Source organism: Gluconacetobacter takamatsuzukensis (assembly GCF_014174275.1).
GTDB classification, from domain to species: domain Bacteria; phylum Pseudomonadota; class Alphaproteobacteria; order Acetobacterales; family Acetobacteraceae; genus Gluconacetobacter; species Gluconacetobacter takamatsuzukensis.
Genome location: NZ_JABEQK010000009.1, coordinates 1 through 174073, shown reverse-complemented (window position 1 = coordinate 174073; position 174073 = coordinate 1). Strand labels below are relative to the sequence as shown.

The 174073-nt window shown below is 67.5% G+C and carries 153 protein-coding genes, 3 tRNA genes and 3 pseudogenes; 81 read left to right on the top strand and 78 right to left on the bottom strand.

What is annotated here, in order from left to right; genetic code table 11:
• Nucleotides 1-34: 34 nt before the first annotated feature.
• A tRNA-Met gene (locus HLH27_RS12745) sits at nucleotides 35-111 on the top strand.
• A gap of 82 nt (nucleotides 112-193) precedes the next feature.
• On the opposite strand, the gene HLH27_RS12740 is transcribed toward HLH27_RS12745, so the two are convergent.
• The 9 genes from HLH27_RS12740 to mdcA form a co-directional block, all read right to left on the bottom strand.
• Nucleotides 194-5104: an ATP-dependent helicase gene (locus HLH27_RS12740; RefSeq protein ID WP_182950406.1), complete on the bottom strand. Its 4911-nt coding sequence runs from the start codon at nucleotides 5102-5104 to the stop codon at nucleotides 194-196.
• A 120-nt stretch (nucleotides 5105-5224) separates the two neighbouring features.
• Nucleotides 5225-6157, bottom strand: coding sequence for an acyltransferase domain-containing protein (locus HLH27_RS12735; RefSeq protein WP_182950405.1), 933 nt, complete (start codon nucleotides 6155-6157; stop codon nucleotides 5225-5227).
• A gap of 25 nt (nucleotides 6158-6182) precedes the next feature.
• Entirely contained in the window at nucleotides 6183-7118 is a 936-nt protein-coding gene (locus HLH27_RS12730; RefSeq protein ID WP_182950404.1) for an AEC family transporter, read from the bottom strand.
• A 61-nt stretch (nucleotides 7119-7179) separates the two neighbouring features.
• Nucleotides 7180-8025: a triphosphoribosyl-dephospho-CoA synthase MdcB gene (gene mdcB, locus HLH27_RS12725; RefSeq protein WP_182950403.1), complete on the bottom strand. Its 846-nt coding sequence runs from the start codon at nucleotides 8023-8025 to the stop codon at nucleotides 7180-7182.
• A complete protein-coding gene (gene mdcG, locus HLH27_RS12720) occupies nucleotides 8022-8699 on the bottom strand; it encodes a malonate decarboxylase holo-[acyl-carrier-protein] synthase (RefSeq protein WP_182950402.1) in 678 nt (225 codons plus the stop codon). Before mdcG ends, mdcB begins: the two co-directional genes overlap by 4 nt.
• Nucleotides 8700-9431: a biotin-independent malonate decarboxylase subunit gamma gene (locus tag HLH27_RS12715; RefSeq protein ID WP_182950401.1), complete on the bottom strand. Its 732-nt coding sequence runs from the start codon at nucleotides 9429-9431 to the stop codon at nucleotides 8700-8702.
• A complete protein-coding gene (locus HLH27_RS12710; RefSeq protein WP_182950400.1) occupies nucleotides 9418-10344 on the bottom strand; it encodes a biotin-independent malonate decarboxylase subunit beta in 927 nt (308 codons plus the stop codon). Before HLH27_RS12710 ends, HLH27_RS12715 begins: the two co-directional genes overlap by 14 nt.
• Complete coding sequence (gene mdcC / locus HLH27_RS12705; RefSeq protein ID WP_182950399.1) at nucleotides 10341-10655, bottom strand: malonate decarboxylase acyl carrier protein; 315 nt, start codon at nucleotides 10653-10655, stop codon at nucleotides 10341-10343. The genes HLH27_RS12710 and mdcC overlap by 4 nt, the downstream gene beginning before the upstream one ends.
• Nucleotides 10656-10662: 7 nt before the next feature.
• On the bottom strand, nucleotides 10663-12306 hold the full coding sequence (gene mdcA / locus HLH27_RS12700) for a malonate decarboxylase subunit alpha (protein WP_182950398.1): 1644 nt from the start codon (nucleotides 12304-12306) through the stop codon (nucleotides 10663-10665).
• Between the two features lie 110 nt (nucleotides 12307-12416).
• Between mdcA and HLH27_RS12695 the strand changes: the two genes are divergently transcribed.
• Nucleotides 12417-13292, top strand: coding sequence for a LysR family transcriptional regulator (locus HLH27_RS12695; RefSeq protein ID WP_182950397.1), 876 nt, complete (start codon nucleotides 12417-12419; stop codon nucleotides 13290-13292).
• Nucleotides 13293-13386: 94 nt separating this feature from the next.
• Nucleotides 13387-13680: a VOC family protein gene (locus tag HLH27_RS12690; protein ID WP_338029904.1), complete on the top strand. Its 294-nt coding sequence runs from the start codon at nucleotides 13387-13389 to the stop codon at nucleotides 13678-13680.
• A 6-nt stretch (nucleotides 13681-13686) separates the two neighbouring features.
• Here HLH27_RS12690 and HLH27_RS12685 read toward each other — a convergent pair whose 3' ends face one another.
• The 4 genes from HLH27_RS12685 to HLH27_RS12670 are packed head-to-tail and all read right to left on the bottom strand — an operon-like array spanning nucleotide 13687 to nucleotide 18978.
• Complete coding sequence (locus tag HLH27_RS12685) at nucleotides 13687-14988, bottom strand: NAD(P)/FAD-dependent oxidoreductase (RefSeq protein ID WP_338029901.1); 1302 nt, start codon at nucleotides 14986-14988, stop codon at nucleotides 13687-13689.
• Entirely contained in the window at nucleotides 14985-16445 is a 1461-nt protein-coding gene (locus tag HLH27_RS12680) for an aldehyde dehydrogenase family protein (RefSeq protein ID WP_182950394.1), read from the bottom strand. Before HLH27_RS12680 ends, HLH27_RS12685 begins: the two co-directional genes overlap by 4 nt.
• Entirely contained in the window at nucleotides 16442-17497 is a 1056-nt protein-coding gene (locus HLH27_RS12675) for an alpha-E domain-containing protein (protein ID WP_408870846.1), read from the bottom strand. Before HLH27_RS12675 ends, HLH27_RS12680 begins: the two co-directional genes overlap by 4 nt.
• Entirely contained in the window at nucleotides 17494-18978 is a 1485-nt protein-coding gene (locus HLH27_RS12670; RefSeq protein WP_182950392.1) for a circularly permuted type 2 ATP-grasp protein, read from the bottom strand. The genes HLH27_RS12675 and HLH27_RS12670 overlap by 4 nt, the downstream gene beginning before the upstream one ends.
• A 251-nt stretch (nucleotides 18979-19229) precedes the next feature.
• Between HLH27_RS12670 and HLH27_RS12665 the strand changes: the two genes are divergently transcribed.
• From HLH27_RS12665 to HLH27_RS12645, 5 genes are all read left to right on the top strand, one after another.
• Entirely contained in the window at nucleotides 19230-22655 is a 3426-nt protein-coding gene (locus tag HLH27_RS12665) for a transglutaminase family protein (protein WP_182950391.1), read from the top strand.
• Between the two features lie 90 nt (nucleotides 22656-22745).
• Complete coding sequence (locus tag HLH27_RS12660) at nucleotides 22746-23828, top strand: D-alanine--D-alanine ligase family protein (RefSeq protein ID WP_182950390.1); 1083 nt, start codon at nucleotides 22746-22748, stop codon at nucleotides 23826-23828.
• A gap of 135 nt (nucleotides 23829-23963) precedes the next feature.
• Nucleotides 23964-25034, top strand: a complete 1071-nt coding sequence (locus HLH27_RS12655) for a zinc-binding metallopeptidase family protein (protein WP_182950389.1) — start codon at nucleotides 23964-23966, stop codon at nucleotides 25032-25034.
• A gap of 79 nt (nucleotides 25035-25113) precedes the next feature.
• Nucleotides 25114-27606, top strand: coding sequence for a circularly permuted type 2 ATP-grasp protein (locus HLH27_RS12650; protein WP_246375856.1), 2493 nt, complete (start codon nucleotides 25114-25116; stop codon nucleotides 27604-27606).
• Nucleotides 27603-28520, top strand: coding sequence for a transglutaminase family protein (locus HLH27_RS12645; protein ID WP_182950387.1), 918 nt, complete (start codon nucleotides 27603-27605; stop codon nucleotides 28518-28520). The genes HLH27_RS12650 and HLH27_RS12645 overlap by 4 nt, the downstream gene beginning before the upstream one ends.
• Nucleotides 28521-28527: 7 nt before the next feature.
• Here HLH27_RS12645 and HLH27_RS12640 read toward each other — a convergent pair whose 3' ends face one another.
• A complete protein-coding gene (locus HLH27_RS12640; RefSeq protein ID WP_220790404.1) occupies nucleotides 28528-28683 on the bottom strand; it encodes a hypothetical protein in 156 nt (51 codons plus the stop codon).
• Between the two features lie 237 nt (nucleotides 28684-28920).
• Between HLH27_RS12640 and panC the strand changes: the two genes are divergently transcribed.
• Nucleotides 28921-29802, top strand: a complete 882-nt coding sequence (gene panC, locus HLH27_RS12635; RefSeq protein ID WP_246375855.1) for a pantoate--beta-alanine ligase — start codon at nucleotides 28921-28923, stop codon at nucleotides 29800-29802.
• A 101-nt stretch (nucleotides 29803-29903) separates the two neighbouring features.
• Here panC and HLH27_RS12630 read toward each other — a convergent pair whose 3' ends face one another.
• The 3 genes from HLH27_RS12630 to HLH27_RS12620 all read right to left on the bottom strand — a co-directional run bounded on the left by HLH27_RS12630 (nucleotide 29904) and on the right by HLH27_RS12620 (nucleotide 31864).
• On the bottom strand, nucleotides 29904-30095 hold the full coding sequence (locus tag HLH27_RS12630; RefSeq protein ID WP_182950386.1) for a Trm112 family protein: 192 nt from the start codon (nucleotides 30093-30095) through the stop codon (nucleotides 29904-29906).
• Between the two features lie 40 nt (nucleotides 30096-30135).
• Nucleotides 30136-30795, bottom strand: a complete 660-nt coding sequence (locus tag HLH27_RS12625; protein ID WP_182950421.1) for an LON peptidase substrate-binding domain-containing protein — start codon at nucleotides 30793-30795, stop codon at nucleotides 30136-30138.
• A gap of 70 nt (nucleotides 30796-30865) precedes the next feature.
• Nucleotides 30866-31864 (bottom strand): tetratricopeptide repeat protein, encoded by a 999-nt coding sequence (locus HLH27_RS12620; RefSeq protein WP_182950385.1) that lies wholly within the window; start codon nucleotides 31862-31864, stop codon nucleotides 30866-30868.
• 194 nt (nucleotides 31865-32058) lie between these two features.
• Here HLH27_RS12620 and HLH27_RS12615 point away from each other — a divergent pair.
• Nucleotides 32059-32133 (top strand) — tRNA-Gly (locus tag HLH27_RS12615).
• 244 nt (nucleotides 32134-32377) lie between these two features.
• Here HLH27_RS12615 and HLH27_RS12610 read toward each other — a convergent pair.
• The 5 genes from HLH27_RS12610 to exbB (HLH27_RS12590) form a co-directional block, all read right to left on the bottom strand.
• The gene (locus tag HLH27_RS12610; RefSeq protein ID WP_182950384.1) at nucleotides 32378-35635 is read right to left on the bottom strand and encodes an efflux RND transporter permease subunit; all 3258 of its coding nucleotides are present in this window, start codon (nucleotides 35633-35635) and stop codon (nucleotides 32378-32380) included.
• Nucleotides 35636-35737: 102 nt separating this feature from the next.
• Nucleotides 35738-36109 (bottom strand): hypothetical protein, encoded by a 372-nt coding sequence (locus HLH27_RS12605; RefSeq protein ID WP_246375853.1) that lies wholly within the window; start codon nucleotides 36107-36109, stop codon nucleotides 35738-35740.
• Between the two features lie 187 nt (nucleotides 36110-36296).
• Nucleotides 36297-37169: an energy transducer TonB family protein gene (locus HLH27_RS12600; protein WP_338029900.1), complete on the bottom strand. Its 873-nt coding sequence runs from the start codon at nucleotides 37167-37169 to the stop codon at nucleotides 36297-36299.
• Nucleotides 37166-37678: a TonB system transport protein ExbD gene (gene exbD, locus HLH27_RS12595; RefSeq protein ID WP_182950383.1), complete on the bottom strand. Its 513-nt coding sequence runs from the start codon at nucleotides 37676-37678 to the stop codon at nucleotides 37166-37168. The genes HLH27_RS12600 and exbD (HLH27_RS12595) overlap by 4 nt, the downstream gene beginning before the upstream one ends.
• Nucleotides 37679-37683: 5 nt before the next feature.
• The gene (gene exbB, locus HLH27_RS12590) at nucleotides 37684-38436 is read right to left on the bottom strand and encodes a tonB-system energizer ExbB (protein WP_182950382.1); all 753 of its coding nucleotides are present in this window, start codon (nucleotides 38434-38436) and stop codon (nucleotides 37684-37686) included.
• 176 nt (nucleotides 38437-38612) lie between these two features.
• Here exbB (HLH27_RS12590) and HLH27_RS12585 point away from each other — a divergent pair, with 176 nt between their 5' ends.
• From HLH27_RS12585 to HLH27_RS12560, 6 genes are all read left to right on the top strand, one after another.
• Entirely contained in the window at nucleotides 38613-39296 is a 684-nt protein-coding gene (locus HLH27_RS12585; RefSeq protein ID WP_182950381.1) for a Fe2+-dependent dioxygenase, read from the top strand.
• Nucleotides 39297-39453: 157 nt separating this feature from the next.
• A complete protein-coding gene (locus HLH27_RS12580) occupies nucleotides 39454-41742 on the top strand; it encodes a TonB-dependent receptor (protein WP_182950380.1) in 2289 nt (762 codons plus the stop codon).
• Nucleotides 41742-42437 carry a tetratricopeptide repeat protein gene (locus HLH27_RS12575; protein ID WP_182950379.1) on the top strand — a complete coding sequence of 232 codons (696 nt, stop codon included), beginning with the start codon at nucleotides 41742-41744 and terminating at the stop codon, nucleotides 42435-42437. The genes HLH27_RS12580 and HLH27_RS12575 overlap by 1 nt, the downstream gene beginning before the upstream one ends.
• A 14-nt stretch (nucleotides 42438-42451) precedes the next feature.
• Nucleotides 42452-43066 (top strand): DUF4405 domain-containing protein, encoded by a 615-nt coding sequence (locus tag HLH27_RS12570; protein ID WP_220790403.1) that lies wholly within the window; start codon nucleotides 42452-42454, stop codon nucleotides 43064-43066.
• A gap of 760 nt (nucleotides 43067-43826) precedes the next feature.
• Complete coding sequence (locus HLH27_RS12565) at nucleotides 43827-44348, top strand: RNA polymerase sigma factor (RefSeq protein WP_338029899.1); 522 nt, start codon at nucleotides 43827-43829, stop codon at nucleotides 44346-44348.
• 118 nt (nucleotides 44349-44466) lie between these two features.
• On the top strand, nucleotides 44467-45444 hold the full coding sequence (locus HLH27_RS12560; RefSeq protein WP_182950378.1) for a FecR family protein: 978 nt from the start codon (nucleotides 44467-44469) through the stop codon (nucleotides 45442-45444).
• A gap of 58 nt (nucleotides 45445-45502) precedes the next feature.
• Here the strand turns inward: HLH27_RS12560 and HLH27_RS12555 are convergent, their stop codons facing one another.
• The 4 genes from HLH27_RS12555 to HLH27_RS12540 all read right to left on the bottom strand — a co-directional run bounded on the left by HLH27_RS12555 (nucleotide 45503) and on the right by HLH27_RS12540 (nucleotide 52537).
• Nucleotides 45503-47917 (bottom strand): TonB-dependent siderophore receptor, encoded by a 2415-nt coding sequence (locus tag HLH27_RS12555; protein WP_182950377.1) that lies wholly within the window; start codon nucleotides 47915-47917, stop codon nucleotides 45503-45505.
• A gap of 252 nt (nucleotides 47918-48169) precedes the next feature.
• Nucleotides 48170-49129 carry a FecR family protein gene (locus HLH27_RS12550; RefSeq protein WP_275943914.1) on the bottom strand — a complete coding sequence of 320 codons (960 nt, stop codon included), beginning with the start codon at nucleotides 49127-49129 and terminating at the stop codon, nucleotides 48170-48172.
• Between the two features lie 139 nt (nucleotides 49130-49268).
• Nucleotides 49269-49781 (bottom strand): RNA polymerase sigma factor, encoded by a 513-nt coding sequence (locus HLH27_RS12545; protein WP_338029898.1) that lies wholly within the window; start codon nucleotides 49779-49781, stop codon nucleotides 49269-49271.
• Nucleotides 49782-49942: 161 nt separating this feature from the next.
• Nucleotides 49943-52537 carry a TonB-dependent siderophore receptor gene (locus HLH27_RS12540; protein WP_338029897.1) on the bottom strand — a complete coding sequence of 865 codons (2595 nt, stop codon included), beginning with the start codon at nucleotides 52535-52537 and terminating at the stop codon, nucleotides 49943-49945.
• Nucleotides 52538-52987: 450 nt separating this feature from the next.
• On the opposite strand from HLH27_RS12540, the gene HLH27_RS12535 reads away from it, so the two are divergent.
• From HLH27_RS12535 to HLH27_RS12510, 6 genes are read left to right on the top strand one after another with little or no spacing between them, the layout of a single operon-like run.
• Nucleotides 52988-54214, top strand: coding sequence for a PepSY-associated TM helix domain-containing protein (locus HLH27_RS12535; RefSeq protein WP_182950375.1), 1227 nt, complete (start codon nucleotides 52988-52990; stop codon nucleotides 54212-54214).
• Nucleotides 54211-54444 (top strand): hypothetical protein, encoded by a 234-nt coding sequence (locus HLH27_RS12530; protein WP_182950374.1) that lies wholly within the window; start codon nucleotides 54211-54213, stop codon nucleotides 54442-54444. The genes HLH27_RS12535 and HLH27_RS12530 overlap by 4 nt, the downstream gene beginning before the upstream one ends.
• Nucleotides 54444-55172 carry a tonB-system energizer ExbB gene (gene exbB / locus HLH27_RS12525; RefSeq protein WP_182950373.1) on the top strand — a complete coding sequence of 243 codons (729 nt, stop codon included), beginning with the start codon at nucleotides 54444-54446 and terminating at the stop codon, nucleotides 55170-55172. Before HLH27_RS12530 ends, exbB (HLH27_RS12525) begins: the two co-directional genes overlap by 1 nt.
• A 6-nt stretch (nucleotides 55173-55178) precedes the next feature.
• Nucleotides 55179-55673: a TonB system transport protein ExbD gene (gene exbD, locus HLH27_RS12520; protein ID WP_182950372.1), complete on the top strand. Its 495-nt coding sequence runs from the start codon at nucleotides 55179-55181 to the stop codon at nucleotides 55671-55673.
• Nucleotides 55670-56542, top strand: coding sequence for an energy transducer TonB (locus tag HLH27_RS12515; protein WP_182950371.1), 873 nt, complete (start codon nucleotides 55670-55672; stop codon nucleotides 56540-56542). Before exbD (HLH27_RS12520) ends, HLH27_RS12515 begins: the two co-directional genes overlap by 4 nt.
• A gap of 37 nt (nucleotides 56543-56579) precedes the next feature.
• Complete coding sequence (locus HLH27_RS12510; protein ID WP_182950370.1) at nucleotides 56580-57101, top strand: Fur family transcriptional regulator; 522 nt, start codon at nucleotides 56580-56582, stop codon at nucleotides 57099-57101.
• 238 nt (nucleotides 57102-57339) lie between these two features.
• On the opposite strand, the pseudogene HLH27_RS17085 reads toward HLH27_RS12510, so the two are convergent.
• Nucleotides 57340-57474: pseudogene (locus HLH27_RS17085) on the bottom strand (IS630 family transposase); the annotation flags it as partial.
• A 190-nt stretch (nucleotides 57475-57664) separates the two neighbouring features.
• Nucleotides 57665-58816, bottom strand: a pseudogene (locus tag HLH27_RS12500) (tyrosine-type recombinase/integrase); the annotation flags it as partial.
• A 308-nt stretch (nucleotides 58817-59124) separates the two neighbouring features.
• On the opposite strand from HLH27_RS12500, the gene HLH27_RS12495 reads away from it, so the two are divergent.
• A complete protein-coding gene (locus tag HLH27_RS12495; protein WP_182950369.1) occupies nucleotides 59125-60477 on the top strand; it encodes an aspartate aminotransferase family protein in 1353 nt (450 codons plus the stop codon).
• Between the two features lie 31 nt (nucleotides 60478-60508).
• Here the strand turns inward: HLH27_RS12495 and HLH27_RS12490 are convergent, their stop codons facing one another.
• Together HLH27_RS12490 and HLH27_RS12485 are read right to left on the bottom strand one after the other, a co-directional pair.
• Nucleotides 60509-60937, bottom strand: a complete 429-nt coding sequence (locus HLH27_RS12490) for a DOPA 4,5-dioxygenase family protein (RefSeq protein WP_182950368.1) — start codon at nucleotides 60935-60937, stop codon at nucleotides 60509-60511.
• The gene (locus HLH27_RS12485; RefSeq protein ID WP_182950367.1) at nucleotides 60934-61596 is read right to left on the bottom strand and encodes an NADPH-dependent F420 reductase; all 663 of its coding nucleotides are present in this window, start codon (nucleotides 61594-61596) and stop codon (nucleotides 60934-60936) included. The genes HLH27_RS12490 and HLH27_RS12485 overlap by 4 nt, the downstream gene beginning before the upstream one ends.
• Before the next feature lie 215 nt (nucleotides 61597-61811).
• Here HLH27_RS12485 and HLH27_RS12480 point away from each other — a divergent pair, with 215 nt between their 5' ends.
• Both HLH27_RS12480 and HLH27_RS12475 read left to right on the top strand, forming a co-directional pair.
• The gene (locus HLH27_RS12480; protein ID WP_182950366.1) at nucleotides 61812-62255 is read left to right on the top strand and encodes an RcnB family protein; all 444 of its coding nucleotides are present in this window, start codon (nucleotides 61812-61814) and stop codon (nucleotides 62253-62255) included.
• 199 nt (nucleotides 62256-62454) lie between these two features.
• A complete protein-coding gene (locus HLH27_RS12475) occupies nucleotides 62455-63453 on the top strand; it encodes an NAD(P)-dependent oxidoreductase (RefSeq protein WP_182950365.1) in 999 nt (332 codons plus the stop codon).
• A 5-nt stretch (nucleotides 63454-63458) separates the two neighbouring features.
• Here HLH27_RS12475 and HLH27_RS12470 read toward each other — a convergent pair whose 3' ends face one another.
• The 9 genes from HLH27_RS12470 to HLH27_RS12430 form a co-directional block, all read right to left on the bottom strand.
• Nucleotides 63459-65744, bottom strand: a complete 2286-nt coding sequence (locus tag HLH27_RS12470; RefSeq protein WP_182950364.1) for a molybdopterin-dependent oxidoreductase — start codon at nucleotides 65742-65744, stop codon at nucleotides 63459-63461.
• 92 nt (nucleotides 65745-65836) lie between these two features.
• Nucleotides 65837-67171, bottom strand: a complete 1335-nt coding sequence (locus HLH27_RS12465) for an NtaA/DmoA family FMN-dependent monooxygenase (RefSeq protein ID WP_182950363.1) — start codon at nucleotides 67169-67171, stop codon at nucleotides 65837-65839.
• A gap of 29 nt (nucleotides 67172-67200) precedes the next feature.
• Nucleotides 67201-68163 carry an ABC transporter substrate-binding protein gene (locus tag HLH27_RS12460; RefSeq protein WP_182950362.1) on the bottom strand — a complete coding sequence of 321 codons (963 nt, stop codon included), beginning with the start codon at nucleotides 68161-68163 and terminating at the stop codon, nucleotides 67201-67203.
• Between the two features lie 29 nt (nucleotides 68164-68192).
• Nucleotides 68193-70685: a TonB-dependent receptor plug domain-containing protein gene (locus tag HLH27_RS12455; RefSeq protein WP_182950361.1), complete on the bottom strand. Its 2493-nt coding sequence runs from the start codon at nucleotides 70683-70685 to the stop codon at nucleotides 68193-68195.
• Between the two features lie 293 nt (nucleotides 70686-70978).
• Complete coding sequence (locus tag HLH27_RS12450) at nucleotides 70979-71722, bottom strand: RBBP9/YdeN family alpha/beta hydrolase (RefSeq protein WP_182950360.1); 744 nt, start codon at nucleotides 71720-71722, stop codon at nucleotides 70979-70981.
• A 53-nt stretch (nucleotides 71723-71775) separates the two neighbouring features.
• Nucleotides 71776-72885: a D-alanine--D-alanine ligase gene (locus HLH27_RS12445; RefSeq protein ID WP_246375852.1), complete on the bottom strand. Its 1110-nt coding sequence runs from the start codon at nucleotides 72883-72885 to the stop codon at nucleotides 71776-71778.
• A 402-nt stretch (nucleotides 72886-73287) separates the two neighbouring features.
• The gene (locus HLH27_RS12440; RefSeq protein WP_182950359.1) at nucleotides 73288-73845 is read right to left on the bottom strand and encodes a flavin reductase; all 558 of its coding nucleotides are present in this window, start codon (nucleotides 73843-73845) and stop codon (nucleotides 73288-73290) included.
• Entirely contained in the window at nucleotides 73835-74548 is a 714-nt protein-coding gene (locus tag HLH27_RS12435; protein WP_182950358.1) for a peroxiredoxin-like family protein, read from the bottom strand. The genes HLH27_RS12440 and HLH27_RS12435 overlap by 11 nt, the downstream gene beginning before the upstream one ends.
• Nucleotides 74549-74645: 97 nt before the next feature.
• Nucleotides 74646-75539 carry a LysR substrate-binding domain-containing protein gene (locus tag HLH27_RS12430; protein ID WP_338029896.1) on the bottom strand — a complete coding sequence of 298 codons (894 nt, stop codon included), beginning with the start codon at nucleotides 75537-75539 and terminating at the stop codon, nucleotides 74646-74648.
• A 168-nt stretch (nucleotides 75540-75707) separates the two neighbouring features.
• Here HLH27_RS12430 and HLH27_RS12425 point away from each other — a divergent pair, with 168 nt between their 5' ends.
• The 4 genes from HLH27_RS12425 to HLH27_RS12410 are packed head-to-tail and all read left to right on the top strand — an operon-like array spanning nucleotide 75708 to nucleotide 79846.
• On the top strand, nucleotides 75708-76796 hold the full coding sequence (locus HLH27_RS12425; protein ID WP_182950357.1) for an LLM class flavin-dependent oxidoreductase: 1089 nt from the start codon (nucleotides 75708-75710) through the stop codon (nucleotides 76794-76796).
• Between the two features lie 41 nt (nucleotides 76797-76837).
• Nucleotides 76838-77647: a class II aldolase/adducin family protein gene (locus HLH27_RS12420; protein WP_182950356.1), complete on the top strand. Its 810-nt coding sequence runs from the start codon at nucleotides 76838-76840 to the stop codon at nucleotides 77645-77647.
• Between the two features lie 7 nt (nucleotides 77648-77654).
• Nucleotides 77655-78254, top strand: coding sequence for a cysteine dioxygenase family protein (locus tag HLH27_RS12415; protein ID WP_182950355.1), 600 nt, complete (start codon nucleotides 77655-77657; stop codon nucleotides 78252-78254).
• Nucleotides 78251-79846 (top strand): rhodanese-like domain-containing protein, encoded by a 1596-nt coding sequence (locus HLH27_RS12410; protein WP_182950354.1) that lies wholly within the window; start codon nucleotides 78251-78253, stop codon nucleotides 79844-79846. Before HLH27_RS12415 ends, HLH27_RS12410 begins: the two co-directional genes overlap by 4 nt.
• Here the strand turns inward: HLH27_RS12410 and HLH27_RS12405 are convergent.
• Nucleotides 79771-81207 carry an amidase gene (locus tag HLH27_RS12405; RefSeq protein ID WP_182950353.1) on the bottom strand — a complete coding sequence of 479 codons (1437 nt, stop codon included), beginning with the start codon at nucleotides 81205-81207 and terminating at the stop codon, nucleotides 79771-79773. The two genes, HLH27_RS12410 and HLH27_RS12405, sit on opposite strands and share 76 nt — an antisense overlap.
• 77 nt (nucleotides 81208-81284) lie before the next feature.
• On the opposite strand from HLH27_RS12405, the gene HLH27_RS12400 reads away from it, so the two are divergent.
• Nucleotides 81285-82067: a helix-turn-helix transcriptional regulator gene (locus HLH27_RS12400; RefSeq protein ID WP_182950352.1), complete on the top strand. Its 783-nt coding sequence runs from the start codon at nucleotides 81285-81287 to the stop codon at nucleotides 82065-82067.
• 11 nt (nucleotides 82068-82078) lie between these two features.
• On the opposite strand, the gene HLH27_RS12395 is transcribed toward HLH27_RS12400, so the two are convergent.
• The 5 genes from HLH27_RS12395 to HLH27_RS12375 form a co-directional block, all read right to left on the bottom strand.
• Complete coding sequence (locus tag HLH27_RS12395; RefSeq protein ID WP_220790402.1) at nucleotides 82079-83419, bottom strand: APC family permease; 1341 nt, start codon at nucleotides 83417-83419, stop codon at nucleotides 82079-82081.
• Between the two features lie 108 nt (nucleotides 83420-83527).
• The gene (locus HLH27_RS12390) at nucleotides 83528-84679 is read right to left on the bottom strand and encodes an acyl-CoA dehydrogenase family protein (protein ID WP_246375850.1); all 1152 of its coding nucleotides are present in this window, start codon (nucleotides 84677-84679) and stop codon (nucleotides 83528-83530) included.
• 26 nt (nucleotides 84680-84705) lie between these two features.
• Nucleotides 84706-85050, bottom strand: a complete 345-nt coding sequence (locus HLH27_RS12385; protein WP_182950349.1) for a 4Fe-4S dicluster domain-containing protein — start codon at nucleotides 85048-85050, stop codon at nucleotides 84706-84708.
• Entirely contained in the window at nucleotides 85047-86618 is a 1572-nt protein-coding gene (locus HLH27_RS12380) for an FAD-binding protein (RefSeq protein ID WP_182950348.1), read from the bottom strand. The genes HLH27_RS12385 and HLH27_RS12380 overlap by 4 nt, the downstream gene beginning before the upstream one ends.
• Nucleotides 86615-87574: an aliphatic sulfonate ABC transporter substrate-binding protein gene (locus HLH27_RS12375; RefSeq protein ID WP_182950347.1), complete on the bottom strand. Its 960-nt coding sequence runs from the start codon at nucleotides 87572-87574 to the stop codon at nucleotides 86615-86617. Before HLH27_RS12375 ends, HLH27_RS12380 begins: the two co-directional genes overlap by 4 nt.
• Before the next feature lie 182 nt (nucleotides 87575-87756).
• Between HLH27_RS12375 and HLH27_RS12370 the strand changes: the two genes are divergently transcribed.
• From HLH27_RS12370 to HLH27_RS12360, 3 genes are read left to right on the top strand one after another with little or no spacing between them, the layout of a single operon-like run.
• Nucleotides 87757-88596 carry an ABC transporter permease gene (locus HLH27_RS12370; RefSeq protein WP_182950346.1) on the top strand — a complete coding sequence of 280 codons (840 nt, stop codon included), beginning with the start codon at nucleotides 87757-87759 and terminating at the stop codon, nucleotides 88594-88596.
• A complete protein-coding gene (locus tag HLH27_RS12365) occupies nucleotides 88593-89342 on the top strand; it encodes an ABC transporter ATP-binding protein (protein ID WP_182950345.1) in 750 nt (249 codons plus the stop codon). The genes HLH27_RS12370 and HLH27_RS12365 overlap by 4 nt, the downstream gene beginning before the upstream one ends.
• A 46-nt stretch (nucleotides 89343-89388) precedes the next feature.
• Nucleotides 89389-89997: a nitroreductase family protein gene (locus tag HLH27_RS12360; protein ID WP_182950344.1), complete on the top strand. Its 609-nt coding sequence runs from the start codon at nucleotides 89389-89391 to the stop codon at nucleotides 89995-89997.
• 9 nt (nucleotides 89998-90006) lie between these two features.
• Here HLH27_RS12360 and HLH27_RS12355 read toward each other — a convergent pair whose 3' ends face one another.
• The 3 genes from HLH27_RS12355 to HLH27_RS12345 all read right to left on the bottom strand — a co-directional run bounded on the left by HLH27_RS12355 (nucleotide 90007) and on the right by HLH27_RS12345 (nucleotide 92063).
• A complete protein-coding gene (locus HLH27_RS12355) occupies nucleotides 90007-91002 on the bottom strand; it encodes an ABC transporter substrate-binding protein (RefSeq protein ID WP_182950343.1) in 996 nt (331 codons plus the stop codon).
• 136 nt (nucleotides 91003-91138) lie between these two features.
• The gene (locus tag HLH27_RS12350) at nucleotides 91139-91630 is read right to left on the bottom strand and encodes a kinase inhibitor (RefSeq protein ID WP_182950342.1); all 492 of its coding nucleotides are present in this window, start codon (nucleotides 91628-91630) and stop codon (nucleotides 91139-91141) included.
• A gap of 211 nt (nucleotides 91631-91841) precedes the next feature.
• Nucleotides 91842-92063, bottom strand: a complete 222-nt coding sequence (locus HLH27_RS12345) for a hypothetical protein (RefSeq protein ID WP_182950341.1) — start codon at nucleotides 92061-92063, stop codon at nucleotides 91842-91844.
• A 117-nt stretch (nucleotides 92064-92180) separates the two neighbouring features.
• On the opposite strand from HLH27_RS12345, the gene queA reads away from it, so the two are divergent.
• From queA to HLH27_RS12320, 5 genes are read left to right on the top strand one after another with little or no spacing between them, the layout of a single operon-like run.
• The gene (gene queA, locus HLH27_RS12340) at nucleotides 92181-93248 is read left to right on the top strand and encodes a tRNA preQ1(34) S-adenosylmethionine ribosyltransferase-isomerase QueA (protein ID WP_182950340.1); all 1068 of its coding nucleotides are present in this window, start codon (nucleotides 92181-92183) and stop codon (nucleotides 93246-93248) included.
• Entirely contained in the window at nucleotides 93245-94408 is a 1164-nt protein-coding gene (gene tgt, locus HLH27_RS12335) for a tRNA guanosine(34) transglycosylase Tgt (protein ID WP_182950339.1), read from the top strand. Before queA ends, tgt begins: the two co-directional genes overlap by 4 nt.
• Nucleotides 94408-95481: a tRNA epoxyqueuosine(34) reductase QueG gene (queG, locus tag HLH27_RS12330; protein WP_182950413.1), complete on the top strand. Its 1074-nt coding sequence runs from the start codon at nucleotides 94408-94410 to the stop codon at nucleotides 95479-95481. Before tgt ends, queG begins: the two co-directional genes overlap by 1 nt.
• Nucleotides 95482-95491: 10 nt before the next feature.
• Nucleotides 95492-95740 carry a ribbon-helix-helix domain-containing protein gene (locus HLH27_RS12325; protein WP_182950338.1) on the top strand — a complete coding sequence of 83 codons (249 nt, stop codon included), beginning with the start codon at nucleotides 95492-95494 and terminating at the stop codon, nucleotides 95738-95740.
• Nucleotides 95741-95773: 33 nt separating this feature from the next.
• Nucleotides 95774-96601 (top strand): TerB family tellurite resistance protein, encoded by an 828-nt coding sequence (locus tag HLH27_RS12320; RefSeq protein ID WP_182950337.1) that lies wholly within the window; start codon nucleotides 95774-95776, stop codon nucleotides 96599-96601.
• A gap of 185 nt (nucleotides 96602-96786) precedes the next feature.
• Here HLH27_RS12320 and HLH27_RS12315 read toward each other — a convergent pair whose 3' ends face one another.
• Genes HLH27_RS12315 through HLH27_RS12305 form a run of 3 tightly spaced genes read right to left on the bottom strand, consistent with a single transcriptional unit; the run spans nucleotide 96787 to nucleotide 101385 of the window.
• The gene (locus HLH27_RS12315; protein ID WP_182950336.1) at nucleotides 96787-97992 is read right to left on the bottom strand and encodes an MFS transporter; all 1206 of its coding nucleotides are present in this window, start codon (nucleotides 97990-97992) and stop codon (nucleotides 96787-96789) included.
• Complete coding sequence (locus HLH27_RS12310; RefSeq protein WP_182950335.1) at nucleotides 97989-98915, bottom strand: TauD/TfdA dioxygenase family protein; 927 nt, start codon at nucleotides 98913-98915, stop codon at nucleotides 97989-97991. Before HLH27_RS12310 ends, HLH27_RS12315 begins: the two co-directional genes overlap by 4 nt.
• Before the next feature lie 52 nt (nucleotides 98916-98967).
• Complete coding sequence (locus HLH27_RS12305; RefSeq protein WP_182950334.1) at nucleotides 98968-101385, bottom strand: TonB-dependent receptor domain-containing protein; 2418 nt, start codon at nucleotides 101383-101385, stop codon at nucleotides 98968-98970.
• A gap of 295 nt (nucleotides 101386-101680) precedes the next feature.
• Between HLH27_RS12305 and HLH27_RS12300 the strand changes: the two genes are divergently transcribed.
• Nucleotides 101681-102634, top strand: coding sequence for a LysR substrate-binding domain-containing protein (locus tag HLH27_RS12300; RefSeq protein ID WP_220790401.1), 954 nt, complete (start codon nucleotides 101681-101683; stop codon nucleotides 102632-102634).
• Nucleotides 102635-102662: 28 nt separating this feature from the next.
• On the opposite strand, the gene HLH27_RS12295 is transcribed toward HLH27_RS12300, so the two are convergent.
• A complete protein-coding gene (locus HLH27_RS12295; RefSeq protein WP_182950333.1) occupies nucleotides 102663-103793 on the bottom strand; it encodes an Mrp/NBP35 family ATP-binding protein in 1131 nt (376 codons plus the stop codon).
• A 223-nt stretch (nucleotides 103794-104016) separates the two neighbouring features.
• Here HLH27_RS12295 and HLH27_RS12290 point away from each other — a divergent pair, with 223 nt between their 5' ends.
• The 5 genes from HLH27_RS12290 to HLH27_RS12270 all read left to right on the top strand — a co-directional run bounded on the left by HLH27_RS12290 (nucleotide 104017) and on the right by HLH27_RS12270 (nucleotide 110198).
• Complete coding sequence (locus HLH27_RS12290; RefSeq protein WP_182950332.1) at nucleotides 104017-105240, top strand: OpgC family protein; 1224 nt, start codon at nucleotides 104017-104019, stop codon at nucleotides 105238-105240.
• Nucleotides 105240-105914: an SGNH/GDSL hydrolase family protein gene (locus tag HLH27_RS12285; RefSeq protein WP_182950331.1), complete on the top strand. Its 675-nt coding sequence runs from the start codon at nucleotides 105240-105242 to the stop codon at nucleotides 105912-105914. The genes HLH27_RS12290 and HLH27_RS12285 overlap by 1 nt, the downstream gene beginning before the upstream one ends.
• Nucleotides 105915-106011: 97 nt before the next feature.
• Entirely contained in the window at nucleotides 106012-107589 is a 1578-nt protein-coding gene (locus HLH27_RS12280; RefSeq protein ID WP_182950330.1) for a DegQ family serine endoprotease, read from the top strand.
• Between the two features lie 30 nt (nucleotides 107590-107619).
• On the top strand, nucleotides 107620-108723 hold the full coding sequence (locus tag HLH27_RS12275) for an FUSC family protein (protein ID WP_246375848.1): 1104 nt from the start codon (nucleotides 107620-107622) through the stop codon (nucleotides 108721-108723).
• The gene (locus HLH27_RS12270; protein ID WP_182950328.1) at nucleotides 108717-110198 is read left to right on the top strand and encodes a mannitol dehydrogenase family protein; all 1482 of its coding nucleotides are present in this window, start codon (nucleotides 108717-108719) and stop codon (nucleotides 110196-110198) included. Before HLH27_RS12275 ends, HLH27_RS12270 begins: the two co-directional genes overlap by 7 nt.
• A 7-nt stretch (nucleotides 110199-110205) precedes the next feature.
• Here HLH27_RS12270 and HLH27_RS12265 read toward each other — a convergent pair whose 3' ends face one another.
• Nucleotides 110206-110739, bottom strand: a complete 534-nt coding sequence (locus HLH27_RS12265; protein ID WP_182950327.1) for a GNAT family N-acetyltransferase — start codon at nucleotides 110737-110739, stop codon at nucleotides 110206-110208.
• A gap of 103 nt (nucleotides 110740-110842) precedes the next feature.
• Here HLH27_RS12265 and HLH27_RS12260 point away from each other — a divergent pair, with 103 nt between their 5' ends.
• The 3 genes from HLH27_RS12260 (at nucleotide 110843) to mdoH (ending at nucleotide 115084) form a co-directional block, all read left to right on the top strand.
• Complete coding sequence (locus tag HLH27_RS12260; RefSeq protein WP_182950326.1) at nucleotides 110843-111184, top strand: winged helix-turn-helix domain-containing protein; 342 nt, start codon at nucleotides 110843-110845, stop codon at nucleotides 111182-111184.
• A 208-nt stretch (nucleotides 111185-111392) separates the two neighbouring features.
• A complete protein-coding gene (locus HLH27_RS12255) occupies nucleotides 111393-112931 on the top strand; it encodes a glucan biosynthesis protein (RefSeq protein WP_182950325.1) in 1539 nt (512 codons plus the stop codon).
• A complete protein-coding gene (gene mdoH, locus HLH27_RS12250; RefSeq protein ID WP_182950324.1) occupies nucleotides 112919-115084 on the top strand; it encodes a glucans biosynthesis glucosyltransferase MdoH in 2166 nt (721 codons plus the stop codon). Before HLH27_RS12255 ends, mdoH begins: the two co-directional genes overlap by 13 nt.
• 53 nt (nucleotides 115085-115137) lie before the next feature.
• Here mdoH and HLH27_RS12245 read toward each other — a convergent pair whose 3' ends face one another.
• Together HLH27_RS12245 and HLH27_RS12240 are read right to left on the bottom strand one after the other, a co-directional pair.
• Nucleotides 115138-115542 carry a hypothetical protein gene (locus tag HLH27_RS12245; protein ID WP_182950323.1) on the bottom strand — a complete coding sequence of 135 codons (405 nt, stop codon included), beginning with the start codon at nucleotides 115540-115542 and terminating at the stop codon, nucleotides 115138-115140.
• A gap of 189 nt (nucleotides 115543-115731) precedes the next feature.
• Nucleotides 115732-116163, bottom strand: coding sequence for an Ivy family c-type lysozyme inhibitor (locus HLH27_RS12240; RefSeq protein ID WP_338029895.1), 432 nt, complete (start codon nucleotides 116161-116163; stop codon nucleotides 115732-115734).
• A 196-nt stretch (nucleotides 116164-116359) separates the two neighbouring features.
• On the opposite strand from HLH27_RS12240, the gene HLH27_RS12235 reads away from it, so the two are divergent.
• Complete coding sequence (locus tag HLH27_RS12235; protein WP_182950322.1) at nucleotides 116360-118168, top strand: methyl-accepting chemotaxis protein; 1809 nt, start codon at nucleotides 116360-116362, stop codon at nucleotides 118166-118168.
• Nucleotides 118169-118331: 163 nt separating this feature from the next.
• On the top strand, nucleotides 118332-118619 hold the full coding sequence (locus HLH27_RS12230) for a hypothetical protein (RefSeq protein ID WP_182950425.1): 288 nt from the start codon (nucleotides 118332-118334) through the stop codon (nucleotides 118617-118619).
• Between the two features lie 31 nt (nucleotides 118620-118650).
• Here HLH27_RS12230 and HLH27_RS12225 read toward each other — a convergent pair whose 3' ends face one another.
• Together HLH27_RS12225 and HLH27_RS12220 are read right to left on the bottom strand one after the other, a co-directional pair.
• Nucleotides 118651-119118, bottom strand: coding sequence for a YbaK/EbsC family protein (locus tag HLH27_RS12225; RefSeq protein ID WP_182950321.1), 468 nt, complete (start codon nucleotides 119116-119118; stop codon nucleotides 118651-118653).
• Nucleotides 119115-120323: a cation:proton antiporter gene (locus tag HLH27_RS12220; protein WP_182950320.1), complete on the bottom strand. Its 1209-nt coding sequence runs from the start codon at nucleotides 120321-120323 to the stop codon at nucleotides 119115-119117. The genes HLH27_RS12225 and HLH27_RS12220 overlap by 4 nt, the downstream gene beginning before the upstream one ends.
• Before the next feature lie 204 nt (nucleotides 120324-120527).
• Here HLH27_RS12220 and HLH27_RS12215 point away from each other — a divergent pair, with 204 nt between their 5' ends.
• The gene (locus HLH27_RS12215; protein WP_182950319.1) at nucleotides 120528-120920 is read left to right on the top strand and encodes a hypothetical protein; all 393 of its coding nucleotides are present in this window, start codon (nucleotides 120528-120530) and stop codon (nucleotides 120918-120920) included.
• Between the two features lie 299 nt (nucleotides 120921-121219).
• The gene (locus tag HLH27_RS12210) at nucleotides 121220-122875 is read left to right on the top strand and encodes a methyl-accepting chemotaxis protein (RefSeq protein WP_182950318.1); all 1656 of its coding nucleotides are present in this window, start codon (nucleotides 121220-121222) and stop codon (nucleotides 122873-122875) included.
• A gap of 63 nt (nucleotides 122876-122938) precedes the next feature.
• Here the strand turns inward: HLH27_RS12210 and HLH27_RS12205 are convergent, their stop codons facing one another.
• The 3 genes from HLH27_RS12205 to HLH27_RS12195 all read right to left on the bottom strand — a co-directional run bounded on the left by HLH27_RS12205 (nucleotide 122939) and on the right by HLH27_RS12195 (nucleotide 126168).
• Nucleotides 122939-124708, bottom strand: coding sequence for a DEAD/DEAH box helicase (locus HLH27_RS12205; protein ID WP_182950317.1), 1770 nt, complete (start codon nucleotides 124706-124708; stop codon nucleotides 122939-122941).
• 202 nt (nucleotides 124709-124910) lie between these two features.
• Nucleotides 124911-125897, bottom strand: a complete 987-nt coding sequence (locus HLH27_RS12200) for a zinc-dependent alcohol dehydrogenase family protein (protein ID WP_182950316.1) — start codon at nucleotides 125895-125897, stop codon at nucleotides 124911-124913.
• A gap of 37 nt (nucleotides 125898-125934) precedes the next feature.
• On the bottom strand, nucleotides 125935-126168 hold the full coding sequence (locus tag HLH27_RS12195) for a hypothetical protein (RefSeq protein WP_182950315.1): 234 nt from the start codon (nucleotides 126166-126168) through the stop codon (nucleotides 125935-125937).
• Between the two features lie 263 nt (nucleotides 126169-126431).
• Here HLH27_RS12195 and HLH27_RS12190 point away from each other — a divergent pair, with 263 nt between their 5' ends.
• The gene (locus HLH27_RS12190; protein WP_182950314.1) at nucleotides 126432-127649 is read left to right on the top strand and encodes an NADP-dependent isocitrate dehydrogenase; all 1218 of its coding nucleotides are present in this window, start codon (nucleotides 126432-126434) and stop codon (nucleotides 127647-127649) included.
• A gap of 39 nt (nucleotides 127650-127688) precedes the next feature.
• Here HLH27_RS12190 and HLH27_RS12185 read toward each other — a convergent pair whose 3' ends face one another.
• From HLH27_RS12185 to HLH27_RS12165, 5 genes are all read right to left on the bottom strand, one after another.
• Nucleotides 127689-128957, bottom strand: coding sequence for an AGE family epimerase/isomerase (locus HLH27_RS12185; protein WP_182950313.1), 1269 nt, complete (start codon nucleotides 128955-128957; stop codon nucleotides 127689-127691).
• A complete protein-coding gene (locus tag HLH27_RS12180; RefSeq protein WP_182950312.1) occupies nucleotides 128950-129810 on the bottom strand; it encodes a glucose 1-dehydrogenase in 861 nt (286 codons plus the stop codon). The genes HLH27_RS12185 and HLH27_RS12180 overlap by 8 nt, the downstream gene beginning before the upstream one ends.
• 181 nt (nucleotides 129811-129991) lie before the next feature.
• Complete coding sequence (locus tag HLH27_RS12175; RefSeq protein ID WP_182950311.1) at nucleotides 129992-131140, bottom strand: GNAT family N-acetyltransferase; 1149 nt, start codon at nucleotides 131138-131140, stop codon at nucleotides 129992-129994.
• Between the two features lie 17 nt (nucleotides 131141-131157).
• Nucleotides 131158-131622: a RidA family protein gene (locus HLH27_RS12170; RefSeq protein ID WP_182950310.1), complete on the bottom strand. Its 465-nt coding sequence runs from the start codon at nucleotides 131620-131622 to the stop codon at nucleotides 131158-131160.
• A 36-nt stretch (nucleotides 131623-131658) separates the two neighbouring features.
• Nucleotides 131659-133230, bottom strand: coding sequence for a TSCPD domain-containing protein (locus HLH27_RS12165; RefSeq protein ID WP_182950309.1), 1572 nt, complete (start codon nucleotides 133228-133230; stop codon nucleotides 131659-131661).
• A gap of 187 nt (nucleotides 133231-133417) precedes the next feature.
• On the opposite strand from HLH27_RS12165, the gene HLH27_RS12160 reads away from it, so the two are divergent.
• The 7 genes from HLH27_RS12160 (at nucleotide 133418) to HLH27_RS12130 (ending at nucleotide 138368) form a co-directional block, all read left to right on the top strand.
• Nucleotides 133418-133786 carry an NADH-ubiquinone oxidoreductase subunit NDUFA12 family protein gene (locus HLH27_RS12160; protein WP_182950308.1) on the top strand — a complete coding sequence of 123 codons (369 nt, stop codon included), beginning with the start codon at nucleotides 133418-133420 and terminating at the stop codon, nucleotides 133784-133786.
• Between the two features lie 175 nt (nucleotides 133787-133961).
• On the top strand, nucleotides 133962-134513 hold the full coding sequence (gene mlaD, locus HLH27_RS12155; RefSeq protein WP_182950307.1) for an outer membrane lipid asymmetry maintenance protein MlaD: 552 nt from the start codon (nucleotides 133962-133964) through the stop codon (nucleotides 134511-134513).
• The gene (locus HLH27_RS12150; RefSeq protein ID WP_182950306.1) at nucleotides 134510-134734 is read left to right on the top strand and encodes a hypothetical protein; all 225 of its coding nucleotides are present in this window, start codon (nucleotides 134510-134512) and stop codon (nucleotides 134732-134734) included. Before mlaD ends, HLH27_RS12150 begins: the two co-directional genes overlap by 4 nt.
• Nucleotides 134731-135666, top strand: a complete 936-nt coding sequence (locus HLH27_RS17240) for a DUF2155 domain-containing protein (protein WP_182950424.1) — start codon at nucleotides 134731-134733, stop codon at nucleotides 135664-135666. The genes HLH27_RS12150 and HLH27_RS17240 overlap by 4 nt, the downstream gene beginning before the upstream one ends.
• An 82-nt stretch (nucleotides 135667-135748) precedes the next feature.
• Nucleotides 135749-136507, top strand: a complete 759-nt coding sequence (gene otsB, locus HLH27_RS12140; protein WP_182950305.1) for a trehalose-phosphatase — start codon at nucleotides 135749-135751, stop codon at nucleotides 136505-136507.
• Nucleotides 136495-137859 carry an alpha,alpha-trehalose-phosphate synthase (UDP-forming) gene (locus tag HLH27_RS12135; protein WP_182950304.1) on the top strand — a complete coding sequence of 455 codons (1365 nt, stop codon included), beginning with the start codon at nucleotides 136495-136497 and terminating at the stop codon, nucleotides 137857-137859. Before otsB ends, HLH27_RS12135 begins: the two co-directional genes overlap by 13 nt.
• A 17-nt stretch (nucleotides 137860-137876) precedes the next feature.
• On the top strand, nucleotides 137877-138368 hold the full coding sequence (locus HLH27_RS12130) for a disulfide bond formation protein B (protein ID WP_182950303.1): 492 nt from the start codon (nucleotides 137877-137879) through the stop codon (nucleotides 138366-138368).
• Here HLH27_RS12130 and HLH27_RS12125 read toward each other — a convergent pair.
• Nucleotides 138322-138498, bottom strand: coding sequence for a DUF1328 domain-containing protein (locus HLH27_RS12125; protein ID WP_182950302.1), 177 nt, complete (start codon nucleotides 138496-138498; stop codon nucleotides 138322-138324). The two genes, HLH27_RS12130 and HLH27_RS12125, sit on opposite strands and share 47 nt — an antisense overlap.
• 215 nt (nucleotides 138499-138713) lie before the next feature.
• On the opposite strand from HLH27_RS12125, the gene HLH27_RS12120 reads away from it, so the two are divergent.
• Nucleotides 138714-140756 carry an NAD(+) synthase gene (locus tag HLH27_RS12120; protein ID WP_338029903.1) on the top strand — a complete coding sequence of 681 codons (2043 nt, stop codon included), beginning with the start codon at nucleotides 138714-138716 and terminating at the stop codon, nucleotides 140754-140756.
• 317 nt (nucleotides 140757-141073) lie between these two features.
• On the top strand, nucleotides 141074-142969 hold the full coding sequence (locus HLH27_RS12115) for an N-acyl-D-amino-acid deacylase family protein (RefSeq protein WP_182950300.1): 1896 nt from the start codon (nucleotides 141074-141076) through the stop codon (nucleotides 142967-142969).
• A 24-nt stretch (nucleotides 142970-142993) separates the two neighbouring features.
• Here the strand turns inward: HLH27_RS12115 and HLH27_RS12110 are convergent, their stop codons facing one another.
• Entirely contained in the window at nucleotides 142994-144028 is a 1035-nt protein-coding gene (locus tag HLH27_RS12110; RefSeq protein ID WP_182950299.1) for a sensor histidine kinase, read from the bottom strand.
• A gap of 187 nt (nucleotides 144029-144215) precedes the next feature.
• Nucleotides 144216-147050: a glycosyltransferase gene (locus tag HLH27_RS12105; RefSeq protein ID WP_182950298.1), complete on the bottom strand. Its 2835-nt coding sequence runs from the start codon at nucleotides 147048-147050 to the stop codon at nucleotides 144216-144218.
• A 199-nt stretch (nucleotides 147051-147249) separates the two neighbouring features.
• On the opposite strand from HLH27_RS12105, the gene HLH27_RS12100 reads away from it, so the two are divergent.
• The gene (locus HLH27_RS12100; protein WP_182950297.1) at nucleotides 147250-148596 is read left to right on the top strand and encodes a calcium-binding protein; all 1347 of its coding nucleotides are present in this window, start codon (nucleotides 147250-147252) and stop codon (nucleotides 148594-148596) included.
• Nucleotides 148597-148605: 9 nt separating this feature from the next.
• Nucleotides 148606-151326 carry a glycosyltransferase gene (locus tag HLH27_RS12095; protein WP_182950296.1) on the top strand — a complete coding sequence of 907 codons (2721 nt, stop codon included), beginning with the start codon at nucleotides 148606-148608 and terminating at the stop codon, nucleotides 151324-151326.
• On the opposite strand, the gene HLH27_RS12090 is transcribed toward HLH27_RS12095, so the two are convergent.
• Nucleotides 151235-152155, bottom strand: coding sequence for a rhamnan synthesis F family protein (locus HLH27_RS12090; RefSeq protein WP_182950295.1), 921 nt, complete (start codon nucleotides 152153-152155; stop codon nucleotides 151235-151237). The genes HLH27_RS12095 and HLH27_RS12090 overlap by 92 nt on opposite strands.
• A 247-nt stretch (nucleotides 152156-152402) precedes the next feature.
• On the opposite strand from HLH27_RS12090, the gene HLH27_RS12085 reads away from it, so the two are divergent.
• Entirely contained in the window at nucleotides 152403-152672 is a 270-nt protein-coding gene (locus HLH27_RS12085; protein WP_182950294.1) for an HU family DNA-binding protein, read from the top strand.
• A gap of 440 nt (nucleotides 152673-153112) precedes the next feature.
• Here HLH27_RS12085 and HLH27_RS12080 read toward each other — a convergent pair.
• From HLH27_RS12080 to HLH27_RS12060, 5 genes are all read right to left on the bottom strand, one after another.
• Nucleotides 153113-153187: transfer RNA gene (locus HLH27_RS12080), tRNA-Gln, on the bottom strand.
• 76 nt (nucleotides 153188-153263) lie between these two features.
• Nucleotides 153264-153914, bottom strand: a complete 651-nt coding sequence (locus tag HLH27_RS12075; RefSeq protein WP_246375858.1) for a TetR family transcriptional regulator — start codon at nucleotides 153912-153914, stop codon at nucleotides 153264-153266.
• Nucleotides 153915-154018: 104 nt separating this feature from the next.
• The gene (proC, locus tag HLH27_RS12070; protein ID WP_275943912.1) at nucleotides 154019-154807 is read right to left on the bottom strand and encodes a pyrroline-5-carboxylate reductase; all 789 of its coding nucleotides are present in this window, start codon (nucleotides 154805-154807) and stop codon (nucleotides 154019-154021) included.
• 38 nt (nucleotides 154808-154845) lie between these two features.
• The gene (locus HLH27_RS12065; protein WP_182950292.1) at nucleotides 154846-155349 is read right to left on the bottom strand and encodes a type III secretion system chaperone family protein; all 504 of its coding nucleotides are present in this window, start codon (nucleotides 155347-155349) and stop codon (nucleotides 154846-154848) included.
• Between the two features lie 190 nt (nucleotides 155350-155539).
• Nucleotides 155540-155863 (bottom strand): accessory factor UbiK family protein, encoded by a 324-nt coding sequence (locus HLH27_RS12060; RefSeq protein ID WP_182950291.1) that lies wholly within the window; start codon nucleotides 155861-155863, stop codon nucleotides 155540-155542.
• 353 nt (nucleotides 155864-156216) lie between these two features.
• Here HLH27_RS12060 and rfaD point away from each other — a divergent pair, with 353 nt between their 5' ends.
• The 14 genes and pseudogenes from rfaD to HLH27_RS11990 all read left to right on the top strand — a co-directional run bounded on the left by rfaD (nucleotide 156217) and on the right by HLH27_RS11990 (nucleotide 168366).
• Nucleotides 156217-157197, top strand: a complete 981-nt coding sequence (gene rfaD / locus HLH27_RS12055; RefSeq protein ID WP_182950290.1) for an ADP-glyceromanno-heptose 6-epimerase — start codon at nucleotides 156217-156219, stop codon at nucleotides 157195-157197.
• A gap of 43 nt (nucleotides 157198-157240) precedes the next feature.
• A complete protein-coding gene (gene lgt, locus HLH27_RS12050) occupies nucleotides 157241-158095 on the top strand; it encodes a prolipoprotein diacylglyceryl transferase (RefSeq protein ID WP_182950289.1) in 855 nt (284 codons plus the stop codon).
• Complete coding sequence (locus HLH27_RS12045) at nucleotides 158092-159144, top strand: class I SAM-dependent methyltransferase (RefSeq protein ID WP_182950288.1); 1053 nt, start codon at nucleotides 158092-158094, stop codon at nucleotides 159142-159144. Before lgt ends, HLH27_RS12045 begins: the two co-directional genes overlap by 4 nt.
• Nucleotides 159134-159958, top strand: a complete 825-nt coding sequence (gene pgeF, locus HLH27_RS12040) for a peptidoglycan editing factor PgeF (protein ID WP_182950287.1) — start codon at nucleotides 159134-159136, stop codon at nucleotides 159956-159958. The genes HLH27_RS12045 and pgeF overlap by 11 nt, the downstream gene beginning before the upstream one ends.
• Nucleotides 159955-160923: a hypothetical protein gene (locus HLH27_RS12035; RefSeq protein WP_182950286.1), complete on the top strand. Its 969-nt coding sequence runs from the start codon at nucleotides 159955-159957 to the stop codon at nucleotides 160921-160923. Before pgeF ends, HLH27_RS12035 begins: the two co-directional genes overlap by 4 nt.
• Nucleotides 160924-161048: 125 nt before the next feature.
• Nucleotides 161049-162029 carry a ribose-phosphate pyrophosphokinase gene (locus HLH27_RS12030; RefSeq protein ID WP_182950285.1) on the top strand — a complete coding sequence of 327 codons (981 nt, stop codon included), beginning with the start codon at nucleotides 161049-161051 and terminating at the stop codon, nucleotides 162027-162029.
• A 76-nt stretch (nucleotides 162030-162105) separates the two neighbouring features.
• A complete protein-coding gene (locus HLH27_RS12025) occupies nucleotides 162106-162714 on the top strand; it encodes a histidine phosphatase family protein (RefSeq protein ID WP_182950284.1) in 609 nt (202 codons plus the stop codon).
• A gap of 111 nt (nucleotides 162715-162825) precedes the next feature.
• Nucleotides 162826-163467 carry a 50S ribosomal protein L25/general stress protein Ctc gene (locus HLH27_RS12020; RefSeq protein WP_182950283.1) on the top strand — a complete coding sequence of 214 codons (642 nt, stop codon included), beginning with the start codon at nucleotides 162826-162828 and terminating at the stop codon, nucleotides 163465-163467.
• Between the two features lie 36 nt (nucleotides 163468-163503).
• Entirely contained in the window at nucleotides 163504-164082 is a 579-nt protein-coding gene (gene pth, locus HLH27_RS12015) for an aminoacyl-tRNA hydrolase (protein ID WP_182950282.1), read from the top strand.
• Nucleotides 164082-165176, top strand: coding sequence for a redox-regulated ATPase YchF (gene ychF, locus HLH27_RS12010; RefSeq protein WP_182950281.1), 1095 nt, complete (start codon nucleotides 164082-164084; stop codon nucleotides 165174-165176). The genes pth and ychF overlap by 1 nt, the downstream gene beginning before the upstream one ends.
• 246 nt (nucleotides 165177-165422) lie before the next feature.
• On the top strand, nucleotides 165423-166682 hold the full coding sequence (locus tag HLH27_RS12005; protein ID WP_408870848.1) for a glutamate-5-semialdehyde dehydrogenase: 1260 nt from the start codon (nucleotides 165423-165425) through the stop codon (nucleotides 166680-166682).
• 2 nt (nucleotides 166683-166684) lie between these two features.
• Nucleotides 166685-167302 (top strand): annotated as a pseudogene (locus HLH27_RS12000) (nicotinate-nucleotide adenylyltransferase); the annotation flags it as partial.
• 138 nt (nucleotides 167303-167440) lie between these two features.
• A complete protein-coding gene (rsfS, locus tag HLH27_RS11995) occupies nucleotides 167441-167893 on the top strand; it encodes a ribosome silencing factor (RefSeq protein WP_338029902.1) in 453 nt (150 codons plus the stop codon).
• A 14-nt stretch (nucleotides 167894-167907) separates the two neighbouring features.
• On the top strand, nucleotides 167908-168366 hold the full coding sequence (locus HLH27_RS11990) for a 23S rRNA (pseudouridine(1915)-N(3))-methyltransferase RlmH (RefSeq protein ID WP_182950409.1): 459 nt from the start codon (nucleotides 167908-167910) through the stop codon (nucleotides 168364-168366).
• 269 nt (nucleotides 168367-168635) lie between these two features.
• On the opposite strand, the gene HLH27_RS11985 is transcribed toward HLH27_RS11990, so the two are convergent.
• The 4 genes from HLH27_RS11985 to HLH27_RS11970 all read right to left on the bottom strand — a co-directional run bounded on the left by HLH27_RS11985 (nucleotide 168636) and on the right by HLH27_RS11970 (nucleotide 171828).
• The gene (locus HLH27_RS11985; RefSeq protein ID WP_182950279.1) at nucleotides 168636-169379 is read right to left on the bottom strand and encodes a CHAP domain-containing protein; all 744 of its coding nucleotides are present in this window, start codon (nucleotides 169377-169379) and stop codon (nucleotides 168636-168638) included.
• Between the two features lie 315 nt (nucleotides 169380-169694).
• Nucleotides 169695-170045, bottom strand: a complete 351-nt coding sequence (locus HLH27_RS11980) for a RidA family protein (protein WP_182950278.1) — start codon at nucleotides 170043-170045, stop codon at nucleotides 169695-169697.
• Between the two features lie 71 nt (nucleotides 170046-170116).
• Nucleotides 170117-170755 (bottom strand): nucleotidyltransferase family protein, encoded by a 639-nt coding sequence (locus tag HLH27_RS11975; RefSeq protein WP_182950277.1) that lies wholly within the window; start codon nucleotides 170753-170755, stop codon nucleotides 170117-170119.
• Nucleotides 170752-171828, bottom strand: coding sequence for an XdhC family protein (locus HLH27_RS11970; RefSeq protein WP_408870842.1), 1077 nt, complete (start codon nucleotides 171826-171828; stop codon nucleotides 170752-170754). Before HLH27_RS11970 ends, HLH27_RS11975 begins: the two co-directional genes overlap by 4 nt.
• Nucleotides 171829-172010: 182 nt before the next feature.
• Between HLH27_RS11970 and HLH27_RS11965 the strand changes: the two genes are divergently transcribed.
• The 3 genes from HLH27_RS11965 (at nucleotide 172011) to HLH27_RS11955 (ending at nucleotide 173637) form a co-directional block, all read left to right on the top strand.
• On the top strand, nucleotides 172011-172691 hold the full coding sequence (locus HLH27_RS11965; RefSeq protein ID WP_182950276.1) for an MBL fold metallo-hydrolase: 681 nt from the start codon (nucleotides 172011-172013) through the stop codon (nucleotides 172689-172691).
• Nucleotides 172692-172738: 47 nt separating this feature from the next.
• Nucleotides 172739-173239, top strand: a complete 501-nt coding sequence (locus HLH27_RS11960; RefSeq protein ID WP_408870847.1) for a DUF192 domain-containing protein — start codon at nucleotides 172739-172741, stop codon at nucleotides 173237-173239.
• A gap of 257 nt (nucleotides 173240-173496) precedes the next feature.
• Nucleotides 173497-173637, top strand: a complete 141-nt coding sequence (locus HLH27_RS11955; protein ID WP_182950275.1) for a hypothetical protein — start codon at nucleotides 173497-173499, stop codon at nucleotides 173635-173637.
• Nucleotides 173638-174073 lie beyond the last annotated feature (436 nt).

The window sequence follows — 174073 nt, the reverse complement described above, 5'->3', positions numbered from 1 at the left end:
GTCGCCGCCAGGTCTTCCAGTCTACCCTCACCCCCGCGGGGTGGAGCAGCCCGGTAGCTCGTCAGGCTCATAACCTGAAGGCCGCAGGTTCAAATCCTGCCCCCGCAACCATGGTTCAAGTCCTTGATAGGTCATAAGAAAAGCCACCCGAAAGGGTGGCTTTTCTGCGTTCTGGCGCCCCGGTGGGCGGGTGCTACTGGTGCCAGCTCAGGCCTTTCGGCAGCATCGAGAAGCCGCAGGCGCGCAGGGCGGCGTTGAGGTTCGTTGTTCCTGCGGGATGGTCGTTGACCATTTCCAGCGTGAACATGAGGTGTTTCTCACGCTTGAGTGCTGTGGTGAGGGCGTTCAGGGCGGCGGTGAGGCGGTTGGCGAGGGTGGGATCTTCCGTGTCGATATAGGTCAGCAGGTTGCGGCCGCCCTGGGTCAGATACAGCACCACTCGGCCATCGGCGATGACGACGAAGGCGCCGGGGCGGCGTGTTGGGCGGGTTGCGGATGGGTGCGGGGGCCAGGGCAGGATCGTGCCGAAAGGATTGGCTGGGTCGCCGGCCGAGAGTCCGATTGGTGTATGGTCGGCGGGTGCAGGGCCTGCGTGTGTGCCGCGTGCTTCGCTTTTGCCGCGTTTGTCGTGTGTGTCTGGTTTGTCGTGTTCGCAGCGGTCGCGGAGCTGGTCGATGGTCGCGCGTTCCGCGAACTGGGAGGCGCCGAGCCCTTCGACGAAGCGGCCGCGCAGGATCTGGCCGGCATCTTCCAGGCTTCGGAAGATCGTCTGGAGGGCGGGGAAGCCGCCCGGCACCGCTTCGGCGATGGCGGCGCCGCGCGTGACGATGCCGTAGCGGTCGAGAAGCCCCTCGGCCAGGGCCAGCGCGCGGGCGGTGTCGCTGGCCGCCTCGCGCGGCAGCAGCGACCAGCGGCCGGCAAGGGTCGGGTCGCCGAGCATGCCGGATCGGGACATGCCGGCTGTGCCTGGCCGGGGGAAGGCGGATCCATGAAACCCCGTGCGCCGATGTGAGCGGTGGATCGGGCGTGGACGGGGGGGCGTGCGGACGGCCGAGCGTGCGCGCAGCGGCGACCAGCTGTCGCTGGTGATGGCGCCGGACCAGGCGAGGTCCCACAGGGCCGCATCGAGATCGGATGCCGACAGGAACGGGGCGCCGTCCCAGGTTGGGGCTTGGGTTTGGGTTTGATCCTCCGACTTCTCTGCCAGTCGGGCGGCGGCCAATGTTGCGATCTGGTGGGCGAAATAGGCGCCGCCATCGGCGAGAAGATCGAGGATCGCGCGCTGGAGCGGCGACAGGGACGGCATGTCGTCTGCCGCTGGTGGGGGCGGCAGGGTTTCGGCGGCGAATTCCCTGGGGTGCAGGGACACCAGACCGTCTTCCCCGCCGAGTTTGCCGTGGCCGCACCACAGGACACTGCCGTTGACGATCAATTCGTCCAGCATGGAGGGATTGTAGTCGGGCACGCGGGCACGCAGGATCTGGTGCTCCCATAACGAAGCCGGCAATGGCACGCCCGCGAGTTGTTCGACGACACGCGCGACACCCTGGATGCCGGTGAGGATTCCCCCCGCCGCGTGCGGCAGAGACGGCACGGCGCGGGGGGCGGGTTCGGCGAGAAGATTGTGGCGTTCCAGCAGCAGGCGGACATAGGCGTCCTGTCCGGCGGGGCGGGTGGCCTCGCGCGCCGCTTGCAGGGCGCGCAGCCGCAGGCGCCGGAAGACGTCGTCGGCTACCCATTCGTGGTGCGCCAGTGGATTGCGCGTGGGGGGAGGGGTGATGGCGTCCGCCAGGGCTTCCAGCCGGCGTTCGACACCGAAATTGCCCTTGAGCAGCCGGCCCTGGTCGCGCAGCCGTTCCAGCGCCGCCTCGGCTACCGCGACGCCGAGGCCGAAGCGGGTTGCGACCTCCTCCGTCGTGAAGGGCCCGTGAGTGCGTGCGTAGCGCGCGATCAGGTCACGGAGCGGGTCGGCGGTCGGGTTGAGAAAGATGTCGGGGAGATCGGCCGGCAATGTTACGCCGAGCGCGTCGCGCAGGCGGGCGGCGTCTTCGATGGCGGCCCAGCATGGTCGGCCCGCGATCGTCGTCTGGATGACGCGGCGTTCGCTCGCGAGTGCCGCCAGGGCGGATTGGGCGTCGCCGTCCGTGAGGCGTTGCGCGACGTCCTCGGTCGATAACGGGCCGAGTTCGCGCACGAGGTCGGCGGTGCCTTCCTTTCCCTTTGCGCGATAGGCCGGGGCCAGGCGTTGCAATTCGCTTTCGACCTGCGCCGTCACGGTGGGATCGAGCAATGTCCCGAGATCGACTTCGCCGAGCAGGTCGGCCAGCAGTCCGCTGTCGAGGGACAGGATGGAGGCGCGTCGCTCGGCGATGGGAGCGTCGGTCGCATACATGAATTCGGCCACGTAACCGAACAGCAGGTCTGCCGCGAAAGGCGAGGGAATTTCGGTCGTCACCTCCACGATGCGGATCGCGCCGTCCGCGAGGCGGCGGGCCAGCGTGTCGAGGGCCGCGAGGTCGTAGACGTCGCGCAGGCATTCGCGGGCGGTTTCGACCAGGATCGGAAAATCCGGATGGTCGCGCACGATTTCCAGCAACTGGCCGGCGCGCAGCCGCTGCTGCCAGAGCGGGGAGCGATGGCCGGGGGCGCGGCGGGGCAGGAGCAGCGCGCGGGAGGCGCATTCCCTAAAGCGGGCGGCGAACAATGCCGAGCCGCCGACGGCCTCGGTCACGATGGCGCGGAGCTTGTCCGGGTCGAAGAGGAACAATTCCGCGCCCGGTACGCGTCCGTCGGTGTCGGGCAGGCGGGCGACGATGCCGTCGTCGCTGGCCACCACCGAAGGGTCGATCCGGAACCGGCGCCGGATGCGGGCCGCGATCGCCAGCGCCCAGGGATCATGCACGCGGCGGCCATAGGGGGAGTGGAGGATGACCCGCCAGTCGCCGCCTTCGTCGCGGCAGCGTTCGATCACCAGCGTCCGGTCGGTGGGCAGCACGCCGGTTGCCGTGCGCTGTTCGCCGATGAGCGCGAGCAGGTTGGTGATGGCGTTCGTGTCCAGTCCGGCCGCGTGCAGGCTTGCCTCCGGCCGGGGGAGGGTTTCGGCTTTCGGGGTGTCTTCGCTGTTTTCTTCGCGCGTTGCGGTGTCGAGCGTGGCCATGAAGGCGCCGATCGCCTCGCCCAGTTCGGCGGGGCGCCGCGTGCCGTCGCCGTGCCAGAACGGCAGCCGGGCGGAGCGGCCGGGTGCCGGCGTCACGATCACCTGGTCGTTGGTGATCTGTTCGATGCGCCAGGAGGTCGTGCCGAGGGTGATGATGTCGTTGACCCGGGATTCGTAGACCATCTCTTCGTCGAGTTCCCCGACGCGACGCGAGCCGGCCTGCTCCTCGCCTTCGGGGAGGATGACGGTGAAGAGGCCCCGGTCGGGAATGGTGCCGCCGCTGGTGACGGCGAGTTGCAGGGCGCCCGGACGGGGCGTGAGGAGGCCGGTCTCGCGATTCCAGACCAGGCGTGGGCGGAATGCGGCGAAATCGTCGGATGGATAGCGCCCGGCGAGCATGTCGAGCGTCGCATCGAATGCGCTGCGGGGGAGGGTGGCGAAGGGTGCGGCGCGGCGCACGGTCGTGTACCAGTCCTCGACATTCACCGGGGCGACCGCGACCGCGGCCACCGTCTGCTGCGCCAGGACGTCGAGCGGGTTGCGCGGCGGATCGATGGCCTCGATGCGGCCGGCACGCATGGATTCGACGGTGACGGTGGCATCGACTAGGTCGCGCCGTGTGCGGGGATAGACCAGCCCGGCGGAGGCGCCGCCGACCTGGTGGCCGGCGCGGCCCACCCGTTGCAGGCCGCTTGCTACCGAGGGTGGGGCCGCGACCTGGATCACCAGGTCGACCAGCCCCATGTCGATGCCGAGTTCCAGGCTGGATGTCGCGACGACGCAGCGCAGGTCGCCCGATTTGAGACTGCTCTCGATCTCGCGGCGCTGCTCTTTCGAGACCGATCCGTGGTGGGAGCGGGCGATCAGGGGCGGGGCGCCCGTCGATCGCTTTTCGGTACTGCCGGAGACCGAGGCGTAGTGGACGGGTGGTGCGGTGTCGGGGGCGGGCGGGTCCTGGGCCCATCGTTCGGCGTAGAGTTCGTTGAGCCGGGCCGTGAGCTTTTCGGCAAGGCCGCGTGAATTGGTGAAGACGATCGTGGCGCGCTGGCCCAGGACCCGGTCGAGGATGCTGGCTTCGACATGCGGCCAGATCGAGCCGGCCCTGGTGCTGCGTCCCCCTTCGCCGGGCTGGTCGACGGGGGCGCCCAGTTTGCTCATGTCCTCGACCGGCACCACGATCTTCAGGTCGAGCCGGCGGCTGGAGGGTGGGTTCACGATCGTGACCGGACGTGCGCCGCCGAGGAACTGTGCCACCCGGTCGGCCGGACGTACGGTTGCCGACAGGCCGATCCGCTGGGCCGGTGTCGGCAGCAATGCGTCCAGCCGCTCCAGGCTCAGGGCCAGATGCGTGCCGCGCTTGGTGCCGGCTACCGCGTGGACCTCGTCGACGAGTATGGCCTGTACGCCCCGCAAGGTCTCGCGCGCCTTCGACGTCAGCATCAGGTAGAGGGATTCGGGGGTGGTGATGAGAATGTCGGGAGGGCGGCGCAGCAGGCCGGCCCGTTCGGCCGCAGGCGTGTCGCCCGTGCGCATGCCGACGGTGATCGTGACGGGTGGGTCGCCGCGTCGTTTTCGCTCCGCTTCGACGCCATGGAGCGGGATGCGCAGGTTGCGCTGCACGTCGGCGCCGAGGGCCTTGACCGGCGAGATGTAGAGAATGCGTGTCGCTGCCCTGGCTTCGGGTTTTGCGGGCGGGGACGCCGTTTCGGTTGCGGCCTCCGCCTCGCGCTCGCGGAACAGCCGGTCGATGGCGTGCAGGAACGCGGCCAGGGTCTTGCCTGAGCCGGTGGGTGCGATGACCAGTGCGTTTTCTCCGCCGCCGATGACCGCCCATGCCGCCGCCTGTACCGCCGTTGGAGAGGCGAACGCCGTGTCGAACCATGTGCGGGTCGCGGGGGCGAAGCGTGCAAGCGGGTCGACGGTCGGGGATTTTTTCGGAGGCGTCATGCGGCAGGTCGCTTCCTTCTGCTTCGGCGGCTGCGATGCTGCTATCATGGGACGAAATCGGGACCATGCGCCATGCTCCAGCCGGGATGCCTCCCCGCGCCGGTCTTCAGCGTGTTGGGATCAGCGGGCGGCCTGCCCGACCCAGCGGAGCAGGCCGTCCACGCTGTGAAAATCCTCGGCGGCGTGAACGGGGAGGTCGGGAAGGGCCGTGCGCGCCATGCGCGACAGCGCGCTGCCGGGGCCGGTTTCCAGCACGCATCCGGCATCGGCTTCCGCGCAGGCCTGCATGCACGCGTCCCAGCGCACCGTTGTGCCGACCTGTGCCGCCAGCCTGTCGCACCCGTCTGCGATGCGGAAGATCGGCTCGCCGTCCAGCCCGCTGAGCAGCCTGACCGTGGGGGAAGGGTTTGCCAGATGCAGGGCGTGCAGCATGTCGCGCAGGGGGGCGACCGCGTCGTGCAGCAGGGGCGTATGCGACGGAACGGCCACGCGCAGAATTCGGGCGGTCGTGGCGCCCATTTCGAGGGCTTCCGCCACCGCCTGTTCCAGGTTCGGGCGCAGGCCGCCGATGACGGCGGCGTCGGGGGCGTTGCGGATGGCGATGACGGTGCCGGTCCGTGCCAGCAGGGTGTGCAGCCGGGCGTCCGGCAGGCCGGCGATGCCTGCGAGCCCGGCATGGGGGGGGCTGGCGCGGTCCATCAGTTCGGCCCTCTGCGCGGCGAGGTGCAGGACCTGACGGGGCGATAGGCATCCCGCGATGCCCCAGGCGGCCAGTTCCCCGACGCTGTAGCCCGCGCACACCAGCCGCGCGCCGGTGCGTGCGACCAGCGTGCCGATGGCCAGCGCGAGCGTGCAGCAGAGGATCTGGCCGGACCGATTGGCGTAGAGTGCATCGTCCGTCGCGTGGCGGACATAGTCCCTGGGATCGGCCCCGAGCAGGTCGGCCGCGTCCCGGAAAATATCCTGCGCTTCCGGGCGGTCCGCGACCAGCGAGAACATGCGCGCATGCTGGCCGCCCTGGCCGGAACACAGGATCGCGACGGTCCGTTTCATGGTTCCTTCCCCGGGACGATGTGGATCATGTCGTCAGCGACAGGGTGAGCGTCAATGTCACGAGGCTGAACAGCGTGCTGACGACCATGATCGATCCGGCATCGCGGCTGTCGGCCTGGTAGCGCAGGGCGAAGAGCAGGCCGAAGAAGCCGGCGGGCAGCGCCATCAGCAGGATGGCGGCATGGGTCATCTGCTGCGGCATCGGGATCAGGTGGGTGAGCGGAATGGCGATCAGGGGCTGCACGATATTGCACAGGAGCGCGAGGAAGACGATGCGCGCGGACCAGGAGACTTTCTGTGCGCTCAGGATCAGGCCGGTGACGAACAGGGCCACGCCGGCTGTCGCCTGGCCGAGCAGTTCGAACGAACGCAGGATGTAGGGCGGAAGGGCGATACCGAGCAGCGCGACGGCGACACCGAGGAACGGGGCGATCACCAGCGGCTTGAGCATCGAGCGCCCGATGGATGTCAGCAGCAGGGTCAGGCCGCTGGTCCCTTCCCTGGCACGGGAGGCTTCGAGAAAGGCCAGGGTCAGCGGCGACATCACGATGGCACCCGACACGATGGCTGTCGTGATATAGAGTTTTCCCGTCGTGCCGAAGACCGCCGAGGCCAGGGGGATGCCGGCGGCCGCGAAATTCGGCAGGGATACGGTGAGGGCGCCGACGGCCGATACGGAGGAGGACAGGCCCGACGCATGGCGCAGAAGCGCCCAGACGAACGCGAAGACGATCAGCATGCCCAGCAGCAGGGTCAGCAGGAGGGGCCATTGTTCGGCCAGGACCGTGCGCGAGGCTTGGGCGGTCGTGGCGAACAGGGCCGCCGGCAGGGCGAATTCCATGGTCAGGACGTTCAGGCTGGCAACATTCCTGTTGTCGACCCGTCCCCGCTTGCCGGCGAAATATCCGGCGGCCATGACGGCAAAGATGGGGACAAGAGAGATCAGGATAACGCTCGACATTGTGTCGCCCTTATTATTGTTATGATGTTTCTTGTTCTCGCGGGCCCTGCAGCGTTTCCGCTCAGCTGTCGGTCCGGTCGAGGAAAAGGCAGATGGCAAGCCCGTCCGCGGCCCCGCCCGGAGACAGCCCGCGCGCGACGAACCGGCGATGGATGGTTGCCGCCCGGGCGGACCATGCGGGGTGGCCTACCCCGCCGCCATCGAGAAAGGTTCTTGCCTGGTCGCGGGCGAATGCCAGGCCTTCCCGGCCGCCGCGATGCAGCAGGTTGGTGTCTTCCAGGACGGCGATCAGCGCCATGCAGCACTGCACGCGGGCGGCCTGCGGATCGTCGGGGCGGAGTTGCCGGCCCCGATTGAGGGCTGGAAGCCCGACCGAGCGGATGGTGGGGAAACCCCATGCGGCTTCGGTCCGTGCGCCGCCCGCACCGTAGCGGCGCTGCGTATCGCCGCCATGGCTGGACGGGTCTGGCGGGGTCGCGTGGATATTCGGCCCCCAGACCTGCCGGACGATGTCGCAGCAGGATGCGGTGTCGCCGGATGCGTCGCGCCGGCCCCGGGCCGCGCTGAGAAGGCCCAGCCCCCATATGGCGCCGCGATGGGTGTTGACGCCGCCGGTTGCCGCCAGCATGGCTTGCTCCGCCGCCTGCCCGATTGCGCGCAGGGCGGCCAGTGTGCCGCCATGGAAGCCGCAGCGGTACAGGTCCGCAAAGAACGGCGCGATGGCATCGGCACTTTTACGGAACGTCTCCGCATTCATGTCCGTGTGGCTGCCGGTGTCGACATGGCTGACCAGGCCGGGCTTGGGCCAGGTCGTCACTTCATCCAGAAGCGACCGCCAGGCGGCCCCGGCAATGACGGGGGCCTTTCCGGCCGGGATCGAGGTGGGAATGCGGGCCGCGTCGGTCATGACGGGGCGGCTGCACCGGGAGGTGCCATTAGCGTGGATACAGGAACAAGGCCGATGGAATGGAGGGATTTTACCATCACCTCTGCTTCGCCCGGCGCCGAGAGGGCATGTAGAAGCTCGCGCCATTGTACTGCCCGGTCGCCGGGGAAGATCACCTCGCCATCCAGGGGCATGGAAAAAGTTTTTTCCTGGTCGTGAAGTGTGTTCAGGAGCCCCCCGATATCGGTCCGGTCGGGCTCGACATGCCAGACCAGGTCGAGGTCGGAGCGGTCCGACAGATAGGGCAGGCCGGTGATGCCGGCCCAGAGCAGGCTGCCGGTGACGGCTGGTGCCACCCCGTACCGTGCGCCGATGGCGAGAAGGCGCGCGAGATCTTCCCGGCGCGCATCGGTCAATGCCGGGCAGGTGGCATGGGCGGACAGGCAGGACGATCCTTCATAAGGGCGCAGGGCATCTGCGGGGAGCAGGAAGGACAGTCTCTGCTTGCCCAGCGTGGGGGGCAGGGGCAGGCCCAGCGCGATGCCTCCGGTTTCCGACGGGAGCGGGCGGCGGCAGATCAGGGGCCAGCCGCGGGCGGCCCAGTCCCTGACCGCTGCGAGCGGTTGGGTCCGTGCCGCGATGCCCCACACGGAGGGTTCGACGACGAGCAATGCGTGGCGCCGAACCGCAGGCATCTAGCCGGCCTCGCCGGCGAAGGAAGCGGCCACTTTCTCCGCGACATCGTGTGCCAGCTTCCGGCCGCCCCGTGCCGCGCCCAGCTGGTCGCGGTCGTCTGCCGGGGGGATTGCGGCCAGGACGGTGGCCAGGCGGTGCGACAGGTCGCCATTGGCTGCCGTCCAGATTTCGGCGACCGCGCCGGTGGCGGCCAGCGGGGCGACGCCGGGGGCGAAGATCGGGGTTGTGCGGGCTTTTTCTTCCAGCGTTTCCAGCGGCAGCTTCGTCACGCGGGCGATGGAGGGCAGGTCCATGACGCTTGGGTGGGCGCCGTCCACGGCGATCAGCGTCTGCGTCGCCAGGGTGGTTGCGATAAAGGCGCCGGCGGCGGCCGTGCCGTACAGGATGCCGACCGTGCGGTGGCCCCTGGCCCCCGCCAGTGTGATGACCTTTGCCAGGTGGCCGAGATATTCATACAGGCCCAGCATCTCGTCACGGCGCGTCATGCGCTGGCTCGCCGTGTCGATCAGAAGCACGATCGGCTTCCGGTCGTCGGCCCGGAGGATGTCCAGAATCTGCCCGGCCAGCGTGATGGCGATCTCGGGGCTCAGCGGGGTGGCGTTGGCGATGCCCAGCACCGCGACCTCCGTTCCGCCGGTAGCGAGGGCGGTGCCGGACATGATGTTGTCGGGGCCGACGACGACCGTGTGGCCCGATGGGAACAGGGCTGCGAGCAGGTCAGCGGGCGTCATGGGCGCCTCCGGTCGCGGCAAGGCGTTCGATAAAGGCGGCATCGTCGATTTCCGATATTCCGGCGGGGTCGGGCAGGTTCATGCGGGCCCAGATTTCGGGTGTGTCGTGACAATCCCCGTACCGTTCGAGGCGCTTTTCCAGCCGTACCTGTTCCGCCCGCATGGTATCGATATCGAAGGCGGGCGGGTTGGCGCGGTCGCGTGCGGCCGCGCGGAAGCTGGCGACGTCGCCCCGGATGTAACGGTCCGCGCCGCCCAGCAGCGCGCGGCTTCGGCCGCCGGTCACGCGCCAGACCAGCGCGCGGTCGCGGGAGTCGAATTCCTCCGCGCCCTTGTTGGTCTCGATCACTTCCGGACCGGTGACGGAGATGCGTCCCTGCTCGGTCATGACGATGCGCGAACAGCAGGATGCGACCAGGCTGCCGCCGCCGAACGCGCCCGCGCGGCCGCCGATCAGCGCGATGACCGGGATACCGGCCTGGCGCACCGCCAGCACGGCGCGGATGGTCTCGGACACGGCCAGTTCGCCGGCATTGGCTTCCTGCAGGCGTACCCCGCCGGTATCGAGCAGCAGCAGCACGGCCGACACCGTCTGGCTGGTGCCGGCGGATGCGGCGGCGGCGCGCAGGAGGCCGACCAGCTTGGCGCCGCTGACCTCGGCGAAGGTGCCGCCCATGAACTGCCCTTCCTGTGCCGCGACCGCGACCGGGTGGCCGTCCAGCAGGCCGCGGCCGACGATCATGCCGTCATCGAAGGCGGGGGGCAGGTCGAACAGGGCCAGATGGGGGCTCATGATCCTGCATTGCGGGCCCAGGAGTTCCGTGAAGCTGCCGGGGTCCAGGACGCCGTCGATCCGCGCGCGGGCGCTGGATTCGTACCAGCTCGGCTCGTGCGCGATGTCTTGTGGAATCATGGCTGTTTCTCCAGAACATTCGTGCCCTGCATGAGCCTGAGCATGACCGTATCCGGTCGTGCCCCGTTGTCGTGGATGGAAAGCCGGATGCCGCCGGGGGAGGAGCGGGCGACGAAATCGGCGATGACGGCCTCCCACACCGTGCGATAGCCGTGGGATGCGGTTTCGACCGTGATTTCGACCGCGTCGGTCTCGCCCGTGCGTTCCAGCAGGATTTCCAGGTTGCCCGATGCCACGACGCCGACGATGGCCTGTGCGCGCGTTCCGGGCAGGGGGCGGGGCGCCTGGGCGCGGATGGTGAATGTTTCCATGTCTGCCTCACCAGTTCCGGAATTTCGAGGGGGGCGCGTACAGCCCGTCGGACCATGTCACCAGGTCGCGGATGGATCGCGCGGCCAGCAGGTTGCGATTGGCCTGCAACGGGTCGATGCCCAGATCTTCCGGTCGGCGGATCACCCCGCGGCCGCGCAGTTCCTCGACTTTTTTCCGATCGCGGGCCAGGCCGACGGGGGTATAGCCGGCCACGCCCCGGATGGCCTGCTCGACTTCGTCAGCATCGCGGCACAGGAGCAGGTTCGCGATGCCTTCCTCGGTGACGATATGCGTTACGTCGTCGCCGAAGATCATGACGGGGGAGAGGGGCATGCCCAGTTTTCGGGCCAGAGCGATACTGTCCAGTTCCTCGACGAAGGCCGGTTTCATGCCTTCGCCGAAGGTTTCGACCATCTGTACCACCAGCTTGCGGCCCCTGACCAGCGGACCGGCGCCTCCGGCGGCCTCATGCCCCGCCTTCAGCCATGCCTCCGAGACATGGCGTCGGCCGTGGGCGTCCGACCCCATGTTGGGGGCGCCCCCGAAGCCTGCGATCCGGTCCGGGGTGACGGTGGAGGAATTGCCCGCCAGGTCGATCTGCAGGGTCGCGCCGATGAACATGTCGCACGCATACAGGCCCGCGTTCTGGCACAGGAGGCGGTTGGAGCGCAGCGTGCCGTCCTTGCCGATGAAATAGATATCCGGGCGGGCGGACATGTAGCCGTCCATGCCCACTTCGCTGCCGAAGCAATGGATCTGTTCGACCCAGCCGCTTTCGATGGCCGGGATCAGCGTGGGGTGCGGGTTCAGCGCCCAGTGGGTGGCGACCTTGCCCCGCATGCCGAGCTGCTCGCCATAGGTGGGAAGAAGCAGTTCGATGGCGGCGGTGGCGAAGCCGATTCCGTGATTCAGCCGCTTCGGTTGATATTCGGCGTAGATGCCTTTCAGCGCCATCATCGCCATCAGGATCTGGGATTCGGTCACGGCGGCTGGGTCGCGGGTGAAGAGCGGCTCGACATAGAAGGGTTCGGGTGCCTCGACGATGAAATCGACCTGGTCGCCCGGAATGTCCACCCGCGGCACCTTGTCGACGATCCTGTTCGCCTGCGCGATGACGATGCCGCTCTTGTAGGCTGTGGCCTCGACGATGGTCGGCGTGTCTTCGGTATTGGGGCCGGTATAGAGATTGCCCTCGCGGTCGGCGCAGACCGCCGCGATCAGGGAGACATTGGGCGTCAGGTCCACATAATAGCGGGCGAAGAGCTCGATATAGGTATGGATGGCGCCCAGCTCGATATTACCCTTGTCCAGCGCGCGGGCTATTGCCCCCGATTGCGGGCCCGAATAGGAAAAATCGAGTTTTCTGGCGATGCCGAGCCGGAACAGGTCGAGATGTTCCGGCAGGACCAGGCCCGACTGGACGATATGCAGGTCGTGGATCGTCGCGGGATCGACGCGCGTCAGGCATCTTGCCAGGAAATCGGCCTGTTTCTGGTTGTCCCCCTCCAGGCACAGCCGGTCGCCGCTGCGGATGACCCGTTGCAGGAGCGCCGTGACGTCATCGGCCTTCACCACCTTGCCCGTTGCGAAGGGGGCGGCCTGTTCCAGCCGCCTTGCCCGTTCCGTCCGTTGTTTCGTCCAATCCCGCATGGAGTCCGTCCCGTTCCGCAAGCCGATGGCGGAGCCTAGACCCAGGCGAATGGTTATCGGTAGAGCGAATTATTGACAGGTTGGTGAGAGAGTTTTCTAATAAATATATCATGCTGGATAATGCGCTTCTCGAGAGCTTTCTCGCCGTCGTCGAGGAAGGGAGCTTCACTCAGGCGGCCGAACGTCTGGGCCTGACGCAATCGTCGGTCAGCCAGCATATCAAGCGGCTGGAAACCCAGGTCGGGCGCAGCCTGCTGCATCGCTCCACGCACCGGGTCGGGCTGCTGCCCGATGGCGAGCGGCTGCTGGTCCATGCGCGCCGTATCCTCGGTGCCGTGATGGAGGCCGAGCGTGCGTTCGGCGCGCCGATGGTCAGCGGCCATGTCAGCGTCGGCGTGGCCGAGGATTTCGCCACCTCGCGCCTGCCGGACATTCTGCGCCGCTTTCGCCGCTTCTACCCGCATGTGATCCTGCAGATCGAAATCGGCCTCAGCGCCAACCTGATCGACAAGTTGCATGCCGGCTTCTTCGACGTGATCCTGGCCAAGACGCGGACGCCGTCCGAAGGGGCCGAGCCGCTGATGACCGATCAACTCATGTGGGTTGCCGCGCCGGACGAGCCCATGCTGTACGCGCAGCGCCCGTTGCCGCTGGCCCTGCATCCCGAGCCCAGCATCAGCCGGCGCATGGTGATCGAGGCGTTGCATGCGGCTGCAATCCCTTTCCAGATCGCGCATACCAGCCTGAGCATCACCGGGTTGCGGGCCGGGATCGTGGCAGGCCTGGGGATTTCGGTCTTCGGGCGCAGCTTCATTCCGGAGGGGCTGCTGATCATCGACGAGGCCGAAGCCGGCCTGCCGCGTCTGCCCAGCCTGCCCTTTGTCGTCGAATTGCAGAAAGGCGCCGAGGGCAGCCCGGCGGTGCAGGCGCTGGTGCAGGCGATCCGCGAGAATGTGGCGATGCTGGACCGTCATTTCGATCCGTAGGGCGCGGGTTCAGCGGGGTGCTGCGGAGGCTTCGTGACGTTGCCCGTCGTGATGTGCGTTATTCCGTACTGCCTGGCACGGCGCCTCTCTATCGATCCGGAACCTTTGCCCTGTTCCGGTTTCCGGGCGGCAACACGCTGGGCTTGTGAAGCGCGTGGATGTTCAGCCCGCATCCACGCACGGACAGGGTGGCGAGATCGCCTTTCGGACGGACGCCGTCGAGGCCGTCCATGCCGTGTGGGTGGAACGCGGCTACACGATCCTGCAAGGGCCGACCGAACTGGATTTCGGGCGCAGCGTGACGATGGCCGATCCGGACGGGAATCGTATCCGCGCGTTCCAGCCGCGCCCGGACCTGTCGCGTCAGGACCCGGCGCGGCAGGGGTAGTTCCGTTTACTGCCGCGCTATCAGGCGTGCCAGCCCGTCGGCGAGACGGCCTTGCAGGACTTTGGCCGTCACGCCCAGGGGCCATGCGTCGTGGAAGGGGATCGGGCGGATCGGGCCGGGTGGCAGCAGGATGTCTTCGGTGCCGGCGCCCAGGGCGCGGCGTGCGATCTCGCGGCCCAGGACCGTCGCCATGGCGACGCCGCGGCCGTTATAGCCCAGGCAGGCGATGATGCCGGGCATGGGCTCGTGCCAGTGCGGGTAATGGTCCATCGTGACCGCCACATGCCCGTTCCAGCCGTGGGTCCAGGCGACGTCGCGCAGGAAGGGCCACAGGGCGAGCGCCTGCCGGCGCAGGAACGGGAAGGCGTCCGGCCCGTCGCGCTCGCCCAGCGTCGACCGGCCGCCGATCAGCAGCCGCCCCGCATCGTCGATCCGGTAATAGGTCGTGATCTCGCCCAGTTCGTACAGCACCTCGCGCCCGGCCAGGATGCGGGTGCGGGCTTCGGGTGGCAGGGGGGCGCTGGCGATGATGGCGCTGGTGACGGGGACCACGGTGCGGCGCAGCCGGTTCCACAACCGGTCGGCATAGCCGTTGGTGGCGAAGACCACGCGGTCGGCCAGCACCGCGCCTTGGCGCGTGCCGACCCGCCAGCATGGGCCGTCGCGGCGCACCGATAGCGCGCGGGAGCCGCCGTAAATCGCGGCGCCGTGGGCGATGGCGGCCTCGGCCAGGCCGCGCGCCAGAGCCAGCGGGTTGACCTGTCCGCCCCGGCGGTCCAGCAGGGCCGCGCGATAATGGGCCGTGCCGGTGCGCGCGGCGATTTCCGTGCCATCCAGCCACGCGACATCGCCGCCGCGTGCCGCGCATTCGTCGGCCAGTTGCCGCAGGGCCGGGATCTGGGAATCGGCGATGGCGGCCCGCAGGGTGCCGCCGCGCGCGGCGGCGCAGTCGATGCCGTGGCGCGCGATCAGGTCGAACACCAGGTCGGGGGCGGTCCACGCCGCCTGGGCCAGGCGGGCCCCGCGTTCCGGGCCGAAATGGCGTTCGACCTCGGAGGGCAGGGTCTTGAGGCCCGGATTGACCTGTCCGCCATTACGGCCCGAGGCGCCCCAGCCGGGTTCGTTGGCCTCCAGCACCGCCACGGCGTGGCCGGCTTCGGCCAGGTGCAGGGCGGCCGACAGGGCGGTGAAGCCGCCGCCGATCAGGACGGTCTGGACCCGGGTTTCGCCCGCCAGCGGCGGGGTGGGTGCCGCCGGCCGGGCGGTGTCGGCATACAGGCTGGCCGGCAGGGCGGCGATGCCTGTCACGCGTCGGGCCCGTATCCCAGGATGGCCTTGATTTCCAGGAAGTCGGCCAGCCCGTATTCGCCGCATTCGCGCCCATTGCCGGACTGTTTGTAGCCGCCGAAGGGGGCGGCCACGGTCCAGGGGGCGCCGTTGATGTTCACATTGCCCGCCCGCAGGCGCCGGGCCACCGCACGGGCCTGGGCCAGGTCGCCGCCCTGCACGTAGGCCGCCAGGCCGTAGGGTGTGTCGTTGGCGATGGCGATTGCGTGGTCCACATCGTCATAGGCGATGATCGACAGGACGGGGCCGAAGATTTCCTCGCGCGCGATCGTCATGTCCGGGGTGACGCGGCCGAACACGGTGGGGCGTACGTAATAGCCGACCGGCAGGCCGTCCGGCCGGCCCGGTCCGCCGGCGACCAGGGTGGCGCCCTCGTCGATGCCGACCTGGATCAGGTGCTGGATCTTGTCGAACTGCACCTGGCTGACCACCGGGCCCAGCCGGGTGTTCGGGCCATCGGGCGGGCCGACGATGAAGGTCGCCGTTGCCTGTGCCGCGATGGCCATGGCCTCGTCCATTCGGCCGGCGGGTACCAGCATGCGGGTCGGGGCGTCGCAGGACTGGCCCGAATTGCCGAAGCAGCCGGCCACGCCGCGCCGCACGGCGTCGGTGAAATCGGCGTCGGGCAGGATGATGTTGGGCGATTTTCCGCCCAGTTCCTGATGCACGCGCTTGACCGTGTCGGCCGCCAGGCGGGCGACGATGGTGCCCGCACGGGTCGAGCCGGTGAAGGACACCATCTCGATATCCGGGTGGCGGGCAATGGCCTCGCCTACCGCGGGGCCGTCGCCGTTGACCAGGTTGAACACGCCGGGCGGCACACCGGCCTCGTCGAGGATTTCGGCGAACAGCAGGCCGCTCAGCGGTGCGATCTCGCTGGGTTTCAGGACCATGGTGCAGCCTGCGGCCAGTGCCGGCCCGACCTTGCAGGCGATCTGGTTCATCGGCCAGTTCCACGGCGTGATCAGCCCGACCACGCCCACCGGTTCGCGCGTGATCAGCATGCCGTCGATGGGCTGGTCGAATGTGAAATCGCGCAGGGCGCGGGCCGTTTCCTCGAGATGCGCCATGCCGGCCCAGGCCTGGGCGTCGCGCGCCATGGGCAGGGGGGCGCCCATTTCCAGCGAGATCGCGGCGGCCATGTCGCCCATGCGCCGGCGATAGACCGTCAGGATCCGGTCGAATACGGCCAGCCGTTCGGCGCGGGTCGAAACCGACCAGGTGGCGAAGGCGCGCCGTGCCGCCGCCACCGCGCGGTCGACATCGCCCGCGCTGCCCAGCGCGATGGCGGCGCACGGGGCCTCGGTGGCGGGATCGATGACATCGAGCAGGCGCGGGGCGAGGGGGTCGACCCATGCGCCATCGATATAGAATTGTGTCGCGTGGGGCAGGCGGCCGGGATCGAACGGCGACGTCATGACTGGGACTGTTCCTGACTGAAGCCCGAACCGGGCTCCGGATTGGCGGTGGAGGCCGGCATGGCCGGGGGCCAGAAGGCGCGGGCGATCTCGCCCTGGACCAGATGCAGTTCGCGCTGCACCCAGTCGAGGAATTCGTGCAGGCCGCGCACGATGATGTCTTCGACCGTCTGTTCCGCCAGGGTGGCGCGCAGTTCCTCGATCCGCTCGGCGGCGGCATAGCCGTTCTTGAGTCCGTAATCGGTGCGCAGGTGCCCCACCGCCCAGTGCAACTGGCGCAGGCTGGTCGAGAGCGAGCGGGGGAAGCCGTCATTCTTGAGCAGGAAGCCCACCACGTTGGCCGGGGTCATGTCGCCCGCAACCGTGCGGCGGAAGGCGTGATAGGCGGCGGCGGAGCGCAGCACGGCGGCCCACTGGCCGATATCGACCTCGGACCCCACCCCGGCGACGCTGGGCAGCAGCGTGTGGTATTTGATGTCGATCAGCCGTGTGATCTGGTCGGCGCGCTCCAGGTTGCGGCCGATCAGGTAGAACAGCCAGGCCTGGTCGCGATAGAACGTGCCCTCGGTGATGCCGTGATGCGTCTGGCAATCCTGCTTCAGCCGCGCGCACAGGGCGGAGAGGTTGGAGGCGCGGATATCGGTCGGCCCCAGCGCGCTGACCGCGTTGGTGAACATGTTGAGATGCATCCACATCTCGGTCGAGATCAGCGGCCGCAGCGACCGCGCGTTTTCGCGCGCCGCGTGGGCGATCGAGACGATGGAATTCGGATTCTCGCGGTCGATGACATAGAAGCCGACGACATTTTCCTCCGACGCGGCGCCGTGCCGTTCGAAGAACCGTTCGTCGTCGGCGTTGATCTGCACGATCGACAGCCAGCCGCTGCTGGTGCTGCGCGCGCGCACGAATGTTTCGGTGACGTCGACCAGGCGGGCCAGGTTCTCGATCCGCTCCATGTAGCGCGCCAGCCAGATGGTGCATTCGGCGTAGCGCGACAGCAGGTTGGGCATGGCGATGCCGCCCGGCGGAATATCGATCATGACAGGGTTCATGATGCCAGCACCCATGTATCCTTCGAGCCGCCGCCCTGCGAGGAATTGACCACCAGCGACCCCTTGCGCAGTGCCACGCGCGACAGGCCGCCGGGCAGCACCCAGGTCGATTCGCCGGTGACGGCGAAGGGCCGCAGGTCGACATGCCTTGCCTCGACCCCGGCCTCGCACAATGTGGGGCAGACCGACAGGTCGATGACCGGCTGGCTGATGTAATTGGCCGGATCGGCCAGCAGGCTGGCGCGGAATGTCTCCAGTTCGTCCCTGGTGGCGTGCGGGCCGATGATCAGGCCGTAGCCGCCGGATTCGCCGACCGGCTTGACCACCAGCTGGTCCAGGTTCGCCAGCGTATAGGCCAGTCCCTCGGGCTCGGCGCAGATATGGGTCTCGACGTTCGAGAGGATCGGTTCCTCGCCCAGATAATAGCGGATGATGCGCGGCATGTAGGCGTAGACGGCCTTGTCGTCCGCGACGCCGGTGCCGATCGCGTTCGCGATCGTCACGTTGCCGCGACGATAGGCGTCCACCAGCCCCGGAACGCCCAGCATGCTGTCGGGGTTGAAGACGTGCGGGTCGAGAAAATCGTCATTCAGGCGGCGATAGATCGAATGGACCGGGCGTGGGCCGGCCACGGTGCGCATGAAGACGCGGCCGTTCTCGACCATCAGGTCGCGGCCCTCGACCAGCGGCACGCCCATTTCGCGCGCCAGGAAGACATGTTCGAAATAGGCGGAGTTGTAGATGCCCGGCGACAGCAGGACGACCTGCGGGTCCCGGATGTCGGCGGGCGCCGTTTCGGTCAGCGCGCGGCGCAGGCGCGGCCCGTATTCGTCCACCGGCATCAGGTCCAGCCCGGCGGCCAGGTCGGGCATGCTGCGCAGCATCATGTGCCGGTTCTCGATGACGTAGGACACGCCCGAGGGGGTGCGCGCATTGTCTTCCAGAACCAGGAAATTGCCCGCGCCGTCACGGACCAGGTCGGTGCCGTTGATGTGGACGTAGACGCCGCCGGGGACGTCCAGCCCCTCCATCTCGGGCCGGTAGTTGGAGTTGCCCAGCACCAGCCCGGCGGGAACGATGCCGTCCTTCAGGATGCGGCGCTCGTGGTAGATATCCCACAGGAAATGATTGATCGCCGCGACGCGCTGCTGCACGCCGCGCTCGACATGGTCCCATTCGGCGGCGGTCAGCACGCGCGGGATCAGGTCGACGGGCAGGATGCGGTCGATCGCGTCGCGATCGGTATAGACGGTGAAGGTGATGCCCAGATTATACAGGTCGGCCTCGGCGACGCGGGCCCTCTGGCGCAGTTCCGTCAGCCCGAAATGGGCCAGCCTTTCGCGAATCAGGGTCAGGCTTTCGGGCGGCGGGTCCCGCCGGTTCATCAATTCGCAATAGAAATCAGGCGTATCGTAGGACACGAACAGGCCCGGCCCCTGTTGTGCCTGCTGCTGCCCCGGATCGCTCCCGTGGTCGCTCATTATCCCGTTTTCTCCCGTGCATGGCAGGAGATCAGGCGCGAAGGATTCATGTCCACCCCACCTGCTGGTCCGTGTTTCCGTTACAGCCAAGCAAGAATTTGCGCCGCCGCCAAGGGCCAATCGGCATCATCGCCGTATTGCTATTATTCCGGGGTGAGGCGGCGGGAAATTCCGCTTTCCCCCTGTTCGCGGCGGACCATGCTGGGCTACCGTTCCCGGTACGGAATATCACTCTGGCTCAAGGTCGACGCATGACCCTGCACGTCGCGCTGACGCATCGTACCGGCTATCAATACGACCGTCCGGTCTCGCTCGGTCCACAGACCATCCGGCTTCGCCCGGCCCCCCATGCCCGCACGCCGATCGTGTCCTACGCGCTGCGGATCGAACCCAAACCCCATTTCATCAACTGGATGCAGGATCCGTCGGGCAATTATCAGGCCCGGGTCGTGTTTCCGGAGCGCGTGACCCGTTTCGAGGTCACTGTGGATCTGGTGGCCGACATGGCCACGATCAACCCGTTCGACTTCTTTCTCGAGCCCGAGGCCGAACACTGGCCGTTCGCCTACGATCCGGTGCTGGCCGGCGAGCTGGCGCCCTATCGCGTATGTGAGGAGCCGGGGCCGCTGCTGTCGGCGCTGCTGGCGGGCGTCGACCCCAGCCGGCAGCGCACGGTGGACATGCTGGTGGCGCTGAACCAGCGGATCCAGCAGCGCATCGCCTATGTGGTGCGGATGGAGCCCGGCGTGTGGACGCCGGAGGAGACGCTGGAGCAGGGACGCGGGTCGTGCCGCGACAGCGCCTGGCTGCTGGTGCAGGTGCTGCGCAACCTGGGCTTCGCCGCGCGTTTCGTCTCTGGCTATCTGATCCAGCTCGTGGCGGACCAGAAGCCCCTGACGGGGCCCGAAGGCCCGACCGAGGATTTTACCGACCTGCATGCCTGGGCCGAGGTCTATCTGCCCGGCGCCGGGTGGGTCGGGCTGGATGCGACGTCCGGCCTGCTGACCGGCGAGGGGCATATCCCGCTGGCCGCGACGCCCGAGCCGGCCTCGGCCGCGCCGATCTCGGGCCTGATCGAGAAATGCGAGACCAGTTTCGATTTCGCCATGTCGGTGACGCGGGTGCTGGAAACGCCGCGCACCACCCGGCCTTATGACGATGCGCAATGGCAGGCGATTCTCGCGGCCGGACGTGCCGTCGATGAGACGCTTGAGGCGGGCGCGGTAGGCCTGACCATGGGCGGCGAGCCGACCTTCATCGCCGCTGCCGACATGGACGCCCCGGAATGGAACATCGACGCGCTGGGCCCGACCAAGCGCGCCTATGCCGGGCGGCTGCTGCGGCGGCTGCTGCCGCTCTGGTCGAAAGGGGCGGCGATCCAGCATGTGCTGGGCAAGCATTATCCCGGCGAGCAATTGCCGCGCTGGGCGCTGGTATGCCATTGGCGCCGCGATGGCGAGCCGATCTGGACCGACCCGGCGCTGCTGGCCTCGGACGATGACAGCGATACCGCGACCGAACAGGATGCCGCCGCCTTCTGCCGTGCGCTGGCCGAGCGGTTGCAGGTCGATCCCGGCCTGGTCAATCCGGCCTATGAGGACATTCATTACTATCTGTGGCGTGAGCATCGGCTGCCGGCCAATGTGATCGTCGAGGATTCCAAGCTGCGCGATCCGCTGGAGCGCGAGCGCCTGGCCCGCGTCTATGGCCACGGGCTGAACGTGCCGGTCGGCAGCGTGCTGCCGCTGCGCGTCGTGGTGCGCGACGGCGTGCGCCGCTGGCAGTCCGGGCGCTGGTTCTTCCGTGGCGACCTGATGTTCCTCGTCCCCGGGGATGCGCCGGTGGGCTTCCGCCTGCCGCTGCAGAGCCTGCTGTGGGCCAGCGATGATGCGATCGACCATGACATGGAGCGCGATCCGTTCGCGCCCATGCCGCCGCTGCCGCCCCATCCGGCGCTGGCCCGCCGCACCGGCCCCTCGGCCGGGGGCACGGCTCCCGGCTGGGCGGAACAGGGGGTGCCTGGGCGCGGTGGCGTGGGCGAGGGGGGAGACGTGCCCGCCCTGTCGGAGCTGCCGGCCCTGCCGCCCTATCCGGGCGGCGGCACCGGCCGCATCGCGCTGGATCGCGCCGTGGCCGACCATCTGGTGGAAGTCGGGCGGGAAGAGCCGGAACTGGTGCGCACCGCGCTGGCGGTCGAGGCACGCGGCGGTATCCTGCATGTCTTCTTTCCCCCGCTCTACGCGGCGGAAGACTGGCTGGATCTGTGCGCGGCGGTCGAGGACACGGCCCGGGCCTTCGGGCGCAAGGTGGTGCTGGAAGGCTACCAGCCGCCGCGTGATCCGCGCCTGCTGAATTTCTCGATCACGCCGGACCCCGGCGTGATCGAGGTCAATATCCATCCCGCGGCGAGCTGGGACGAGCATGTCGGCCGCAGCGAGCAGCTTTATGACGAGGCGCGTGCGATCGGGCTGATCGCCGAGAAATTCATGGTCGATGGCCGCCATGTCGGCACCGGCGGCGGCAACCATGTGGTGATGGGCGCCGCCCGCGCTGTCGACAGCCCGTTCCTGCGCCGGCCCGACCTGCTGAAATCGCTGGTCGGGTTCTGGCACAACCATCCGTCGCTGTCCTATCTGTTCAGCGGCCTGTTCATCGGGCCGTCCTCGCAGCATCCCCGCGTGGATGAGGCGCGCGACGACAGTGTGGCGGAGCTGGAGATCGCCTTCGCGCAGGTGCGGCCCGACCAGCCGCCGCCGCCCTGGCTGACCGACCGGCTGTTCCGCAACCTGCTGGCCGACATTACGGGCAACACGCACCGTACCGAATTTTGCATCGACAAGCTCTACGCACCGGAAAGCGCGTCCGGCCGGCTGGGGCTGGTGGAATATCGCGCCTTCGAAATGCCGCCCCATCATCAGATGGCGGCGGCGCAGATGCTGCTGATGCGCGCGGCCGTCGCCGCCTTCTGGAAACAGCCCTACGAGCGGCGGCTGGTGCGCTGGGGCACGCGCCTGCATGACGATTTCATGCTGCCGCATTATGTCAGCCGCGATTTCACCGATGCCATCGCCGAGCTGCGTGCCCTGGGCGCGCCGCTGGAGGCCGACTGGTTCGCGCCGCACATGGCGTTTCGCTTCCCCGAAATCGGCGCGGTTCCGCTGCTGGGCATGACGCTGGACCTGCGCCACGCGCTGGAACCCTGGCATACCCTGGCCGAGGAACCGGCGGCGGGGGGCACCGTGCGTTATGTCGACAGTTCCGCCGAACGGGTCCAGGTGCGCGTGACCGGGTGGGTGGACGAACGCTATATCCTGGCCTGCAACGGCGTCGGCGTGCCGCTGACCCGGACCGAGCGACAGGGCGAATATGTCGGCGGCGTGCGCTTCAAGGCCTGGAACCCGCCCAGCGCCCTGCACCCGACGGTGGGCGTGCAATCTCCGCTGGTATTCGATGTGTACGACACCTGGACCGGTCGCAGCATCGGTGGTCTGACCTATCACGTCGCCCATCCCGGCGGCCGCAATTACGAAACGCGGCCGGTGAATGCGAACGAGGCCGAGGCGCGTCGTCGCATTCGCTTCTTCCCGTTCGGCCATACGGTGGGGGTGATGGCGGCGCCGGTCGTGCGGCGGTCGCTGGAGCAGCCGCGGACGCTGGATTTGCGGCGCTTTGCGTGAGGGTGGGGTGATGCAGGGCGCTGCCCTGCACCCGGAAGGGGGCGGTCGTCCCCTTCGCCCCTTGGGGTTGACCGTGGCGAGGCATGACGGATGAGAACGGGCGGCAAGGCGGACAGGGTGCGCGTTGGCATCCTGTTTGGCGGGCGGTCGGAAGAGCATGATGTCTCGGTGCTTTCCGCGACCAATGTCATGAAGGCGCTTTCTTCCGAAAAATACGACCCAGTGCCGATTTTCGTCACCCGTGACGGGAGGTGGGTGTTGAGCGATTTTGCGGATGGTGCCCTTGCGCAGCCTGCCCATGGGACGGAACTCTGTTTCGTGCCGGGCGGGTGTGGCCGCGTCATTGCCCTTCCCGTGGAGGGCATTCCCTGTGAATTGCCTGGGATCGATATCCTCTTTCCCGTCCTGCATGGTCTGCATGGTGAAGATGGCGCGGTGCAGGGGGTGGCGGAAGTGGCGCGCGTGCCGCTGGCCGGCTGTGGCATTCCCGGATCGGCGAATGCCCTGGACAAGGACATCGCCAAGAGACTCTTCAACGAGGCCGGAATTCCCGCGGCCCGGTCGGTCACGATTCATCCCGGTGCCGTGCCGGGTTTTGAGGAGCTGGAACGGGCGCTGGGCCTGCCCGTCTTTATCAAGCCCGCGCGGCAGGGTTCGTCGGTCGGGGTCAGCAGGGTTTCGACCGCGGCGGAGTATGACAGCGCATTATCCGAAGGGTTTCGCCACGACACGAAGCTGCTGGCCGAACAATTCATCCGGGGGCGCGAGATCGAATGTGCGGTCCTGGAAGGCACGGACGGCACGCTGTTCGTCTCGCGGACCGGTGAAATCGTTCCGGCGGATCGCCATGGGTTCTATACCTATGATGCCAAATATATCGACAAGGATGGTGCCGGGCTGCATGTGCCGGCGGAATTGCCTGCCGGAATCGAGGATGAAATCCGGTCTCTCGCATCGCGGGCATTCCGGGCGCTGGGTTGTGACGGCATGGCGCGTGCCGATTTCTTCGTGACGCCCGATTGGGGAATCCTGATCAACGAACTCAACACCATTCCCGGTTTCACGGATATCAGCATGTATTCCAAGGTCATGGCGGCCAGTGGCGTCGGTTATGCGGAGATTATCGACCGTTTGATCGCGCATGGGCTGGCGAGATTCGGGGCATCGTTCTGATGTGATGTCGGGTCAGGCGCGATTGCAATCGGCACAGTAAGCCTCTGCCTGTCCCGAACCCGCTGCCCGACGAACGGAACGCCCAGCCGGTTACAGCGTTGTACGGGCAAGAGAAATACTCCCGGAGCCCCCATCATGAAGCTGTTTGCCTGCCAGGCCTGCAATCAGGTCCTGTTCTTCGAGAACACGGCCTGCGAGCGATGCGGTCATACCTTGGGTTACCTGCCCGAGGAAAACGACCTCAGTGCGCTGGAGCCGGTGGCGGGCGAGGAGGGTACCTGGCGGCCCTTGTCGAAAGTGGCGGCGGGGTCGGCCTATCGCTTCTGCACCAATGCCGACCGGGGGGCGTGCAACTGGCTGGTGCCGGCCGGGGGGGATGCCTATTGCCTGGCCTGCCGGCTGAACCGGACAATCCCGGATCTGTCGGGAGAGGGGCATCTGGACCAGTGGCGCAAGCTGGAAACGGCGAAGCACCGGCTGGTCTATACCCTGCTGCGCCTGAACTTGCCGATCGTGACCCGGCAGGAGGACCCTGACGGCGGGTTGGTCTTCGATTTCCTGGGGGATCCGCCCGATGGCGGCAAGGTGCTGACCGGTCATCAGGACGGCTTGATCACCATTGCGCTGCGCGAGGCCGACGATGCCCAGCGCGAGGCGATGCGGGTGGAGATGGGGGAGCATTATCGTACCCTGCTGGGCCATTTCCGGCATGAGATCGGCCATTATTACTGGAACGTCCTGGTGCGCGACGGGGAGCATCTGGACGATTTCCGCGCCCTGTTCGGGGACGAGCGGGCCGATTATCAGGCGGCGTTGCAGCATCATTATCAGGTGGGGGCGCCCCCCAACTGGCAGGACCATTATGTCAGCGACTATGCCACCACCCATCCGTGGGAGGATTTTGCCGAGACCTGGGCGCATTACCTGCATATCGTCTCCACCCTGGAAACCGCCCGGGCCTATGGCCTGTCGATCGATATCCATGTGTCCGACGATCCGTCCCTGCAGGCCGAGGTCGCGTTCAATCCCTATGCCGCCGGGCCGTTCGCGCGCATCGCCGAGGCGTGGCTGCCGCTGACCTATGCGATCAACAGCCTGAACCGCTCGATGGGCCAGATGGATTTCTACCCGTTTGTCCTGGCGCCGCCGGTGCTGGAAAAACTGGGCTACATCCATGATCTGATCCACGGCGCCGCGCCCGACTGAGTGCGCCGTCCGGGCGGGACCGCGCGCAAGACCGTTTACTGTTGGCGCGGCTTCGCCCATACAACCATGCATCATGAACATGGCGCCCATCCCTGTTGACGAGATGGTTGACGGTCATGGCGGCGTCCGGCCTCATTGGCGTCGCCTGCTTGGCGCGATCAGCGATCTCGGCCATCGTGAACTGCTGGAACGCGGCAGGCAGATGGCGCGTGCCCTGCACGACCAGACCGGCCCCATCGAAGGTGCCGCCGCCGGATGCGACCCGGTTCCGCTGCTGCTGACCGCGCAGGAATTTGCCCGCCTTTCGGAAGGGGTGGTGCAGCGTGCCCGCGTGCTGGAGGCGACGCTGCGTGATCTGTACGGGCCGCGCGCCCTGCTGGCGGATGGGATGCTGCCGCCGGCCCTGGTCTATCCGGCGCCGGGCTTTCTGCGCATGGGAGGGCCGGTTTCGGGCGCGTTCCTGAATTTCTATGCGGTGGACCTGATTCGCGGCCCGGATGGCGCGTGGCATGTGGCGGCCGACCGGGTGGCGCGTGCCAACGGCATCGGCCAGGCGCTGGAAAACCGGCGGCAGATGACCCGGACGCTGCCGGAACTGTTCGCGGGGCGCGAGGTCCAGCCTTTGTCGCCTTTCTTCGATGCCTGGCAGGACAGCCTGCATCGGCTGGCCGGGCTGCCGGACCGCAATCCCGGCCTGGCGCTGCTGACGCCGGGGCCGCGCGGCACGTTGTGGGCGGAGCATGTGATCCTGGCACGGGAGCTGGGCTGCGTGCTGGCCGAGGCCGGCGACCTGGCGGTGCGCGACGGCATGCTGTGGCTGAAGACGGTGCGCGGCCTGCGGCGGGTGGACGTGCTGCTGTTGCGCCAGGACGGGTGGACGGTCGACCCCCTGGAACTGGAGGGTGGCAGCACGCCCGGCATTGCCGGACTGCTGGATGCGGCGCGCGGCGGCGCGGTCCATCTGGTGAACCATCCGGCATCGGGCTTGGTCGAAGCCCCGGGCCTGGCCGCGTTCATGCCGGCCCTGGCCCGACGCCTGATCGGCGAAGAGCTGAAACTGCCCGACGTGCCGGCGCTCTGGCCGGCGCACCATGGGGTCGACGCCCTGCTGGCGGGGGACCGGAGCCGCTGGTGGCTGCGGGACAGCGCCTGTACCCGGGGGGCGTCCTGCCGCCTGGACCGTGCGAAGGACAGCGTGCTGGCCGCCCTGCGGCGCACCCCGGACCGGTTTGTGGCTGTCGAGGCGCTGGCGCCGTCGGTGATGCCGGCGATCCGGCCGGCCGGGATCGAGCCCGGGGCGATCGTGCTGCGCCTGTTCGCATTGTTCGACGGCGGCGGCTGGCAGGTCATGCCGGGCGGCATGGCGCGCCTGCTGCCCGATTCCGACCTGCCGCCCGGCGGCCCCATGGATCGCGCGCGCGGTGGCCACAGCATCACCAAGGATGTGTGGGTGACGGTCGAGGACAGCCGGAACCTGGTCGGTATCGCCGCCCCGCCCATGCCGGTCCTGACTATTCGGCGGGGGCAGGGAGATCTGCCCAGCCGGGCGGCCGACGATTTCTACTGGCTTGGCCGCTATCTTGAACAACTGGAGGATGCCGGGCGCGTCCTGCGCGTGCTGACGCGCCGGGTCGGCCGGATCGACGGGTCGCCGCGCGAGCGGGCGGAGCTGGAAACCGTGCTGCGCCTGGCGGTCCAGATCGGCCTGTTGCAGGACGAAAGCATGGCCGGCGCGGGTTTTGCGACCCAGGTGCGGGCGCTGGCCGCCGTCACGCTCGATGCCGGCATGCCCCAGCGGCTTCTGTCCGAAATCGCCCGGGTGTCGGCGGGATTGCGGGACCGGATGACGGTCGAGACCTTCGAGACCATCGTCCAGGGCACCGATGCGCTGCGCAGCCAGTTGCGCGATGCGCGGGTGACGGGTGATGCCGGGCGCACGCTGGAGCGCGTGGGGCGCGTGACCGACAGCCTGCTGCGCTATGGCGCGACGATTTCCGGCCTGACGGCGGAAAACATGGTGCGCAGCGGTGGCCGGCAATTCCTGGAACTGGGCCGCCGGATCGAGCGGGCCGGCGCGATCCTGGCATCGATGGCGCTGATCCTGCGCCAGAAGGATGTCTCGCAGCGCGGCCGGATGGAGGGGGCGTTGCGGCTGATGCTGGAACTCAGCGATTGCGCCATTACCTATCGGTCGCGCTATTTCGCGGTTTTCCAGCCGGCTCCGGTGCTGGACCTGCTGCTGCTGGACGGCGGCAATCCGCGCGGGGTGGCCAGCCAGATGGCGATGGTGGCCGAGGCGCTGGCCGATCTGGACCCCAGCGACGGAACGGGCCTGGCCGGTGCTGCAGGCATGGTCATGGAGCGTTTGCACGGGGTGGTGGACGATGTCCTGTCGGCGCCGCAGCAGGATGCCGCGGCGGCGGCGCTGCCGGAGCGGCTGCTGGATATCCATGCCGGGCTGCGCGACCTGGGCCAGCAGATCGCACGGCGGTATTTCGTCGTCCTGACTTCGCCGCGCGCGGTTGGGGGCTTGCGGGGCGTCGATCGTGGCGAGGCACCGGACGAATCATGATCTATCGCGTTCGCCACCTGACCCGGTACGCCTATGGCAGTCCGGTCGACCTGGCTGCCCATATCGTGCATGTGACGCCGCGCGACCTGCCGGGGCAGAGCGTGCGCTGGACCCGGCTGGAGGTGACGCCGCCGCCGGTGCGGCGGGTGGATGGCGTCGATTATTTCGGCAACCTGATCGCCTGGCTGTATCACGAGGCCCCGCACAGCAGCTTCGATGTGCTGGCCGAATCGGAGGTGGAGGTGGCGTTTGCTCCGCCGCCGCCCGAGGATGCCACCCTGTCATGGGAGGATCTGGCCGCCCTTGCGCGCGCGGGGGGCGCGTCGGCATGGCAGGTGGCGGAGTTTCTGTTCGACAGCCCGATGTGCGCGGCCAATGCGGCGGCGGGCGATTATGCGGCCTTGTCGTTCACCCCCGGCCGGTCGGTCCTGGCCGCGCTGCTGGACTTGAATGCGCGGATCTACACCGATTTCCGCTTTCGTGCCGGGGTGACGACGCTGTCGACCCCGGTCGAGCAGGTCCTGGCCCGGCGCGAGGGTGTGTGCCAGGATTTCACGCATCTGATGATCAGCGCGCTGCGCTGGATCGGCGTGCCGGCGCGCTACATGTCCGGCTATATCCGCACCCGCCCCCCGCCGGGGCAGGCGCGACGGCTGGGCTCCGACCAGTCCCACGCCTGGGTCGGGGCATGGCTGGGGCCGGCTCATGGCTGGATCGGGCTGGACCCCACCAATGGCATCGTGATGCGCGACGAGCATGTCGTGCTGGGCTGGGGGCGCGATTATGCTGACATCAGCCCGGTGCATGGGCTGATCTTGGGGGGCGGCAACGACAAGCTGAAGGTGGGCGTGGACCTGGTGCCTGCCGACGAGTGGGAAGACGTGCCGTCCGAGCCGATCGACGACACGCCCTGATTCTGGGTCAGTGGGTGGCGGAGGTCTTCAGCCCGGCTTCGAAGCCCTGGCTCTGCCAGACTTCCTTCTGGGTCTTCGGAGGGTGCTTGTGCTTGCCCCCGCCACAGGCCGCGACCGAGAGAACGAGGGCCGCCAGGCCAATAAAGCGCATCGTCTGGAGCAAAGGGGGCCTCCTGCCTAGTATCCGCTCAGCGGAGACTGGATAAAAAGAATATCCTGGTCGCCTGCCGGCCTGCGAAATTCATGCACGAATTTCGTCCGAAGGACACCGGACCGGGCGCGTTCATAGCAGAAATTCCCGCTCACGCGGAAGAGATGGCGCCGGGCTTTCCTTGTCGGGGAAACGGGCCGATATAACCGGTCGGAACGATTCACGTCACGAAACGGGCGGCAGGACAGCATGCTGGAAACTCTGACCATGGACATGCGGACGGTGCATGCCGTCACCGATCTGCGGCATGCGGTGCGCGGCTGGAAGCGGGCCGGGCTGACGGTTGGGCTGGTGCCCACCATGGGCGCGCTGCATGACGGGCATTTGAGCCTTGTGCGCGCGGCCCTGCGCGGGACCGACCGGGTGATCGTCTCGATCTTCGTCAATCCGACCCAGTTCGATAATCCGGAGGACCTCGAAACCTATCCGCGCGTCATGGAGGCGGATGCGCGCCTGCTGGCGGAAGCGGGTGCGCACGTGCTGTACGCGCCGACGGTGGCGGAGATGTATCCGCTCGGCTTCGCGACCACCATATCGGTGCGCGGTGTGTCGGAAGGCCTGTGCGGGGCCCATCGCCCCGGCCATTTCGACGGGGTCGCGACCGTGGTGTGCAAGCTGTTCCTGCAGAGCCAGGCCGATGCGGCCTTCTTCGGCGAGAAGGATTTCCAGCAGGTGCATGTCGTCCGCCGGATGGCCGCCGACCTGGACATTCCGATCCGGGTGGAAGCCTGTCCGACCCGGCGCGAGGCCGACGGGTTGGCGATGTCGTCGCGCAACCGGCGACTGGTGGTGCCCGGCGACCGGGATCGCGCGCGGGTGCTGCCACTGGCGCTGGGCGATGCGGCGCGGGCCATCGCCGGCGGCCAGCCTGTGGGCACGGTTCTGGCCGCGACGCGCGAACGCCTGCTGGCCGGCGGGTTCAGCAATGTCGAGTATCTGGAATTGCGGCGCGAAGCGGATCTGGCGCCGTTGGCGCGCCTCGACGGCCAGCGGGCGCGGTTGCTGGTGGCCGCCTGGCTGGCTGGGGTCCGGCTGATCGACAATGTGCCGGTTTCGGTCGCCGGGGTTTAGGCGCGGCCGTTCAAGGTCAGGGCGCTGCCCTGAAACCCGCCAAAGGGCAGTCCCCTCCGTTGGCATTCCATCGGCCGTTCCGGCCGACGGAACGCGGGGATTCAGGCGTCGATTGCGCGGGCTTCGTCGGGCAGCATGATGGGGATGCCGTCGCGGATCGGGAAGGCCAGGCCGGCCTGGCGGCTGATCAGTTCGCCGGCTTCGCGATCATAGATCAGCGGGCCCTTGGTGACGGGGCAGACCAGGATCGACAGCAGGCGCGGGTCCAGAGGGGGCTGGGCGGTTTCGGTCATCGGCTGGTCTCCTGTAGGCATGGCTGGTTGCTGGGATGCTTCATACCGGTGGGTGAGATGCATCGTCGTCGGGTTCGTGTCCAGCCAGTTCCAGCAGCGTCTGCAATGTCCGCGCCCGGTCGTTCAGCGAGGCGGATTCGAGCAGGGCCTGCTTTTCGGCGGCGGGGAAGGGGCAGATCATCGGCAGGGTGATCAGAAGCGTCTCGTCGTCCATCTGGTCGATCACGTTCCAGCGCGTGCCGAATCCCCGCATGCTGCAATAGCGCCGCAGCGCCGTGAGCATGCGGCTGCGATCGAAATAGAGGTCGGCGCTGTCGGTCAGGTCGCTGGCGAAGGACGAGGCGTCGATTCGGGCCCGGCGGTAGCCGCGATGCAGGCCGGTTTCGCGCAGCAGCCGGAACCGGGCCAGGCCGGTCAGGGTGACGGCATAGGTGCCGTCGGCGCGTTCGGTCAGCGAGGTGATGCGGCCGACGGCGCCGATATCGTAGAGCGGCGGAAACTGATCCTCGCCGTCCTCGTCTTCCATCGTGTCGTCGCGCGGTTGGATCATGCCGATCAAGCGGGTTCCGGCCAGGGCGTCCTCGAGCAGCGCGATGTAGCGTGGCTCGAAGACATTCAGCGGCAGTTTGCCCCGGGGCAGCAGCAGGACCTCGCGCAACGGGAACAATCCCAGTTCGGCTGGCATGTCCGCCAGTGTCATGTCCCGCAGGCGCGGGACGGCACGCGGAATGTCGTCGTCGATCAATGCGGGCAGGCCTTGGGGGCGCACGTCATGAAAACAGGAGCGAGGACATGCGGCGCCGTGCCTGCAGGGTCGCCGGATCGTCGTGGCCCCAGGCTTCGAACAGCCGGATCAGTTGCAGCCGTGCGGCGTCGTCATTCCAGCCACGATCCTGCCGCATGATGGTCAGCAATTCATCGGCGGCTTCCTGCCGCAGGCCTGCCGCGTTCAGCGCCGCCGCCAGTTCGTAGCGGGCGGCGTGGTCGGCCGGATTGGCGGCCAGGCGCCGGCGAAGATCCTCGGCGGCTTCGGCGGCCTTGCGGCCCTCGCGCTTCAGGTCCAGGGCGGCGCGGGCGCCGGTGATTTCGGCGTGATCGGCGATCTTGGGCGGGACGTCGGCCAGGGCGGCTTCGGCGGCTTCCTCATCGCCCATCGCGATCAGGGCGCGGGTCAGGCCGCCCCAGGCGGCCGGGTTCTCGGGCTCGATCTCGATGGTCTGGGAATAGAGACCGGCTGCTTCCTCCGCGCTGCCGGCGTCCAGCGCCGCGCGGGCGGCGGCGAGCAGGTCGGCGGCTGGCATGGTGCCGCCCCCGGCGGCCTGCAGCAGGCCCTCGACGAAACGCTTGATCTCGCTTTCGGGCTGCGCGCCCTGGAACAGGTCGAGAATCTGGCCCTGCCAGAAGGCCGCGACCAGCGGAATCGATTGCAGCGGCAGCCCGACCTGCGTCAGCTGCTGGGCCAGGGCACGGTTGGCGTCGATATCGATCTTGACCAGCTTGACCCGGCCGCCGGCCGAACGGACGATTTTTTCCAGAACCGGCGTCAGCTGCTTGCACGGCCCGCACCAGGTGGCCCAGAAATCGACGAGGACCGGCATGGTGCGGCTGGCTTCCAGCACGTCCTGCATGAACGTGTCCTGGTTGCCATCGACGATCATCCCGGCGTCGTTGCCTGCGGCTGCGGTTCCCATTGCCGGGGCCCCTGCTTCGTCAACCAGGCCGCCTGCCGGGCGCTGGGCTGCGCGGGACTGACCGATGATGTACTCCATGAAAACCGATCCTGCCTGTTTTTATCATGCTCTACCGCCGGGTACGGCCCGGCCTCGTGCTGAGCCTAACATTGTCATCGTCGACCTGTCCCACAAGCGGCAATGCACCCCGGACATAAAAAACACGGAAGATGATTTTCCCCCCTTGTCAGCCGATCGGCTTTCCCTTAAACCCCCGTTCACCGACGCGGTGAGCGGGCGTAGCTCAGGGGTAGAGCACAACCTTGCCAAGGTTGGGGTCGTGGGTTCGAATCCCATCGCCCGCTCCAGATTTTCCTAGGAAAATCAGTCGGTTAAAGACGGTCCTTCGGGGCCGTTTTTTGTTTGCAGCGTGTCGCGACGCAGGAATGTAAGCATTTTGTAAGCAGCCTGACGCAAGTCGGGTGCGGCTTCGGCGTAGCGAGCGAGTGAGCGAATCCGTTTGCTATATCCGTGAAAGCGACAATGCTTCCCCCCTTTAGAGAGGCATCAGATACGCCACGCGCCAGGCAGCACCGTGCGTGCTCCATAAGGCTACGGATATGGCAACTCTGAACGTCTTCTCTGGGAAGGCCGAGCGAGCGCCGCGATTTTTGCTACCAACAGATAAAGTGCCGGCGTGGTGAGCATGGTCTGGACCTGGCTGACAATCAGCCCCCCGATCAGCGCGATCCCCAGCGGCCGGCGCAGTTCCATCCCGTAGCCGTCCGTCAGCACCAAGGGCAGGGCGCCCAGCGCCGCAGCACAGGTCGTCATTACGATCGGCCGCAACCGCAGCATACAGGCGTCACGGATTGCGGCTCGTGGCGTCATGCCGCGTTCCCGCTCAGCCAGCACCGCGAAATCTACCAGCAGGATGGCATTCTTCAGCGAGATACCGGTCAGCAGCAGCATGGCGACCGTCGCCATGCCCGAGAACGGCAACCCGAATAGATCCAGCGCCATCACCGCACCAATCCCGGCCGACGGAACGGTCGAGAGAATGGTCAGCGGATGGAATGGGCTCTCATAAAGAATGCCCAGCGTGAGATAGACCGCAATCACGGCGCCGATGATCAGCATCTCGCTGTCGCGCGTGCTCCTGCCCGCGTCGCCCTCATCCCCTTGCAGCACACCGCTGACTTGCGCCGGCAGATGCAGCCGCAGACTCTCCTGGTCGATGACCGCCTGCGCCTGTTCCAGCGTCACGCCAGGGGCGAGCGTCAGCGCAATGGGTGCCGAACTGGCATAACCGAGATGGGTGATGCTGGCCGGATCACGCGTCGGCGTCAGCGTCGCCACCACGGAGAGCGGTACCAGCGTCTCTGCTCCCGTGGCCACCGCCGAGCCGGTCGAAGCCGTGACACCGCCCGCAAGGGAGTTGGCAACCTGGTTGCGGAACGCCGTCGCCGAGGCGGAGGAAGACGCGCTGCCCGTCGACGAGGTGACGACCCGGATCGTATTGGATGCGGCGCTGCCTGATGCCGAACCGCCCGAGGGGCTGACCCAGAACTGGCGCAGCATGTCGGGATCGTGCAGGAACCGGTCCTGCAGGGTCATGACCACGTCATACTGGCCGCGCCAGGTGTAGACGACCGAGGCCGAAATCTGTCCGAACGCATCCGAGATCGTCGAGCCGATCACCTGCGGTGTGACGCCGACACGGGCCGCGACATCGCGATTGATCGTCATCGACAGGCTCTCGCCGGGAGGATCGCCGTCCTCGTCGACCTCGGCAAATTCCGCATGCTCCCGCAGGGCACGCGCCAGGCGCTTCGCCGCCGGTCCGGGCAGATGGTCATCGTCGCTGCGCAGGATGTAGCTGACACTGGAACTGCTCGCACCAACCCGCATCATCAGATTGCCCGGCGTCTGAGCATGGTATTCGCCATGGCGTTCATGCCGCATTCTTGCCGCCGCATGCAGGGCAATGGTGGTGGCGCTCTCCCGTCGCGCCGCCATGTCGGCGAGTGTTGCGAACACCATGCCGTGGCTCGATCCCTCCGAGGTATCGAGATAGGCAATGACATGGGTCACGCCCGGATCGGACAGCAGAACCTGGCTGAAGCGCGTGATACGGCCCTTGGTGTCCTCCAGCGTGCTGGCCTCTGCCCGCGAGCCGCCCGAGACGATGCCGATATCCTGCTTCGGGAACACGATCTTGGGCATGCGCACAAACAGCACCACGCCGACAATCAGCGTCAGGGGCAGCAGCGACGCTGTCCAGCCGGGACGGGCAAGACAGACATCGAGGATACGCGCATAGGACCGACCGCCGCCTGGCATCCCTTTCGGTGATGATGCCCGCCCTGGCCCTTCCTTCCCGCGCTGTTCGACAAGGCGCAGACACAGGGCTGTCAGGCACGGGGTGACGATGCAGGACAGCACCAGCGACACCGTTACCGCGATGCCGACCGTGCCGGCGAACTCCCCGAACAGTCGTCCCGTCGGCCCCGGTGCCAGGCCGATGGGCGCGAAGACGGCCAGAACCGAGATCGTGATCGACAGCAGGGTGAACACCACCTCGCTGGCTCCCGTAATCGCTGCGTCCTCAATGGACTTGCCGAGATCGCGATGGCGGATGATGTTCTCGATCACCACGATGGCGTCGTCCGCCACCAGCCCGGTCACCACCGTCAGGGCCATGAGGGAGAGATTGTCGAGCCCGAAGCCCGCCAGATGCATCGGCCCGAGGCTGGCGATCAGGCAGCATGGTACGATGATGACCGCCGCGAGTGACGCCGTGACGGAACGCAGGAACACCCACACCACGCCGAGCGCCAGCACACAGGACAGCAGCAGCGTGACCAGCGTGTGGTGCAGCGAGGAGCGGATCACCACCGAACCGTCGCGGGCGACGGCAATCTCGGCCCCCAGCGGCATGGCCGCGCGCAGGGCCGGCAGCCGCGCCTTCACCGCATCGACAATCCCGACCAGATTGGCGCCGGGCTGGGCACGGACCATCAGTGTGAGCGCCGGTTTGCCGTCGAAGAAGGCGGCCGCGTTCACGTCCTGCATGCTGTCGGTGACGGTGGCCACATCTCTGAGCCGAACCGGTCGCCCGCTCCTGTAGGCAATGACCAGATCCTGATATTCTGCCGCGCGTTCGGCCTGATCATTGACGGCAAGTTGGTAGCGCTGTCCACTCGCATCGATCACGCCTTTGGGGGTATGGGCATTGGCCGAAGCCAGGGCAGCGCGCAGATCCTCGAAGCCGAGCCCGTATTTGAAGAAGGCCAGCGGATTCATCGCCACCCGCACCGCGGGTGCCGAGCTGCCCAGCAGCTTCACGTCGCCCACGCCGGGCACCTGGAGCAGCATGGGGCGCAGGGTGACGTTCACCACATCATACAGGCGCGATAGGGGCTGCATGCCCGGCGTGACGGCGAGGATCAGCACCGGCGTCGCATTCGGGTTGGCCCGATGATAGCTGGGGTCCGAACCCGGTGTTTTCGGCAGATCGGCCCGTGCCGCCCGGATGGCGGCCTCGACATCGCGGGCTGCGCCATTGAGATCGCGGCCGACCTCGAAACCCAGCGAGATTTCCGTTTCGCCGCGCGTGGAGGTCGATTCCATCTGCGTCACCCCGGCGATGGTGCCGAGGCGGCGCTCCAGCGGTGTCGCGACCGTGCGTGCCATGATTTCGGGCGTGCCGCCGGCCTGTTCGGCCGAAACCGAAATCACCGGCAGGCTGACATCGGGCAGGTCTGAGACCGGCAGATGGGGCAGCGTCATCAGGCCCGACAGCACGCCGGAGAGCAGCAGCAGGAGGGTCGCCACCGGGCGAAGGACAAACCAGGCGATGAATTTCAAGGAAGATGTCCCGTCCCTGCGGGAGAGTTCACTCTAGTAAGACGATCGAGTGCCGCGTTTTTTCAGCGCCAACACGACGAAAAGGGTGCGAACGAGCTGTTTTTATATGCTCCGCTCGTCGCCGGCGGGCGCCACCGTAATGGCCGCACTTTTAAGGGCCAGGCCATATTCGGCTGCGGCGGCATGCAGCAGCGCGGCGATTTCGGGCGAGCGGACGGGAATATGCCGGCCTGTCTCGGCATTGACGAACGTAATGGCCGGGGACGTTTCCCGGCGCGTGGAGGCGATACGGTAGCGCCAGACCCGGTCCACCCCGACATCGCACCGCAACACGTTGTGTTCAACCAGCAGGTTGAGGTTGCGCTGGAGGGATCCCTGGCTAGGCGCATGCCCATCCACCATCGCCGCAAGCGCTTTCCAGATTTCGACGGCCGTCGCCCCATTTCCGGCTTCCAGAATGCCATGCAGCAGCACCCGACGCAGGTCCGGTCATCTTCAGTCCGGTGTCCCGGCAGCGCTCTTCCAGTTGGCGGACCTGCCTGCGGCTGGCGCCCATGCCGGGGCGGATCTGATGTACGTCAGGGGAAGAGCGGCGATGTTCGGGGAAAGCAAGCGTGGCGATGATCCTGTCACGATCGGAGAAAAGGAATGCCCAGAAACCTCAGTTCCTGTCGGCATGGATGTAGAACTCGACGGGGACGGTCAGCGTAATGGGATCGCCCTGAACACTGTCCGGCGGGACGGGCAGCGGCTGGGCGCGTTTGGGCAGCGCAATCGCTTCCTGGTCCAGCAGCGCGTGGCCGGAACTGCTCGCCAGCGTCACTGAAAGCACATGACCCTTGCGGTCCATGGAGAAGGTGACGGTGGGCACGCCTTCCTGACGGTCGGCCATGGCGTCGGATGGGTAGCGCTTGAATTTTTCCAGTTGAGCCAGCAGCGCGCCCTGCCAGGTCACCGGGTCGTGCGACGCATGGGCCGATGACGAACCGGGTGCAGGGGCTGCCTGTGTGGGTGCGGGTGGTGCTTCTGATGACGGCGGCGCGGTCGTGGCCTCAGCCGGTGGCGTCTTGTCCGGGATCGGCTTTTTCAACTGCGGGACCGGCTTGCTCTTTTTGACCACCTTGCGCGGCTTTTCCGGTTTGGGAACCGGGACCGGCGGATTGGGCGCAGGCGATGGCGGGGCCGTGATCTTGGGCGGCTCGACCGGTGCCGGATCGGGAATGGACTGCGTCTGTTGGGGACCAATGGGCGCATCCGCCGGCGGGATAGCTGTCGAGACCGGTTCAGGGGCCATGTCGATCGCAATCGCCGCAGGAGGCGGTTCCGGCACGGCCATCACTGCCGGCGGCAAACGCATGATCCACCACACAGCACTGCCACTGACCGCCAGAACGGCGAGAAAAGACAGGCCCCAGCGAATGGCGTCGTCCCGTCGGGCCAGCCGCAACTGTCCGCGCTGCCAGTCAGCGAAGGAAAGAGGCAGCCTTCCTGCCCCTTCCGTCACCACCGATCCGGTGTCAGCCGTGGCGCTCACGGCGTGCCTTCGGGTGTGGGCGCAGTGGCAGCTGGTGTCGCAGAGGGCGCGCCGCCGCCTGTTGGTACTGGCGTCGTCCCGGCTTCGCTGCCTTCTTCCTGTCCCTGAAGATTCACGAGTGCGACCTTGAGGTAGCCAGCGGAGCGCATCTTATCCATCACGCCCATCAGTGTGCCGTAATCGACTGTTTTGTCAGCTCGCAGGAAGATGCGTGCGTCCTTGTTGCCCTTGGTCGCGGTTTCCAGCGCGCCCGCCAGACCATCCATCGTGATGTCGTCTTCCCCCAGCGCCAGACCGTGATCGGCCTTGACGGTCAGGAACACCGGATCGTCTGGGCGCGGTGCCGGCTTTTCGGTGGAGGACGGCAGGTCCACCGGCACGTTCACAGTGGTCAGCGGAGCGGTCACCATGAAGATCACCAGCAGAACCAGCATCACGTCGATGAACGGTGTGACATTGATCTCGCTGGCCTCATGCGGGTTTTCATCGGTGTGGCGGATGCGGATCATGCCGCCTATTCCCCGGCCACCGCGCGAGCATCACGCGATTTACCCAGATGCACGACCTGTCCGCTATTGGTCAGCACCCGCATACGACCGAGATCACGCGAGACAAGACGCATCACCAGCGCGGTGAGGTCGGCCACCTGCGCGCGGCAGGATGCCGTCTGGCGCGCAAGATGGTTGTAAATCACCACCGCCGGGATGGCAGCGACCAGACCCAGCGCGGTGGCCAGCAGGGCCTCGGCGATGCCGGGGGCGACGACGGCGAGGCTGGTGGCCTTGCTCGCCGCGATGCCGGTGAAGGAGGTCATGATGCCCCAGACGGTGCCGAACAGGCCGATGAAGGGCGAGGTAGCGCCGATGGTGGCCAGCAGGCCGGTGCCGCGCATCAGGCGGCGGCCCTCGGCGGCCTCCAACCGCTCCAGATGCAGGACGATACGCTCCTTCAGGCCCTCATGGTCGTCGGGAATGTCATGCGACCGGGAGCGTTCTTCCTCGGCCGCCGCGACAAAGATATGCGCGATGCCATGCGTGGCCCGGCTCCGCTCTTCGGCAAGCAGCAGCGATCCCGCTTCGGCCAGGTCGTGTTCATCGCGATCGAGGCGCCGCTTCAGGCGGAAGAACTCGATGGATTTCGCAAGAAACACCGTCCAGCTCACCACGGACGCCAAGGCCAGAAGCGACATGACCATACGGACAACCGGGCCGGCATTGAGAAACATCTCCCAGGGAGAAAAAGACATCGCGGCGGGCAATGGGGACATGGTGGCGAATGACCTTCGGGTAGGGCGGGTCGTGACGCGCAGGCCAGGCAGCACACACGGTCCGACACGAATCTGACCAACGATATGGCTTATCCGCACGGAATATGCAACTAAGAGTCGATCGCATTACAGGACAACACGATGTCGTTTTGTATCAATTATTGCAGGAAAGATAAATGTTGTTACATATCCCGCGGATCCTGACACAAGACGAACTGACGCATTGCCGTCGGGTACTGGACGCGGCCGATTGGATCGACGGCAAGGTGACGGCCGGCGATCAGTCCGCCAAGGCCAAGGTTAATCTCCAGGTGCCGCAGACATCCGATACCGGCAGGGAATTGGGAACGCTGGTGCTGCGGGCCCTGGCCCGAAACGACCTCTTCACCAGCGCGGCATTGCCGCTGCGCGTCTTTCCGCCCCTGTTCAATCGCTACGATACCGGGATGTATTTCGATGCTCATGTCGACAATGCGATTCGTCCTGATCCTGAAAGCGGTTTTCGTATCCGTACCGACGTTTCCTCCACGCTGTTCCTGACCGACCCGGACGAGTATGACGGTGGGGAACTGGTCATAGCGGACACATATGGCACGCACGAGGTCAAGCTGCCGGCGGGCGATCTTGTCCTCTATCCCGCGACCAGCCTGCACAGCGTGCGGCGCATTACCCGCGGTAGCCGCTGGGCATCGTTCTTCTGGACGCAATCGATGGTAAAAGATGATGGCTGCCGTGCGATTCTCCACGAATTCGATCGGTCGATCATCACTGCCCGGCAGGCCTTGGGCGATGGCAATCCGGCCATTCTGGGCCTGACCGCCACATATCACAATCTCGTCCGTAGATGGTCCGAACTGTGATGAATCCGCAACATCCATGACCGTAAATCGTGCAGACGGCAGTTTCGACATATTTTGTAATTGAGAATGGATATCATTTGCATATAAGGCACCCTGTCTGGAAAAACAGAGTCTCGTTAATGAATGCGGGTATTCCGTCCCGCCGAGTGAGGTGACAATGGATCGGTCTGATCGCGCCAGTTTCCCGGTAAAGCATTTCGGGATGGCGATTATGGTGGGTGTGACAGCTGGCATCGGGCTGATGGACGGCGAGGCCGATGCCCAGGAGCTGAAGACGGAACCGGAAGCGACGGACACCGCCATCAAGCTTCCCGCCGTCCGTGTCCGGGGCGAGGACACCGCGCACGACATTCCCAACACGAACGAACTGACGCTCGATGTCAGCCGCATGCCGACATCGGTGCGCGAGACGCCGCAGGTAATCAATGTCGTCCCGCAGGAGATCATCAAGGAACAGCGGCTCTATACGCTGGACCAGGCGCTGTCGAACGTGCCGGGGATCACGCTGTCGACCGGCGAGGGGCGCGGCGGCCTGAACGGCGACCAGTTCCGCATTCGCGGCCAGCAGGCACGCGGCGATATCTATACCGACGGACTGAAGGATTTCGGCACCTACACGCGGGATATTTTCGATATCGAGAATGTCGAGGTCATCAAGGGCCCGGCCGGCGAATATTTCGGCGCCGCCAATCTCGGCGGCCTGATCAATGAATCGCTGAAAAAGGCCCATGCGGGAAATTCATATAATTACGACCAGGCCTTCGGCAGCGCCTCGCTGTATCGCGGGCAGGCCGACGTCAATTACCAGATCAACGACAATGTCGCCCTGCGCGTCAACGGCATGTATAATCAGAGCGGCGTGCAGGACCGGGATTACGTCTTCTCCAACCGCTACGGGGCGGCGGTCGATCTCGGCGTCGGCCTGCACAGCAAGACCTCCTGGCACCTGAACTGGCGCTGGCTGCATACCGACAGCATCCCCGATTACGGCGTGCCGATGATCCTGATGCCCAACGGTATCTACCGCCCGATCACCAGCGAGGGCCTGAATCGCGACACTACCTACGCGCGCAGCGCCGACCGCGACAATTCCGATATCCACAGCGTGACCTCCTCGGTAAAGTCGGAAATCGCGTCCTGGTTCACCCTGACCAACAATACGCGCCTGACCAAATACGAGCGCAATTACGCCTCGACCACGCCCTCCGCATGCAGTACCGCCGCCTGCGTCAGCCAGTTCCTCGCCGGCGGTAATCCGGCCCTGACCTATGGCGCGGGCGGCGGCGCCGCCTATCTGTCGAAGGGCTGGGGTGCGGAAAACGTGCTGATGGGCAATGCCCGCTTTCACACCGGCTTCGTCAAGCACGACCTCAAATTCGGCGTGGACGTCAATTACCAGGATGAAAACCGCTATGTCGGGACCTGGTACGGCCGTACCAATACCCAGACCATCCGCAATACCGCCCATTCGTCGAATGGCGCCTATATCCTGTTCCCGAATTCCCAGATGGCGAATTCCGACGAGCGTGATGTCGGCCTGTTCATGTCGGATCATATCCAGCTGACGAAACAGCTCGCCCTGTTCGGCTCGGTGCGGTGGGATGCGTTCCAGTCCACCTTCGCCGGCTATCAATTGGCGGCAACCCCCCTGTCGCGGCAGAAGCAGAATGCCGACCGCTGGAGCCCGTCGGCTAGCATCGTCTATTCGCCTTTCGAAACCTCGTCCTTCTATTTCACCTTCTCGCGGTCCTACAAGCCGATCGGCACCGACGTCTCGTCGCAGGTGACGATCCTCGCCAGCGACACGCCGCAGAACGGCGCCGACTTCAAGCCGCAGCGCAGCGACCTGTTCGAATTCGGCAACAAGACCGATTTCTTCAACAAGCGCCTGGGCATGACCATCGCGTTCTTCCAGATCAGCCAGAACAATTCGTACTATTACGATGAAAGCGGCGATGTCGTCACGGGCTTCAGCGACTCCGGCGTCGGCCTGCGCACCCGGGGCGTCGAGCTGGGCCTGACCGGAAAGATCACGAAAAACTGGGATATCTACGGCTCCTATTCCTATATGGACGGCCGCATCACCCATAGCGCGAGCTATGACGGCAACCAGGCGCCGGGTGTCTCGCACAATAATTTCTCGCTCTGGACCTCCTATGATCTCTCCGATCACCTGCTCGGCCAGGGCTGGGGGCATCTCAAGGTCGCGGGCGGCGCGCAATATGCGTCCGGCTACTGGGCCAATGGCGATTTCGCCAATACGGCACGCATTCCCTACCAGTTTTCCCTCAACGGCATGCTGTCGTGGGAAATGAAGCACTACCGCGTGTCGTTCAACGCCAACAACCTCACCGATCACCTGAACTACGCGTCCTCGTTCAGTTCCAGCCGTGCCGTTCCGGGCCCCGGCCGGTCCTTCATCGGCAATATCGGCCTGACCTTCTGATGAAAGCCGATCTGTTGGGGAGGGAATCCTCCCTCCCCGGCAAGCGCCCGGATATGGTGGAGGTCCAGTTGCTGCTGGGCCAGGTCCATCTGGACCAGGGGGATTTCCCCCGTGCGTTCCAGATGTTCGCCATCGCCGCGCGCAGCGGCCGGCCACGTGCCCTCAACATGCTCGGCCGCGCTTACGAGCGCGGCTGGGGTGTCGTGCGTAACATCCCGCGCGCCCTCGATTATTTCACCGCCGCGTCACAGGGCGGCGATGGCTGGGCCGATTTCAATCTGGGCGATCTCTATCTTGCCGGCGACGGCGTGCCACGCGATGCCGGTCGCGCCTATGGCCATTATCTGCGCGCCTCCCGCCACGGCGTCGCCAAGGCCCTGAACATGCTGGGCCTGCTGCACGAGCAGGGCACCCCCCACGGGCCGGACCCCGATGGCGCGCGCCAGTTTTTCCAGGCAGCGGCGGAGGCCGGCGATTGCTGGGCCTGCCTCAATATGGGGCGTCTGTGCCTGGAGCGGGACGCGCCCCAGGACGCGGCGCGGTGGTTCGAACGCTCCCTGCCGCTGGGCTTTCCGCAATACTGGCAGGCGCTGGAAACGGTGCTGGCGGATGTCGAAGGCGAGGACTTCCGGCCGATCCGGGCCGAGGCCCGCCGTCGCCGGATCTGTATCGATAACATTCCAGCTTCATCATGAAAGACACCTCTCCGATGTCAGCCGATTCGTCTGCCCCGTCCGGTCCGGCCGTGTCCGTCCGGCCGCGCCGGCCCTTCACGGTTTTCATGAACCGCTACGGCACGCCCCTGACCACCGGGTTCTTTCTCGTCTCCACGGTGACGGGCGTAGCTTTGTTCTTTCACTGGGGGCCGGGGGCGTTTCACCCGATGCATGAATGGCTCAGCATGGTGCTGCTGGTGCCGTTCGTCCTGCACATGGTGAAGAACTGGAATTCCCTGCTGAATTACGCCCGTCGCGGCTGGCTGTATGTGCCGCTGCTGATCGCGTTGCTGGCCAGCGCCTATTTCTTCCTCGCCCCCTCAACGGGTGGCAAGGGGGGCAACAGGCAGCTCGCCTTCCGTGTGGTCAGCCTGGTGACCAGCGCCCCGCTCGGCCAGATCGCGCCCCTGTTTGGCATCGATGCGGACGAAGCGCTGCGTCGCCTCCATGCGCAGAACCTCCAGGTCACGTCCGACAGCCAGGCGATTGATGCCATCGCCCTCGCGAACAGCCGTACGACGAACGACGTGCTGGCGGCCCTGATGCGCGCACCGGGTGGCGAGCAGGCGCATGCTCAGCGCCACGTACAGCTCGATCCGGAGCACTGATGGCGAACTCGCTATCCGTCGAGCAACACATGGATTGATCTGCCTCGGTTCGTTTCGTTCTCTTGGACATCGACTACGGTGCGGCTCTTTCCTTATTATGACTGATGTACAGCCCAGCGCCGGGTACAGGGGCGAGGGGAACGATGGATTTGGAGCCTGTTCTCCTGTTCTGCGCCACGCTCGGTGCAGGAGCCGTGGGGGCTTGCCTCTGGCAGCCTGCCCCGCCTGCGGTGCGACCGCCTGTCCGGGAACCGGCAGCGATTGCACTGGATCTGGTTGCGCCGGAAAGCGGCCTCCCCATCCATGCCAAGACTTTGGCGGCGTCGGAAGACCGCAAGCGTGTGCCCAATGCGAAACGGGCACTGTCACCACCCGTCAATGAATGCCCCTGATGAACCATCTCGGCCGCTCTCGATCTTGGAGCGATCGCCGTGCTTGTAACAGGCCTCGTCGTCTGGCTTGGCAAGCGCAAGGTTGCATTGGTCGGTCTCCATGGACACGGGAAGGCAGCGAGGCAGGTCCGACTCCCGCTCCGGCCAGTGGTACGCTCGCCATGACTCCTGTGCGGGGAAGCATTCCGTGAGTCTTACCGAAGATGTTGCCCAGCACGGAAAGATTCCAGCTTCACGGTTGAAAACAGGCAATCAGCGGCTTGCCGCCGGAACGCGAACCGGGTAACGATCGAAGATGATAATGATTTGCAAGTTCGCTCTCTGCAAGAGGGCTGGGTTGTTCGGAGATCGGTCAAGGCACTGAAATTGTGGATTCCCTGGAACAGACGGGTTCGGTGGTGTCCCTGTACACCACGCATCAGAGGGCATTGCTGAAATACGCCAACAGTCTGGTCAGCGACCGATCGGAGGCGGAGGACATTGTACAAGAGGCATGGCTGCGCTTCGCGCGGATCGTTGCCGATATCTGGCCGGCCGATCCCTTGCGCTATCTCTATCGTATCGTGCGCAACCTTGCCATCGACTACCGTCGCCAGAAGGCACGTGAAGGCGTGGTTCTTGAGAGTAGCCTTCCCGAAACAGCGGCTTCGACCGTAACAGACGGCGAGGTGCCGCTCGACCAGGCCATGCGCGACAGGGATGCCGTCGAAGCGGTGAGGGCGGTAATGGCCGAGATGCCGGAGCAGATGCGGATCGCTTTCGAGATGCACCGTTTTGGCGGTAGCAAGCTGCGCGAGATCGCTGCGTTCCTCAATATTTCGGTATCAATGGCACATGTCCTGGTATCGGAGGCAGTCGGGCGGTGTCGCCGGCGTGTCGATTGGCCATGAGAGAAAATTATCGGATCAGCTTGGAAAACGCATCCCGATCTCCGTCAAAGATTTATAGGGGAATACCATGCGCCTTACGGCGAATGCCTGTTCCGTGTCGTGATCCTGAAGGACTGTAATGGCGACGCAACCCGATCCGATCCGCGAGCGTGCCCTGAAGGAAGCGACGGACTGGCTGATCCTGCTTCAGGAGGAGCCTGACGATCCGGCGACCTGGCACCGTTTCCAGGCCTGGCGTGTGACGTCCGATGCCAACGATGAAGCATGGCGGCGTACGGAAAAGACCACGGAGATTGTGGCACGACTTCCCGTCGGCAATACAGGGAACTGGCAGCGTCGGCCGCGTGCTGTCGGGCCGGCAGAGCCTGCGTTGCCTGCTACCCGCCATTGGCCGCGCCGTCGGTGGGTAATGGCCGGCGTCACGGGGCTGGCGGCTGGCATCACCCTGATGCTGGGGGCTCCGGACATCGCGCTGCGCCTGCGCGCCGACCAGATCACGGGAACGGGCAGGATTGCCACCATCCACCTTCCCGATGGCGGGTCCATCACGCTTGGCCCGGCGAGTGCGCTGGCCTTCGATGGCGACAAGCGCCACGTTATCCTGCTGGCAGGCGAGGCGCTATTCTCCGTCACGCATGATGAACGCCACCCGTTTCTCGTGACGGCCGGCGCCTACCAGACCGAGGATGTCGGCACCGTGTTCGATGTCCGGCGTGATGGACAAAGTGTCGCCGTCGCTGTCAAATCTGGTCGCGTTCACGTGCGTGGCGGTAGCCTGCCGGCGGCCGGGCAGAATCTGAGCGAGGGGCAGGCGCTAGGCGCCGGCGCGGCGACCTTCCGCACGTCTGTTCCCCCCGATCAGATCGGGGTCTGGGCTGATGGCCTACTGGTGGCGAATGATGAACCGCTTGGGGAGGTCGTGGCGCGGCTGCGTCCCTGGCTGCGGGGAAAAATTGTCGTGTCGTCACAACTGGCGCAGCAGCCCGTCTCCGGCGTCTACAACATGGGCGATCCTGCTGCCGCACTGGATGCCATCGCCCATGCACGGCAGGCGCGCGTTCGGTGGATCGGGCCGTGGCTCGCCCTGGTCTTGTGAACCGGGGCGTCCGCCAGCACCGGAGCCTGCCCAAGTGCTTCGTTAATATGAGTATGGGCTACCAGCGATAGCCGATCTGCCCGGTCACGCGCCGCAGTTGCCCCCACGCACAGCTATCGCTTGAGGTGCAGTTGACGACATATTCCTTGTTGAAGGCATTCACGAGGCTGAGGCGGACATTCAGTCCCTTGAGTGCAGGACGGAGCGCACCGAAATCATAGGTCGCCCCGCCGTCGAAAAGCGTATAGGCCGGAACATGAAAGGAGTTCGCCTGATCCCCCATGGTGAATCCCACGTAGCGTAGCCCGGCATTGATCGAGAATCCGGGCGCAATTTCCCTGGGCAGCCTGTAATCGACCATCAGGCTGACCGTATTGCGCGGAATCTGCGTTGGAGACTTTCCTTTCAAAGAAACAATGTTACCGTTTATGTCCGTATCCGTCAGGTTGGTTCGGCTGTTTTCGGGGTCCATATAGGTATAGCTCGCGCTGAGATCGAGGCCCTGGGCAAGATTTGCGTTCGCAGCCAGTTCCACACCCCGGACCCGAACCTGACCGACCTGAAGACTGAAATTCTGATGATAGGGGTCAGTGACGAGAACATTGTTCTCCCGCAGGTCATAGGCTGCGGCCGAGAAGAACATCCTGCTATGGGGCGGCTGGTATTTCAGCCCCACTTCCCACTGCTTGCCCGACAAGGGCTGGGGCTGGGCGCCGCTGTAGATATTTCCAACCTGCGGATTGAACGACGTCGCGTAGCTGAAATACGGCGCCAATCCGAAATCGAATACGTAATTCACGCCGCCGCGCCAGGTGAAGGCTCGCGCGAACGTGCCACCGTAATTGTTCCAATCCTCTCGTCCGCCAAGGGTCACGTTCAAGCCTTTCCAGGCGAACTGATCCTGGAAATAGATCCCCTCCTGCTCGTAGTCGCTTACGTCACCGGAAAAGCTGTTTCCGATGTTTGATAAAAAGGTTTTCGTGGAATAGATATAATATTGTGGTTTGAGAAGGTTCAGCGACGGGGCGTTGAAATCCATTCCCCAGGTATCGCTTTCCTGCTGAACGCGAAAATCGACGCCGACCAGAACCTTGTGCTGCACGGGCCCGGTGGAGAAATCCATCTGCGCATGGCTGTCCATCAGGACCGCGTGTTCGTTGTCCCCGAGCATCATCGCGTAGCGGCTCAGTTCCGAGGTCTTGGGATCGAGCCCGAGCGAGAAGAGGTCGCTGAACCAGCCATTATTATGCTCGTAGCGGAAATTCTGATAGAATTGGATGAATTTGTTGAAGCGATGATAGAATATATATTCGAAAAGATGTGATTCACCGTGGGAGTTGCTGAACGCTGGGTCCCCGGTGAACGTATGGGGCGAATATCGGGGATAGGAACCTGGAAAGATCGCAGACATCGCCGGTCCGGCAGAATTCGCGCTCAGTTCCGGAATTGCGTTGTATTGTCCGATCAGCGTCAGATACGTGTTGTCGTCTATGTTCCAGGTCAGCTCCGGCATGATCGCCAGCCGCTTGTAATGGCTGTATGCGGTCTGGTCTCCTTGCGTGTCGCCGATGGCCACGACACGGTAAAGAAGCGTCCGATCCTTCGTCAGGGGGCCGCTCATATCCAATTGTCCTTCGTAGCGCCCATAGCTGCCGAAGCCGACATTGAACTCGTGGCGCACCTTTTCCGTCGGCCGCTTGAGGGAGACGTTGATGGCGCCGCCTGGCAGTGCCTGCCCATACATCACCGATGGCGGACCGCTGAGCGCCTCGATCCTGTCCATGAAGAAAGGCTCGACCGTCGAAGGCGACGTGTCGGCGATCAGGCCATCCATAAACGTGTCGGATTGGAAGCCACGCTGGTAGATATCATGCGAGTTGACCCACGGCAGCCCCCCGCCAGGCGGATTGGGGGCAGAAATCCCGGGCGTGTAGCGCAATGCCTCGATGATCGTCAGCGGCTGCAGATCGTCCATCTGCTGACGCGTGACGACATAGATCGATTGCGGCACCTTGATGATCGGCGTATCGGTCTTGGTCGCGGTGTTCGTGCGGGTCGCGACGAAGCCCTGGCCCGGGCCGTATGGTGCCTGCGGGTCGGATGCGGGATGCGTCTGGCCGCCCACGCGAACAGGACCCAGCGTGATGGTGGAAGACATTTTCGTCAGCACCACGGTTCTGTCGCCAGCCGGGAGAGCGGCCAGGCCAGTGCCCGCAAGCAGTTGTCCGAGCGCTTGCCTGGGCGTGAGGCGACCATGGACGCCAGACGTGTTCACCCCACGCAGAAGTGCCGAATCCGCCGTGACCTGTAGTCCGGCCTGCTGGACGAACCGCATCAGGGCGGCCGATAGTGGCTGCGCGGGGATATCGAAATTCCGGAGTGACAGTGTCGGGTCTTCCCGTTCCTGCGTGGTGGCGGCTTCAGCCGGTGTCACTTCGGTCGCCAGGGGATGGAGTGCGGCGAGAGCGGCCATGGCTGTTGTCACCTGAAGCAGGTGTGCCCTTCTTTTTCCGCCGTTTCGGTTGTTCTCTGTCCCTGGCGTCACCCGTTCGACTCCTCATGCGCGTTGCGGAGGGAGCGCCATGTGGATCTCGACCTTGTGGTTAAGAATTCCTTGCATTCGCATCTCCCTATCCGGAGACGTTCGGGCGAAAGCGTTTTCCAAAAAAAGTTCCGGAGAGAGCGACGGAAAGGTTTTTCCCGGCGCGGTCCGGCAACCGGCGGATTAGCGGACTACGACGATCCAGGGCGAAAGATGATGAATTTCGGCTCCGTGCGCCCTGGCGACGGCGCGCAGGGCCTCCTCTGGGGCAGTCAGGTCATAAACGCCGGTTACATGCCGTCCGGCCTGAGGCGAGGCCATCACCACGCGCGCTCCCAGCCATGGGCGCAGGCGATCCACCACTTCGCCCATCGGCTCTTCGTCGGCCGCGAGCAGCCCCTGGCCCCAGGCGCCGATATGGTCTGGCGCAATGGCGGCGCGGCGGGCGGTCTCCGGCCCAATAGTCAGGATCTCGCCCGCGCCGAGTTCCACACCGCCTGCCCGCACCGTTCCGCCTTCGACGCGCACCTGGCCTTCGCGAACCGCGACTGTGACATCGTTTGCGCCGCGCCGGATATCGAACGCGGTGCCGATATCGGTGGTGCGCACCGCGCCCGTTGTCACGGTAAAGGGATGGGCAGGATCGTGCCGCACGGTGAAGAACGCCTCGCCGGCCAGCAGCCGGACATGGCGTTGACCGGCTGCATAGTCGATTGCGATGGCGCTTTTCGGTGCCAGGCGGGCGGAATCACCATCGCCCAGGGCGATCTCACGCGTTTCGGCAGTGCCGGTGATGTCATCGGCCTGGAGTCGGAGGAGGGCGGTCGGGGCCAGAAGAAGCGCCACGCAGGCAGCCACGGCGAGGGCAGTGGCGGCACGGGCCGCCGGCCGTCGATACCAGCGCGGTGCCTGATAGCGCGGCACGTTGCGCCAGTCGCCGGTATTGGCCGGCGGCAGGCGGGCGATCAGGCCCGCAGTGCGTTGCATCGTGTCCCATGCTTCTCTGTTCAGGCCAGAGGCGGATCGCCATGCCGTGAACCGCGCGAGCATGTCCGGGTCATCCGGCTCTTCCTGCATGAGCACGAACCATGCCGTGGCCTCCTTCGAGGCCCGTCGCTTTTCCGGATCTGAGTGTGTCGCCATGCCTACCCTTCGGCGCGAGACGCCACGTCGCTCCGCGCGGTTGATCCGTATAGCCGGTCCCTCATCCATAAGACGACCTGGACCGGGTCTTTTCCAAAATAATCCTCCACGCTGTAGGACGCGGGCTGTGTGACGCCTGTCATGAACGGTTCAACCGCGCCTTGCAGTGCTCCAGAGCCTCGGCAACGAGCTGGCCGGCGCCGGACACGGAAATGCCGAGGAAGGACGCGATCTCGCGCAGTTTGCGGTCGCCGAAGCGGTGCATTTCGAAGGCGATGCGCGTGCGCTCGGGCAGTTCGGCGATTGCTGTACGCAGCCGGTCCATTTCCTCATGATCCGCGAGCGCCTGCTCGGCATCGGGCGGATCGGCGGCAACGGTGTCGGCGACGATATCGATCGGGTCGGGCGCGAGGTGCAGGCCCTCCCGCCGACCCCGGCGGCGCTCATCCAGGGCGAGATTGCGCACGATGCTGTAGAGATAGCTGCGTGGCGCGTGGAAGCTGCTCCGCCGGGATGCATCCACGAGCCGCAGCCATGCCTCCTGCACGATATCCTCGGCGCGGAACAGGTCGCCGGTAAAGCTGTTGGCGTAGTTCACAAGATCGCGGCGGTTTGCGAGGTACAGCGCCAGTAATGCACCCTCCTGCGTCACGCCACCTTCCTCCGCGCCCGCGCATGGCGGCGGCATGATCTCATGCCGCCTCGTAGTGCGAATAAATCTTAACTTCGGTTAGGCGAACGCGCGCGGGAAAGCAAGAGCCAACGAGAATATCCGGCCTGCGTTCACGGCGCAGAGATCCAGGGGCTGCCCCGTTACCAGCTATAGGAGAGATTGCCGTAAACGCGGCGGCCTTGTCCGATATAGCAGGAATAGGTGCCGCCGCAGGACGCGATGTAATATTTGTTTGTCAGGTTGGAAATGGCAAGTTGCGCACGCAGTCCTTTGAGCGTGTGGAGCGCCTGACCGAAATCATAATGCGCGCCGATATCGAACAGCACATGGGCGGGCACCTTGAAACTGTTGACCGCATCGGAATAGGTAAATCCGGTGTAGCGAACGCCCCCGTTGATTCCAAAACCCTTCAGGAACTGTGCTGGCGGCGTATAGTCCAGAAATCCTGACACCATATTGCGCGGAATACTTTCCACGAATTTCCCTTTTTCGGACACCACGTTGCCGGTGCTGCCATCAGGAAATTTCTGCGTGCTGGAAAGGTTGCTGTCGAGATAGGTCACGTCCTCATAGGTGTAGGACGCGTTGAAGCGCAGGTCGCGGGTGAAATTCGCATTGGCGGCAAGCTCGAACCCCTGCGAACGGGCCTTTCCGGCATCGCTGGAAAAGGAATCATGAAGCGGATCGTTGACCAGGAAATGATTTTCCTCGATGCGGAATGCTGCGGCTGACAGAAAGATATTGTGATCGGGGGATTCGTATTTCATCCCCGCTTCCAATTGCTTGCCGGTCAGGGGAGGAAACAGTTTTCCTTCCCAGTTTCTCTGGCCGAAGCTCTGCGGGACGAAGGAGGTCGAATAGCTGAAATAAGGGGCGAGGCCGAAATCGAATTTGTAGACCAGACCTGCCCTCCATGTGAACGCGCTCTGCGGCCGCGGCAGGTTGTGGCTTTTCGTCAGGATGTAAGTACTGGTCGCATTTTCGTTCGATCCTGACTCGGTATATCCGTGATAATTGATCCAGTCCTGACGGCCGCCGAGAATCACGGAAAGCCCTTTATATTTGATCTGATCCTGAAAATAGACACCTTCCTGAAAATAGGAGGCGTTGCTTCCATAGACATAATTGAGACAGGTCGATGAGTGAATGTTGATGCACGGAACATAGTTGCTGTGCGGATCATAGACGTTCACGAACGAGTAGCCATCTGATCCGGGATATCCGTTATATCCCGGCGTGTCGTCGGACGTGGTACCGTTCTTGTCATCATATTCACGGAAATCGGTGCCGACGATCCAATTGTTATGCACCGGGCCAATGGAGAATTTCCCGCCGACTCTCGTGTCGAGGCCAACGGTCGAGGCGCGTCCCCCGCCTTCGTAGGCGCCGCGTCCGTAAAGGTCTGGAAGGATGATAACCCCACGCGTGAGTCTCTTTTCGAAGTCTTCGGATCGTTCCCATCGCAGGTTCTGGCTGAAATCGATCCAGCGATTGAAGCTGTGCCGAAACTGGTATTCGATCAGCGCATCCTTCTGGCCGGACACGTTCCAGTTCGGGTCGCCGAGAAAGCGGCTGCGGGGGATGCGCCCATAGTGATTGACGTTCAGAAGGATGGCGGGTGGAAGCTGTGTCCAGTTCGTGCCGTCTCCCGGTGTGTACATATAGGAGCCGACCAGCGTGAGGCTGGTTTTCGGGTCGATATCCCAGGTGATGGACGGCAGCACGCCGACCCGGTGATAATCCACATGATCCGTCTGCGAGCCCTGTGTCACGCCGATTGCCGCGATGCGGTAACGCACGCTGCCGGAGCGGTTGACCTTGTCGCTGACATCGAAGGTCGCTTCGTATCGTCCCCAGTTGCCAAAACCAAGCGTGGCGTTATGGAGCGGCGTATCGGTCGGTTTTTTCAGGGTCATGTCGATGATGCCGCCGGGCGTGCTCTGGCCGTACAGCACCGAGGCCGGGCCGTTCATGACCTCGATCCGTTCCAGAAATGAGGTTTCCCCGGCGCTAGCGGAATAGGAGCGCAAGCCATCGACGAATTGCGCGGTATTGAACCCGCGCTGCTGGATCGCGCCGGGATTCTGTCCGCTGGCCGGGCCGTTGCCGAAGGCACCGAACGCCTCGACGCTGACGCCCGGCATGTAGCGCAGGGCCTCCATGACGTTCTGGGGTTGCTGATCGATCATCTGCTGCTTGGTGATGACGTGAATCGAATTCGGGATTTCGATGATCGGGGTATCGGTTTTTGAGCCAGCCATGGTGCGGGTGGCGACATAACCCACCCCCGGGCCGCCCGGATCCTGACGGGAGGACAGATTGCCCCCGATACGAACCGGGCCCAGGGTGATCGCCGCGGCCAAGGCCTGGGTCAACACGATGGTGCCGCTTCCGGCAGGTGTGTATGTCAGGCCGGTGCCCGAGAGAAGCTGCCCGAGCGCCTGGCGGGACGTGAGGCGCCCATGGACGCCCGATGTGTTCACCCCGCGCAGAAGCTCTCCGCCCGCCGTGATCTGCAAGCCGGATTGCTTTCCGAAGCCCATCAGCGCGGAGGCGAGAGGCTGCGTGCCGATATCATAGGTGCGCGTCTCCTGGCTGGCTGCCGCGACCGTGCCGGTCGTCTGGGAGAAGGCCGGCGCCGCAAGCGCCAGCGTGGCGGCCGCCGTGGCTGCCAGCAGCAATCCGTTGCATGTCGTTTTCCGGTCATCCCGCCGGGTCTCGGTCGATCGCGTCACCCTTTACGCTCCTCATCTGCGCCTGCTCGCGCGTGTATTCCGGGTGCGCTTGCCACGTATTCCCACAGGTCATATTGAGAATACCTTGCATTCGCACCTTCCTATTAGGCATCACGATGGGGTGGAAGATTTTTCCAATGAAATTCGGTCGGAAGCCGGTTTTTTTCCGAACGTGGCGCGGGTGTGGCTTTCGAAGCGCGGCGTAAAATGGACGTATCTGCCTTCGCCGGATGATTTTTCTCCGTCAGCTGCTGGAAAACGCGCCCTCTCTATCGTCTTGGATAATAGAGGCCTGTTCTGGCGGAGCCGACGATCGCTGGGACCGGCCTGGGTTAAAGGCCCAAGGGTCAACGCACCCGTGGAGGCAGGGATGGAAAGGTGGATTTTGGTGATGTGTGGGTCGTTCAGTTGCGAACGAGACTTACCCACATCCGTCGGATGCGCGGCGCAATGACCACGGCCACGCTTCGCCGCTGGTTCGTCGTCCATAAATGGACGAGCCTGGCCTGCACGCTGTTCCTGCTGGTCGTCTGCGTGACGGGCTTGCCGATGCTGTTCTCCGAGCAGATCTGGGACACCTTTGTCGGCGACGACGATCCACCTTACGCGGTGCTGCCGCCCGGTACGCCGAATGCCAGCCTCGATGTCATCGTGGAAAACGCCCGGGCACTGTATCCCAGCCATATCGTCACCCAGGTTTCGCCGGACGATGACGAGCCGGCGGTCCTGGTTTCCATGGCGCCAAGCTGGCAGGCCCTGAAGGACGACGAGAAATTTCCCAATCGCCATTCCGGCCACTGGATCAAGTTCGATGCCCGCACGGCAAAGGTGGTCGAACAGTCGCCCCCTGCCGACAAGCCCGCCCCCCGGACCTGGACAGGGATCATCCTGGGCACATGCACGCGCCTGCACATGAATCTGTTCGCGGGCCTGCCGGGTGCGCTGTTCATGGGGGCGATGGGGGGGCTGTTCGTGGCGTCCCTGGTTTCGGGCACGGTCCTTTACGGCCGCTTCATGAAGCGGCTGCCATTCGGCGCGGTGCGGCGGGACCGGGCGGCGCGCCTGACCTGGCTGGATCTGCACAATCTGCTGGGTGCCGCCACGCTGGTCTGGGCGCTGGTGGTCGGCTTCACCGGTTTCATCAACGAACTCCAGACCCCGCTTTTCGGCCTCTGGCGCGTCACCGATGTTCGCCAGATTCTCAAACCCTATGCAAACCTGCCGGTCGCCGCGCAGGACCATCTGTCCTCTGTCCAGGCAGCCTTTGACGTGGCGGCCAAGGCGTCCCCCGGCAACGAGGTGACGGGCCTGGCCTTTCCCGGCGCCCCCTTTGGCAGCCCTGTCCATTACGTGCTGTGGACGCGGGGGGCGACGCCGCTGCGGGCGCGACTGTTCACGCCGATCCTGGTCGATGCGCGTACGGGCGAACTGACGGGGGCCTATCCGATGCCCTGGTATCTGCGCTTTCTCGAAATTTCCCGGCCTCTGCATTTTGGTGACTATGGCGGAATGCCGCTCAAGATCCTCTGGGCGTGGCTGGATCTGGTGGTGATCGCCGTCCTGATCAGCGGCATCGTGCTTTGGGCGGCCAAGCGGAAGGTGGCGACCGACACCCGCCTTCGTGCCCTCGGGTTCGATCTGGACAGCGAAACGGTGGTCATGGAGGCGCTTCCATGAGCCTGCTTCCCCCTGAATCGCTTGCGCCTCAGCCCGCTCGCCGCGCCATTGCCGTCTGGCCATGGCCGATCATGCTGGGTGTGCTCACCTTGTTTGGGCTGTTCTCAGCGCTGCTCGGCCAGCGCGGCATCTGGCTTCCCTTGTCCTGGGCGGCTCTGTCCATCCCTCTCATCGTGGCCTTCACGTGTCTTGCACGGGCCTTTCTCGCGCCGTCCTCTGGAGGTGGCTGATGACTCCGATTTCGTTTTCTCCGTGGGAGATGTTCCTCAATGCCGGGCCGGTGGTCCGGTGCGTGATGACCCTGCTGGCCGTGGCCTCGCTGCTGACCTGGACGATCCTGATCGCCAAGTCGGTCGAACTGCTCCGTATCCGCCTGCAACTGAACAGGGCGGAACGTGCTCTGGCGAATGCAGGCACGCTCGATCTGGGCGAAGAATGGACCCGCGAGCATGGTGGCATCGCCCATCGTCTGGTCATGGCGGCCGAAGCGGAGCGCAGGCAGTCGCACGATATTCCCGACGACCGGGAAGGGCTCAAGGAGCGTATCGTCCTGCATCTGGAGCGGTTGGAGGCCGCCGAGGGCCGCCGCCTGATGGGCGGCACCGGCCTGCTGGCCACCATCGGCGCTACCTCGCCCTTCATCGGCCTGTTCGGCACCGTCTGGGGCATCATGACCTCCTTCACCGGCATCGCGGCGAGCAAGGCCACCAGCCTGGCGGTGGTCGCCCCCGGCATCGCCGAGGCCCTGCTGGCCACCGCGCTGGGTCTGGTCGCTGCCATCCCGGCGGTGGTGATCTACAACCACCTTGCCCGTCAGTCCGCCGCCTGCCGCGCGCAGGTGGCCGACCTGACGGCGCTGGTGATGCGGCTGGTCTCGCGCGATCTGGGACGGATGCAGGCGCTGACCGCCAGCGGGCAGGTGGTCCGGCTCGGCGCGTCCCGCATGGCCGGGGAGTGAGCATCAATGATCCGCATCCGCCACGCCGATGAAAGCCCGCATGAGGCGAGCGAGATCAATGTCACGCCGTTTATCGACGTGATGCTGGTCCTGCTGGTGATCTTCATGGTCACCGCCCCGCTGACCACGGTGAACGTGCCGGTGGACCTGCCGTCCTCGACCGAAAAACCGGCGCCACGGCCGGACGATCCGGTGTTCCTGACCGTCAAGGCCGATCATAACCTGGCTCTGGGTGAGGACGATATCACCGCCGACGCCCTGCCGTCGGCACTGGCCACCGCGACCAAGGACAACAAGGACGAGCGGATCTTTCTGCGCGCCGACAAGAGTGTCGATTACGGCACGCTGATGGGCGTGATGGATAAGCTTCGCTCCGCCGGATACCTCAAAGTGGCGCTGGTCAATCTACAGGGTCAGGAAGAGGGCAGTGAGGCCGGCATGTCGTCTGTTCCCGCCGCAGGTTCTCTCGCAGCGTCCCCCGCGCCGGGCGCCACGCCATGAATGGCATGGCGGACATTGCGGAGACGGGAGACGAAGCGATGGCCGGGGCTCCGTTTTCCTTTGCCGACTGGCAGAAGGCACAATTGAACCGGACACAGCGCGAGGACGCGATCCGCTGGGGGCTCTCGTTTCTGACGGTTCTCGCGGTGACTGCCGGCGCGGTCTGGTGGATCATGCGCTTGCCGCCGCCGGTCATGCCCACGCCGGAATCCCCCCCGGCCGCGATTGCGGTCGATCTGGCGCCCGAGCCGATCTCCACTCCGACACCGCCGACCGATGCCGCTATCGGCCCACAGCAAACGCTCTCGCAGGTGATCCCGCAGCCCGATCCGCCGCCCAAGCTGACGGCCCCGCCGTCGCCCGCGCCCAATCCCCCAGTTCCGGTGCCCAAACCCGAAAAGCCTAAATTGCTGAAGAAGAAGGTCAAGCCCGTCCCGAACCAGAAGGTGAAGGCGCCGGACAAGCTGCCGCCGGCGACCGAAACCACGGCCCCGCCATCCTCCGATGTCCCTCCGGCACCCACGCAGGCGGCCCCGGCGCCGGGTGCGTCCTCTACCCATGCCTCGCATGATCCCGTGACCTGGCAGGGCGCGCTGCTGGCGCGGCTGGAGCAGTTCAAACGGTATCCGGCGGAGGCGCAGGAAGACCATCAGGAAGGCGTGCCCACTGTCACCTTCTCCATGGACCGCAAAGGTCATGTGCTGTCGGTGCGGCTGGAAAGCAGTTCCGGCCACGAACTGCTGGACCAGGAAGCTGTGGCGCTACCGAAACGCGCCGATCCCCTTCCGTCCCCCCCCGATGACGTAAAGGGCGACCCCGTTACCCTCACCGTGCCCGTCGAGTTTTACCTCAACAAGGACCGGACCTGACATCGGTTGCCGGTCATGCCGTCCGAGGAGAGTTGCCATGAATGTCCTGTCCGAACGCCGCCGGTCTCCGCCGACGCTTCACGCCATTCCCGCCCGCTATCGTGCGGATCGCCAGGCAGTCCACGGCCTGCGTGCCCGTTGTGCCCAGGCGGGGATCAAGATGACGGATCTGCGTGACGTCCTGCTGCATGGCCTTCTGCGCGCGGGGGACGAGGCGTCGGCGATCGAGATCTGGAAGACGATAACTGAAATGACCGGCGGCAACGCGCCCAGTTGCGGTTCGCTTCAACGCAATCTCAACATCATGACCGATCGCGGCGTCCTGGTCCGCAAAGGTGGTCTCGACCGGGTGTGGCGCTACAGTATCGCATCGGACACGCGGGGCATGGCAGACGACGAGCCGCCGCTGGTGATGTTCCTGGAAGCGGGGACGGGCCGCAAAACCCGTTGTGACTTGCCCGAGGTCGCGGCCTTCTTGCGCCAGCTCTCGATGGAGCGGGGACTGACGATCCGCAGCGCCGCCATCACGCTCCTGCCGTCCGGCGAACAGTGCGCCTGAAACGGTGACAGTCCTTCGCCGGGCTGGAAAGCCGTCATCCCGAGCGTCTTGCTGAATAAGGCCCGCGTGATGGGCCCGGGCTGATTTCGGAGTGAAGCTGGTCGCTCTTTTTGTGCGCCGGCCCGTCACGGCCATGTTGCCGCCGGTCTCCGACCTGCCCGATGTCAGCCTGCCGGTGATCTCGGTCTTCGCTTCCAGCGCCCGGGCCTCGCCCGAAACGATGGCCCGACTGGTGGCGCCCTTCATGCACGAAGGGTGCAGTCATACCCGTGAGGCGCAAGCCGGCGATGCAAGTCGTGGTTTTCCAATGGCCATGAGGAACGCCAGCCCGATAGCGTTCTCCGCGTACAGCGCGACCATGCAGGCGGGCTATCTGGAAGGTACAACTGCAATAACTGCAATAGGTTGACGAGGCATTTTGGCAGCAAGTGGTCTTTGTATCCCGCCGATACCGTCACGCTGCCAGCCCCTTCAGCCCGGCCCGCCTTGTCCTTTTCATTCAGCAGAAACGCGATCTTGTCGTAGGTGCGGCTGACGGCGAGCTTCAAGGCTTCGTCGATATGCACATAACCTTGGGTTACACTCTGCGCGGCATGGCCGAGAAGCGCCCTGATCGTCAGTTCGGAGAAACCAAGATCACCCGCGACGCTGCCGAAGGTGTGCCGTAGCGTATGTGGTGTGACACCTTCGATGCCCACCGAAGCGCAGAGTCTCTCAAGGCAGGCTTTCGCCGCTGTATAATGTCCTTCACTGATATCGGACGGAAAGACATATGGAGACTCCTTGCGGATTGGCTGGTTCTGAAGAACCTGCATTGCGGCCGGTCCGATGGCTCGAATCTGGGCGCCGCTCTTGGTGTCGGCGAAATCGATATGGCCGCCCTCGGGACGAACCCATGCGCGCCGCATCCCTTGCGCTTCGGAAATTCGGAAGCCGGTCAGCAGCAGGAAGCGTACGATTGCCAGCGCAATCGGGCTTTCCCCACCATGCTGCGCGTAAGCCATGGCGCTGCCGAGCTTCTCGATCTCAGCAATGCTCAGCCTCCGCTGCTTCTTATTCCCCGCAAGCCTGCGTGCGCCCTGACAGGGGTGAGCGGCGATCTTATCAAGGCGCGCAGCGTGACCGAGAATACTTTGGAGAGTGGAAAGTGCTCGGGAGGCGACACCTGGCCCGCCGGTCGTGGCGCCGCCTCGCTTGGTGCTGCGGGGTTGGGCCGTTTTTCCGGCCACGATGTCGGCCTGCATTCCCTCTATATCGACCACTTTAACCGAGTGTACTAGCCGCTTGCCAAGGAGTGGTTTGATGTGTGTCTCGATTCGGCTCTTGTCCATCGCGAGCGTCGATGCTTTGATCGGTCGATGTCGGCGACCGGTGATCCGCCCGACCGTGGCTTCTTGTAGATACCAATCGCAAAGGGCGGCGATCGTGATTTGCTTGCGCGCCTCGACCTCCTCTGCCGGGTCTTTTCCGTGAGCGAGCAGGCCCAGCTTGATCTTCGCAAGATCGCGGGCTTCTTCGACGGTGATGGCTCCGAATCGACCGAGCCCAATGCGTCGGCTGCGATCGTCGGCATTGCGATATTGCAAGATGAAGGTCTTCAGGCCAGAGGGAATGATTCTGACACCGAATCCTCGCAACCCGCTGTCCCAAAGGAACGCTTGCCCTTTCTTTGGAGCCTTCAGGGCGTCGACAGCCCGTTTTGTCAATTTCGCCATGGCGCTTCCCCGTCACCGCGCTTCCTGCTTACGTTGTCGAGGTCAGCGACGGAATGTAAGCATTTTGTAAGCGGATGGTTGAAAACCGGAGCAAATCCGGGCGCACTACAGAGCGGGAGGTTTCGCATAACATATTGTTTTATAGTAAAATATGGGAGTCAGGCGAACCCCGGCGTAGGGTTCCGCCAATTTTTCCAAGGTTGGGGTCGTGGGTTCGAATCCTATCGCCCGCTCCAGATTTTCGTTGAAAATCAGTCGGATACGAGAAAGCCACCGCAAGGCGACTTTCGTCGTTCTGGGGGGTGAACATGACGTCCGCGAGGCAGCACGCGACGATGGTCAATGCCTTCGATCCCAGCCGGGTGGCGGAACGCGATGGCGAGACGGGCGACATGATCGCGCGGCGGATGCGGTTGCTCGGCCCGGCCTATCGGCTATTCTATGAAAATCCGTTGCGTATCGAACGCGGCAGCGGCGTGTTTCTGTATGACCAGAATGGCGAGGAATATCTCGACGCCTACAACAATGTCGTCGGGGTGGGGCATGCACATCCGCGGGTCGTGGAGGCGATTGCGGCGCAGGCCGCGCGGCTGTGTACGCATACGCGCTACGTGCAGGAGCCCATCCTGCGCTATGCCGAGGCGATTCTGCCCGGCTTCGGCGGCCAACTGGCCGCTGACGGCCATATCATGTTCACCTGTACCGGGTCGGAGGCCAATGATCTGGCGCTGCGTATCGCGCAGCATCGGACCGGCAGGAACGGGGTCATTATCACCTCCGAGGCGTATCACGGGAATTCGTTCCTCACGGCGGGACTCTCGCCTTCGCTGGGGCGTCGTTCGCCGCTGGGCCAGTGGGTGAGGCAGGTTCCCACGCCCGATTCCTATCGGATTCCGCGCGACACGATGGTTCCGTGGTTTCTCGAACAGGTGGAACGGCAGATCGATGATCTGGAGCGGCATGGCAACGGGCTGGCCGCGTTTATCTGCGATTCCATCTTCTCATCGGACGGGATTTACGACGCGCCGGCCGATCTGCTCGCGCCTGTGGCGGACCTTGTCCGCAGGCGTGGCGGGGTCTTTATCGCCGATGAGGTGCAGGCCGGATTCGGGCGCACCGGTCGCGCCTTCTGGGGATATCGCCGCCATGGCGTCGACCCCGACATGGTGACGATGGGCAAGCCGATGGGCAACGGCTTCCCCGTCGCGGCGCTGGTCGTCCGTTCGGACATCGTTGCCGGCTTTGGGCGGGATATACGCTATTTCAATACGTTCGGCGGTAATGCGGTAGCGATCGCGGCCGCGCAGGCCACGCTCGACATCCTGCGGGAGGAAAAGCTGCCGGAGAACGCGGACCGGGTCGGCGATTATATCCGTGCCGGTTTTGCGCGATTGCAGGGGCGCTTTCCGGTCATCGGCGATATTCGCGGTGTTGGCCTGTATGTCGGGGTGGAGATGGTGACGGACCCGGTGAGTCGGGAGCCGGACGGCGCGTTGGCGGCGCGGATCGTCAATGGCCTGAGGGACCGGCATGTCCTGATTTCCGCGACGGGTGTGCACGCCAATATCCTCAAGATCCGTCCGCCCCTGGTGTTCACCACCGGGGATGCGGACCGGTTGCTGCTTCATGCCGAAGCGCTTCTCGAGGAACTGGCCGGGTAGGGGAGTCCGGCTTCCGTCGGCAGGATGGTTCTCAGACCGGCAGGGGCCGGGCCGGTTGGGTATTCGCAACCCCGGCTCCGTCGGCCTCCGGTGCGTCCTCCGGCAGGCGTTCGACCAGCAATGCGCGGCGGGGGCCGAGCCATGCACCGTCGCGCAGGTGGTCGCGGCGGGGGAAGCGGGTGTTCGGGTGGATCAGGATGCTCAGGTCCTGATGATTGAGCATCAGCCAGGGTACCAGCGTCGCGAACAGGGTGGTCTCGAAGGCGACCTGATACATGGGCAGCGTATGCGGCCCCACCGGTGCCTCGTGCCAGCGGCCGAGGCGCACGACGAAGCGCTCGGCGATGGCGGTGCGCAGGCGTTCGGCGGCCGCGCGCTGGTCCGGGCCTTCGAAATAGACATGGGCATGGTAGCTGGCGATCGTCCCGGTCAGGCGGATCGGCTCGGGTGTCAGCGTCATGCGGCCTTCCATTGGGCGGTGCGTTCGGGCCGGGCCTCGGCCAGGGCTTTTTTCACGCCGGCAATGTCCAGGTCGGCGGCGTAGACCGGCGTGCCGGGCTGCTGGCGCCAGGATTCGTCCAGCCTGCCGGCATCGACCGGGTCGAAGCCGAGATCGTTCACCAGGTCCAGCACGATGGCCTTGGCCGTGGGGTCGTCGCCCGCGACGGGCAGGGCGATGCGGCCGTGCGTTCCCTGTGGCTTGCCGTTTTCCAGCAGGTGGAGGGAGTAGATAGTGTTGAAGGCCTTGATGACCGGGTGGCCGATCGTCTGCCCGACCCAGCGGCTTTCCGGCGTTCCGTCCTCGATCGCCGCGATCCGGCCGTCCCGCTGCTGGGGATAGTAATTGCCGGTATCGACGACCGGCAATGCGGGCGGCACGTCCGCGAACAGGCCGTGGGGCAAATGGGGGACGTTCTTCTCCGGGATTGTCAGCACGATCAGGTCGACATCCTTCACCGCCTCGTGCGGCGTGACGGCCGTGGCCCCGGTTTCTGCCGCGAGGTCGGCCAAGGTCTCGGGGCTTCGGGAATTGGCCACCAGGACGGTATGGCCCAGCCCCGTCAGGCGCCGGGTCAGGGTGCCGCCGATATGGCCGGCGCCGATAATGCCGATTTTCATATGCGTCTCCGTTGGCTGACCGCGGGTTGTACCTGTTGAGCTATGAACGACGGGGCGCCGGGACAAGGGCCGCTTCGGAAGCGGCTGCAAGAAGGCTGTCGGTCATTCATTGTCGCGCCTTTTTTCCGAACATTTTGTAACTTGGGACGGGGGATTGTGTCTGGATTTCGCCACAAGTCGGCAACATGCTCCGGGACCTGTAAAAGGAGATTCGGGTGAAAACAAAACTGATTGCCGGTCTGGTCGTGAGCTGCCTGGCCTTGGGCACCTCGGGCGCCTATGCCGACCAGCGGGGGCCCGACAGACCGGGCGGGCCCGGTGCCCATGACGGGCGTGGCGGGCCGGACAACCGTGGCGATAATCGCGGCCGGGGTGGCCCGGGCGGCGGTCCCGGTGGCGGGCACGGCTATGATCGCGGGGGGCCGCAGAATGGCGGCGGCCGGATCTGGCGGCGCGGGGACCGTTATGACGGCCCGCGTTCGGGCATGTGGGCGGTGCAGGATTGGCGGCGCTATCGCGGCCTGTATGCGCCGCCGCCGGGATATTACTGGGTCCAGTATGGAAACCAGTTTCTGCTGACGGCGCTGGCGACGGGCATCATTTCCAGCGTGATCGCCAGCTCCTACGGGGCCGGACCCATGGGACCGGGCCCCTACTGAGCCCGGGCCGGAGAGGGCCTGCCGCTTCGCGCGGCAGGCCTTTGCCGGATCGGAAGGGGCGCTGGACCGGTCGCGGCGGCGGCTGGTCGTGACGCGAGTCCATTCGCTTTATCAAAGTGCTGCATCAGTATTTCTGGATTGTCGTGCTCTTTTCCCGGGCGTTAAGCGAAGAGGCGGCGCAACGGGAAAGGATGGGGCGATGGCTGTGGAGTGCGTGGACACGCGGTTGCTGCGCGCCGTCAACCAGGCCGGGCCGCGCGGGACCGCCGCGTTCGCGCGATTTTCGGACCGGATCGCGCTGAGCGAAGCGGCGCATGATGCGCCGGCGCCCTGGGATGTGGCGGGGGCGGATATCCTGGTGACGGGCCCGTTTGCCGCCTGGAAGAACGCGCCCGCCGACCCGCCGCCGGGCTGGGGGCGGGGGCCGCGTTGGGTGCAGATCGTCTCGGCGGGGGTCGATGCGTTTCCCGACTGGTTGCTGCGGGATCGGGTCGTGACCTGCGGGCGGGGGAACGCGGCCGTGCCGATTGCCGAATATGTGCTGGCGGCGCTGCTGTTGCACGAGAAGCGTTTCGATGCCCTTCGGCCGGCTTCGGCGGCCGAGTGGCGGGCGCAGGCGGGCCCTCTCCAGAGGGGGGTGACGCTGGGGTCGCTGGAGGGCAGGACCGTGGGCCTGGCGGGGTACGGGGCCATCGGCCACGCGGTGGCCGCGCGGGCTCGTGCCTTTGGCATGCGCGTGCTGGCATGGCGCAGCCGGCCGTGGACGGCGGAGGAGACGGCGCTGGTCGAGCCCGCTGCCAGCCTGGGCGAACTGGCGGCCCGGGCCGACCATCTGGTGCTGGCCCTGCCGCTGACGGCGCGTACCCGCAACATCGTGGACGGGCCCTTGCTGGCCGGGGCGAAGCCGGGGCTGCATCTGGTCAATGTCGCGCGCGGCGGGCTGGTGGATGAGGCCGCCCTGCTGGCCGCGCTGGATGCGGGACGGATCGGGGCGGCGACGCTGGATGTGACGAGCCAGGAGCCGCTGCCGGACGGGCACCCGTTCTATCGGCATCCGCGCGTCCGGCTGACGCCGCATGTCTCGTGGTCGGGGCCGGAGGTGGCGGCGGCGGGGACCCGGCGGATCGAGGAGAATATCGCCCGGTTTCTGGCCGGCGAGCCGCTGCTGGATGTCGTGGACCCCGTGCGGGGATATTGAGCGCGTCAGGCGATGAAGGTCGGCGGGTCGAAGGCGCGGACGGGCGGGACATGGTCGGCGCGGCGGATGCCGACGAGGCAGCTGAGGGCCGCGCAGCCCTGGGAAAAGCCGGAGGCGCCGCGATCGCGGGTCAGGACATTGGGGTTGCCGTGACGGTCGAGGGGGCCGTCGCCATCGGCCCAGGCGCCCGTCGAGAGACGCAGGACGCCGGGCATGATGTGCGCCGACAGGACGGCGCCGGCCAGGCATCGGCCCCGGTCGTTGAAGAGCTCGACGATGTCGCCGTCCGCGATGCCGCGCGCCGTGGCGTCTGCCGGGTGGATATGGACGGGTTCGCGACCGGCGATCTTGCCTGCGCGACTGAGCTCGGCATGGTCGAGCTGGCTGTGCAGCCGCCGGGCAGGCTGATCGGAAATCAGGTGGAAGGGAAAGGCATGTGACAGGTCGGCGCCCAGCCATTCGTCGGGGGCCATCCATGCCGGATGGCCCGGACAATCGGGCAGGGCGTAGGACAGGATGCGCTGCGAGGTGATTTCGATGCGGCCGCTGGGGGTGGAGAGCGGATGGGATAGCGGATCGGCGCGGAAATCGGAAAAGGCGATCTGTGATGAAGAAAATTCGGAAAGGTCGATCAGTCCCTGGTCCCAGAAATCGTCGAAATCGGGCAGGGGGATGCCGGATTCGGCGGCCTTGCTGCGACTTTGCCCGTACAGGCGCCGGAGCCAGCCCGTTTCGTCCAGCCCTTCGGTGAATGCGCGGCCGAAACCCAGCCGGTCAGCGATCCGGGCCAGGATTGCGTGATCGTCCAGCGCTTCGCCGGGCGGGTCGGCCATGCGGCGCATGGCGACATAGAGACCCTCGCGCGTTGCGAAACCGATATCGTTGCGTTCGAGGCTGGTGGTTGCCGGCAGGACGATGTCTGCGAATCTTGCCATCGGTGTCCAGTATTGTTCCTGGACGATGATCGTCTCGGGCCTGCGGAAGGCCTGCCGCAGGCGGTTGAGATCCTGATGGTGGTGAAACGGGTTTCCGCCCGCCCACCAGACCAGCCTGATATCGGGATAGGTGTGGCCTTGCCCCTTGTAGGTGAACGCCGCGCCGGGGTTGAGCAGCATGTCCGCGATGCGGGCCACGGGGATGAAGGCGGTGACCGGGTTCCTGCCCTGGTCGAGTGTCGGCCCCTTCAGCCATGGGGCCGCGCTGCCGATGGCGTTCATGGGGCCGTAGCCCACCGCGAAGCCGCCGCCGGGCAGGCCGATCTGCCCCACCATGGCGGCCAGCGCCACGATGGCCCAGAAAGGCTGTTCGCCATGGCTGGCGCGCTGGAGGCTCCATGCGCAATTGAGCATCGTGCGATGCGTGGCGATTTCGTGCGCCAGGTCGACGATGCGCCGTTCGGGGACCTGGGTGATGGACGCGGCCCAGGCGGGGGTCTTCGGCTGGCCGTCGATGCCGCCGCGCACGTATGTCAGGAAATAGTCCGAGCCGACGCAGTAACGGTCGAGAAAGGCGTGGTCGGCCAGGCCCGCGCGGTCGATCTCGTGGACCAGCGCGAGCATGAGCGCGGTGTCGGTGTTGGGGCGGATGGAAACCCATTCGGCCGCGAGCGTGTCGTCCAGGTTATCGCGGACCGGGGAGAGATTGACGAACCGGACCCCGGCGGCGGCGGCCTGGCGCAGCGCGCCCCGCACGCGATGCCGGCCGGCGCCGCCGGGGGAGACCTGGGCGTTCTTTTCGGGGATGCCGCCGAAGGTGACGAACAGTTGCGTGTTGTGGGCGATGACGTCCCACGATGTGGCCCCGGCGCTGAGATCGTCCATCGAGGCGACGATTTCGGGCATCAGGGCGCGGCCCGCGCCCAGGCTGTAGCTGTCGACGCTGCGCGTATAGCCGCCCGCGAGGTTGAGAAAGCGGTGCAACTGGCTCTGGGCGTGGTGGAAACGGCCGGCGCTGGCCCAGCCATAGGAGCCGCCGAAAATGGCCTGGTTGCCGTGCGCGGTGCGTACGCGCTCCAGTTCGGCGGCGATCAGGTCGGTGGCTTCGTCCCACCCGATTTCGACGAAACCCTCTGCGCCCCGGCCGGCGCCGGTGGCACGGTGGCCGGCGGCGCGCCAGGAGGCCCGGATGGCGGGCTTCGTCACGCGCAGGTTCATGACCCCGGCGCTGCGCTGGTCGAGGCCGATCGGGGTGGGGGACGGGTCGTTCCGCCACGGTGACAGGGGCGACCCCGGTTGTTCCGGATCGACCTCGTAGACGCCCCAATGGGCTGCGTTGTACCGGATTCCGGTCATCGGGGCCTCGGGAACCGTTTGCACACTTGCCCTGCGACCCTGCCGGGCGGGGCTGTCGTGGGGCGACAGTCTGGCCCGGGCAGGGCGTGGTTTCAAACGATGTCTTGCAGTCCCAGGTTTTCCCGCAGGGTCGTGCCGGCATAGTGGCTGCGGATCACGCCGCGTTCGCGCAGGATGGGGAGGACGTCGCGGACCAGGCGCCGGAACTGGGAGGGATGTTCCAGATAGATGTTCACCGCGTCGAACGCGCCGTTTTCGAACCATTCGGTGATGGCGTTCGCCACGGTCAGGGCCGAGCCGACGAAGGGCGAGGTGCCCTTGCCGACGCCGGCCGCCTGGCTTTTCTCGCGCGTCGATTCGATGACCTGGCGCAGCGTGAGGCCGTTGGCCTCGGCATGTTCCACGATCCTCCTGGCGCTGGTGTACCAGCTGCGCTCGGCATGTTTCAGGACGTCGGCGGGGAAGGGCAGGTCGGGGTCGTAGCGGGTGAAATCGTGCCAGCCGAACAGGCGGCCGAATTCGCCCAGCGCCTGCTCGAAACTATGATCCTGTTCGTCGTAATGGCGGGCGATTTCGGCCGCATGTTCGTCGGTATCGCCGATGATGAACTTGATGCCGGGGGCCACAAGCAGGGAATCGGGGTTGCGGCCGGCCTTGCGGGCGCGGGTGCGCAGGTCGGCGCGGAAATCCCTTGTCTTTTCCAGCGTCGTGGCGTGGGTGAAGATGACGTCGGCATAGCGTGCGCCCAGGTCGCGCCCGGGCTCGGAATCGCCTGCCTGGAAGATGATCGGCTCGCCCTGCGGCGAGCGTTCGATGTTGAGCGGGCCGACGACGCTGAAATATTCGCCCTTGTGATTGAGTGTGCGCAGCTTTGACGGTTCGAGGAACTGCTTTCGTTCGCGGTCCCTCGGCAGCGCGCCTTCCTCGTAGGAGCGCCACAGGCCGCGCACGACGTCGATGCTCTCGGCCGCGCGGGCGTGGCGGGTGGCGTAATCGTAATGTTCCTCGAGGCTGAAATTTCCGGCGGTTCCGGCGTCGCCGGTCGTGACCACGTTCCAGCCTGCCCGGCCGCGACTGATGAGGTCCAGCGATGCGAGGCGGCGGGCGATGCTGAACGGGTCGTTGTAGGAGGTGCTGAGCGTGCCGGCGAGGCCGATATGCTTCGTGACGACGGCGAGGGCCGAGAGCAGCGTCAGGGGTTCCAGCCGGCTGAGATAGTGGGGGGGCGAATGGGGGGTGATGAACTGGCTGTCGACGATGAAGATCCAGTCGAACTTCGCGTCCTCGGCCTGTTTTGCGACGTCGATATACCAGTCGATGTTGACGCTGGCATCGGCCGGGATTTCCGGGTCCAGCCAGCGGTTGTATGTGCCGGGGCCGCCGACGCCGGTGGCAACGATGCCGAGCTTGAGCTGCTTTTTTGTCATGTTGCGTGTCCGTATATGCGGAATGGTCGTTACTTGATGAGCGTGAGGGTCTTCATGTCGTTGCCCGGGGCGATGAGGCCGGCGCCGGCATAGGTCGCGGCGATGGCTTCGAGCGCCGAGATGTCGGTGGCGTCGGCCGGTCGCAGGGAGAAGGTGCGATGCCGGAGGACCTCGGCGACGATGTCGAGCGGCATGTTCTGCCAGTGGGCCGAGAGGATCCGGGCCCCTTCATCCTTGTTGGCGTTGAGCCAGGACGCGGCCTTGGTCAGGGCCTTGCGGATGATGTCGACGGTTGCGGGATTGTCGCGGACATAGGTGCGGTCGGCCATGTAGTAGCGGTTGTACTGCATGCCGGCCGCCACGCCGTCGCGCAGCACCGTGGCCTCGGGGAAGGCGCGGCCGAAGGTGAAGAAGGGATCGAACGTGGCCCACGCATCGATCGATCCGTTGCGGAAGGCCTGGAGGCTTCCGGCCTCGGGCAGGTAGACCGGATGGATGTCGGACAGGGTCATCCCCGCCTGTTGCAGGGAGAGAAGAAGGAGATCGATCGAGCTGCCCGATTTGGCCACGGCGACGGAGCGGCCGCGCAGGGCGCCGACGGAGGTGATGTTCCTGTCCTTGCGCGTCAGCAGGCCCAGCGCATGGGGGCTGGGGCCTTCTGCCGCATAGAGGGCCAGGTCGGGGAAGAAGGGATGGATGGAGACCGGTACGGCTTCCGCGACGTCGCTGAGGAAATCGACCTGGCCCATCTGGGCGGGGGAATGGCCCAGGATGCTCCATTCGGTCGTGTAGCCCGCGGCTGCCAGCGGCTGGTCGAGCAGGTTTCGTGCGCGGGCGATCTGGAACAGGATCGAGGATTCCTGGGCGCTGATGCGCAGCCGGTGCGAGGCGGCGGCGCGCGCCGGCCGGGTGGCGACGCCGACCAGGGCGGCGAGGGCGGCGGCGAGGATATGGCGTCGGCCGGGATAGGGGGCGGGGCTGTTCTGCGACATGGGCGCGGTTCCTGTATCGTGGCCTGGGATCACAGGGAGAATCCGACCCGGCCGTAATAATAGGAGCCCGAGATGGGGATGCCCGAGGACGCGGTGTCGTAGATCGAATTGCCGTTGTAGCGCAGGATGAGGGGCAGCTTGCGGGGGCGGACGTCGAACAGATTGTTGACGCCGAGCGTGACGTGCAGGCGATGGGACAGGAAATGCCGCGTGACCTCGAGATCGGTCATCCAGCGGGGCTGGTTCTCGAACTGCGCGAACTGCTCGATCGAATACCGGATAGCGGCGGGGGCCGCGATCTGGTACGTCATGTTGCCGGTGGTCTGGCCGTAGCGGGTCTGCCGCACGTTCACGTCCCATTCGCCGACCGTCCAGCGGGCGTTGAGGATGATCTTGCTGCGCGGGACCGAGGTGGTGAGCCAGCTGATGGCCTGGGCGTTGAGCAGGGGCTGGTTGTTGGTGTCGTTCGACAGATGGTGCAGGCGGGTGCGGTTGAGATCGATGCCGGCGGACCAGTCCACCTTGCCGAAGCGCCCGAAGCGCGTGGTGTAGTCGATATTGATATCGACGCCCTGGGTGCGGGTGCTGGCGCCGTTCGAAAAATAATTGGCGCTGACATTGCTGGGATCGAGATTCGGGGGCAGGTCGATTCCGGTCAGGGCGATCGCCTGTTCGGCGATGGCGCCGTTGTAATTGCCGCCGCCCACGATGCGGTCGCGGATGTTGATCTGGTAGGCGTCGGCCGTCACATGCAGGCGGGACAGGGGTTCGAAGACGACGCCGCCGCTGACATTGGTGGAGCGTTCGGGCTTGAGCGGGCTGGCGCCGAGAAGGCGCGCGGCCTCGGACGCGACCGCGAGGCTGCCGGCGGCGCCCGTGGGGGTGACGCTCAGGCTGCTGAAATGCTGCTCGGCCAGGGTGGGGGCGCGGAAGCCGTTGCTGATGGTCGAGCGGAAGGCGATGCGCTTCGACAGTTCGTAGCGCGCGGAGATCTTGCCGCTCTCGGAATTGCCGAAATCGGTATAATGCTCGAAGCGGCCGGCGAAATCGAGGTCGAGCCGGTCGATGGGGGAGATGGAGACGTCGGCATAGCCGGCCCAGACGTCGCGGCTCCAGTTGCCGGCCGACTGGGGGGTCAGGCCCGGGGCGCCCTGGAAGCCGCCCATGACGTAGGTCGGCGCGTTGCCCGAGGTAATGCCGTAGGTTTCAAGCCGGTGTTCGGTGCCGAATGCCAGTTTCAGCGGCCGGGACAGGACCCGGAAGGCGCGGGAAATATCGAGATTGTTGGTCCATTGCGCGTTGCTGTAACCGGCGGTGAAGCCTTTGGTCGGCGTGTAGCCGTAGGCGGCGTAGTAATTGAGATTTGCCGAATTGATCGTCGACAGCTTGCTTTCGTCGGCGCCGTAGGTCGTGCTGAGATCCCAGTGGAAGCTGCCGAACAGCGTGTCGCCGGTCAGGCCGAGGGTGGCGGCGTAGTCGTTTTCCTCGTTCACCACCGAGGGGTTGAAGCCGTAGGGATAGACTTCGGGGAGCACCGAGGCGAAGCGATTGGTCATGTAGTTTTGTATATGACGGTGCATATACGTGATGTTCATGTAGCCCTTGATGGTTTCCGTGATGTCGCGCCCGGCCTCGATCGCGAGGGATTCCCGTGTTTCCTCGGGGAGGCCGAAATTATAGTCCTCGGGGCGGTAGTCCCTGGAGCCGGTGACGTAATGGTCGGCGTGGTAGATCTGGCCGCTGACATGCAGGTAGCCGTTGCCGGCAAAACCGATTCCGCCGTCGGCGGCGAGCTGGTAGTCCCAGCCCGGCGACCCGTAGAGCGCGCCGAAAGGATGGGCGCCCGACTGGAAACTGGTGTTGAGCCCGCTGGGGTTTTTCTTGAGGATGATATTGACCACGCCGGCGATGGCGTCGGAGCCGTACATGGCCGCCGCGCCGTCGCGGAGGACTTCGATATGGTCGATGGCGGACACCGGGATGGTGTTGAGATCGACCGGTGTGGCGCCGTGCTCGGGGCCGGAATAGGTGGCGACGACGCCGGTGGTGTGGCGCCGCTTGCCGTCGACCAGGACCAGGACCTCGTTGGGGCTGAGGCCGCGCATGCGCAGGCCGGCGACGATGCCCGAGCCGCCGGTGATGCTGCTGTTGATCGACGGATCGGTGCGGACCAGCGCGTCGCTGACATTCAGTGCGCCGGTACGGGCCAGTTCGGCGCCGGTGATGATGTCGATGGGGCTGGCGCTGCTGCGTGCCGTGCGGTGCGCGTCGCGCGTGCCGGTGACGATGAACTGCTCTGCCGCGACCGCAGGCTGCTGCTGGGCCGGTTGCGGGGGCTGGGATGGGAGCTTGGCGTTGTCCTGCGCCGTGGCCGCCGGCTTTTCATGCGGGGAGGGGGTGGATTTCCGGACGGGCTTGCGATGGGGGGCTTCGTCCGTCGGCTGTACCGTGGCGGCGGCAGCGACATGCTGCGACGTGAGAAGAGCCGCGGTGACATAAAGAGAGTGACGAAACGCCCGCATCGTTTTTCCGGTCTGTATTGGTGTTTTTGGGAAGACCGTTGATATGAAGAGGAAGAGGGGATGACAAACGCCGTCTTTTAATTCGTTTCATGAGGGGAAATCATCGATCTGGATTGTCGCGACAGGCGGTTGGGGCGCTGTCCGTGGCCGGATGGCAAGTACGCCGGCCCGGCGATGTGGGGTTGCATGGCGAGCGACATGGGTGCGAGTCGGATCGGGAATCCGACGGATGTTCTCGATCTGGGCAATATATCGTTTTGGGAACGGGAATTGTTCTGTTCCGGTGGTATCCGTCAGCTATGGAAGGGTCCTGCTGTTCCGGTCCGCTCGGCAATGGGTGTCGTGAAGCCGTTTGGGCCGCGGGATTCCGTTTTTTTATGTGTGTGAATGCCGTCTTCAGGAATCTGGAGATTGCGCGCGAGGTGGAGGAGGGCGGACAGGCCGTTGGGCCAGAGGCCGACGCCGGAGGTGTTGCCGATATGCCCGAGGCGGCCGGCGTCGATCGGGGTGGCGCCCCATTGCGTGGCCAGGGTCTGGGCGCGGGGGGTGGACAGCCATTCGTCGTTGCGGCTGGCGACCAGGAGGGTGGGAAAGGGGAGGGGGGTGACGGGTAGCGGGGCGAAAGCGGCGACGCGGGCGGCATCGGGGCCCGTATGCTGTTCGACATCGGCCGGGGCGACCAGCAGGGCGCCGGCGACCATGCGTAAGGCGGGGGTGCCGGCCTGACGGGCCACCAGCACCGCGCCGAGACTGTGGGCGACCAGGATGGCCGGGCGGCGGCAGGCGCGCATGGCCTGGTGCAGGCCCTGGCTCCATGCCTGCGGGGTGGGATTTGCCCAGTCGTGCTGCACCACCCGGCGGACCGTGATGCCCTGCCGGCGCAGCAGGCCGGTCCAGCGGGATTGCCAATGGCCGGGACCCGAGCCGTAGAGGCCGGGGACGATGACGATCTCGAACGGGGCGAGCGGGGCCAGCGACGGGATGAGGGCGTGGGTGCGGCCGGGCCGGTCGTGGCGTGCGGGGGCGGTGGCGGGCATTGCGGGGAACTCCGGTATCGGCGGCGTTTGGGGCGTTCGGTGGTCTGGTGGCGTCAGTGGCTGGGGGGATAGAGGGCGATCAGCGCGGATTGCCGCCGCCACAGGCGCAGCATGTCGAAGGCGCCCCGGCTGCGATGGCCGCGACGCTTCATCCGGTTGCCGATCCGGAAAGCCCGGCCGTAGAAGCGGAACTGGATGCGGTACATGTCGGCCAGCGTGGTGCCGGGGGCCCACATATGGATGGGCTCGGAGCCGATTCCGTTGATCTCGATGATCTGGAAGGCGCGGCCTTCGCGCAGGCTGGAGACGGAGGCGAAGCGCAAATCCACGCGGCCGTGATGGAAATCGGGCATGGTGCGCAGGATGGCGTCGATACGGCGCGTCAGCGCGGGGGTGACGAGGTGCGTGGCATCGCGGAACGATGAGCCCTTGGAATGGTTGCCGGTGAAGACCAGCGGAATCCTGCGTCCGGTCTCCGGGACCTCGTCCAGCCGGGCGGCCAGCCGGGGCAGGTAGATGTGCGGCACCTTGCCGGCCCTGGGGTGGGCCAGCACCAGCGCGCGGAGGGTCGAGATGCCGTCGCCGGTGACGGCGGGGGCGCTCTTGAACGTCATGGACAGGATGCGGCCCCGGGCCTCGCCCGGCATGCGGGAGTAGAAGATGCCGGCTTCGTCCTCGTAGGGGATGAAATGCTGGACCATGACCGCGATCCGGGCCGGATACAGGTCGAGGGTGGCCCGCAGGGCATTGGGCCCGTCGATGAGGCGCACGCCCGCGCCCTTGCAGCCGATATCGGGCTTGAGCACGACGGGAAAATTCAGGCCCAGCCGGTCCATCGCCGCCAGGGCCCGGTGGTCGCTGCCCTGGCCGGTGGCGAAGACCTGCCATGGCGCGATCCAGGCGCGCGCGGCCGGGCCCACCTGGTCGAGAATGTCGCCCTTGCTTTCGCCGCACAGGCCGCCGGCGGGGATATGGGGATTAGCCAGTGTCGCGGCGGCGAAATCCCGATAGCGCAGGCCGAGCAGAATCCAGAACAGCACCAGCGGGCCGTAGACGATCCACGGCGACAGGAACTCGTTGGGCGACAGGGTGTCGGCCGTGCGGTCGGCCCGGTCGCCCGGGGTGGCCGGTGCGGGCGGCGGGTCGGAGAGGAGGGCGTCCATCCTGTTTCTAGCCGCCGGTCGTGGCCCGCGCGCGGTGCAGGGCGCGCGTGGGTGGGCTTGCGGGAAGGATGGTCATCGGATGGGTTCCCTGTGCCTGTTGGACGCATGGATCATGCTGGGCACAGATATAACGAACAATCGTCGTTCTTTGGAATATAAAACGACAAAAAATAGTTCATATTGGGCGGAGTCGGGTGGCGGCGGCCGGTTTGGGGGCGTGTCAGCGCACCGGGTCGGGGTGGGATAGTGCCTGACTGGAGTGTGTGATTTGGTTAGTTTGTTGTATAATAATGAAAAATAGACTTCGTGGGCGGAGTTGGGGCGTGAGGCATATAATACGATAAAATATGTGGATATGGGCGCTTGGCCGCGTTGAGGTGGGGCGTGGGGCGCCCCTTGGGGTCAGGGATGCCGCGATGGCGTGGGCCCGGTCTGCGGGGCGGGTGGAAGATGGTGGAAGCGGCGGTCGAACCAGGCCAGGCCGGTGCCGCCTTGCGGATGGAGGCGGATGGCGCGGACCGTGCAGAACAGCACGTCGTGGCTGCCGGCGGCGTGGATGGCGCCGATGCTGCAATCGAGCGTTGCCAGCGCGTCGCCGAACAGCGGCGCGCCGGTGGCATCGGTATGCCAGGTGCCGGCCGCGAATTTTTCCTCGGTGCTGCGGCGGCTGCTGGCGAATGCGGCCGCCAGATCCTCGTGCCCGCCGGACAGCAGGCTGAGGCCGACCACGCCGTTGGCGAGGAACGCCTGGTGGGAGCGGTTGGTGCGGTTGAGGCAGACCAGCACCGTCGGCGGCGCGTCGCTGACGCTGGTGACGGCGGAGGCCGTCAGCCCGTGGCGGCCCGCCGCGCCGTCGGTCGTGACCAGTGTGACCGGGGCGCCGAGGCGGCTCATCGCGTCGCGGAACAGGTCGGGCGTGACCGGCGGGGGGCGGAGGTCGAGCAGCGCGTCAGGCGGCATGGTGCTGGGCCTTTGCCGGCTGGCCCTGGGCGTCCAGGCCGAGGGCGGAGAGGATGGCGGGGGTTTCCGTACGGTCCATCCAGTCGGGCGAGATGTCGGCATAGCGGACCGTGCGGCCCGGCGTGATGACGATGACCGCCGGCTTGGGCAGTTCCCACGACGCGGTGCCGTTCAGGGCCTCGCTGGTGCCGCCCTTGGCCAGGGCGGCCTCGCGCGACGGGGTGTCGAAGACATAGGTGAGGCCGAGGGCGCGGGACAGGGCGAGTCCGGGGTCGGAGAGGATGGGGAAGGGGAGGTCCTGCCGGGTCGTGATCTCGGCCAGTTTTTCCACCGGCTGCGGCGAGATGGCGGCCAGCGCGATGCCGGCGGCTTTCAGCGCCGGCCACAAAGTGTCGCGGTAGTAGGGCAACGCGATATTGCAGGCCGGACAGGTCGCGAACCGGAAGAAGACCAGAACGGCGGGGCCGTTGGCCACCAGCGCGTCGAGCGTGACCGGCTGCCTGTCGGTGCGCGTGAGCGTGGTCGGGGGCAGGGTGTCGCCCGCGACGACGTGTGGCCGGGTGCCGTGCTCGCGCACCAGCAGCGCGCGCTGGTTGAGGTTGATGGCCAGGGCCTCGGGGCTCCAGGAGCGCCTGCGTTCGTCTTCCACGGCCTGGAAGCGCGCGCGCAGGGACGGGGCGGTGGCGGTCTGTTCTGTACTCATGCTTGGGGCGTCCCGGAATAAGGTCGAGGGCCCGATTATGGGAGAGAGGGCACTGTTTCGACTAAGGAGTTTCCCTCAAGGATCACCTTGGCACCGCTCATCGACCGTTGGCGGCCTGGGCGAGGAGGTCGCCCAGATCCTGCGCCACTTCGGACAGGCCGTTGCGGCGGATCAGGATGGTTTCGATTTCCGGCACCGGGGGGAGCGCGCCCTGGGCGATGATCGGCAGGCCTTCCGACATCGCGAAGCGGCGTGTGCGGCAGCTGACGCCGAAGCCGCCGCGGACCCCGGCGCGCATGGCGGGCAGGTTCGGGGTTTCCAGCACGATGCGGTAGTCGCGCCGGTCCTGGCCCAGCACCCGCAATGCCGCATCGCGAAAGCGGCAGGGGGGTTCGAGCAGAACCAGCGGCAGTTCGCTGCGTTCGGTGTTCGCCGGGTCGCCGAACCAGACCATCGGGTCGGCGCCCACGATCTTCCATGTCGCGTCGGGCCGGTCGCCGTGCTGGCCGAGGCACAGGACCAGGTCGAGGCGGGTGCGGTCGAACATCTCCAGCAGTTCCGCCGAGCCGCCGACGCGGATGATCAGCCGCGCGCGGGGATGTTCCAGCCGGAAGCGGCACAGCACGTCGGGCAGGATCGTGTCGGCGAAATCCTGGACCATGCCGATGGTGATGGGATCGTGCTCCTGGTCCTGGCCCAGGGTCTGGACGATCCGGTCGTTGAGGGCGAGCAGTTGCCGGGCGTAGGCGACCAGTTCCTCGCCCGCGGCACTGAGGAGCAGGCGCCTGCCGTCGCGGCGGAAGAGCTTTTGCTGGAGCACGTCTTCCAGCCGCTTCATCTGGAGGCTGAGGGCCGACTGGGTGAGGAAGATCGTCTCGGTGGCCTGCGCCATGGAACCGGCCTCGACGATCGCCACGAACGAACGCAGCAGCTCGGTCGGGACGTTCCGGGCCATGCGCTGGGGGAGGCTGGGGGTGGACGATTGTGACACGGCGGGGGCTCCGGACCGATGGGGACGGGTTGGACGTCCATATTAACGAACATAAATCGTTATATGATTATTTTTGTCTTGTTCTCCGCACGGACGCAAGTGCAAGTGAGGGTGTTGATCCATCAATGAACGATTAATTATCGTTGAATATGCGTCGGAGGGCAAGGGATGTCCGTGGAATTCATCGGCTATATCGGCAGCCGCAACCAGTCCGAGACCATTCCGCCGTCCGGCCCGGTCATCGACCTCGGCCATATCGAGGCGGCGGCGAAGATTCATGAGAATGGCGGCTTCGACCGCACCCTGATCGCCTTTCATTCCAATTCGCCCGAAAGCATCCTGCTGGCCCAGCACGCGGCCTCGGTCACGCGGGAGCTGGGGCTGCTGATCGCGCATCGGCCGGGCTTCAATGCCCCCACCATTGCCGCGCGCCAGTTGGCGACGCTCGATCACCTGACGCGCGGGCGGGTGGCGCTGCATGTCATTACCGGCGGCAGCGATGTCGAGCTTCAGGCCGACGGCGACCATACCACCAAGGCCCAGCGCTATGCGCGGACCAGCGAGTATCTGGATATCGTGCGCAGCGAATGGACCAGCGAGGCGCCGTTCGATTACGCCGGGGCGTTCTACGACGTGCGGGGCGCGCACTCGCTGGTGCATCCGTATCGTGCCTCCGGCATTCCGGTCTATTTCGGCGGGTCTTCGGACGAGGCCATCGCGGTGGCGGGCAAGCATGCCGATGTCTATGCGCTGTGGGGCGAGACCTACGAGCAGGTGAGCGAGACCGTGGCGCGGGTGCGGGCGGCGGCGGCGCGGCATGGCCGCGTGCCCCGCTTCTCGCTGTCGCTGCGGCCGATCGTGGCCGATACCGAGGAGGCGGCCTGGGCGCGGGCGGACAGCATTCTGGAGACCGCGCGCGCGTTGCAGGACCGGACCGGCTTCGTGCGGCCCGCCGAGATCCCCAACGAAGGGTCGCGCCGGCTGCTGGCGGCCGCCGCGCAGGGTACGCGGCTGGACAAGCGGCTGTGGACCGGTCTGGCGGCGCTGACCGGGGCGCGGGGCAATTCGACCGCGCTGGTCGGCACGCCCGACCAGGTGGCGGAGGCGCTGCTGGATTATTACCGCATCGGGATCAGCACCTTTCTGATCCGTGGCTTCGATCCGCTGCTGGATGCCTACATCTATGGCCGCGACCTGATCCCGCGCGTGCGCGCGCTGGTTGCGGCCGAAGAGGGCGCGCGGACCGAGGCGGCGTGACGGCGGGCATTGCATATTTTCAAGGACAAGGGACGATCGGCATGAATGCGATCACGCCGCCCGCCGCGCGGGCGCAGGATTCGGCACAGGCGCGGGAACGCCGCCTGGTACCCCGTGCGCCGGCCGCATCGTTCGCGGAGGAGCGGCTGCATCGCAAGCAGCGCCTGGCCGCGACGTTCCGGCTGTTCGCGCGCTATGGGTTCGACCAGGGGCTGGCGGGGCACGTGACGGTGCGCGATCCGGAATTCCCAGACCGGTACTGGATCAATCCGCTGGCGGTCCATTTCTCGCAGGTCCGGGTGTCGGACCTGCAACTGGTGGATCATGACGGGGCGATCCTGATCGGGGACCGGCCGATCAATACCGCCGGCTTCACGATCCATTCGGCCCTGCACCGGGCGCGGCCCGATGTGGTGGCGGCGGCGCATACCCATTCGACCTACGGCAAGGCGTTTTCGGCGCTGGGCACCGAATTGCTGCCGATCACCCAGGATTCCTGCGCCTTCTACGAGGATCATGTGGTGTTCGACCCGTTCAGCGGGGTGGTGCTGGAGGATAGCGAGGGGGAGCGGCTGGCGGCGACGCTGGGGAACCGCAAGGCGCTGATCCTGCAGAATCACGGGCTGCTGACGGTGGGGCCGACCATCGAGGCCGCCGCCTGGTGGTTCATTGCCATGGACAATGCGGCGCACACCCAGCTTCTGGCGCAGGCGGCCGGGCCGCTGAAGCCGATCGCGCCCGATATCGCGCGGCTGACCGCGAGCCAGGTCGGCACCGACCAGGGGGGCTATTTCTCGTTCCAGCCTTTGTGGGACTGGATCGTGGCCCAGGAACCCGATCTTCTGGATTGACGGACATATGACATCGATCGTACCGCTGCGGGACTTCGTGACCCGCTTTACCCGCCTTTACGAACGTGGGCTGGCGCCGGATGGCGTGCAGCAGGAAGGGGCGCTGCTGCTGCGCGACCTGGTTTCGCGCGACGACTGGCTGCCCGAGCCCTTTACGCGCCCGCATCCCGAACGATACAGCCAGTATCTGCTGCATTGCGATCCGCTGGAGCGGTTTTCGGTCGTGAGTTTCGTCTGGGGGCCGGGGCAGAGGACGCCGCTGCACGATCATCGGGTCTGGGGGCTGATCGGCATGTTGCGCGGGCGGGAGAGCGAGACGCAGTTCTCGCGCGGGGCGGATGGACGATTCGTCGAGGGGGACACGACTTATCTGGAACCCGGCGAAGTGGCGTTTCTGGCGCCCGGCGTGAACGATTATCATCTGGTTGCCAATGCGCTGCCCGATGAGGTCTCGATTTCGATCCATGTCTATGGCGACAATATCGGCGGAGTGTCGCGCGCCACCTACGACCGGGAGACGGGGGCCGAGAAAAGCTTCATTTCCGGCTATTCGAGCGAGGATGTGCCCAATCTGTGGGACCGTTCGAAGCGGGGGGAGGCGGCATGAACGCCATCAGCGCCGCGCCCGTGACCGTGATCTCGCCGCACGAGGTTCGGCGCCTGCTGCGGGAGGGCGGGGAGATCGCGCTGTTCGACCTGCGCGAGGAGGGGCCGTTCGCGGCGGCGCATCCGCTGTTCGCGGTCAATCTGCCCCTTGGGCGGATCGAGGAGCGGATTGCGGCCCTTGTGCCGCGCCGCGATGCGCCGGTCGTGATTTATGACGATGGCGAGGGGCGGGTTGCGCGGGCGCTGCCGGTTCTGGCCGGGCTCGGCTATGGCCGGGTGAGCGTGCTGGAGGGCGGGCTGGCCGGGTGGCGGGAGTCGGGTGGCGAGATCTTCATCGATGTGAACGTGCCGTCGAAGGCTTTCGGCGAGCTTGTCGAGCATGTGCGGCAGACGCCTTCGCTGCCCGCGCCGGAGCTGCATGAGCGGATCGCGCGGGGCGACGACCTGGTGATTCTCGATGCGCGGCGGTTCAGCGAATATCATGTCATGTCCATTCCCGGCGGGCGGTCGGTGCCCGGCGGCGAACTGGCGTTGCGGGTGCGCGACATTGCGCCGTCGCCGCAGACGACGGTGGTGGTGAACTGCGCGGGGCGTACCCGCTCGATCATCGGGACGCAGTCGCTGGTCAATGCCGGGATTCCGAACCCGGTCTTTGCGCTGCGCAACGGCACCATCGGCTGGACGCTGGCCGGGCTGGAACTGGACCATGGGGCCGCGCGGACGGCGGGTGCGCCCAGCGACACCAATGTGGCGCAGGCGCGCGACGCGGCGGCGGCGCTGGCGCAGCGGACCGGGGTGCGGGTGATCGGGCCGGCCGTGCTGTCGGCGCTGGCCGGCGACCCGGCCCGCACGGTCTACCGGCTGGATGTGCGGTCGCCCGAGGAATATGCGCTATCGCACCTTGCGGGCTTCCGGTCGGCGCCGGGTGGGCAGCTTGTGCAGGCGACCGACGAGTGGATCGGGGTGCGTCATGGCACCATCGTCCTGACGGACGATGACGGGGTGCGGGCGCGCATGACCGCCCACTGGCTGCGGCAGCTTGGCTGGCGTGAAGTGTATGTGCTGGACGATTGGGCGGGACTGCCGCGCGAGGGTGGGCCGGAGCCCGTCCTGCTGGCGTCGGCCCCGCCGGACGTGCCCGTGCTGTCGGTGGCGGATCTGGTGGCCGCGCGGGCGGCAGGGGAAGGACCGCTGGTGATCGACCTTGCCGCCAGCCCGGATTTTCGCAAGGGGCATGTGCCGGGGGCGGTGTTTGCCATTCGCGCCGACCTGGCCGGGCATCCGCGTCTGGCGGAGGGGCGGGAGATCGTGCTGACCTCGCCGGACGGGATTGCCGCCCGTCTGGCGGCTGCCGAACTGGTGGGCGCGCGGGTGCTGGAGGGTGGCACGGACGCGTGGCGCGCGGCGGGGCTGGCGCTGGAAACCGGGCTGGACGCCGAGCGGGCGCTTTCGCGGCCTGGCGATGTCTACAAGCGGCCGTACGAAGGGACGGATAATGCCGCGGCTGCCATGCAGGCCTATCTGGACTGGGAGTTCGGGCTGGTGGCGCAGCTTGAGCGGGATGGCACGCATGGGTTTTGGGTGCTGGAGTAGAGGGCACCCCAGGCCAGCACCTGTTCGTCGGCGAAGCGGCGGCCCACGATCTGCAATCCGACCGGCAATCCGTCCTCGGCCAGGCCGAGGGGCAGGGACAGGGCGGGCAGTTGCGGCAGCAGGTTGAAGGGGCAGGTCATGTCCAGCCCTGCGAAGCGGCCGTCGGGCAGGGTGGCGGCGTAATCGTCGTCGGTTTTGGTCACGGGTGGCGCGGTGATGGCGCAGGTGGGGCAGAGCAGGGCGTCGTACTGCGTGTAGAGCCGGGCCATGTCGCGCCACATGGCGGTGCGCAGCAATTCGATCCGCTTGTAGGTCGTGGCGTCCATTGCCTGGCCGCGCGTGATCATGGCGACCACGGCCGGGTCCATCCGGGCTTGGCAGGTGGCCAGGGTGTCGCCGAACCAGGCGGCCATGAAGACGCACCAGAGGTCGAACCACTGGTCGTTGACCGCGCGGGTCCAGTGCAGGGAGACCTCGTCGACGATGGCGCCGGCGCGGCGCAGCCTGTCGGCGGCCTGGCGGACCAGTGAGGCGACCTGCGGCTGGACCGCGTAATAGCCGAGATCGAGCGACAATGCGAAGCGGCGGCCCGCCAGCGTGCCGAGGCGGGCGGCCGTGCCGTCGAAGCCGATCGGCAGGGAGGCGATGTCCTCGTCGCTGGGGCCGGCCGTGGCCTCCATGAAGGCAATGGCGTCGTCCACCGTGCGGGCCAGCGGGCCGAAATGGGAAATATTGTCGAACTGGCTGGGCAGGATGGTCATCGGAATCCGGCCGAGGCTGGGCTTGAAGCCGACGACGCCGCAGAAGGCGGCGGGGATGCGGACCGATCCGCCCATGTCGGTGCCCTCGGCGAAGGGGACCACGCCCGTTGCCACCGCGACCGCCGAGCCGCCGGACGAGCCGCCCGGGCTGCGCTCGGGGTTCCACGGGTTACGGGTGATGCCCCAGCGGGGGCTGTGGGTGAAGCTGGAATAGGCGAATTCCGGCGTCGTCGTCTTGCCGATCAGGATCGCGCCGGCCGCTTGCAGGCGGCGGATGCACAGCGCGGTTTCCCCGGGCCGCCAGTCGGGGCGCGTCCAGGAGCCCAGCGTTGTCAGGTCGCCCTCGGTGGGGGTCAGGTCCTTGGCGGCGAAGGGGACGCCGTGCAGGGGGCCGGTGGGGGTGCCCTCGGCCACTGCGGCATCGGCGCGGCGGGCGGCTTCCATGGCCTGGCCGGTGCGGATCAGGGTGAAGGGGTTGAGCGTGGCCTGGGCGATTTCTGCCCGGCGGAGCGATTCCGCGACGACCGATTGCGCGCTGAACCGGCCGGCGCGGATGCCGTTTGCGATCTCGCGCGCAGGGAGGTCCAGCGGATGGGTCATGATGGGGCTCCGGCGGCTTGCCTGCGGGATGCGGCTCTGCTCCCTTGCGCGGGGCGGCGGGATGGAGGCGGTGCGTGATGGATGCGGTATCCGGGCCGGTCGCCGGCGATCCGCCCTTCGGGGCGTGGAATGCGGCCGTGGGGGCGGCGGCGGCGGCGATCGGCACGCGCCGGTTTCCCGATGCGCTGATGGCGGCGCTGCGGATGCTGGCGCCGGCGCAGATGATGAACGGGTTTTTCTATGCGCCCGACGGGCGGGCGTTCGACCTGTATAACGAAAGGCTGGGTGCCGCGCGTGCGGTGATCGTCGACCGGTATCTGGCGGGGGCCTTCGTGCTGGATCCGTTTCGCGATGCCGTCATGGCGGATGGGCGGGCGCGGATGATCGCGATGGGCGAGTGCGCGCCCGACGGCTTCGTGCAGACCGAATATTACCGGCTGCATTATGCGGCGACGCGGATCGTCGATGAAATCGGCTTCGTCATTCCGCTGGCCGACCTGTGTGTCGGCGTGCTGTCGCTGTGCCGGCTTGGCCCCGCGCCGCCCTTTGCCGACGGGGAGCGGGAGCGGCTGCGCGCGGCGGCGCCGGTCGTGTGCGCGTTCGGGCACCGGCACTGGTTTCATGCGCCCGGCCGCAGGCGCGCGGGTGGAGAGGCGGTGCCGGTGGCCGGGATCGAGGATGGGCGGCTGACCCGGCGCGAGATCGAGATTGTCACGCTGATCCTGAAGGGGCATTCCACGCCGTCGCTGGCGGCCGTGCTGGGATGTGCGCCCAATACGGTCAAGGTCCATCGGCGGCGGATCTATGCCAAGCTGGGTATTTCCTGCCAGGCCGAACTGTTCCGCCTGTTCTGGTCCTGAGCGGGGCCGCATCAGGCATGGTCCCGGTCGATATGCATGTCGGGCGGCGGGCGGCGGAAGCCGCGTGTCTGCCAGCCGAGCCAGACGATGCCGAGTGCCAGCCAGGCCAGGCCCAGCAGTCGGGCATGGCGGTCGAGATGCCATAGCAGGAAGAGGTCGCAGAGCGTCCCCAGCGCCGGCACGACCAGCCCCGCCGGTACCCCGAGCCCGGAAAGGTGCGGGTCGCGCTTCAGATACAGGGCGATCACCGAAAGATTGACGGCGGCGAAGCCGAGGAAGGCGCCGAAATTGATGAAGGAGGCGGAGGTGGCGACATCCATCGCCAGCGCGCCCAGCCCGACCGTGCCGACCAGGAGCAGGTTGGGCACCGGTGTCAGCCAGCGCGGATGCAGCCGGCCGAAGAGGGAGGGCGGCAGGATGCGGTCGCGGCCCATGGCGTAGAGCAGGCGGCCGACGCTGGCCTGCGCCGCGAGGCCCGAGGTGAACTGGGCGACGACCAGCGTGATCAGGAAGACCATGACGAAGACATCGCCGCCGATGGCCCGGGCGATTTCCACGCCGGCCGCGTCGGGTGCGGCGAAAGCGGCGCCGGGATGGGCCAGTTGGGTCAGGTAGGCGGACAGGACGAAGATCAGCCCGCTGCCCAGCGCGATGACCAGGATCGCCCGGGGCATGGTGCGCCTTGGGTCGTGGGTTTCCTCGGCCAGGGTCGTGACCGCGTCGAAGCCGAGGAAGGAATAGGCGGCGATGGCGGCGCCGGCCACCGATGCCGAGAACGGGACGCCCTTGGCGAAGAAGGGGGTGACGCACAGCAGCCCGCCCGAACCGTCCAGCACCAGCACGTAGCGGGTGGCCAGCGCCAGGAAGGAGGCCAGCACGCCGAACTGTGCCAGCATCAGGACGATATTGACCCGGTTGGCGCAGGCGATGCCGGCGATGTTGATCGCGCTGGTCAGGACGATGAAGCCGACGATCCACGCCCAGCCGGGAACGCCGGGAAAGGCCGAGGCCAGGTAGGCGGCGCCGATCAGCCAGATCACCATCGGCAGGAAGATATAGTCGAGCAGTACGGCCCAGCCGATCAGGAAGCCGATGCGCGGGCCGATGGCGTGGCGGGCGTAACTGTAGGCCGAGCCGGCGACCGGGTGGGCGCGGGCCATGACGCGGTAGCTGAGGGCGGTCAGGAAGATTGCCGCCGCCGCGATCAGGTAGGCCATGGCGGTGGTGCCCCGGCTGGCGGTCGCCAGCGTGCCGAACGTGCCCAGCACGATCATCGGCGCCATGTAGGCCAGGCCGAACAGCACGACGGACCACAGGCCGAGCGTGCGGTCGAGTTTCACATTGCCGCCCACCGCGCGTCCTCCCTGCCCGGGCAGCATGGCGTGGCGGGGCGGGCGTGACCATAATCCCAAAGGGGTATGCCGGAGGGATATGCGCGACGCGCGCGTGGCGGGGGGGCGTCAGCCCGCCAGCGCGGCCCTGCCGGCGGAGGCCAGGGCGCTGTCGCCCTGCGGGGTGTGGATGCGGCCGCAGAGGACGTCGCGGTAATGGCGTTCCAGCGGGTTGTCCTGGCTGAGGCCGGGATTGCCGATCGCGGCGACGGCCTTGCCCACGGCGGCGATCGCGTTTTCGGTCACGACCTGCTTGACCAGGCCGGCGTCGGTGCCGGCCTGCTCGCCGGCTTCCTCGCGCCGCAGGGCGTGGTCGATCAGGGCGCTGTTGGTCAGCAGCAGGGCGTCGATTTCGCCCAGCAGGGTGTGGAAGCGTGGCAGCGTGGACAGCGGGGCGCCGAGATTGGAGGGTGCCCGCGCGTGCAGGAAGCCGATCAGCCAGTCCCGCGCCGCGCGGGCCACGCCGTCATAGAGCGCCCCCACGACGACGGCATGCCAGGTCGCGAGTGCCACGGCCTCGTCCGGCGCGCTGCCGGGAGGGGCCAGATTGACCAGGTAATGATCGGGAAGGGCGACGTTTTCGAAAATGACCGTGTGGCTGCCGGTGGCGCGCATGCCCATCTGGTTCCAGCTCTGCTCGATCCGCACGCCCGGCAGGTCGAGCGGCACCAGCACCTGGCCGACGCGGGGCGTGTCTTCCTCGGTCCGGGACCATACCACGCCCCATTTCAGGGCGGTGGAGCCGGTCGAGAAGATCTTGCGGCCGTTGAGGCGCCAGGCCGTGCCGTCGTGCCGCACGCTGGTCGCGGGCAGGCCGCCGCGTGCCGGGGTGCCGAGTTCGGGCTCCACGCGCAGGGCGTTGATCAGCGCGCCGTCGCGGACGATGCTGGCGAACAGTTCGCCCCTGACCGTGTCGCTCCAGGCCGGGGAGCGGGCGATCGCGCCCGACTGGAGATATTGCATCGCCAGGATCAGCGCCGTGGAGGGGTCGCCCTGCGCGATGCGGCCCACGATTTCGGTGATCTGTCGCACCCCGATCCCCTGGCCGCCGGAGGCGGGTGGGAGGGCGAGGGCCAGCAGCCCGGCGTCGCGCAGGTCGGCGAGGTTGTCGAGGGCGATCTCGCCCGAGCGGTCATGGCGTGCCGCCCGCTGGGCGAAGCGGGCCACGAGCTGGTCCAGCGTCCTGGCGGATGCGGGTGCCGCGATTGATGATCCGTCCATGGCCGGGGCCTCCTCCAATGGTCTTTTCATGCGCCCCGGGCGCGGCGGAAGACGTCTTCCATGCGCCAGTGCTGGTTGCGCAGCGTCTCGTCTTCCGCCCACTCGTCCCAGCCGGAGTCGCGGCGGTAGGCGCCCAGCAGGCCGGAGGCCTCGATTGCCCCTGCGTCCTGCGGTCGGGCGTGGTCGGCATAAGGATGCACGTACAGCGCGTCTTCCTGGCAATAAAGTTCGCACAGAAAGCAGGTCTGGCAGTCGGCCTGGCGCGCGATGCGGGGTGGGCCGTCCGGAACGGGGTCGAACACGTCGCGCGGGCAGGCCGTCACGCAGGCATTGCAGCCGGTGCAGCGGGCGGGGAGGAGGAGTTCGATCATGCGGGCCCTCCTGCGGGGGCGGAATCGGTCCAGATCCGGTCCAGGCCGCCGGTGAGGATGGAGGTGGGCGGCGTGGTGGCGGCGATGGTGTCGGCGCGCTGGTGCAGGCCGAGGCTGGTGCGGCGGGCCAGCGCGCCGGCCGTGCACCACCGGGCGGTGGCGGTGAGGGCGGCCAACTCCCGGCGCCGGGTCCGGGCCTGCGGCGTCGGGGGGCCGGCGGTGTGGGGCAGGGCGGCCCAGGCGGCGTCCAGCCGGTCGCGGGCGGTGGCGAGCGTGGCTTCGGTGCGGAAATACTGCTTCACGGGCGAGAGGATTTCGGCCTGGACCGCGCGTTCGATCGCGGTTGCGTCCTCCGTGCCACGACCGGAATGCAGGCCGGCGCGGCCGGTGCGTTCGGCCGGGGTGTCGGCGCGCCTGCCGTGGCGGCGTACGCGTTCGAGCGCGGCTTCGGCGGCGATGCAGCCGGAGGAGAGCGCCCAGGCCGCATTCACCGCGCCGCCGCCGCTGATGGCGCCGGTGACCGGCTCGCGCGATGCCACGTCTCCGGCCACGAACAGGCCTTCGACGCCCGCGCCGGCGTCGGGGCCCGCGACGCGGACGCCGCCGACGCCGCGGATCGTGCCCTCGCCCACCAGCGCGATGGGGAAGCGGTCGCGGAACGGATCGATGCCCAGGCGGCGGAAGGCGAGGGTGACGTTGGGGGAGATCTGGGGCAGTTGCCGCCGGATATCCTCGGGCGTTGCCGACAGGTCGCACAAGACGGGGCCGTGGGCCAGGGCCTGGGCCAGGAAGGCGTTGTCGTGCGGGCCTGGCGGGCGGTCCAGCGGGCGGCCCTGCGCATCGTGATAGCGGGCGAAGCTGTAGATCATGGTGCGGGCCATGGTGGTGCCGGCGGGGACCACGGTGAAGAAGGCGGACAGTTCCATGCCCGACAGCACGGCGCCGGCTTCCACCGCCATCAGCAGCCCGTCGCCGGTATTGTTCATGCCGCCGAGCAGGTGGGAGCGGAAGCCGCAGCCGCCGGTGGCCAGGATGGTGGCGCCGGCCCGGACGACCCAGTCGCCGCCCGTGCCCTGGCGGCTGACGCCCCGGGCGCCGGCGATGCTGCCGTCGGCATGGCGCAGCAGTTCCAGCGCCGGGCTGTGGTCGAGCAGGATCGCGCCGGCGGCCTGTGCCTTCTGCCGCAGGGCGCGCAGATATTCCGGCCCGCGCAGCGCGTGGTGGCGGATGCGGCCGTCATCGTCGGGCACATAGCGGTAATGACTGGCGATGGTGGGCAGGGTGCGGCAGGTGCGGTCGATGATCCGGGCCATCCAGGCGGCGTCGCCCAGCCCCTGGGCGGTTGCCATGCGGCGGGCGATGGCCTCTTCCCGCCGGCCGGGATCGGGGGGGACCCACCAATGGCCGGGGCCGCCCGCCGCCGCGACGCCCGATGTGCCGCAATGGCCCTTTTCCGCGACGATCACTCGGGCGCCGCCCTGGGCGGCGGTGATGGCCGCCCAGCATCCGGCCAGGCCGCCGCCGATGATCAGCACGTCGGCTTCGTGATGGGTGGGGCCGGCTGTCATGGCAGGGTGATGCTCCGGTCGAAGGCGGTTTCCAGCGGGGGGGCCGCGGTGAGGAAGCCGGCCGCGCGGTAGGCCGCCAATGTTCCGCGTTCGGCCTGGATGACGGCATCGCCGATGCCGGCGGGGGTAGCGATCAGGTCCTGCGCCACCGCCTGGGCGACGGTGGTGGGAAGGCCGGTCTGGCGGGCGAGCAGGGTGGCGTAGTCCTGCTGGTGTTGTTCGCCCCACGCATAGGCCTGGGCCACGCGGCGATAGAAATCGGCCAGCAGGGCGTGCTTGTGGGCCAAGGCGTTGTCGGTGGCGACGAGGAAACTGTTGTTGGGCATGATGCCCGCGCCGTCGGCGAGGACGTGCCCGTGATCCTGGGCCGTTTCCAGCGAGACATAGGGCTCCCACGTGGACCAGGCGTCGATGCCGCCGCTGTCGAGCGCCGCCTTGGCCTGGGCCGGGGCGAGGAAGAGGATGCGGGGGGCCGGGGCGGGGATCGCGCCGGTCTGGATCAGGCGCAGGAGCAGCAGGTGGCCGATGGAACCGCGCCCGGTCGCGACCCGTTTGCCCGACAGGTCGGACAGGGTGTGGAGCGGTGACCCGGCCGGCACGACCAGCGCGGTGGCCCGGCCGCCGCCGCGCGGGGGGAGCAGGAAGGCGGCCCTGACGGGCAGGCCGGCACCCCAGGCGAAGAGAAACGGGCCGTCGCCGGCGATGCCGGTATCGACCGCGCCGGCGCCCAGGGCCTGCAACAGGGGGGCGGCGGCCTCGAACTCGGTCCAGCGGATGCGGTAGGGCAGGTTCCGGTCGGCGCCCGCGGCCTCGAGAAGGGCTTTTTGCAGGCCTTTCTGGTCGGCCACGACCAGTTCGTCCCCGGCGCGTGCGCCCGGTGTCGCGTGCAGCAGGGTCGCCAGGGCGGCGAGCGCGAGGAGGACGAGGCGCGGGAGGCGGCGGACGGGACGATGCATGGGGAGGCGATCTTTGAAGCCTGGATCTTGGAACCTGTCAGGGGGCCGTAATGTGCGCGGTTGGATCGTAGGATACAATTAAATCACGACAAATGATTGTATGAATAATATTCACCTGACAGGATGCCTGAACTCTGGTCAGACTGCGGCGCGTGACGATATCCAAGGAAGGAACGGCGGCCATGTCAGGAACTCTCATCCGGACCGCATCTCCCGTGACCGAGCGGGGGCGCGTGCGCTCCGTCTGGCGGCCGCGCCTGGGTGTGCTGACGCGCTATGCGTCGCCGGTCCTGCTGGTGCTGCTGTGGCAGGCGGGGTGTTCGGCGGGGCTGCTGTCCACGCGGCTGGTGGCGTCGCCGGCCCAGATCGTCGCGACGGGGTGGACGCTGGCGAAGGACGGCACGTTGCAGACCAACCTGCTGGTGTCGCTGGCGCGCGCGGGCGCCGGGCTGGGGATCGCGTTCGTAGCCGGGGTGAGCCTGGCGCTGGTCGCCGGCCTGTCGCGCCTGGGCGAGGATATCGTGGACGCGCCGTTGCAGATCCTGCGCACGCTGCCGGCGCTGGCGCTGGTGCCGCTTTTCATCCTGTGGTTCGGGATCGGGGAGACGCCGAAGATCGCGCTGGTGGCGCTGGGGTCCAGCTTTCCGATCTATCTCAACCTGCACAAGGGGATTCGGTCGATCGATCCGAAGCTGCTGGAAATGACGCGCACGCTGGGCCTGTCGCGGGCGCGGACGATCCGCGATGTGATCCTGCCCGGGGCGCTGCCGGATCTTCTGGTGGGGCTGCGTTTTGCCGTTGGGATCTCGTGGCTGATGCTGGTGGTGGCGGAGCAGGTGAACGCCGATAGCGGAATCGGACACATGATGATGGATGCGGAGGATTTCCTGCGGACCGACATCATTCTCGTCGGGCTGGTGATCTATGGCCTGCTTGGCCTCGTATCCGACCAGATCGTGCGTTTTCTGGAAACTGCGCTGCTGTCGTGGCGGCCGTCGCATCGTGCCGCGAGGTCGGCATGAACGCCGTCGCGCAGGTGGTGCCGGGGGCGGAGGCATCGGCACGCGATGGCGCGGCCGTGGTGGTGCATGGGCTGACGCGCCGGTTCGGCGATGGCCCGGCGGTGCTGGACCATCTGGATCTTGCCATTGCGCCCGGCGAGTTTGTGGCACTGCTCGGTCATAGCGGGTCGGGGAAATCGACCCTGTTGCGTACGCTCGCGGGGCTGGACCCGGTGACGGACGGGTCGGTGACGCGTCCGCGCGAGGTCTCGGTCGTGTTTCAGGAAAGCCGGCTGCTGCCCTGGAAGCGTGTGTGGCAGAATGCGGTGCTGGGCCAGGATGGGGCGGACCGGCGCGCGCGCGCCGTGGCGGTGCTGGAAGAGGTCGGGCTGGGCCACCGGGTCGATGCGTGGCCGCTGACGCTTTCGGGCGGCGAGGCGCAGCGCGCGGCGCTGGCGCGTGCGCTGGTCCGGGAACCGGCGTTCCTGATGCTCGATGAGCCGTTTGCGGCGCTGGATGCGCTGACGCGGCTGAAAATGCAGCGCCTGGTCTCGGATTTGTGGATTCGGCATCGTTGCTCCGTCCTGCTGGTGACGCACGATGTCGACGAGGCCCTGATGCTGGCGGATCGCGCGGTGGTGCTGGAACGCGGGCGTATCCGCACTGACCTGCCGATTCCCATGGAGCGTCCGCGCCGGCATGCCGACCCGCGGTTCGAGCATCTTCGTGGCGTGCTGCTGGATGCGCTGGGCGTGCACGACGATTGATGGCCGTTTGCCTTGTGATACGTATTTTGAAAGAGGCTGATCGACTATGACTGAATCATCCGGGCGTGTGTCCGAAACGCCTGTCGAGCCGCTGATTCTCGACCGCTGGTCGCCGCGTGCGTTTGCCGCCGCCCCGATTTCCGAAACGGAATTGCTGGCTTTTCTGGATGCCGGGCGGTGGGCGCCGTCGGCCTATAATTCGCAGCCGTGGCGCTTTATTTACGCGCGGCGGGATACGGCCGACTGGGAACGGTTTCTGTCGTGGCTGATTCCGTTCAACCATTCCTGGGCGCAGCATGCATCGGCGCTGGTGTATGTCGCGTCGCACACAGTGACGAATGCGGGGGGGCAGGCCGAGCCGGTGCCTGCGCCGACCCATGCTTTCGATGCCGGCGCGGCGGCGGTGCTGGTGCAGCTTCAGGCCGCCCGCGCCGGCTGGGCGACGCATCCGGTCAGCGGGTTCGACAAGGAGGTTGCGCGCGCGGGGCTGGAACTGCCGGACGATTATGCGCTGAACGCGGCGATCGTCATCGGCAGGCAGGGGCCGGCGGATATCCTGCCCGAGGGGCTGCGGGCCCGTGAAGCGCCCTCCGGCCGCCGGACGCTGTCGGAACTGGCCTTCGAGGGGCGGTTTCCGGCGCCGGGGGAGGCATAGCCGGCCGGGCTATGCCGGCAGGAGGGGGGCCAGCGCCGTGGAGAAGACGGGCTGGAGGCTGGTGCCGGCGGGCAGGACGCCGGCCTGGATGAAGGTATCGGCCACCGATTGCGCGCTGGCGATGTCGTCCGGCCGCCAGGCGCGGGGGGTGTAGGGGCGGTTCTGGCTTTGCAGATAGGCCAGGACCAGCGGTTCCGGCACCTTGATGACCGGGGCGACGGCGCGGGCCCAGCGGGGCTTGTCCGCCGTGAGGATGGCGTAGGCCTTGCCGAGGCGGTGGAGATAATCGGCGGCGGCGGCGCGGAAATCGGCGCCCGCCAGTCCGCGCGGGTTGGCGCCGATGAAATAATGGCCGGACAGGATGTCGGCGGCGCTTTGCAGGATGCGGGCGGTCTTGTCGGCTTCCAGCGTCTGGATGGCGTAGCCGTAGGTGGCCCATGCGTCGAGGCTGCCGGATTTCATGGCCGTCAGCCCGTCGCTCATGCCCAGCGCGACCGGCTTGATGTCGGCCATGCCCATGCCGTGCTGCGCCAGCATCTTCAGCAGGAAATAATGCGCGGTCGTGGCCTTGATGTAGCCGACGCGCCTGCCGCGCAGGTCCGCGACCGATTGCGCGGGCGAGCCCGTGGGCACCAGCAGGGCCTGGTCGGTCGTGGGGCCGTCCATGGTGGCGACGACGGCGACCCGGGCCCCGGCGCTGGCGGCGAAGACCATCGGGATTTCGCTCCACATCCCAAGGTCGATCGCATCGGCGTTGATGGCCTGGGCGATCAGGTTGCCGGAATTGAATTCGCTGAACGCCACGCGATAGGGGAAATCATTCAGCCCGGTTTCCGCCAGCAGGGTCTGGTCCATGCCGCGAAATGCGGCCACGCGCAGCGTGACCGATTCCGTATCCGCCGCGCGGGCGCGGCGGAGCGGCGTTGCCAAGGCCAGGCCGGCTGCGAGGCCGAGCGCATGCCGCCGGGTGATCAGGGGGGATGCGGGATGCGCGCGGACGGTCATGACGGGGCTCCCGGCAGGCGGTGGTGTCGTTCTGCCGGGAGTGTACGGGTGAAGGGCCTGTAGCCTGCATGAAAAATCGAAAAGCATCATTCAAAGATGCCTTGATCATGATGGCCCTGTTTTCAGGCCCCCGTTTTCAGGCCTCGCGGCCGAACAGGGCGGTCAGGCTGGCCGAGCCCAGGCTGTGGCTGTGCAGGAAGAAGCCGACCATGGCGCCGGAGGCGTCGGTGGGTACGCTCAGCGTTTCGGTATCCAGCGCGTGAACGGTGAAGATGTAGCGGTGCGCCGGGCCCGGCGGCGGAGCGGCGCCGCCATAGACGTTGCCGCCGAAATCGGTGCGGGTCATGAACGCGCCCTCGGGCAGGTCGGCGTCGCCCGATCCGGCGCCGGCGGCCAGGCTGGTGACGGTGGCGGGGATATTCACCGCCACCCAGTGCCACCAGCCCGAGCCCGTGGGGGCGTCGGGGTCGTACATCGTGATGGCGAAGCTGCGCGTGCCCTCGGGCGCGCCGCTCCATGCCAGCGGAGGGGAGATGTTGCCGCCGCGATAGCCCATACCGTCGAAGACCTGGGCGTCGGGCAGGCGCTCGCCATCCTTGAAGGCGTGGCTGGTCAGGGTGAATGTCATGTCGGTCGGTCCTTCGTTGTCGGGACGTTATCCGGGTGTTGCCTTCCTGAAGGCTGCTTGAAAAGTCGGCATGCCGAGCGAGAGTGCCGCGCAGCGGCACGGCCGGCGTGTGTTTCCGAGCATCGGAGCGGAGCGGCCTTGATGGCCGTGAGCACCGAAGCGCAGGAACCGCGCGTCGGATCGCCGGCAGGGTGACTTTGCAAGCAGCCTTTTACCAGTTCTTGCTGACCATCCAGAATTCTTCCGACGTCAGGGTGATGATGGCGCCGCCGGCGGGGGATTCGGAGGCGGCTTCGGCCAGGGCGGCGATGCGCTGGATCATCAGCGTCTTGCGGACGTGGGCTTCGGAGGTCTCGTCGCTGCTCTCCAGGACGGTCAGGGCGGATTTGCAGGCACGGGCGACGCGGGCGGCGTCAAGCGCGGCATAGGACATGGATCGGACTCCGGTTTGCAATGCAGGGGCGGGAGGCCCCAGAATGACGGGCCGCCATCTTGACCGGCGGCGCGGCCACTGTCCAACCGTCGCCGGATTCCGTAAACGGGGCGTCCGATGAGTGACCAAGTCTCCGATTTCGATTTCGACCTGCCGCACGCGCTGGTCGCCGAGCAGCCGGCACGGCCGCGCGATGCCGCGCGGTTGCTGGATATCATGCCCACGGGCCCGTTCCACGACCGGGTGGTGCGCGACCTGCCGTCGCTGCTGCGGCCGGGCGACCTGCTGGTGGCCAACGATACCGCCGTCATCCCCGCGCAACTCGACGCCCGGCGGGGCGAGGCGCGGATCGGCATCACGCTGGACCGGATCCTGCCCGACGGGACGTGGCATGCGCTGGCGCGCAATGCCCGCCGGCTGCGCGCCGGCGACGTGCTGACCTTTCCGGGCACGCCGAACACCGCCGCCATCGTGTCGCGCGACGACGAGGGCGGGGTGATCCTGCGCTTCGATACCGAGGGCGCGGATTTCGACGCGTTTCTGCAGACGGCGGGCGTGCTGGCCCTGCCGCCCTATATCGACCGGCCCGGGGGCCCGACCGAGCAGGACCGGCAGGATTACGCCACCATCTTCGCCGCCCATCGCGGCGCGGTGGCGGCCCCGACCGCCGGCCTGCATTTCACCCCCGGCCTGCTGGCGGCGCTGGATGCGGCGGGGGTGGAGCGCTGCACGCTGACCCTGCATGTGGGAGCCGGGACCTTTCTGCCGGTGCGGGGCGACAGCATCGCCGGGCACCGGATGCATGCCGAGCGGGGCGTGATCACCGAGGAGACGGCCGAGCGGCTGAACCGGACGCGGCGCGCGGGCGGGCGGATCGTGGCCGTGGGCACGACCTCGCTGCGGCTGCTGGAAAGTGCTGCCGACCCGGATGGGACGATCCGGCCCTTCGACGGCGATACCGCGATCTTTATCCGCCCGGGCTACCGGTTCCGGGCGGTGGACATGCTGATGACGAATTTCCACCTTCCGCGCTCGACCCTGTTCATGCTGGTCTGCGCCTTTGCCGGATATGACAGGATGCGCGACGCCTATGCCCATGCCATCGGCACGGGGTACCGTTTCTATTCCTATGGCGACGCATGCCTGCTGCATCGTGCGCCCACCCCCGGGGGGACGGGCGCATGAGCACCGCGTTCCGCTGGGTCGAGCAGGCGCGCGCCGGGCGCGCGCGGGCGGGGCACCTGCATACCGCCCATGGCGTGGTGCCGACGCCGACCTTCATGCCCGTGGGTACCGTGGGCACCGTCAAGGCGATGACGATGGATGCGGTGCGCTCGACCGGCGCCGGCATCGTGCTGGGCAATACCTACCACCTGATGCTGCGGCCGGGGGCGGAGCGGGTGCGCGCCCTGGGCGGGCTGCATCGGTTCATGGACTGGCCAGGGCCGATCCTGACCGATTCGGGCGGGTTCCAGGTCATGTCGCTGGGGCCGCTGCGCAAGCTGGACCAGGACGGGGTGACGTTCAGCTCGCACATCGACGGGTCCAAGCACCGGCTGACGCCGGAGCGTTCGACCGACATCCAGCATGCGCTGGATGCCACCATCACCATGTGTTTCGACGAATGCCCGGCCCTGCCGGCGGCGCCCGAGGTGATCGCGCAGTCGATGCGGATGTCGATGCGCTGGGCCGCGCGCTGCCGCGAGGCCTTCGTGCAGCGCCCCGGCTATGCCCAGTACGGCATCATCCAGGGCGGCACCGAGGCGGAATTGCGGGCCGAGAGCGTGCGCGCCCTGACCGGCATCGGCTTCGAGGGCTATGCCATCGGCGGGCTGGCGGTGGGCGAGGGGCAGGAACTGATGTTCTCGACCCTGGACGCCACCACGCCGCTGATCCCGTGGGACAGCCCGCGCTACCTGATGGGCGTGGGCACGCCCGACGACCTGCTGGGCAGTGTCGAGCGCGGGGTGGACATGTTCGACTGCGTCATGCCCACCCGGGCGGGGCGCACGGCGCGGGCCTATACCGAGCGGGGCACGCTGAACCTGCGCAATGCGCGGCATGCGGTGGATTCGCGCCCGATCTCGCCGCACTGCGACTGCCTGGCCTGCACGCGGCATAGCCGCGCCTACCTGCATCATCTGTTCCGCGCCAACGAGATCCTGGGGCCGATGCTGCTGACCTGGCACAATCTGGCCTATTACCAGCGGCTGATGCGCGGGATTCGCGGGGCGATCGTGGAGGGCACGCTGGAGGCGCATGCGGCGTGGCTGCGCGCGCAATGGGCGCTGGCGGACTGGAGCCCGGACGAGATGCCGCCGCCCGATATTCCACCGGTCGCATGATGGAGGGCGGCCTGCCGCCCGACCGGGCGCTCGTGCTGCGCGATGCCATTCGCGACAAGGCGCTGGCGCTGGGATTCGACGCGGTGGGCTTCTGCGCGGCCGCGCTGGGGGATGAGGCGCGGCTGCGGCTGGCCGATTTTCTGGCCGCGGGCCATCACGGCGCGATGGGGTGGCTGGCGGAGCGGGTGGAGCAGCGGGGCGACCCGCGCGCCCTGTGGCCCGAGGCGCGGAGCGTGATCGCGCTGGGCCTGTCCTACGCCCCGCCCGGCGATGCGCTGGAGACGACGCGGCTGGCGGACCGGGGGAATATCTCGGTCTATGCGCGGCATCGCGATTATCACGATGTAGTCAAGGGGATGCTCAAGCATCTGGCCCAGTTCGTGGTGGCGCAGGGTGTGCGCGCGGGGGCGGCGCCCGAGGTGAAGGTTTTTGTCGATACCGCGCCGGTGATGGAAAAGCCCCTGGCCGAACAGGCGGGGCTGGGCTGGCAGGGCAAGCATACCAACCTGGTCTCGCGCCGGCATGGAAGCTGGCTGTTCCTGGGCGAGATCTATACCACGCTCGCCCTGCCGGCCTCGGACGAATCGGGGGGGCGGTGCGGGTCGTGCCGGCGCTGCCTGGAGGCCTGCCCGACCGATGCCTTTCCCGCGCCGTACCGGCTGGATGCGCGGCGGTGCATTTCCTACCTGACGATCGAGAATCCGGGTCCGATCCCCGAGCCGTTCCGCGTGGCCATGGGCAACCGGATCTATGGCTGTGACGATTGCCTGGCCGTCTGCCCGTGGAACCGCTTTGCCACGGAGTCGCGACAGATGAAGCTGCGCGCGCGCGCGGACCTGACGGCGCCGCGCCTGGCCGAGCTGGCACGGCTGGACGATGCGGGGTTTCGGGCCTTGTTCTCGGGCTCGCCCGTCAAGCGGATCGGGCGCGACCGGTTTGTGCGCAACGTGCTGGTGGCGATCGGCAATTCGGGGGAGGCGGCGCTGAGGCCGGTGGCGCAGGATCTGTGCGGGGACCCGAACGCGGTGGTGGCCGAGGCCGCGCGCTGGGCGGTCGGGCGGCTGGACCGATGAGTGAGGGCGGATGAGCGGGGGGCTGGTCAAGCGCAGCCTGATCCTGTCCGGGCACCGGACCAGCGTGGCGCTGGAGCCCGAGTTCTGGACGGCGCTGGAGGGCATGGCGCGGGCGCGCGGGCTGGGGCTGCCGGCGCTGATCGCCGGGATCGACACCACGCGCGACCCGGCGCGGCCGCTGGCGTCTGCCCTGCGGGTCGCAGCGTTGCATGCGGCGCAGGCGGGCGGTGATTTGGGGGGGACGCCGCCCGCGTGCTAGACCGTAATCGGTCCGGACATCTGGGCGGGAAGAATGGCGATCTGGGGTAAATTATTCGGTGGTGTGGCGGGGTTCGCGGTCGGCGGGCCCATGGGGGCTGTGCTGGGCGCGGCGCTGGGCCATGCGGCCGATAACGGGTCGATCCTGGAGACGCCGGTCGGCGGCTGGACCGATCGCTGGGCCCCGCGGGTGAATGCCGACCCGAACGGGGCGGCGACCTTCGTCGCGGCCAAGCTGGCATCGGTGATGGGCAAGCGCGACCAGCTCTACGGGCTGGTGATGGTGGTGCTGTGCGCCAAGGTCGCCAAATGCGACGGGCCGGTGAACCGGGCCGAGATCGATGCCTTCAAGCGCCGGTTCCAGATCCCTGCGGAGAATGCCAGCGACGTGGGCCGGCTGTTCGACCAGGCGCGGCAGCGGGTCGACGATTTCGAGGCCTTTGCCGCCGAGCTGGGGCGGGCCTTTCACGACAAGCCCGAGATGCTGGAAGAGGCGCTGGCCGTCCTGTTCATGATCGCGCGGGCCGATCTGGGGCCCGACGAGGCGCTGCATCCGAAGGAAATCCGGTTTCTGCGGCGGGTGCACCAGGCCTTCGGCCTGAGTGCCGGCGCGTGGGACCGGGCCGAGTCCGGCGGGGCGCGGCCCGATGTCAGCGAGATCGATGCCTATGCCGTGCTGGGCGTGGCGCGCAATGCGACCGACAGCGAAGTGCGCGCGGCCTGGCGGGTGCTGGTGCGCGAGCATCATCCCGACGCCATGACGGCCCGGGGGGCCGACGAAGCGGCGGTGGATGCGGCGGCGGGGCGGATTGCGCAGATCAATGCCGCCTGGGACCGGATCAAGCGCGACCGGAGGCTCTGAGGGCGCGGGAGGGGCGGTCGGTATCTTCTGCCGGGCGCCTGCTGGGGGTGGGCCCTGCGCATGCCGGGGCGGATGTGCTGCGCGATACCCTGCCCAATGGGCTGCGCGTGGTGATCGTGCGCGGTGCGCTGGAATATATGATGTCCGGGGGACGCGGACGCTGGACGCCGACCGGGTGCGGGTTTTTATCGGGGGCGTGCCGTCAGGGGCCAGAGAAGGGGGAGCGCGCCGCAGCAGATGACCAACCCCAGCGGGCCGACAAGGACGTAGCCGCCGAGCCATTGGGCGATGGCGCCCGTGACCAGCGCGCCGAGCGCCATGTTCAGGATCCAGGCCGAGGAGCAGAGCACGGAAAGCCGTCCGCTCCGGTCCACCTGGTAGGCGATGCTGAGGATGACCGGGTAGGCGACCAGCCAGCTGACATTGAAGACGACCAGCGCGAGGGCGAACGCCGTCCCGTTGGAGACCAGCGTAAGGGCGGCGCAGGAGCCGCCGCAGACGGACAGGGCCGCGACCATGGTCGTGCGGCGCGGCAGGCGGGTGGCTAGTGCTGCGAAGAGGGTGTTGCTGGCGGCGCAGGCGAGGGTGGCGAGGCTCTGGTCCCGGCCGTAGCGCACCGCCGACAGCCCGATATCGTGCGCGGCGCGCTCGATGAACGGCCAGAGGGCGAGGCTGCCGAAGCTGAACAGGGCCATGGCCAGCAGGACTTTCAGGCCGTCGCGGCCCAGTCCGCGCCATCCGGCGATGAGTGGGGCTGTGGTGAGTGGGGTGGTGGGCGGACAGGGCATGGCGTCGCTGCGGCCCGGCAGGAGGGTCGTTGCCGCGAGGGTGAACAGGACCGTCAGCGCGCCGAGGGTGACGAACATGCCGGGGGTGCCGTAGCGGGCGCCGGCCATCGGCAGGCCGAGATTGATGAGGGTGTAGAGCATCGTCTGCCCGGCGAGGCCGATGGAAATGGCGCGCGCGGGGCTGGCCGTTCGCCCGGCCGTGAGGTTGAGGGCGGCGTTGGCCAGGCCGAAGCCCAGCCCGCAGGCCGCCCGGCCGGCCAGCAGGGGCGGGAAGCTGCCGACCATGGCGGAGCCGAACTGCGCGCCGGCGACCAGGAACCCGGCCGCCAGGACCAGGCGGCGCGGGCTGAGGCGCGCGACATGGGGGGCGACGAACAGCATGGCCGCGGCATAGGCCAGCAGTTCCGTCATGCTCCAGAGACCCATCTGCAACGGGGTGAAGCCGAACTGGTCGATCAGGCCGCCGATGAGGTAGGTGGTGAAATTATTGCCGATATGGGCGGCGGCGGTGGCCGCACCCAGCCCCACGCCGAGCGCCGGCGAGAGTGCCTGCGTGTCGGCGGTGGTGCGGAGGCCGCGCGGGGCAGCGCGGGGCAGGGTCAATCCGCGTTTCCGGTTGCGTGTCCGGCCGGGTTTGTGGCCGGCAGGATCTGGCGGCTGCGGCGGCCGTCGACCGCGGTCGCAGGGCCGCCGCGCAGGGTCATGCGCTGCACCACGCGCGGATAGTCGCCGTAATCGTCGATCGCGTAATGCTGGGTGCTCTGATTGTCCCAGATCACCACGTCGCCGCGGTTCCAGCGCCAGCGCACGGTATTTTCCAGGCGCGTGACATGCGCCTGGAAGATGTCGAACAGGTGCCGGGATTCGGTCTGCGACAATCCGGAGAATTTCTTGAAGAAGCCGCCCAGGACGAGGGATTTTTCGCCCGACAGCGGATGGAGGCGCACCAGCGGGTGCTCGGCCTCGAAGATCGACGAGACGAACGCCGCGTGATAGGCGTCCACCGCCTGGTCGGAGCCGGTCTGGTTGACGCTGTAGTCGTAATCGTTCGAATGGACGGCCCAGAGCTCGTCGGCCAGCCGCCGCAGCGCCGGGGGGAGATGGGCATAGGCCGAGGCGGTGTTGGCCCAGACCGTGTCGCCCCCCACCGGGGGGATATCGACGGCGCGCAGGATCGAGACCGATGGGTAGTCGCTGAGGAAGGTCATGTCGGTGTGCCACACATTGGCCTTGCCGCCATGGGCCGCGCTGAGTTCCAGAAGATACTCGTCCTTCTGGCCCGGGGCGGTGGGATGGCCGACCGGTTCGCCCCATGCGCGGCTGAAATCCTGCTGGACCGTGCCGTCGACATGATGCTGGGCGCGAAAGAACAGGACCTTGTAGCGGGTCAGCGCATCGCGCAGCGCCCGCAGGATCGTGGCATCGAGGCCGGGGGCGAGGGAGAGGCCGCGTATCTCGGCACCGATCCGCCCGGCCAGGGGGGTGAGATCCAGGGCCTCCTGCGGAGGGGTCGCATGCTTTGTCATTATGCTTGTCCGATCGTGGGATATTCGGAAACAGAAAGCCTGCTGCGTGGCGTCAGAAATCCGCCCTGACCGTGCCGAAGAACTGGCGCGGGGCGCCGACCAGGAACGATTGGTAATCGCCCGATACCGGATTCCCGTTCTCGCCCATCGTCGCGATATAGCGTGTGCCGGCGAGGTTATAGATGTCGAACGAGAAAGTCAGGTTTTTCAGGAATGCGAGGGGGCGGGCATGGGACCCCATATCGCCCGCACGGTAGCGCAGGCCCAGATTTTCCATCCAGTATCCGGGGGCCTTCATGTCGCCGACATAGCTGAAATTACGGGTGCCCAGATATTGGGTATCCACATGCATATCCAGCGGACCGTGGCTGTAGGACAGGCTGGCCTTGTACATGAAGCGGGGGTAATTGACGACCTGCTGGCCCCTTGTGTGGTAGAGAACCCCGGCTTCCGTCAGGTTGTCGCCATAGGTCGCGTGGTCGTAGCTGATGCTGTTGTAGAGCGACAGGCCCGTGGTCGGGTGGATCGTCAGGCCGGCATCGATGCCGTTCATGGTGACGGAGCCGACATTGGTGACGGTCGAGACCGGGTTGATGATCGTCCCCGAGGTCGTCTGTTGCAGGCGATTGTGAAAATCGGTGTGGTAGGCATAAAGCGACGCGGAGACGATCCTGTCGGTGTAGCGGTAGCCGACCGCATAGTTCCAGTCCGTCTCGGGCTTCAATGTGTCGCGGATCTGGTTGAACTGGCTTTGGGTGACGGCGAAGGGGGAGGCGCCCTGCTTGTAGGCGGCGACCGGGTAGGATTTCACATTTTCGGAAACATCGAAGAAGAGTTCGTGATGGTTCAGGAAATGCCAGTCCGCGCTGATATGCGGCAGGAAGGCCCGGGCGGTCGTCATGCTGCCGGCCGCGATGCCCGTGGTGCCGGTATAGGATTCGTCATTGGCGTCCTGGCCGGCCCGCACGGTCTGGAGCAGGGACCGGAAGCCGAAATGCAGGGCGAGATTGGGCAGCGGGTGATAGGTATCCTGCGCGAAGCCGGTGAAGCTGTTGGAATTGAAGGACTGGAACCAGAAGGATTGATAGCCGTCGGGCAGGGACCCCAGCGTGTTGACGGGATTGCCCTGGCCGAGCAGGGGTTCCGCGATTCCGTAGCGGCCGATCTGTGTATGGAAATTCTCGTACCAGATGCCGGCGCTGAGTTCGTTGCGGGCGACCGTGTAGGTGAGTGACGAGGTGAAACCGTAGCGCTGGGTGTGGCTGGCGTTGATCTGTTCGGCCAGCGGCGCGCCGTTGGGGGACTGGGCGTAGGGTGTCGTCCACCCGCCGCGCCGGTATTGCCCGTTGCCGTAGACCGTCGATTTCCAGCGCAGCCGCCGGCTGAGGGCGAAATCGAAATTCAGGCCGCCCAGATAGTCGCGTTCGGCGGTGATCGCGTCGTAATAGGAGGCGTCCCACGGGTCGGACAGGCGGGAATAGGCTGCCGGAATGCGGCCGCCCGGCAGGCCGTTCAGCGATTGCGACAGGTGGTAGGCATTGGCATAGCCGTTGGCGGTACCGACGAAATTGTCCAGATTGTAGCCGCCGTTGCGCAGCATGTCGAAGGACATGTCCTGGTAATTGTACAGGTCCTTGTCCGACCAGTCGAAGAGGGCGGAGATCTTGCTGTCGTTGCCGATGGGTTGCAGGAACTTGGCATTGACCTGCTGGGCGAACTGGTTGCCGCCGCCCTTCCATTTGCCGGTATCGTTGCGCATGTAGGACAGGTAGAAGCGCGTGCCGGTGGGATTGAGATCGCCGCTGTCCGCGCGGAGGAAGGTGTGGAAGGCGGCATTGCTGCCGAATGTCTGCGCGGTCGTCAGGCGGCGCTTATGGTCGGGATCGGCCGAATAATATTCGAGCGATCCGCCGAGATTCGAGGTGCTGGCGACCGATTCCGCGCCGGCGCTCGCGGAGACGTCGACATGTCCGATATTCTCGGACGAAATGGCCGCCGTGGTGTTGAGCCCGTTCAGCGAGCGGAATTCCTGGTCGCCCAGGGGGATGCCGTCCAGCGTCATGCCGATCTGGTTCTGCAGGAACCCGTGCATGTAGAATTGCGTCGACCAGGTATCGAGCCCCTGCGGATCGTCGGACTGGAACATCACGCCCGGCAGGGTGGCCAGGATTTTCTGCGGGTTCGTGCCCGGAACGGCATTGGCCAGCATCTCCGCCGACACGGTCTCGGTCGTGCCGTAGGCATGCGCGCGCCGGACACTGACATTGAGAAGCTCGGCGGCCGGGTGAAGCGGTGCCGCCTGGGCGCCGGGGTGCGGTTGGGGCCGCGTGCGGGCGGTGGAAGCCGCTGGCTTGCGCGGCGGGGTGGCGTGCGACGCGTCCGGGGCAGGTGCTGCCGCGTGGGCGGCCTGGTTGCCTGAAATGAAGAGGGCAGTCGCGAAGGTGCCGTTCAGGAGATTGCGAAGGGACATGACCGCGTGGCTTTCCGTGTACTATAGAGAATAAATTCTTTGTGGGATCCACGGTATATTTTTATGATATATCCGCTGTTTCTTTATTTATTATTGTTATTTCAACAGAATTCATGCGTGCGGGAGCGTTTGTTTTTGATTCCGGTCTGGGATATTTCGGGTTTTTCTGGTTCTGGCATGGCGTTATCCCGAGGCTGAATTGTACGAACCGGCATGCGGCGATTTCCGCTATTAACCATGCGGATTGTTGGTTTGTGACCTCGTATAAATCTTATATTTCGTATAATAAGAAATTATGACACCGTATGTAGTGGAATATGTGCTGGGCAGTCTCCGGATCCTGGAGGCTGCGGGGCGCCTGGGCAGTTTCAGCGCCGCTGCCGCCGAGCTGGGGATGACGCAGCCGGGCGTCAGCCAGCAGGTTGCCCAGATCGAGCGCGTGATCGGCGTTTCGCTGTTTGCGCGCGGGCATCGGGGGGTTGTGCTGACGGATGCGGGCCGGGCGCTGTTTGCCGCCGCGACCGACAGCATGGCGCGCGTGCGGCGGTGCCTGGAGGAGATTGCGGTGGGCGGGCCGGGGCGGCACATCCTGGTCGTGACCGATTACGGCTTTGCCGCCAACTGGCTTTTGTCCCGGCTTGCGGATTTCGAGCAGGGGTGTCCCGGGGTGGAGATCCAGATCGTCACCACGCAGACGCTGTCGGAGGCGGCGCTGGGGGGCATGAAGCCGGATGTGTCGATCCTGTTCGAGCCGGCCCTGGCGGAAGCGGGAGAGGAGGGGGCAGAGGGCAGCCGGCGGATGCTGTTCCGGGAGGAGATCTATCCGATCTGCAGCCCGCGCTATCTGGAGCGTCATGGCCCCTTCGAGACGCTGGAGGATATCCGCGCCGGGCATCTGCTGCGGCTGAAGGGGCGGGAGACGCTCTGGTTCGGCTGGGAGGACTGGTTTGCGGCCATGGAGGCGGCCGGAGGAGAGACGGGCGGTGCGCGGATCAATATATTCCGCAGTTTCAGCCATTATCCGCTGCTGCTGCAATCGGCCTGCCAGGACGAGGGAATCGCCCTGGGCTGGCGGCCGTTGATCGACCCGGCGCTGGCTGCCGGGGATCTGGTCAGGGCGTGGCCCGTCCCGCTGACCAGCGCGCGCGGCTATGTGCTGGCATCGCATCGCCCGTTACGGCCCGAGGCGCGCCTGTTCCATGACTGGATTGTCGCGCAGGCCGGGCAGGACCGGGAAGCGGGGGCCTGACCGGCTGCGGGACGGGAAGAGGGGCCCCTTATTTTTCCTGTTTTTCCTTCGCGCGCCGGACCGTGGCCGCCACCGTGTGGGCCAGGGCGCGATAGGCCTGGCCGGCGGGGCTGTCGGGGGCGGAGATGACGATGGGGGCGCCGGCGTCGGCGCTGGCGCGGATGTCGGCCAGCAGCGGGATTTCGCCCAGGAAGGGGACGCCCAGGGATTCGGCCTCGGCCCGGGCGCCGCCATGGCCGAACAGGTCGGTGCGGTGGCCGCAATTCGGGCAGCAGAAATAGGACATGTTCTCGACCATGCCGAGCACGGGGACGTTCATCTTTTCGAACATCGCGATGCCGCGCCGTGCGTCGAGCAGCGCGATGTCCTGCGGGGTGGAGACGATGACCGCGCCGGCCAGCGAGACCTTCTGCGCCAGGGTGAGCTGCGCGTCGCCGGTGCCGGGGGGCATGTCGACCACCAGCACGTCCAGCGCGCCCCATTCCACGTCGCCCAGGAGCTGGCCCAGCGCGCCCATGACCATCGGGCCGCGCCAGATCATGGCCTGGCGTTCGTCCACCAGCAGGCCGATGGACATGGCGCGGATGCCCCAGGCCTCGAGCGGGGCCATGCGGCCCTCACGGACCTGGGGGGGCTGGTGCAGGCCCATCATGCGCGGCAGGGAAGGGCCGTGGATGTCGGCATCGAGCAGGCCGACGCGCAGGCCCTCCATCCCCAGCCCGACGGCCAGGTTGACGGCGGTGGTGGACTTGCCGACCCCGCCCTTGCCCGAGGCCACGGCGATGACGGTGCGGACCTCCGGCAGGATCGGCCCCTGCGCGGGGCGGCCGCCGGGGCCGCCGAGGTTGAGCGGCCGGTGGCCGCCGCCGGGTGCTGCCGCCGGGGCGGGCGCGGTGCCGGGGGCGGATGCCGGGCGGTGGGCGGTGAGGATGACGCTGGCGGCGGTGACGCCGGGCAGGGCGCGCAGCGCCTGTTCGGCCGCCGGGAGCAGGGGCTGGATGCGCCCCGCCGCCGCCCGGTCGGTGGCCAGGGCGACATGCAGGGTGCCGTCGCGCAGCATCGTCGCGTCCAAGGCCGCGTGGTCGAGGATCGTCGCGCCGTCCGCGTCGCGGACCTGGCGCAGGATGTCGGCGATCCGCGCCGATGTGGGTTCCGTCATGGTCTGTCCTTCCCTGGCGGCCGCGCGGGGCGTGGGTGCGCCATCATGTGGCCGCGTCGTTGCCCGGACATAGGCGAAAACCATCGGCGCGCAAATCGGAATGGTCGCGCGGGCGTGTTCGGGGCATATGTAAGAAATCGCAACGGCACTGGAGTGGGGAGCGGTTCCGCTCCATGTGTCGAAAGACGCCGCAGGGTCGCGGCGGGCAGGAGAACCGGCTGACATGACTGCATCCGCGCCTCTCCCGCAGGTCGCATCCGGGTCAGGAGAGGGGGCGACGGCGGGTGCCCGGCCGCCCGGCGGCCGGCGCGACCACCGGATCGACGCGCTGCGCGGGGTCGCGCTGCTGATGATGTTCGTCGACCATATTCCCCAGAACGTGCTGAACCGCTTCACGTTGCGCAATGTCGGCTTTGCCGATGCGGCGGAGATCTTCGTGCTGCTGGCGGGCTATGCCTCGTGGCTGGCCTATGGCCGGAATTTCGAGCGGGTGGGGCTGCGGGCCGGGGTGGGCCGGGTGTGGCGGCGCTGCGTGCGGCTGTACGTCTTCCAGGCCGTCATGGTGGTGGTGACGACGGCCACCATCCGCTACTGGCGGGCCTTCTGGCCCGTGCCGGTCGATTTTCTGGAGCCCGAGCTGGCGCATGGGCTGAGTTCGTTCTGGCGGGTCATGTTCCTGGACGCGTTGCCCAGCAACCTGAACATCCTGCCGCTGTACATGGTGCTGCTGGGCGTCTTTCCGCTGATCTACCTGATGATGCGGACCAGCCTGTGGCTGACGCTGGGGCTGAGCGGCGGGTTGTGGCTGCTGATCAACCTGGACCCGTCGATCAATTTCCCCAACTGGCTGGACCCGGACGGCTGGTATTTCGACCCGCTGGCCTGGCAGTTCCTGTTCACGCTCGGGGCCTGCGCCGCCGTGGTGGCGGGGCGGCACGACGGCAGCCTGCCGCGTCGGGGCTGGCTGCGGCTGGTGTGCGGCCTGTACCTGGCGGTGTCGGCGCTGGAGGCCTTTCCCTGGCAGCAATGGGGCCTGCCGGACCTGCGGCCCTTTGCCCTGACCGCGCCGGACAAGAGCGTGCTGGCGCCGCTGCGGCTGCTGGACGTGCTGGCGATCTTCTACCTGGTCCAGTCCTCGCACGGTGTGCGTGGGGCCGCCGAAGGGCGGGTGGGGCGGGTGATGGCGCTGTTCGGGCGGCATTCGCTGGAAGTCTTCGCCGCCGGGACGGTGATCGACCTGTATGCGCGGCTGGTCTTTACCTCATTCGGGTCGGGCTGGATATTGCAGGTCGCGGTGAATGTGATCGGCTTCACGATCCTGTGGGAGCTGGCGACGGTTCTCGACCGGGCCCGGGTCAGGCAGAAACAGCGTCAGGCGGCGCGCCCTCCGGCCGAGGGGCGTGGCAATCCGGCCCCCGCCGCGACCGTATTGGAAAGAGCCCATTGATGAACGATGCGACCGACCTTTCGCCCTCGCCCGTCCTGCCGCGCCTGACCGACCGGCTGCGGCGCGGCCTGCCGGTACGCGTGACCCTGTTCGGGTCCTCGACCACCGAGGGGATCGGGGCCAGCAGTCCGGAGCACGGATTCGCCCCCGTGTTCGAACGGACCCTGGCGCCGTTCGTGGCCGGGGGGCTGACGGTGATCAATCGCGGGATCGGCGGCAACGGGGCGCAGGAGATGCATGACCGGCTGCCCGCCGTGCTGGCCGACGATTCGGACCTGGTGATGTGGCAGACCGGCAGCAACGATGCCTGGCAGGGCGTGAAACTGGAGACCTACGAGGAACTGACGCGCCGGGATCTGCTGGCCACCCGCGCCACGGGCGCCGACCTGGCGCTGATCGATCCGCAATATTGCCGGATGCTGGAGGAGTGCGCGGCCTTTCCGCCCTTTGTCCCGGCGGTGCATCGCATCGGCGCGGAGCTGGGGATTCCGGTCTTCGGCCGTTATGCGCGCATGAAATCCTGGTGCGCGGAGCTGGGGATGGACCGCGACGAGCTGTCGCCCGACGGGCTGCATATGGGCGACCGGGGATATCTGCTGCTGGGCGAGGCGGTCGCGCGCTGGCTGGTGGAACTGACGGGGGCCCCGGCGGGCGCGTTCGCCCACGGGGGCTGATCGACGGCGGGGCGCGGGTCCGCCCTTTCGATTCCGGCGCGATCATGCTCTAGGATAGCGGGTCACGACGATCTGACTGCTGGAAGCGCTTTACCCGATGTCCCTGCCTGTTCCGGTTTCCCACCGTCCGTTCGCCGCCGTCGGGCTGGCGGTTTCCCTGTCCCTGAGCGCGGCGGGTGCCGCGTGGGCCCAGCCCGCGATGGTGGCGCCCCCGCCGGCGCCGCCGCAGGCCGATGCCGCGCCGGCGATCCGCCTGCCCGCGCCGGGGCGGGGCACGCCCGACAGTTTTGCCGACCTGGCGGCGCGGCTGCTGCCGGCGGTGGTCAATGTCTCGACCACCGAGACGGTCAAGCCGGGGGACGATGACGGGGAGCAGGACGGCGACGGCGAGGACGCGCCGCAGATCCCGAATTTTCCCGAAGGCTCGCCCTTCGAGAAATTCTTCCATGATTTCATGAGCCACCAGAACGGCCCCGAGGCCGCGCCGCGCAAGATGCAGGCCCTGGGATCGGGCTTTATCATCGATGCCTCGGGGATCGTCGTCACCAACAACCATGTCATCCGACATGCGGACCAGATCACGGTGACGTTGCAGGACAATACCGTGCTCAAGGCCAAGGTGCTGGGCCATGACGACCGGACCGACCTGGCGGTGCTGAAGGTGGAGACGCCCCATCCGCTGCCGGCCGTGGCCTTCGGCGACAGCGACCATGCGCGGGTCGGCGACTGGGTGCTGGCGATCGGCAACCCGTTCGGCCTGTCGGGCACGGTGACGGCGGGCATCATCTCGTCGCGCGGACGCAATATCGAGCAGGGGCCGTACGACGATTTCATCCAGACCGATGCGCCGATCAACAAGGGCAATTCAGGCGGGCCGCTGTTCGACATGCAGGGGCAGGTGATCGGGATCAATACCGCGATCTACTCGCCCTCGGGCGGGTCGATCGGGATCGGGTTCTCGATCCCTTCGGCCGAGGCGCGGGGGATCATCGACCAGCTGCGCCGGACCGGAAAGGTGTCGCGCGGGTGGATCGGCGTGCGCATCCAGGACGTGACGCAGGACATTGCCGACGGGCTGGGGCTGAAGGCGGCCCATGGCGCGCTGATTGCCGGCGTCGAGGCCAAGGGGCCGGCGGCGGCCGCCAAGTTGCAGGTCGGCGACGTGATCCAGACCCTGAACGGCAAGGAGATCGACGGTCGTGCCCTGCCGCGCCTGATGGCCGATACCGCGCCCGGGCAGGTGGTGAAGCTGGGCGTCTGGCGGCATGGCCAGGCGGTAACGGCCTCGGTCACGGTCGGCGCGTTGCCCGAGGACCCCAAGGAGGCCCCGGCGCCCAAGCCCGATGCCAAGGCGCAGGGCAGCGTGCAGCTTCAGGGGCTGGGCCTGACCGTGGGGGCGATCGACGATGTGGCCCGCCAGAAATTCAACCTGGTCGAGGGGCAGAAGGGCGTGGTCGTGACCAGCGTGGCCCAGGACGGGTCGGCGGCGGATCACGGCCTGCGCCCCGGCGACGTGATCACCCAGGTGCAGCAGGCGGAGGTTGCGACCCCCGCCGACCTGCGGCGGCTGGTGGAGGCCGCGCGGGCGAAGCACCGGCGGTCGATCCTGCTGCTGGTGCAGAATGGCGACGGCCTGCGCTGGGTGCCGCTGCAACTGGCGGACGACGCCAAATAACGCCATCGCCGAACCATGGACCATGAGGCCTTGAAGGCGGCGGATGCGCCGCCCGCGCCGCCGCCCGCGCGCTGGGGAGCGATCCGCCGGGTGCTGGAGCCCCGGGGGGCCGAGATCCGCCAGGCGGCGCGGCTGCTGGTGTCGGTCCTGCTGTCGGACCTGCTGGCGCGGGCGGTGCATCTGCACGAGCCGGTCTGGTCGGTGATCACGTCGGTGATCGTCACGCAGAGCCGCATTACCCAGACCCTGACCACCGGGCGGGACCAGATCGTGGGCACGCTGGTGGGCGCGGGGGCGGGGCTGTTCGCGATCCTGCTGGTGCAGACCGGGATGCTGCCGGGCTGGCTGGCCTTCTGGCTGGTGCTGACGCCGCTGGCGCTGCTGGCGGCGGCGCGGCCGAACCTGCGCTTTGCCGCCGTGACGCTGATGATCGTGCTGCTGTTTCCCATCAGCGGCGACCCGTTCCTGCGGCCGCTGGACAGGATCGTCTCGATCCTGATCGGGGTCGTGACCTCGCTGGTGGTCACGATGTTCGTGCTGCACGATGCGGCGCGGGGGGATGTGCTGACGGCCTCGGGCCGGTTGATCGCCGACATTGCGGACCTGCTGGACCGGGCGCTGCGCGGCGAGCTGGACCATGATGCGATCGAGACGATCGACGAGGCCTGCCGCACCCATCTGCAGGAAATCTACGGCGCGGTGGCCGAGACCCGGGTGGAGGGGCTGCGGGCGCTGCGCCGGCGGCCCGACCCGCTGCTGGATGTGCTGCCCGGCCTGCTGCGGCGCCTGCGCGGCAGCGCGGTCTTCGCCGCCCGGGCGGCGACCGAGGCGGGGGAACTGCCGACCGTGGATGCCGCGCTGGATACCGAGCGGCGGGCGCTGGCGCGCGTGCTGTCGCAGCTTTCGCGGCGGTGCGCGCGCGCCGCGCGCGGTCGCCGGCGGATCGCGCGCGAGGATGCGGCGAGCGTGCTGGCGGTGCTGCATCCGCCGGGTGCGTACTGGAGCCCGCCCATGCAGTTCACGCTGGGGATGCTGCACGAGGATCTGGAACGCGCGGTGCAGGCGGTCTGGTCTGACGGGACGGCGCCGCCATATGCAGAGGAAAACAAGAGCGGAGGACAGGCGCCATGCTGAACCGGACGAGCCTCGCATCCCTGCCGGCGGGTGTGTCAGGCCCCCGCTACGACCCGGCCGCCATCGGGTCCGGCATCGTGCATTTCGGGGTCGGGAATTTCTTTCGTGCCCACGAGGCCTTCTATGTCGATCGCTGCCTGGCGGGGGCGGGGCAGCAGGGGTGGGGGATTGCCGGGGTCGGGCTGACGGCGGGTGCGCGGTCCGAGCGCAAGGCCGCGGAGTTCACGGCGCAGGATTGCCTCTATTCCCTGACCGAGGCGGCGCCGGACGGTGGGCGCACGGTGCGGGTGATCGGTGCGCTGCGTGCCTATCTGCTGGCGCCCGCCGACCCGCGGGCGGTGCTGGACCTGCTGGCCGACCCGGCGGTGCGCATCGTGAGCATGACGATTACCGAGGGCGGCTACAGTATCGACGAGCGGACGGGGGAATTCCGGCTGGATACCGCCGCCGTGCGGGCCGACCTGGCCGGGGGCGCCCTGCCGGCGACGATTTTCGGCTATGTCGTCGAGGCGCTGGCCCGGCGCCGGGCTGCCGGGGTGGGGCCGTTTACCGTGCTGTCCTGCGACAATCTGCGCCATAATGGCGATGTGGCGCGGACCGCGTTCCTGGGGTTTGCCCGGGCGCGCGATCCGGAACTGGCGGCGTGGATCGAGGCGCATGTCACCTTTCCCAACGGCATGGTCGATCGCATCACGCCCTCGGTCGACGCGACGATCGCCCGGGCGCTGAACGACGCCAGCGGGCTGGACGATGGGCTGCCGCTGGTGGCCGAGGATTTTTGCCAGTGGGTGGTGGAGGACCGGTTCTGTGCCGGCCGGCCGGCCCTGGAGCTGGCCGGGGTCCAGTTTGTCGACGATGTGACCGGCTACGAGCAGGTGAAGGTGCGGATGCTGAACGCGTCGCATATCCTGCTGGCGTTCCCTGGCATTCTGCTGGGTTATCGGCAGGTGGACGAGGCGTTGCGCGACCCGGACCTGGCGCGGTTTGTCGATGCGTATCTGGAGCTGGACGTGATTCCGCGCCTGGAGGCGCCGCCCGGACTGGACCCGCAGGAGTACCGGCGCAGCATATTGCGGCGCTTTTCCAACCCCGCGATGGCGGACCAGTTGCTGCGGATCGGGGGGGATGGGTCGTCCAAGATCCAGGTTTTCTGGACCGAGACGGTGCGGCGCGTGCTGTCCGACGGGGGCGACCTGCGGCGGATCGCGTTCGGCATTGCCGCCTATCTGGAGGCGTTGCGCGGGGTGGACGAGACGGGCGGGACGTACACGCCCGCCGAGCCGACGCTGGACGCGGCGCAGCTGGATCTGGCCGGTGCGGGGGACCTGCATGCGGCGCTGGCGCTGCCGGCCTTCGATGGCTGGCGCGATGTGCAGGGTCGCGCTCTGACCGATGCCGTCGTCGCTGCCCGCGAGGCCATTCGCGACATTGGCGTGCGGGCCGCGCTGATGCAATGCGGTGGACTGCCGGACTGAAGGAGAGTCAGGCCGGTTGCACCGCGCGGATCATCAGCCGGGCCCTGGGATCGTAGCTGGCGAGGATCGGGGCGGCTTCGGGCTGGTCGAGCGGGGTGAAGCCCGCGCGCAGCCAGTAGGCTCCGGCGATGCCGGTGGCGATCAGGGCGATCCGCGACAGGCCGGCACCGGCCGCGTGGGCGGCCAGTATCGCCAGCGCGGCGGCGGGGGCGCCCCGGCCCCGGGCGGCGGGAAGCAGTGCGATATCGTGCAGGTACCAGCAATCCGGCCGCGCCGGCAGGGCGCCCAGCGCGCAATCGAGCGCCGGGGGGGCGGCGGTGCGCCAGGGATGGCTGAGGACATAGCCCTGTAGCCCCGCGCCGTCGTTCAGGACCAGGCAGCCGGCGGGGCTGAGGGCAAGCCGTTCGGCGAAGACTGCCTCGCCCTCGGGATAGGCGGGGTGGACCCGCGCCGCGATGTCGAGCACGGCGGGCAGGTCGTGGGCGTACATGGCGCGCCAGTGGGGCGGGCGAGGATCGGGCAGGGGGGCGGCGGTCGGCATGGGGGGCAAAAACGCTCTCGACAGGCGGGCGAGAACTCCAGCATAGCATGCGGCGCGCCGGCGGACAGGGCCGGCGGGACCGGGAGCGGGGAGAGTGTGCCGGATGGAGGAGACGCGTCTGACGGTGCGGATCGACGCGCATGACGAGCCGCTGCTGGGGCATGGCAAGATCCGCCTGCTGGAGGCCATCGGGGCCAGTGGCTCGATTTCCGGCGCCGCGCGGGCGATGGGCATGTCCTACCGGCGGGCCTGGCTGCTGGTCGAGGCGATGAATGCGGCCTTTGTGGAACCGGTGGTCGCCACCCGCCCGGGTGGGGGCGGGGGGGCCGAGCTGTCGCCGGCGGGGGCGGAGATCCTGCGCCTGTACCGCGAGGTCGAGGAGCGGGCGGCGCAGGCGGCCCTGCCGGCCCTGCGGGAGCTGGCCGCGCGCCTCGCGCCGCGCTGAGGGCTGGCATTGCGCCGCGCGGGCGATTTTCGCGTTTGGGAATTGTAACGGCGCGCCGCAATATGGCCACAGGCCTTTGTCATGATTAACGGATTGCCTGTATGGCTGGAGGGCGCCCGTGGCGCTGGAACGCAACCCGCCGGTGCCCTGTGCCGGTGACGGACCATGGATGGATGACGCCGCCGGGTGCGGCGTTCGGGGAGCAAGGATGTTAAGACGCGATCTCGTGAAGACCGGAGCGGGTGTGTCCCTGCTGTCGATGCTGGGGGCCGGCGCGCGCGCCGCCCATGCCGATGTGCCGGGTGCCCCGTCGCCGACCGGTCCCTTCGACGCCGGTACGGTGCGGCGGATCGCCGAACAATTGTCGCGCCGTGCCTATCGCGCGCCCGACCAGACGCTGCCGTCGGCGATCGACCAGCTGAATTTCGACCAGTATCGCTCGATCGCCTATCGCGAGGACCAGGCGCTGTGGCACGGGCAGAACCTGGCCTTCGACGTGGAATTCTTTCCGCGCGGCTTTCTGTACCGTCCCCGCATCGAGATCTATGAGGTCGCGGACGGCAAGTCGGCGCCGGTGCCCTATCATGCCGACCTGTTCACCTATGGCGACCCGAAGCTGAAGGTCGCGGACAATGTGGGGTTTGCCGGGCTGCGGCTGCGCTATGCGATCAATACGCCGGGGGTGATGGAGGAATTCTGCGTCTTCCTCGGCGCGTCCTATTTCCGCGCGGTGGCCAAGGGGCAGAATTACGGCCTGTCGGCGCGGGGCTTCGCCGACGGGACGGGGAATCCGAAGGGCGAGGAATTCGCGCTGTTCCGTGCCTTCTGGCTGGAGAAGCCGCAGGCGGGCGTGGATTCGGTGGTGGTGCATGCGCTGCTGGACAGTCCCTCGGTCGCCGGGGCGTTCAGCTTTACCATCCGGCCGGGCGACATGACCGTGTTCGATGTCCAGTCCTACATCTATCCGCGCACCAAGATCGACGAGCCGGGCATCGCGCCGCTGACGGGCATGTTCTATTTCGACGCCAACGACCGCAATCATGTCGACGACTGGCGCCCGGCCGCGCATGACAGCGAGGCGCTGTCGATCTGGACCGGCAGCGGCCAGCAATTGTGGCGGCCGCTGCGCAATCCGCGCGACCTGCAATTCTCGGCGTTCTCGGACAATGCGATGCGCGGGTTCGGCCTGATGCAGCGCAAGCGGGCCTTCGCCGATTTCGAGGATCTGGCGCTGAATTACGAAAAGCGCCCGTCGCTGTGGATCGAGCCCATCGGCGACTGGGGGCCCGGGGCGGTCGACCTGGTGGAAATTCCGACGCCCAACGAGGTGAACGACAATATCGTCTCGTTCTGGCGCCCGGGCGGCGGGCTGGCGGCGGGGAAGGAATATGCCTTTACCTACCGTATGTACTGGGGGTGGGATACGCCCTGGCCGACCCGGCTGGCGCGGATTGCCGCCACGCGTGTCGGTGCCGTGACCGACGATCCGGCCGCGCGGTTCTTCGCCATCGATTTCAGTGGCGCGCCGTTCGACAACCTGCCTGCGGATGCGAAATTCCATCTGGTGCCCAGCAGTTCGGCCGGGACGATCCGCAATGTCGTGGTCGAGCCCGATCCGGCCATTCATGGCTGGCGCACGACCTTCGAATTCGCGCCCGGCGATGCCAAGATCGCCGAACTGACCTGTGCGCTGGCCAATGATGCCGGACCGGTCTCCGAACAATGGACCTATCGATGGACACCCTAGGCCAGCGCGCCGAACTGGGCGCGGGGGGCGCGTTTCGCGCCCTGCCCGGCGAATCGCCCATGGACATGGCGACGCAATCGCTGTCGGCCGCGCCCCTGACGCATGGCCGGCCGCGCGTGCCGGTGACGGAGCCCGCGCTGATGCCGCTGCGGCGACTGGCGGTGATCGGCTCGGCCACGCTGCTGACCGCCTATGGCGCCTATGCGATGAATCGGGTGCTGAACTCGATGGGCTATTCGGTGCTGGGCGTGATCGTGCTGGTGCTGTTCGTGCTGCTGTTCCAGTGGATCGCGCTGGCCTTTACGTCCTCCCTGGGCGGGTTTGCGTCGCTGCTGCGGCATGGCGGGTTGGGGCTGGGGATTGCGCGGGACGGGGAATTGCCGACCCTGTCGACGCGGACCGCCCTGCTGATGCCGACCTATAATGAAAGCCCGGGCCGGGTGATGGCCGGGCTGCGCGCCATGTACGACAGCATGGCGGCGACGGGGCGGCTGGATTCGTTCGACTTCTTCATCCTCTCCGACACCACCAATCCGGATGTGTGGGTCGAGGAGGAGGCCGCGTTCCTGGCCCTGCGGGCCGCGACGGGCGGCGACGGGCGCATCTTCTATCGCCGGCGGCCGGTGAATACCGAGCGCAAGGCCGGCAATATCGCCGAATGGGTGCGCCGTTTCGGCGGGGCCTATGCCCAGATGGTGACGCTGGATGCCGACAGCCTGATGGCGGGCGGGACGGTGGTGCGCATCGTGGCCGCGATGGAGCGCAATCCGGGCGTGGGGCTGATCCAGACCCTGCCGGAGATCGTCAACGGTACCACGCTGTTCGCGCGGATGCAGCAATTCGCGGGGCGGGTCTATGGTCCGCTGATTGCCCATGGCATTGCCTGGTGGCATGGCGCGGAGGGCAATTACTGGGGACATAATGCGGTGATCCGCACCCGGGCCTTCGCCGAGCAGGCGGGGCTGCCGCATCTGCCGGGGCGCAAGCCGTTCGGCGGGCATATCCTCAGCCACGATTTCGTCGAGGCGGCGCTGATGCGGCGGGGGGGGTGGGCCATCCACATGGTGCCGGGGCTGGCCGGTTCGTACGAGGAAAGCCCGCCCTCGCTGACCGATATCGCGATCCGCGACCGGCGCTGGTGCCAGGGCAACCTGCAGCATGCCAAGGTGGTGGGGACGCGGGGGCTGAACTGGGTCAGCCGGATGCACATGCTGATGGGCATCGGCTCCTACGTCACGTCGCCGATGTGGCTGCTGTTCCTGCTTGCGGGTATCCTGATCTCGTTGCAGTCGCGCTTCGAGAAGCCGGAATATTTCGGGGATACCAAATCGCTGTATCCGAACTGGCCGCATGTCGATCCGCAGCAGGCGAAATTCGTGTTTATCGGCACCATGGGGATTCTGCTGGCGCCCAAGCTTCTGGCCTATGTCGCGCTGCTGTTCGACCCCGCCACGCGCCGGGGCTGCGGCGGGGCGGTGCGGGCGGCGCTGTCGGTGCTGGTCGAGACGCTGATCGGCGGGCTGGTCGCGCCGGTGGCGATGCTGATTCAGACCTCGGGCGTGCTGTCGATCCTGCTGGGCCGGGATTCGGGCTGGAATGCGCAGCGGCGCGACGATGGCGCGGTGCCGTTCATGGACACGGTGCGGGCCTACTGGGTCTATATGCTATTCGGCCTGGTCCTGGGCGGGTGCGCGTGGAGCGTGTCGATTCCGCTGTTCCTGTGGATGACGCCGGTGCTGCTGGGGCTGGTCTTCGCCATTCCTCTGGCGGCCGCGACCGGCAGCCGGGATGCCGGGCAGGCCCTGCTGCGTGCCGGGCTGCTGCTGATCCCCGAGGAGACGTCGCCGCCGGACATCCTGCGCCGCGCGGCCGCCGCCAATGCCGCCCGGCCGGCGGCCGAGGGGGGCGAGGCGATTCATCTGCTGCTGGCCGACCCGGCGCTGATGGCGGCGCATCGCGCGATGCTGCCGCCCGCGCGCCGGCCGGGCGACCCGATCAATGCCGACCTGCTGGTCGGGTTGCTGAAGCTGGCGGAGAGCCCCGACGCCGACAGCGCTGTGACGCGGCTGGGGCGGACGGAAAAGGCCGCCGTGCTGGGCAGCGCGGATGGGCTGGCGCGGCTGGATGCCCTGCGGGGCGGCGGGCGGGCCTGAGCCTTTGAACGATCGGGGGAAGGGCCTGGGGCCCTTCCCGCGCGGGTACGCTATCAGTTCGGGCCGGCGCCGGACTGGCTCAGTGCCATGCAGGCGCGGGCCAGCTTGGGGTCGTTGCCGCCCTTGTCGCAGATCGCCGTCGCGTCGGGGCGGCAGGACTGGACCGCGGTTTCGAAATCGGTTTCCAGCACGTCGCGCGCCACGCCCACATCGGGGTCGTTGGTCCGCTTCTGTTCGGCTTCCAGCATGTCCTGGGTCTTGTGCAGTTCGGTCAGCGCGTCGACGCAGTCCTGGCTGGTGGCGTTGGGGTTGCTTTGCAGGACCGCCACCAGTTTCTGGAGTTCGAGCGTGGTGGAGGAGGGGGCAATTTCCTCGTCGTCCTGGGCGAAGGCGGGGGAGGCGGCGAGGACGCCGGACAGGAACAGGGCGGCAAGCCGGCCGGGATGGGTGATCGTCACACTGGGCATTCCACTGGTGCGAGGCCCCGGGGACGCGACGCGCGCTGCTCGACGGCGATCCCGTGCTTTCCCCGGGGGACGCCGGGCCGGTCTGGCGGCGGCGCCGCGGGATCGGCGGGACTATGGCAGGAAGTGCCGGTGGGCGAAAGGGCGCCGGGCGCGGCAGGCCCATGCGCCCGGGCCGGGCCCTCAGGGGTCCGGCGGGTTGTGGGCGGCATGGTTCCGCAGCAGGAGGGCCTGGATTTCCTCGTCGGGATTGCCCAGCCAGCTTTGCAGGAACGGGTGCCGGTCGTCGGGCCGGGTGTGCAGCAACCCCCAGGCGGCGTGCCCTTCGGCGGCGAAGACGATGTCGAGCTGGTTGTTGCCGCAATCGTGGGGCTTGCACAGATGGCCCAGCAGGTAGGTATGGCCGCCGGTGGCGACCCTTGTAACGGGTGTCGATATGGCCTGTCCGCGACTGACCCAGTCGGGGAAGCGCTGCATGACGACATAGGCCCGGCGATAGGGGGCCTCGAGCAGCAGGTCGGCGGTTTGCGGCGGTTCGGTCGCCCTGGCGGGGTGGCCCGCCAGAAGCAGCAGGATCGGGCAGGCATGGATGAGGTGCTGGGGACGGCACGGCACGTCGGCGGGGCTCCTGGGATAGTGACGACGAGATATGAGGATTCTGCAGGTTTTATGGTCCCGGATCCGGCTATACCGGCGCGGCGCCAGACCCCCCCTGATGAATTCCCGGCTTCGGGAGGACACAGGACGCTTATCCGGGCGCGAAGTTTAAAATATCCTTCCCATCCCCAATTTTTGTAGAAAGAATACGCAGTTGGACAATCTCCGGATCGTCAACAAGCTGGTTGTCGCCTTTGGTATTATCGTCATGGTCGTTCTGGGCATGGCGGGGTCGCTCTACTGGGGCCTGGCCTCGGAGCAGGCCGCCACGCGTGCCAACGGCACCAGCCACGCGATCCTGGCCGCGGCGAACGATGCGCTTTCGGCCCTGGTCGAGAAGCAGAATGCCGTCCGTGGCTATGTCGCCACCGATAACGACAGTTTCCTCCCGAGAATCCAGGGGTTCGAAGACGCTTTCGAAGCGGCGGCCGGCCGGCTCTCGCGCCTGGACCCGGGGGCGGGCATGCAATCGGTGGTGGCCGGGCTGAAAGATCAGGCGGCCGATATCAGGCGCCAGGAAAACCGGCTGGTCGCGCTGGCCGGTCGCCCCGAGACCGTGGCGCAGGCACGCGCCGACCTGGCCACCGCCGGGCGGCTGACCCAGGTCCGGGCTATCGTGAAGGGTGTGACCGATGCGCAGGCCGCGCTGATCGCGGTGCGCGGCCGGGCGCAGGCCGCCGCGATGAAGGCGGCCGGCATCCTGCTGGTGGTGGGGTGTACGCTCAGTGTCCTGATCGCGCTCGGGGTCGGCTGGTTGCTGACGCGGTCGATCGGGGGGCCGGTGGTGGCCATGACGGCGGCGATGGGGCGGCTGGCCGGGGGGGATGTCACCATCGTCATTCCCGCCGTCGGCCGCCGCGACGAAGTCGGCCAGATGGCCGATGCGGTGCAGGCCTTCAAGGACGGTGCGATCGAAAGGCGGCGCCTGGAGGTCGAGACGGAGGCCATGCGCCAGAGCCAGGAGGCCGAGCGCAGGCGCCAGCAGGAAGAGCGCGACGCGGCCGCCCGCCAGCTGGCCGGGATTGTCGACGCATTGGCGTCGGGGCTCGAAAACCTGGCGGGGGGTGACCTGGTCTTCCGGTTGCAGACGCCGTTCGGCGAGGGGTACGAAAAGCTGCGGACCGATTTCAACCGGACCATGGACCGGTTGCAGGCCACCATGCGGTCGATTGCGGCCAATACGGGCAATGTGCGGGCCAGCGCGGGGGAAATCAGCCAGGCGTCGCAGGATCTGGCGCGGCGTTCGGAGCAGACGGCGGCGGGGCTGGAGCAGACATCGGCCGCACTCGACCAGATTACCGCGGCGGTACGCAGCAGCGCCGCCGCCGCGACGGAGGCCCGCGAGGCGGTGCGGGCGGCGACGACCGAAGCGCAATCGTCGGGCGCGGTGGTGCGCAATGCTGTCGACGCCATGAGTGCGATCGAGATATCGGCCGGGCAGATCGGCGAGATTGCCGGGATGATCGAGGAAATTGCCCGGCATACCAACATATTGGCGCTGAATGCGAGCGTGGAGGCGGCGCGGGCCGGGGAGGCCGGCCGGGGGTTCGGGATCGTCGCGACCGAGGTGCGCACGCTGGCGCAGCGGTCCACCGAGGCGGCGAAGAAGGTCAAGGACCTGATCACTGTGTCCGGCACGCATGTGCAGAGCGGCGTCAGGCTGGTGAACGATGCCGGGGGAGCGCTGGAGCAGATCGCGAGCCATGTGAGCCGCCTGAACACGCTGGTCGAGGAGATCACCGTCTCGGCCCAGGAGCAGGCATCGGGGCTGGGGCAGGTGAATATGGCGGTCAACCAGATGGATCGGGCGACGCAGCAGAACGCGGCGATGGTGGAGCAATCCAGCGCGGTCAGCCACAGTCTGGCGAGCGAGGCGGATGGGTTGGCGCGGCTGGTCGGGCAATTCAGGACCGGTTCGTCCGCGGGATCGGGGCTGCCTGCACGGAAGGCCGGGGCGGCGTGAATCCGCGCCGTTTCAGTGCGGGTCTGGGGGCGTCCCCGCCGGGGTAAGGGCCGTGACGGGATGAGGGCTGTGGCGCCCGTGGCAGGGGGCGCCGGTCTTGTGTATGGTCGGGGCCCTGCCGGCCCCGTGCCGTGCCCGTCCGTTCAGGAATATCGTCCCCGCCATGCGCCTGCGTTCCGCCCCGTCATCCGTCCTGCCCCGGCTGCCGAACCCGAAAAAGCTCAAGCTTGGGGTGCTGGTCGTGCTGGCGGTGGCCTATGGCGTGCTGTTCGTGACCCTGTCGCGGCACCCCAAGGCGCCGCCGAAGCCGCGCTACACCGCCATTCCGGTGGCGGTGGTCAAGACGGCTCCGCCGGTCGGGGCCGCGCCGCCGGCGCCGCCCGTGCAGCTTCAGCCCGCGCCGGCGGTGGAACTGCCGCCGCCGCCGCACGTCGCGATCCGCCACGGCTGACGCGCCGGCTGCCGCGCGTTGCGGGAGGGAGTCAGGCGGGGGCCTGGCAGACATCGACCCAGACGGCCCCGGTCAGTTCGGCCAGCCGGTCGGGCGACAGGCGCACGGAGCTGTTGATCGCGCCGGCGGCGGGAATGACCGTGTCGAAGGCGCGCAGCGACATGTCGCAATAGACGGGCAGCGGGGAGGCCAGCCCGAAGGGGCAGACGCCGCCCACCGGATGGCCGGTCAGGGATTCGACCTCTGCACGGTCGAGCATGCGCGGCTTGTGGCCGAACGCGTCCCGGGTCTTGCGGTTGTCGAGCCGGGCGGTGCCGGCCGTGACCACCAGCACCACCTGCTCGCCCAGTCGCAGGGACAGGGTCTTGGCGATCTGGGCCGGATCGGTACCGTGGGCGGCGGCGGCCTCGGCCACCGTCGCGGTCGGCTGGTCCAGTTCGAGAATATCCAGTTCGGGCGCGCGTTCGGTGAGGAAGATACGGACGGACTCGAGGCTCATCGGGCAATCCTTGTTTCGCGGCCGCTGCCGAACAGGCGGAACATCGGGCCGGTCAGCACCGTCGAGATCACGGCCAGCAGCATGAGCGAGGCAAAGGCGAAGTTCGAGACCATGCCGCGCTGGTGCAGGATGGTGGCGGCGACGATTTCCATCAACCCCTTGCATTGCAGCAGGGCGCCGGCGGCCAGGGCCCGCCGGCCGCGCAGGCCTGGGGCCGGTGGATACAACCAGACCGCGCCCAGCTTGCTGGCGATCGACACGCCCACCAGCAGCAGGGATGCGAGAACGGAGGGGAAGGTCAGGGCGCGGCCGTCGATATGCATGCCGCTATGGCCGAAGAAGAGGGGGGCCAGCCAGACCAGCGCCAGGCTGCCCACCTGTTCGACCGGCAGGCGGCGCACCCAGCGCGGGGGCATCAGCGCGCCGGCGGCATAGGCGCCGATCAGTTCGTGCAGGCCCAGCTGCATGCTGGCCCACGATCCGGCCGCCAGCCATACGGGCAGTACCGCCCAGATCAGCCACAGGGGCGGGGCAGGGAACCGGCGGGTGGCCCAGCCGCCGGCCGCCACCATCGCGCCGAGCAGCAGGACCGCCAGGAGCTGGAGGTGGCTCCATCCATGCAGGGCCGAGGTGCCCCTGGCCGCGAATTGCAGCACCGCCAGGCCGGTCCACAGCGCCATGTCGTCCACCACCGCCAGGCGCAGGGCCAGTTGCGCGACGCCGCGCTCGGCGGGGGCGAGTTCGCGGACGATGCCGATCAGGACCGGGAGGGCGCTGACGGCGATGCACAGGCCGATCGCCATGGCGCCGATCCATTCCTGTCCGTCCGGCGCCTGCCAGTCCGGCTGCGGCATCAGCACCGCATGGACCAGCAGCGTGCCGAGGCCGAACGGAACGGCCAGGGCGACGAACGCGCTGCCCAGCAGGCGGGGCAGGGAGGTTGGCGGCATCGCGGTCGACGGGTCCTCGCCGGGGTGCTGCCACATTTCCAGCCCGGCGGTGAAGGCCAGGATCAGCACCGCCACCCAGCCGACCATGTCGCCGGTGGCGGAGGGTACGCCCAGCCGGTCGACGGGCCAGCCTGTGACGGCGATCAGGATCCCCATGACGATCGGCAGGACCGCGATCGGGATCGTCCGCCCCAGCAGGCGCCAGACCAGCCACGGGATCGCCACGAACACTCCGAAATCCGCGATCACATTCATGCCGTCCCTGCCCCCCTGCGTCCCGATGGCGGTTATCTATGCGTGACATGAATATATGAGAGGGTGTTCCGGGATCAAATCGCGGTGCCGCCGCGCGGCGGAGCGGACCCATGCGGCTGGCCCGGTTCTGCCATACGATGGACCTATTCCCGCCATCACGGCATGGTTCCGTGCCCTGTTGACACAGAACATGAGAATCGATCGATGACGATCTGCAAATCCCTGCTTGCCCTCGCCCTGCCCATGACCGTTCTGGCGGGCGGCCTGTCCCTTGCCATGCCGGCGGCCCGCGCGGCCGACGATGCCTGCGCCCAGTCCGGCACCCAGTCCAAGGCTCCGGGATGGGATGTGGCCGGCCGCCTGGCCCAGCGCGAAGACTGCCTGGCAGGCCGGGGCCGCGCCTATCGCGATGGGGTGACGAAGGGCGTGCAGCAGCGGGTGCAGTCCGGCCGCGATACGATCGATGCCGTGCGCAACACGCCGCAGACCCAGATGGACCGCGTGCGCGCCGCCGGCACGACCGAACGGAACGGCCTGAATGCCCTGGGCCAGCAGACCCGCACGAATGCCGCCGGCATGCTGACGGGCGGCCTGTAGGACGCTGTTTGAAAAATCGGGCCTGCCGTGCCGCCGATCCGGCGCGGCAGGCCCGATATCGTAGCCGTTCGGGCCGCGGGCGCATCCTGTGCGGGGTGTGCTGTGCGCGGCGCACCAACCAAACGATAAATAGGTGACTGTGGCGCAGTTTCCCCAAGAGGACGAAAGAGATTTTCGCATTGGTGGATTGTGGTTTTCGGCGATGACAGGCCCGGTGACGGGATTGAAAGTGATGGTGCCCATGTGCCGTCGGGCCGGTCGGGAGTGCGCCATTCCCGGTGATACAATGCGGGAATGACATGTCGTTCGAAGCCATTACGAAGCGGGCCCTCTTCTTTCTCCTGACCCTGGATGCCATTCTGGCCCTGATCGTGGGGGCAATGTGTGCCTCCGGTTTCGGGGGCTATGGCTGGTTTCTGGCCAGTATCGGCCTGAATGCGCTGGGGCTGGGCCTGATGCTCGGCGGGGCCGCGCTGCCGTGGGTTTCGTCGGCGGCCAGCCTTGGCATCGTGTCGAACATCTCGGCCGTCATTGCGCTGCTGGCGGGCAACAAGCTCCAGGTCGATGTGCATATGGGCTATTTCGCCGCATTGGCCTTCGTCGCGGCGACCTGTGACTGCTATGCCATCGTGCTGGCCGCGCTGATGGTCGCGGTGCAGCATATTGGGCTGAATTTCTACTGGCCCGACATGCTCTATCCCGGCGGTTGCGACATGTTCCGCCTGGTGCTGCACGCGGTGATCCTGATCGTGGAAACGGTGGCGCTGGTCTGGCTGGCGGCTTCGCTGCGCCGGGCGTTCAAGGTGTCCGAGGCGCTGTCGAAGGATGCCGACCAGCGCCGTGTCGAGGCGGAGCGGCGCAAGCAGCAGGCGGAAGATGCTCATGCGCACCAGCTTGAACTGAGCGCCAGCCTGGAAGCCAGCATGGAGCAGATCCGCCGGAAGGAAAGCGAGACGGCGGCCGTCATCGCCGAGCTGGACCGGGCGCTGTCCGAGGTCGCACGCGGGAACCTGCTGGTGCGGATCGAGCGGGACCTGTCGCCCGATTATGCGGGCCTGACCCGGGTCTTCAACGCCTCCATCGCGCAACTGGCCGTGGCGTTCAACGAGGTGCGGCAGAGTATCCAGGCCGTTTCCTCGGCGTCGGCCGAGATCTCGTTCGCCGTTGGCGATCTGGCGGGCCGGACCGAGGGGCAGGCGCGGGATGTCGGCGGCGTGTCGTCCGGGATCGCCAAATTCTCCGAGGGGACCCGCGAGGCCTCGCGGGCGGCGGGAGAGGCCGGGACGCTGGTCGAGACGGTCGGCACGTCGATGCGCTCCACGATCCAGGCGATGGACAAGGTCACGGAAACGATGGCCTTCATCAAGACATCGTCCAACGATATGGAGACGATCATCGGGGTGATCGACGATATCGCGTTGCAGACCAACCTGCTGTCGCTGAATGCCGGGGTCGAGGCGGCGCGGGCGGGCGACTCCGGGCGCGGCTTTGCCGTGGTGGCCGCGGAAATCCGCAACCTGGCGACGCGATCGACCGAACAGGCCCAGGATATCCGGCAGAAGATCCGCGAGGCGGTCCAGTATATCGACCAGGGGGTCGGGCTGGTCGGGGCGGCCGACGGGTCGCTGGGGCAGGTGTCGGAGGTCATGGACGGCATTACCCGCCACCTTGGCGCGATCGTGGACTCCGTGCGGGGGCAGGCCGCGGAAGTTCGGCAGATTGCCGATAATGTGCGGGAGATCGATGCCTCGACCCAGAAGAATGCCGCCATGGGGGAAGAGGTGACGGCGGCCTCGCTGAGCCTGGTGCAGGAGACGCAGCGCATGGAGGCGACGGTGTCGCGCTTTACCCTTGGCGACGTCTTCGACAATGGCGCGTCGTCGGGCAGGCCGGCGGCGGTTCAGGCGCCCCGCATTGTGGCGGATCGGCCGAAAATCGTGGAGTCGGTGGCGTAGGGAAGAAATTCCGGGCTCCCGCCCGGATCGGGTGATCCGGGCGGGGTTGGGCAGGTGTCTGCCTTATGCGCCGCGCTTGCGCGACGAGGACGGGCCGGCGGCCGGGCGGCGCCGGGGGGCGCCGGAGGGTGCGCCGCGGCCGGGGCTGCGTCCACGCGGGGCGCCGGGGCCGCGATCGCCGCCCCGGCCACCGCCGCCACCGCCGGCCGGAGCCTGTGCGGGGCTGATCTGGACTTCGTCGGAATCGGTGGCGGCGACGCAGGCGCTGAAGCGCTCGGCCGAGGTCGTGGCGATTTCGAACAGCGTGTGGTCGCCGGCGATGCGGATCGAGCCGATCTCGTTCTTGCGGACGCCGCCCAGGCGGCAGATCAGCGGCACCAGCCATTTCGGGTCGGCCTTGTCCTGCCGGCCGACGCTCATGGAGAACCACACGCCGTCGCCGCGCGGGCCCTGCTCGTCACGGGCCGGGCGCTCGCGCCGGTTGGCGGGTTCGCCCTCGCGCACCGGGCGGGGGGCGTCGACGCGCAGGGGGCGGATGTCTTCCGGGTCCGGCAGGCGGGCGCGGTACATCTGCAGCAGTGCCGTGGCAAGCTGTTCGGGCGTGCGGTCGGCGGCGAGGCGGGCGACCTGTTCCTCGTCGCCCGGGGCGGCGGCTTCGGTCAGGCTCTGGTCGGTCAGCAGCCGTTCGAAATCCTGGGCGCGGATGGCGTCGGCGGTGGGGACGGGAGTCCATTCCGCTGTGACCTTGGCCATGGCCAGCAGCCGCTCGGCGCGGCGGCGCATCGAGACCGGCACGACCAGGGCGCAGACGCCCTTGCGGCCGGCGCGGCCGGTGCGGCCCGAACGGTGCAGCAGGGTGGCGCTGTCGGTCGGCAGGCTGGCATGCACCACCAGGGCGAGGGCCGGGATGTCGATGCCGCGTGCCGCCACGTCGGTCGCGACGCAGACGCTGGCCTGGCCGGTGCGCAGGCTGTCGATGGCGCGGGTGCGCTCGTTCTGGCCCAGTTCGCCCGACAGGGCGACCGAGGCGAAGCCGCGCTCCAGCAGCGCGCCCTGCATGTGGCGCACCAGCTCACGCGTGGCGCAGAACACCATGGAGGTGGGGCTGTCGGTATAGCGCAGGATGTTGACCACCGCCGGGATGATCTCGCGCGGGTCGGTCAGCACGGCGCGGTAGGTGATGTCGGCATGCTGGCGGGCGCCCGACAGCGTGTCGATGCGCAGCGCGTCGCGCTGGTAGCGGCGCGCGAGGGAGGCGATTTCCTTGGCGATGGTGGCCGAGAACAGGAGCGTGCGGCGCGTGGCGGGCATGGCGTCCAGCAGCTGCTCCAGCTCGTCACGGAAGCCCAGGTCCAGCATTTCGTCGGCTTCGTCGAGCACCACGACGCGCAGTTCGGACAGGACCAGGCGCCCGCGGCTCTGATGGTCGCACAGGCGGCCGGGGGTGCCGACGACGATATGGGCGCCGATTTCCAGTGCCCGTGCCTCGCGCCGCGCATCCATGCCGCCGATGCACGAGACGATGCGCCCGCCCGCCGGTGCGTACAGCCATGTCAGTTCGCGCTGGACCTGCATGGCCAGTTCGCGCGTGGGGGCGACGATGACGGCCATGGGGGCGCCGGCCGGTCCGAACCGTTCCGCACCGCCCAGTAGCGTGTCGGCCATGGCCAGCCCGAAGGCGACCGTCTTGCCCGATCCGGTCTGGGCCGACACCAGCAGGTCCCGGCCGTCGGCCGCGACATCCAGCACGGCCTGCTGGACCGGCGTGGGTTCGTCATAGCCGCGCGCGTCGAGGGCGCGCCGAAGGGCGGGATGGGTTTCGGGAAAAGGCATGGGGCGGATCATCCGGACAGAAGAGGCCACGTCGCGACGTGGCGCGAGACAGGCGAGGGCACGATGGCGGGATCGCGCTCCATAAAGAATCGCGGCCGAAAATACCAGAGCGAAAGCACCATCGCGCCGCAGGGGCCTGCCCTGCGCCGGGCAGGGGACGGTCGCCTGTCGCCGGAATGAGGGTGCGGCGGCCCCCGTGGAATCAGGGCACCAGGACGGCCGCGCCCTCGAACCGGCCGGCGCGCAAATCGGCCAGCGCGCGGTTGGCGTCGCGCAGCGGATAGCGCGTCGTGCTGGTGCGGATGCCGACCTTGGGGGCCAGCGACAGGAAGTCGATCCCGTCCTGGCGCGTCAGGTTGGCGACCGAGACCAGTTGCCGTTCCTCCCACAGCAGATCGTATGAGAAGGCCGGGATCTCGCTCATGTGGATGCCGGCGCAGACCACACGGCCGCCCTTGCGCACCGCGCGCAGGGCGGCGGGGACCAGTGCGCCCACCGGTGCGAAGATGATGGCGGCATCGAGGGGCTCGGGCGGGGGTTCGTCCGATCCGCCGGCCCAGGTCGCGCCCAGGCCGCGCGCGAAATCCTGCGTCTTGCGGTCGCCCGGGCGGGTGAAGCCGTAGATTTTGCGGCCCTGCCAGATGGCGACCTGGGCGATGATGTGGGCGGCGGCGCCGAAACCGTACAGGCCCAGCGTCCGGGCGTCCTCGCCCGCCATCACCAGCGACCGCCAGCCGATCAGGCCCGCGCAGAGCAGGGGGGCCAGCGCGACATCGTCGCCTTCCTCGCCCAGCGGAAAGGCGTATTGCGCGTCGGCGATCGCGGCGGTGGCATAGCCGCCATCGCGCGTGTAGCCGGTGAAGAGCGGGTGGTCGCAGAGATTTTCGTGGCCGCTGTGGCAGTAGCGGCAGGTGCCGCAGGTATGGCCCAGCCAGGGGATGCCGACCCGCTGGCCCAGTTGCAGGCCCTGCACCCCTTCGCCCAGCGCGTCGATGCGGCCCACGATCTCGTGCCCCGGGATGACCGGGTGGCCGGGGAAGGGCAGGTCGCCGTCCACCACATGCAAGTCGGTGCGGCAGACGCCGCAGGCGCAGACCCGTACCCGGATCTGGCCGGGACCGGGCTGGCGGTCCGGCAGCTCTGCCCAGCGCAGGTCGGTGTGCGGGGCGTCCAGTATCATCGCGTGCATGATCGGGGTCTCCGGCGCATGGGTCGGGATTGCGCGGCTACTCCATCATGTCGGCATGGCCCTGCGCTATGATCTGGATCAGCGCGCCCAGGGGATGACCCGATCGTGATCCCCTGCGGCCGCCGGGGGCCTCGCCCCGGGGTGCGGGGGGCCGGGGGAAGCCGAAGGGGGCCGGGTCGGCGTGATTGCGGCCAGGATGGGCCCGGCCGGGCCGGTCGTGGGCCAGCAGGGCTGAAATGAGGGTGGAACCGGTCGAGAGGTGGCGCTGCATCCGGGACTCCATCGGCTGGGTGTGGGGTCCATTATATTAAAATGATAATCATTCTCAAGTAGAATGTCGCGATCGTCATAACAGAGTTGCGAGGACTGCTAGGCAGCCCCGATGCGGGCCGGTATGACATTGGGCCCGGATCGCGCGGCCTGCGCAGTGCGCGGCCATGACAGGGCGGGGGCAGGCCGGGGACCGCCAGGGTTCCTCCGGCCCCCGGGAATATTTTGCCCCCGTAGGCAGGAAGAACCAAGAGGACAAGCCGTATGGCCAAGATCAAGGTGAAGGAACCGGTCGTCGAACTCGACGGCGATGAGATGACGCGGATCATCTGGAGCTTCATCAAGGAGAAGCTGATTCTCCCGTATCTCGATATCGACCTGAAATATTACGACCTTGGAATCGAGCATCGCGATGCCACCGACGACCAGGTGACCGTCGAGGCCGCCGAGGCGATCAAGAAATACCGGGTCGGCGTCAAGTGCGCGACGATCACCCCCGACGAGGCCCGCGTGACCGAGTTCGGGCTGAAGAAGATGTGGCGCTCGCCCAACGGCACGATCCGCAACATCCTGGACGGCACGATCTTCCGCGAGCCGATCATCTGCTCCAACGTGCCGCGCCTGGTGCCGCACTGGACGCAGCCGATCGTCATCGGCCGCCATGCCTATGGCGACATCTATCGCGCCGCCGAGACCAAGATCCCGGGTGCGGGCAAGGTGACGCTGACCTATACGCCCGCCGACGGCAGCGCGCCGGTGACGCTGGACGTGCATGATTTCAAGGGCCCCGGCGTGGCGCTGGGCATGCACAATACCCGCGCCTCGATCGAGGGCTTTGCCCGGGCGTCGCTGACCTATGGCCGCGACCGCAAGCTGCCGGTCTACCTGTCGACCAAGAACACCATCCTGAAGGCCTATGACGGCATGTTCAAGGATGTGTTCCAGGAGATCTACGACGCCGAGTTCAAGGCCGATTTCGAGAAGCTGGGCCTGACCTACGAGCATCGCCTGATCGACGACATGGTGGCCTCGGCGCTGAAATGGAGCGGCGGCTATGTCTGGGCCTGCAAGAACTATGACGGCGACGTGGAGAGCGACATCGTGGCGCAGGGCTTCGGCAGCCTGGGGCTGATGACGTCCGTCCTGCTGAACCCGACCGGCGACGTGGTGGAATCGGAGGCCGCGCACGGCACGGTGACGCGCCATTATCGCGAGCACCAGAAAGGCCGGCCGACCAGCACCAACCCGATTGCCTCGATCTTCGCCTGGACACGTGGCCTGGCCTATCGCGGCCGGTTCGACGACACGCCCGACGTGACCCATTTCGCCGAGACGCTGGAACGCGTCTGCGTCGAGACGGTCGAGGCTGGCCAGATGACCAAGGACCTGGCGCTGCTGATCGGGCCGGATGCCAAGTGGCTGACGACCCAGGAGTTCCTGGCGGTGCTGGACACCAACCTGCGCAAGGCGATTGCCGCCTGACGCGCGATGCGGCCGGGCCGGCTGGCCCGGCCGCGTGCTTCAAGCATCCAGGATCGCGACCGCCGTTGCGAAGCTGGGCGCGAGGGGCAGGAGCGGGGTCAGGGTGGCCTGCCAGGCGTGGTAGAGATCGGCCTTGCCCGCATAGACCACCGAAGAGGGACGATTGTTCCGGTCCAGTTCCTGCACCCAGCCGCCCTGGCGGCGGTCGATCATGTGCAGGTCGATATAGTCCCAGATCGTGCGGTACCATTGTTCGTAGACCGCGTGGCCCGTGCGTTTCAGCAGGGCGGCGGCGGCCGTCAGGGCCTCCGCCTGGCACCAGTGGGGACGGTTGTGCACGACCGGGTCCAGGGACCAGTCGACCGTATAGAGCAGGCCCGGGGCACCATCGCGCGCCCAGCCGGCCTCGATACCCCGATGAAAAAGCCCGATAGCGTCTTCCAGCAGCCATGACGGCGCGGTGCCGCTCTCGCGCAGCAGGGCGGCTTCCAGCTTCAGCATCAGGTGCGACCATTCGACGAAATGGCCCGGGGTCATGCCGTAGGGGCGCAGGTCATCGGTGGGTTTGTCCTTGTGGAAATCCTTCAGGATCGTCCAGTCGGGCGCGAAATGCTCGGGCACCGCGTAGGCGGCGTTGCGGGCATAGGTGTGGATGAAGCGCTCGGCGATCCTGAGGGCGCGGTGGCGCCAGAGCGGGCGGCCGGTGACGTCGGCCACCGCCATGCAGGCCTCCACGGAGTGCATGTTCGCGTTCGCGCCGCGATAGGCTTCCCCGTCCGTCCAGTCTTCCGCGAAGCTCTCGCGGAAGACGCCTTCTTCCTCGCTCCAGAAATATCGGTCCCATATGGCGAGCGCGTCGTCCAGCAGGCCGTCCGCGCCCGGGATGTGCTGCCGGACCGCCGAGGAGGCGGCGAGGGCCACGAAGGCGTGCAGGTAGGCCTGCTTGCGGCCGCCCCCCGGCCTTTTGCCGTCCTGTTCGGCGCCTTCGAACCAGCCGCCATGCTTCTGGTCGCGCAGCGGGCCCAGCAGGCTGGCGACGCCGTGGGCCGCCAGGGGGGCGCATCCGGGGAGGCCGCGGCCGGATGCGACCGCGTAGACGTGGGTCATCCGCGCCGTCAGGATCGTGTCGGCCGGTTTGCCCGGTACCAGCCGGCCATCGTCGCCCAGGGGGGCGAACCCCGCATCGACCCGCGACGGTTTGGAGAAATCCAGCAGGCGCTGGCCCTGGAGATCGAGCCAGCGACGATGGGTGGCCGCGCGCAGCCAGCTCGAAGCCGGCAGCATCAGCGAGGGAAGCGGTTCAGCCATTGACGATCATGCCGCCATTGACGTGGACGGTCTGGCCCGTGACATAGGACGCGTCCTGCGAGGCCAGGTAGACATAGGCCGGCCCCAGTTCGCTCGGCTGGCCGATCCGGCCCAGCGGCGTTTTCTTGCCCAGGTCGGCCACTGCCTGCGGATCGACCGGTCCCCAGCTTGCGGGTTGCAGCGGGGTCCAGACCGGGCCGGGGGCGACGGCGTTGACCCGGATTTCCTTTTCGGCAAGTTGCAGGGCCAGTGCGCGGGTGAAGCCCATTTCGGCCGCCTTGGTGGTGGAATAGGCGACCAGGGATGTGTTGCCGGCGAAGGCGTTGATCGACGAGGTGTTGATGATGGCGCTGCCCTTGCCCAGGTGGGGCAGGGCCGCGCGCACGATGTAGAAATAGCCGTTGATGTTCACGTCCATATGGCGCTGCCAGACCGCGTTGGTGATGTCGGTCAGGTCTTCGCTGACATATTGGACGCCGGCATTGTTCACCACGATGTCCAGCCCGCCGAAAGCGGCGACGGTGCGGGCGACCGCGTCGTCGCAGACCGTGCTGTCGGATACGTCGCCCGCGATGGCCAGGCCTTTTACGCCTTCGGCTTCCACCAGGCGGATCGTTTCCTGCGCGTCTTCGGTTTCTTCCAGGTAAAGAATGGCGACATCCGCGCCTTCGCGCGCGAAATGCAGGGCGGCGGCGCGACCGATGCCGCTGTCGCCGCCGGTGATCAGCGCCCGGCGGCCCTGCAATTTGCCGCTGCCGCGATAATCGGCGCGGATATGTTCCGCCTGCGGGACCAGCAGGCGCTCGATGCCCGGTTGATGGTCCTGGCTCTGGGGTGGAATGGTCTGGGACATGAGGGTGGCTCCTGCGGAAAATCGTGGACTGGCAGGTAACGGTTTCCCCTCCGGCAACCGCCGCCTCCCGTTGCAAACACGTCGGGGGCGGGAAGCGTTGCCTAAACTCTTGTTCAGGTTGCTTGCCTGTTTCTTAATTTTGGGAGAGTCAGGCGTTCTTTTTTGAAAAAAAGAAGCGCCTTCACTCCGCGCGATACGGCGACTGCGCATCCAGTTCCGCCATTTCGTGCAGCATGGCCTCGCGCTCATGGACCACGAAATCGGCCACGGCGCGGCGCAGGCCGGCATGGGCGATCCAGTGGGCGGAATAGGTGGGGGTGGGGCGGTAGCCGCGCTGGATCTTGTGCTGGCCCTGGGCCCCGGCTTCGACCCGGCGCAGCCCGTGGGCGATGGCGAAATCGATGGCGCGGTAATAGCACAGCTCGAAATGCAGGAACGGATAGTCGCCGTCGCAGCCCCAGTTGCGGCCGTAGAGCGTATCGGTGCCCATCAGGTTGAGCGCGCCCGCCACGGGGGTGCCGTCGCGTTCGGCCAGCATCAGCACCACCCGGTCGCCCAGCCGGCCCGACAGCAGGGGGAAGAATTCGGGCGTGAGATAGGCGCTGCCCCATTTGCGGTCGACGGTCGCGGTGTAGAACCGGTAGAAATGCGCCCACAGGTCGGGGGTGATCGCGCGGCCCTGCACGGTGCGGAAGGTGAGGCCGCACTGGTTGGCGTCGCGGCGTTCGCGCTTCAGGGCCTTGCGCTTGCGCGAGGCGAGGGTGGCCAGGAAATCGTCGAAATCGGCATAGCCGCCATTGTCCCAGTGGAACTGGACGCCCAGCCGTTGCAGCCAGCCAGATTCGCCCAGCAGCGCGTATTCGTCCTCGGTGCAGAAGGTGACGTGGACCGAGGAGACGCTCAGTTCGTCGCCCGCCTGGCGGAGGGCGCCGGCCAAGGCCTGGCGCAGGGCCGGCCTGTCCGCCACGTCGTCGCGCACCAGCAGGCGGGGGCCGGGTACCGGCGAGAACGGCACCGCGACCTGCAATTTGGGATAATAGTCGCCGCCCGCCTGCTCCAGCGCGCGGGCCCAGGACTGGTCGAAGACATATTCGCCGTAGGAATGCGACTTGCCGTACATCGGGGCGGCTGCCAGCAGGCGGCCGGCGGCGTCGCGGATGGCGGCATGCTGGGGCAGCCAGCCGGTGCGCGGGCCCGTCGACCCGCTATCTTCCAGCGCCGAGAGAAAGGCGTGGCTGACGAACGGATTGTCGGGACCGGCGCAGGCATCCCACTCCGTCGCCGGAATCTCGGCGATGGCGGGATGCAGGCTGAGGGTCAGGGCGGTCATGTCCGTGCCGCCCTGGGTCAGGCGATCTCGAACAGGCCTTCGACCTCGACGGCGGCGTCGAGCGGCAGGGAGGGGACGCCGATGGTCGAGCGCGCGTGCAGGCCGGCATCGCCGAAGATCGCGACCGCGAGGTCGGACGCGCCGTTCATGACCGTGGCGTGCTGGGTGAAGCTGGGTACGCAGGAGATGAAACCGCCGAGGCGCACCACGCGGCGCACCCGCGACAGGTCGCCCACCGCCGCGCGGACCTGGGCGATGACGTTGATCATGGCGTAGCGGGCGGCCTCGACCCCGACCTCGACCGCCACGTCGGCGCCGAGCTTGCCGGTGGCGAACAGCTTGCCGTCGAGCAGCGGCAACTGGCCGGAGACGACCAGCAGCGACCCGCTGAGCACGGTGGCGACATAGGTTGCGACGGGGGCGGGCGGCACGGGCAGGATGATGCCGTGCCGGTCGAGACGGGTTTCGGGGGTGTCGGTCATGAACTGGGCTCCTTGTCCGAAACGGGCGGCCTGTCCTCAGCCGACCAGGCGAAGTCTGCCGCGCCGGGTGCTATTGTCCCCTTTCGTCTCGGGGAAATCCAGCGGCAGCATCGGCGACGGGATGTCGGTCAGGTCGTCCTGATGGGGCGCGTCGGGCAGCTTGTGGCCCAGATACGCATCCGACAAGGCCCGGAACGCATAATCCAGCATCGAGGTCGCGTACGAGGCGACCGGATCGCCCTCGACCGTGCCGGCGGGGCCGAAGCGGGTATAGGCGAAGGCATCGACATATTCGTTCAGCGGGGCGCCGTATTGCAGGCCGATGCTGACGGCCTGGCCCAGCGCGTCGAGCAGGCCGCGCGTCATCGGCCCTTCGCGCGCCGGGGTGATCGTGACCTCGCCCAGCGATCCGTCCTCATATTCCGCCGTGCGCAGGAACAGGCGGTGACCGCCGACGCTGGCCTTCTGCGTGAAGCCGCCGTGACGGGCCGGCAGGTGGCGCCGCACCCCGCGATCGAGCGCCAGCCGGGCGCGCAGGGTCGGCATGGCGGTCGGGTCCGGGCGGGCCGGCATGCGGTCGACGAAGCCCGCCAGCGCGCGGTGCATGGCCTTGTGGGCCTCGATATCCGGCAGGGGCAGCACGCTTTCGCCCGCCAGGGCGGCGGCGAAGGCGGCCTCGGGCGTCAGGCCGCGGGCCGTCAGGCGCGACAGGGTGCTGGCGGCCAGCCGCCCGTCGGGCCGCAGGGGCGAGAAGATGGGGGCGAGGCCGCAGGCTTCCACCCCCAGCAGCGCGTCGATCGGGCCGGGTGCGGAAAAACCGGTCTCGATCCGCGACAGGGGGGTGTCGGTTTCGACCGCCGCGTCGCGCCAGACGGCGCGCGCGGTTTCCGCAAGGCCCGGCACGGTGCTGCGGGCGGGGGGAAGCAGCAGGGTTTCGGCCCCGCAGCCCGCATGGGCGACCGAGGTGGCCAGCGAGGCGAGGCTGCATGCCACGTCGCGGCCCGCGTCGCTGTCGTAATCGAGCCCCAGCGCCGCCAGACAGGCATCGAGATTGGTCAGCAGCAGGTCGCCCGCCACCGGTGCCGGGCCGATCGGCGGGGCCTCGGCGGCGGCCTTGGCCTTTCGCGCGCGGGGTGCGGGCGTGGGGGCGAGGTCGGGGAAGGGGAGCTCGCCATTGCGGAGCGCCGCCTTGCGTTCGGCCACGTCGCGCAGCACCTGGCAGAGCAGGCGCAGGGCGGCCACGAAATCCTCGGCCAGGAAGCCGCTGCCCGGTTGCACAAAGCCGGCCAGGTTGACGATGAAGCCGGGCCGCCGGTCGTGCTGGCCGGTCCACAGGGACTCGGTCGGGGCTGCCTGGCGCAGCATCAGCAGGCAGGAAAGCGACCTGCCCTGCGTGGCCAGGGGGCCCACCGCCACGTCGTCGACCCAGCGCGCGGCCTCGGTCGCCAGACGGGCCGCACCACGGCCGGGGGCCAGGCGCGCCAGGGCTGCCGCGGCCTCGTCGTCCCAGTCGGCGGGCAGGGTGACGGCGCGGGGGGCGTCGTCCGGGTCCGCGGCGGCCTGCGTGGTACGCATGCGCACGCCGTTCCAGTGGCTTCGGGCTGTCATGGCATTCACTCTAGGCCCGCTTCGGGACGGGGCGGAAGCCGTATATGGTGGGTCCCGGACTATACAGACCACTGTATATTGTGGATATGGGGGATAAGTCGGGGGGTTCCCGATCCCGGAGTTGTGAACGGGCGAGTCGCGCCGCAGCGGGTGGACCGGTCGCCGGAAAGAGAGTTATCCTCGGCGCATGGCAAATCTCGGCACCCGCATCTACACCAGGTTCAAGGGTCGGCTGGTCGGCAAGGATGCCGATGGCCGATGCTATTACGAGGCGCGCACCGCGAATCGTACCGGTGGCGGCCTGACGCGGCATGAGCGCTGGGTCATCTACCACAAGGGCGAGGACGCGTCGGTCGTGCCGCCCGAATGGTGGGGGTGGCTGCACCATGTCGACGAGGCGCCCCTGCCCGAGAGCGCGCGCCAGCCGTGGCAGATCCCGTATCCGGGCAACCGGACCGGGACGGTGGATGCCTATCACCCCCCCGGAAGCGATTATCGCGGCGGGCGCCGTGCCGCCTCGACCAGCGATTACGAGGCCTGGGTTCCCGAAGGGTGAAACGGCGGGCGGAACCTGTTAGGGTCCGCCGAGGGGCCGGCTGAAAACTGTCCGTAGCTGAGTCGGGAGCGGCCCTGGTGGCCGTGAGGACCGGGGGCCGAAAGGCGCATCGGTGCTGTCGGCGGCTTGCGTTTTCAGGCAGTCTCCGTGCTGTGAGATGGGGAACAGAGTCAGAATGGTCAGTGCGGTTGCAGGCCGGATGAGCCGGAATTCGGCCGAACTCGCCGCCGGGTGCGGGGTTCTTGTACTGCTGGGGGGGCTTCTGGCCCTTGCCGTGGTCGACAAGGGGCGCCGGCATGAAACCGGCTATCGGCTGCATGCGTCCTTTGCCCATATCGACGGGCTTGCCGTCGGGTCCGATGTGCGGCTGGCCGGGGTAACGGTAGGGCAGGTAGTCGACGAGCGGGTCAATCCGTCCGATTTCAAGGCGCAGGTGACATTTACCGTCCGGCCCGATGTCCGGCTGCCGACCGACAGCGCGGCCATCATCACCAGCGACAGCCTGCTGGGCGGCAAATATGTCGCCCTGTCGCCGGGGGGCAACGACGCGATGCTGCGGCCCGGCGGGGCGATCACCGAGACGCAGGGTGCGATCAGCCTGGAGCAGTTGCTCAGCCGCTTCATCTTCTCGGTGACGGATACGATGACCAAGGCCAACCAGCAGCGCGCGAACCCGGGAAGCGCGCCGCCCCCGGGCAACCATTCCGGAGGAAGCGACCTGCCATGAGCGAGGCCGCCCTTCCGCCGCCGCCCGCGATTTGGCGCCAGTCCGACGGCAGCCCGGTTTCGTGCCAGGACAAGATTCGGGTGCTGACCGAGAATTATACAGAGCTTTGCGAGGTCATGCGCGACACGTTCGAGGATGCGGTGCTGATCGGCGTCGACGAGGAGGCCATGCGGCACCTGATCATGGAGGTCGCGGCCGCGCTGCGAAGCCCGAGATCGTGAGGAGCCGCGACCGGCGCCTGTCCCGCCCGGCATCGTGCCGGGCGGTGGCTTTCCATGTGCCCGTGGCCGCCGTGCTGGCGCTGGCGGCGTGGGGCGGTCCCGCCCGGGCGCAGCAGATTGTGGCGCCGCCCGCGATCTATCCCACCGATACCTGGCAGGGGCGCAGCGTGGCGACCGTGCGGGTGCTGGACACGCTGGATTCCAGCGTCCAGGTGCTGACCATTCCCGTGGGGCAGGATGCGACCTTCAGGGCGCTGACGATCCATGTCGGCGCGTGCCGCGACCGGCCGGCGACGCTGACGCCCGATGCGGCGGGGTGGCTGGCGGTGCGCGACACGCGGCAGGAGGGCCCCGGCTTTAACGGATGGATGCTGGCGGGCGAGCCGTTTCTGGGCGTGTTTCAGGACCCGGTCTATGCCGTGCGCCTGATCGGCTGCGCGGGCGACATGGTGGCGCCGGTGCCGCCGCCGCTGGCGGCCCTGGCGGCGGGAGCCGCCGGGCCGGGCGATCGGGCGGCGGGCGTGCAGGTGCCGGTTCCGCAAGGGGTGGGTCCGCAGGGAGCGGGGTCGCAGGGGGTGGGTGCCCCGGCTGCGACACCGTCGGGGCCGCAGCCGCTGCCGTTGATCGTGCCGCCGGGTGGCCAGCCTGCCGCCATGCCCCCGGCGCCGGCAGCAGCGCGCCCCGTGCCGCCCCCCGGCGGGGCGCCGCTTTCGCTCTCGCCACCCGACGAGTCCGGGCCTGTGGCGGTACCACCCCCGCCGCCTGCCGCACCCGCGCCGCCGGTGGCGACGGGGCGGCCGATGCCGCTGCCGCCGCCGGTTCCCTTCGGGGCCGACGGTACGGCCGGGCCATCGCGCTCGCCGCCCGCGTCGGTGGCCGTGCCGGCGTCGCAGGCCCAGCCGGGCCAGCCGCAATCCCTCCTGCCCCCCTGACGGGGGTGGGAGGCAACCTGTCCCGCCGATACCGGTTCGGGATGAATGACATGCCTTCGGTCCCAAGGAGTCCAGAATGCCCATGAGCCCGACGGATTATGCCGGCCCGGCCGGCCGGTTCATGCCTCCGCCCGCCGAGGCGGCCTTTTTGCTGGATTTCGACGGTACGCTCGTCGATATCGCGCCGACGCCGGAAGCGGTGGTCGTCTCCCCCGGTTTGCCCGACGTGCTGCGGCGGCTGCGGGCGAAGTGCGGCGATGCGCTGGCGGTGATTTCGGGCCGTGCGGTGGACCAGATCGATCATTTTCTCGGCGACGTGCCCTTTGCCGTGGCGGGCGAGCATGGGCTGGCGGTGCGGCACCGGCCGGACGGGCCGATCGTGCGGACCGAGCAGCCCCCGATGCCGTCGACCTGGCTGCCGGCCGCCGAGGCGCTGGCGGCGCAGCATCCCGGCGTGCGGATCGAGCGCAAGCCGGCGGGCTTCGTGCTGCATTACCGTGCCGCGCCCGAGGTGGCGGACATTCTGCGCGAGGCCGCGGAATCGTGGGTGGCGTCGACCCATGGGCGCTTTCATGTCCAGATGGCCAAGATGGCGTGGGAAATCCGGCCCCATGGGGTGGACAAGGGCCATGCGGTGGCGGCGCTGATGCAGTCGCCGCCCTTTGCCGGGCGGCATCCGATCTTTGTCGGTGACGATGTGACGGACGAGGACGGGATCCGCGCGGCCGAGGCGCTGGGGGGGGCGGGGTTCCGCATCCCGCGGGATTTCCCCGATCCTGCCGCCTTCCGGGCATGGCTGGCCACGCTGGCGGCGGGAGGGGACGATTCATGGGGCGTCTGATTATCGTATCGAACCGGGTGCCTTCGCCGCGCGAACGCCTGCAACCGGCGGGCGGCCTGACCGTGGGGCTGAAGGACGCGCTGCGCGGTGGCTCCTCGCTATGGTTCGGCTGGTCGGGGAACCAGTCGGAATTCGAGGGCGACCCCGTCACGGGCATGGATGAGGTCGATGGCGTGACCTATGCCACGATCGACCTGACGGCGCGCCAGCATGAGGGATTCTACCAGAATTTCTCGAACGGCATCCTGTGGCCGCTGTTTCATTACCGTGTCGGGCTGATGAGCTATTCCCGCCGCGACTGGCAGACCTATCTGGAGGTCAATGCCATGTTCGCGCGCAGCCTGCGCGCGCTGTTGCGGCCGGACGATGTGATTTGGGTCCATGACTATCACCTGTTTCCGCTGGGCCAGGCGCTGCGCGACCTGGGGGTGACGGGGCGGATCGGGTTCTTCCTGCATATTCCCGTCCCGCCCTGGAGCCTTGTGCGCTCGATGCCGGGGGCGCGGCTGCTGCTGGAAGACATGCAGGCCTACGACCTGATCGGGGTGCAGACCGAGGAGGACGCGGACAATCTGAACCATGCCTTCCGCCTGAACGGGCTGACCGAGCGGGCGCGGGCCTTTCCGATCGGGATCGATCCGCATGAATTCCGCGAGCAGGCGGAGGCCAGCGTCCGGCGCGAGGAGGCCGACCGCCTGCGCGCCAGCCTGCGCGGGACGGCGCTGATCCTGGGGGTGGACCGGCTGGATTATTCCAAGGGCCTGCCGGAACGCTTCAGGGGGTACGAGGCCTTCATGGCCCGTTATCCCGAGCATCGGGGCAAGGTGTCGTTCCTGCAGGTCGCGCCGGTATCGCGCGGGGATGTCGAGGAATATCGCCAGCTTCGGCATCAGCTCGACGAGCTGACGGGGCGGATCAACGGGGCCTATGCCGAATTCGACTGGACGCCGATCCGCTACCTGACGCGGCCGGTGGCCCGCGACATCCTGGCCGGGTTCTATCGCATGGCCGATGTGGCGCTGATCACGCCGCTGCGCGACGGGATGAACCTGGTGGCGAAGGAATATGTCGCGGCGCAGGACGCGGCCGACCCCGGGGTGCTGGTCCTGTCGCATTTCGCGGGCGCGGCCCCGGAAATGGACGAGGCGGTGCTGGTCAATCCGTACGATGCCGACGAGATTGCCGATGCGCTGCACCAGGCGCTGACCATGGGGCTGGAGGAACGCCAGCGGCGCTGGACGCATCTGGACGAGGATGTGCGCCGGACCACGGCGGGCTTCTGGGCGCGGGACTTCCTGCAGGCGCTGGACGAGGCGCCGCCGGTGGGGGCGACCCCGGTCGCGACGTCGTGACGCGGCGGGGCGCCGGCATGGGACGCGGCCCCGGCATCGTCCTGGCGGCGGCCGGGCTGGCGGCCCTGGGGATTGCGGCCTGGGTCGAGCATGGGCTGGGCGAGGTGCCGTGCGGGCTGTGCCTGTGGGAGCGCTGGCCCTGGCGCGTGCTGGCGGTGCTGGGCCTGCTCGCCGCCCTGATGCGGGGGCAGGGGGCCCGGGCCATGCTGTGGCTGGGCATTCCGGTCATGCTGGCGGCCTGTGGCCTGTCGGCGGTGCATGTGGGGGTGGAGCAGGGCTGGTGGCCCAGCCCGCTGCCGGAATGCCGGGCGCCGGTGTTTCATGCCGGTACCTTTGCCGAGCGTCTGGCCGCCATGCCGCTGCGCCCGTCGAAACCGTGCGACGCGCCGACCTATCTGGTCGGCGCGCTGCCGCTGTCCATGGCCGCGATGGACGGGCTTTACGCGGCCTGTGTGCTGGCGGTCATAGCGTACTGCCTCTCCCGCGGCCGAAGACCAGGCCGACGATGAACAGCACGAGGAAGATGAAGAACAGGATCTTGCCGATATAGGCGAAGTCGGCCGCGAATCCGCCGAAGCCGAGGGCCGCCGACAGGAGGGCCAGGACGAGGAAGATCAGCGTCCAGCGTAAGAGATCCATCGGGATATCCTCCGATTCATGTGTCTGGACCGGGTGGTCCGTCATGGCTTCAATAGCTGGCCGTCCCCAGGGTTGCGTTTTCGGGGGCGGATTCCTGCGCTGCGACCTGTTATGGCGCGGTTGTGATGGGCCTTCGGGCCATGCGTGCCCGATGGGGCGATTTCCTGTCCGTGCCCGTGTCGGGGCCGGACTTCCAGCAGGCGGGTGACAGGATCGTGCCGGATTTCCGCTCTCTCTATCGCCAGGGTTTCGCACGGGTGGCGGGGTGTACGCTGCCGGTGGCGCTGGCCGACCCGGCGGCCAACGTCGCGCGGATGGCCGACATGGTGCGCGCGTGCGATGCGCAGGGCGTGGCGCTGGCGGTCTTTCCCGAACTGGGCGTGTCGGGCTACGCGATCGACGATCTGCGCCAGCAGGATGTGCTGCTGGACGCCGTGGGAAGCGCGCTGGCGGCCCTGGCGGAGGCGACCGCCGGGATGATGCCGGTGGTGGTGGCGGGTGCGCCGCTGCGGCATGGCGATGCGCTGTACAATTGCGCCGTGGTGCTGCATCGCGGGACCGTGCTGGGCGTGGTGCCCAAGAGCTATCTGCCGAATTACCGCGAATTCTACGAGGCGCGGCATTTCGTGGCCGGGGCGGGTGTACGCGGCCAGACGATCCATGTCGCGGGACAGACGGCGCCCTTCGGTACCGACCTGCTGTTCGAGGCCGAGGATCTGCCCGGGTTCGTGATCGCCGTCGAGATCTGCGAGGATGTGTGGGTGCCCGCGCCCCCCAGCACGGATGCGGCGCTGGCGGGCGCCACGGTGATCGCCAACCTGTCGGCCAGCGACATCACGGTCGGCAAGGCCGACCAGCGCGACCTGCTCTGCCGCTCGCAATCGATGCGTGCGCTGTGTGCCTATGTCTATGCGGCGGCGGGGGAAGGGGAATCGACCACCGACCTGGCCTGGGACGGGCAGGTTGCGATTTATGAAAACGGTGCGCTGCTGGCGGAGACAATGCGGTTTCCGCAGGGTCCGCACCGGGCGGTGGCGGATGTGGACCTGGACCTGCTGCGGCAGGAACGGGCCCGCATGGGGACGTTCGCCGATTGCCGCGCCGCGCGGCAGGGCGGGGCATGGCGGCGGATCGGCTTTGCGCTGGCGCCCCCGCCGGGCGATCTGGGCCTGTTGCGCCGGGTCGAGCGCTTTCCCTTCGTGCCCAGCGACCCGGCGCGGCTGGAGCAGGATTGCTTCGAGGCCTGGACGATCCAGGTTTCGGCGCTGAAGCAGCGGCTGCAGGCCACCAGGGCGCGCCGCATGGTCATCGGCGTATCCGGCGGGCTGGATTCCACCCAGGCGCTGCTGGTGGCGATCCGGGCCGCCGACGAACTGGGGCTGGGGCGCGATGCGGTGCTGGCCTATACCATGCCCGGCTTCGGGACCAGCCCCGGCACCCAGTCCAACGCCATGGCGCTGATGCGCGCGCTGGGGGTTGCGGCGGCCGAGCTGGATATCCGCCCCACCGCGCGGATGATGCTGGAGCAGATGGGCCACCCCTTTGCCAGTGGCGTGCCGCAATACGACGTGACGTTCGAGAACGTGCAGGCCGGGCTGCGGACCGACTTCCTGTTCCGGCTGGCCAACCAGCATGGCGGCATCGTGATCGGCACCGGCGATCTGTCGGAGCTGGCGCTGGGCTGGTGCACCTATGGCGTCGGCGACCAGATGTCGCACTACAACGTCAATGCGGGGCTGCCCAAGACGCTGATCCAGCATCTGATCCGCTGGGTCGTTTCTTCGCACCGGGTGGAGGACGAGGCCGCGCGGGTGCTGGAGGCGATCCTGGAGACCGAGATTTCGCCGGAACTGATCCCGGCCGGTGCGGACCAGGCCCTGCAGAGCACCGAGGAGAAGATCGGGCCTTACGCGTTGCAGGATTTTACGCTGTACCATGTGCTGCGCCATGGGTTCCGGCCCTCGCGCATTGCCTATCTGGCCGAGATCGCCTGGCGCGATCCGGCGGTGGGGGACTGGCCCCCGGGCTTTCCGGCGGATCGGCGGGTGGCCTATGACCTGCCCGCCATCCGGCATTGGCTGTCGGTCTTCCTCAGCCGTTTTTTCGGGTTCAGCCAGTTCAAGCGTTCGGCGGTGCCCAATGGGCCGAAAGTGGTGGCAGGGGGCGCGTTGTCGCCGCGTGGCGACTGGCGGGCGCCTTCGGACGGGAATGCGCGGCTTTGGCTGGATGAGCTGGAGCGGAATGTGCCGCGGAAGTGATAGGGGCTTCTTTTTCTGAAGAAAAAGAAGCAAAAGGACTTTTATTCGTTTTTTTATCATGGGCGCGGTCTGGGGGAGTATCCGGGGGGATGTTTTGCCGATGCGATTGCGATTCATTTTTCGGTAATACTGTTCAAAGAACGAGTTGATTGATTTTTTCTTGATTTGTTGCCATGGTGGAATGGCATTCGCGGCAGATTGTCTGGAACTTGTCTGGTACCGTGTTGTTATGACCAGACAGGCGGAGCGGCTGCGCATGCATCTTGTCCGGTGATATGGTCCCTTTGTGTGTCCGGGGCTCGCCTCTGGAGACGCGTATGGCAGATTTCGTTTATCGCAACGGCGTTTTTTTCGATGGGTCCGGGGCGGATCCGGTTCTTTCCGATCTGGCGGTGAAGGATGGCAGGATCGCCGCCGTCGGGCCGCATCTTGAGGTCGATCCTGATACTGTCGAGATCGATTGCCGTGGGTTGTGGCTGATGCCGGGGCTGCTGGATATCCACACGCATCTCGATCTGGAAGTGGAACTGGCTCCCGAATTGCCGGAAGTAGTGCGCCACGGCACCACGACGGTCGTGATGAGCAATTGCTCGATCGGCGTGGCCTATGGCCATCAGCGCCGCGAGGGGGAAGACCCGATCGTGGATTGCTTCGCGCGGGTCGAGAACATGCCCAAGCCCGTGCTGCGCCGGGTGGCGGATGCCTGCACATGGACGGATTCGCAGGGATATCTCGATCATCTGGAGAGTCTTCCCCTCGGCCCCAATGTCGTGCCGATGATTCCGCATTCCATGCTCCGGATCGAGGTCATGGGCCTGAACGGGTCGGTGGCCGGGCCGCCTGCGCCGCAGGAGCTGGACCGGATGGAGCAGTTGCTGGAAGCGGGGATGGCGCAGGGCTATGCGGGGTTTTCGACGGATGCGCTGCCGTTTCACTTTCTTGCGAACGCGCCGAACAAGAAGAAAAGAATCCCGACGCAATATGCGGGTTTTCGAGAACTGGCGCGGCTGACGGAGATCGTGCGCCGTCATGGCCGGGTCTGGCAGGCGACGCCCGCCAAGGACGATATCCTGGCTGCTGTCCGCAGTTTCATGCTGACCAGCGGCCGTCTTTACGGACGGCCGCTCAGGACGACCGTGCTGGCGGCGCTTGACCTGCAGACCAGCCGGTCGGCCATGCATCTCTGCCTGCTGCTCTCCTCGATCCTGAACTCCCGGCTGTTTAAGGGGATGCTGCGGTTCCAGGCCCTGTCGTCGTCTTTCCGGATCTGGAGTGACGGGGCCATCAACCCGCTGGCGGACGAAATTCCGGCGTTCCGGGCGCTCAATGAACGGGAGCTGGAGGACCGGGATGGGCGGATGCGGATCCTGAACGATCCCGCATGGGTCGCATCCTTTCGCAAGATGTGGCTTGGGGGGAAGGGCGGGTGGTCGGTGGACCGGCTGCGGCGGCACCTGCGCTGCGAGAAGATCGTGCTGAGCCGGCGGCTGGACGACATGGTGGTTGCCGAATGCCCGCTGCCGCACTGGGTGGGGGAAAGCCTCGAGGCGCCCTATCGCCGGCTTCTGGCCTTCCAAGCGGCCAATGGCCGCTTTCCGCATGCCCGTGATGCCGAGGCGGGCTTCTTCTCGGGCTTTCCCGACCCGATCGGGGACGATGCGGCCTTTCTGCTGCATCTGCTGCGCGAATGGGATACGGACCTGCGCTGGGAGACGACCATTGCCAACCGCAATCCGGCGACGCTGGGGAGATTGCTGTTTCACGACCAGACCTTGCCGGGATTCAACGATAGCGGTGCCCATCTGGCCAATATCGGATTTTATGACGGCAACCTGCGGACGCTGAAGATCGCGCAGCGGGACGGGTTGCGGCAGGTGGCCCGTGCCGTGCATCGGCTGACCGGGCTTCCGGCGGATTTTTTCGGCATCCATGCAGGGCTGGCGCGGGTGGGCGCGCAGGCGGATCTCTGCGTCATCGATCCTGTGGCGCTGGAACGGTGGAATCCGGAAGAGACATATCATTTCGTCCATCGGAGCCAGCTTGGGTGCCGGCAGGTCGTCAATCGTCCATGCGGTGTGGTGCGGAGCGTGATGATCGGCGGCAAGATCGTATGGGCGGGCGACCGGTATGCCGACGCATTCGGGACCCGCGCCTATGGGCGCGTGATGCGGGCGAAGGATCACCCGCTGGAGAGGCAGTTGTACGGGCCGTGACGTGTTACCGCCGCGCCCTGTCGGTCATGAGGGGGCGCCGGGCGTGGGGGACGGGTGGGTGATGACGATGCGGGTGCCGGGCGCGGCATCGACGATGTCGAGCGTGGCGTCGAGATGCCGGGCCAGGGCCTTGATGATGTTGGTGCCCAGTCCGACTACCCGCTTTGCCGAAAGGGGGAGCATGCCGATGCCGTCATCGGCGACCGAGAGTGTCCAGCCCGACGGGCCTGACCGGTAGCCGACCCGGATCGTGCCCTTTCGCTGATCGGGAAACGCATGTTTGAGCGCGTTGATCACGAGTTCGGTGACGATCAGGCCCAGGCTGACCGAGATGTCGGCGCTGGTGGTGTCGGGATCGGCGTCGACGATCAGGGAGATCTCGTCCGGGTCCTGGATCATCGAGGCGCCGATGCTTCGGCACAGATCGGTGAAATAGGTCTGCAGTTCCACATGGGTATCGCCCGATGCGGCCAGCTGTTTTTGCAGGGCAGCTATGGACATCACCCGGTGATGCGCGTCGCGTAGATGGGTCCGGCTTTCCTCGGACTGCACGCGGCGGGCGCTCTGCATGAGGACGCTTGCGATGATCTGGAGGCTGTTGGCGACGCGATGCTGCAATTCCTGGAGCAGGATTTCCTTTTCGCGAAGCATGGCCTGCCTGTGTCGTTCCGCCAGGCGTGCGTCGGTGATGTCCGTGACCGCGACCATCAGGCGGATATTCCCGGGATCGCCATAGTCGAGATTGCGGATGTGGAAGACGAGGCGGCGGGTTTCCTGCCCCTGGCGCCTGAGGTCCATCTCGTAGGCATCGACGGCGGCGCGGCCCGATGCCGTTGCCGCCAGCAGGGAGGCGAGCTGCGGCACGTTCCATTCGCCCTGTCCCAGCGACACCAGGGGGTGGCCGACCACCTTTGCGGGGTCGAGGCCGAAGGCATTGCAGAAGCACCCGCTGGCGGAAATCACCGCCAGATGGCCGTCGAGCAGCAGGACGGGGGTATTGGAGGCAGCCACGAGGGCCAGGGTGAGATTGTCTGCCGTGCTGGGAGCGGGTTCCGACATAACCGATTGCCTCCCCACTGTCAGAGGTTCGCGGGGCGAAAACCTCTTCCTGACGCGGCACGGCGAAGTTTCCGGGCTCTCGATCGCGAGGGCAGGATCATCGTCGGTGTGCTTCTAGCACGGGCGAAGCCCGGATACGCAGACAATTCTGGCGGCGGAGGGCTGGATTCCCGCTGGGGGCCTCTGCTCATGCGCGGTTTCTCGCATCCGGCGCGGTCAGGCGTATCCAGGGATGGCGGGCGCGCAGCCATGCGACCACGCGCTGCTTGTGGGTCGTCCGTTCGGTGACGCTGTCGGTCATGGCGGCGTTGTGGACGCGGTATTCGGCCAGGATCTCGGGGACGTGCGTGCCGGCGATGCCCAGCTCGGCCAGGGTGCACCACAGATCGTAATCCTCCCACCCCATCGCGTCGCGGCGCACGTAATAGCCGCCGGCCGCCGCCCAGGCCCATTTGGCCACCATCGCCATGGCATCGACGACATTGCCGCCGACCAGCCGCCCCGGGTGCCACGGGAGATCGCCCATCACGCCGTCGGCCCGGCCGAAGCGGCGGATGATCGGGTAGGCGAAGCCGGCATCGTCGCGCTGGATGGCATCCAGCAAGCGGGCGCAGGCATCGGGCAGCAGGCGGTTGTCGGCATCGAGCTGCATGACATAGCGGGTTTCGGCGGCGGCCATGCCGATATTGCGCGCGCCGCCCAGCCCGGCATTGCAGCACGCGCGCAGCAGCAGCAGGCGGTTGAAGCGGTCGCCGTGCCGGGCCATCCACCCGCTGACCAAGGCCACCGTGTCGTCGGTCGAGGCGTCGTCGACCACGATCAGGTCCAGCGGTGCGAGCGTCTGGCGGCGGACCGAGTCCAGGGCCTCGATAATGTGGTCGGCATATTGCCAGGCGGTGATGACGATGCTGACCGCCGCGTCCTGCAACTGGTCCTGATGCAGCAGCGTCTCGCTGTCGTGGATGGTCGGCACCGCGCGGACGCGGGCGCTGCCCTGTGCCAGCGCCAGAGCGCCGGCCTGCGCGGTGATGGGGCCGCCTGCCAGGCCCTTGATCGTCAGCTCCATGAGGGCGGCCTGGCGTTGGGGGCCGTATTCCCACAGGACCGTATGCAGCGCGTCGCGGGCCATGCGGGCGCGCAGGGGGGGATCGTCCACCAGCCGGAGCAGCGCCTCTGCCCATTCCGCGTCGCTGTCGGCCAGCAGGCCGGTGACGCCGTCGCGGATCGCCGCGCGGAAGGGGGCGGTGGGGGAGGCGACGGTGCAGACGCCGGCCAGCGCGGCCTCGAAGAATTTCAGTTCGCTCTTGGCCTCGCAGAACGGATTGCCGGTTTCCAGCGGTGCGATCGCGATGTCCAGCCGGGCCAGTTCGTCGGGCAGGGCGTCCAGGTTCACCATGTCGCGCCATTCGATCCGGGCCGCGTTTGCGTGCAGGGTGGGGAATTCCTCGGTCAGCAGCAGCGGGCGGCCGCCGCCCGGTTCGCGGAACAGGACCAGCCGGACCTCGGGTCGCTGCGCCATGACCGCCAGCAGGCCCGGCAGGACGCGGGCGAAATCGCGCTGGTGGGTGCGCGACCCGGTGGCGTAGCCGATCCGCACCAGCCCGTCGGGCGGCGTGGCCGCGCGGCGGCGGGCGGCGTGGCGGGAGCGTTTCAGCGTGGACTGGTCGTGGATGTTCGGCAGGATTGCCGTCAGCGGGGTGAAGGGGCGCATCCGGTCGCCCAGGGCCTGCGTGGTGGCGATGCCGAGGTCGCAGCGCTGGAGCGTGCGCTGCATGTCGTCGTACATGCGCTCGATCCGCGCCACGGGGGCAGGGCTGCTGCGGATGCCGTCGATCAGGTCGGTCCGGGCCAGTTCGGGCTCGAACACGAGATCGTCGGCGTCGAAGGCCAGCAGGGCGCCGCGGGCGCGCGCCATGCGGATCAGCGTGTCGACATGGCCGCTATATTCCACGCGCCACAGCACGACCAGGTCGGCCCAGAGCATGTCGTCGGGGGTGATGGCGGCGCAGTCGCGGGATCGGGTGTCGTAGCCGGCCTGGCGGCAGGCGGCTGCGTTGCGGTCGACGCGATAGACCGTTCCCGGGGTTGCCGGCTCGCCGGAGATGAACAGCACCGTGCGGATGGGGAGGCGGGCGCGTGGGGGTGCGGGCGGGGGTGGTTCCGCCTGTAGGGTGTGGCGGCGTACCAGCAGGCGGGCCAGCCGGGCCCGCAGAGTAGGTGTGGGGGTGGGTGCCGGGGCGGCTGGTGTTGTGGCGGGGTTGGTGGGCGGTGTGGCGGCGGGTGCCGCGCGCTGGTTTCGTTCCAGCCGCAATTCCATCGTGTCCAGCCGGGCGCGGCTGAGGGCGGCGCGGGTCTGTGCCAGTTCGGCCCGGGTATCGGCGAGCGTGCGCCGGGTTGCCCAATGCGTGCCGATGGCGGCGAAGCGGTTGGCCAGGTTGGCGGCCACGCTGTCCCCTCCGCTCGGGCCCAGCGCGCTGCACAGCGCGGCGAGAGGGTTGGCGCGCCCGGTGGCCGGTGTCGGGGCGGGCAGGGCCAGTGTCAGCCCCCGGCCCAGGGGCAGGGTTGCCGCGGGGACCTCGGCCAGCCAGCGGGACCATGCGTCGTGCTGGTCGGCTGTGTGATCCAGCCCGTACAGCAGGATTGCGCCGTGCGGTGACAGAAGCGGGACCAGATGGGCCGGCGTGTGGTCGCCCGTGCCTGTCGGGGGAAGGGCCAGCCATAGCAGGTCGCAGGTGCCCCGAAGCATTCGTGTCGGGGTGGTGTGGATCGTCAGGGGCAGGCGCAGGCGGTGGGCCTGGTCGTGCAGGAAGGCGCGCATTGCGGGGCGGTCGGGGAACAGGCCGACATGGTGTGGGCGGGCGAGGGTGACGATCCAGCCCAGGAAGGGTAGCACCATCGTGATGGCGGGATCGGGGTCCAGATCGGGAGGGGCGACGAAATAGGGATCGAGCGCGTCGCATCCCAGCAGTTCGGGGCCGCCCGGCAGCGGGTGGAGGAGGGGGTGCCAGTCGTCTGCGTCCATCGGAATGTCGCGCGTCCCTCTTGCGGTGATCGACGATTTTTCGATCCTGCACGACAGGATGTTAATATTTTGGGAAGGTCTCCACGCTTACATGGTTCCGTCATTCCGGGCGGGCATCGTCATGCGATGCGGCTCCGGATCGGTGCGTAATGGCTGATGGCATGTCGTCGTCCGGCCAGGCAATGTCGGGGAGCGGGCTGTGGCGATTGTAACCGTGATGGGTGCCACGGGCACCAACGTGAACGTGACGGTCGATGGCGGCGATACGCTTGCCCTGGCCAATGCCTATGCGAAGACCCTGCGGGAGAGCGCCGCGGGAAAGAATTTTTCCACCCTGCAGAACGGGTTCAACTCGGCCAGTGTCGGCAGTTCGGTCGGGATGATCACGGTCGGCGGCGCCTATGCGCTGGATGGGGCTTACGTCAACATCGTGGCCGGTGCGCTTTCGGGTGCGTCGGATGCCGTGCTGACGGTGCCGGTGGCCATCGATGCGCATGAGGTCACGACGCCGGTGGATGCGATCTCCGGCACGCTGGGGGGCACGACCTTTCTGGGCGGAGCGGCCGGGGGGAGCTTTCTGGCGACGGCCGGCGACAATGTCTTTATCGGTGGTAGCGGCAATTTTACCATCGACATGGGCGCGGGCAACGATCTGGTCGTGACCGATGGCGGCAGCGATACCGTCGATGCCGGAAGCGGGCAGAACCGGATCTTCCTTGGCAATGGAACGAATTCCGTCGATTCGATGGGGACGGATACCATTATCGGCACGCTCGGCACGCAGTCGGTGACGATCAATGCCGGGAGTTCGCTGGTCCTGCTGGGAGAGAATGCGACCGTCGTCGACAATGCCGCGCGCAGCATCGTCTCGGTGGGGGGCGGCAGCACCGTGTCGGGCGGGGCGCAGGACCAGGTGGCGTTTACCGGGGCGTCGGGCACGATCAGCGGTGCGGTATCGGATACGATTTCCGCCGCCGGAGATCTTGAGGTTTCCCAAGGTGTCGGCAATACGATCAGCGTGACCGGCAGCCTGACCTTCCTGAACGGCACGGGCATGACGAGCGTGGTGGCGGGGCAATCCACCATCTTCGGCGCGGCCGGGCTGACCATGACGCTGGGGGCCTCCGGCCCCACCCTGTTCGTGGCCAATACGGGGAACGAGACCCTGGACGGCGCGCTGGCAAGCAACCCGCTGCATGCCTTTGCGGATGGCGGCAGCGTGACCTTTGTCGGCGGGACGGGCAACGATACGCTGGTGGGCGGCACCGGCAGCGCGACGATGACGGGTGGTGGCGGCGACAATCTGTTCGCCTTTACCAAGGGGGCCAGCAGCGGTGGGGACAATGTCATCACCGATTTCGGCAGTGCGGCGGGGAACATGGTCGCGCTGTATCAATATGGCTACCAGAACGGCAACGGATTGCAGGGGGTGCTGTCCGCCGCCACCGTTTCGGGCGGCAACAGCACGATCCAGCTGAACGACAGCACGCGGATCACGTTCGTCGGGGTTACGGACCTGAAGGCCAGCGATTTTACCCTGAGCTGATCGCGGCGCATGGACGGTTCCGCCTCCGGCCTGCCTTTTTCCGGCGACACTGCCCTCGAGCAGGCCGGGGTGCGGTTGCAGGCCGCGCGCGCGGCGGATCTGCGGGCGGAACTGGACCAGTTGCGCCACCTGATGGCGGTGCAGGACCGGGCGCTGTCCGGTCGTTTTCTGCGTGTGGCGCGGATGGTCCGTGCGGTGATGCGGGGGCGCGATCCGTTCGGCCGGCCGTTGACGGAAGCGACGGTGCGCCTGTGGGCCAGGATCGGGCGTGACGGAGTTGGGCCGGCCCTGGCCTATGTCGGGCGGGCTGTTTTTCCGCGTGGGGAGATTGCCTCTCCAGGTGGGGCGCGGGGGGGCGACGAGGCCCTGCCGGTAGCGCCGGCCGGCTGGACGCCCATGATCCTGGTCATTGCGGAACTCAGCCTGTCCCAATGTGCGAAATATCGTGTCTGGCAGCGGGTCGAGCAGATGCGGATGCTGGGCTGGGACTGCCGGGTGGTGGATTGGCGCCATACGGAAGAGGCGCTTGGTGCGCTGCAATTCTGTACCGGCGTGGTGTTCTATCGCGTGCCGGCCTTTGCATCGGTGCAGGGGATGCTGGACGAGGTGCGCCGGCTGGCCGTTCCGAGCTGGTGGGAAGTCGACGACCTGATCTTCGATCGGGATCTTTATGCCCGGAACGGCAATCTTGCGATGCTGTCGAAGCAGGAGCGCGGGCGGCTGCTGTTCGGGGCAGGGTTGTTTCGTGCCTGCATGCTGGGGTGTGGCCGAGGCATTGCGTCCACGCCCGTCCTGGCACAGGCGATGCGGGATGCCGGCGTGGCGGACGTCGCGGTGATCGACAATGCGCTGGATGCGGAAACGCTGGATGCGGCGGGAGCTGTTCTTGCGTCCCGGTCGCCGCGTGTCGACGATGAGGGAGCGCCCGTCATCGTGATCTACGGGTCGGGGACGCGCACGCATGATGCCGATTTTCTGATGGCGGCGCCTGGGCTGGTTGCGGCGATGGCGGAAGATGCGCGGCTGGTCCTGTGGATTGTGGGAGAGCTGGCATTACCTCCTTGCCTGCTTGCGATGGGAGAGCGGGTGGTGGTTCTGCCCGGCCGGCCCTATGCGGAATATCTGGCGTTGATGGCGCGGGCAGATATTGCGATTGCGCCGCTGGAAGACAGCGTCTTCAATGATGCCAAGAGCAATATCAAATATCTGGAAGCGGCTGCCGTGGGTGTGCCGCTGGTCTGTTCGCCCCGGCGGGCGTTTGCCGATGTGATCGTCGATGGGCAGACCGGGTTGTTGGCCGCGACCGACGCGGCGTGGACGCGCGCGTTGCTGGTCCTGGCGGCGGATGGGGCGCTGCGGCGCGCCATGGGGGAGCGCGCGCGCGCCGATGTCGCGGTGCGCTATGCCCCCGCGCTGGTGGCCGAGACGCAGGTGCGGGCGGTGTTCGGTGCGCCGCCGCCCGTCGTGCGGGATGGGCGGCTGAGGGTCCTGTGCGTGAATGTCTATTACCCGCCAAGGGCTTTCGGTGGGGCCACGCATGTCGCCGTGGAGATGGTCGAGCGGTTGCGGGCCAGCGGGCGGGCCGAGCTGTCGGTCTTTACCACGCGCCCGGGGGACGCACACGATCCGGACCGGCCGGCCGCCGCGATGCGCTATACCCATGGCGGCGTGCCCGTGGTGGCGGTCGATCTGCCTGCCACGGCCGACCCGATCATAATGTTTCATCATCCTGCCGCCACGGTACTGTTCGAACAGCATGTGGCGGCGTTTCGTCCCGATGTGGTGCATCTGCATGCGACGCAGGGGCTCGGGGTGGGGCTGGTCGACGTGTGCAGGGCGCGGGGCATCCCCTATGTCATCACGCTGCATGATGCGTGGTGGGTGTGCGAGCGGCAGTTCATGGTGCGCAGGGATGGGCGTTTCTGCGGGCAGAAGCGGATCGACCTGCGGGCCTGCCGGCGCTGCTGCCCCGAGGCGCGCCATCTGGAGGATCGCGCGGTGCTGGCGGGGGCCGCGCTGCGCGATGCGGCGCTGCTGCTCAGTCCGAGCGTCGCGCATCGCGATCTGCATCTGGCCAATGGTGTCGATCCGGCGCGGATCGTTGTGCATCGCAACGGGTTTCGCTGGCCTGTCACGCGCCGGGCGCGCCGCCCGGAGGGGGTGCCGTTGCGCTTCGGTTATGTCGGAGGTGTGGAGGCGGTGAAGGGCTATCCGCTGGTGCGTGCGGCGTTCGAGGCGCTAGAGCGGGGGGACTGGAGTCTGCGGCTGGTCGACAACAAGACAATGCTGGGCATGAAGACGATCGATGTCGGCGACTGGCGGACGCGGGGCACGGTCGAGGTGGTGCCGGCCTATGATTACCGCACGATCGATGCCTTTTTCGATTCGATCGACATCTTGCTGTTTCCGTCCGGCTGGCCCGAGAGCTATGGCCTGACGGTGCGCGAGGCCCTGGCCCGCGATGTGTGGGTGATTGCGTCGGCGCCGGGCGGGCAGGCGGAGGATATCGTGGCGGGCGTGAACGGCACGCTGATCGGGCTGGCGGCCGAGCCGGGGGAACTGGTGGCGGCCGTGACGGCGCTTCTGGACCGGCCGGACCGGCTGGTGGGCCATGTCAATCCCTGCAAGAGCCAGCTTGTTACCTGGCAACAGCAGGCGGCGACATTGCTGGAACTGTTGCAGGGCGTCGCCGGGTCATGGCCCGCAGGATTGCCGGCCGGTCGCGGCTGATCAGCAGGAACAGCAGGCGGCTCTTCCATCCGGCCACGCAGGTGCCTGCGGGCCGGCCGCGCAAGGCGTCGTCGATCCACGCGGCCGGAAAATGATCGCGCGTCGCCAGCAGATCGCGCCACGCTCCGGTCCAGCCGATTCCGCATGGATTGTCGCGCAGGAGTTCGACCTTGATGAAGGGGGTGTCGGGCGAGCGCGCGATCGACAGCCAGTCGACATGCATCGGGTTGGCGGGAACGAGGCGGCGCGGCCCCCGTGCCGTGTCGGCCCAGGCCGCGGCGGCGCGCAGGCCAGCCGCGCGGATGGCAGTCCCCAGGCCCAGTTCGCCGTGCAGGATGATTTCCTGTTTGGTCATCTCGGCAAAGGGCTGGGCCAGGACGCGGCGGATCGCCGGGTGGGCGAGCGCGTCGGCGCCGAAGCACAGGAACCATGATTGCAGGTGCCAGACCGGTGCGCGGGATTCGACCAGGCCCCAGACATCGGCGGGACGTGCCATCATCCGCTCCAGGATCGGGGCCAGCGGATGCAGCGGGCCGAAGACGCTGTCATTGGCAAGCACGACCCGATCGGCGCCCTGGGCGCAGCCGGCCGCCAGGAGATCCTGCCATGCCCCGAAATCCATGCCGCGATTGGGGCGCAGATGCGGAACGATGCCGCGAGCGGTGCAGAAGCGGGCGATGTCGGACGACAGGGTGCGGACGCCCGAGAGCGCAAGATGGACCGTCATGCCGCTGGCGGCGAGTTCGCCCAGGTAATGGCGGACATGTGGGGGCAGCAGGCCTGCCGGATGGTACTGGGCGAACAGGCAGGTGATGCGGGGCCGGGTCATCGGGCAAAAAGCGGTGCGGGTCCGTTATCTTTTATCGCCGCTTGTCCAGTTTTCCGCGAAATCGGGCAGTTTCGGGAAGGGGTGGCTATTTCGCTGTTCATGTCAGCAAGAATCTCCATGCATCGAAGAATTTTGTGGCATAAGATTTAACAGCGCGCTAAAAGCCGCGACCGCTGTTTCGGAGCGTCGCTGCGGTCCGGCCCGTCGCGACTGTATTTCCAGGACCTGGCAGGAGAAGAGAGAACACATGAGCAAAGCCTTCATTGCAGCCGTCATTCAGGATTCGATCGATTGCACGGGGGTCGCCGCCAACCAGGCCGCGTCCGACCTGATCACCGCGATCGTCAAGGAACTGAAGAAGGAAGGCGGTTTCACCCTGCCGTCTTTCGGGACGTTCACGGTCAAGAAGACCAAGGCGCGCAAGGCGCTGAACCCCCGCACCGGCGAGCCCGTGAAGGTGAAGGCCGGCAAGACCGTTCGTTTCAAGGCCAGTCCGAACCTGAAGAAGGCGGTCTGACACGCCCGTTGCCACGGCCGCCTGGCGGCCGTGGCGCACGCCCGTGGGACGGGTGTGGAAAGATCCGCTTTCTCTGTTAGGTCGGAGGGAGCGTGCCGCTTCCGTTCTTCGGATGGCCGGTATCGACGCGATTGTCGCGTTATCAGTGCCGGAAAAGGCTGTGCGTTCGGTCCGTCAGGGTCGAGGCCGGAAATCTCGGGCCCCTGTCTTCCTGATCGCGAAATTCTGATATTCGGGGCCACTGGCTGCCCGTTGCGGATGGGCTGTGCGTGTCGGATGACGATGCGATCGGGTAATGAAAATCTTCATTACCGTGCTTCTATTACCGTGCTTCTTTTCGAAATCAATATGAAAAGGGTGCGTGACGCCGGTGGGGCGGCATGGCCTGTCGGCCCGCGTCTCTTCTGTCGAGGGGGAGCGGTGTCATCGGATTGTCGGCCTGGCTGGGGCGGGAGGACTCGAACCTCCGAATGGCGGAATCAAAATCCGCTGCCTTACCACTTGGCTACGCCCCACTGGACCGGATCGCGTCGGCCACGCCCTTCTAGAGGGAAGGACGGGGCCGCGTAAAGGGGGTTCTGTGCCGGGCGGTCAGAGTTGGTCGGGCAGGGGGTCGAGCGGCAGGTCGATCGACGGATCGATCGGCTCCACGGCCTGTTCGACCTCCGGCGTGGCGGTGCCGCGCCGCGTCAGCATCGTGCCCAGGCGGCCGGCGCGGTCCAGAGCCTGGTCGAGGGCCGCCATGGTGCGGGACATGTCCTCGCTGTCGTCGCGTTTCCACGCCCGCATCGTGTAGGCCCAGACGCCGATCAGGCCCTGGAGGCGCAGGGCGCCGAGGGGGCCTGAGATGTCGAGGCCGGCGGCGCCCGCCATCCAGCGCATGCTCTCTGCCGTCGTGGCGCCCAGGAACAGGGCCAGCGCGGGGTCGAACGGCAGGGCGCGCATGACCGCGCGCACGCCCTCGCGATATTGCTGCAGGACGTCGAAGCGGCGCATCAGCACGTCGAACAGCCGTTCCCGCACGTCGCCGGTGCTGCCGTCATCGACCAGGGCCGATTCGTCGGCCAGGCGGCCCAGCTTCAGCAGGATGGCGGTCTTGACCGGAAAGCGGCGCCGGGCCTCGTCCAGCGGAACGCCGGCGTCGCGCGCGGCGTCGACGACGGTCAGCCGTCCCCAACCGTAAAGTGCGGCACGCTCCATGGCGGCGCGAAGCAGGGCATCGTCGAACTGATCGTTATCCATAAGCTTTCTGACGGTCATCTGGTCTGTGGCCCGATCCGGCCGATCCGGAAGGCTTGGTTTGTATTGCGGTTAAATTACGGCGCAACCGCGTGCAAGTTCATCGGTCAGGATGCAAGTTCGCGCGCGCGGCGGGCTGCGGCGGCGACGGCCTGCTCCATCGTTGCCGGCCAGGCCGGGGGGGCCATCAGGATATCCAGCGCCTGCTGGGTGGTGCCGCCGGGGCTGGTGACGCGGCGGCGGAGGTCCGCCGCGTCGAGGCCCGACTGTTCCATCAGCGCGCCGGCGCCCGAGACGGTGCGCCGGGCGATTCGCCGGGCCAGGTCGGCGGGCAGGCCCTGGGCGATGCCGGCCTGTTCCATCAGTTCGGCCAGAAGGAAGACATAGGCCGGGCCGCTGCCCGAGACGGCGGTGACGGCGTCGATCTGTGCCTCGTCATCCACCCAGGCCACGTCGCCGACCGCCGAGAGAAGGCGCGTGCACAGGGCCCGGTCGGCCTCGGTCGCGGAAGGTGGTGCAAAGCAGACGGTCATGCCCTGGCCGACCGCGCTGGGGGTGTTGGGCATGGCGCGGATGACGGTGGCGCTCGGGGTGCCGGCTGCCGCGAGGGCTGCGGTCAGGCCGCCGACCGTCTTGCCCGCCATGACCGACAGAACCGGCGCATGGCGGGCGAAACGCGCGATGGAGGGCAGGATATCGGCCGCCTTCTGCGGTTTCGTCGCCAGGATGACCAGCGCCGGAGCGAAATCGTCCGGCAGGTCGGAGGCCTGCCGGACCACGCGGTGCGGGGCCGGGATATCGTCGCGGTGGCGGTCGAGGATGACGGACGGGGCGAGCCCGTCCGCCAGCCAGCCGGTCAGCATGGCCCCGCCCATCTGCCCGCATCCGACGAGCAGAAGGGGGGGGAGGGAGCCGGCTTGCGCCCTGTCGCCGGTCACGCCTCGCCCGCGCAGTCGAGCATGGCGGCCTCGAGTGCCTCGGTCGGGGTCTTGCCGCCCCACAGCACGAACTGGAAGGCGGGGTAGAAGCGCTCGCACTCGGTGATGGCGATGTCGATCATGTCTTCCAGGCTTTCCATTGACGCGCCCGGCGCGCCGCGCAGCAGGACGGCGTGACGAAACAGCGGCATGCCGCTTTCCAGGTCCATTCCGAAATGACCGATCCACAGCCGCTCGTTCGCCAGGGCCACCAGTTCGAACAGGGCGCGGCGCTGCTGGGGGGGGACCTTCAGGTCGAACGTGCAGGTGAAATGCATCGCGCTGACTTCGCGCGACCAGGAGAAATACAGACCGTAGTCGCACCATTTCCCGGGGGCCTCGGCGGCCATTTCCGAATCATTGCGGCGTTCGAACGCCCATTCATATCCGCCGACGATCTGTTCCATCAGATCGAGCGGATTGGCGTCGTGCTTGGGAGAGGAGATGGAGAGGGCAGGCATGTGGGACTCCCCTAGGCCGTGGAGGGAGGGGGCCGGCGTCGCGCGTCGGACCCCGAACGTCTGCAAAACGGGCCGTGTGTCGTTCCCGCCACGGGTGGGAACGCGGCCACCCCCAACCCTATGGGCGGTCTTGCCGTGCTGGCAAGCGCACGCGCATGCGTGCGGCCCATTGGGACGGAAATTTTATTGTTCAGGCGTAATTGCCGAACGCGCCGCCCGGCGGTTCCGGGGCGGGAAAGGGCTGGGCCGGGGCGATGACGGCTTCCAGCGTCGCGACTCGTGCTTCCAGGGCGGCCAGGCGGGCGTCGGATTCCTCCTGCGCCGCGCGGGCGCGGGCGGCGAGTTCGCGTACGACCTCGAATTCCTCGCGCCGGACCAGGTTCAGCGTCGACAGGACCTCGTCGACCCGCACGCGGACGATGGCGCCTACTTCCTCGCGCACGCCGGCCAGGGCCGAAAGCGCGCCGCCGGCGACACCGGCGAGATCATCAAAAAAGCGTGGCTTGTCGGCCATGGCGGGTCCTCCTGTGTTCGGTGCCGGGTCTGCGCCAGTACCCGCCGGGGCGGCACGGACCAAGGGATCGCATGCGCTGCATATAGACAGTCCGGCGCCGCAAGGCCATCCGGCAATGCGGAAACCGGGGTGGCAGGGTGGCCAGCGTGCCCCGCAGAGCCTGGGCGGAAATGTGGGCTGGTGAGCGATAGTGCCGCGCAGCGGCACGCCCGGCGTGTGTTCCCGAGCACCGAAGCGGAGCGGCCTATATGGCCGAGAGCATCGGAGCACAGGGAACGGGCGGCGGATCGCCACCTGCGCGCATTTACGCCCAGGCTCTTCGAAGCTGGGGCGATCTGGATTATAGGAGGGGCATGATCATCATCACCGGTGGGGCCGGGTTCATCGGCTCATGTCTACAGGCGGCGTTGCGGGCGCGGGGCGAGGAGACGGTGATCGTCGACTGGCTGGGGACCGCGGATAAATGGCGCAACGTGGCGCGCCATCCGCCGGACCGGCTGGTGGCCCCCGAGGCGCTGGATGCGTTCCTGGACGGCCGGCCCGATGTGTCGGCCGTGCTGCATATGGGGGCGATCAGCGAGACGACCGCCCGGGACGGCGACCTGGTCTGGCGGACCAATGTCGATCTGTCGACGCGGCTGTGGGAATGGTGCGCGCGGGAAGGCGCGCGGTTCATCTATGCGTCCTCGGCTGCGACCTATGGGGCCGCCGACCGGCCGGCGCAGTTTTCCGACGATCCGGCGGGGCTGGACGCGTTGCAGCCGCTGAACCTGTACGGCTGGTCGAAACATGTGTTCGACCGCCATGTGGCGGGCTGGGTCGCCGGGGGCGCGCCCGCCCCCGCGCAATGGGCGGGGCTGAAATTCTTCAACGTCTACGGCCCCAACGAGTACCACAAGGGCGGCATGGTGTCGGTCGTGAAGGTCAAGTACGACGAGGTGCGTCGGGGGCAGCCGGCGCGGCTGTTCCGCTCGGACGTGCCGGGGATGGCCGACGGGGCGCAGGCGCGCGACTTCATCTGGGTGGGGGATGTGGTCAACGTCATGCTGTGGCTGCTGGACAACCCGCATGTCAGCGGCCTGTTCAACTGCGGCACCGGCGTTGCGCGGACCTATCTGGACTTGGCGCACGCGGTCTGCGATGCGGCGGGCCTGCCCCGGGAGGTCGCGTTCATCGACATGCCCGAGGCCCTGCGCGGGCATTATCAATCCTATACCTGTGCGGACATGACGCGCCTGCGGGCGGCGGGGTACGCAAGGCCCTTCACGTCGCTGGAGGATGGGGTGCGCCGCTACGTCCACGATTATCTCGCCACCGCCGACGCGTATCTGTGATACCCGCCCGGTCTCTGCCCTCTCCGACGTCGAAGGACGCCGCATGCTGCCTGTACTGATCTTTCCGCAATTCGATCCGGTCATGGTGCATGTGGGGCCGCTGGCCATCCGCTGGTATGCCATGGCCTATATCACCGCGCTGCTGGTCGGCTGGCGGCTGGTGCGCCATCTGGTCAGCCTGGCGCCGCGTGCCGCGACGCCCGAGCAGGTCGACGACTTCCTGACCTGGGCCACGCTCGGCGTCGTGCTGGGGGGGCGGGTGGGCTATATCCTGTTCTATCAGCCCCAGATCTATCTGGAGCATCCGCTGGCCGCATTGCAGGTATGGCATGGCGGGATGTCGTTCCATGGCGGCGCGCTGGGGGTGGTGGCGGCGCTGGCCCTGTTTTCGTGGCGCAATGGACTGAGTTTCCTGGCCTTTTCCGACCGGGTGACCATCGTGGTGCCGATGGGGCTGGGGCTGGGGCGGGTCGCGAACTTCATCAACGGGGAATTGTGGGGGCGTGCGGCGCCGGCCGACCTGCCCTGGGCAATGGTCTTTCCCCAGGCGGGGCCGGAACCGCGCCATCCTTCCGAACTGTACGAGGCGCTGCTGGAAGGCGCCGTGCTGTTTACCGTCATGTGGCTGGTGGGACGCAGCGCCCGGATTCGGGAGCGGCCGGGGTTCCTCGCCGGGCTGTTCCTGTTCGGCTATGCGGTGGCGCGGAGCTTCTGCGAGTTCTTTCGCGAGCCCGACGCCTTTATCGGCTTCCTGCCGTTCGGCACCACCATGGGGCAGATCCTGTGCATTCCGATGGCGATCGCGGGCGCCGGGCTGATGGCGCAGGCGATGTTGCGGCCGCCACGCCCGGTCCTGATGCCGGCCGAGGCGGGGGCGGTCGGGGCCGACCGGCCATGAGCGGCACCGCACCGGAACGGCTGGACCGGTTCATGGCGCGGGCCAATGCGGCCTATTATGCCGGGCGCGACCCGTTTGCCGATTTCATCACCGCGCCCGAGATCTCGCAGATGTTCGGCGAGATCCTGGGGGCCTGGGTTGCCGTGACTTGGCAGGGGATGGGCCGTCCGGACCCGTTTGTCCTGGCCGAGGCGGGGCCGGGGCGCGGCACGCTGATGGCCGACATGATGCGGCTGATGGCGCGGGTTGCGCCCGATTGCCATGAAGCGGCGCGGGTGCATCTGGTCGAGACCTCACCCCGGTTGCGCGAGGTTCAGCGTGCAGCGCTGGCGGGGCGGACGGCGCATCTGCCGGCATGGCATGACGCGATCGATGCCTTGCCCGAGGGGCCGATGATCCTGCTGGCCAATGAATTTCTCGACGCGCTGCCGATCCGGCAGTTCGTCAGGACCGAGGCCGGGTGGAGCGAGCGCTTTGTGCAAGGGGTGGGATTTGTGGACCTGCCGGCCGGGGACCTGCCCGACGGGCCGTTCGACCGGCCCGTGCCCGCGGGCGAAATCCTGGAATGCTGCCCCGCCGCGCTGGACGTGGCGCGGGGGCTGGCGGCGCGGTTTGCCCGTTCGCCCGGCACGGCGCTGCTGATCGACTACGGATATGACGGCGCGGTGTGGGGCGACACGTTGCAGGCCCTGCGCGACGGCCAGCCGGCCTGGCCGCTGGCCGATCCCGGTCTGGCCGACCTGACGGCGCATGTCGATTTCGCGGCCTTTGCCCATGCGGCGGTGGGGGCTGCCTGCCATGGCAGCGTGACGCAGGGAACGTTGCTGGCCCGGCTGGGCCTCTTTGCGCGGGCCGGGCAACTGGCCCGCAACCGGTCGCCGGTCGAGGCCCATGCCATTCACGATGCCGCCCAGCGGCTGGCGGCGCCCGACCGGATGGGGCGCCTGTTCAAGGCGCTGGCGATGACGTCGCCCGGCCTGCCTGTGCCCCCCGGATTTGCCGCGGCGCCCGGGATGGCCGCCGACGAGGGAGAACGCCATGAGCCGTGACGATGCCGGGCAGGATACGGGGACGATTCCGCCCGATGCGATCCTGCGCCATGAGCTGCTGGACGATGTGCCGCATGGGTTCTTTACCCGGCGCGGCGGGGTGTCGCAGGGACCTTATGCCAGCCTCAACTGCTCGACCCGCTCCGGCGACGATCCGGCGGCGCTGGCGGAAAACCGGCGGCGGGTCGCGCGGGCCATCGGGGTGGTGCCGGAGCATCTGCTGGGTGTGACCCAGGTCCATGGCGACGGGGTGGTGACGGTGACGGCACCCTGGCCGGTCGGGCAGGGAGGGGCTGCCGACGCGATGGTGACGGATCGGCCGGGTCTGGCGCTGGGTGTGATCACCGCCGATTGCGGGCCGGTGCTGTTTGCCTCGGCGGATGGCGGGGTGGTGGGGGCGGCGCATGCCGGCTGGCGCGGCGCGGTCGGCGGCGTGCTGGAGGCCACGCTGGCCTCCATGGCCGGGCTGGGGGCGGCGGCGTCCACCGTGCGGGCGGTCGTCGGGCCCTGTATCGCGCGGGACAGTTACGAGGTGGGGGCGGATATGCGGGCCCAGGCCCTGGCGGCCGATCCGGCGGCGGAAGCGTTCTTTCATGCCAGGCGGCGGCCGGAGCATTTCCAGTTCGATCTGGCGGGTTATTGCGTGGCGCGGCTGCGGCGTGCGGGGATCGGGCAGGCGGTGGCGCTGGGTGTCGATACGCTGGGCGACGAGGCGCGCTTTTTCAGCCATCGGCGGCGGACGCTGGCGGGGGGCGGGCCGATCGGGCACCAGATTTCGGTCATCGCGGCCTCTGGTGCTACAGGTCCGGCATGATTCGCGCGCTTTTTGTCCGTCGTCTTGCTGGTCTGGCCGGGGCGGCCGGCCTGCTGCTGTTGTCCGGGTGTCTGGATGTGCCGCATCCGTTTCGCGATCCGGGGGTGGCCGGGCGCTCGCTGGCCCGTAATGCGCCGCCCGCGCGGCTGGCGATTCCGCTGCCGGCGGCGGCGCTGCTGGGCGACGAGGCCGCGCGGACCTGGAGCCGCGATATCGCGGCGGCCCTGCTGGAGCAGACGGTGCCGGCCATGGCCCAGCCGGTGCGCCCCGGCGACTGGTGGCTGCGGCTGGGGGCGGAGACGCGGGGCGGGCTGGTGATTCCGACCTACAGCATCATGACGCCGGCCGGCCGGGTGCGGGGCTCCGGCGAGGGGGTAGGGGTGCCCGCCGCCGCCTGGGCTGCGGGCGACGCGGACGCGCTGTTGCAGTCGGCGCGCCAGCTTGCCGTGCCGATTACCGGCGCGCTGACGGGCATTCAGGCCGACCAGATGGCGCAGGACCCGCACAGCCTGAAGCATCGGGCGGCGCGGATCTATTTCTCCGGGGTGAAGGGCGCGCCGGGGGATGGGGATGTGGCGCTGGCCCAGGCCTTCGTGGCGTCGCTGCGCGATGCCGAGGACGCGATCCAGGATCATCCGCGCGAGGCCGATTTTACCGTGTCCTGCGCGGTGAGCATCAGCGCGGTCATTCCTGGGGGGACCGGCCATCCGCAGCAGCATCTGCAACTGGTGTGGCGGGTGTTGGATGCGCAGGGCAAGGAGTCGGGGGCGGCCACGCAGTTGCATGATATCGATGCCCATTCGCTGGACGGGCCCTGGGGGGAGGTGGCGCTTGCCGCCGCGCAGGAGGCGGCGGCGGGCGTCCGGCAGGTGATCTCGCGCTATTCGGGGCGGGACAACGTGCCGCTGCCGCCGCCTGTCGCGGTGCCTCCGGGGGCGCCTGCTGTGGCGAAGGTGCCACGGTAGAGCGGTTCCGGCGTTCGGGGCATGGCCGCCATGCGTGATCGATACGCGAGACGGATGACAGGACGGGGCGCGATTGCTAGAACCCGCGCGCCAGCCATGAGTGCGCCGTCCGGGAGCGTTGCCAGATGAAGATCGTCGCCTGTAACAGCAATCTGCCCCTGGCCGAGAAGGTGGCGGCGGAATTGCGGATGCCGCTGTGCAATGTCTCGGTCCGGCGCTTCGCGGACATGGAAGTGTTCGTCGAGATCCATGAGAACGTGCGCGGCGAGGATGTGTTCGTCATCCAGAGCACCTGCTCGCCGACCAACGACAATCTGATGGAACTGCTGATCATGCTCGACGCGCTGCGTCGCGGATCGGCGCGTCGGGTCACGGCGGTGATGCCCTATTTCGGCTATGCGCGGCAGGATCGCAAATCCGGCCCCCGTACGCCGATCAGCGCCAAGCTGGTGGCCAACCTGCTGGTCGAGGCCGGGGCCAACCGCATCCTGACGATGGACCTGCATGCGATGCAGATCCAGGGTTTCTTCGATATTCCGGTCGATAATCTCTATGCCGCGCCGCTGTTCACGCGCGACATCAAGGGGCGGATCGATCCCGGTTCGCTGCCCTATGCGGCGCCGCCGCTGGAGATTCCCGGCGGGTTCGAGAACCTGATGATCGTCTCGCCCGATGTCGGCGGCGTGGTGCGGGCCCGGCAGCTGGCGCAGCGGCTGAATGTCGACCTGGCGATCATCGACAAGCGGCGTGAGCGGGCCGGCGTGTCCGAGGTGATGAACGTGATCGGCGATGTGCGCGGCCGCTACTGCATCCTGATCGACGATATCGTCGATAGCGGGGGGTCGCTGTGCAATGCCGCCGTGGCGCTGATGAACGAGGGTGCGGTGGCCGTCGAGGCCTATGTGACCCATGGCGTGCTGACCGGCAGCGCGGTGTCGCGCATCGCGCAGTCGCCCATCCGCATGCTGACGCTGACCGACAGCATCGCCGCGACCGAGGCCGTGGCGAAGGCGGAGAATATCCGCCAGATCAGCACCGCCAACCTGCTGTCGCGCGCCATGCGGGCGGTGTCGGACGAAAGCTCGGTTTCCTCGCTGTTCGACTGAGGCCTGGCGTGCCGGATTGACCGGGGGGGCGCGGACGACCTATCGGGGGAGGGATGAACCGACAGGAGTCCTGGACATGACCCAGCTGATCGCCCGGCCGTACTGGTATCTGCGTCATGGCGAGACGGACTGGAACGCCGAAGGGCGCTCGCAGGGGCGGTCGGACATTCCGCTGAACGCGCGCGGCGTCGCCCAGGCCGAGGCGGCCGGTGCACTGCTGGCCCGCGACGAGGCCGCTTATGCGCCGGTTGCGCGGATCGTGTCCTCGCCGCTGTGCCGTGCCCTGCGTACGGCGCAGATCGTGGCGCGGGCGATGGCGGCACCGGGGGGCGAAGCCCTGCCGGTCGGGGTGGATGACGGGCTGCAGGAAGTCTGTTTCGGCGACCAGGAAGGCCAGCCGATGGGCGACTGGTACGATAGCTGGATCGCCGGAGACTATACGCCCAGCGGGGCCGAGCCGTTTGCCGAGCTGCGGGCCCGGGCGGTGGCGGCCGTCAACCGCGCGCTGGATGGCGAGGGGACGGTGCTGATCGTCTGTCATGGGGCGATGTTCCGCGCCCTGCGATCCGCCATGGGCCTGCCGGCCAATGTGCGCCTGCCCAATGCCACGCCCCTGTGGGTTCGCCCGCCGGTGCCGGATGCGGCCGGGGGTTCGGCGGCGTGGAGTCTGGACGTGATGGGCTGAGGGACGCCGGCCGGCGCCGAAATATTTGCCTCGGTCCGGGTTTTCCGTTACACGCCCCCACGCGCGGGCACCCCTGGAGGCCTGCGTGAACAGGTTTTCAGGAGCAGTACAGTGACCCAATTTACGAAACTCGAGGCTTCTTCGCGCGCGAAGGCTGGTAAGGGGGCAGCGCGCGCGACGAGGCGTGCCGGTCAGGTGCCGGCCGTTATCTACGGTGCGAAGCAGGAACCGACGCTGATCGCGCTGGACCCCCGTCTGGTGGTGCGCGAGATGCACAAGGGCGGCTGGCGTTCGCGCGTGTACGACGTCACCGTCGACGGTGTGTCGTCCCCCGCGCTGATGCGTGAAGTCCAGCTTCATCCGGTGACGGACAACCCCGTCCATGTCGACTTCCAGCGTCTGGCCGCCGGCGAGCGCGTGCATGTCGACGTGCGCATCATCTTCACCGGTGAAGACAAGTCGCCCGGCATCAAGCGCGGCGGCGTGCTGAACATCGTCCGCCACAGCGTGGAAGTCAGCGTCGATCCGGCGAACATTCCGTCGTCGTTCACGGTCGACCTGTCGCAGCTCGACATCCACGACAACGTGCGCTGGGACGATCTGCAGGGCACCGCGGATGTGACGCCGCTGCTGCAGATCCCGAACTTCGTCATCGCCACCGTCGCGGCGCCGAGCGTCGACGACACGCCGGCCCCGGCGGAAGCCGCGGCCCCGGCCAAGGCGGCCCCTGCGAAGGGCGCGGCGAAGAAGTAAGACCGGCCTGGACGGCCAGACGACAGGAAAGACGCAATGCTGCTCTGGACCGGGCTCGGTAATCCTGAGCCGGGGATGAGCCGGCATCGGCACAATGTCGGTTTCATGGCCGTCGACCGCATCGCGCTCCGCCATGGCTTCACGCCATGGCGGAAACGCTTTCGCGGCGAGGTGGCCGAGGGGCGGGTGGGCACGCACAAGGTGCTGCTGCTCAAGCCCATGACCTACATGAACCTTTCGGGCGAGAGCGTTCAGCAGGCGGCCGCCTTCTACAAGATACCAGTCGAGTCCATCACCGCCTTCCATGACGAGCTGGACCTGGCACCCGGTCGGGTGCGGGTGAAGCGGGGCGGCGGGGCGGCGGGCCATAATGGCCTGCGGTCGATGGACAGGATGCTGGGCAGCCAGGATTATTGGCGGGTACGCCTCGGCATCGGCCATCCGGGCGTGCGCGAGCGCGTGACGGGCCACGTCCTGGGTGATTTCTCGAAAAGCGATCAGGACTGGCTGGAGCCGATGCTCGACGGCCTGTCCGACACGGCGCCGGTCCTTGCGGACGGGAAGCCCGAACTGTTCATGACCAGGATGGCCATGCTGGCCGGGGAGAAGGGCTGATGGGGTTCAATTGCGGTATCGTGGGCCTGCCGAATGTCGGCAAGTCGACCCTGTTCAACGCCCTGACCGAAACGGCTTCGGCCCAGGCCGCGAATTATCCGTTCTGCACCATCGAGCCGAATGTCGGCCGGGTGGCGGTGCCCGATCCGCGCCTTGCGGCGCTGGCGGCGATCGGCAAGTCGCAGAAGATCCTGCCGACCAGCCTGGAATTCGTCGATATTGCCGGGCTGGTGCGCGGTGCCTCGCGCGGGGAGGGGCTGGGCAACCAGTTCCTGGCCAATATTCGCGAGGTCGATGCGATCATCCACGTCCTGCGCTGTTTCGAGGACGACGACATCACGCATGTCGAAGGGGCGGTCGATCCGATCCGCGATGCCGAGATCATCGAGACCGAACTGATGCTGGCCGATCTGGATTCGCTGGAAAAGCGGATCGTCGCCCTGCAGAAGAAGGCCAAGGGCAATGATCGCGAGGCCGCCGCCCAGGTCGCGCTGATGGAGCCGCTGATCGCGGCCCTGCGCGAGGGAGAGCCGGCGCGGAAGGCGATTCCCGCCGGGCAGGAAGAAGCGGTGCGTCGCCTGCAGCTGATGACCAGCAAGCCGGTCCTGTATGTCTGCAATGTCGAGGAGGCGTCGGCGGCCACCGGCAATGCGTTCTCGGACCGTGTGCGGGCCCGGGCCGATGCCGAGGGTGCGGCCACCGTGATTGTCTCGGCGGCGATCGAGGCGGAGGTCAGTCAGTTGGGGGCCGAGGACCGCAAGGAATTCCTCGACGGGCTGGGGCTGGCCGATAGCGGGCTGGATCGGGTGATCGCCGCCGGTTACGGGCTGCTGGGGCTGCGGACCTATTTCACGGTCGGCCCGAAGGAAACCCGTGCCTGGACGATCACGGCCGGGACGCGTGCCCCGCAGGCCGCTGCCGTGATCCACAATGATTTCGAGCGCGGCTTCATTGCCTGCGAGACCGTCGCCTATGAGGATTACGTTCGCTACCAGGGTGAAGCCGGTGCGAAGGAAGCCGGCAAGCTGCGGATCGAAGGGCGTGATTATGTGGTGCAGGATGGGGATGTCCTGCTGTTCCGCTTCAATGTGTAAGGGTAGTCGGTCCTTCTTCTTTTTCTGAAGAAAAAGAAGCAAAAAGACGTTTTGATTCGTTCGGGGCCATCGTGTGTCCCCAGCACAAGGCTGCTGAACGAATCAGAGTTTTTTGGTTCTTTTTTGCAAAAAAGAACGAGAAACGACTGCCCGGCTTTTTCTCCCCTTGCCCTTGCCCGGCGCCCGGTTCGAAAATGGCCCGTTATCGAGGCAAGGAGGCCGGTCATGAACGCAGTCACGTCCGTCATGGAAGCAGAGGGCCAGTGGGTCCCGGCCATGCCGGAGCTGGCCGCGCGGGCCCGAGCGGCTGCCCGGATCCTGGCGCGGAGTTCGTCCGACGTTCGGAATGCTGCCCTGCTTCATGCTGCGGCCGCCCTGCGGGAGCGGCAGGATGAGATTCTGGCGGCGAATGCGCGTGATCTTGAGGTGTCTACCGCGACTGCCGCGTTCCGCGATCGGCTGACCCTGACGCCGGCGCGGGTCGAGGCGATGGCGGTGGGGCTGGAGGATGTGGCGAAGCTGCCCGATCCGGTCGGGCGGGTGCTGGCGGAATGGACCCGGCCCAACGGATTGCGGATCAGCCGGGTTGCGACGCCGGTCGGCGTGATCGGCATGATCTATGAAAGCCGCCCCAATGTGGGCGCCGATGCGGCGGGCCTGTGCATCAAGTCGGGCAACGCGGTGATCCTGCGCGGCGGGTCGGAAAGCCTGCACAGCGCGCGGGCGATCCATAGGGCGATGGCGGCGGGCCTGCGTGCCGCCGGCCTGCCGGAAGAGGCGGTGCAGATCGCGCCCGATGCCGACCGGCGGCATGTGGCGGACATGCTGGGAGCTGCCGGGCTGATCGACCTGATCATTCCCCGTGGCGGCAAGTCGCTGGTCGAGCGTGTGCAGCGCGAGGCGCGGGTGCCGGTGCTGGCCCATGCCGAGGGGCTTTGCCATACCTATGTCCATGAAGCCGCCGATCCGGACATGGCGCGGGGGCTGGTGGTCAATGCCAAGATGCGGCGGACGGGGATCTGCGGGGCGACCGAGACGCTGCTGATCGATGTCGCGGTGGCGCCTGCGTTGCTGCCGGGCATCGTTGCCGACCTGGCGGCGGAAGGGTGTGCCTTCAGGGCGGATGCGCGGGCGCGGGCGATCCTGCCGGATCTGCCGCCGGCCAGCGAGGCCGATTTCGGCACCGAGTGGCTGGATGCCATCCTGTCCATCGCGGTGGTCGATGGCGTGGACGATGCGCTGGCCCATATCGCGCGGTTCGGCAGTGCGCATACCGAGGCGATCGTGACCGAGGATGCCGACATTGCCGCGCGTTTCCTGAACGGTACCGACAGTGCGGTCGTGATGTGGAATGCCTCGACCCAGTTCTGCGATGGCGGGGAGTTCGGCTTCGGGGCGGAAATCGGTATTGCGACCGGGCGCTTCCATGCGCGCGGTCCGGTCGGGCTGGAGCAGTTGACCACCTTCCGCTACGAAGTCGTCGGGACGGGGCAGCAGCGTCCCTGACCGTGACATCGCTGCCGGTATGGGGAGACGGGCGCCGGATTCGGGTCGGTCTTCTCGGGGGATCGTTCAATCCGGTGCATGTCGGCCATCTGCAACTGGCGCAGCGGGCGTTGCGGCTGTTGCGGCTGGACCAGGTGTGGCTGATGGTGTCGCCGGGCAATCCGCTGAAACCCGCCAGGGGGATGGCGCCGCTTGCGGCCCGGCTGGCCGGGGTGGCGGCCAGGGTCGATGGGCGGCGCATCGTTGCCACCGATATCGAGCGGCATCTGGGCACGCGCTATACGGTCGATACGCTGGCGTTGCTGCGGCTGCGCTTTCCCAATGTGGAGTTCGTCTGGCTGATGGGGGCGGACGGGCTGGCGGAATTGCCGCGCTGGCGGCGGTGGCGGCGCATCGTTTCGATGGTTCCGTTCGCGGTGCTGCCCCGGCCGCCCTATAATCCGGCGGCGCTGCGGGGGCGGGCGGCGCTGGCGCTGAGCCGCTGGCGGCGGCCGGCGCGGGAGGCGCCGATCCTGGCCGATTGCGTGCCTTGCGCCTGGGCCTTTCTTCCTGCCCCGCAGATCGGTATATCAGCAACGGAATTGCGTGCCGCCGCGTTGGACAGTGCGATGGCGCGGCAAGGTGATCCCGCACAGAATGCAGCAGGAGTAAGAGTCATCGCCAGGAAGCCTCCGGCCGATACGGGTACCACTCGTCGCACGGCACCCAAGAAGACAGCCGGCACGACCGGCAGGAAGACTCCGGCCGGACTGGCCGCCGTGCCCGGGACCGCGCGGGCGCCCGGCACGCCGCGCAAGAAGGCGGCCGTCGCCGGCCCCGGCAAGGCGGTGAACCGCGAGCCTGCGGAAATCAGCAAGCTGGAAAAATATCTGTCGGTCATCACCGAGAGCCTCGCCGACGACAAGGGCGAGGATATCGTGGTGCTGGACCTGACGGGGCGCGCGTCGTTCGCCGACCGGATGGTGATCGCCACCGGCATCGCCGACCGGCAGATCTCGGCCATGGCCATGCATCTGGAGCGCAAGCTGGGCGAGGCGGGACTGAAGCGGGTGCTGATCGAGGGCGCGAACGGCTCCGACTGGGTGCTGATCGATGCCGGCGACATCGTCGTTCATCTGTTCAAGACCGATGCCCGCGCCCAGTACGGGCTGGAACGCATGTGGGGGGCCGATCTGGACGTGCCGCCCGGCGGGGCGCCGGAGGCCGGGTAGGACGCGATCCGATGATGCGGCTGATTGCTGTCGGACGCATGAAGGATCGTGTGGAGCGCGACCTGTTCCAGCGTTATGCCGAGCGGCTGACGCCCAGGCTGGATATGGTCGAGGTTGCCGAAGGCAGGGGCGCTGCCGCGGAAATCAAGCGGCGTGAGGGGCGGGCCCTGTTGGCCGCCCTGCCCGACCGGGCCTTCGTTATTGCGATGGACGAAGGCGGGCGGGCGCATGCCAGCCTGGATTTCGCCCGACATGTCGAGCGCTGGCTGGGCCTGTCGCGGCCAGTCTGCTTTCTGATCGGGGGCGCGGAAGGGCTGGATGGGCCGGTACTGGCGCGTGCCGACGATACGCTGTCGCTGGGACCCATGACGTGGCCGCACATGCTGGTGCGCGGTCTGCTGGCCGAACAGCTTTATCGGGCGCGAGCGATTGCTTCGGGGCATCCTTACCATCGGGCGGGCCGCCCTGCCTGATAGCGGATTGCCTTTAGGGTGAGGCATGTCCAGGGCGCCGCCCTGGACCCGGCAGGGCCTGAGGCCCTGCACCCCAATCATTTGATAACGAATGGGTTTCCAAAGGGCGGCGTTGGCCAAGGTTCCGTCGGCCGGAACGACCGATGGAATGCCAACGGAGGGGACTGCCCTTTGGTGGGTCAAGGGCAACGCCCTTGTCCGGGATGTTCCCTGAGACTGCGCGTTGCTTTCGCTCGCGCAGGCCGATTTTTCAGGCGGTCGCTACGTGCTCAGCGAATGGAGCGGTTCGGGGCGTCTTCGCGGAAGGCGTGGCCGTAGGTGGCGCGGGGCAGGCTCTCGGGGGCCTCGGCCACTTCGGTGGTCCGCATCGGGTGGCGCAGGTCGCTCGGGACGCTGTTGATGGTCTGCGGCACCGCACGCTCGCTGCTGGCGGTCATGATGCGGCCGCTGCTGTCCGGACGGGAATAGATGAACCCGTAGGTCGGGTAGATGCTGCCATAGGCGCCGTTCTGGTTCAGTGCGACGCGAACCGCCGTCCAGTCGTTGTTGGGCGAGACGTCGATCACGGCCACGTTGCGGCTGATGCCCCGCTGGGCCCAATGCGACTGGTCGATCACGATGGTGCGGCTGTCGACGATCTGGCGGACGACCGCGACATGGCCCAGCGGCATGCGGCGGTTGGCGCGGAAATTCAGGATGCTGCCGGCTTCGGGGGCTGCGCCACGGGCATAGACGCCGGCGGCATTGTACCACCAGTTGGCGGCATTGCCGCGCAGCACGACATCGGACGCCGACTTGGCGAACGCCACGCACTGGATCACATGGCCGGTTTCATGATGCCTGGCGTGACGGAAGGCGACATGGTGCCCGTTCTGCACGGCATGGACCGTATGGGTGGCAGGCGCGGCATGGCGAACGGACCGACGTGCGTCGGCGTTCGAAGAGAAGACGAGGCCCAAGGACGCCGCTGCTACAGAAAAGAGGAACGCACGTCCCAAGCCACCTGTCCGCATCCCACAAGACCTCATACGCACTGTCGTTGCCCACCAAGGGGTAGCAATGACGTTGCAACCCTGACAAGACGCCGCCGCATTTCTCATGCGCCATCGATGACATTTCCAGAAAACGGGCAGGCTGAATTCGAAAAATAGGAATATATTCCTTATCGAAAAACGCAGCCCACGGTTTTTCAATGGAAAATGGAAATTGCGGGGAAGGGGGCGGACGGGAGGTCCGAGGCGGTCGGGGAAAGAATCGGAATCGGGGCCCGTTGCATAAAAGCGACAGCCACTGTGGCCGGCGGGCCCCGTTCCCGGGTGATCGGGTGCTTACTTGGTGCAGATCAGCATGATCTCGACCAGGACCTCCGGGCTGGCCATCGTGGCCTGGACGCAGGCGCGAGCCGGGGCGCCGTCCTTCGGCAGCCAGGCGGACCACAGGACATTCAGGGCGTCGCGGTCGGCGATGTCCTTCAGCCAGATCTGCGCCTGGAGCAGGCGGGTCTTGTCGGTGCCGTGCAGTTCCAGCGCTTCGTCGATCTGCTCCAGAATGTCGCGCGTCTGGGCGGAGACGTCGCCCGTCAGGTCGCGCGCGACGAAACCCTGAGTAAACAGGAAGCCGTGATATTCCACGACCTTGGACAGGATCGCGTTCGGTTCCGTGCGGATGATCTTGCTCATTGGGGCCAGTCCTTCATGTTGGCGGCCACCGGGGCCGCGCCTGCCCTTCTCCGACACGGGGCCGGGGCCGGTCAACCGCTCTGCGGCGGTGCCGACGCGGCGAACCGTTCCAGTCGGGCTGGGGTGTCGAAATCCTCGTGGATCGTCTCGTCGGCCGGCACGGTGGCGGCCTGTGTGCCGAGGGCGCGGATCAGCGCGCCGCCGCCCCGGTCGCCTTCCAGGGTCATCAATCGCGGGATCGTCGTCCGGTCCCACAGGACGGGATGGCCCTGCCGTCCGGCGTGGACGGGGATCGTCACGGGGGGATTGTCGCGCCGATGACGGGCGACCAGGCGGTCGATCAGGTCGGGGCGCAGGTTCGGCATGTCGCCCAGGCAGACCAGCACGCCTTCGGGCGAGAGGCCCGCGATCGAGTGCAGGCCGGCGCGCAGGCTGGCGGACAGGCCAGTCGCATGGTCGGCCGCGATTGTCGTGCTCAGGGGGCGGGCATAGGGGGCGTGGGCGTCGATGGCGGCGCGCAGATCGGCCGCGCGGTGGCCCAGCACGACCATGATGCGGTCGACCTTGCTGGCGCAGAGGGCGCGCAGGGTGCGGGCGATCATCGGCGTGCCGGTGGCGTCGGTGGCCAGCAGCTTGTGGTGCGGGGCGGATCGCGAGGAGCGGCCAGCGGCCAGGACCAGGGCGATGATGCGGGCCGTCGGGGAGGTCATGTCCAGCCGGGGTGGCGGCCCAGCGCCGCGTCGCGGCGCACCGCCACGATTTCGGCCAGGATCGACAGCGCGATCTCGGACGCGCCGATCGCGCCGATGGCCAGCCCGACCGGCCCGTGGATCCGCGCCGTTCGTTCGGGGCCGATCCCGTCCATTGCCAGCCGGTCCAGCCGCGATGCCTGCGTTTTGCGCGACCCCAGCGCACCTATATAGAAGGCGGGGCTGTCCAGCGCCGTCCGCAGGGTTGGATCGTCGAGCTTGGCGTCGTGGGTCAGGGTGACGATCGCGGTGTGGGTGTCGATGGCGAGGGTTTCCAGGGCCTCGTCAGGCCAGTCGGTGACCAGCGTGATGCCGGGAAAACGCTCCGGGGTGGCCAGTTGGGTGCGGGGGTCGATGACGGTCACCGCGAAGCCCATCGTCATCGCCAAGGGTGCCAGGACCTGCGCGATATGGACCGCGCCGACGATCAGCAGCCGATAGGGTGCCGTCAGCAGATGCAGGAACCAGGATTCGTCATCCGCGCCGGCGACGCGGCGGCTACGACCGTCGCGGAACACCTGCTCCAGCGTCGGGACCAGGCGCGGTTCGATCGCGCCGCCGGTGACGCTTGCCAGATCGTCTGCGGCCGTGCGCGTGATCAGCACATGGTGCATGTCGGACAGACGGGTGGCCAGCAGCGCCGGTTTCCGCCGTTGCCGCAGATCGACCGCCGCGCGCAACGTGGTCATGGGCAGGGTGCCGCCCGGCCCGACCGCTTGCACCAGTACGTCCAGCTCGCCGCCGCAGGCCAGGCCGACCGCCCATGCCTGTTCCGAGGTCACGCCATAGGACAGCACGTTGGGCCGGCCGTCCTGCATTGCGGTCACGGCGGCATCGAGGACCGATGCCTCGACGCAGCCGCCGCTGACCGATCCTTCGATACGGCCGCCGCCGCTGACCGCCATCATGCTGCCGGGCGGGCGGGGGGAACTGCCCCAGGTTGCGATGACGGTGGCCAGGGCCGCCGGCTGTCCGTCCTCGGCCCAGGCGATGGCCAGGTCCAGCGGATCGTGAAGGAGGGGCTGCGACATCATGGCGCGCACTCTATCAGTGCGGATATAGACAGGCCAGCAGCGCCGGCCGCAGGGCAGGGCGGTCTTGCTCCTCTGGCCGCCGGCTCGTACACAACGAAAACCTCCGGCGCCTGGTCCGGGCCAGGGGTCGGAAACCAGCCCTGGACCTGGCCGCGCGGCGCGTAAGGCTAGGAGTTGTCATTATGTCGTTGTCTTCCGCTCCGGATCTGGCCGGGCTGGAACTGGCTGTCGTGCCGGTGACCGCCTTCGGGCAGAATTGTTCGATCCTGTGGGATCCCGCCACGCGCCACGCGGTGGTGGTCGATCCGGGCGGCGACGTTCCTGTGCTGCTGCATGCGCTTGCGGCGCGCGACCTGACGGTAGATTGCATCCTGCTGACGCACGGCCATCTGGATCACGCAGGCGGGGCGGATGCGCTGCGCGGCGAACTGGTCCGCCTTCAGGGCGGAACGGTGCCGATCATCGGGCCCGATGTGCGCGATGCGTTCTTGCTGTCCGATATTGCGGCGCAAGCGGCCCGGTACGGGCTGACGGGCATGGGGAACGTGACGGTGGACCGCTATGTGACCGATGGCGAAACCGTGCCGGTGCTGGGCCGGTGGCTCGCGGTGCTGCATGTTCCCGGCCATACGCCCGGCCATGTGGTGTTCCATGACCCCAAGGCGGGCTTTGCCTTCGTGGGGGATACGCTGTTTCGCGGATCGGTGGGGCGCACGGATTTTCCTTATGGCAATGGTCCGCAACTGATCCAGGCCATCACCGATCGTCTGCTGCCGCTGGGAGATGAGGTGACGATCCTGCCCGGCCATGGGGACATGACCACGATCGGCGCCGAACGGCGCAACAACCCGTTCCTGCGCTGATGTCGCCGACAAACAGAAGAGAGCAATGGATGATGTGGGATATGCGCATGTGTGCCGCCGCGTGCGGCCTGGTGGTGGCGCTGGCCGGTGGGCAGATGGTCGGGGTTGCCCGGGCCGATGCCGGGGATGACACGCCGACCAAGGCGCAGGCGGAACTGCCGCGCGAGAACCTGACGATCACCGGTGCGAACGGGACGAAGCATGTCTTCTCCGTCGAACTGGCCACGACCCCGCGCCAGCAGCGTGTCGGGGAGATGTTCCGGACCTCGGTGCCCGCCGATCGGGGCATGCTGTTCGTCTGGCCCTATCCGCAGCAGAGCGACATGTGGATGGAAAATACGCTGGTGTCGCTCGATATCGTCTTCATCGGCGAGGATGGACGGATTTCGGCGATTGCGGAAAATGCCGTGCCGCAGAGTCTGGCGCGGATCAGCAGCCATGGGCCTGCGCGCGCGACGCTGGAATTGCAGGGCGGCCTGACCGAGAAGCTGGGCATTGTCGTCGGCGACAAGGTGGAGAGCAAGGCGCTCACAGCCCCGGTGGGCTGACGAAGGGGATTGCCCGGCCTGTCGGCCGGCGATCCGATGCGTGGAAGGGCACGAGAGCATGTCGCCAGGTGGCGTGCTGTCGTGCGCCACGGTGTCCAGCAGATGCTGCTGCTGGCGTATTGGGACGATTTCCCCATCTCACCCATCGTTCGAATCGATTCGTGCCGTCGGCAGCCGAATCGTTCAGCCGATCGGAATCGGCGTAGCGGCTTTGCCCGATTCCGGCGGATGGGGTGCCGCCAAGATAGCCAGGCTCCATGCTTGCGTCGTGCATCCTGCTGGAGGACGTCGGTCTGATCGGCGTCCAGGGCGCCGCCATTTTCACGGGCCGATGCGCCGTCTTCACCGATCGATCGTCGGTGGATGGAGGAGTGGGGACGGTAGTGCTGATTGCCTGACCCGCGACTCTCCTCGAGCGTGAAGTGGGCGCCGGACCTGGAATCTCACGGATAAAACGGGCCGAGGGCGAATCAGGGATGGGATTCGGGAGTTCTGAGTCATTGACGCGATTTTTTTTAAATCGGGAAAAAGCCCGGTTTCCTGCGCCTTGCGACGGGTCGGGAGGTGCCGGGATGCGTTTTTTGGCCTCTTTGGTGAAACTCCTGTGTTGACGGTGTTAGGGGTGGGGTGTAGATCGCTGTTCACCGCCGGGGCTGAGGTTCTTGACCTGGCGGTTTGGACCTGCTAGTTTCTTTGGCCCTGCTGGGTTGAGTGGATGACTAAGCAGCGTTCTTTGACAATAGAATATGGAATGGAAGGGATATGTTGGCGGCGTTCTGGCGGCCTGCGGAAGCGGGTTGTTGAGGGATTGGTCTGGTCTGGGTTTAGCCTGGG

Bases quoted from the DNA above. Each gene is read 5' to 3' on its own strand.
- HLH27_RS12350 (WP_182950342.1), bottom strand. From the start codon at position 91,630: ATGACATTCACCCTGACCAGCCACGCCTTCAAGGATGGCGAGCGCCTG.
- HLH27_RS12585 (WP_182950381.1), top strand. From the start codon at position 38,613: ATGTTGTTACATATCCCGCGGATCCTGACACAAGACGAACTGACGCAT.
- HLH27_RS12260 (WP_182950326.1), top strand. From the start codon at position 110,843: ATGGAGGAGACGCGTCTGACGGTGCGGATCGACGCGCATGACGAGCCG.
- HLH27_RS12085 (WP_182950294.1), top strand. From the start codon at position 152,403: ATGAGCAAAGCCTTCATTGCAGCCGTCATTCAGGATTCGATCGATTGC.
- HLH27_RS12670 (WP_182950392.1), bottom strand. From the start codon at position 18,978: ATGAGCGACCACGGGAGCGATCCGGGGCAGCAGCAGGCACAACAGGGG.
- HLH27_RS12170 (WP_182950310.1), bottom strand. From the start codon at position 131,622: ATGACCGACACCCCCGAAACCCGTCTCGACCGGCACGGCATCATCCTG.
- HLH27_RS12180 (WP_182950312.1), bottom strand. From the start codon at position 129,810: ATGTCCCAGACCATTCCACCCCAGAGCCAGGACCATCAACCGGGCATC.
- HLH27_RS12455 (WP_182950361.1), bottom strand. From the start codon at position 70,685: ATGCGGGCGTTTCGTCACTCTCTTTATGTCACCGCGGCTCTTCTCACG.
- lgt (WP_182950289.1), top strand. From the start codon at position 157,241: ATGCTGCCTGTACTGATCTTTCCGCAATTCGATCCGGTCATGGTGCAT.
- HLH27_RS12485 (WP_182950367.1), bottom strand. From the start codon at position 61,596: ATGAAAATCGGCATTATCGGCGCCGGCCATATCGGCGGCACCCTGACC.
- HLH27_RS12130 (WP_182950303.1), top strand. From the start codon at position 137,877: ATGGGACGCGGCCCCGGCATCGTCCTGGCGGCGGCCGGGCTGGCGGCC.
- HLH27_RS12550 (WP_275943914.1), bottom strand. From the start codon at position 49,129: ATGGCGACACACTCAGATCCGGAAAAGCGACGGGCCTCGAAGGAGGCC.
- HLH27_RS11960 (WP_408870847.1), top strand. From the start codon at position 172,739: ATGTGTGCCGCCGCGTGCGGCCTGGTGGTGGCGCTGGCCGGTGGGCAG.
- HLH27_RS12620 (WP_182950385.1), bottom strand. From the start codon at position 31,864: ATGGAGTACATCATCGGTCAGTCCCGCGCAGCCCAGCGCCCGGCAGGC.
- mdcC (WP_182950399.1), bottom strand. From the start codon at position 10,655: ATGGAAACATTCACCATCCGCGCCCAGGCGCCCCGCCCCCTGCCCGGA.
- HLH27_RS12210 (WP_182950318.1), top strand. From the start codon at position 121,220: ATGTCGTTCGAAGCCATTACGAAGCGGGCCCTCTTCTTTCTCCTGACC.
- HLH27_RS12560 (WP_182950378.1), top strand. From the start codon at position 44,467: ATGGCGACGCAACCCGATCCGATCCGCGAGCGTGCCCTGAAGGAAGCG.
- HLH27_RS12195 (WP_182950315.1), bottom strand. From the start codon at position 126,168: ATGCAGCGCCACCTCTCGACCGGTTCCACCCTCATTTCAGCCCTGCTG.
- HLH27_RS11985 (WP_182950279.1), bottom strand. From the start codon at position 169,379: ATGCGGACAGGTGGCTTGGGACGTGCGTTCCTCTTTTCTGTAGCAGCG.
- HLH27_RS12060 (WP_182950291.1), bottom strand. From the start codon at position 155,863: ATGGCCGACAAGCCACGCTTTTTTGATGATCTCGCCGGTGTCGCCGGC.
- HLH27_RS12380 (WP_182950348.1), bottom strand. From the start codon at position 86,618: ATGACAGCCGGCCCCACCCATCACGAAGCCGACGTGCTGATCATCGGC.
- HLH27_RS12125 (WP_182950302.1), bottom strand. From the start codon at position 138,498: ATGGATCTCTTACGCTGGACGCTGATCTTCCTCGTCCTGGCCCTCCTG.
- HLH27_RS12230 (WP_182950425.1), top strand. From the start codon at position 118,332: ATGCGCCTGCGTTCCGCCCCGTCATCCGTCCTGCCCCGGCTGCCGAAC.
- HLH27_RS12410 (WP_182950354.1), top strand. From the start codon at position 78,251: ATGAACGCCATCAGCGCCGCGCCCGTGACCGTGATCTCGCCGCACGAG.
- HLH27_RS12660 (WP_182950390.1), top strand. From the start codon at position 22,746: ATGAGAACGGGCGGCAAGGCGGACAGGGTGCGCGTTGGCATCCTGTTT.
- HLH27_RS12510 (WP_182950370.1), top strand. From the start codon at position 56,580: ATGAATGTCCTGTCCGAACGCCGCCGGTCTCCGCCGACGCTTCACGCC.
- HLH27_RS12375 (WP_182950347.1), bottom strand. From the start codon at position 87,574: ATGCATCGTCCCGTCCGCCGCCTCCCGCGCCTCGTCCTCCTCGCGCTC.
- HLH27_RS12295 (WP_182950333.1), bottom strand. From the start codon at position 103,793: ATGACGGAACCCACATCGGCGCGGATCGCCGACATCCTGCGCCAGGTC.
- HLH27_RS12075 (WP_246375858.1), bottom strand. From the start codon at position 153,914: ATGGATAACGATCAGTTCGACGATGCCCTGCTTCGCGCCGCCATGGAG.
- HLH27_RS12320 (WP_182950337.1), top strand. From the start codon at position 95,774: ATGGCGATCTGGGGTAAATTATTCGGTGGTGTGGCGGGGTTCGCGGTC.
- HLH27_RS12655 (WP_182950389.1), top strand. From the start codon at position 23,964: ATGAAGCTGTTTGCCTGCCAGGCCTGCAATCAGGTCCTGTTCTTCGAG.
- HLH27_RS12735 (WP_182950405.1), bottom strand. From the start codon at position 6,157: ATGAAACGGACCGTCGCGATCCTGTGTTCCGGCCAGGGCGGCCAGCAT.
- HLH27_RS12310 (WP_182950335.1), bottom strand. From the start codon at position 98,915: ATGACAAAGCATGCGACCCCTCCGCAGGAGGCCCTGGATCTCACCCCC.
- HLH27_RS12025 (WP_182950284.1), top strand. From the start codon at position 162,106: ATGACCCAGCTGATCGCCCGGCCGTACTGGTATCTGCGTCATGGCGAG.
- HLH27_RS12045 (WP_182950288.1), top strand. From the start codon at position 158,092: ATGAGCGGCACCGCACCGGAACGGCTGGACCGGTTCATGGCGCGGGCC.
- HLH27_RS12425 (WP_182950357.1), top strand. From the start codon at position 75,708: ATGTCCGTGGAATTCATCGGCTATATCGGCAGCCGCAACCAGTCCGAG.
- HLH27_RS11965 (WP_182950276.1), top strand. From the start codon at position 172,011: ATGTCGTTGTCTTCCGCTCCGGATCTGGCCGGGCTGGAACTGGCTGTC.
- HLH27_RS12150 (WP_182950306.1), top strand. From the start codon at position 134,510: ATGAGCGAGGCCGCCCTTCCGCCGCCGCCCGCGATTTGGCGCCAGTCC.
- HLH27_RS12715 (WP_182950401.1), bottom strand. From the start codon at position 9,431: ATGACGCCCGCTGACCTGCTCGCAGCCCTGTTCCCATCGGGCCACACG.
- mdoH (WP_182950324.1), top strand. From the start codon at position 112,919: ATGGACACCCTAGGCCAGCGCGCCGAACTGGGCGCGGGGGGCGCGTTT.
- HLH27_RS12090 (WP_182950295.1), bottom strand. From the start codon at position 152,155: ATGACCCGGCCCCGCATCACCTGCCTGTTCGCCCAGTACCATCCGGCA.
- HLH27_RS12225 (WP_182950321.1), bottom strand. From the start codon at position 119,118: ATGAGCCTCGAGTCCGTCCGTATCTTCCTCACCGAACGCGCGCCCGAA.
- exbD (WP_182950383.1), bottom strand. From the start codon at position 37,678: ATGATCCGCATCCGCCACACCGATGAAAACCCGCATGAGGCCAGCGAG.
- tgt (WP_182950339.1), top strand. From the start codon at position 93,245: ATGAGCACCGCGTTCCGCTGGGTCGAGCAGGCGCGCGCCGGGCGCGCG.
- HLH27_RS11975 (WP_182950277.1), bottom strand. From the start codon at position 170,755: ATGACCTCCCCGACGGCCCGCATCATCGCCCTGGTCCTGGCCGCTGGC.
- HLH27_RS12325 (WP_182950338.1), top strand. From the start codon at position 95,492: ATGAGCGGGGGGCTGGTCAAGCGCAGCCTGATCCTGTCCGGGCACCGG.
- exbD (WP_182950372.1), top strand. From the start codon at position 55,179: ATGATCCGCATCCGCCACGCCGATGAAAGCCCGCATGAGGCGAGCGAG.
- HLH27_RS12165 (WP_182950309.1), bottom strand. From the start codon at position 133,230: ATGACAGCCCGAAGCCACTGGAACGGCGTGCGCATGCGTACCACGCAG.
- HLH27_RS12400 (WP_182950352.1), top strand. From the start codon at position 81,285: ATGGATGCGGTATCCGGGCCGGTCGCCGGCGATCCGCCCTTCGGGGCG.
- HLH27_RS12005 (WP_408870848.1), top strand. From the start codon at position 165,423: ATGGAAGCAGAGGGCCAGTGGGTCCCGGCCATGCCGGAGCTGGCCGCG.
- HLH27_RS12190 (WP_182950314.1), top strand. From the start codon at position 126,432: ATGGCCAAGATCAAGGTGAAGGAACCGGTCGTCGAACTCGACGGCGAT.
- HLH27_RS12680 (WP_182950394.1), bottom strand. From the start codon at position 16,445: ATGACGTCGCCGTTCGATCCCGGCCGCCTGCCCCACGCGACACAATTC.
- HLH27_RS12575 (WP_182950379.1), top strand. From the start codon at position 41,742: ATGAAAGCCGATCTGTTGGGGAGGGAATCCTCCCTCCCCGGCAAGCGC.
- ychF (WP_182950281.1), top strand. From the start codon at position 164,082: ATGGGGTTCAATTGCGGTATCGTGGGCCTGCCGAATGTCGGCAAGTCG.
- HLH27_RS12095 (WP_182950296.1), top strand. From the start codon at position 148,606: ATGGACGGTTCCGCCTCCGGCCTGCCTTTTTCCGGCGACACTGCCCTC.
- HLH27_RS12220 (WP_182950320.1), bottom strand. From the start codon at position 120,323: ATGAATGTGATCGCGGATTTCGGAGTGTTCGTGGCGATCCCGTGGCTG.
- HLH27_RS12280 (WP_182950330.1), top strand. From the start codon at position 106,012: ATGTCCCTGCCTGTTCCGGTTTCCCACCGTCCGTTCGCCGCCGTCGGG.
- HLH27_RS12535 (WP_182950375.1), top strand. From the start codon at position 52,988: ATGACCACGGCCACGCTTCGCCGCTGGTTCGTCGTCCATAAATGGACG.
- rfaD (WP_182950290.1), top strand. From the start codon at position 156,217: ATGATCATCATCACCGGTGGGGCCGGGTTCATCGGCTCATGTCTACAG.
- HLH27_RS12490 (WP_182950368.1), bottom strand. From the start codon at position 60,937: ATGACGCTGACACCCGAGCCGATCCGCCTGACCGGGACGATCGCCAGC.
- HLH27_RS11955 (WP_182950275.1), top strand. From the start codon at position 173,497: ATGCTTGCGTCGTGCATCCTGCTGGAGGACGTCGGTCTGATCGGCGTC.
- HLH27_RS12730 (WP_182950404.1), bottom strand. From the start codon at position 7,118: ATGTCGAGCGTTATCCTGATCTCTCTTGTCCCCATCTTTGCCGTCATG.
- otsB (WP_182950305.1), top strand. From the start codon at position 135,749: ATGAGCCCGACGGATTATGCCGGCCCGGCCGGCCGGTTCATGCCTCCG.
- HLH27_RS12420 (WP_182950356.1), top strand. From the start codon at position 76,838: ATGAATGCGATCACGCCGCCCGCCGCGCGGGCGCAGGATTCGGCACAG.
- HLH27_RS12710 (WP_182950400.1), bottom strand. From the start codon at position 10,344: ATGATTCCACAAGACATCGCGCACGAGCCGAGCTGGTACGAATCCAGC.
- HLH27_RS12445 (WP_246375852.1), bottom strand. From the start codon at position 72,885: ATGGACGCCCTCCTCTCCGACCCGCCGCCCGCACCGGCCACCCCGGGC.
- HLH27_RS12185 (WP_182950313.1), bottom strand. From the start codon at position 128,957: ATGGCTGAACCGCTTCCCTCGCTGATGCTGCCGGCTTCGAGCTGGCTG.
- HLH27_RS12360 (WP_182950344.1), top strand. From the start codon at position 89,389: ATGACTGAATCATCCGGGCGTGTGTCCGAAACGCCTGTCGAGCCGCTG.
- pgeF (WP_182950287.1), top strand. From the start codon at position 159,134: ATGAGCCGTGACGATGCCGGGCAGGATACGGGGACGATTCCGCCCGAT.
- HLH27_RS12200 (WP_182950316.1), bottom strand. From the start codon at position 125,897: ATGCACGCGATGATACTGGACGCCCCGCACACCGACCTGCGCTGGGCA.
- HLH27_RS12370 (WP_182950346.1), top strand. From the start codon at position 87,757: ATGTCAGGAACTCTCATCCGGACCGCATCTCCCGTGACCGAGCGGGGG.
- exbB (WP_182950382.1), bottom strand. From the start codon at position 38,436: ATGTCCCCATTGCCCGCCGCGATGTCTTTTTCTCCCTGGGAGATGTTT.
- HLH27_RS12555 (WP_182950377.1), bottom strand. From the start codon at position 47,917: ATGGCCGCTCTCGCCGCACTCCATCCCCTGGCGACCGAAGTGACACCG.
- HLH27_RS12265 (WP_182950327.1), bottom strand. From the start codon at position 110,739: ATGCCGACCGCCGCCCCCCTGCCCGATCCTCGCCCGCCCCACTGGCGC.
- HLH27_RS12365 (WP_182950345.1), top strand. From the start codon at position 88,593: ATGAACGCCGTCGCGCAGGTGGTGCCGGGGGCGGAGGCATCGGCACGC.
- HLH27_RS12345 (WP_182950341.1), bottom strand. From the start codon at position 92,063: ATGTCCTATGCCGCGCTTGACGCCGCCCGCGTCGCCCGTGCCTGCAAA.
- exbB (WP_182950373.1), top strand. From the start codon at position 54,444: ATGACTCCGATTTCGTTTTCTCCGTGGGAGATGTTCCTCAATGCCGGG.
- HLH27_RS12450 (WP_182950360.1), bottom strand. From the start codon at position 71,722: ATGCCCGCCACCGCCCCCGCACGCCACGACCGGCCCGGCCGCACCCAC.
- HLH27_RS12035 (WP_182950286.1), top strand. From the start codon at position 159,955: ATGATTCGCGCGCTTTTTGTCCGTCGTCTTGCTGGTCTGGCCGGGGCG.
- HLH27_RS12580 (WP_182950380.1), top strand. From the start codon at position 39,454: ATGGATCGGTCTGATCGCGCCAGTTTCCCGGTAAAGCATTTCGGGATG.
- HLH27_RS12650 (WP_246375856.1), top strand. From the start codon at position 25,114: ATGGCGCCCATCCCTGTTGACGAGATGGTTGACGGTCATGGCGGCGTC.
- HLH27_RS12570 (WP_220790403.1), top strand. From the start codon at position 42,452: ATGTCAGCCGATTCGTCTGCCCCGTCCGGTCCGGCCGTGTCCGTCCGG.
- HLH27_RS12675 (WP_408870846.1), bottom strand. From the start codon at position 17,497: ATGAACCCTGTCATGATCGATATTCCGCCGGGCGGCATCGCCATGCCC.
- HLH27_RS11980 (WP_182950278.1), bottom strand. From the start codon at position 170,045: ATGAGCAAGATCATCCGCACGGAACCGAACGCGATCCTGTCCAAGGTC.
- HLH27_RS12695 (WP_182950397.1), top strand. From the start codon at position 12,417: ATGCTGGATAATGCGCTTCTCGAGAGCTTTCTCGCCGTCGTCGAGGAA.
- panC (WP_246375855.1), top strand. From the start codon at position 28,921: ATGCTGGAAACTCTGACCATGGACATGCGGACGGTGCATGCCGTCACC.
- HLH27_RS11990 (WP_182950409.1), top strand. From the start codon at position 167,908: ATGCGGCTGATTGCTGTCGGACGCATGAAGGATCGTGTGGAGCGCGAC.
- HLH27_RS12270 (WP_182950328.1), top strand. From the start codon at position 108,717: ATGCTGAACCGGACGAGCCTCGCATCCCTGCCGGCGGGTGTGTCAGGC.
- HLH27_RS12530 (WP_182950374.1), top strand. From the start codon at position 54,211: ATGAGCCTGCTTCCCCCTGAATCGCTTGCGCCTCAGCCCGCTCGCCGC.
- HLH27_RS12065 (WP_182950292.1), bottom strand. From the start codon at position 155,349: ATGCCTGCCCTCTCCATCTCCTCTCCCAAGCACGACGCCAATCCGCTC.
- mdcA (WP_182950398.1), bottom strand. From the start codon at position 12,306: ATGCGGGATTGGACGAAACAACGGACGGAACGGGCAAGGCGGCTGGAA.
- HLH27_RS12305 (WP_182950334.1), bottom strand. From the start codon at position 101,385: ATGTCCCTTCGCAATCTCCTGAACGGCACCTTCGCGACTGCCCTCTTC.
- HLH27_RS12030 (WP_182950285.1), top strand. From the start codon at position 161,049: ATGAAGATCGTCGCCTGTAACAGCAATCTGCCCCTGGCCGAGAAGGTG.
- HLH27_RS12390 (WP_246375850.1), bottom strand. From the start codon at position 84,679: ATGGACGGATCATCAATCGCGGCACCCGCATCCGCCAGGACGCTGGAC.
- HLH27_RS12300 (WP_220790401.1), top strand. From the start codon at position 101,681: ATGACACCGTATGTAGTGGAATATGTGCTGGGCAGTCTCCGGATCCTG.
- HLH27_RS12465 (WP_182950363.1), bottom strand. From the start codon at position 67,171: ATGACAAAAAAGCAGCTCAAGCTCGGCATCGTTGCCACCGGCGTCGGC.
- HLH27_RS12290 (WP_182950332.1), top strand. From the start codon at position 104,017: ATGACTGCATCCGCGCCTCTCCCGCAGGTCGCATCCGGGTCAGGAGAG.
- HLH27_RS12175 (WP_182950311.1), bottom strand. From the start codon at position 131,140: ATGACCGCCCTGACCCTCAGCCTGCATCCCGCCATCGCCGAGATTCCG.
- HLH27_RS12385 (WP_182950349.1), bottom strand. From the start codon at position 85,050: ATGATCGAACTCCTCCTCCCCGCCCGCTGCACCGGCTGCAATGCCTGC.
- pth (WP_182950282.1), top strand. From the start codon at position 163,504: ATGCTGCTCTGGACCGGGCTCGGTAATCCTGAGCCGGGGATGAGCCGG.
- HLH27_RS12415 (WP_182950355.1), top strand. From the start codon at position 77,655: ATGACATCGATCGTACCGCTGCGGGACTTCGTGACCCGCTTTACCCGC.
- HLH27_RS12460 (WP_182950362.1), bottom strand. From the start codon at position 68,163: ATGTCGCAGAACAGCCCCGCCCCCTATCCCGGCCGACGCCATATCCTC.
- HLH27_RS11970 (WP_408870842.1), bottom strand. From the start codon at position 171,828: ATGATGTCGCAGCCCCTCCTTCACGATCCGCTGGACCTGGCCATCGCC.
- HLH27_RS12740 (WP_182950406.1), bottom strand. From the start codon at position 5,104: ATGACGCCTCCGAAAAAATCCCCGACCGTCGACCCGCTTGCACGCTTC.
- HLH27_RS12625 (WP_182950421.1), bottom strand. From the start codon at position 30,795: ATGACACTGGCGGACATGCCAGCCGAACTGGGATTGTTCCCGTTGCGC.
- HLH27_RS12355 (WP_182950343.1), bottom strand. From the start codon at position 91,002: ATGACCGTCCGCGCGCATCCCGCATCCCCCCTGATCACCCGGCGGCAT.
- mdcG (WP_182950402.1), bottom strand. From the start codon at position 8,699: ATGCCTGCGGTTCGGCGCCACGCATTGCTCGTCGTCGAACCCTCCGTG.
- HLH27_RS12135 (WP_182950304.1), top strand. From the start codon at position 136,495: ATGGGGCGTCTGATTATCGTATCGAACCGGGTGCCTTCGCCGCGCGAA.
- HLH27_RS12665 (WP_182950391.1), top strand. From the start codon at position 19,230: ATGACCCTGCACGTCGCGCTGACGCATCGTACCGGCTATCAATACGAC.
- HLH27_RS12435 (WP_182950358.1), bottom strand. From the start codon at position 74,548: ATGAGTACAGAACAGACCGCCACCGCCCCGTCCCTGCGCGCGCGCTTC.
- HLH27_RS12470 (WP_182950364.1), bottom strand. From the start codon at position 65,744: ATGACCGGAATCCGGTACAACGCAGCCCATTGGGGCGTCTACGAGGTC.
- HLH27_RS12630 (WP_182950386.1), bottom strand. From the start codon at position 30,095: ATGACCGAAACCGCCCAGCCCCCTCTGGACCCGCGCCTGCTGTCGATC.
- HLH27_RS12495 (WP_182950369.1), top strand. From the start codon at position 59,125: ATGACGTCCGCGAGGCAGCACGCGACGATGGTCAATGCCTTCGATCCC.
- queA (WP_182950340.1), top strand. From the start codon at position 92,181: ATGAGTGACCAAGTCTCCGATTTCGATTTCGACCTGCCGCACGCGCTG.
- queG (WP_182950413.1), top strand. From the start codon at position 94,408: ATGGAGGGCGGCCTGCCGCCCGACCGGGCGCTCGTGCTGCGCGATGCC.
- HLH27_RS12115 (WP_182950300.1), top strand. From the start codon at position 141,074: ATGGCAGATTTCGTTTATCGCAACGGCGTTTTTTTCGATGGGTCCGGG.
- HLH27_RS12110 (WP_182950299.1), bottom strand. From the start codon at position 144,028: ATGTCGGAACCCGCTCCCAGCACGGCAGACAATCTCACCCTGGCCCTC.
- mdcB (WP_182950403.1), bottom strand. From the start codon at position 8,025: ATGACCGACGCGGCCCGCATTCCCACCTCGATCCCGGCCGGAAAGGCC.
- HLH27_RS12160 (WP_182950308.1), top strand. From the start codon at position 133,418: ATGGCAAATCTCGGCACCCGCATCTACACCAGGTTCAAGGGTCGGCTG.
- HLH27_RS12475 (WP_182950365.1), top strand. From the start codon at position 62,455: ATGGCTGTGGAGTGCGTGGACACGCGGTTGCTGCGCGCCGTCAACCAG.
- HLH27_RS12205 (WP_182950317.1), bottom strand. From the start codon at position 124,708: ATGCCTTTTCCCGAAACCCATCCCGCCCTTCGGCGCGCCCTCGACGCG.
- HLH27_RS12440 (WP_182950359.1), bottom strand. From the start codon at position 73,845: ATGCCGCCTGACGCGCTGCTCGACCTCCGCCCCCCGCCGGTCACGCCC.
- HLH27_RS12285 (WP_182950331.1), top strand. From the start codon at position 105,240: ATGAACGATGCGACCGACCTTTCGCCCTCGCCCGTCCTGCCGCGCCTG.
- HLH27_RS12645 (WP_182950387.1), top strand. From the start codon at position 27,603: ATGATCTATCGCGTTCGCCACCTGACCCGGTACGCCTATGGCAGTCCG.
- HLH27_RS12255 (WP_182950325.1), top strand. From the start codon at position 111,393: ATGTTAAGACGCGATCTCGTGAAGACCGGAGCGGGTGTGTCCCTGCTG.
- mlaD (WP_182950307.1), top strand. From the start codon at position 133,962: ATGGTCAGTGCGGTTGCAGGCCGGATGAGCCGGAATTCGGCCGAACTC.
- HLH27_RS12105 (WP_182950298.1), bottom strand. From the start codon at position 147,050: ATGGACGCAGACGACTGGCACCCCCTCCTCCACCCGCTGCCGGGCGGC.
- HLH27_RS12515 (WP_182950371.1), top strand. From the start codon at position 55,670: ATGAATGGCATGGCGGACATTGCGGAGACGGGAGACGAAGCGATGGCC.
- HLH27_RS12215 (WP_182950319.1), top strand. From the start codon at position 120,528: ATGACGATCTGCAAATCCCTGCTTGCCCTCGCCCTGCCCATGACCGTT.
- HLH27_RS12405 (WP_182950353.1), bottom strand. From the start codon at position 81,207: ATGACCCATCCGCTGGACCTCCCTGCGCGCGAGATCGCAAACGGCATC.